General features: G+C 45.2%; 184 protein-coding genes and 1 other annotated feature (1 of these 185 cut by a window edge). Of the genes, 95 read left to right on the top strand and 89 right to left on the bottom strand.

Annotation, left to right across the window (positions count from 1 at the left end):
- From L4C34_RS01610 to L4C34_RS01650, 9 genes are all read left to right on the top strand, one after another.
- On the top strand, positions 1 to 918 hold the 3' portion of the coding sequence (locus L4C34_RS01610) for an efflux RND transporter periplasmic adaptor subunit (RefSeq protein WP_428787590.1). Its footprint begins 219 nt before the window's first position; only the last 918 of its 1137 coding nucleotides appear in the window; the start codon falls outside the window, past its left edge; it ends in the stop codon at positions 916 to 918.
- Positions 915 to 4028: an efflux RND transporter permease subunit gene (locus L4C34_RS01615; RefSeq protein ID WP_428787591.1), complete on the top strand. Its 3114-nt coding sequence runs from the start codon at positions 915 to 917 to the stop codon at positions 4026 to 4028. The genes L4C34_RS01610 and L4C34_RS01615 overlap by 4 nt, the downstream gene beginning before the upstream one ends.
- 560 nt (positions 4029 to 4588) lie before the next feature.
- Entirely contained in the window at positions 4589 to 6217 is a 1629-nt protein-coding gene (locus L4C34_RS01620; protein ID WP_428787592.1) for an ABC transporter substrate-binding protein, read from the top strand.
- 119 nt (positions 6218 to 6336) lie between these two features.
- Positions 6337 to 7257, top strand: coding sequence for an oligopeptide ABC transporter permease OppB (gene oppB, locus L4C34_RS01625; RefSeq protein ID WP_428787593.1), 921 nt, complete (start codon positions 6337 to 6339; stop codon positions 7255 to 7257).
- Positions 7258 to 7271: 14 nt separating this feature from the next.
- Complete coding sequence (gene oppC / locus L4C34_RS01630) at positions 7272 to 8174, top strand: oligopeptide ABC transporter permease OppC (protein WP_428787594.1); 903 nt, start codon at positions 7272 to 7274, stop codon at positions 8172 to 8174.
- 17 nt (positions 8175 to 8191) lie between these two features.
- Complete coding sequence (locus tag L4C34_RS01635) at positions 8192 to 9163, top strand: ABC transporter ATP-binding protein (protein WP_428787770.1); 972 nt, start codon at positions 8192 to 8194, stop codon at positions 9161 to 9163.
- Positions 9160 to 10152, top strand: a complete 993-nt coding sequence (gene oppF, locus L4C34_RS01640; protein ID WP_428787595.1) for a murein tripeptide/oligopeptide ABC transporter ATP binding protein OppF — start codon at positions 9160 to 9162, stop codon at positions 10150 to 10152. Before L4C34_RS01635 ends, oppF begins: the two co-directional genes overlap by 4 nt.
- Positions 10153 to 10807: 655 nt before the next feature.
- Entirely contained in the window at positions 10808 to 12442 is a 1635-nt protein-coding gene (locus L4C34_RS01645; RefSeq protein ID WP_428787596.1) for a peptide ABC transporter substrate-binding protein, read from the top strand.
- 214 nt (positions 12443 to 12656) lie between these two features.
- Entirely contained in the window at positions 12657 to 13154 is a 498-nt protein-coding gene (locus L4C34_RS01650) for a hypothetical protein (protein ID WP_428787597.1), read from the top strand.
- Positions 13155 to 13309: 155 nt separating this feature from the next.
- Here L4C34_RS01650 and L4C34_RS01655 read toward each other — a convergent pair whose 3' ends face one another.
- The 3 genes from L4C34_RS01655 to L4C34_RS01665 form a co-directional block, all read right to left on the bottom strand.
- Complete coding sequence (locus tag L4C34_RS01655; RefSeq protein ID WP_428787598.1) at positions 13310 to 15298, bottom strand: LTA synthase family protein; 1989 nt, start codon at positions 15296 to 15298, stop codon at positions 13310 to 13312.
- Positions 15299 to 15521: 223 nt separating this feature from the next.
- On the bottom strand, positions 15522 to 17042 hold the full coding sequence (locus L4C34_RS01660) for a hypothetical protein (RefSeq protein WP_428787599.1): 1521 nt from the start codon (positions 17040 to 17042) through the stop codon (positions 15522 to 15524).
- A 90-nt stretch (positions 17043 to 17132) separates the two neighbouring features.
- Entirely contained in the window at positions 17133 to 18671 is a 1539-nt protein-coding gene (locus tag L4C34_RS01665) for a hypothetical protein (RefSeq protein ID WP_428787600.1), read from the bottom strand.
- A gap of 260 nt (positions 18672 to 18931) precedes the next feature.
- Between L4C34_RS01665 and L4C34_RS01670 the strand changes: the two genes are divergently transcribed.
- Positions 18932 to 19882, top strand: a complete 951-nt coding sequence (locus L4C34_RS01670) for a glutathione S-transferase family protein (protein WP_428787601.1) — start codon at positions 18932 to 18934, stop codon at positions 19880 to 19882.
- Positions 19883 to 20045: 163 nt separating this feature from the next.
- Here L4C34_RS01670 and pta read toward each other — a convergent pair whose 3' ends face one another.
- Positions 20046 to 22190: a phosphate acetyltransferase gene (gene pta, locus L4C34_RS01675; RefSeq protein WP_428787602.1), complete on the bottom strand. Its 2145-nt coding sequence runs from the start codon at positions 22188 to 22190 to the stop codon at positions 20046 to 20048.
- A gap of 113 nt (positions 22191 to 22303) precedes the next feature.
- The gene (locus L4C34_RS01680) at positions 22304 to 23500 is read right to left on the bottom strand and encodes an acetate kinase (RefSeq protein ID WP_428787603.1); all 1197 of its coding nucleotides are present in this window, start codon (positions 23498 to 23500) and stop codon (positions 22304 to 22306) included.
- Between the two features lie 343 nt (positions 23501 to 23843).
- Between L4C34_RS01680 and yfbV the strand changes: the two genes are divergently transcribed.
- Positions 23844 to 24296: a terminus macrodomain insulation protein YfbV gene (gene yfbV, locus L4C34_RS01685; RefSeq protein WP_428787604.1), complete on the top strand. Its 453-nt coding sequence runs from the start codon at positions 23844 to 23846 to the stop codon at positions 24294 to 24296.
- Positions 24297 to 24442: 146 nt separating this feature from the next.
- Here the strand turns inward: yfbV and ald are convergent, their stop codons facing one another.
- Positions 24443 to 25567 carry an alanine dehydrogenase gene (gene ald, locus L4C34_RS01690; RefSeq protein WP_428787605.1) on the bottom strand — a complete coding sequence of 375 codons (1125 nt, stop codon included), beginning with the start codon at positions 25565 to 25567 and terminating at the stop codon, positions 24443 to 24445.
- Positions 25568 to 25723: 156 nt separating this feature from the next.
- Between ald and lrp the strand changes: the two genes are divergently transcribed.
- Positions 25724 to 26218, top strand: coding sequence for a leucine-responsive transcriptional regulator Lrp (gene lrp / locus L4C34_RS01695; protein WP_237362546.1), 495 nt, complete (start codon positions 25724 to 25726; stop codon positions 26216 to 26218).
- Between the two features lie 158 nt (positions 26219 to 26376).
- Complete coding sequence (locus L4C34_RS01700) at positions 26377 to 29400, top strand: DNA translocase FtsK (protein ID WP_428787606.1); 3024 nt, start codon at positions 26377 to 26379, stop codon at positions 29398 to 29400.
- Between the two features lie 132 nt (positions 29401 to 29532).
- Here L4C34_RS01700 and L4C34_RS01705 read toward each other — a convergent pair whose 3' ends face one another.
- Positions 29533 to 29841, bottom strand: coding sequence for a putative quinol monooxygenase (locus tag L4C34_RS01705; RefSeq protein ID WP_428787607.1), 309 nt, complete (start codon positions 29839 to 29841; stop codon positions 29533 to 29535).
- Positions 29842 to 29935: 94 nt separating this feature from the next.
- On the bottom strand, positions 29936 to 30427 hold the full coding sequence (locus L4C34_RS01710) for a DUF4865 family protein (RefSeq protein ID WP_428787608.1): 492 nt from the start codon (positions 30425 to 30427) through the stop codon (positions 29936 to 29938).
- Positions 30428 to 30608: 181 nt separating this feature from the next.
- On the opposite strand from L4C34_RS01710, the gene L4C34_RS01715 reads away from it, so the two are divergent.
- Positions 30609 to 31715: a DSD1 family PLP-dependent enzyme gene (locus tag L4C34_RS01715; RefSeq protein ID WP_428787609.1), complete on the top strand. Its 1107-nt coding sequence runs from the start codon at positions 30609 to 30611 to the stop codon at positions 31713 to 31715.
- Positions 31716 to 31914: 199 nt separating this feature from the next.
- Here the strand turns inward: L4C34_RS01715 and dsbB are convergent, their stop codons facing one another.
- On the bottom strand, positions 31915 to 32451 hold the full coding sequence (gene dsbB, locus L4C34_RS01720) for a disulfide bond formation protein DsbB (RefSeq protein ID WP_428787610.1): 537 nt from the start codon (positions 32449 to 32451) through the stop codon (positions 31915 to 31917).
- A gap of 72 nt (positions 32452 to 32523) precedes the next feature.
- Positions 32524 to 34113, bottom strand: a complete 1590-nt coding sequence (gene nhaB, locus L4C34_RS01725) for a Na(+)/H(+) antiporter NhaB (RefSeq protein ID WP_428787611.1) — start codon at positions 34111 to 34113, stop codon at positions 32524 to 32526.
- A gap of 297 nt (positions 34114 to 34410) precedes the next feature.
- Here nhaB and fadR point away from each other — a divergent pair, with 297 nt between their 5' ends.
- The gene (fadR, locus tag L4C34_RS01730) at positions 34411 to 35250 is read left to right on the top strand and encodes a fatty acid metabolism transcriptional regulator FadR (RefSeq protein WP_428787612.1); all 840 of its coding nucleotides are present in this window, start codon (positions 34411 to 34413) and stop codon (positions 35248 to 35250) included.
- A 101-nt stretch (positions 35251 to 35351) separates the two neighbouring features.
- Here fadR and L4C34_RS01735 read toward each other — a convergent pair whose 3' ends face one another.
- The gene (locus tag L4C34_RS01735) at positions 35352 to 36530 is read right to left on the bottom strand and encodes a DUF1887 family protein (RefSeq protein WP_428787613.1); all 1179 of its coding nucleotides are present in this window, start codon (positions 36528 to 36530) and stop codon (positions 35352 to 35354) included.
- Between the two features lie 363 nt (positions 36531 to 36893).
- Between L4C34_RS01735 and hinT the strand changes: the two genes are divergently transcribed.
- The 6 genes from hinT to L4C34_RS01765 all read left to right on the top strand — a co-directional run bounded on the left by hinT (position 36894) and on the right by L4C34_RS01765 (position 42602).
- Positions 36894 to 37244, top strand: a complete 351-nt coding sequence (gene hinT / locus L4C34_RS01740) for a purine nucleoside phosphoramidase (protein ID WP_428787771.1) — start codon at positions 36894 to 36896, stop codon at positions 37242 to 37244.
- A 285-nt stretch (positions 37245 to 37529) separates the two neighbouring features.
- Positions 37530 to 38924 (top strand): COG3014 family protein, encoded by a 1395-nt coding sequence (locus L4C34_RS01745; RefSeq protein ID WP_428787614.1) that lies wholly within the window; start codon positions 37530 to 37532, stop codon positions 38922 to 38924.
- Positions 38921 to 39310, top strand: coding sequence for a YcfL family putative periplasmic lipoprotein (locus tag L4C34_RS01750; RefSeq protein ID WP_428787615.1), 390 nt, complete (start codon positions 38921 to 38923; stop codon positions 39308 to 39310). Before L4C34_RS01745 ends, L4C34_RS01750 begins: the two co-directional genes overlap by 4 nt.
- A gap of 195 nt (positions 39311 to 39505) precedes the next feature.
- Positions 39506 to 40096 (top strand): penicillin-binding protein activator LpoB, encoded by a 591-nt coding sequence (lpoB, locus tag L4C34_RS01755; RefSeq protein ID WP_428787616.1) that lies wholly within the window; start codon positions 39506 to 39508, stop codon positions 40094 to 40096.
- Positions 40097 to 40118: 22 nt separating this feature from the next.
- Positions 40119 to 40985, top strand: a complete 867-nt coding sequence (locus tag L4C34_RS01760; RefSeq protein ID WP_428787617.1) for a phosphotransferase — start codon at positions 40119 to 40121, stop codon at positions 40983 to 40985.
- A gap of 327 nt (positions 40986 to 41312) precedes the next feature.
- Positions 41313 to 42602: an NAD(P)/FAD-dependent oxidoreductase gene (locus tag L4C34_RS01765; RefSeq protein ID WP_428787618.1), complete on the top strand. Its 1290-nt coding sequence runs from the start codon at positions 41313 to 41315 to the stop codon at positions 42600 to 42602.
- Positions 42603 to 42668: 66 nt separating this feature from the next.
- Here the strand turns inward: L4C34_RS01765 and L4C34_RS01770 are convergent, their stop codons facing one another.
- From L4C34_RS01770 to L4C34_RS01785, 4 genes are all read right to left on the bottom strand, one after another.
- The gene (locus L4C34_RS01770) at positions 42669 to 43208 is read right to left on the bottom strand and encodes a GNAT family N-acetyltransferase (RefSeq protein WP_428787619.1); all 540 of its coding nucleotides are present in this window, start codon (positions 43206 to 43208) and stop codon (positions 42669 to 42671) included.
- A gap of 279 nt (positions 43209 to 43487) precedes the next feature.
- Positions 43488 to 44255, bottom strand: a complete 768-nt coding sequence (locus L4C34_RS01775) for a peptidoglycan binding protein CsiV (RefSeq protein ID WP_428787620.1) — start codon at positions 44253 to 44255, stop codon at positions 43488 to 43490.
- Positions 44256 to 44309: 54 nt separating this feature from the next.
- Positions 44310 to 47774 (bottom strand): transcription-repair coupling factor, encoded by a 3465-nt coding sequence (gene mfd, locus L4C34_RS01780; RefSeq protein WP_428787621.1) that lies wholly within the window; start codon positions 47772 to 47774, stop codon positions 44310 to 44312.
- 11 nt (positions 47775 to 47785) lie between these two features.
- Complete coding sequence (locus tag L4C34_RS01785) at positions 47786 to 48355, bottom strand: PilZ domain-containing protein (protein WP_428787622.1); 570 nt, start codon at positions 48353 to 48355, stop codon at positions 47786 to 47788.
- A 166-nt stretch (positions 48356 to 48521) separates the two neighbouring features.
- On the opposite strand from L4C34_RS01785, the gene lolC reads away from it, so the two are divergent.
- The 3 genes from lolC to lolE are packed head-to-tail and all read left to right on the top strand — an operon-like array spanning position 48522 to position 51654.
- A complete protein-coding gene (gene lolC / locus L4C34_RS01790) occupies positions 48522 to 49730 on the top strand; it encodes a lipoprotein-releasing ABC transporter permease subunit LolC (RefSeq protein ID WP_428787623.1) in 1209 nt (402 codons plus the stop codon).
- The gene (lolD, locus tag L4C34_RS01795) at positions 49723 to 50409 is read left to right on the top strand and encodes a lipoprotein-releasing ABC transporter ATP-binding protein LolD (RefSeq protein WP_428787624.1); all 687 of its coding nucleotides are present in this window, start codon (positions 49723 to 49725) and stop codon (positions 50407 to 50409) included. Before lolC ends, lolD begins: the two co-directional genes overlap by 8 nt.
- Positions 50410 to 51654, top strand: a complete 1245-nt coding sequence (lolE, locus tag L4C34_RS01800) for a lipoprotein-releasing ABC transporter permease subunit LolE (protein ID WP_428787625.1) — start codon at positions 50410 to 50412, stop codon at positions 51652 to 51654.
- 165 nt (positions 51655 to 51819) lie between these two features.
- Here lolE and L4C34_RS01805 read toward each other — a convergent pair whose 3' ends face one another.
- A complete protein-coding gene (locus tag L4C34_RS01805) occupies positions 51820 to 52329 on the bottom strand; it encodes a DUF2062 domain-containing protein (protein ID WP_428787626.1) in 510 nt (169 codons plus the stop codon).
- 8 nt (positions 52330 to 52337) lie between these two features.
- On the opposite strand from L4C34_RS01805, the gene L4C34_RS01810 reads away from it, so the two are divergent.
- Genes L4C34_RS01810 through kdsB form a run of 5 tightly spaced genes read left to right on the top strand, consistent with a single transcriptional unit; the run spans position 52338 to position 58293 of the window.
- Complete coding sequence (locus L4C34_RS01810; RefSeq protein WP_428787627.1) at positions 52338 to 54584, top strand: DNA internalization-related competence protein ComEC/Rec2; 2247 nt, start codon at positions 52338 to 52340, stop codon at positions 54582 to 54584.
- Between the two features lie 35 nt (positions 54585 to 54619).
- A complete protein-coding gene (msbA, locus tag L4C34_RS01815; protein ID WP_428787628.1) occupies positions 54620 to 56368 on the top strand; it encodes a lipid A ABC transporter ATP-binding protein/permease MsbA in 1749 nt (582 codons plus the stop codon).
- Positions 56369 to 56376: 8 nt separating this feature from the next.
- Positions 56377 to 57384, top strand: coding sequence for a tetraacyldisaccharide 4'-kinase (gene lpxK, locus L4C34_RS01820; protein ID WP_428787629.1), 1008 nt, complete (start codon positions 56377 to 56379; stop codon positions 57382 to 57384).
- Positions 57365 to 57544, top strand: coding sequence for a Trm112 family protein (locus tag L4C34_RS01825; RefSeq protein ID WP_428787630.1), 180 nt, complete (start codon positions 57365 to 57367; stop codon positions 57542 to 57544). The genes lpxK and L4C34_RS01825 overlap by 20 nt, the downstream gene beginning before the upstream one ends.
- Positions 57544 to 58293: a 3-deoxy-manno-octulosonate cytidylyltransferase gene (gene kdsB / locus L4C34_RS01830; RefSeq protein ID WP_428787631.1), complete on the top strand. Its 750-nt coding sequence runs from the start codon at positions 57544 to 57546 to the stop codon at positions 58291 to 58293. The genes L4C34_RS01825 and kdsB overlap by 1 nt, the downstream gene beginning before the upstream one ends.
- A 149-nt stretch (positions 58294 to 58442) precedes the next feature.
- On the opposite strand, the gene L4C34_RS01835 is transcribed toward kdsB, so the two are convergent.
- The 3 genes from L4C34_RS01835 to L4C34_RS01845 all read right to left on the bottom strand — a co-directional run bounded on the left by L4C34_RS01835 (position 58443) and on the right by L4C34_RS01845 (position 63286).
- On the bottom strand, positions 58443 to 59981 hold the full coding sequence (locus L4C34_RS01835) for a SpoVR family protein (RefSeq protein WP_428787632.1): 1539 nt from the start codon (positions 59979 to 59981) through the stop codon (positions 58443 to 58445).
- Between the two features lie 10 nt (positions 59982 to 59991).
- Entirely contained in the window at positions 59992 to 61263 is a 1272-nt protein-coding gene (locus tag L4C34_RS01840) for a YeaH/YhbH family protein (protein WP_428787633.1), read from the bottom strand.
- Between the two features lie 88 nt (positions 61264 to 61351).
- Positions 61352 to 63286 (bottom strand): PrkA family serine protein kinase, encoded by a 1935-nt coding sequence (locus L4C34_RS01845; RefSeq protein WP_428787634.1) that lies wholly within the window; start codon positions 63284 to 63286, stop codon positions 61352 to 61354.
- Between the two features lie 333 nt (positions 63287 to 63619).
- Between L4C34_RS01845 and L4C34_RS01850 the strand changes: the two genes are divergently transcribed.
- Entirely contained in the window at positions 63620 to 64366 is a 747-nt protein-coding gene (locus L4C34_RS01850) for a MipA/OmpV family protein (protein ID WP_428787635.1), read from the top strand.
- A 77-nt stretch (positions 64367 to 64443) separates the two neighbouring features.
- Here the strand turns inward: L4C34_RS01850 and pflA are convergent, their stop codons facing one another.
- On the bottom strand, positions 64444 to 65184 hold the full coding sequence (gene pflA, locus L4C34_RS01855; RefSeq protein WP_428787772.1) for a pyruvate formate lyase 1-activating protein: 741 nt from the start codon (positions 65182 to 65184) through the stop codon (positions 64444 to 64446).
- Positions 65185 to 65405: 221 nt separating this feature from the next.
- Here pflA and L4C34_RS01860 point away from each other — a divergent pair, with 221 nt between their 5' ends.
- Positions 65406 to 67286: a methyl-accepting chemotaxis protein gene (locus L4C34_RS01860; RefSeq protein ID WP_428787636.1), complete on the top strand. Its 1881-nt coding sequence runs from the start codon at positions 65406 to 65408 to the stop codon at positions 67284 to 67286.
- Between the two features lie 3 nt (positions 67287 to 67289).
- Here the strand turns inward: L4C34_RS01860 and L4C34_RS01865 are convergent, their stop codons facing one another.
- Together L4C34_RS01865 and pflB are read right to left on the bottom strand one after the other, a co-directional pair.
- Positions 67290 to 68270: a lipid A deacylase LpxR family protein gene (locus tag L4C34_RS01865; RefSeq protein WP_428787637.1), complete on the bottom strand. Its 981-nt coding sequence runs from the start codon at positions 68268 to 68270 to the stop codon at positions 67290 to 67292.
- Positions 68271 to 68576: 306 nt separating this feature from the next.
- Positions 68577 to 70853: a formate C-acetyltransferase gene (gene pflB, locus L4C34_RS01870; RefSeq protein ID WP_428787638.1), complete on the bottom strand. Its 2277-nt coding sequence runs from the start codon at positions 70851 to 70853 to the stop codon at positions 68577 to 68579.
- Positions 70854 to 71276: 423 nt separating this feature from the next.
- Here pflB and L4C34_RS01875 point away from each other — a divergent pair, with 423 nt between their 5' ends.
- The 4 genes from L4C34_RS01875 to L4C34_RS01890 all read left to right on the top strand — a co-directional run bounded on the left by L4C34_RS01875 (position 71277) and on the right by L4C34_RS01890 (position 74395).
- Positions 71277 to 72047: an ABC transporter ATP-binding protein gene (locus L4C34_RS01875; RefSeq protein ID WP_428787639.1), complete on the top strand. Its 771-nt coding sequence runs from the start codon at positions 71277 to 71279 to the stop codon at positions 72045 to 72047.
- A 70-nt stretch (positions 72048 to 72117) separates the two neighbouring features.
- The gene (locus tag L4C34_RS01880; protein WP_428787640.1) at positions 72118 to 72894 is read left to right on the top strand and encodes an ABC transporter substrate-binding protein; all 777 of its coding nucleotides are present in this window, start codon (positions 72118 to 72120) and stop codon (positions 72892 to 72894) included.
- A gap of 82 nt (positions 72895 to 72976) precedes the next feature.
- A complete protein-coding gene (locus L4C34_RS01885) occupies positions 72977 to 73714 on the top strand; it encodes an ABC transporter permease (protein WP_428787641.1) in 738 nt (245 codons plus the stop codon).
- Positions 73715 to 73717: 3 nt separating this feature from the next.
- Entirely contained in the window at positions 73718 to 74395 is a 678-nt protein-coding gene (locus L4C34_RS01890; protein WP_428787773.1) for an ABC transporter permease, read from the top strand.
- Between the two features lie 179 nt (positions 74396 to 74574).
- Here the strand turns inward: L4C34_RS01890 and xthA are convergent, their stop codons facing one another.
- Positions 74575 to 75384, bottom strand: coding sequence for an exodeoxyribonuclease III (xthA, locus tag L4C34_RS01895; protein ID WP_428787642.1), 810 nt, complete (start codon positions 75382 to 75384; stop codon positions 74575 to 74577).
- Positions 75385 to 75664: 280 nt separating this feature from the next.
- Here xthA and L4C34_RS01900 point away from each other — a divergent pair, with 280 nt between their 5' ends.
- Positions 75665 to 77779, top strand: coding sequence for a methyl-accepting chemotaxis protein (locus L4C34_RS01900; RefSeq protein ID WP_428787643.1), 2115 nt, complete (start codon positions 75665 to 75667; stop codon positions 77777 to 77779).
- Positions 77780 to 77997: 218 nt separating this feature from the next.
- Here the strand turns inward: L4C34_RS01900 and L4C34_RS01905 are convergent, their stop codons facing one another.
- From L4C34_RS01905 to dinG, 5 genes are read right to left on the bottom strand one after another with little or no spacing between them, the layout of a single operon-like run.
- A complete protein-coding gene (locus L4C34_RS01905; RefSeq protein ID WP_428787774.1) occupies positions 77998 to 79179 on the bottom strand; it encodes a ribosomal protein uL16 3-hydroxylase in 1182 nt (393 codons plus the stop codon).
- Positions 79179 to 79358, bottom strand: coding sequence for a pleiotropic regulatory protein RsmS (gene rsmS, locus L4C34_RS01910; RefSeq protein ID WP_428787644.1), 180 nt, complete (start codon positions 79356 to 79358; stop codon positions 79179 to 79181). The genes L4C34_RS01905 and rsmS overlap by 1 nt, the downstream gene beginning before the upstream one ends.
- Entirely contained in the window at positions 79355 to 79909 is a 555-nt protein-coding gene (locus L4C34_RS01915; protein ID WP_428787645.1) for a primosomal replication protein, read from the bottom strand. The genes rsmS and L4C34_RS01915 overlap by 4 nt, the downstream gene beginning before the upstream one ends.
- A gap of 4 nt (positions 79910 to 79913) precedes the next feature.
- The gene (locus tag L4C34_RS01920; protein WP_428787646.1) at positions 79914 to 80684 is read right to left on the bottom strand and encodes a sulfite exporter TauE/SafE family protein; all 771 of its coding nucleotides are present in this window, start codon (positions 80682 to 80684) and stop codon (positions 79914 to 79916) included.
- Positions 80685 to 80742: 58 nt separating this feature from the next.
- Positions 80743 to 82818 carry an ATP-dependent DNA helicase DinG gene (gene dinG, locus L4C34_RS01925; RefSeq protein WP_428787647.1) on the bottom strand — a complete coding sequence of 692 codons (2076 nt, stop codon included), beginning with the start codon at positions 82816 to 82818 and terminating at the stop codon, positions 80743 to 80745.
- A 501-nt stretch (positions 82819 to 83319) separates the two neighbouring features.
- Here dinG and L4C34_RS01930 point away from each other — a divergent pair.
- On the top strand, positions 83320 to 84432 hold the full coding sequence (locus L4C34_RS01930) for a porin (RefSeq protein WP_428787648.1): 1113 nt from the start codon (positions 83320 to 83322) through the stop codon (positions 84430 to 84432).
- A gap of 64 nt (positions 84433 to 84496) precedes the next feature.
- Here the strand turns inward: L4C34_RS01930 and bioA are convergent, their stop codons facing one another.
- Complete coding sequence (bioA, locus tag L4C34_RS01935) at positions 84497 to 85774, bottom strand: adenosylmethionine--8-amino-7-oxononanoate transaminase (RefSeq protein ID WP_428787775.1); 1278 nt, start codon at positions 85772 to 85774, stop codon at positions 84497 to 84499.
- A 121-nt stretch (positions 85775 to 85895) separates the two neighbouring features.
- On the opposite strand from bioA, the gene bioB reads away from it, so the two are divergent.
- From bioB to bioD, 4 genes are all read left to right on the top strand, one after another.
- Positions 85896 to 86948: a biotin synthase BioB gene (gene bioB, locus L4C34_RS01940; protein WP_428787649.1), complete on the top strand. Its 1053-nt coding sequence runs from the start codon at positions 85896 to 85898 to the stop codon at positions 86946 to 86948.
- A gap of 74 nt (positions 86949 to 87022) precedes the next feature.
- Complete coding sequence (locus tag L4C34_RS01945) at positions 87023 to 88177, top strand: 8-amino-7-oxononanoate synthase (protein WP_428787776.1); 1155 nt, start codon at positions 87023 to 87025, stop codon at positions 88175 to 88177.
- Entirely contained in the window at positions 88164 to 88967 is an 804-nt protein-coding gene (gene bioC, locus L4C34_RS01950) for a malonyl-ACP O-methyltransferase BioC (RefSeq protein ID WP_428787650.1), read from the top strand. The genes L4C34_RS01945 and bioC overlap by 14 nt, the downstream gene beginning before the upstream one ends.
- Positions 88943 to 89680, top strand: coding sequence for a dethiobiotin synthase (gene bioD / locus L4C34_RS01955; RefSeq protein WP_428787651.1), 738 nt, complete (start codon positions 88943 to 88945; stop codon positions 89678 to 89680). Before bioC ends, bioD begins: the two co-directional genes overlap by 25 nt.
- 60 nt (positions 89681 to 89740) lie before the next feature.
- Here the strand turns inward: bioD and L4C34_RS01960 are convergent, their stop codons facing one another.
- Positions 89741 to 89917 carry a hypothetical protein gene (locus tag L4C34_RS01960; RefSeq protein ID WP_428787652.1) on the bottom strand — a complete coding sequence of 59 codons (177 nt, stop codon included), beginning with the start codon at positions 89915 to 89917 and terminating at the stop codon, positions 89741 to 89743.
- 243 nt (positions 89918 to 90160) lie between these two features.
- On the opposite strand from L4C34_RS01960, the gene htpX reads away from it, so the two are divergent.
- A complete protein-coding gene (gene htpX, locus L4C34_RS01965; protein ID WP_428787653.1) occupies positions 90161 to 91024 on the top strand; it encodes a protease HtpX in 864 nt (287 codons plus the stop codon).
- A 147-nt stretch (positions 91025 to 91171) separates the two neighbouring features.
- Here the strand turns inward: htpX and purB are convergent, their stop codons facing one another.
- The 3 genes from purB to mnmA are packed head-to-tail and all read right to left on the bottom strand — an operon-like array spanning position 91172 to position 94345.
- Positions 91172 to 92542, bottom strand: coding sequence for an adenylosuccinate lyase (gene purB / locus L4C34_RS01970; protein ID WP_428787654.1), 1371 nt, complete (start codon positions 92540 to 92542; stop codon positions 91172 to 91174).
- A 45-nt stretch (positions 92543 to 92587) separates the two neighbouring features.
- The gene (gene hflD / locus L4C34_RS01975; protein WP_428787655.1) at positions 92588 to 93208 is read right to left on the bottom strand and encodes a high frequency lysogenization protein HflD; all 621 of its coding nucleotides are present in this window, start codon (positions 93206 to 93208) and stop codon (positions 92588 to 92590) included.
- Positions 93209 to 93235: 27 nt separating this feature from the next.
- Positions 93236 to 94345 carry a tRNA 2-thiouridine(34) synthase MnmA gene (gene mnmA, locus L4C34_RS01980; protein ID WP_428787656.1) on the bottom strand — a complete coding sequence of 370 codons (1110 nt, stop codon included), beginning with the start codon at positions 94343 to 94345 and terminating at the stop codon, positions 93236 to 93238.
- A 289-nt stretch (positions 94346 to 94634) separates the two neighbouring features.
- Here mnmA and L4C34_RS01985 point away from each other — a divergent pair, with 289 nt between their 5' ends.
- Positions 94635 to 95939: an inosine/guanosine kinase gene (locus L4C34_RS01985; RefSeq protein WP_428787657.1), complete on the top strand. Its 1305-nt coding sequence runs from the start codon at positions 94635 to 94637 to the stop codon at positions 95937 to 95939.
- A 93-nt stretch (positions 95940 to 96032) separates the two neighbouring features.
- On the opposite strand, the gene L4C34_RS01990 is transcribed toward L4C34_RS01985, so the two are convergent.
- Positions 96033 to 96446, bottom strand: coding sequence for an H-NS family histone-like protein (locus L4C34_RS01990; protein WP_428787658.1), 414 nt, complete (start codon positions 96444 to 96446; stop codon positions 96033 to 96035).
- A gap of 921 nt (positions 96447 to 97367) precedes the next feature.
- Positions 97368 to 97497, top strand: a sequence feature (His leader region).
- A gap of 52 nt (positions 97498 to 97549) precedes the next feature.
- Here L4C34_RS01990 and hisG point away from each other — a divergent pair.
- The 10 genes from hisG (at position 97550) to ruvC (ending at position 106175) form a co-directional block, all read left to right on the top strand.
- Entirely contained in the window at positions 97550 to 98446 is an 897-nt protein-coding gene (gene hisG, locus L4C34_RS01995) for an ATP phosphoribosyltransferase (RefSeq protein ID WP_428787659.1), read from the top strand.
- A 5-nt stretch (positions 98447 to 98451) separates the two neighbouring features.
- The gene (gene hisD, locus L4C34_RS02000; protein ID WP_428787660.1) at positions 98452 to 99744 is read left to right on the top strand and encodes a histidinol dehydrogenase; all 1293 of its coding nucleotides are present in this window, start codon (positions 98452 to 98454) and stop codon (positions 99742 to 99744) included.
- Positions 99745 to 99749: 5 nt separating this feature from the next.
- Positions 99750 to 100790 carry a histidinol-phosphate transaminase gene (gene hisC / locus L4C34_RS02005; protein ID WP_428787661.1) on the top strand — a complete coding sequence of 347 codons (1041 nt, stop codon included), beginning with the start codon at positions 99750 to 99752 and terminating at the stop codon, positions 100788 to 100790.
- A gap of 31 nt (positions 100791 to 100821) precedes the next feature.
- On the top strand, positions 100822 to 101895 hold the full coding sequence (gene hisB / locus L4C34_RS02010; protein WP_428787662.1) for a bifunctional histidinol-phosphatase/imidazoleglycerol-phosphate dehydratase HisB: 1074 nt from the start codon (positions 100822 to 100824) through the stop codon (positions 101893 to 101895).
- Positions 101895 to 102509 (top strand): imidazole glycerol phosphate synthase subunit HisH, encoded by a 615-nt coding sequence (hisH, locus tag L4C34_RS02015; RefSeq protein ID WP_428787663.1) that lies wholly within the window; start codon positions 101895 to 101897, stop codon positions 102507 to 102509. The genes hisB and hisH overlap by 1 nt, the downstream gene beginning before the upstream one ends.
- A 12-nt stretch (positions 102510 to 102521) precedes the next feature.
- Positions 102522 to 103259 (top strand): 1-(5-phosphoribosyl)-5-[(5-phosphoribosylamino)methylideneamino]imidazole-4-carboxamide isomerase, encoded by a 738-nt coding sequence (hisA, locus tag L4C34_RS02020; protein ID WP_428787777.1) that lies wholly within the window; start codon positions 102522 to 102524, stop codon positions 103257 to 103259.
- Positions 103241 to 104014 carry an imidazole glycerol phosphate synthase subunit HisF gene (gene hisF, locus L4C34_RS02025; protein ID WP_428787664.1) on the top strand — a complete coding sequence of 258 codons (774 nt, stop codon included), beginning with the start codon at positions 103241 to 103243 and terminating at the stop codon, positions 104012 to 104014. Before hisA ends, hisF begins: the two co-directional genes overlap by 19 nt.
- Positions 104011 to 104643 carry a bifunctional phosphoribosyl-AMP cyclohydrolase/phosphoribosyl-ATP diphosphatase HisIE gene (hisIE, locus tag L4C34_RS02030; RefSeq protein ID WP_428787665.1) on the top strand — a complete coding sequence of 211 codons (633 nt, stop codon included), beginning with the start codon at positions 104011 to 104013 and terminating at the stop codon, positions 104641 to 104643. Before hisF ends, hisIE begins: the two co-directional genes overlap by 4 nt.
- A gap of 219 nt (positions 104644 to 104862) precedes the next feature.
- Complete coding sequence (locus L4C34_RS02035; RefSeq protein ID WP_428787666.1) at positions 104863 to 105606, top strand: YebC/PmpR family DNA-binding transcriptional regulator; 744 nt, start codon at positions 104863 to 104865, stop codon at positions 105604 to 105606.
- Between the two features lie 47 nt (positions 105607 to 105653).
- On the top strand, positions 105654 to 106175 hold the full coding sequence (ruvC, locus tag L4C34_RS02040; RefSeq protein WP_428787667.1) for a crossover junction endodeoxyribonuclease RuvC: 522 nt from the start codon (positions 105654 to 105656) through the stop codon (positions 106173 to 106175).
- A gap of 16 nt (positions 106176 to 106191) precedes the next feature.
- Here ruvC and L4C34_RS02045 read toward each other — a convergent pair whose 3' ends face one another.
- Positions 106192 to 106440, bottom strand: coding sequence for a DUF2498 family protein (locus L4C34_RS02045; protein ID WP_428787668.1), 249 nt, complete (start codon positions 106438 to 106440; stop codon positions 106192 to 106194).
- Between the two features lie 371 nt (positions 106441 to 106811).
- On the opposite strand from L4C34_RS02045, the gene topA reads away from it, so the two are divergent.
- From topA to glgA, 3 genes are all read left to right on the top strand, one after another.
- Positions 106812 to 109445, top strand: coding sequence for a type I DNA topoisomerase (gene topA, locus L4C34_RS02050; protein WP_428787669.1), 2634 nt, complete (start codon positions 106812 to 106814; stop codon positions 109443 to 109445).
- A gap of 488 nt (positions 109446 to 109933) precedes the next feature.
- Complete coding sequence (gene glgC, locus L4C34_RS02055) at positions 109934 to 111151, top strand: glucose-1-phosphate adenylyltransferase (protein ID WP_428787670.1); 1218 nt, start codon at positions 109934 to 109936, stop codon at positions 111149 to 111151.
- Positions 111141 to 112592, top strand: coding sequence for a glycogen synthase GlgA (gene glgA, locus L4C34_RS02060; protein WP_428787671.1), 1452 nt, complete (start codon positions 111141 to 111143; stop codon positions 112590 to 112592). The genes glgC and glgA overlap by 11 nt, the downstream gene beginning before the upstream one ends.
- Before the next feature lie 87 nt (positions 112593 to 112679).
- Here the strand turns inward: glgA and L4C34_RS02065 are convergent, their stop codons facing one another.
- From L4C34_RS02065 to elyC, 9 genes are all read right to left on the bottom strand, one after another.
- The gene (locus L4C34_RS02065; protein ID WP_428787672.1) at positions 112680 to 113510 is read right to left on the bottom strand and encodes a substrate-binding periplasmic protein; all 831 of its coding nucleotides are present in this window, start codon (positions 113508 to 113510) and stop codon (positions 112680 to 112682) included.
- A 280-nt stretch (positions 113511 to 113790) separates the two neighbouring features.
- Positions 113791 to 114105, bottom strand: a complete 315-nt coding sequence (locus tag L4C34_RS02070) for a putative signal transducing protein (RefSeq protein WP_428787673.1) — start codon at positions 114103 to 114105, stop codon at positions 113791 to 113793.
- Positions 114105 to 114797 carry a TVP38/TMEM64 family protein gene (locus L4C34_RS02075; protein ID WP_428787778.1) on the bottom strand — a complete coding sequence of 231 codons (693 nt, stop codon included), beginning with the start codon at positions 114795 to 114797 and terminating at the stop codon, positions 114105 to 114107. The genes L4C34_RS02070 and L4C34_RS02075 overlap by 1 nt, the downstream gene beginning before the upstream one ends.
- 92 nt (positions 114798 to 114889) lie before the next feature.
- Positions 114890 to 115429, bottom strand: a complete 540-nt coding sequence (locus L4C34_RS02080; protein ID WP_428787674.1) for a GNAT family N-acetyltransferase — start codon at positions 115427 to 115429, stop codon at positions 114890 to 114892.
- A 311-nt stretch (positions 115430 to 115740) separates the two neighbouring features.
- Complete coding sequence (locus L4C34_RS02085; RefSeq protein WP_428787675.1) at positions 115741 to 116535, bottom strand: substrate-binding periplasmic protein; 795 nt, start codon at positions 116533 to 116535, stop codon at positions 115741 to 115743.
- Between the two features lie 76 nt (positions 116536 to 116611).
- Complete coding sequence (locus L4C34_RS02090; protein WP_428787676.1) at positions 116612 to 117829, bottom strand: MFS transporter; 1218 nt, start codon at positions 117827 to 117829, stop codon at positions 116612 to 116614.
- 202 nt (positions 117830 to 118031) lie between these two features.
- Complete coding sequence (gene purR, locus L4C34_RS02095; RefSeq protein WP_428787677.1) at positions 118032 to 119036, bottom strand: HTH-type transcriptional repressor PurR; 1005 nt, start codon at positions 119034 to 119036, stop codon at positions 118032 to 118034.
- A gap of 199 nt (positions 119037 to 119235) precedes the next feature.
- On the bottom strand, positions 119236 to 119892 hold the full coding sequence (torD, locus tag L4C34_RS02100) for a molecular chaperone TorD (protein WP_428787678.1): 657 nt from the start codon (positions 119890 to 119892) through the stop codon (positions 119236 to 119238).
- Between the two features lie 158 nt (positions 119893 to 120050).
- Entirely contained in the window at positions 120051 to 120914 is an 864-nt protein-coding gene (gene elyC / locus L4C34_RS02105; protein ID WP_428787779.1) for an envelope biogenesis factor ElyC, read from the bottom strand.
- 56 nt (positions 120915 to 120970) lie between these two features.
- On the opposite strand from elyC, the gene cmoM reads away from it, so the two are divergent.
- The 8 genes from cmoM (at position 120971) to L4C34_RS02145 (ending at position 133084) form a co-directional block, all read left to right on the top strand.
- The gene (cmoM, locus tag L4C34_RS02110; RefSeq protein WP_428787679.1) at positions 120971 to 121750 is read left to right on the top strand and encodes a tRNA uridine 5-oxyacetic acid(34) methyltransferase CmoM; all 780 of its coding nucleotides are present in this window, start codon (positions 120971 to 120973) and stop codon (positions 121748 to 121750) included.
- 14 nt (positions 121751 to 121764) lie between these two features.
- Complete coding sequence (mukF, locus tag L4C34_RS02115) at positions 121765 to 123102, top strand: chromosome partition protein MukF (protein ID WP_428787680.1); 1338 nt, start codon at positions 121765 to 121767, stop codon at positions 123100 to 123102.
- Positions 123083 to 123814 carry a chromosome partition protein MukE gene (gene mukE, locus L4C34_RS02120; RefSeq protein WP_428787681.1) on the top strand — a complete coding sequence of 244 codons (732 nt, stop codon included), beginning with the start codon at positions 123083 to 123085 and terminating at the stop codon, positions 123812 to 123814. The genes mukF and mukE overlap by 20 nt, the downstream gene beginning before the upstream one ends.
- Positions 123811 to 128268, top strand: a complete 4458-nt coding sequence (gene mukB / locus L4C34_RS02125; protein ID WP_428787682.1) for a chromosome partition protein MukB — start codon at positions 123811 to 123813, stop codon at positions 128266 to 128268. The genes mukE and mukB overlap by 4 nt, the downstream gene beginning before the upstream one ends.
- 486 nt (positions 128269 to 128754) lie before the next feature.
- On the top strand, positions 128755 to 129927 hold the full coding sequence (locus tag L4C34_RS02130; protein ID WP_428787683.1) for an SIR2 family protein: 1173 nt from the start codon (positions 128755 to 128757) through the stop codon (positions 129925 to 129927).
- Positions 129928 to 129929: 2 nt separating this feature from the next.
- Positions 129930 to 131765 carry an ATP-binding protein gene (locus L4C34_RS02135; protein WP_428787684.1) on the top strand — a complete coding sequence of 612 codons (1836 nt, stop codon included), beginning with the start codon at positions 129930 to 129932 and terminating at the stop codon, positions 131763 to 131765.
- Between the two features lie 46 nt (positions 131766 to 131811).
- Positions 131812 to 132186, top strand: a complete 375-nt coding sequence (locus tag L4C34_RS02140) for a hypothetical protein (RefSeq protein WP_428787685.1) — start codon at positions 131812 to 131814, stop codon at positions 132184 to 132186.
- Between the two features lie 142 nt (positions 132187 to 132328).
- Positions 132329 to 133084, top strand: a complete 756-nt coding sequence (locus L4C34_RS02145) for a hypothetical protein (RefSeq protein WP_428787686.1) — start codon at positions 132329 to 132331, stop codon at positions 133082 to 133084.
- A 276-nt stretch (positions 133085 to 133360) separates the two neighbouring features.
- On the opposite strand, the gene L4C34_RS02150 is transcribed toward L4C34_RS02145, so the two are convergent.
- Positions 133361 to 134617, bottom strand: coding sequence for a D-amino acid dehydrogenase (locus L4C34_RS02150; protein ID WP_428787687.1), 1257 nt, complete (start codon positions 134615 to 134617; stop codon positions 133361 to 133363).
- 101 nt (positions 134618 to 134718) lie between these two features.
- On the opposite strand from L4C34_RS02150, the gene L4C34_RS02155 reads away from it, so the two are divergent.
- A complete protein-coding gene (locus L4C34_RS02155; RefSeq protein WP_428787688.1) occupies positions 134719 to 135642 on the top strand; it encodes a LysR substrate-binding domain-containing protein in 924 nt (307 codons plus the stop codon).
- 1 nt (position 135643) lies between these two features.
- Here L4C34_RS02155 and L4C34_RS02160 read toward each other — a convergent pair whose 3' ends face one another.
- On the bottom strand, positions 135644 to 136519 hold the full coding sequence (locus L4C34_RS02160) for a TIGR02285 family protein (protein ID WP_428787689.1): 876 nt from the start codon (positions 136517 to 136519) through the stop codon (positions 135644 to 135646).
- A gap of 165 nt (positions 136520 to 136684) precedes the next feature.
- Here L4C34_RS02160 and L4C34_RS02165 point away from each other — a divergent pair, with 165 nt between their 5' ends.
- The gene (locus L4C34_RS02165; protein WP_428787690.1) at positions 136685 to 137521 is read left to right on the top strand and encodes a substrate-binding periplasmic protein; all 837 of its coding nucleotides are present in this window, start codon (positions 136685 to 136687) and stop codon (positions 137519 to 137521) included.
- A gap of 126 nt (positions 137522 to 137647) precedes the next feature.
- On the opposite strand, the gene L4C34_RS02170 is transcribed toward L4C34_RS02165, so the two are convergent.
- Together L4C34_RS02170 and L4C34_RS02175 are read right to left on the bottom strand one after the other, a co-directional pair.
- Complete coding sequence (locus L4C34_RS02170) at positions 137648 to 138505, bottom strand: lipase secretion chaperone (protein WP_428787691.1); 858 nt, start codon at positions 138503 to 138505, stop codon at positions 137648 to 137650.
- 3 nt (positions 138506 to 138508) lie between these two features.
- Positions 138509 to 139408, bottom strand: a complete 900-nt coding sequence (locus tag L4C34_RS02175; protein ID WP_428787780.1) for a lipase family alpha/beta hydrolase — start codon at positions 139406 to 139408, stop codon at positions 138509 to 138511.
- A 390-nt stretch (positions 139409 to 139798) separates the two neighbouring features.
- Here L4C34_RS02175 and L4C34_RS02180 point away from each other — a divergent pair, with 390 nt between their 5' ends.
- Positions 139799 to 141031, top strand: coding sequence for a DUF819 family protein (locus L4C34_RS02180; RefSeq protein WP_428787692.1), 1233 nt, complete (start codon positions 139799 to 139801; stop codon positions 141029 to 141031).
- Positions 141032 to 141188: 157 nt separating this feature from the next.
- Here L4C34_RS02180 and L4C34_RS02185 read toward each other — a convergent pair whose 3' ends face one another.
- Both L4C34_RS02185 and L4C34_RS02190 read right to left on the bottom strand, forming a co-directional pair.
- The gene (locus L4C34_RS02185) at positions 141189 to 142430 is read right to left on the bottom strand and encodes an SGNH/GDSL hydrolase family protein (RefSeq protein ID WP_428787693.1); all 1242 of its coding nucleotides are present in this window, start codon (positions 142428 to 142430) and stop codon (positions 141189 to 141191) included.
- 369 nt (positions 142431 to 142799) lie between these two features.
- Positions 142800 to 143321, bottom strand: coding sequence for an SRPBCC family protein (locus L4C34_RS02190; protein WP_428787694.1), 522 nt, complete (start codon positions 143319 to 143321; stop codon positions 142800 to 142802).
- A gap of 145 nt (positions 143322 to 143466) precedes the next feature.
- Here L4C34_RS02190 and L4C34_RS02195 point away from each other — a divergent pair, with 145 nt between their 5' ends.
- On the top strand, positions 143467 to 144075 hold the full coding sequence (locus L4C34_RS02195; RefSeq protein WP_428787695.1) for a TetR/AcrR family transcriptional regulator: 609 nt from the start codon (positions 143467 to 143469) through the stop codon (positions 144073 to 144075).
- Between the two features lie 80 nt (positions 144076 to 144155).
- On the opposite strand, the gene L4C34_RS02200 is transcribed toward L4C34_RS02195, so the two are convergent.
- Positions 144156 to 145202: an AraC family transcriptional regulator gene (locus L4C34_RS02200; RefSeq protein WP_428787696.1), complete on the bottom strand. Its 1047-nt coding sequence runs from the start codon at positions 145200 to 145202 to the stop codon at positions 144156 to 144158.
- Between the two features lie 167 nt (positions 145203 to 145369).
- Between L4C34_RS02200 and L4C34_RS02205 the strand changes: the two genes are divergently transcribed.
- The gene (locus L4C34_RS02205) at positions 145370 to 146845 is read left to right on the top strand and encodes a coniferyl aldehyde dehydrogenase (RefSeq protein ID WP_428787697.1); all 1476 of its coding nucleotides are present in this window, start codon (positions 145370 to 145372) and stop codon (positions 146843 to 146845) included.
- A gap of 285 nt (positions 146846 to 147130) precedes the next feature.
- Complete coding sequence (locus L4C34_RS02210) at positions 147131 to 148747, top strand: GMC family oxidoreductase (protein ID WP_428787698.1); 1617 nt, start codon at positions 147131 to 147133, stop codon at positions 148745 to 148747.
- 51 nt (positions 148748 to 148798) lie between these two features.
- Here L4C34_RS02210 and L4C34_RS02215 read toward each other — a convergent pair whose 3' ends face one another.
- The 7 genes from L4C34_RS02215 to L4C34_RS02245 all read right to left on the bottom strand — a co-directional run bounded on the left by L4C34_RS02215 (position 148799) and on the right by L4C34_RS02245 (position 155555).
- Positions 148799 to 149197 carry a hypothetical protein gene (locus L4C34_RS02215; RefSeq protein WP_428787699.1) on the bottom strand — a complete coding sequence of 133 codons (399 nt, stop codon included), beginning with the start codon at positions 149195 to 149197 and terminating at the stop codon, positions 148799 to 148801.
- A 204-nt stretch (positions 149198 to 149401) separates the two neighbouring features.
- The gene (locus L4C34_RS02220) at positions 149402 to 150373 is read right to left on the bottom strand and encodes an alpha-L-glutamate ligase-like protein (protein ID WP_428787700.1); all 972 of its coding nucleotides are present in this window, start codon (positions 150371 to 150373) and stop codon (positions 149402 to 149404) included.
- Positions 150374 to 150376: 3 nt separating this feature from the next.
- Complete coding sequence (locus tag L4C34_RS02225; RefSeq protein WP_428787701.1) at positions 150377 to 151882, bottom strand: inactive transglutaminase family protein; 1506 nt, start codon at positions 151880 to 151882, stop codon at positions 150377 to 150379.
- An 11-nt stretch (positions 151883 to 151893) separates the two neighbouring features.
- Complete coding sequence (locus L4C34_RS02230; protein ID WP_428787702.1) at positions 151894 to 152646, bottom strand: ATP-dependent zinc protease family protein; 753 nt, start codon at positions 152644 to 152646, stop codon at positions 151894 to 151896.
- Positions 152647 to 152815: 169 nt separating this feature from the next.
- Entirely contained in the window at positions 152816 to 153787 is a 972-nt protein-coding gene (gene cmoB / locus L4C34_RS02235) for a tRNA 5-methoxyuridine(34)/uridine 5-oxyacetic acid(34) synthase CmoB (protein WP_428787703.1), read from the bottom strand.
- A 56-nt stretch (positions 153788 to 153843) separates the two neighbouring features.
- A complete protein-coding gene (gene cmoA, locus L4C34_RS02240; protein ID WP_428787704.1) occupies positions 153844 to 154572 on the bottom strand; it encodes a carboxy-S-adenosyl-L-methionine synthase CmoA in 729 nt (242 codons plus the stop codon).
- A 116-nt stretch (positions 154573 to 154688) separates the two neighbouring features.
- Complete coding sequence (locus tag L4C34_RS02245; protein ID WP_428787705.1) at positions 154689 to 155555, bottom strand: DUF72 domain-containing protein; 867 nt, start codon at positions 155553 to 155555, stop codon at positions 154689 to 154691.
- A gap of 281 nt (positions 155556 to 155836) precedes the next feature.
- Here L4C34_RS02245 and aspS point away from each other — a divergent pair, with 281 nt between their 5' ends.
- Positions 155837 to 157615 carry an aspartate--tRNA ligase gene (gene aspS, locus L4C34_RS02250; RefSeq protein WP_428787706.1) on the top strand — a complete coding sequence of 593 codons (1779 nt, stop codon included), beginning with the start codon at positions 155837 to 155839 and terminating at the stop codon, positions 157613 to 157615.
- 288 nt (positions 157616 to 157903) lie between these two features.
- Positions 157904 to 158518 (top strand): substrate-binding periplasmic protein, encoded by a 615-nt coding sequence (locus L4C34_RS02255; RefSeq protein ID WP_428787707.1) that lies wholly within the window; start codon positions 157904 to 157906, stop codon positions 158516 to 158518.
- A gap of 201 nt (positions 158519 to 158719) precedes the next feature.
- On the opposite strand, the gene L4C34_RS02260 is transcribed toward L4C34_RS02255, so the two are convergent.
- The 11 genes from L4C34_RS02260 to L4C34_RS02310 form a co-directional block, all read right to left on the bottom strand.
- Positions 158720 to 159289: a hypothetical protein gene (locus L4C34_RS02260; RefSeq protein WP_428787708.1), complete on the bottom strand. Its 570-nt coding sequence runs from the start codon at positions 159287 to 159289 to the stop codon at positions 158720 to 158722.
- On the bottom strand, positions 159290 to 159541 hold the full coding sequence (locus L4C34_RS02265) for a hypothetical protein (RefSeq protein WP_428787709.1): 252 nt from the start codon (positions 159539 to 159541) through the stop codon (positions 159290 to 159292). It lies immediately after the preceding gene.
- A gap of 237 nt (positions 159542 to 159778) precedes the next feature.
- A complete protein-coding gene (locus tag L4C34_RS02270; protein ID WP_428787710.1) occupies positions 159779 to 160183 on the bottom strand; it encodes an H-NS family histone-like protein in 405 nt (134 codons plus the stop codon).
- A gap of 476 nt (positions 160184 to 160659) precedes the next feature.
- Entirely contained in the window at positions 160660 to 161655 is a 996-nt protein-coding gene (egtD, locus tag L4C34_RS02275; protein ID WP_428787711.1) for an L-histidine N(alpha)-methyltransferase, read from the bottom strand.
- Between the two features lie 26 nt (positions 161656 to 161681).
- Positions 161682 to 162941: an ergothioneine biosynthesis protein EgtB gene (egtB, locus tag L4C34_RS02280; RefSeq protein WP_428787712.1), complete on the bottom strand. Its 1260-nt coding sequence runs from the start codon at positions 162939 to 162941 to the stop codon at positions 161682 to 161684.
- 10 nt (positions 162942 to 162951) lie between these two features.
- Positions 162952 to 163722, bottom strand: coding sequence for a hypothetical protein (locus L4C34_RS02285; protein ID WP_428787713.1), 771 nt, complete (start codon positions 163720 to 163722; stop codon positions 162952 to 162954).
- A 258-nt stretch (positions 163723 to 163980) separates the two neighbouring features.
- Positions 163981 to 164727, bottom strand: a complete 747-nt coding sequence (locus L4C34_RS02290) for a hypothetical protein (protein ID WP_428787714.1) — start codon at positions 164725 to 164727, stop codon at positions 163981 to 163983.
- A 79-nt stretch (positions 164728 to 164806) separates the two neighbouring features.
- Positions 164807 to 165268, bottom strand: a complete 462-nt coding sequence (locus L4C34_RS02295; protein WP_428787715.1) for a DUF6882 domain-containing protein — start codon at positions 165266 to 165268, stop codon at positions 164807 to 164809.
- A 171-nt stretch (positions 165269 to 165439) separates the two neighbouring features.
- Positions 165440 to 166681, bottom strand: coding sequence for a threonine--tRNA ligase (thrS, locus tag L4C34_RS02300; RefSeq protein WP_428787716.1), 1242 nt, complete (start codon positions 166679 to 166681; stop codon positions 165440 to 165442).
- 246 nt (positions 166682 to 166927) lie between these two features.
- Positions 166928 to 168508 carry an APC family permease gene (locus tag L4C34_RS02305; RefSeq protein WP_428787717.1) on the bottom strand — a complete coding sequence of 527 codons (1581 nt, stop codon included), beginning with the start codon at positions 168506 to 168508 and terminating at the stop codon, positions 166928 to 166930.
- A 274-nt stretch (positions 168509 to 168782) separates the two neighbouring features.
- Positions 168783 to 169475, bottom strand: a complete 693-nt coding sequence (locus L4C34_RS02310) for a pseudouridine synthase (RefSeq protein WP_428787718.1) — start codon at positions 169473 to 169475, stop codon at positions 168783 to 168785.
- A gap of 298 nt (positions 169476 to 169773) precedes the next feature.
- On the opposite strand from L4C34_RS02310, the gene L4C34_RS02315 reads away from it, so the two are divergent.
- On the top strand, positions 169774 to 171996 hold the full coding sequence (locus tag L4C34_RS02315; protein ID WP_428787719.1) for an NADP-dependent isocitrate dehydrogenase: 2223 nt from the start codon (positions 169774 to 169776) through the stop codon (positions 171994 to 171996).
- A gap of 272 nt (positions 171997 to 172268) precedes the next feature.
- Here the strand turns inward: L4C34_RS02315 and cspD are convergent, their stop codons facing one another.
- A complete protein-coding gene (gene cspD / locus L4C34_RS02320; RefSeq protein ID WP_428787720.1) occupies positions 172269 to 172490 on the bottom strand; it encodes a cold shock domain-containing protein CspD in 222 nt (73 codons plus the stop codon).
- 475 nt (positions 172491 to 172965) lie between these two features.
- Here cspD and clpS point away from each other — a divergent pair, with 475 nt between their 5' ends.
- Together clpS and clpA are read left to right on the top strand one after the other, a co-directional pair.
- Entirely contained in the window at positions 172966 to 173286 is a 321-nt protein-coding gene (clpS, locus tag L4C34_RS02325; protein WP_428787721.1) for an ATP-dependent Clp protease adapter ClpS, read from the top strand.
- 38 nt (positions 173287 to 173324) lie between these two features.
- A complete protein-coding gene (gene clpA, locus L4C34_RS02330) occupies positions 173325 to 175592 on the top strand; it encodes an ATP-dependent Clp protease ATP-binding subunit ClpA (RefSeq protein ID WP_428787722.1) in 2268 nt (755 codons plus the stop codon).
- Positions 175593 to 175752: 160 nt separating this feature from the next.
- Here the strand turns inward: clpA and L4C34_RS02335 are convergent, their stop codons facing one another.
- Positions 175753 to 176547, bottom strand: coding sequence for an AraC family transcriptional regulator (locus L4C34_RS02335; protein ID WP_428787723.1), 795 nt, complete (start codon positions 176545 to 176547; stop codon positions 175753 to 175755).
- A 101-nt stretch (positions 176548 to 176648) separates the two neighbouring features.
- On the opposite strand from L4C34_RS02335, the gene L4C34_RS02340 reads away from it, so the two are divergent.
- Positions 176649 to 177557 (top strand): DMT family transporter, encoded by a 909-nt coding sequence (locus L4C34_RS02340; protein WP_428787724.1) that lies wholly within the window; start codon positions 176649 to 176651, stop codon positions 177555 to 177557.
- Positions 177558 to 177678: 121 nt separating this feature from the next.
- Here the strand turns inward: L4C34_RS02340 and L4C34_RS02345 are convergent, their stop codons facing one another.
- The 3 genes from L4C34_RS02345 to L4C34_RS02355 all read right to left on the bottom strand — a co-directional run bounded on the left by L4C34_RS02345 (position 177679) and on the right by L4C34_RS02355 (position 179343).
- The gene (locus tag L4C34_RS02345) at positions 177679 to 178035 is read right to left on the bottom strand and encodes a YibL family ribosome-associated protein (RefSeq protein ID WP_428787725.1); all 357 of its coding nucleotides are present in this window, start codon (positions 178033 to 178035) and stop codon (positions 177679 to 177681) included.
- A 102-nt stretch (positions 178036 to 178137) separates the two neighbouring features.
- Positions 178138 to 179070: an NAD-dependent epimerase/dehydratase family protein gene (locus L4C34_RS02350; protein WP_428787726.1), complete on the bottom strand. Its 933-nt coding sequence runs from the start codon at positions 179068 to 179070 to the stop codon at positions 178138 to 178140.
- A gap of 42 nt (positions 179071 to 179112) precedes the next feature.
- Complete coding sequence (locus tag L4C34_RS02355; RefSeq protein ID WP_428787727.1) at positions 179113 to 179343, bottom strand: TIGR02647 family protein; 231 nt, start codon at positions 179341 to 179343, stop codon at positions 179113 to 179115.
- A gap of 308 nt (positions 179344 to 179651) precedes the next feature.
- Here L4C34_RS02355 and traT point away from each other — a divergent pair, with 308 nt between their 5' ends.
- Both traT and L4C34_RS02365 read left to right on the top strand, forming a co-directional pair.
- Positions 179652 to 180383 carry a complement resistance protein TraT gene (traT, locus tag L4C34_RS02360; RefSeq protein WP_428787728.1) on the top strand — a complete coding sequence of 244 codons (732 nt, stop codon included), beginning with the start codon at positions 179652 to 179654 and terminating at the stop codon, positions 180381 to 180383.
- Between the two features lie 305 nt (positions 180384 to 180688).
- Complete coding sequence (locus L4C34_RS02365; RefSeq protein WP_428787729.1) at positions 180689 to 180892, top strand: hypothetical protein; 204 nt, start codon at positions 180689 to 180691, stop codon at positions 180890 to 180892.
- 530 nt (positions 180893 to 181422) lie between these two features.
- Here L4C34_RS02365 and L4C34_RS02370 read toward each other — a convergent pair.
- Positions 181423 to 182214, bottom strand: coding sequence for an ABC transporter permease (locus L4C34_RS02370; protein WP_428787730.1), 792 nt, complete (start codon positions 182212 to 182214; stop codon positions 181423 to 181425).
- An 853-nt stretch (positions 182215 to 183067) separates the two neighbouring features.
- On the opposite strand from L4C34_RS02370, the gene L4C34_RS02375 reads away from it, so the two are divergent.
- The 3 genes from L4C34_RS02375 to L4C34_RS02385 all read left to right on the top strand — a co-directional run bounded on the left by L4C34_RS02375 (position 183068) and on the right by L4C34_RS02385 (position 186744).
- A complete protein-coding gene (locus L4C34_RS02375; protein WP_428787731.1) occupies positions 183068 to 184495 on the top strand; it encodes a sugar porter family MFS transporter in 1428 nt (475 codons plus the stop codon).
- A 219-nt stretch (positions 184496 to 184714) separates the two neighbouring features.
- Positions 184715 to 186145 carry a PepSY-associated TM helix domain-containing protein gene (locus L4C34_RS02380; RefSeq protein WP_428787732.1) on the top strand — a complete coding sequence of 477 codons (1431 nt, stop codon included), beginning with the start codon at positions 184715 to 184717 and terminating at the stop codon, positions 186143 to 186145.
- 197 nt (positions 186146 to 186342) lie between these two features.
- The gene (locus L4C34_RS02385; protein ID WP_428787733.1) at positions 186343 to 186744 is read left to right on the top strand and encodes a hypothetical protein; all 402 of its coding nucleotides are present in this window, start codon (positions 186343 to 186345) and stop codon (positions 186742 to 186744) included.
- A gap of 6 nt (positions 186745 to 186750) precedes the next feature.
- Here the strand turns inward: L4C34_RS02385 and L4C34_RS02390 are convergent, their stop codons facing one another.
- Positions 186751 to 188148, bottom strand: coding sequence for an aminotransferase-like domain-containing protein (locus tag L4C34_RS02390; RefSeq protein WP_428787734.1), 1398 nt, complete (start codon positions 188146 to 188148; stop codon positions 186751 to 186753).
- Between the two features lie 93 nt (positions 188149 to 188241).
- Here L4C34_RS02390 and L4C34_RS02395 point away from each other — a divergent pair, with 93 nt between their 5' ends.
- Positions 188242 to 189162: an EamA family transporter gene (locus L4C34_RS02395; RefSeq protein WP_428787735.1), complete on the top strand. Its 921-nt coding sequence runs from the start codon at positions 188242 to 188244 to the stop codon at positions 189160 to 189162.
- Between the two features lie 245 nt (positions 189163 to 189407).
- On the opposite strand, the gene L4C34_RS02400 is transcribed toward L4C34_RS02395, so the two are convergent.
- Positions 189408 to 190151 (bottom strand): HugZ family pyridoxamine 5'-phosphate oxidase, encoded by a 744-nt coding sequence (locus tag L4C34_RS02400; protein ID WP_428787736.1) that lies wholly within the window; start codon positions 190149 to 190151, stop codon positions 189408 to 189410.
- 30 nt (positions 190152 to 190181) lie between these two features.
- A complete protein-coding gene (locus L4C34_RS02405; protein WP_428787737.1) occupies positions 190182 to 192203 on the bottom strand; it encodes a TonB-dependent hemoglobin/transferrin/lactoferrin family receptor in 2022 nt (673 codons plus the stop codon).
- Positions 192204 to 192302: 99 nt separating this feature from the next.
- Between L4C34_RS02405 and L4C34_RS02410 the strand changes: the two genes are divergently transcribed.
- From L4C34_RS02410 to L4C34_RS02435, 6 genes are read left to right on the top strand one after another with little or no spacing between them, the layout of a single operon-like run.
- Complete coding sequence (locus L4C34_RS02410; RefSeq protein WP_428787738.1) at positions 192303 to 193100, top strand: energy transducer TonB; 798 nt, start codon at positions 192303 to 192305, stop codon at positions 193098 to 193100.
- Positions 193101 to 193121: 21 nt separating this feature from the next.
- Positions 193122 to 193898: a MotA/TolQ/ExbB proton channel family protein gene (locus L4C34_RS02415; RefSeq protein WP_428787739.1), complete on the top strand. Its 777-nt coding sequence runs from the start codon at positions 193122 to 193124 to the stop codon at positions 193896 to 193898.
- The gene (locus tag L4C34_RS02420; protein WP_428787740.1) at positions 193891 to 194322 is read left to right on the top strand and encodes an ExbD/TolR family protein; all 432 of its coding nucleotides are present in this window, start codon (positions 193891 to 193893) and stop codon (positions 194320 to 194322) included. The genes L4C34_RS02415 and L4C34_RS02420 overlap by 8 nt, the downstream gene beginning before the upstream one ends.
- Positions 194315 to 195229, top strand: a complete 915-nt coding sequence (locus tag L4C34_RS02425) for a heme/hemin ABC transporter substrate-binding protein (protein ID WP_428787741.1) — start codon at positions 194315 to 194317, stop codon at positions 195227 to 195229. Before L4C34_RS02420 ends, L4C34_RS02425 begins: the two co-directional genes overlap by 8 nt.
- Complete coding sequence (locus tag L4C34_RS02430) at positions 195229 to 196365, top strand: FecCD family ABC transporter permease (protein ID WP_428787742.1); 1137 nt, start codon at positions 195229 to 195231, stop codon at positions 196363 to 196365. The genes L4C34_RS02425 and L4C34_RS02430 overlap by 1 nt, the downstream gene beginning before the upstream one ends.
- Positions 196365 to 197198, top strand: coding sequence for a heme ABC transporter ATP-binding protein (locus tag L4C34_RS02435; RefSeq protein ID WP_428787743.1), 834 nt, complete (start codon positions 196365 to 196367; stop codon positions 197196 to 197198). The genes L4C34_RS02430 and L4C34_RS02435 overlap by 1 nt, the downstream gene beginning before the upstream one ends.
- 104 nt (positions 197199 to 197302) lie before the next feature.
- Here the strand turns inward: L4C34_RS02435 and L4C34_RS02440 are convergent, their stop codons facing one another.
- From L4C34_RS02440 to L4C34_RS02450, 3 genes are read right to left on the bottom strand one after another with little or no spacing between them, the layout of a single operon-like run.
- The gene (locus tag L4C34_RS02440; RefSeq protein ID WP_428787744.1) at positions 197303 to 202126 is read right to left on the bottom strand and encodes an OmpA family protein; all 4824 of its coding nucleotides are present in this window, start codon (positions 202124 to 202126) and stop codon (positions 197303 to 197305) included.
- Positions 202126 to 203247 carry a TolB family protein gene (locus L4C34_RS02445; RefSeq protein ID WP_428787745.1) on the bottom strand — a complete coding sequence of 374 codons (1122 nt, stop codon included), beginning with the start codon at positions 203245 to 203247 and terminating at the stop codon, positions 202126 to 202128. Before L4C34_RS02445 ends, L4C34_RS02440 begins: the two co-directional genes overlap by 1 nt.
- Positions 203244 to 204641, bottom strand: coding sequence for a hypothetical protein (locus L4C34_RS02450; RefSeq protein WP_428787746.1), 1398 nt, complete (start codon positions 204639 to 204641; stop codon positions 203244 to 203246). Before L4C34_RS02450 ends, L4C34_RS02445 begins: the two co-directional genes overlap by 4 nt.
- Before the next feature lie 316 nt (positions 204642 to 204957).
- Between L4C34_RS02450 and L4C34_RS02455 the strand changes: the two genes are divergently transcribed.
- Positions 204958 to 205737: a class I SAM-dependent methyltransferase gene (locus L4C34_RS02455; protein ID WP_428787747.1), complete on the top strand. Its 780-nt coding sequence runs from the start codon at positions 204958 to 204960 to the stop codon at positions 205735 to 205737.
- Positions 205738 to 205897: 160 nt separating this feature from the next.
- Entirely contained in the window at positions 205898 to 206803 is a 906-nt protein-coding gene (locus tag L4C34_RS02460) for a manganese-dependent inorganic pyrophosphatase (protein WP_428787748.1), read from the top strand.
- 118 nt (positions 206804 to 206921) lie between these two features.
- Here L4C34_RS02460 and L4C34_RS02465 read toward each other — a convergent pair whose 3' ends face one another.
- The 7 genes from L4C34_RS02465 to pspF form a co-directional block, all read right to left on the bottom strand.
- Positions 206922 to 207236, bottom strand: a complete 315-nt coding sequence (locus tag L4C34_RS02465; protein ID WP_428787749.1) for a DUF4286 family protein — start codon at positions 207234 to 207236, stop codon at positions 206922 to 206924.
- 141 nt (positions 207237 to 207377) lie between these two features.
- Positions 207378 to 208181 (bottom strand): peptide ABC transporter ATP-binding protein, encoded by an 804-nt coding sequence (locus L4C34_RS02470; protein ID WP_428787750.1) that lies wholly within the window; start codon positions 208179 to 208181, stop codon positions 207378 to 207380.
- On the bottom strand, positions 208178 to 209173 hold the full coding sequence (locus L4C34_RS02475; protein WP_428787751.1) for a peptide ABC transporter ATP-binding protein: 996 nt from the start codon (positions 209171 to 209173) through the stop codon (positions 208178 to 208180). The genes L4C34_RS02470 and L4C34_RS02475 overlap by 4 nt, the downstream gene beginning before the upstream one ends.
- A complete protein-coding gene (locus tag L4C34_RS02480; RefSeq protein WP_428787752.1) occupies positions 209173 to 210060 on the bottom strand; it encodes an ABC transporter permease subunit in 888 nt (295 codons plus the stop codon). Before L4C34_RS02480 ends, L4C34_RS02475 begins: the two co-directional genes overlap by 1 nt.
- Positions 210047 to 211009: an ABC transporter permease gene (locus tag L4C34_RS02485; protein ID WP_428787753.1), complete on the bottom strand. Its 963-nt coding sequence runs from the start codon at positions 211007 to 211009 to the stop codon at positions 210047 to 210049. Before L4C34_RS02485 ends, L4C34_RS02480 begins: the two co-directional genes overlap by 14 nt.
- Positions 211010 to 212629, bottom strand: a complete 1620-nt coding sequence (gene sapA / locus L4C34_RS02490) for an ABC transporter substrate-binding protein SapA (RefSeq protein ID WP_428787781.1) — start codon at positions 212627 to 212629, stop codon at positions 211010 to 211012.
- 93 nt (positions 212630 to 212722) lie between these two features.
- Positions 212723 to 213739 (bottom strand): phage shock protein operon transcriptional activator, encoded by a 1017-nt coding sequence (gene pspF / locus L4C34_RS02495; RefSeq protein ID WP_428787754.1) that lies wholly within the window; start codon positions 213737 to 213739, stop codon positions 212723 to 212725.
- A 182-nt stretch (positions 213740 to 213921) separates the two neighbouring features.
- On the opposite strand from pspF, the gene pspA reads away from it, so the two are divergent.
- From pspA to L4C34_RS02515, 4 genes are all read left to right on the top strand, one after another.
- On the top strand, positions 213922 to 214590 hold the full coding sequence (gene pspA, locus L4C34_RS02500; protein ID WP_428787755.1) for a phage shock protein PspA: 669 nt from the start codon (positions 213922 to 213924) through the stop codon (positions 214588 to 214590).
- Positions 214591 to 214606: 16 nt separating this feature from the next.
- Complete coding sequence (pspB, locus tag L4C34_RS02505; RefSeq protein ID WP_428787756.1) at positions 214607 to 214840, top strand: envelope stress response membrane protein PspB; 234 nt, start codon at positions 214607 to 214609, stop codon at positions 214838 to 214840.
- On the top strand, positions 214833 to 215219 hold the full coding sequence (pspC, locus tag L4C34_RS02510) for an envelope stress response membrane protein PspC (protein ID WP_428787757.1): 387 nt from the start codon (positions 214833 to 214835) through the stop codon (positions 215217 to 215219). The genes pspB and pspC overlap by 8 nt, the downstream gene beginning before the upstream one ends.
- A gap of 358 nt (positions 215220 to 215577) precedes the next feature.
- Entirely contained in the window at positions 215578 to 216036 is a 459-nt protein-coding gene (locus L4C34_RS02515) for a globin family protein (RefSeq protein ID WP_428787758.1), read from the top strand.
- 115 nt (positions 216037 to 216151) lie between these two features.
- Here L4C34_RS02515 and L4C34_RS02520 read toward each other — a convergent pair whose 3' ends face one another.
- Entirely contained in the window at positions 216152 to 217342 is a 1191-nt protein-coding gene (locus L4C34_RS02520) for a cystathionine beta-lyase (RefSeq protein WP_428787759.1), read from the bottom strand.
- Between the two features lie 156 nt (positions 217343 to 217498).
- On the opposite strand from L4C34_RS02520, the gene L4C34_RS02525 reads away from it, so the two are divergent.
- Positions 217499 to 217717 (top strand): transposase (locus L4C34_RS02525; RefSeq protein WP_428787760.1); only part of this gene is annotated, 219 nt, incomplete at its 3' end.

Below are 217717 nucleotides of genomic sequence, written 5' to 3' on the forward strand. Positions count from 1 at the left end.
AAAATCACGGCGATTAAGTTCAGTGGCGGAGAAACGGTCACATCCGGACAAACTTTGCTTGTGCAAGATAGCCGTACGGCGAGCGCTCAAGTTGAGCAAGATCAAGCACAGCTCACCCAAGCAAAAAATGAATGGCAAAGACAAGCGAATCTAATGAAGAAAGGGCTGGTTTCTCAAAGCGATTATGATGACGCTTACAGCGCGTACAAACAAGCGGTTGCTCTGCTGGCGCAAGATACCGCGCTGCTATCAGAGCTCACTATTAAAGCACCATTTTCAGGCGTGATCAGCACTACTGACTTCCATGTTGGTGATGTACTGGACTCTGGCAGCAATATTGCCACTTTATATAATCCGAATCAGCTAACTGTGACCTATCAATTGCCTTCTTCACAACGTTCTCACTACAGCGTTGGTCAAACCGTCATGGTTCAATCTGAAATGGAGCTTGCCTCTCAAGCGAGCGGCAAGGTGACCTATATATCTCCGAATTTAAGCAGTGGATTAATCACGCTAAAAGCGGACTTAGCGACAGGCGCGATGTTTACTCCGGGGCAAAACGTGAAAGTGGTGCAACAAACTCAGCAAATGAACAATCAAGTTGTCATCCCAACTGCTAGCCTATTGACTAGCCTCGAAGGCGCGCAAGCGTATGTTGTGGAAGAAGGTAAGGCGGTGATGCGTGATGTAACGGTTGGCAATTATTATGATGGTTACGTACAAATCTTATCTGGCTTAAAAACCGGTGATCAGTTGGTCACCAATGGCCAAAACTTCCTGCATTCTGATGAGCCTGTTGAAGTGAACAACAGTGCTAACAGGGCTAACGGTGCAAAGGATAGTCAGCATGTTCAGGCTTCAGGCCATAAGGGTGCACCTTCGAAACAAGGCAAAAGGCCACAGGAGGCGCAGGGATGAAGCTGACCGAACTTTGTGTGCGTAGGCCTGTTCTTTGCACCGTATTGTGGTTGATACCTGTGCTGATTGGAGTCATTGTCAGCCAGAAGCTGCAGCTCAGATACACTCCTCAAATCGCCCAATCCAAAATCCAAATTTCCGCCAAAGATTCTTCGTTGGCGGCGCAGAATATGATGACCGAAGTGCTGATTCCGATCCAAGATGCCATTGCTGGCACGGAAGGCATCGCCCATATGACTGCTCAAGCTCGCAGCGGTAAAGGTTCGATTACGATTGATGTCGCCGATGGCGTTGATGACGCTGGTGTGGATACACTGGTTAGTGAAATTAACAACGATATTTCGACGATTCAAAGCAAGCTACCTGATGATTTAGATCCTACAGTCAGCAAGTCAGATGACGAAGGTATGCCCGCGATGCTGATAGGCTTAAAGCCTGGCCCGAATCAAGCGGAATATGAGTTCCGTCAATATGGCATTAATACTCTGCTACCGAGATTGGAGCAGTTGCCTTCCGCGGGTTCGGTGAGTGTGGCGCCTGATGCAAGCCAATCGGTTCTTATTTCTCTAAACCCTGACAAGATTCAGCATTACGGTCTTGATCTCAATAGCGTGATTAATAAAGTCAGCGATGAAGATGACATTACCGCGATCAGTGGCAGCACTGCGGGTTCACATAGTCAGTATGAGATGATCTCAAATGGAGCTATCGATAGCTTAAACAGCATCAAAGATACGGTGATTGCCAATTATCAGTCGCAGCCTGTCCGCTTATCTGATGTTGCAGATGTCACCATAGGCTCACCGGGGAATACGCCTGATGTGAAGCCCTTAATCGATTTCTCCGATAAAAACGCCATGCTGTTCGTGCTTAACCCTCAGTATACCGCGACGGCAAATGCCCTTGTGTTGTCTGAACAAGTGCATTCACTTTTGGATACTATTCAGTTACCAAGCGGTATGACAGCGTCTGTTTTACTGGATAAAGCGAACTTTATTTCTAGCTCTCTCTATGATGTGTATTTAGCGATTGGTTTGGCGGTCTTGCTGGTTGCGGGTGTGATTTGGTTGTTCCTTGGCAGCTTGCGCATTGCGTTAATTCCTGTGGTTACCATTCCTGTCTGCTTGGCGTGTTCTTTTATTATTATGCAGGTAGCGGGGTTTAGTATTAACTCGTTGACCTTGCTGGCGATGTTGCTCGCCGTCGGGCTGGTGGTGGATGATGCAATCGTCGTTACCGAAAACGTGCACCGTTTGTTGCAGCATCATTCGTCAGTGCGCAAAGCGACCGTAATTGCTTGTCGCCAGATTGGATTTGCCATCATTGCCACAACGCTCACACTGGCAGCCGTGTATATTCCGGTTGGTCTCGTTGATGGCATCACTGGGCAATTGTTCAAACAATTTGCCTTCACCTTGGCAGGAACCGTGATTGTCTCGGGTATCGTTGCGCTGACGCTATCACCGATGATGAGCAGCCGTATGATGAACCACAAACCTGCGGGTCGGTTCGAAAGTTGGATCAACGATCGCTTAGATGGTCTAGCGAATGTTTATCATCGCGTACTGTCGGCAACGATTGATTACCGTAAAACCACTTTGCTGGTACTCGTGGTGGTATTTGCTACAAGCTACTGGCCATTGACCCAAACGCCTTCAGAGTTAATTCCAGCGGAAGACTCGGGTTCAATCTTTATGTTTCAACCGTTAACTGGCAGCAGTGATGACGCGACCCAACAAAAAATGATCGACAACATGAACGATAAACTGGGCAAAATCCCTGGCATCGCACATGTGGCTATCATGGCGAGCTCCGATTTTATTCGTGGCTTTGTTACGCTGAAACCGTGGGACGACCGTTCGCAAAGTGCTGAGCAAATTAGCCGAGAGATAGATACGGCGTTGAGGCAAGGCGGAAACTTTGTCTTTACTGGTGTGATTCCGGCAGTGGATACAGGCAGCGGTAGCAAGGGTAACAGTGGTGGTATTGATATCAATGTGACCAGCTCATCGAGCTATCCAGTGTTATCTAAGCAAATGACTAAGGTTGCGCAAGAGCTTGAGAAAAATCCGATGTTTTCTCATGTCAGAAATGCACTGACCTTTGATAGCAACCAGTTCAACATTAATATCAATCGCGTTACCGCCTCGCAGTACGGCGTGTCCTTAGGCGATATACAAGATGTATTGAAAGTGGCGCTGAGTGGCAAAAGTTTTGATAACGATATGAGTTATCAAGGCGTGAACTACTCTCTCTACGTGCAAATGAAGAAGAGTTTCATTTTAACGCCTGACTCAATCAAAGAGCTTAAGATAAAAAGCAATACAGGGCAGCTCATTCCTTTAAGCGAGCTCGTTACGCTGAAAAGCGAAGTCGGGCCTAGAACGATTGAGCAATACGACCGCGCGACATCAGCATCACTGTCGGTTCGCTTGGCTAATGGGGTAAGCATGGGGCAGGGCATAGAAGCCGTTAACCAGATGTTGCCAAATATCATGCCGTCAGGTGTTAATTATCATTATATAAATGACGCAGAGCAATACCTACAGAGTAACAACCAGATGGTGTTCGTGTTCGCCGCTGCTCTCATCTTCATTTATATGGTATTAAGCGCTCAATTTGAAAGTGTGGTGGATGCGTTTGTCGTGATGCTGTCTCTGCCTATCACGCTCTCTGCCGCGCTTTGGGTGCTGTACTTTAGTGATTACACCTTGAATGTGTATTCACAAATAGGCTTGGTGACGTTAATCGGGTTGATTTGTAAACATGGTATCTTGATCACCGAGTTTGCGAACGAATTGAAACGGGAAGGAAGAACCCCACGAGAGGCCATTTTATTGGCCACTAAAACACGTTTACGGCCAATACTTATGACCTCCTTAACCATGATTCTAGGCGCTGTCCCTTTGATGATTGAATCTGGTCCGGGCGCGGTGTCTATGGGCTCTCTAGGAATTATCATTATCTCTGGTATGGCGATAGGGATTGTCGATCCGTTATTTGTTGTCCCAAGTGTTTACTTGATGGTGCAAAAGTTAAAACGTCCAAGTAAGCAATCGGAAGACGAGGAAGTCGAATTTGATGAGATTATCCCGCCGAAAAGCTCTTGATAGAGTGAATAGTTAGCATTTTTTGCTGAATAAAGCCGTAGCATGTTTGCTGCGGCTTTTTTGTTACGTGATATTTTATCCATGTATTCATTCGCCTATATCCGATAGATGCCAGAGCGGCTTTTCTCTCATTGTGTTTTTGCTACCTTCCTACATGACTTCGTAACCACCTCCTTTCCTGTAGTCTCCACAGAGAATGAGCGATAAGAATAATTTTTCCATCTTTTTCAACATGTTCCACTGTCAGTTTTGGGTAAACTCCTTGTCATTACCAGATCAAAACCTGATCCAAGTCTAATTTATAGACGATGTTACTGGAGTTTTTATAATTAGTGGTTCTTTTGTCTTAAATGTTGCGCTTGTGTGGTTTTTTTAAATTATCTGCAACATTTCTATGGCAAATGTGCCGGATGATTGGTAACGTTTGCTGTCATCTTATGGGGTGTTTAGAGTTTTCTGCTTAATATTAATGCGAATTACACCTAAATCACTGGCAGCCGTTGTTAGTGCCCAAAAAGAGGAATTCACGGATGCAATACAGAAAGTTTGGAGTTTAGTTAATGTATAAAAATAAAATTATGAAAGCATTTTGGTTCAGCGCGGGGTTAGCTGTGGCCGCTACATCAACCTTGTCTTACGCAGCAAACGTTCCAACGGGGACTAAGCTTGCCAAAGTGCAGGAGTTAACTCGGAATAATGGCTCAGAAGTCGCCACTATTGACCCACAAAAAGTGGAAGGGGTTCCGGGCTCTAACGTTGTTCGTGACCTTTTTGAAGGCTTAGTGATTCAAGACGGAGATGGCAATATCATCCCAGGTATTGCAAAGAGCTGGGAGACCAAAGATAACAAAACTTATATCTTTCACCTTCGTGATGCTAAATGGTCGAATGGCGATCCAGTGACCGCAGAAGACTTCGCATACAGCTTCCGCCGTGCCGTCGATCCAAGCACTGCTTCTCCGTACGCATGGTACGTTGAGATGACCACCATGAAAAACGCTGCGGCAATTATCAGCGGTAAAAAAGATAAAAGCACATTGGGCGTAAAAGCCATTGATCCACATACGCTAGAAATTCAACTCGATAAGCCAATTCCGTATTTCGTTAAGATGATGTCACACACCACTATGGCGCCGGTGCACAAAGCGACGGTTGAAAAGTGGGGCGACGAGTGGACTAAGCCTGAGCACTTTGTGAGTGATGGCGCCTATGTGCTTAAAAAGTGGGTCGTGAACGAGCGTATGGTGCTCGAGCGTAACCCAGAATACTGGGATAACAAAGATACCGTTATCAACCAAGTCACTTATTTACCAGTTGAAAACCGAGTGGCTGCGATGAACCGATTCTTGGCTGGTGACATGCAGATCACATACGAGATGCCGATTGAGCAATATCGTCGCCTGAAGAAAGAACATCCAGAAGATATTAAGACTACGGGCTATTTGTGCTCTTACTACTACGGATTCAATACATCGCGTAAGCCGCTCAACGATGTCCGTGTGCGCGAAGCGTTATCTTATGCCATCGATCGTAACATTATCGCTAATGCTATTATGGGACAGGGGCAAAAACCTGCTTATGATTTCACGCCAGATATCGTCGCGGGCTTCACGCCGAAGCGCCCAGCGTATGCAAAACTGACTCAGAAAGAGCTCAACGAAAAAGCGGTGGGGTTGCTAAAAGAGGCGGGCTACGACAAATCTCACCCATTAAAGATTACGCTGCTTTACAACACGGCGGATAACCATAAGAAGATTGCCACCGCAGTTCAATCGATGTGGAAGAAAACATTGGGTGTGGATGTCACACTTGAAAACGAAGAGTGGAAAACTTTCCTTGAAACCCGTCGTGAAGGTAACTTCGATGTCACCCGTGCTGGCTGGTGTGGGGACTACAATGAAGCCTCGACTTTTTTGAATGTCTTGATGTCCAATAATGGCAACAATGACTCCAGATACTACAACAAAGATTACGATGCGATCATGAATAAAGCTATGGTGGTGACAACTGAAAAAGAGCGTAACAAGTTGTACAACCAAGCTGAAATGATGCTTGCTCGTGATATGCCAGTCGCGCCAATTTATCAGTATGTAAACTCTCGCCTTGTTTCACCGACCGTGGGTGGTTATCCAATGCATAACGCGCAAGGTAATATCTACGCTAAAGATCTGTATATCAAAGCGAAATAATATCGCTCGATATTCTAATAATAAATGAAATCACGACCTACATACCCCAGCTCTAGATGCTGCGGTGTATGTAGTGTCGTACCTAAATTTGCAATGTCACAGACCGAAAGAGTGAGCTCATGCTTAAATTCATAGCCAAACGATTACTCGAAGCGATACCGACTATGCTGGTATTGATCACCATATCGTTCTTTTTAATGCGTTTTGCGCCCGGAAATCCATTCTCTAGTGAACGTCCGCTACCACCGCAAGTAATGGCCAACATCAACGCCAAATACGGCCTAGATAAACCAGTTTCTCAACAATATTTTACTTACTTATCCAATGTCCTCCGTGGCGATTTCGGCCCGTCTTTTAAATACAAAGATTATACAGTGAACGAGCTGATCTCAGGGGCATTGCCTGTCTCCGCCAAGATTGGTTTTACTGCTTTTATTTTCACTGTGATCATGGGGGTATTTATCGGCACCATAGCCGCTTTGAAGCAAAATACTTGGTTTGATTACACCATAATGTCCACCTCCATGCTCGGGGTGGTGATGCCTTCCTTTGTGTTGGCTCCGGTACTCATATACGTTTTCTCGATACGGCTCGGTTGGTTCCCCGCCGGGGGCTGGATGGACGGATCGTTTAAATACATGGCGCTGCCGGTGCTCGGGATGTCACTGCTCTATATCGCGACCTTTGCGCGTATTACCCGTGGCTCGATGATTGAAACCCTGAATAGTAACTTTATCCGCACCGCCCGTGCGAAGGGGTTGAGTTATCCTTATATCGTGGTGAAGCACGCTCTTAGACCGGCTCTACTGCCAATCATTTCTTATATGGGACCAGCGTTCGTCGGCATTATCACGGGTTCGGTGGTGATCGAAACCATTTTTGGCCTGCCGGGCATCGGTAAGCTGTTCGTTAACGCAGCCTTTAACCGAGATTACTCCTTGGTGATGGGGGTGACTATCTTGATCGGTCTCTTGTTTATTTTATTCAACGCCATCGTCGACGTGTTATTGGCCTACGTCGATCCGAAGATCCGCTATTAAGTTAAGGTGCCGTTATGTTAACCAAAAAAGAAAACTTACAAGCGATTGAAAATTTTTCGGAAAATCTCGAAATTGAAGGTCGCAGCTTGTGGCAAGATGCCCGCATTCGTTTTATGCGTAACAAAGCCGCTATGGTGAGCTTGTGCATTCTTGTATTGATAACCTTGGCCGTGATTTTTCTGCCAATGATTGCGCCGTATACTTACGACGATACTGACTGGTATTCGATGCATGCCGCGCCGTCTCTTCAGCACTATTTTGGTACTGATAGCTTAGGGCGTGACTTGTATGTTCGAACCTTAGTGGGTGGTCGAATCTCCATGATGGTCGGCGTATTAGGTGCGTTAGTGGCCGTGGTGATTGGTACCCTTTATGGAGCCGCTTCTGGCTTTATCGGTGGTCGTACTGACCGCGTGATGATGCGTATCCTAGAAATCTTATACGCTATCCCATTCATGTTCTTGGTGATTGTTTTAGTTACCTTCTTTGGCCGCGATATTATCCTGATTTTCGTCGCCATTGGTGCGATTGCTTGGCTAGATATGGCGCGAATTGTTCGCGGACAAACGCTGAGCCTAAGAAATAAAGAGTTCATTGAAGCGGCGCAGGTCTCCGGTGTGAGTAATTGGAGAATCATTACGCGTCACATCGTGCCAAACGTATTGGGCATTGTGGCGGTGTATTCAACGTTACTTGTGCCAAACATGATTTTGACTGAATCTTTCTTATCTTTCCTTGGCCTTGGTGTGCAAGAGCCGATGACCAGTTGGGGCGCATTGCTTCAAGAAGGCGCCAGCACCATGCAAGTGGCGATTTGGCAGTTGGCTTTCCCTGCCGCCTTTATGATGGTTACGCTATTTTGCTTCAACTATGTTGGCGATGGTCTGCGCGACGCGCTTGATCCAAAAGACAGATAAAGAATAAGGAAAGAATGATGAGCTTATTAGATGTCAAAGATCTGCGCGTAGAGTTTACTACTCATGATGGTATTGTCACCGCAGTAAATGATTTGAACTTCTCCTTAAAGCAAGGAGAGACATTGGGAATTGTCGGCGAGTCAGGCTCGGGCAAATCTCAAACGGTATTTGCCCTGATGGGACTGCTGGCTAAAAACGGTATTATCTCGGGAAGCGCCAAATTTGAAGGCAATGAGATCTTAAACTTGCCTGAGAAAGCACTGAACAAAGTGCGCGCTGAACAAATAGCAATGATTTTCCAAGATCCAATGACTTCGCTTAACCCTTATATGAAGGTAAGCGATCAGCTGACGGAAGTCCTGATCCTACACAAAGGGATGAGTAAGTCACAAGCGTTTGAAGAATCAGTACGTATGCTGGAAGCGGTAAAAATTCCAGAAGCTCGTAAGCGTATCAACATGTATCCCCATGAATTTTCAGGGGGGATGCGCCAGCGAGTGATGATTGCAATGGCGCTGTTATGTAAACCCAAGCTTCTGATTGCCGATGAGCCAACCACCGCGTTAGATGTGACCATACAAGCGCAGATCATGGATTTGCTAAATGAGCTGAAGCAAGAGTTTAATACCGCAATCATTATGATCACGCACGATCTCGGTGTTGTTGCTGGGTCGTGTGACAAAGTATTGGTGATGTACGCAGGGCGAACCATGGAATATGGCACGGTGGATGAGATTTTCTACCAACCGACTCACCCCTATGCAGAAGGCTTGCTGAAAGCTATTCCTCGCTTGGATACCGAAGGAGAGATCCTACCAACGATTCCAGGTAATCCACCTAACTTATTGCATTTACCACCGGGGTGTCCTTATCAAGACCGTTGTCACCGAGTTGGTGACCGTTGTAAAACTGAATCACCAATCCTGACCCCATTTGCAGATGGGCGTAAACGTGCATGTTTTTCTGATTGGGAGTCTTGGGGCAAATGATGGCAGATAAACAATTATTACTCGATGTAAAACAGCTTAAAGTCCACTTCAGTATTGCGTCTAAATCCGCTTGGCCGTGGGCTAAGCCTTCAAACCTGAAAGCCGTTGATGGTGTTAACGTGCAACTATATGAAGGTGAAACTCTTGGTGTGGTAGGTGAATCTGGTTGTGGGAAATCGACCTTTGCTCGCGCAATCATCGGTTTAGTGGAGGCAACGGAAGGCGAAGTTGTCTGGCTTGGGCAAGACTTGACCAAAATGAAGGACGTTCAGCGCCGTGAAACGCGTAAAGACATTCAGATGATTTTCCAAGATCCTTTGGCGTCTCTTAACCCACGTATGACCGTCGGCGACATCATTGCAGAGCCTTTGCAAACGTTTTATCCAAAGCTCAGCAAAGATGAAGTGAAAGCGCAAGTTAAGGAAATGATGACTAAGGTTGGCTTGCTGCCCAACGTAATCAACCGTTATCCTCATGAATTTTCGGGTGGACAGTGTCAACGTATCGGTATTGCTCGTGCCTTGATTCTCAAGCCGAAAATGATCATTTGTGATGAACCAGTGTCCGCTCTTGATGTATCGATTCAGGCTCAGGTAGTCAACCTGTTAAAAGAGCTGCAAAAAGAGCTGGGTTTAAGTTTGGTGTTCATTGCGCATGATTTATCGGTCGTGAAACATATATCTGATCGTGTGTTGGTTATGTATCTGGGTAATGCGGTTGAACTTGGTGAAGCTGACTCTTTGTTCGCTGATCCTAAACATCCTTATACTCGTGCTTTGATGTCTGCGGTGCCGATTCCGGATCCAAAACTTGAGCGCGCAAAACAGATAGAGATGTTAGAAGGGGACTTACCATCTCCTATCAGCCCGCCATCAGGTTGCGTGTTCCGTACCCGTTGCCCACAAGCAACGGCGGAGTGCTCGAAAACTAAACCTATGATGGAAGGATCTAGCGTGCATGCGGTGTCTTGTCTGCATTCACACATCTAACAGCAAGTTCAGCCTGTGACAGGCGTCAGCGCGGCCGCGATATCGGGCCGCGCTTTTTTATGCGCTAATATTTTTATGCGCGAATATAGTGCAGGGATATGTTTCTATTTTGGTGCATTCTATCGACTCCCCCCGATAGTTATATTTTCTCTGTCTGCTGAGAAATAAGACTCACCTTTAATCACGATCAAAATAAAATTAAAGGTTAGATTCTCTATCGACGCACTGTTGGTTGAATTTTGTTCGTTTTTGCATGTGGCATATAGTATATCGTATGAATTATTTGTATATTAATCACTATTTATAATATTTGGTGTTTTTTATATGTTAAATGCCCATAAATTATATTTCGCAATAATGGGTTAGCGTTCGGTAAATAATGTGGATGAGTTAAAGTATATCTGGCGTGTAAATTGCTATGTTACAAAATGTAAGTGATAAAGTTATTTTCAATACATAAAAATAAATGAAATTAATAACTCTTACTGAAAAACAATCAAATTACTTAAGCGCAGAGATGGGAAGCTTTCAAATGTCACATTATGCAGCCGCGTTACGCCATAGAGTTTACGTAATAGAGTTGCTCTAGATGCCGTTCTAGATAGGTGACGTTGAGCATGAGCATTGAGCGGAAAATAAATACTTGGAGTAAATAATGTACAAAAACAGAATAACCAAAACTATTCTAATTGGCGCAGGGCTGTCTCTAGCGACGCTGACGACTGCCTCTTTTGCCGCGGTAGTGCCAGCAGGGACACATCTAGCAAAAGAGCAACAGTTGGTGCGAGGCAATAGAGCAGAGCCTGCAACGCTGGATCCGGGGTTAGTTGAAGGGATTCCCGGTACCAACGTTGACAACGATCTGTTTGAAGGATTGGTTACTCAAGATGCTGACGGTAACACTATCCCGGGGGTAGCGAAGAGCTGGGATACTAAAGATAACAAGACCTACATATTCCATTTACGCAAGGACGCTAAATGGTCAAACGGCGAACCTGTCACCGCTGGTGATTTTGTGTTTGCACTAGAGCGAGCGGTCGATCCGGCAACGGGTTCTCCGTATTCTTGGTATATCGAAGAAAGTAATATCAAGAACGCATCGGCCATTATTGATGGCAAGAAAGGTAAGAACACACTTGGCGTAAAAGCAATTGATGCCCACACTTTGCAAATCACCCTTGAATCGCCACTGCCTTATTTTGTGAAAATGCTCGTGAACGGTGTGATGATGCCAGTTTATCCGCCTGCGATTAAGAAATGGGGCGATAAGTGGACACAGCCAAAACACATGGTCAGTAATGGCGCGTATGAATTGGAAACACGAGTAGTGGGTGGCCGTATCGTATTGAAACGCAACCCACACTACTGGGACAATGAACATACGGTGATCAATCAAGTTACGTTTTTGCCAGAAACCGATCAGGTCGCTTCAATGGACCGTTTTCTAGCGGGCGGTATGCAAATGACGTATGCGATGCCGTTAGAACAATATCACCTGATGAAAAAAGAACACCCACAAGAGGTGAAGACAACGGGTAATCTATCGATTTATTACTATGGTTTTAACACCACTAAGAAACCGTTTAACGATGTTCGCGTCCGAAAAGCGCTGTCTTATGCTATCGACCGTAATATCATCGCCAACGCTATTTTAGGACAGGGTCAGCTTCCGGCTTACAATTTAACGCCAGATATTATTTCAGGTTTCAAGCCGGGTGAACCAGCTTGGGAGAAAATGACGCAAAAAGAGCGCATCGCTAAAGCGCAGAAATTGCTAAAAGAAGCAGGCTACGACAAAGCTCATCCATTGTCTTTCTCTTTGTTGTACAACACGGACGCGCAAAACAAGAAAATTGGTGTTGCCATTCAAGCGATGCTGAATCAAGAGCTTGGCGTGAAAGTGACCTTGGAGAATCAAGAGTGGAAAACGTATCTGCAAACTCTACAAGAAGGCAACTTCCAAGTCGCTCGTCAATCGTGGACAGGGGATTACAATGAAGCGTCGACATTCTTAAACCTTATGACAACGGGTAATGCTGAGAATAATAGTAAGTACCACGACAAACAGTACGACTCGTTGATCAAGAAAGCGATGCAAGTAACAAGCACGAAAGAGCGTAATTCACTTTACCATCAAGCGGAAAATATACTTGCGAGGGATATGCCAGTCGCGCCTATTTATCAATATGTTACAGCGCGTTTGGTTTCTCCTACAGTGGGTGGTTATCCGATGAACAATGCTCAGGATAATATATACACTAAAAACCTTTATATGAAAGCGAAAAGTTAACCTTGCTCTCATAGTTGTTTGATTGAATGAAGATCAGCGCGGCCTCTTATTTTGAGGTCGCGTTTTTTATTGAGCGAAACATCTGAGGCAGCTCTCGGTTTAACATTTGTATACGGGATCAAGGTGTTGATTTGCGCTAACGTCGCTGGTTTTACAAGGGATTCCTATTTACGGTTGTTTATGTGTCTATAAATTGAACTGCATGGAGCTAGAGATGACGTTTTTAATGCCAGACGAAGCAACCACTCCCAATCAGAGCGGTATTCCTGAACTCATGTCGAATGGGATGAGTAATACGTGTTTGAAACAAGCGGTGGGTTTCCACCTGCACACTATCCGATATCCCGGAATTGATTCTTGTATCAGTATTACGATTGGTTTTGAGACCGGCATGGTTGGGTTGCATTTGTTTCGTATGACCATGGAAAATACTCTTGAAGAGGCGGTGGAGCAGCTAAAGAGTGAATCGAGTAAGTGCACAGGGCAGATCACTCAAATTTTAATCGCGGGTAATATTGAAAAGTGGATGAGTAAATGTCCGTTCCACAACTACAGTTTATCCGGTGATACCTCGAAAAATGTCCAAGCGTTACTAATGGAAAAGTTTGACGTTGCAGGCGGCTTGATCACCACCACGCAGATCAGAAGTGATGTTGAAGTCATGATGCAGAAAGGGCAACTCTCTGCGGCGAATTATGAGACGGATGACTAAGGCGTATCAGTCGCCGGTAAAATGATGATCAGATTATTTAAATGAAATAAGCGCTCAGTTTAAAATAAAACTGAGCGCTTTTGTTTTGAGCTAAGCCGCTAGCGTCTGATATTTCATATTGGAGACAAGTTGTCAGATGCTAACTGTGCACTGAGTTATGCACGTATTGCGGCTTCAATCTTGTCCCATTGATAGAAATCTTGCTTGTAACAAAGGCTGGCCCATAGCGCCATGGCATTGGCCGTCTCTACTTCAGCTGCTGGTACATTATACTCCGAGAGCGTGTGTCCTTTTGACTCATATTTGAACGTCATCGCTTCTCGTTCTGGCTGGAATACCACAGCGTGATGATCTTCATTTAGCCACAAAAAGCTTTGGTGGTATTGCATCACCGCGCGACGCTTATTTGAATCCACTTCCTTGGTGAAATCGTGCCCTGTCATTGGGTGATGGGCACTCACCCCAGCAAGAGAAAGCAAGGTTGGTGGCAAATCAATTTGGCTCGCCAGACGTGAATCTTCATAAGGCCCAACACCCCCACCAAATATCACCGCTGGAATATGGAAGTTGTCGATTGGCACTATTTGATCGCCCTCAACACGAGCGTCATGGTCGGCGACTACCACAAAAATGGTGTCTGCCCAGTAGGACGAATTCTTGGCTTTTTCTAAGAATTTTCCTAGCGCGTAATCCGAGTATTTCACGGCATTTTCACACGTTCCCGCGGGCTTATTATAGAGGTCGATCTTATCTTTCGGATATTCGAACGGAGAATGGTTGGTTGTCGTAAACACTAGACTAAAGAATGGCTTATCGGATTCTTCAGCAAACTGACTAAACTGTTCATGCGCTTTGTTATACAGATCTTCGTCACATACGCCCCAAGAGCCAACAAATTCAGGGTTGTCGAATTTGGTGATGTCTTGAATATTAACAAAGCCATTACCCAGCATAAAGCTCTTCATATTGTCGAAATGGCTTTCTCCGCCATAAACAAACTGAGTTTGGTAGCCTTCTGTCTTCAAGGTTTGCGCCAGTGAATAGAAGTTGTTTTGGCTTTTTGGCAGTTTAACGACGGCATTGGCCGGGGTTGGCAAAAAGCTGGTGGTGACCGCCTCGATACCACGAATAGAGCGAGTGCCCGTGGCGTACATACGGGTAAAGTTCCAGCTTTCTTTCATTAGCTTATCGAGGTTTGGTGTTAATGGCATACCGCCTAAACCGCCGACAAAACGTGCACCCAAACTTTCTTGCAACAGGATCACAATATTTTTAGGCTTACCTGTTTGGGTGGCCTCTCGGTAGGCGAGTGTCGGAAGTTCTGGATGTTTGAATTCATGGGCCGGCAGCTGGCTATTGTTTTGCATTGATTTAACGACAGCAGCGTCGGACATTTCTGGGTAGAAGTTGGCAGCATCAATCACTCTGCGCATTAACTTGATAGCGTAGAGCAGTGAATAGGTTGAGTTGAGTACTAAGTCATTCATCAGGTTATCGGTAGAAAACGCAACCGATGATGGGTTGACGCCTCGGTGACCGAGTGAAGAACGCGCGCCCAATACACAAAGCGCCACGGTGCCAAGTGCTAAAACAGGTCGCCAATACCAAGCTGGGGAGTGTAGCCCTTCTAGTAAGTAGCCAGTGTATTGCCAGCCAAAGTACAGCGTTGCGATTGAAATCGCGGCAGCCATCGCCAGCGCCAATTTGTAACCAGTCCAAAGCATAGAAAATACTTCTTTCGGGTAGATCAGATATTCTACAAAGAAGCGGTTTGGTCGCACATTATATTCTTCGATAAACATAGGAGTTGCAACTTCCATGTACACAATCAGCCACAAGCCAATCGTAAACCAAACGCGCAAAAACATTTCCATTGCTGGGCCAATATATGGCACGCCGATGAATAAGGGGGCAAGCAAACACGGTAAAATAATCACATAGCAGGCACTCACCACATCCATCCGCAACCCAGAAACGAAAATAGGTTTCCAGCCTTTAGCATTGGTAACGCGTTCTTTTTTCCATAGGCAGAGCGCAAGCCGAGATAAAGTAAAAATAAGTATACCAGTGACAAAAATCATCGCCATAGGGAACACAACCCCAAGCGATTGCTTAACTGGCAATAAAAAAGCGGAAACGGACATTCTTTGAGCATCTCTAGGTTTTAATTTTAACTATGCAATCTATATGCTCAAGCCTTGATATAAAAGGGCTGAGAGGACATCAAGAGTTAAAGTGAGAGGTTGATCGGGTTATGGTAGGAGAGGGGCTTGATGATTCTGAAAATGGGGTGTCTTGCAGAAAGGTGATTTTATTTATATTAGTAATAAGAGGGGGCTAATATCCCCCCTCTCGCATTCATATAATTTATAAATTGCTTACAAACTTTTCTACATACTGTGTGCCAAAGAGGTCATCGCTTACGATCCCTGAATAGAGTCCTGAGTCTGAAAGTGTAAGACCGCTTCCAGAAGAATGATGTGCATTGCCCATTATATCGAGATAGTTTATCGGAAGGTGCTGTCCATTATCTGTTGGATGAATAAGTGTTGAATAACCGATTACCTTTCCTGTTGAGCTTACTACCCCCACAAAATGATCGTCTGTGTCAATTGGGTAATAGTTGGTTTTACCTGGTATCCCGAAAGTCCACATAGTATTCTTGAAATAATTTACGGTATCTTGATCGATCGGAGTGATGTTGGACTCGATATTTGCGGCGGTTGCCACACAGTTTGTAGGATCGGAATAGCACTGAATTGCACCATCATTAGGGCTGTTGATCATTGCTAAGTTATTGTCAAGAGCATGGGCGATGGACTCTAGTTTATTTTGTGCATCTGGCAATAGATATGGGCTGACAACAGAGTGCAGGTAATGGGTGACAAAATCTAAATTCTCTTCCGTTTTATACAGTAGCTCCCCTAATTTATTGCGCGCGGCAACGATCTCTGGGCTCGTAACTGGTTTTCCCGCGTCAACGCCAAAAGTGGTGTAATTTTCATAATGAAAATCAACTGGGTAAGCGCTGCCTTCCACCTTGCCATCTTTAACGCTTAACTGATTAGGGAAGTCATTTTTCGCATAGTCAATAAAACCATCAATGGCACTGGTACAGGCATCTAAATTGTCTAGTGAACAGGTGGTAATGTAATAGTGGCCCTTAGTGTCTAGTTTAAAAATATTAGCCAGCCGAGTTGGATCGCCGCCTTCCTGATAGGCGAGGACGGATATCGTGCCTTGAATATGTTTTTCTTTCACTGTTTTTTGAATGCTGGATGATGCGCTATTTATACCTAAACCGCCGCTAACACTGCTAGAGAAAACCTGCTTATCTGTCGTGGTTTTAAAGTCGAGTTTAAGGGTTACTAGCAGGTTAGCTCCGGGAACGATACCTTGAATAAACTGGTTGCCACACATTTCAGAAAAAGCTTCTGGGCTTTTTTGCAAATTCGAGAGCGCTAGTGGGCTCAAAGCTAAGTTGCCGTAGCTTGATGGGGTAAAATACTCCATTGGAAAGGTGATGGCATCTTTATAGTAAAAAGATTGGGAATAGCGCGTATCACGAGTATCCCGCAGATAGTCAGCCGATGCGCTACCGGAAAACGCACCGATCATGCCATGGGCCGAGATATTGGTGTGGAGCATATGTTCAATATCATCAAACGAAGTGCTATTGGATAGACCTAATATGGCTTTGCCGCCTTTGGCATAGTGAGCTTCACTTGGTATATAGCAAGGTAGGCGGGTAGTTTGCTTGAGTGATGAGAACCCACTGCCAAGCATAACTGCGGCTGGAGCTTTAAGTGTTTCATTTTTGAGTGATTCGGCATTCACTCCCACGCTTATTATCGACATCAGTGACGCAATAAAAATTGTTTGTTTCATTAATATTTACCTACTGGAGATAGTTTATCTATACGAACTTTAGGATGATGTATACGGAATATGATTTTATAAAATGGCGTTATTTTTTGATCATAATTCGTTTATATGCATAGTTATATGCTGATACAGATCAGTACAACCAAAAAAGCATTGTTTGACTTTTCCGTAGTAATCTCCATTGGCAGTGAAACTCAGCCCCGGTTCATATGATGTATATGAAAGTACGCCAAGTGATTGGGTATTCATCGTTAGATGTGTCTTGCTTTCATCTAGGAGAATATGAGAGATTAATACAAATTCGCTATTATCAATAATTTGAGCGAAATGCCCTTTGAGATCGATAGGGAAATATTTCTCTTCGTCAGCGTTAACTTGCCACATGGTATTTTTAAAGTAATCAATAGTCTCCTGATCAACCGGAGATAGGCTAGCGTCGATATTGTTCTCAATATCAACACACTGTTCTGGATTGAGGTAGCATTGAATCGCTCCATCATACGGGCTATTTAATAACGCTAAGTTGTTATGCGATGCATGAGAAATAGACTCAAGTTTATCTTTGGCATCCACCGAGAAATAAGGTGCAACAATTGAGTTTAAATAACGATCCACAAAGTCGATATTATTTTCGGTTTGGTATAATAAATCGCCTAACTTGTTGCGCGCTGTAATAGTTTCTTCGTTTGCTGGCGTTTGAGCAATATCAACCTTATAGGTAGAGTAATTTTCGTGGTGAAAATCAATAGGATAAGCATTGCCCACCACTGTTCCGTCTTGATAGTTCAGCTGGTCAGGAAAGTTATTTTTCGCGTAATCGATAAAGCCATCAATGGTGCCTGTGCACGAGTTGAGATCATCGAGTGAGCAGGTAAGGGCGTAATAGTGTCCTTTAGCATCTTTGCGAGAGAATATTTTAGCTAATTGAGTTGGGTCACCTCCTTCCTGATAAGCCAACAGTGATAAACTGCCCTTTATATGCTTCTCGTTGACAATTTTTTGGATAGCGTCGGATGCGCCGTTTAGTCCCCAGCTACCGCTCACGCTGCTATTGAAGTTGCTTTTATCTGTCGTGGTTGCAAAGTCTAGTTTCAGGGTAAAGATTAGATTGGCTCCCGGCACTACCCCTTGAACAAACTGATCGCCGCATAGTGCAACAAACTTCTCTGGTCCGGCTGCTAGGGCAGCTTGTCCCATAGGTGTTAGGCCATCTTTACCTGTTTTTGTTGGCATAAAGGATTCCATCGGGAACGTGATGCCAGCCTTGTAGTAGAAAGATTGTGAATAACGGGTGTCGCGTGTGGTCCGCAAATAATCCGCAGAGCCTTTTCCAGAGAAGGGGCCAATACCGCCGTGGGCTTTTACGTTGATATGTAGCTGCTTTTGAATGTCATCATAAGTTGTGTTGTTCGATAACTCTAATACAGATTTAGCCCCCCCGGCAGTATAGACATTCGTGGGTTTGTAGCATGAGATACGGCTCATTTGCATTAAAGATGAATAACCGCTACCTAGCACGCTCGGTGCATCAGATTGTGTAAGGATAGTTGGCGTTGCACTTTCCGATGTGGAAGCGTGCGCGCCGAAACATGACATTGCCATTAGCGATGTCACTACAACTGCTTTCTTCATTAACCTTTTCCTTTTTGTTTAAGGCTTGTTATCAAATGGTTGTGGTTTTATTGGAGCAGGGACTCTAAGCAGTGGGGAGATATGCGTCAATGAAGTATGTAAGCATATGTTAATGGGATCATATAAAACAAGATTTATATCCACTTGTGGCGCAATGCTTGGCAATCAATAATTTCAAACATCTCCATCAAATCCATCCGCTTTTCATGAATATTCAATTCGCTAAGATTAAAGGAAATAATCTAGAGCGGGATTGAACAATGGGAAAGTTAGTTGAAGGTGTGTGGCATGATGTGTGGTACGACACTAAATCTAGTGATGGTAAGTTCGTGCGAGAAGAATCTGGGTTTCGAAATTGGATTGAAGACCAGCCGAATGCGCCGTTTTCTCCTGAATCTGGGCGTTATCACTTATATGTATCGTTGGCTTGCCCTTGGGCGCATCGCACTTTGGTTTTTAGAGAGTTAAAAGGCTTAACTGAGCATGTTGATGTGACGGTAGTCTGCCCTGATATGCTGTCAGAAGGTTGGCAAATGGGGCTGCCGGAGCCATTGTTTGGTCATACTCGGATGCATCAGATCTACACGCAAGCCAAGCCCGATTACACAGGGAGAGTGACGGTTCCTGTGCTGTGGGACAAAAAGACCAACACCATAGTGAGTAATGAATCGTCGGAAATTATCCGTATGTTTAACTCAGCGTTTAACTCGCTGACGGGCAACCATGATGACCATTACCCTGACGCATTGCGCGTAGAAGTGGATCGCTGGAATGATTATATTTATCCAAACATCAATAATGGTGTGTATCGCTGCGGCTTTGCGACGAATCAGCAGGCGTATCAAGAAGCCTATGATTCGTTATTTAACGCATTAGATAAGGTTGAAGCGCATTTATCGACCCATCGCTATTTGGCCGGGAATCAAGTTACTGAGGCCGATTGGCGTTTATTTACCACCTTGGTTCGCTTTGACGCCGTGTATGTCGGTCATTTCAAATGCAATAAAAAGCGCATTCAGGATTACCCTCACATGCAGGGTTATTTGAAAGAGCTTTACCAAGTGGAAGGCATCAAACAAACCACGGACTTTTATCACATTAAGCGCCATTATTACTTTAGCCACACGCAACTTAATCCAACTCAGATTGTGCCGGAAGGACCTGAGCTTGATTTAGATAGCGCGCATAATCGAGAAATGGTGGGCCGTTAAGCTAGTGTGTGAAGTTAAATCGTGAAGTTAAGTCGTTAAGATAGGTTGGTAGCAGGTCTGTAGTCGCGAATATTGGCAAAGTCCTCCCCAAAGAAAAGTCCTCGACCGGAGTCGAGGACTTTTTGCATTTTAGCTGAAGCTAACTAGCGAGGAGTGCTAAACACTATTCTGCTTGTGACGCCTGAATTGCGGTTAGCGCGATGGTGTAGACGATGTCGTCAACCAATGCGCCGCGCGATAGATCGTTCACTGGCTTACGCATGCCTTGCAGCATAGGACCGATAGAAACAAGATCCGCAGAACGTTGTACCGCTTTGTAGGTCGTGTTACCTGTATTCAAGTCTGGGAAGACGAACACGGTCGCTTTACCGGCAACTGGAGAGTTTGGCGCTTTTGAAGCAGCGACACTTTCCATGATTGCGGCATCGTATTGTAGAGGGCCGTCGATCACAAGATCAGGGCGTTTCTCTTTCGCGATGCGAGTCGCTTCACGTACTTTGTCTACATCTGCGCCAGAGCCTGACTCACCCGTAGAGTAAGAGATCATTGCAACGCGAGGGTCGATACCAAATGCGGCTGCTGAATCGGCAGAAGAAATTGCGATTTCGGCTAGCTGCTCAGCGTTTGGATCTGGGTTCACCGCACAGTCACCGTAGACCAATACTTGGTCAGGGAGCAGCATGAAGAACACAGAAGAGACGACTGATGCGCCCGGCGCTGTTTTAATGATCTGGAACGGAGGAACAATGGTGTTCGCCGTTGTGTGAACTGCGCCAGAAACTAGGCCGTCAACTTCGTCACGCTCTAGCATCATGGTGCCAAGGAATACTGAGTCTTGTAGTTTTTCACGTGCCACGACTTCGGTCATGCCTTTCTTCTCGCGAAGTTCTACTAGACGCGCAACATAGCTATCACGCACTTTGTCTGCGTCAATGATTTCGACTCCAGCACCCAGCTCGACACCTTGTTGCGCGGCAACGCGGCGGATTTCATCAGGGTTACCTAGAAGCACACATTGTGCAATTCCACGCTCAGCACAGATTGCAGCAGCCTTGATCGTGCGCGGCTCATCGCCTTCCGGCAAGATAACGCGCTTACCTGCTTTTCTCGCAAGCTCGGTCAATTGGTAACGGAATGCTGGTGGACTTAGGCGGCGGATGCCCTGTGTGCCTTCCGTTAGAGAATCAATCCAAGGGCCGTCGATGTGGCTAGCAACGTGATCGTTGATTAGCTCAATACGTTCTTTATCGTCAGCGGGTACTTCTAGGTTGAAGCTTTGCAGGTTCAGAGCAGTCTGCCAAGTGTTACCTCCAACTCGGAAAATTGGTAGACCAGTATCGATAGCAGGTTGGCACAAGTGCTGAATTTCTGCAGGGATATCGTAGCCGCCTGTAAGCAAAATTGCACCGATTTCCACACCGTTCATTGCAGCAAGTGCCGCGGCAACGATAACGTCAGGGCGGTCTGCAGAAGTAACGAGCAGAGAACCTGGTTTAAAGTGCTGGATCATGTGTGGTAGTGAGCGAGCACAGAAGGTAATGCTGCGGATACGACGAGACTGGATATCACCTTGGTTGATGATTTCAGCTTTAAGATGCCGTGAAATATCAATCGCGCGAGTTGCAATCAGATCGATGCTCCAAGGCACACAACCTAGCACGCGAATTGGGCTAGAGTTGAAGATTTGCATCACTTCAATATTCGTTTGCTTAGCGCCGTTTGCATCATCGAAGATTTCAGATAAGTCTGGGCGAGTGCGGCCTTCGCTATCAACTGGCGCGTTTAGCTTGTTGATGATAACGCCAGAGATGTTCTTGTTTTTAGTGCCACCGAAGTGAGAGCAGGCTACTTCAATGCGCTCTTTTAACTGAGTCGGGTTATCTGTGCCTGGGTTAGCAACAAACACAATTTCTGCGCCAAGAGTCGCGGCAATCTCAGCATTGATTTGGTTCGCAAATGGGTGCTTGCGAGTTGGTACAATCCCTTCGATTAGAGTCACTTCAGACCCTTTGTTGATGTGGTTGTAACGCTCAACGATGGTTTCTAGCAGCTCATCAATGTTATCGGTACCGATGAAGTGTTCTGCTTCAGACATTGAAGTCGGTTCACCAATCTTAATGTCACTGGTTGAAGCGAGGATCGATGAGCTTAAATCGGTGTAGTTTTCAGTGTCGACACGTGGCTGTGCGATAGGCTTGTAGAAAGAAACCTTAACGCCTTTGCGCTCCATGGCACGAAGTACCCCCATACAAACGCTAGTGAGGCCAACGCCTGCGCTGATAGGGATAAGCATGATAGTACGGGACATGATAGTACCTTAACTCGTTTTACTTTGAATGGTATGTACAACTTCTAGGGCGGGAAACGGTAGAAGTTGGCACCTAATACTGGCGAGCGTTTAGCTCGCCAGTTAGGACAAAATTATAGACTAGATAGACGCGCAGTATCTTCGGCGATCACTAGCTCTTCATTGGTTGAGATAACCATGGCTGGGATGCGGCTGCTGTCTGCAGTGATAGTGCCTTCTTTACCAAAGCGTGCTTTTAGGTTCGCTTCGCCATCGACTTCGATGCCAAATATGCCAAGACGTTTTAGAACTTCTTCACGGATTGGAGCTGAGTTTTCACCGATACCACCAGTAAACACGATAGCGTCTAGGCGGCCTTCAAGAGTTGCCGTGTAGCCAGCTATGTATTTCGCCAGGCGGTGACAGAATACGTCCATTGCGCGCTTAGCTTCTTCTTTTTCTGCGTAGTTGTCTTCAACGAAACGACAGTCAGAGCTGATTTCAGTTAGGCCTTGTAGGCCAGATTCTTTGGTTAGCATAGTGTTGATTTGATCAACTGAGTAACCTAGAGCGTCATGTAGGTGGAAGATGATAGCAGGATCAATATCGCCACAACGCGTGCCCATTACCAAACCTTCTAGTGGCGTTAGGCCCATAGAAGTGTCGACACTTTGGCCGTTTTTGATTGCACATACAGATGCGCCGTTACCAAGGTGGCAGTTAATGATGTTTACTTGGTTTTCTTCTTTGCCTAGAAGCTCGGCAGCGACGCGAGTGATGTATAGGTGAGAAGTACCGTGCATGCCGTAGCGGCGGATGCTGTTTTCTTTGTACAACTTGTATGGCAGAGCGTATAGGTACGCTTCTTGTGGCATAGTTTGGTGGAAAGCGGTGTCAAAAACAGCTGCCATTGGCAAGCTAGGGAAGGCTTTTTGAGCGGCTTTAATACCAGTGATTGCTGCTGGGTTATGCAATGGTGCTAGAGTTGCACAGTCTTCGATGCCTTTGACCACGTCATCGGTGATAACCGCAGACTTCGTGAACTGCTCGCCGCCGTGTACAACACGGTGACCAACTGCTTTTAGTTGTGCTGCAAGTTCAGGCTTAGATGCAAGGATAGTTTCAACAATAAAAGCTAACGCTTCATCATGCGCTGCACCTTCTCCAAGTTGCGCTTCGTGCTTACCGTCAAGCTTCCATTTAATACGCGCATCAGCAAGATGCAAACATTCAGCCAGACCTGTTAGGTATTCGTCGCCATTGACTGGATCAACGATCGCGAATTTGAGAGAAGAACTACCGCAGTTTAAAACTAAAACTAGCTTAGACATGAGTGACTACCTGTATTAATCGGTTGTAACAAAATATTAAACTTGAGAATAATGAGAGACTTTGTGACTCTAGGCCTATTCTCAGTCAAAAACCTTTAATCTCCGTATAACAACGAGTTACCTTAAAGGGGGTAGCACGTCGAGTCCTAAGTTACTAGCGCTGGAGTTGCTCATACTGACAAAATAAGCAACAATGAGATATAGAGCTAGCAAGGACGTGTCCGTAGAACACGTAATGATAGCAAAAAAACTTATAAATTATAAAAAAAAGTGTGATTTTTTACATTGTTTGTTGAGATGTTAAAATTTATTGTAGCCAGCTAAGTTGTTGGTAGGGGGATATATGCACGATAAAGTCGGTTTAGTAACCAGTTTGAAGAGCGGTCAGAAGTACATGGATGCATGGCCGATGCGTAAAGAACTCAACCTTCTTTTCCCTGAGCAGCGAATTATTAAAGCAACTCGATTTGGCATTAAAGTCATGCCAGCTATCGCGGCAATTAGTGTGTTAACACAAATGGTGTTTAGCAATGCTCAAGCCATGCCTCAAGCCGTTTTGATTAGTTTGTTTGCTATTAGCCTTCCTTTACAGGGAGTTTGGTGGCTCGGTAACCGTGCCAATACTCAACTGCCGCCCGCATTAGCCAATTGGTATCTAGAAATACATCAGAAAATTACCGATGCAGGGATCGCGCTTGAGCCCGCCAAAATGAAGCCGCGCTATAAAGAGCTAGCCAATATCCTCAATCGCGCTTTTCGTCAGCTAGATAAGTCGGCGCTGGAACGTTGGTTTTAATGGTGTAATTCTGCTATTTCGAATGAACAAGCTTTGAACGAAAAAACTCTCGCATCGTGCGAGAGTTTTTTTATTGGGTTTGACCAATCGATCAGCTTTATTTGTATGCAGAGTGATTGGTCAAGTGCAGCCAATGTTTGACTGGCTTAGTTGAACATTGAAATTGCTTTCTCAGCATCGACGTATTCTAGGTCGAAGCTTTCTGCTACTTCTTTGCAAGTTACTTTACCGTGGATAACGTTTAGGCCTTCTAGGAACCCTTTGTCTTCCAATAGCGCTTCACGGTAGCCTTTGCCTGCCAATTTAATGATGTATGGCAAAGTGGCGTTGTTAAGAGCGAATGTAGAAGTACGCGCAACAGCGCCAGGCATGTTAGCAACACAGTAGTGAACCACATCATCAACGATGTAAGTTGGTTCTGCGTGAGTGGTTGCGTGAGAAGTTTCGAAACAGCCGCCTTGGTCGATAGCCACGTCAACAACTGCAGCGCCAGGCTTCATGTTCTTGATGTGCTCTTTAGTGATCAACTTAGGAGCCGCAGCGCCTGGAATCAAGACTGCGCCGATGACGAGGTCTGCCGCTAGAACGTGCTTCTCAATTGCGTCTTCCGTAGAATAAACCACTTTTGCTTGGCCTTGGAATTCTTCGTCAAGCTTGCGCAGTGTATCTAGGTTGCGGTCGAGGATAGTAACGTCTGCGCGTAGGCCTACAGCCATGCGTGCAGCATTAGCGCCAACGACACCGCCGCCCACAATGACAACTTTTGCAGGTTCAACACCAGGTACGCCACCTAGCAGTAAACCGCGACCACCGTGAGACTTCTCTAAAGTTTGCGCGCCAGCTTGAATTGACATGCGGCCAGCCACTTCTGACATTGGTGCCAGCAGTGGTAATCTTCCCATATTATCTGTTACAGTCTCATAGGCTATACAGACAGCTTTGCTCTTGATCAGGTCTTCTGTTTGTGGGAAATCTGGTGCTAGGTGCAAATAAGTGAATAATATTTGCCCCTCTCTAAGCATCGCACGCTCTACAGCTTGAGGCTCTTTAACCTTCACAATCATATCTGCTTTGGCAAACACGTCAGCAGCTTTAGGAAGAATGGATGCACCTACGGAAATGTAATCGTCATCGGAAAAACCGATGCCTGTTCCCGCTTTGGTTTCTACAAATACTTGGTGGCCGAGTGATACAAGTTCTCTTACGCTCGCAGGGATCATTCCAACACGATATTCGTGGTTTTTAATTTCTTTTGGTACGCCAATGATCATCCTGACTCCTTATTGTTTTTTGGTTGGATTAACTATGCTTTCAGCACTTTCGTCGAGTTAATAACTAGTATAGTAGTAGAATAATAAAATTTGATACTGAATATTAAAAATATGTAGTATATTTTTTTGCAAGGAAGTTAAAAGGTGGAATAATAAATGGTAGATAACTACAAGAAACCGTCCAAGGACCTCGACCGTATCGATCGCAACATACTTAATGAGTTACAAAAAGACGGTCGAATTTCGAATGTTGAGCTATCTAAACGAGTAGGGTTGTCACCAACTCCTTGTTTGGAAAGGGTTCGACGTTTAGAACGGCAGGGGTACATTTTGGGGTATACTGCGCTTCTCAATCCGCAGTATTTGGACGCTTCGCTGTTAGTGTTTGTTGAAATTACGTTAAATCGCGGTGCGCCCGATGTGTTTGAGCAATTTAACACTGCGGTGCAAAAGCTTGATGACATTCAGGAGTGTCATTTGGTGTCAGGTGATTTCGATTACCTGCTTAAAACTCGAGTGTCTGACATGAGCGCATACCGTAAATTGCTAGGGGATACTCTACTGCGTTTACCGGGCGTCAATGACACAAGGACTTATGTGGTGATGGAAGAAGTGAAACAGACCAACCACTTAGTCATTAAAACTCGCTAGCCTCACCCAGTCATAACCTTTCCATATTCTTACGTTTGGCAATTGGGTTTTGCACTCCGATATGTTTAAATCTTTAAGAGCGGCGCTTTGCCGCTCTACTTGTATTTAATAGTGCCTATCTTTAATAGAGATAGTGTCAGCGGATGATTCAATAACTTATGTTCAAACAGAGCAAACAAAAGGTCGAAACGATTCTAAAAACGGGCGGAGATTCCCACTCCTTTCGCCTAGATGGTTCACAGCGCCTCAAAGAATGTGGGCTTATTTTAGCTGTGCTCATATCGATGCTTCTTTTCGTCGCCCTCCTCACATTTAGTCCTGCCGATCCATCTTGGTCTCAGACCGCGTGGGGAATGCATATCAATAATGCAGGCGGCTTCATTGGTGCATGCGTCGCCGATACCTTGTTTTTTACCTTTGGAGTGTTGGCGTACTTGGTACCGATTCTAATCGCCGCGACCGCTTGGGTGACGTTTCGTCGAGAAGGCAAACAACAAGAACTGGATTTCATGCTGTGGGGCACCCGCGTTCTGGGCTTTGTGATTCTTCTCCTCACTAGTTGCGGGTTGGCAGACATTAATGCTAACGATATTTGGTATTTTTCTTCTGGTGGTGTGATTGGTGACGTACTGACGAGTCTCGCACTGCCCACGCTCAACGTCTTGGGTTCGACGTTGGTGTTTCTATTTTTATGGGGTGCAGGGTTCACCTTACTGACCGGTATATCCTGGCTGAAAATTGTCGAATGGCTAGGAGATAAATCGACAACCGCCCTAACCGCGATGGTAAACCGTATGCGCGGTGAACAAGATGAGCTAATAGAGCCGCAATCGTATTCTGCTGATCGTTTACGTGCGAAAAACGACGTTGACACGAAAAATGGCTTCAATGCGAACGATAGCTTTAATGAAAACAATAGTTTTAACGCAAACAATCGCTCAGACACAACAATGATACAGCAACCCGACACTTCCGCTCCTTTATTAGACCCTCTTGACGTTGAGACCCAGAATGATAGTGCGGTGCGAGTGAATGAGGAAAGTGCTCAGCGCCGTTTCAATATCCATGTCCCTGAAAGGAACGAATCGGCGAGAGAGGAATCGGTACCTCAGTTTCTCAAAACGGGTACTAATGACGGTGTTAACACAAGCTTGGCTAGTTCGTCTGAGACGGTGGTGGAGACACATGTACATGATTTGCATGCGACGATTGAAGAATTGGAACAAAGCAGCGCAGAAAACCTTTCATCGCTTGTTGAGTTTAATGAACCAGAAATACTTCCTGAGCCTAAACCAGAATCCAAACCAGAGTTGATTGCGGTAGATTCAACGGGATCAGCACTGATGATGGGTGAGCCAGCTGTCGAATCTGTGATGACACCAAATTCAGTGGAGCCGGAAGAGTTTACGCTAGACGATAGTGAGCCGGTTTCGTTTGCAGCCATTCCAGAGTCAATAGAGATGGAAGAAGAGCGCCAGCAGCCGACGATTTCTTCTTTTGAGGTAGTAGAAGAAATTGAATCAGATTTGGTGGTAGAGCCTGAAGTTGAACCAACAGAAACAGTACTTGAGCCTGATCAAGATATTGAAGCGTTTCAGGAGTTGGTAACCAGCGCACAGACCAAAGCCAAAGAGAGTCGCAACCCATTTTTGGTTCAAAAAGATGTCGACTTACCTGTTCCGCAAGAGCCAATGCCGACGTTGGAAATTCTGTATCATCCTGAAAAGCGTGAGAACTTCATCGACAGAGACGCACTTGAAGATATTGCTCGTTTAGTCGAAGCTAAACTGGCCGATTATAAAATACAGGCGCAAGTGATTGATATCTTCCCTGGACCCGTGATTACACGCTTTGAACTAGACTTAGCGCCCGGCGTGAAAGTCAGCCGTATTTCTGGCTTATCGATGGACTTAGCGCGTTCGTTATCTGCTATAGCGGTTCGTGTGGTGGAGGTTATTCCGGGTAAGCCTTATGTAGGGCTTGAGTTGCCGAATATGAGTCGCCAAACGGTGTACTTTTCTGATGTAGTGGGCAGCCCTCAATTTGTCGATGCGTCCTCGCCAACAACCGTGGTACTCGGGCAAGATATTGCGGGCGATGCTGTCATCGCTGACTTGGCGAAAATGCCCCACGTGTTGGTTGCGGGTACTACGGGCTCTGGTAAGTCTGTTGGCGTCAATGTGATGATTTTGAGTATGTTGTATAAAGCGACGCCTGAAGAAGTCCGCTTTATTATGATTGACCCAAAAATGTTGGAGCTTTCGATTTATGAAGGTATTCCTCATCTACTCTCCGAAGTTGTGACTGATATGAAAGACGCCTCTAATGCGCTTCGTTGGTGTGTGGGAGAAATGGAGCGACGTTATAAACTGATGTCGGCGTTAGGCGTTCGTAACATCAAAGGCTTCAATGATAAATTGAAAATGGCGGCACAGGCTGGACATCCAATCCACGATCCACTGTGGCAAGCGGGTGACAGTATGGACCCAGAGGCGCCGCTGTTGGAGAACTTGCCGTATATCGTAGTGATCATCGACGAATTTGCTGATTTGATGATGGTGGTGGGTAAGAAAGTCGAGGAATTGATTGCTCGACTTGCTCAAAAAGCGCGCGCAGCAGGTATTCATTTGATCCTCGCGACTCAGCGCCCATCAGTGGACGTCATCACTGGTTTGATCAAAGCGAATATCCCAACTCGTGTTGCTTTTACCGTTTCAACCAAAACAGACTCTCGCACGATTCTCGATCAAGGCGGGGCGGAATCATTACTAGGAATGGGTGATATGTTGTACCTTCCGCCGGGCTCCAGCCATACCGTGCGAGTGCATGGCGCATTTGCATCAGATGATGATGTGCATGCGGTGGTGAATAACTGGAAAGCACGGGGTAAGCCGAACTATATCGATGACATTACCAGTGGCGATCAATCTCCAGAGACCTTACTTCCGGGTGAGAAAATGGATTCTGATGAAGAAGTTGACCCATTGTTTGACCAAGTCGTTGAGCATGTCGTGGAAACTCGTCGTGGTTCGGTATCGGGTGTGCAGCGCCGCTTTAAGATAGGTTATAACCGCGCAGCTCGAATTGTTGAGCAGCTTGAGATGCAAGGTGTCGTGAGTGCTCCTGGACATAACGGCAACCGTGAAGTGTTAGCGCCAGCGCCTGGTCGTGATATGAATTAGCTTGGTCTACTTAGACATGTCATCGTGTAAGAAAGCGTAAACGCTGTTGGCGGCTGTGTGGCTGACCAATGAGTAGAAACAACAACGCCGACACTTAGTGTGTCGGCGTTGTTGTTTCTACCTGAGCGCTTTTTATAGAGCGACTTGTGCGTCTATTTTGTTCATCAAAGAGACTTCCGTTGGTTCAGAAAGCCAACTCTCAAGTTTACTTGCCACTGATTTAGTATGTGTTTGTTCATGATGTGCGTCCAAGTATTTTCTATCTTGCCATTCTTCGTAAAGATACAAGTGTTTTTCAATTTCTGAGCTATGTAAATCAAACCAGATGCAGCCTTTTTCTTGCCTTGTTGCGTCCAGCATTCCTGCTAATGCGGATTTGGTGTCTGAATAGAATTCTGGTTTAGGGGTGATTTTCGCAAATACAAATACGTTATTGTCCATTATATAGATAGCTCCCTTGAATTGTGGGAAGGGAAGTTAACATAAAATCAACACGCTATCATCTTTTAGGCTCTTTCTTCTCTTCTTCTATATATTACCCGTAGGCAATATAGCCGATGTCATAGATGTTGCCTTCATCACCTTGGGAAAGATTATTTAGCCAACGAATGTCGAGTTGCTGCCACGTTTGATAATTGTAAGGAAGACCGCTTGTTGCTTGTGACGCAGCTTTCTCACCTTCTACAATGGATAGGCTGGCAAAGGCATGACTGGATTCTGGAATGGTTATCGGAGTGTCGATGAACCATGTTGTCACGTTTGGCCGGCCAAATTGCTCACACAGCGACTGAAAGCCGTCACTGCCGAGAAATCTCATCATCGCGTGATGGTTTTTCCAAACGTAAAACGGTGCGTAGCGGTTATTATCGGCTCGGCCATGGGGGGCATCTTTTCGGGAATATAGATAGGCCTTGAAGACGAGCCCAGGGAACTTATCGAGTAGGTGGCCTTTGTCTCGGATGCGCTGTTCGATTTTGTCCATTGGGTAGTCGTCCGCAAGTAAAATATTATAGTGCATTGCAATCATGGTGAATCTCCTGATATCTGTTTAAAACATAGTGACGTCGATGCACTTTGAAAAAAATCAATCGATTCAGGACGCTAGGTTTTGAATTTTGGCACGATTTACTTTAGATAACGCACTCAGAGGTTACTTGGGTATAATCCTTTTTCAGCCATATAGAACGAATAACGTAACAAGGATAATTATGGATATCAGTCAGTTGGACACGCCGGCGCTCATCGTTGACCTCGACGTGATGAAAAATAACATGAGAGTAATGCAAAGCCGCGTTGACGAGTTAGGTTTGGTACTTCGACCACACACAAAAGCGCACAAAATCCCGGCGATTGCGCAGATGCAGATCGATGCGGGTGCCATGGGAATTTGTACCGCTAAACTTGGTGAAGCGCAAGTGATGGCCGAGGGAGGAATTAAGGACATTCTGATTACGACGCCCATTGCGGGGCCAAAGAAAATTCAGCGTTTGATCGCCATGCATCAACAGCACCCAGAATGTCGCTTTATTCAGGTAATCGACCACAGCTATCACGTGATTGCGATTGGACAAGCTGCGAGAGCCGCTGGGTTAGTGGTTCAGTTAATGATTGAAGTGGAAAGTGGCCAACAGCGTTGTGGGGTTGAAGTCGGTGATGAGTTGGTTGAGCTAATTGAAGCCATTCAAGTAACAGACGGAGTCAACTACGCTGGTATTCAGGCATACAGCGGTCACTTACAGCATATCAGAGGGTATGAGCATCGAAATACTCAGGCGCGCAGCGCAGTGTTGAGCGTGTTTGACTTTATTGACAATGTACTTAAGCCTAAAGGGTTAGAGCCTTCCATCGTAAGTGGAGGCGGTACGGGCACTTACGCGGCCTATCAAGGGTTGGGCTTTACCGAGATTCAAGCTGGCTCCTACTTGTTTATGGATGCGGCTTATCAAGTTATCGGTGATGAGAACAGCGATACGAGTAATCATCAGTTTGGTGCTGCGTTGAAAGTGCTTAGTACGGTGATCAGCATGCCAAACGGGAAGAGGGCAGTGATTGATGCTGGAATGAAGTGTTTGTCGATTGATCTTGGTATGCCTAAGGTGGAGAAGAGCGATGCGATTCGTTATCAAACGGGAGGCGATGAACACGGTATTTTACATCTGGAAGAAGGTAACTCTTCACTTGAGCTGGGTCAGCAGATTATTCTTATCCCGAGCCATTGTGATACCACGTTAAATAATTTTGATACGTTATACGCAGTGCAAAACGGGCAGGTCGTGGAAACCTGGACTATTGAAGGACGCGGCCGCTCGGATTAATTTGATAAGCCGATGAGGCTATTCATCCTCCGATAATTGTGAGCACAAAGCCATGAACGGGAAGCTCCCGCTTATGGCTTGTAGTCTAATTTCTCGATTGAACACCAGAGAAAATTGAAGTTATTGGTGCGTCAAGGCGCACCTTTATCAGTATTGGGGAGTAGTAGCTTAACCTAGTAACTTAACCTAGTAACTTAACCTAGTAACTTTGCTGGCGTGCACGATTTGGGGCCAGCTGGCTAATGATTATTCCGGCTAATATGATGAGGTTTGCCGCAAAAACGATGACGAGCCACTGAGGCATGGTCAGAGACAGAAACGTCCACGATATATCGGAGCATTCACCTGAAGCTGCGAATACGGAAGGCAGCCAATCATTCAATGGTAGCCAAGCTGGAAATTCGGTAAATAAGCTACAAGTATCGAATGGGCTTGGATTGAGCTGAAAATTAACGTGTTGTATTGAGAGCATTAACCCTTGATAAGCGCTGCCCCCCCAAACAAGTAGTCCAAGCCAACGTATCACAGAGAGTGACGGCTTCAACAGGCCGATAAGAGCGGCAAACACAATGCCGAACATGGCGACGCGTTCATAGACGCACATCACGCAAGGGGCTAACCCTTTAACATGCTGAAAATACAGCGCACAGGCTTCAAAGCCGATCGAAATTAGCAATAACAGTGCCCAAGAGCGTCGTTGGGCTGAAAACAATTTAATAGAGTTCAACAATTTCACAAAGTGTCCCTTAGAGAGAAGTGCTCTGACCTATCAGAGCGTTTTATCGTTTATAGCGGTGAGAATCAAGCGCTAATGCCCATTCAACTCAATGATATTGGTGGCATGGTTGGTAACGTCCGTCAGCCAGCCTATATGGTAGAAATAGGCACTTAACGGTTCTAATGAAAACATAATACCCAGTAACCCAACCAGCGAAAGCACGATAGTGTAGGGCAATGCCATCCATACCATACGACCGTACGACAAGCGGATCATAGGCGCGAGTGTCGAAGTCAGCAGGAATAAGAAGGCTGCCTGGCCATTCGGTGTGGCGACGGAAGGTAAGTTAGTCCCCGTATTTATCGCTACAGCGAGTAAATCGAACTGTTCACGTGAAATAAGTCCACTTGCCAACGCGTCTTTAACTTCATGAATATAAACGGTGCCGACAAAGACATTGTCAGAAACCATGGAAAGCAAACCATTTGCCACATAGAAGAGCGCAAGTTGGGTGTTGCTATTTTGAATGTGCAGTACGGCATCAATGATTGGCGCGAATAAATGCTGATCTATGATGACGGCGACAATTGAGAAGAATACAGCTAAAAGTGCGGTGAAAGGCAGCGCCTCTTCAAAGGCCTTACCAATCTGATGTTCTTCTATGATGCCAGTTAAGGAAGTTGCGAGGATAATAACCGATAAGCCAATCAATCCAACGGTCGCAAGGTGTAGGGCAAGGCCAATGATTAACCATATTGCGACACCTCCTTGGATATACAGTTTGAGAGAATCTTGTCGTGTGCGAGATTGACTTTCAGCTTTGTCGTAGTCAACAAGAATACTGCGCACATTAGCGGGTAACTCAGAGCCGTAGCCAAAGACTTTAAATTTTTCGACCAATACACACGTTAGTATGCCGAGCAAGAAGACTGGCACCGTCACTGGTGACATGCGCAATATAAAATCGCCAAATTGCCAACCGGCTTGATGGGCGATAATAAGGTTTTGCGGCTCTCCAACCATGGTCATAACACCGCCGAGAGCAGTACCAACCCCAGCGTGCATTAGCAGAGAACGCAAAAAGGCACGGTAATGGTCTAAATCATCTCGAGTTAAATCACAAAGGTCTTCATCTTGAGTGAGGTCATGAGAAGACTGAGCCCCTTTACCTGATGCTACCTTGTGGTAAATCGCATAAAACCCGACCGCGACACTTATCACAACCGCAATGACTGTTAGAGCATCAAGGAAAGCCGACAAAAAAGCCGAGACAATACAAAAGGCCACGGAAATCCAAATTTTAGATCGGATGTTGAGCAGAATTTTGGTGAAGATAAACAGCAGCAGCTGTTTCATGAAATAGATACCAGCGACCATGAAGATCAATAACAGTAAAACTTCAATGTTGGAGACCAGTTCGTGTTTCACGTGCTCAGCCGTTGTCATTCCGATAGCAACCGCTTCAATGGCGAGTAAACCGCCGGGTTGTAGGGGATAACACTTTAATGCCATTGCTAGTGTGAAAATAAATTCCACGACTAGCAACCAGCCGGCCGCAAAGGCATTGATATGAAAAACAATGGGATTGATGATCAAAAAGCCAATAATGGCCCATTTATACCAGTTAGGTGAATTGCCAAGAAAGTTTTTACTTAACGCATGCGTGAACGACGTAGGCATAGTTGAATGCTCTTGATTATCGGGAAAAGCCGATTACAAACTCTACAGAGCGCGGTCAGTGAGTCAATATCTATTTATCTGAAATGGCTGTTTTTATTTATCTGGAATTGACATTGGCACGCCAAATCGAAAAAGAGAGATAGCGTATTGTCGGCGGTTAGGCGGCGAGATGAGTTCTAGCTGTCAGAAATTTAACAAAGCGGATTGACTAACTTTCTAAGCAATTTATTTTTCTAGTGTTAAACTAGTGGTATGATGAGTTGTATTAGACTCGAATAAACCTTGGAAAAGTAATTAATGGTTATCAAGGCAAAAAGTCCCGCTGGATTTGCAGAGAAATACATTATTGAGAGCATATGGAACGGCCGTTTTCCTCCTGGCTCCATTCTACCCGCTGAGCGTGAGTTGTCTGAACTGATTGGCGTCACACGTACGACTTTACGTGAGGTTCTGCAGAGGTTGGCGCGCGACGGGTGGCTCACAATCCGTCATGGCAAGCCCACCAAGGTTAACCAGTTCATGGAAACGTCGGGCTTGCACATTTTAGACACTTTAATGACGCTTGATGCTGATAACGCGACAAGCATAGTGGAAGATCTGTTGGCCGCGCGGACCAGTATTACCCCAATCTTCATGCGTTATGCCTTTAAGCTGAATAAAGAAAGCTCTGAGCGTACTCTCACGAATGTGATTGAGTCGTGTGAGACCTTACTCCAGACTGAATCTTGGGATGAGTTTATGGAGTCCTCTCCATACGCTGAGAAAATATCGCAAAGTATTAATGATGATGGTGAAAAAGACCCTGAAAAGCGTCAGGCCATTCTACTAGCTAAAACGTTCAATTTTTATGATTACATGCTGTTTCAACGTTTAGCCTTCCATTCTGGCAATCAGATCTATGGCCTAATTTTTAACGGTTTGAAAAAACTTTATGACCGTGTGGGTAGCTATTACTTTTCTGATCCAGCCGCTCGGGATTTGGCGATGAAATTTTATCGTGATTTACTTGAGCTTTGCCAGACAGGGCAGCGTGACAAGTTGTCAGGAGTGGTTAGGCAGTATGGCTTGGAAAGTGGTCAGATTTGGAACGAACTTAAGCTGACATTGCCAACTAGCTTTACGGAAGACGAAAGCTAATTCGTCTCATATATTACTAATAAACCCGCACTAGTGCGGGTTTATTTCGTTTATAGCTTTGGTGTTCCGTTGGTGATGTTTGTCACCAGATGACAGTATAGCTAGGCGTAGGTATGAGAGCCAGAGTGTTCGTGGCCACCTGCCGCCAAGAACCAATTGGTTAAATATTTCTCTAGATCTTTTAACTCTTCAGGCCCGATCAAGGCGAGGCCAAGATCTTCTGCGCGAGTAATATCGTTGTAACGCAGTGGGCGGAAACTAACTAGCATTGCTCTTGCTTGTAGCCCGCCGAGCAAATCGGTTAGCGATTCAAGTTTATACAAGGTGTCGTCACCGTCGTCTCGCATGCCTTTCGTTTTGCATTCGATGATATGGAGCTTGTTGTTGACGACGCAAGCCACGTCTAGTTCGTTCCGAACTTCTCGAGCACCGAGCTGGCGGTAAACTTGAACGTTAAGTGAGCGATCTTGAATCGTTGGCATATGTTTCTGGATGCGACGGACGGTACTATGGACTAAGTTTTCTAGCCACTCTCCGTTAGCGAATCGCCTTGCATCTTCGTCTGCAAAGCTCAATACACCGTTTTTATACGATGCAATCCCCATATCCACTAAATCACTAATCAACATGTTCAGCTCACGGTACCCCTGCTGCTTGGTCGATAGCTCGACATCAAGCTTTTGCTCTTTGCGACATGTAGTAGCAAGGTAGTTGAGCGTTGCTAGGCCAGGGCCTAGCTCCAATGCGTTACTTGCCCAGCGCTGGCCTAATTCACGTAAAGTTTGGTCCAGCTTTGGCGAAAGCTCGATTTCATTAAACTCTCCACGAGCACCAAAAACCGTTAAATAATCTGAGATAGTGATGTTGTCTTGAACTTGACCGTCGGCTTCGGTGTCGGGGTAGAGCCAGCAAAGCTGATCACTGTTTGGCTCAACCACAAAAATGGGCCATTCGTAGCTGCGAAAAACTTCGTAGACCGAAAGTAATCGATGCCTTAATCCGCAGCTGGCATTCATTACAATTTTCTTGCCGCGAGCTTTGAGTTCTGAGGCTAACGAATGAACGGATGCCTTGATCAGTGATGTGTTAGCATCGGGTGGAATCTCAAAGAATTCTGAATCTATACGATGGTGTTGCAAGACTTTGTTGAGCCTTAAAAACATGTCTTTCTGGCTATTATCCCCGATGAACACCATATGAGTATTGACCGCTCGACTGTCCAAAAGTGGTGTGATTAAACGGATGGGGTCTTGATCAATAATACCTACATGAATTGCCATAACTGTCCCTCTCGATTTGGCTTGCATCAGTCAGATAATGCGCGAGTGTTATTAACGATATAACGATGCTAACCGTCAAAAACAAGGCTACCGGGGGAATATTCTTCTGCAAGGACGTTTATTGACAGCAAATTTACACAGTTCAATAATTTGTAGGCTGATTACTGCATTTCGCTGACCTGTTTCAAGCCCTAGAAAACAGGAGATTTTAAGGTGGGCTCTAGCTTGATAGTTGAAATTATTGAGCTTTCTAGCGCCATCAAGCATACTGTGAGTGTATTTGACATTCACCTATACGTGCCGATTTGTATCGTGATTATGATTCACGCCAACGGCATGTTGTTAAGAGCATTGGAGCATGGCATGGCTGAAGAAACTATCTTTAGTAAAATCATTCGTAAAGAAATCCCAGCGGACGTTGTTTATCAAGACGACTTAGTCACAGCGTTTAGAGACATTAATCCACGCGCTCCAAGCCACGTATTGATCATTCCCAATAAATTGATAGCCACGGTAAATGATGTCACTGAAGACGATGAAGCGGCTATGGGGCGAATGTTTACCGTCGCGCGAAAAATTGCTCAGCAAGAGGGGATTGCCGAAGATGGTTACCGCCTGCTGGTGAATTGTAATGCGCATGGTGGTCAAGAGGTGTATCACATTCACATGCATCTCGTCGGTGGGAAACCTTTAGGCCCAATGTTACTGAGCTAACATTTTAATACTAAGGGCTTAAATTAAGTTTGCAAAGACGCGAATTAAAATCTTTTATTAGAAATGGATAGTAATGACGTTCTGACGGTCTAACCCTGCTCGGAACGTTCGTTCAAGAGCCACAAGTACTTGCTTACTACATTGATATCGATTCTTCACGTGGTGCAATTAAGGCTCAAATATCTACCTTGCGTTACCTGAAACTTGAACTCGTTCGCTGTAAAAAGCGCTCTTGAAGTTACATAGGCATGCATATCGATTTAATTACTTTTGTTGGAGTTTGAAGTGCGGAAACACGTTCGACTTATTACGTTGATTTCGGCAACCTTTTTTCTGTCGTCTTGTGCCAATATGTCCACAGGCAATTTATTTAGCCATTATAGCGCGCAAAATCGCCCTGTTTACCAAGCCGTGGACAAAGGGGATTACGCCGAAGCGGTTAAAGTGCTTCCGGATCATATTGCTGGCGATATTCTAGATAACATGGAACGCGGTCGAGTGTATTTCTTGGATGCAAAATATCCAAATAGTATGTCGAGCCTTGAGAAAAGTGATCAGGCCGTGAAAGCGTGGCAAAACCAACCCGTTGTGTCGCTTTCTGATACCGCCGTGGATATCGGTGCTTTGGCGGCGAATGACAACTTAGATCACTATGCACCCGCAGATTACGAATTAGGCTTTTTACATTTGTACTTGGGTTTAAACTACTTACGCAAGAACGATTTGTCTGGGGCGTTAGTGGAAATGCGCGTGGCTAACCAAGTGCAAATGAAGGCGAAGCAAGAGCGCGAAAGTGAACTTAAATCTGCGCAGAAAGACTTGGCAAGTAAAGGGGTTTCGCCCAATCTTGGTAGCGTGTTAGCCAATTACCCGTCAGCAGGCAAAGAGCTACAAGCGGTGCAAAATGGGTATTTGTTTTATTTATCGGCATTGTTGTATGAAACGTCAGGCGACCTTAATGATGCATATGTCGATTATCGACGCGCCTTAGCCGTAGCGCCAGATAACAAGCAAGTGATTGAAGGGACAATCCGCGTTGCTAGCATGCTAGGGATGAATCAAGATCTACAGCTACTTCTTAAAAAGTATGGTCAGCAGCCCTCGCTGAAAGATGGTCAAGCTCGCGTTATCGTGATTGATGAAGAGGGAGAAGTGGAAGCCCGCCAAGCTTGGAAACTGTCTCTTCCTCTTATGGACCATTATGGTAGCTCGATTTATTCGATGTCACTACCATACTACCCCAAGCAGGACGTACAGAAGTTTCTGCCAGTGAGGCTTAACGAGAAACAGCTTTCATCGACGAAATTAGCCAATGTGAACCTAATGGCAAAAACGGATTTATCGGAGCGTTTACCCACTATTATTTTGCGGCAAGCGATGCGTATTTACGCCAAAAACGAAATTCGCCGTCAAGCCGCGGAACATGGTGGGCAATTGAGTAATTTACTGCTCAACTTATGGAACACCTTCACGGAACAAGCGGACACACGAAGTTGGCAAACCTTGCCTGCCAATGTCTATACTTCAAGCCGCTATGTTAAAGCGGGTGAACAAACCGTTCGTGCGGGTGGGAAGGATTTCAGCTTTAATGTTAAGGCTGGACACACAGTATTAGTATGGATATCACGCCAAGGCAGTAAGGCGACATCTTGGCATACACAATTAGGAAGGCTGGAATGAAAAAATGGTTAGTTTTAACAGTGTTATCACTGTTTATGGCAGGTTGTGCCTATAATACTGCGGGTTTGCAGATTGATGGTTCATCGCAAAAGGTCTTGTTTGGCGATAAAGTGTTAGGCTCTCGATTGACAGTGAAAGATATCTCTACCGCCGAGGTTGATGGGCGAGCTCGTGGCGTTGTGCGTTTAGCGAGCCAATACAAAGGTAACTTGCATATTTTGTATCGATTCTCTTGGTACAATGCTGACGGCCTCGAAGTGAATTCAAGCGCAAGCTCGTGGCGTCAGGCGCTGATCTACGGTGACGAAACGATTTCGCTGTCGGAAGTGACGCTGAATCCGAATGGGACTCAGTTCCGTCTTCAGATTCGAGAAGCAAATAACTAAAGTCTGTTTGTGTTGGTGTGTTGTTAACTTGAAGTGATTGCTACTATCGGTTCGTGTGCTATCGATTAGTGTGCTTTGAGCTGCAGTAATACCAATGATTAAACTTTTATAATGAGATCGATGTATAGACTATAGGCATCTAATGATGCTTGGACTGTGACACATCATAATTTAGTAAATTAAGGAATCTCCAACATGAAAAAAAGTGCAATTGCATTGCTTGGTCTAGCTATTCTATTGGGCGGCTGTTCGAACCAAGTGACCTATGAAGATCCAAATGCGGTTGATACCACCTCGGTTGACTTCAATTCCACCGATTTACAAAAAATCGCCGGCAATATGGTCGATAGCATGATGATGTCACCATCCATTGCTGCGATCACTCGCAATAGCCGTCCTATCGTATTTGTTGATGGAATAAAGAATAAAACCAGTCAGCACATTGATACTGAATCCATTACCGATACTGTGAGCACTAAGATGCTCAACTCAGGTAAATTCCGTTTTGTCGACATGAGCCGAGTAAGCGACGTACGTAAACAGCTGAACTTCCAAAACCATGATGAATTGGTCGATCAAAATACTGCGATTAAGTTCGGTAATATGGTTGGCGCTCAATACATGCTGTACGGTAACTTGTCTAGCATTGTCCAGAGCTCAGGCCGTGACAAAGATGTATACTATAAAATGACGATGCGCTTGATGGACCTAAAAACAGGTTTGATCGAGTGGGCGGATGAAACTCAGATCCGTAAGCAAGAGAAAAAGGCGTTGATCGGTTTCTAACCATCAACCTTAGGAGTGATTTATGGCGAGAATGCTGTGGCAAGACGCCTGTCGTTTTGACCCTTCTTTAGCGTCACTGGATCACTTCTTTTCAAGTCCTCCAGATCACGCAGATATTTTGGCTGGAGGGCTAACGAACCGCTGTTGGAAAGTCACGTTAACTGACCAACAGCAGTTTGTCTGGCGGCCTCACAGTCATGTGATTCAAGCATTTGCTATTTCACGTTATCAGGAACACCGAGTTCTGACTGCGATTCAATCGCTAGGAGTCGGACCAAAGCCTTACGCGATTAATTCACACGGCTTATTGGTCGAATGGGTGGAGGGTGAGGCGTGCCAAGTAGGCGTTAGCTTTGACGCCGTACTAAAATTGCTGATCCAAACTCATCAGATCCTACCGAATACCATTCCAGTGTTGCCTTTTAATTATGCCGAACGCGTCCATCATTACTGGTCTCAGCTAGGAGAGGAAGTGTTGTCTGACAATGTGCGGCAGCTCTACCATCTCTGGCAATCGCCACCTTCTATTCCAGCAATCTCGTCTTGTCTATGCCATTTTGATTTGGCTGGCTACAACATGATTAAAACTTCAGCAGGATACCGAGCAATAGATTGGGAATATGCGTCCATCGCGGACCCTAGACTAGACTTAATGTTGAGCATTTCAGCATCAGGGGAAAAACTATTGGAGTCGGTTTACCGTTATTGTCAGCTTAGGGGAATAGAACAGGTGGGCGATTGGGTTGAAGGAGTGACAGCTTGGCAGCCTCGTACAGCGCTCTTGGCATTACTTTGGTATCTGCTCGCTTATCAATTGTGGGGCGATGAGATGTATTTAGACCAAGCTCACCATATCGAGAAAACCGCATTTGAACCTTGTGATAACTGATGCTCAGCACCTCAGAATCAGGCACGATTTTCGCGAACTTATTTTCCATAGATACATTACGCTATTCGGTATCTGGGGTGGAATATTGAGTTGCGTCACTAAATCAGCGCTATATAATGGCTGCTACTTATATAAGTATTGATAAACATCAACAAAATTAAGAGTAAGTTAGAACTTACCCGAATAAGAATAGACCTCTTTGGATCTGGCTTTAATCCAATATGCATTGTGTGAGTTCAGGCGGCTAAACGCGATTTCTGAGTAGTATTTTTTCGACACGAGAACTCGGGTCGATACAGGTTTTTACATTCTTAGAGGATTATTGTTGTGACACGAATTATCGTTGTAGGTGGAGGTGCGGGTGGTTTAGAACTCGCAACCAAGTTAGGCCGAACGCTGGGACGCAAGAACCGCGCTAGCATTACCTTGGTGGATCGCAAAGCGAGCCACCTTTGGAAGCCTCTATTACATGAAGTAGCGACTGGATCGTTAGATGAAGGTGTGGATGCTTTGAGCTATCGAGCACACGCGAGAAACCATTCATTTGATTTTCAAATGGGCAGCTTATCCGATATCGATCGTGAGCGAAAAGTGATTACTCTCGCCGAGATGCGTGATGAGCAAGACCAACTGCTAATGCCAAGCCGTGAGTTAGAATATGATGTATTAGTGTTAGCGATTGGATCGAAATCCAATGACTTCAACACACCGGGTGTTAGCGACCATTGCATTTTCCTTGATAGTCCAGAGCAGGCTCGTCGCTTCCGTAGTGAAATGAACAACGAGTTCTTGCGCCTACATGCCAAGCATGGCGAAGGCTTAGTGGATATTGCGATAGTAGGTGCAGGTGCCACAGGTGTCGAACTTTCTGCCGAGTTGCACAACGCGATTAATGAGCTGCAAAACTATGGCTTCAACGATCTTGACTCTAGTAAGCTAAATATAAACTTAGTTGAAGCGGGCGAGCGAATCCTTCCAGCTTTACCACCAAGAATTTCAGGCTCAGCACATAAAGAACTGGCTAAACTTGGCGTGACAGTTCGTACGTCGACTCGAGTAACATGTGCGGAAAAAGATGGGCTAGTGACGTCTGAGGGTGAGAAAATTCCAGCGCAAATCATGGTTTGGGCTGCGGGAATTAAAGCGCCAGATTACATGAAGGATATTGCAGGACTTGAGACTAACCGCATCAACCAGCTTGTTGTGACGGAAACTCTGCAAACGACACGTGATGACGATATCTTTGTTATCGGCGATCTTGCTCAATGCACCCAGCCAGATGGCTCATTTGTTCCGCCACGCGCGCAAGCGGCGCATCAAATGGCAAGCCGAGCTTACAGCAACATCGTTGCTAAGTTAAATGGCCGAGATCAGAAGCCGTATATCTACAAAGACAAAGGTTCCCTAATTTCGTTGAGCAAATTTACCACAGTCGGCAGCCTTATGGGCAACCTGACGAAGGGATCAATGATGATTGAAGGGCGCATTGCTCGAGTCGTCTATGTTTCTCTTTATCGCATGCACCAAATGGCATTGCACGGTATATTTAAAACGGCATTGATCATGTTGATGGGCCGTATCAACCGACTGTTGCGTCCACATCTCAAATTGCACTAATTTACATCTCGTTAATTTGTATTAAAAGGCTCGTGAAAACGGGCCTTTTTTGCATCTCAAATTCCTCTATCCGGGTAAGATAGAAAATACCATACCGGCTTTTGGAGCACCTTGGTGGACGTAGCGGTTTTCAGCTAAGACTTCGAATTTGGCGTTGCAAGCACAAGCAAGCTGTTGGCTGGCAACATTGTCCGGATCGCAGACGATTTCTAACCGAGTAACGGATAGGTTGTTAAAGCAGAAATCTACCAGCGCTTGCAGTGCTTCTTTGCCAAAGCCTTGGCGCTGGTATTGATCGCTAATCCAATAGCCGACACTGGCCATATTAAAGGTATGATAAAGCTCGTTGACCGATACCATGCCAAGTAAGGTATTACTACCGTTAAGGAAAACGCCAAAACCAAACGCTTTAGATTGGGTCCAATTTAAACGTGTCATCATGATAAAGTCTTCTGCGTCCCCAAGGCCAAAATCATCACAGCACCAGTCCATCCAAACCTGAAGAGACGGCGATTCTTGCACACACTGATACAAGAGTGATGCGTGCTGTATGGGGATAAGTTTTAGTGTCAGGCGCGTTGTTGTGATCTGAAAGTGCGGCGTCATCTCTCTATCCATGAACAAGTAACTACTCAAAGTATATACCGATTGAGGTAAAGACGTGGCGTTGCGGTAGATTGAGTGTGTATAAAATATGGGGTGCTTTAGGCTATATTGACTTACTCTTCTACGACTGAGAATGACCCGAACTCAAATACCATATTCTTATTTTGGAGGTCGCTCGACAAAAGTGCGTGTTTCATACGGGATTTCAAAAAAGAGATAGTCATGAGGCTAAATATTGACTATCGAGCACCCTAACTCAGGGTGCTCGATGTTACAGAGTTACTTCACTTTACGCACTTGGACAATCATACCCATCAGTGGATTATCAAAGTAGTAGGTGTGAGAGCTACGCATACGGCGTTTCTGCTTCATTCGGTACGATTTTAGGATGGTTTCCACTTTGGTCGGTGGAGTGATCTTCTCTAAATTGCCAATTTGGACTTCAGAGCTATCGTGATCGCTATCGCCATTTAAGCCGATTTCTGGATCGCTGATGATGGTGGTTTTCGTGCTTGGCTCTTTCAGATCTAGCGACGTATCGGCGTACAGGTAATGCTCGACATAGATTTGAAGCTTACCATCGAGCTCATACAGAGGCTTAGGTAGCGTAGTTTCAGTGACGCCATCCATTACTTGGGTGCCAACTACTTCTTTCTTTTCGCTACCATCTGGATTGAATTGTTCCGAGTAGTCTTTACCTGCTTGGATTTTAAATACCGGAGCAGAAAGGCGGCCTTTATCACCTTGTCGCCATGCAATGTGCTTTAATACTTGGAAACCAGCATGGTTTTGTAACGTTTGCACTTCTTTGTCGAGTTTGTATTGCGAAGGTGGCAGTATTTTCACCCCTTTTCGGGCGAGATAGGCTGCATTGCTAAAGCTACCTACGCCTTTCATATCGATAGGTGGCAAGTTTGTAGGCCAAGATTCGTTTACGCTTACAGGATTAACGTTGCGTTTGAAAATAATCACTTCTATGTCAAATTGTCTCTGAGCCAAAGCTGGAACCGAGATAAATAACAGCAGTAGTGGGAGCAGTTTTCTCATTGTAACTCCGTGGTATAGAGTAAAGTAAAAAGCCGTTTGGCATACTTGGGCATATTATGCCAGATTTGGTAGTAAGTTTTGGCCAAATTCTTCAAGCATATCAGCGACAAATCGGGTGCGTTTGCGTCTATCGACTAAAGGCACCGAGAATTTTAGCTTGGTCGGCCCTTCCATGGAAAATTGTTGCGGTTGAGATTGCAACAGTTTAACCAAGTAAGTCGGGTTTATGTCAGCATTTGGATAGAACTCTATATGACCACCTTTGTCGTGCGCTTCAATTTTTTTCACTTTTAGTGCGCCAGCCACCACTTTCAACTCCGAGACTAATAGTAAGTTTTTAGTCGCATCAGGAAGCAAGCCAAAGCGATCGATAAGCTCCACTTTCACCTCAGTAAGTTCATCAGTTGAACTTGCGCTGGCGATTTGTTTATACATAGATAGCCTTGAGTTGACGTCTGGAATGTAGTTATCGGGCAATAGTGCAGGCAAGCGCATCTCAATTTCGGTTTGCTCGCGCAGCAACTCATCCAGTGAGAGCTCTTTACCATTTTTCAGCGCTTCAACCGCTTGCTCTAGCATTTCCATGTAGAGAGTAAAGCCGACAGAGTGGATTTGGCCGCTTTGCTCATCGCCTAATAGCTCGCCCGCGCCGCGTATCTCTAGATCGTGCGTTGCCAGCGTGAATCCTGCCCCGAGGTCCTCTAACGAGGCTATCGCGTCTAATCGCTTGGCGGCATCCTTCGTCATCGATTTCGGATGTGGTGTGAGTAGGTATGCGTACGCTTGGTGGTGCGAACGACCAACTCGCCCTCTAAGTTGGTGTAGCTGAGCGAGGCCCAAGTTGTCGGCGCGGTTCATGATGATGGTGTTTGCGGTCGGGACATCAATACCCGTTTCAATGATGGTGGTACACACCAACAGGTTGAAACGTTGGTGATAGAAGTCGTTCATGATGCGTTCGAGCTCTCGTTCGCGCATTTGACCATGGGCCACGGTGACACGAGCTTCAGGAATTAACTTTTCTAGATCTTGTGCGACTTTTTCAATCGTTTCAACTTGGTTGTGTAAGAAATAGACTTGGCCCCCGCGCATGATTTCTCGCAGGGCTGCTTCACGAATAGCACTGTCGTCATATTGTCGAACAAAGGTTTTTATCGACAATCTGCGCGCTGGTGGGGTCGCGATAATAGACAAATCACGCATGCCGCTCATTGCCATATTTAGGGTTCTTGGGATAGGGGTCGCGGTGAGAGTTAAGATGTCGACATCGGCGCGCATTGCCTTAACTTTCTCTTTTTGTCGCACACCAAATCTATGTTCTTCATCAACGACGAGCAGGCCAAGATCGCTGAACTTAATATCGCTAGACAGCAGCTTATGAGTGCCGACAACAATATCAATTTTCCCTTCCGCTACTTCTTGTAAGATCTGCTTTTGCTCTTTGGCTGTTTTGAAGCGTGATAAAACTTCGACTCGAATCGGTAGGTTGGCAAATCGGTCGCGAAAGTTCTCAAAGTGCTGCTGGGCGAGTAAGGTGGTTGGTACTAAAACGGCGACTTGTTTACTATTGTCGGTACAAAGAAATGCCGCGCGCATGGCGACTTCAGTTTTACCAAAACCGACATCACCACAGACCAAACGATCCATCGCTTTTGCTTGGCACATGTCAGATAAGACCGCGTTGATCGCTGTTGATTGATCGTCGGTTTCTTCAAATGGGAATCCAGCTTTGAAGGTGGCGTATTGCTCGCGATCTAGGCTGAATTTGTAGCCGGGCTTAAGTTCTCGTTTTGCGTATACGTCTAACAGTTCAGCTGCTACGTCACGGACTTTTTCGGCGGCGCGTTTTTTGGCTTTTTCCCAGTTGTCGCTGCCGAGTTTGTTGATAGGCGCTGAATCTTCTGCGCCACCTGAATAACGGCTGATCAAATTCAGTGAAGCAACTGGGACGTACAATTTAGCCTGATTTTGGTATTCAAGCATCACGTATTCGGTGAGCATCCCACCGGCTTCTAGCGTCTCTAGGCCTAGGTAACGTCCGACACCATGATCAATATGCACAACAGGCTGACCTGATTTTAGCTCAGCGAGGTTGCGAATCACGGTTTCGCTATTGGTGGTTTTACGATTTTTACGCCGGTGTTGAATGACTCGATCACCCAGTAGGTCGCTCTCACAGATGACCGCAAGGCATTGACCGTCGTAGACAAAACCGTGCTCTGACGCGCCGATGATCAGGCTATATTTTGATTTGCGTTCAAGGGCGTCGCAAAAGCTATCGATAGCTTCTGGGCGCAGTTTAATACCCTCTAACAACTCCAGTAAGGCTTCACGCCGGCCTTCCGATTCAACCGAAAAGATCACTTGGCCTTGAAAAGATTCAGTGAATTGGCGCAGAGCGCTCAGCGGCTCTTTGTGTTGATGCTGCACTGCAAGCGTTGGTAAGGACTCGATTTTGAGGTTGGTTCGCCCGGCTTTGTTGCCTGTCGCTTCGCGTGTCAATACGGCTTGAGGGTAGGCTTTAAGATATGAATACAGTTCGTCCTTTTTTAGCCACAATTCTTCTGGCGCTAACAATGGACGGAGTGGATCAATCTTACGTTGCTCATACCTGTCGTGCACGTCAGCCAAGAAGGTGTCGATAGGAGTATCAATATCGCCCACGGTGATGATTTGACAACCATCAGGTAAGTAGTCAAATAATGTTTCGGTGGCTTCGAAAAATAGCGGCTGCCAGTATTCTATCCCAGCAGGCCAGACCCCTTTTGATACTTGGCTATAAATGGATTCAGGCTCTCGGCGAGCTTCAAACTTTTGTCGCCAACGTACTCGAAATGCTTCAATAGCTTCTTTATTGCTTGGAAACTCATGCGCGGGCAGCAGGTGAATTTGGGGGATTTCTTCGATTGAGCGCTGATTCTCGGGATCAAAGGTGCGAATGGTATCAATTTCGTCATCAAAAAAATCGATACGATAAGGCAGCAGGCTGCCCATTGGAAATAAATCTAATATTGAACCTCGGCTTGCATACTCTCCTGGCCCAAATACCTGATCGACGTGTCGGTAACCCGAATTTTCCAGCTTATCTCTAAGTTTATCGAGAGAGACCTGATCACCCGTCTCGACCATCAAAGTATGTTGTAGCATGAAGCTACGAGGAGATTGCCGCTGGACAAGTGTGCTCATCGGGACGATGGTAATGCCTGTCTTTAGAGTAGGCAGCTGGTATAAACGGGCAATTCGATCGGAAATTATCTCTTGATGCGGCGAGAAGCTGTCGTAAGGAAGGGTTTCCCAATCTGGGAAAACCGTGACGTCTTGTTTGATGAATTGCTCGATTTCATTCGCGAGCTTCAGAGCGGTCTGCGGATCGGGCACGGCAAGCAGAGTGTGGCTGGTGTGCTGCTCACTAAGCTCTGCAATGGCTAGAGCTAGACTCGCGCCGGGCAAATTGCCGACGTGTTTTTTGTCTCCGGTACCCGTTGGGTTAACCAGAGAGAGTAAAGACGGTGTAGTCATGGTTACAATTTTTATTCGCTTCGATTTAGGGTACGTTGACGCAACAGTTTTTGCTGTTGATACAATGCGGCTTTGATTAGCAGGTCTTGATCTGCATCTCTGAGGAGCTCATATTCGATGGTAATTAAGTATCCATCGTCTTCTTGCTCCACGCAATCAGACACTTGTGCATAGCAGTATATAGCAGCTGCTGGGTGTTCTAAAAATAATTTCACTCGAGTTTTGGTCTCTCGTTCAAGTGGGTTTGAAGATTGGTAGGAAAGTTGGCTGGCTCCAAAGCACACGGTACGGTGGCGGTAGGCCTCATTGTCTTGTTCGGATAGCATATAGGTAAGCACCAGGTTGAGCTTAGAGTTTTGGCTATCCAACAACTCGATAACGTATTTGAGATCGCTATGCTTGAGCTCAAGGCGAGCCCTATCGTTTAAATGGTCGAGCTGACTGAACTCACTTGCGACCAAAAAGGAATGTGGGATTTCTGCTTCGAACTGATCTGGAGTGGGAAAGTCAGTGTCTTTGTCAAGCGGCTCTATGTTTACGACCATGGAGTGAACTACGGTAAAATATTCTTGCCCTGCCATACTTGCTTTCCTTGTCTTTTGTTTATGATTATCACCAAACAAACCGAGTTACTCAAGAAATGTTGGCGATTATTCCACTAATTGACGATGACTTAGCAAATTAACACTACAACCGATGGGCGTTAATCGTTACAGTATCCCGACTTACATATTCTTGGTTTGATTTATGCTTTCATCCGTATCGGCTTTCATCGGATTACGTTACCTGAGGGGGCGTTCTGGTGATAGGTTTAGCCGCTTTGTTTCCTTTATTTCCACGGCGGGCATTGTTATTGGCGTCATGTCATTGGTCACTGTGTTGTCGGTGATGAATGGCTTCGAGTCTCAACTGAAAAGTCGAATCCTAGGGGTGTTGCCGCAAGCTGTGGTCTCACAGGCAAATGGTCATACCCCTATGACTGACATTCCTCCTGAGTTTTTGACTTCAATGTCGGATCAACAGCCTCCTCAACCCATTGTTCGCGGAGAAGCGATTGTGCAAAGTTCTAGCGAACTCACCGTCGGAATGATGGTTGGTGTTGAGCCCAATAAGCCGGATCCTATCGAAAACTATATGGTAATGGGCCGTCTTTCTGATCTGAAGTCAGGAGCGTATCGCGTTTTGATTGGCCAAACGCTCGCGAGAAATCTTGATGTGAGTGTCGGCGATAACCTTCGCTTAATGGTGACGAGTGCCAGCCAATTTACCCCGTTTGGGATCATTCCTCGCCAACGTATGTTCCGCATTGTTGGTATTTACAATACAGGCTCGGATGTAGACGGACAATTGGTTGTCACGGATATGCAAGACGCCGCCAGACTGATGCGTCTCAAACACGGAGAGATTACTGGCTGGCGACTGTTTTTCCATGATCCGTTTGTGGTGAGTGAATTGGCCAAACAGCCATTACCACAAGGCTGGCAATGGAGCGACTGGCGAGCTCAGCGCGGACAGCTGTTTCAGGCGGTGGGAATGGAAAAAAGTATGATGGGGCTAATGCTTGCCCTCATTGTTGCGGTTGCGGCTTTTAATATTGTCTCGGCGCTTATTATGGTGGTAATGGAGAAGCAACCTGAAATCGCTATTTTGAAAACTCAAGGGATGAGTAATCGACAAGTCTTAGCAATATTCATGATTCAAGGCGCTAGTAGTGGCACTATCGGTGCGATTGTAGGTGGTGGGCTAGGGGTATTGTTAGCGCTAAACCTAAACCACTTGCTTGAACTTCTTGGTGTCTCTTTATTCGCTATTGGCGGGCGGTTACCTATTGTTATTAACCCACTGCAAACCGTTGTCGTTATTTTTCTGGCGATTGGCTTGAGCTTATTAGCAACGCTTTATCCATCTTATCGAGCATCTTCAGTTAACCCAGCCGAGGCTTTGAGATATGAGTAATCTCTTAACGTGTGAACATATTTGTAAAACTTATCAAGAAGGTGCGCTGGATACCCAAGTACTAAAAGGGGTGAGCTTTGAACTTCAAAAGGGCGAGTTTGTCTCTCTAGTGGGCAGCTCAGGTTCAGGGAAAAGTACCTTACTGCATATTTTGGGCGCACTCGATGATCCTACACAGGGCAGTGTGAGCTTTTTAGGTAAAGATCTTGCGGATCTTAACCCAGACAAACAAGCGAAATTGCGTAACCAGCATTTAGGTTTTATTTATCAGTTTCATCATCTTCTGGCAGATTTTAACGCGGTGGAAAACGTTGCGATGCCATTATTAATTGGTGGCATGAGCAAGGCGAAAGCGAAAGCTCAGGCCGAACAGCTACTGGAAAAAGTAGGCTTAGGCCATCGGTTAAATCATCGTCCGTCAGAACTTTCAGGTGGTGAGCGTCAGCGTGTGGCGATTGCTCGGGCTCTAGTGAACAAGCCATCCTTAGTGCTCGCTGATGAGCCGACAGGCAACCTTGACCATAAAACGGCTTTGTCTATATACCAATTAATGCGCGAGCTAAACCAAGAATTTCAGACTGCGTTTTTAGTGGTTACGCATGACACTGAATTGGCAGGAAAAATGGACCGGCATTTATATATGAAAGATGGGCTTTTGGTCGGTGGGAAGGAAGAATAGATGCTGTCTTCATTGTCACTTTTTATAGGCCGGCGGTTTAGCCGTACTAAGCAACGCAACAAATTAGTGTCCTTTATTTCTCTCTCTTCGGTAATAGGCATCGCGGTTGGAGTGGCGGTGATTATTATTGGATTGTCCGCAATGAACGGTTTTCAACGCGAGTTGGATAACCGAGTATTGTCCGTTATCCCGCACGGTGAGTTTGCTGGCGTGAGAGGACCGATTCAAGATTGGCATTCACTGATACACCAAGTTCGTCAAAGCCCTCAAATCAAGGGAGCTGCGCCTTATGTTGGCTTTACAGCTTTAGCTGAGAGAGGGCTGAAGTTAAAAGCGATCGCGGTGCGAGGTATCGATCCAAAGCAAGAGCTGGCTGTTTCTAATATGGCTAAATATATAACTCCGAAAGCATGGCGGGAGTTTAAATCGGGCAAGCACCAGATTATTCTTGGTAAAGGCGTTGCAGACACGCTGCGCGTAAAAGTAGGCCAATATGTCACGTTATTGATACCAAAGAAAAACAGCACAGCTAGAGTGGAAGCTCCGAAGCGAGTGCGTTTGCAAGTTGTCGGGTTATTAAACTTGCAAGGGCAAATTGATCATTCACTCGCCTTGCTACCTCTAGAAGATGCCCAGCTTTATGCTGATATGGGCAGCGCTGTCACTGGCGTAGCAGTCAAAGTGTCTAACGTGCTTGACGCGACTCAAATCGTGCGAGAAGTCGGCAGTCATCTCAATACCTATGTGTATTTAAAAAGTTGGCAGCAGCAATATGGGTTCCTGTATAGAGATATTCAACTTGTACGCACTATTATGTATCTCGTGATGGTACTCGTGATTGGGGTTGCTTGTTTTAATATCGTATCGACACTGATGATGGCCGTAAAAGACCGGAGTGGTGACATCGCAATTTTACGGACAATGGGCGCTACAGACGCTTTAATTCGCCGAATATTTATTTGGCAAGGTGTGTTCTCGGGCATATTGGGCAGCATTGCAGGCAGCGTGTTTGGTGTGCTAATCGCGATGAATTTGACTGAGCTGATTGATGGGCTGCAAAGCATACTCGGTCACCGATTTTTATCCGGCAATATTTACTTTGTGAACTTTGTTCCGTCACAGGTGGAGTGGTCGAATGTGCTGTTGGTATCGGCGACTGCCGTTGTCTTGAGTTTGCTGGCTACATGGTACCCCGCTTCTAGAGCGAGTAAGCTAAAACCCGCTGCGGTGTTGAGTTCTAAATAAAACGCTTGAAATTAAAGTTATTGAAATAAAAAAGGGCGTATCGCCCTTTTTTTCATCCTTTCTCACAGCCCGTTTTCACCCTTTGTTAGAGAACGCTGCCAAATATTACTTGGCAGCGTTTCAAATTGTGTGACGCTAAATTACCTTGTTCTTAGGGGAAAATGTCTAGCGCAATTGTCGCTTTTGCCAACTTCTTACCACTGAATAGCGCCATAACCCTTTAATACCGAAATAGCCTATTAACGCAGAGGCCACTGCACAGATCATGCAGCCCAGCAAAAACGGTGGGCCAATGGTATGCATTTGCTCCATGATAAATTGCCACGAGAGTTCAAAATGAAACGCATGTGCGGGCGTGCCCAGAATTGCTGCGCCAATTTTGTAGGCGAAGTAGAACAGTACTGGCATGGTAATGGGGTTACTCACCCAGACCAAAGCAACGGAGAGAGGCAAATTAACACCGAACATAATCGCTAGCCCGGCTGACATAATCATTTGGCTTGGTAGGGGAACGAATGCCATGAAAAGGCCGACCGCAAATGCGCCAGACGCTGAACGGCGGTTCAGGCACCATAGGTTTGGGTTATATAGCAAGGTACCGAATACCTTCAACGCTTTCTGCCGTTTTATCGATTCGTGGTCGGGAGTAAAACGCTTAATAAACTTTTTTGGCATAGGGGAACATGACTCTCTTATCTACTTATTGGGCATTGATTTCATTCATTATTACGATTTTGAGTGCTCCGTATTGGCCGATGATGCCACACTGGCGTTGGATACTGCCTACTTTGGTTCTAGTTTCGCTCAGTGTTAAGTATAGGGGGTTAAACTGGCTTATCGGGTGCAGCGTGGCACTATTGGTGATCTTTTTCCATGCTAACACCTTGCTTGAGCAGTCACGATCCGTTTTTGAGTCTGGCCGAAATGTTACCATAACCGCAAGAGTCGACAGCTTTTTTAAGAAAATTAATTATGGTTATGAGGGGACGATTTCGATTCTAGCACTGAACGACACGCCTTTGCCGTACTTGAAGCAAGGTAAAGTTCGGCTAGTTTCTCCCGTTCCTTTGCTACCCAATCAAACTACGTCTGTTCAAGTGCGCTTGAATCACGTGAGTGGTTGGTTAAACGAGGCGGGTTTCGACAAGGAGCGTTATTATCTTAGCCAAGGTTGGGTAGCCAAAGCGGTCGCCCAAGCTGCTCCCCAAAAGATAGAAAGCGGATTTTCTGTTCGTAATTGGTTATACCAGCGCTCGAATGCGGCTATTTCTGCTTTAACTCATGCTGGTTTGATTAAAGCGCTGCTCTTTGGCCTACGTAATGACATTTCTGCATCTCTTTGGCAGCAATTGCGGGCAAGCGGCCTTAGCCATTTGGTGGCGATCTCTGGTTTACACGTTGGAATAGCGTTTGCAATTGGTTACGTGGTCGGTGCACTTGTACTCAGGGTTTCTTCGCGCCTTATATGGTTTCCTCTTGTTTTTGGTGTATTCAGTGCCGTGTTTTATGCTGGGCTCGCAGGCTTTACTATAAGTACGCAAAGAGCGTTAGTGATGTGCGTGTTTAATGTTTTTCTTCTTATTATGCGGGTTCGAGTTGGCCCTTTTGTGCGTTGGCTGATGACACTGGCCGTTGTATTAATGATCTATCCATTCTCTCCTTTATCGAGCGGCTTTTGGCTGTCTTTTATTGCGGTCGCAATATTATTTTATTTACTTGGACAGAGTCAGGAACGCTCTCTTTTTGGCAAGTTAGTGAAGTTCCAGCTAGCGTTTACCTTTTTGATGATGCCCATTAGTTTGTTGTTTTTCCAAGGGGTGAGTATTAGCTCCATCATATTCAACATAATATTCGTACCTTGGGTCAGTATCGTGGTTGTACCGAGTCTTTTTATCGCCCTTTTTCTGACGGTGATAGTAGGAGGTAGTTCAACATGGCTATGGCTCGGTGTTGATAAATTGCTGTCGCCGATAAGTTATGCGATATCTTTTTCCGAGAACACTTGGCTTGCTGTGCCCGACAAAGCATTCGGCTTTTTCCTTTGTTTGGCGTTGTGGCCAGTTCTTGCTCCCCTGTTAACTCGATCTGCAATGCTTTTAGTCATGGCGACGATTTTTAGCACAGTTGGGTTATCACCTTGGTTTAACAAGCAACCCGTATGGCGGCTTGATGTGTTAGATGTGGGTCATGGGCTCGCGGTTTTGTTGCAGCAGGCGGGAGAGGTGGTTATTTATGATACTGGGCCTGCATGGCTTGGAGGTAGCGTCGCGAAATCGCTTATAGAACCGATACTGCGTAAACGCGGAGTGGAAAAAGTTGAGGGGTTAATAGTCAGTCATCTTGATTCAGACCACGCCGGAGGTAAGGAATACATACACCAAGTATTCCATCCGAATTGGGTTCGCTCATCGTCACGAGAATCGAATGAACTTCCGTGTGTTCGAGGCCAACATTGGCGATGGAATTATCTTGAGTTCCGAGTATTGTGGCCACCGAATTCGGTTTCTCGTGCCTACAATCCGCACTCCTGTGTGATCCGAATACACGATACTCTCAGCAAGAGAAACGTATTGCTTACAGGTGATATAGAGGCGGCGCAAGAATGGATGATTACCCGCCAAAATAGCGATTTGAAAGCGGATATATTAATTGTTCCACATCATGGGAGCCGATCGTCCTCAAGTGCAAATTTTATCAATAAGGTTAGGCCTAATTTGGCACTTGCCTCTTTGAAATGGATGGGCCGCTGGAACTTACCGGACGCTGAAGTGACCCAAAGATATCAAGACGCAGGGGCAGCTTGGCTGGATACTGCAAATTCTGGGCAAATATCTATTGAGTTTTATGTAAAAAAGTATCAGCTGAGCCTACTGAGAGATGGTCTAAATCACACTTGGTATAGGCAGATGCTGCGGAAGCGAGTAGAATAGACAGAATTTTTGAAAACCCGATCAAGCATACACCTATGTCGATAAACACCGATGCGTCCACTTGGCAAACATTTAAACGCCTATGGGCCTACATCAGAAATTATAAAGCGGGCCTAACGGTAGCAGTAATTGCTCTCGTGATTAATGCCACCTCAGACACCTATATGGTTTCGCTCCTGAAACCACTACTTGACGAAGGGTTTGGTGACGCCAAATCAGACTTCTTACAAATTTTGCCATTTATCATCTTGGTGATGATTTTTATCCGCGGTGTCAGTGGTTTTGTGTCGACCTACTGTTTGAGCTGGGTTTCTAGCCATGTCGTGATGGGAATGCGCCGCAAATTGTTTGGCCAATTCATTCGTATGCCTGTGTCTTTTTTCGATCGAGAGTCTACGGGTGGCTTGTTGTCACGAATAACCTACGACTCAGAACAAGTCGCAGGTGCGACCAGCAGTGCGCTAGTGAGCATCGTCCGCGAAGGTGCCAGCATTATCGGTTTGCTGGTATTAATGTTCTGGAACAGCTGGCAGTTATCCCTTGTCTTGTTAGTCGTCGCCCCCGTTGTGGCTTGGGCGATTGGTATCGTTTCTAAACGTTTTAGAAAAATTTCTCGTAATATGCAAACGGCAATGGGTGATGTGACTGCATCGGCTGAGCAAATGCTTAAAGGACATAAAGTTGTATTAAGTTATGGCGGCCAAGCTGTCGAGCACTCGCGCTTTAAACAAGTGAGCAATCAAATGCGTCAGCAATCAATGAAGTTGGTTTCTGCTCAAGCGATTGCAAATCCCGTGGTGCAAATGATTGCGTCTGTAGCGCTAGTGACCATCCTCTTCCTCGCCAGTGTTGACTCGATTCGCGATCAACTGACTCCAGGTACGTTCACTGTTATTTTCTCGGCTATGTTTGGTTTGATGCGACCGCTGAAGTCTCTAACAGGCGTGACAGCTCAATTCCAACGTGGTATGGCTGCAAGCCAGACACTGTTTTCTTTGATGGATTTGGAGACGGAAGTCGATAATGGAAAATATGAAGTTGAGAAAGTGAAAGGGGACGTTTCCGTAAACAATGTTACTTTCACTTACCAAGGCAAAGACAAGCCAGCGTTAGATGACGTCAGCTTTAAAATTCCGAGCGGGAAAACAGTCGCTTTAGTTGGACGTTCTGGTTCAGGGAAAAGTACTATCGCTAACTTGTTCAATCGATTCTACGACGTAGACTCGGGGTCTATCTACCTTGATGCTCATGATGTTCGAGATTACACGTTAGCGAATTTGCGTTCCCATTTCGCGCTCGTATCGCAAAATGTCCATTTATTCAATGATACGATTGCGAATAACATCGCGTATGCGGCGCAGGACGATTATTCACGTGAGCAAATAGAACACGCTGCTAAGCTTGCTCATGCCATGGAATTTATCACCCCACTTGAAAATGGGTTGGATACCGTCATTGGTGAAAACGGAACGAGTTTATCTGGTGGTCAAAGACAGCGTATTGCGATTGCTCGTGCGTTGCTGAGAGATGCACCAGTACTCATTTTGGACGAAGCCACATCGGCACTGGATACTGAATCTGAAAAAGCAATTCAGTCTGCATTGGAAGAGCTACAAAAAGACAAGACTGTGCTGGTGATTGCGCACCGATTATCGACCATTGAGTCAGCAGACGAGATATTAGTGGTCGATGAAGGGAAAATCATTGAACGAGGTGCACACCGTGAATTGTTAGAGAAAGCTGGCGCATATGCTCAGCTTCATCGCACTCAATTTGGTGAGTGATACGCTTTGTGATTGAGAAAATTTGGTACCAAAACCATCCTCTTAGATTGATTTTGTGGCCTTTGTTATGGCCACTTAGTCGGTTATTCGCACTGCTATCGGGTAGGCGAAAGCAAGCTTATTTACGCGGGGAGAAGGCGAGCTATAAAGCGCCGATTCCAGTTATCGTCGTCGGCAATATAACGGTTGGCGGTAGCGGGAAAACGCCAACCGTTATTTGGTTAGTTGAGCTACTTAAGCGCCAGGGGTACAAACCTGGCGTTGTATCAAGAGGCTATGGAGCGAAGGCGCCTAGTTATCCCTTGGTATTAGAGCCAGAGACGCCTACAGAACATTGCGGGGACGAGCCGAAATTAATTTATCGCCGTACTCAAGTTCCGGTTTCGGTGTCACCTGTTCGCGCCGACGCAGTAAAAGTTTTGCTAGAGAAAAATGTTGATGTGATCGTGACCGATGATGGGCTGCAACACTATGCGCTTCAGCGCGATATAGAAATCGTCGTCGTTGATGGCCAACGTCGTTTTGGTAATGAAAGCTTGCTACCGCTTGGCCCGTTGCGAGAAGAAATAACGCGTCTTAAAAGCGTCGATTTTGTTATCAATAATGGCGGGCAGGCACAGGGAAATGAAATCGCGCTTAACTTAGCTCCTGATTTAGCGATAAATCTATACAGCGGGGAGCGAAAGTCAGTTGAACAGCTAGATAGCCTAGTCGCATTTGCCGGTATTGCCCATCCCCCAAGATTTTTTTCCACGTTAACGCAGCTTGGAGCAAACCTCCAAGTGACTAAAAGCTTTGCGGATCATAAAGATTTTGATCCCGCGGAATTACATGAGTTAGCTCGTCGTGGTGACAACGTTATAATGACCGAGAAAGATGCAGTTAAGTGCATGCAGTATGCCGAGAAAAATTGGTGGTACTTACCTGTGTCTGCGGTGATATCAGAATCACACGAGCAACAAATAGTGACCAGAATTAAAGAGGTAATGGAAGGCTATGGATCATCGTCTACTTGAAATCGTTGCATGCCCAGTGTGCAAAGGTAAATTATCATACGACAAAGAGCGTCAAGAATTGGTTTGCAAACTGGATCGCCTAGCTTACCCAATCAAAGAAGGTATTCCAGTATTACTCGAGCCAGAGGCACGAGAACTTCCGATGGATGAGGGGCGATAATGGCATTCACCATTGTAATTCCAGCTCGCTACCAATCGACGCGTTTACCGGGCAAGCCCCTTGCGGATATTAATGGTAAGCCAATGATTCAATGGGTATACGAGAGAGCTCTTCAATCCGGCGCGGAATCTGTGATTGTTGCCACGGATGATGAACGTGTTGCGAATGCAGTTAAAGGTTTTTCTGGACGTGTATGCATGACATCATCTTCTCATCAATCGGGTACTGAGCGATTGGCAGAAGTTGTGCGATTGGAGAATATCCCAGCCGATCATATTGTCGTCAATGTTCAGGGGGATGAACCTTTGATTCCGCCTGCTGTTATTGAGCAAGTAGCACAAAACTTAGCTGATAATGACGCCCCGATGGCGACGTTAGCGACGCACATATCAGACGAGCAAGAAGCGTTTGATCCGAGTGCCGTTAAAGTTGTGCTCGATAAAGATGGTTATGCGCTGTATTTCAGTCGAGCGTCGATTCCTTGGGATCGCGACAACTTCACTAAAGGCGATGTGAGTATTGAACAGCCGCTACTTCGTCACATTGGTATTTATGCTTATCGAGCTGGTTTCATTAATACTTATATTAATTGGGAACCGACGGCATTAGAAAAAATAGAATGTTTAGAGCAGCTAAGGGTGCTTTGGCATGGGGAAAGAATTCACGTTGCTCTTGCATGTGAAGCGCCTGCCCCTGGTGTCGATACACCAGAAGATTTGGCTGCAGTTCGTAAATTGCTGCTTGGCTAAAATTAGCATTTTCAGACAAAAAAAAGAGTGCATCTGCACTCTTTTTTTATTTGGTTATGTAATATTTATAAAAAGCATTGCTTTAATAGGTTGCGCTTTCGAGCCCAGTCTAAATGTCAGAGCTTAAAGTCTCTATTACATTTCTCTGATCAAGATTCTCCACCATTACGGGGTGGACAGGTTGCAAGAATTTCTCGGCGGCCACTTTCTTTGACTTCTTCGAGGATGACATCAAATCCCCATAAGCGATACATGTGCTTGAGTACTTCATCATGGCCCTCGTCTAGCGGAATCCGGTCGTGAGGAACATATTGTAAAGTCATCGATCTATCGCCACGTATATCGACATTAAACACCTGAATATTTGGCTCGAGGTTGCTTAAATTATACTGGGCGGCGATCTTCTCGCGGATTTTCCGGTAGCCTGACTGATCGTGAATCGCACTGACTTCGATGAAGTTTTTTCTATCGTCGTCAGTAACCGCAAATAGCTTGAAATCCCGGATCAACTTAGGAGACAGGTACTGGCTGATAAAGCTTTCATCTTTAAAATTACGCATTGCAAAGTGCAACGCATCCAACCAATCTGACCCAGCGAGATCTGGGAACCACTCTTTATCTTCATCAGTCGGCTCTTCACAGATTCTCTTGATGTCTCTAAACATTGCGAAGCCCAGCGCATAAGGGTTAATGCCACTGTAATATTGGCTGTTGTATGACGGCTGAGCGACGACGCTAGTGTGGCTGTGGAGGAACTCTAAGATGAATTTTTCTGAAACAATTCCCTCATCATACAAGTGGTTCAAGATAGTGTAGTGCCAGAACGTGGCCCAACCTTCGTTCATGACCTGAGTTTGCTTCTGAGGGTAGAAGTATTGGCTGACTTTTCGCACAATACGTACTATTTCACGTTGCCATGGTTCTAATAGGGGCGCGTGTTTTTCGATAAAATACAGGATATTTTCCTGTGGTTCAGACGGGAAACGAACCTTGATGTCTTCTTCTTTTGTCTTCGCTTTTGGCACGGTACGCCACAACTCGTTCACTTGAGATTGCAGGTACGTTTCACGTTCTTCTTGGCGTGCAGTTTCTTCTGCCATAGAAATTTTTTCTGGCCGCTTATAGCGGTCGACACCAAAGTTCATCAACGCATGGCAAGAGTCCAACAGCTCCTCAACCTCAGCGACACCATATTTTTGCTCACAATCGGAAATATATTTTTTTGCGAATAATAGGTAGTCGATAATTGAGCTGGCGTCTGTCCAAGTCTGGAAAAGGTAGTTGCCTTTAAAGAAAGAGTTGTGTCCATAACAGGCGTGTGCCATAACTAGCGCTTGCATAGTGACGGTATTTTCTTCCATTAAGTAGGAGATACAAGGATCTGAGTTGATCACTATCTCATACGCAAGGCCCATTTGCCCATGTTTGTAACCTTGCTCTGTTTGGATAAACTTTTTACCGAATGACCAGTGGTTGTAGTTGATGGGCATGCCAATACTGGAATAAGCGTCCATCATTTGCTCTGAAGTAATGACTTCAATCTGGTTCGGGTATGTGTCTAAGCGATAATGCTCTGCAACGCGTTTGATTTCTTGGTGGTAACGTTCCAGCAGATCAAAGGTCCAATCGGGCCCGTCTGGAAGCAACTTACTTTTCTTTTTTGAGCGTCGTTTAGTGTTCGCTGTCATAGGCGCCTTCCTAAGCTGTTTCCTTTTGGAACAACTCTCTAAATACTGGGAAAATATCATCGACGGTTCGAATGTTTTTCATCGCGAAGTTATCGAATGACTGTTCTAGCTTTTCGTACTCATGCCATAAGGTCTGGTGCGAGCGGCGCGTAATTTCGATATACGAATAATACTGGCAGTTAGGGAGTAGTTTGTTGACTAGGAGATCTTTACAACGAGGGGAATCGTCCGCCCAGTTGTCACCATCTGATGCTTGTGCCGCATAGATGTTCCATTCTCCAACAGGGTAACGGTCTTGTACAATCTCGTTCATTAGTTTCAAAGCGCTCGACACGATAGTGCCGCCGGTTTCTTGAGAGTAGAAAAACTCGTGCTCATCAACTTCTTTCGCTTGAGTGTGGTGACGGATGAAAACAACTTCAACATTTTCGTATGTTCGAGTAAGGAATAGATACAGCAGAACGTAGAAACGCTTAGCAATATCTTTGGTTGCCTGATCCATTGAGCCTGATACGTCCATCAAACAGAACATCACAGCCTGACTCGACGGCACAGGTCGGCGCTCGTAGTTTTTGAAGCGAAGATCGAAGGTATCGATAAAAGGGACACTTTCGATTTTTTTGCGCAGATCCTGAATCTGTTCTTTGATTTTTTGTTCTTCTAGCAGTTGGGCAGGTTCAGATTTTCTGATTTGTTCTAATTCGTTTTCCAACTCATTAAGTAGGCGTTTTTTCCCTGCGGTCATCGCTGTACGACGGGCTAAGGATTGTTGCAAAGAACGAACAACGGCGATATTGGATGGGATCCCAGCAGTTTGGTACCCCGAACGGTGTATTTTCCATTCTGTAATTTTGTTGATTTGGTTTTTTTCTAGGTTCGGGAGCTCAAGATCCTCAAATAAAATATCGAGATATTCATCTTTGGAAATTTGAAATACGAATTCATCTTGGCCTTCGCCATCTGGGCTAGCGTCACCCTCACCAGAACCACTACCTTGACCGCCACCTTTCGGACGCTCGATTTTATCACCGGTAATAAACTGATCATTGCCAGGGTGGACACGCTCTTTTACTCCGCCTTTTCCTTGATGGAATACTGGCTCTTTGATGTCACGGTGAGGAATGGAGATATCTTCACCGGATTCAGTGTTCGTAATGGAACGTCTATTCACTGCATCAGCGACAGACTCTTTGATTTGCTCTTTGTGACGACGTAGAAAACGTTGACGGTTAACCGCACTTTTATTTTTCCCATTTAGTCGTCGATCAATAAATTGCGCCATAAGTCACCCCTTATAAACGTCACATAAGCCGACTATCTGCCGCATGGGCGGCAGATAGTACTTTATTGCGGGCTTTTGTTAGTTGCAGTTAAGAAGATTTACGTACGCGTAAATACCACTCAGACAGCAATCTTACTTGCTTCTCTGTATAGCCCTTTTCCATCATACGAGCAACAAAGTCGTCGTGCTTCTTCTGATCTTCAGACGATGTCTTCGCATTAAAGGAAATAACAGGGAGCAACTCTTCTGTATTTGAGAACATTTTCTTCTCAATCACAGTGCGCAGTTTTTCATAACTGGTCCATACCGGGTTTAGACCGTTATTGTTGGCTTTCGCACGGAGTACGAAGTTGACAATTTCATTTCTGAAATCTTTCGGGTTACTAATACCAGCGGTTTTTTCAATTTTCTCAAGTTCACTGTTAAGAGAGCCGCGGTCAAATAACTGACCAGTTTCAGGATCGCGATATTCTTGATCTTGAATCCAGAAATCTGCGTAGGTGACGTAGCGGTCAAAAATATTCTGGCCGTATTCAGAGTAAGATTCCAAATATGCAGTTTGGATTTCTTTACCGATGAATTCGACGTAGCGCGGCACTAGGTAACCCTTCAAGAACTCTAGGTATTTTTCTGCTTGCTCTTGTGGGAACTGTTCACGTTCAACCTGCTGCTCAATGACGTAGAACAAGTGGACAGGGTTGGCTGCCACCTCGGTTTGATCAAAGTTGAAAACGCGCGACAGGATCTTAAAGGCAAAACGGGTGGATAGCCCAGACATACCTTCATCGACGCCGCCGTAGTCACGATACTCTTGATAGCTCTTCGCTTTTGGATCGGTATCTTTAAGCGTTTCGCCGTCATAGACACGCATCTTGGAAAATAATGACGAGTTTTCAGGCTCTTTTAAGCGAGAAAGAATGCTAAATTGAGCCAATAGATCTAGCGTGCTTGGAGAGCATGGCGCTTTGGATAACTCTGAGTGGTCTAATAGCTTCTGGTAAATCTTAACTTCTTCAGAAACGCGTAAGCAGTATGGCACTTTCACGATGTAAACACGGTCTAAGAAGGCTTCATTGTTTTTGTTGTTTCGGAATGTCTGCCACTCTGATTCGTTTGAGTGGGCTAAGATCATGCCGTCAAATGGAAGGGCAGAAAGGCCTTCAGTGCCATTAAAGTTACCTTCTTGCGTCGCGGTTAAAAGCGGGTGCAAGACTTTAATTGGTGCTTTGAACATCTCGACAAATTCCATCAAGCCTTGGTTGGCTTTACATAGAGCACCTGAGTAGCTGTAGGCATCAGGGTCGTCTTGTGAGAAATGTTCCAGTTTACGAATATCGACTTTACCAACCAGTGAGGAAATATCTTGGTTGTTTTCATCGCCCGGCTCAGTTTTCGCTATCGCAACTTGATCGAGAATAGAAGGACGAACTTTGACTACTTTAAATTTGGAGATGTCGCCACCAAAATCGTGCAGGCGCTTGGCTGCCCACGGGGACATGATGGAGCGGACGTAGCGTTTTTCAATGCCATATTCGTTTTTAAGCAGTTCACCATCTTCATTGATGTCAAACAAGCAGAATGGGTGGTCATTGACAGGGCTACGTTCACCGTTGGCTGACAAGACGTAGATTGGCACTAGTTGCATTAGAGCTTTAAGTTTTTCAGCGATTGAAGATTTACCGCCGCCGACAGGGCCCAGTAAATACAAAATCTGTTTGCGTTCTTCTAGTCCTTGAGCTGCGTGTTTAAGGTAGGAGACGATTTGTTCAATCGCGTCTTCCATTCCATAGAAGTCTTCAAATGTTTTATATCTAGAAATCACACGGTTAGAGAAAATGCGGCTTAGGGTAGGGTCTTGCGCTGTGTCTACAACCTCTGGTTCGCCGATAGCCATAAGCAAGCGTTCAGCTGCGTTTGCATATGCACTCTTATCGTCTTTACAAAGCTTCAAAAAATCTTGTAAAGAGATTTCTTCATCCTTGGCGGCTTCGTAGCGCGCTTGAAAATGGTCAAAAATACTCATAATGAAATCCCCTTTGAACCTGTCAAATTGACATACAACCCGTACTAAACGAAAAATCCTTTCTCACATAATCCTAGCCCTTCTTCGTACATTTTGCTTATCAATTATGTGTTTAATTACGAAAATGGTGATGGGAATCGCCTAATCGAAATTGTTCATTTTTTCTCTCAATATGTTTGAGTTACATTACGGAAAGCTAGGATTATGTCTGGTTGCACTAAGTTTTTGCCGTTAATTCATCAAAATGCATTAAATGCAGGGTTACATTTGTTACTAATATGGTTGCAGGATATACTGAGCGCCAAATAATCAAATGGACTAGATGGGACTAAGGTGAAAAGAAATTGTTTGTTGATGGCGGTAGCGAGTCTGTGCGCTATGCCAATGGTTGCAAACGCAGCAGAATTCTCGTTGGGCGCAGTCGCGTCTTACTCTCCCGAAGTATATAAAGATACGCCATCAAACAAAGCGGTCATCCCTATGATCGGTTATGAAGGTGAACATTTCTTTGCTCGTGGGTTAGGAATCGGTTACCGATTATTCCCGGCTAGGACTACCCAAAATATCGTTTTCAGATTGAAATATGATGCGCGTACCCTAAAACCTTCAGATTCTTCAGATCCACAAATGAAGCTATTGGATGAGCGTAAATCTAGCGTATTTGGCGGAGTTGGCTATCAGCTGATCACACCTGTCGGCCTTCTGGAAATCGCCGGAATGACCGACACTCTTGGTCGCAGTCATGGTTCATATGCGCAAGCTTCTTGGAAACTTCCTATCATGATGGACGGCTGGGGCATTATTCCAACGGCTGGTTACGTGGTTGATGATTCTAAGCTGAACAATTACCTGTATGGGGTTAGTGCGGAAGAATCGACGCGTTCAGGAATTTCGCAGTTTGATGCAGGTGCAGATGGTGCGTATTACCTTGGTGTAAGCAGCTATTTGAATGTGACCCAAAACCTTCGTTTGACTGCAAGCGTAACTTATCGAAACTTAGAAGGTGATATTGAGAAGAGTCCAATCATTGCAAGTGGTATCAATACCACCACCGCTGTTGGGGTTAACTATATCTTCTGATATACAAATTATCGAGTGTTAAAAAAGAGGCGATTACGCCTCTTTTTTATGTCTTACACTTTTTCAACTTAGATGGGCTAATAGATAACTTTGTGGTGATACTGAAGCAAAATAGACTGAATAGTATCCATTGTTTCTTTACTCGGTGCTTCCACACCCTCTAACGGGTAGTCAAAACCCAATGTTTGCCACTTATGAGCACCTAGCTTGTGATAAGGCAGTAGCTCTACCTTTTCGATATTCTCCATATCCCGAATGAACTCTCCAAGTTGGTGCGCAGAGCCTTCATCGTCGGTGTAGCCGGGAACAACCACATAGCGTAGCCAAGTTTTCTTGCCTATTTTCTTCAGGTAGCGAGCAAAATCTAAGGTACGTTTGTTGGAAACACCGATGAAATCATGGTGAACAAGATCGTCCATGTGCTTGATATCAAGTAAAACCAAGTCAGTAGCTTCTAAAACCTCATCGATGACATCACTGTACTTGCGGATAAACCCGTTGGTGTCTAAGCAAGTGTGGATGTTTTCCTGCTTCGCCGCTCTGAACAAATCACGCACAAACTCTGGTTGCAGCATAGCCTCCCCGCCTGAGCACGTGATGCCTCCGCCTGAAGCATTCATAAAGTGGCGATAAGATTTGGCCTCTTTGATGAGCTCGTCTACTGAGACTTCTTTGCCCCCATGTAGATCCCAAGTATCTCGGTTATGGCAATACATACAGCGCATTAGACAGCCTTGGACAAAGACGATAAAGCGAATGCCAGGCCCGTCAACAGTGCCACAGGACTCAAAAGAGTGGATACGACCAGTAGTAGACATCATAAAGCTCGAGTAAGTATTTATAAGTGCCTATTCTACTATAAATAGTAAGGTTAAACACTTCATTTACTAAGTAACGACAATGAAAGTAACAGGCGAATTGAGATATATCAGCAACCTGCCACTTTGGTCTTATAATTAATATTATCACCTACTCATCGTAGACACGGAAACAGTAACTAAAGGCAAAGGCAACTAAGTATCGTCGCTAAGGATTTGTAATGGACCGACTCTCTCTTTCGCAAAAACAAAAAATCACGTTGTTTTTGTGTTTTCTGTCACTGGGCTTTGCGTTGCTTGGAGCGTTTACGTCAGCTCGACTCTCGGATATGGAGCAGCAATATTCGAGTAGCAGTTGGGTAACCTCTGGTTCCATAGAGATGTATCAAACCGAGATCAAACTTTTGTCGTTGGCGAAAGAAATCGTCAGTTTGACGAGTCAACAAGTGGATCATGTGAAAACTGATATCGTAAAAATCACAGAAGAAGTGGCCAACAATGCTCAATTTCTTCAGCAAGTGGGTTTGCAAGCTGAAGCTTCGGCTCTTGTGGATAGCACGGCGCACTTTCAACAAGCTTTGCTACCTTGGCTAGAGTTGAGAGCAGAGCTTGGATTTACCGTTGATGATGGAAAGCTGGGGCAACTGAAGTTGCTTGCCAATACTATTGAAAAGAAAATTGCGGAAACAGGTATGGTGACGTTGAATTCTGACTTTCAAGCCATGATTAAAGCTCAGCAACAGTACTTACTGCAGCCTAGTGAGAAGAGTTTAAAGATGTTTAATCGAGCAATGTTCGGTTTCATTAACATGTCCAATACCTATGCAATGCTAGACCTATATGAAGATGAAATGGAGCAGTTCAAGCAAACGTTTACTCGTGTGAGTGAACTATCTCAGCAGTTAGAGGGACGCGAACAAGAGCTATTCGCCAGTGAAGAACAAGCAACTCGTGTGGTAAAAGAAGCCACGGTCAAGCTATCGGAAATAGATAGTCATTATTTAGAACAAGCTCAGTCGAGCGCAGCACAAGCAAAATGGTCTGTATTGATAGCGTGCCTCGTCTTAGCGCTGTTTGCGATTGCAATCTTAATCCGATTCGGTGTGTCGTTAAATCAAGCCTTGCAGCGCACTGGTGCGGTATTACTCAAGCTGTCTCAAGGTGATTTGTCGCAACGTATGTCACTCACTAATAATGACAAAGATGAATTCAATCAATTAGCGAAAACTATTAACCGAAGCTGTGAAAATTTAGGCGGGTTGGTGAGCACAGTGCAAAGTAATAGTGGGGAGTTGTCGAGTAATGCTGAAACATTAAACGTGGGGCTAGATTCCTTGGCAGGAAACATGTCTGATATGTTGGATCAAACTCAGTTATTGGCGTCTGCCACTGAGCAAGTGAGCGTTACGACACAAGAAGTATCCGGCTCACTTTCAGCTGTGGCTGAAATCAGCAATACCACAGTACAAGCTTCGGATGATGGCGGAAGAATTATCACCGCCGCAATTGGCTCTCTTGAGGAGATAGCAACTATTTTGACTTCTGCAACCGCCCACACTCAGCAGCTAGAAGAGGCCTCGCAAAAGATAGACTCGGTCATGGAAATCATCACAGGTATAGCTGAACAAACGAATTTACTGGCTTTGAATGCAGCGATTGAAGCGGCTAGGGCAGGAGATCAAGGCCGCGGGTTTGCTGTGGTGGCCGATGAGGTAAGAAACCTAGCAGTTAGAACGGTTGAAGCAGTGTCAGAAATATCCGATACGATAGAAACCATGAAGAAAGAAAGCTCAGAAGTCATCACCTATATCAGTCAGTCTGAAACGGCAGTACGAACCGGACAAGAGCAAGGTCGTAAGGCGATGGGTGCGTTGTCAAAAATAACAGAGAAAGCCGGACAGGCATCCGAGGAAACAGAACTGATCTCTAACTCGATTCGTGAACTAGCAGGAACCAGCCAATCGATGGCGAACAACATGACCAGTATTTCGACCGCGATGGCAGATTTAGAACAGAATAATGAGCAAATGAGAGTAACAAGCCAGCTGGTGGACGAAAAATCCAGTCAGCTAAACTCCGATTGCCAACGTTTTGTTATCTAGCATTTAGAAAAAAGCAAACAAGGTGATTCCACCAATTGCAGAGCGTGCATGCTCTGATTCTTTATAAGTTTTGGAATTACTGCTAAGAGACAAATTTACTCCGTAAAATGGAGTGTATGCGGCAAACCCAGCGACCGCGGTATTTTGGCCGTGCTCTAAGGTGACTTCATAAAGGGAGGTGGGCTCTGGAAGCTCGGAGCGATCGCCCTCAACGGTTAAGTCGTTAAACACATAGTTGGCTCGCACGCCAGTGTAGAGGAACCACCCGGAATTTGATGCGCCGAGCATTCCCGGATTAAATGGGTTTTCAGAGCTGATGTTAGCCGCTCCCAAACTATCTGCGAGATTCTCTCCCCACCTCAACATAAAGCCAGTTGCGGCATTACTGCGAAAATTTCCAGCGTTAACTTCAGAAGTATTAGACAGCTCCACATCGGAGTTTGCCACGGAAGGCGCACGGAAAATTTTGCTATTGGCAATATATCCCACACTGCCAGCCCATTGATTATCCACTTGATATTGCCAGCCCTGAGGTTCTATTGAACCGGTGATGCCATGAATAAATTTTTGGGAGTCTTCGGCTAAGGAGCGTTTTCCCGTGGTACCGACGGTGATGTTGAATTTTTGCGCGAAATTTGGATTGATACTGAGGTAGTTTGCTTCTGCGTACAAATAGCCAGCGTAAGGGTGCTGGTCGACTTGGGCTAACGACGATGAAATATTACTTGGGGTATATAATTTTTGCCCGAGAGTGAAGCCGACTTTATCAATAGAGTTCACCCCCCATAGCGACAAGCTCAGTGGTTTGGTCGATAGACTCGGTGTGATGGCCGCCGATGTATAGTTAATAAAGACGCCGCTGGTGTAATCTCGGTCGACGCCAAAAACGCCATCGTTATCCACCGCCAAGCTCAAAGTCGATTGCTCTGAAGCCCAAGCCGTAGCGGAAAGCAAGAATAGTGGGAAAACAAAAGTAAATCTCATAAATCAGCATCCGTACTGTAGGTGAAACTTTGTCATTGCGAGCGACTGGCTTGCAATGCCTCCTTACATGCGTGCGTAAAACGCTGGTGTCTAGATAGAGTATCTGCCTTTTCTTTTATCAATAGATCAATACTTTAACAGGGTTTTGAATCTGAATTGGATATTTAATCGGTGAAATGTGCACAGGCTCAGGGAGAGAGTCACTAAAGCGGATTTTTAGTAAACAATTGAGGAGGGACCTAAAAGTAAAAGCCCGCATCGTGAAGTGCGGGCCATGGTTAGAAATTAGAGGTTAGAGATTGAGGGTCACAATGATTCAGTAAATGTACGTGCGATAACGTCAGCTTGCTGCTCAGCAGTTAAAGAGTTAAATCTCACAGCGTAACCGGAAACACGAATCGTCAGCTGTGGGTAATCCTCAGGGTGCTTCACTGCATTTTCAAGCGTTTCACGGTTTAACACGTTGACATTTAAGTGTTGGCCACCTTCAGTTTCCCCATCATTGTGGAAATACCCATCCATCAGACCCGCTAAGTTGGATCTTTGGTTGCTGTCTTCTTTACCAAGCGCTTTGGGCACGATGGAGAAGGTATAAGAAATACCATCTTTTGCGTGTTCAAATGGCAATTTAGCGACGGAAGTAAGTGAAGCAACGGCACCTTTCTCATCACGGCCATGCATAGGGTTAGCACCTGGTGCGAATGGAGTGCCAGCGCGGCGTCCATCTGGAGTGTTACCGGTTTTCTTTCCGTAAACGACGTTAGAAGTGATAGTAAGCACTGATTGAGTTGGAACTGCATCGCGATACGTTTTCAATGAGCGGATCTTATTCATAAAACGCTCGACCAATTGGCAGGCGATATCATCGACGCGCTCGTCATTGTTACCAAATTTAGGGTAGTCGCCTTCAATGTCGAAGTCGATCGCCACGCCATCTTCATCTCGGATAGGCTTCACTTTGGCGTATTTGATGGCTGCAAGTGAGTCGGCGGCAACAGACAATCCGGCGATACCACAAGCCATTGTGCGCTCTACGTCACGATCATGCAGCGCCATCAATGCAGCTTCATAGCTGTATTTATCGTGAGAGTAGTGAATCGCATTTAGCGCTGTCACATAATGTTTAGCTAGCCAACCCATGAAATGGTCCATTTTGGCCCAAACATCATCATAATTCAGTATTTCGTCAGTGATCTTTGGCATTTCAGGGCCAACTTGGATTTTTAGTTTTTCATCCATGCCACCATTGATAACGTAGAGCAGCGTTTTGGCTAAGTTAGCGCGCGCGCCGAAGAATTGCATGTGCTTACCAATTACCATGGGTGATACACAGCAAGCAATCGCGTAGTCATCGGATTGGAAATCAGGGCGCATCAAATCATCATTTTCATATTGGATAGATGAAGTGTCGATGGAGACTTTCGCACAGAACTTTTTGAATCCTTCAGGCAACTGCTCAGACCAAAGTACCGTCATATTAGGCTCTGGAGAAGGCCCCATAGTATATAGGCTGTTTAAGAATCGGAAGTTTGAACGAGTCACTAACGTCCGTCCGTCGATACCCATGCCACCTAACGCTTCTGTTGCCCAAATTGGGTCGCCAGAAAACAGTTCATCGTACTCAGGTGTGCGTAGGAAACGAACCATACGGAGTTTCATCACGAAATGATCGATCAACTCTTGAGCTTGTGCTTCGGTCAGTTTTCCTTCCGCAATGTCGCGTTCGATGTAAATATCTAGGAAGGTTGAGGTGCGCCCCAACGACATGGCCGCGCCATTTTGTGACTTAACCGCAGCAAGGTAGCCGAAATATGTCCACTGAATGGCTTCTTGTGCGGACGTTGCTGGAGCGGAAATATCATAGCCATATTTGTTCGCCATGGTTTTCATGTCTTGCAATGCGCGGACTTGCTCAGCTAATTCTTCGCGCAGTTGCATGGTCATCTGCAAGTCTTCACCAGATTCAAGCTTCTCTTGCAGCGAAGCAACTTGTGCGCGCTTATCTTGAGTTAAGAAATCGATGCCGTATAAGGCGATGCGTCGATAGTCGCCAATAATACGCCCGCGACCATAGGCATCGGGAAGACCGGTTAACACTCCGGATTTGCGGCACTTTAAGATTTCTGGCGTATAAATATCAAATACGCCGCTGTTGTGGGTTCGACGATATTCATTGAATACTTTAGAAATTTGAGGATCGAGCTCTCTGCCATAGACTTTGCATGACCCTTCAACCATGCGAATGCCGCCATATGGCAAAATGGCGCGTTTGAGTGGCGCATCGGTTTGCAGGCCAACGATAGTTTCTAGTTCTTGCTCTATATAGCCCGCATCGTGGGATGTAATAGTGGAAACCACGGAAGTATCGAAATCAAGTGGCGCTTTAGTCCGGTTTTCTTCCTTGATCCCTTCCATTACTTTACCCCAAAGTGCCTGAGTCGCTTTGGTGCCTTCAGTTACGAGAAATGTTTCGTCGCCTTGGTAAGGGGTGTAATTTCGCTGGATAAAGTCGCGTACATTTACTTCATTTTGCCAAACACCAGATTCAAAATCTTGCCACGCGTTTTTATTCTGCTCGGTCATAACTTGCCTACCTTGATAAGGGTAAAAATAGAGTCTTCCCCATGGTTCCATCTTGGCTGAGTGAAGCCACTCCGGGGGTAGCCGAAAGGGGAAACCATGAATCAATAATGCTTTACCGACACGTTATGATAAATTTTTTCTGCAAACCTTAAACTAAATCAATAAAAGTTGAGAAAATAGCTTTTCCTAAGTTCTCTTAGAATCCATAGCTGAACCGGATGCTGTTTATCACAAAGATATTGAGTGCCACTGGAGAGGCGATACTTAGCAGAGTACGGGCTGTTGAATTTAAGGTTTATTACTGAAGCGTGGTGAATGTTCTATATTAACTCTAATAAGTTAATGATTTGTTGTTGATTTAACCTTGTGGTGATAGCTTTGTTTTTAAGTTATATGTTTTTGTAATGGTAGGGGCGTAAATCGATGGCGGAAATCCCAGCGCTAGATATTAAGGATCTGCACAAAACATTTGGGCAAAATGAGGTGCTAAAGGGGATCTCGTTGCAAGCGCATAAAGGAGATGTTGTCTCTATCATCGGCTCATCGGGATCAGGTAAAAGTACCTTTTTGCGTTGTATTAACTTGTTGGAAATTCCGACCTCAGGGGATATATGTGTCAATGGCGAATTGATCGCAATGAAGCGAACCAGAAATGATGCTATTCAGCCTGCTAATGAAAAGCAGGTTCAGCGAATTCGCTCGCGTTTAGCCATGGTATTTCAAAGCTTCAATTTATGGTCGCACATGACAGTTTTGGAAAACGTTATTGAAGCGCCCGTTCATGTGTTGGGTGTTGCAAAAAAAACAGCGATAGAGCAGGCAGAAAGCTTGCTCCACAAAGTGGGCTTGTACGAGCGCAAGGATTATTACCCAGGGCATTTGTCTGGTGGACAGCAGCAGAGAGCAGCGATTGCTCGTGCGTTGGCTGTTGATCCTGAAGTCTTGTTATTCGATGAGCCGACCTCTGCACTTGATCCCGAATTAGTGGGCGAAGTGCTGGGCGTGATGCAAGCGCTTGCTGAAGAAGGCCGAACGATGTTGGTGGTTACTCATGAAATGGCGTTTGCGCGTGACGTTTCCAGCCATGTCATGTTTTTGCACCAAGGCATAGTAGAAGAGCAAGGCCACCCAGACAAATTATTTACCCAGCCAGAATCAGAACGACTACAGCAGTTTATTTCATCGATCTATTAGGATGTTAGATGAAGGTGTTGTTGGATGACTAGGTTTCTGAAAATAGATCTTAAATCACAGGAGTATGGAAATGAAAAAGTGGTTATGTAGCTTGATACTCGCAACCTTGGTTTTTTCAGGGGTAGCACAAGCGAAACAATGGAAAGTTGTACGTTTTGGTATCGAAGGTGCTTATCCTCCGTTTAGTTGGACAGAAGCCGATGGATCGCTAAAAGGGTTTGATGTGGATATGGCAAATGCTTTGTGCCAACAAATGCAGGTCAAGTGTAAGTTGGTGGCTCAAGATTGGGATGGCATCATTCCTTCTTTGCTGGCGAGAAAATATGATGCCATCATCGCCGCAATGTCGATCACTGAAGATCGTAAGAAAAAAGTCGCCTTTACTCATAAATATGCCTTAATCCCAAATAAGTTCATCGCCAAAAAAGGCACCCAGCTCACCTTTACTAAAGAGGGCTTAAAAGGGGTGAAGATTGGTGTTCAGCGAGCCACAACTCACGATAAATATCTGACCGAAAACTTTGGCGACTCAGTAGAAATTGTACGCTACGGATCGTTTGATGAAGCCTACCTCGATTTAGCGAGTGGACGAATTATTGCTGTACTTGGTGACGCATCCGCTCTAGAAGAAGGCATGTTGAAAAAGCCAGGTGGAGATGCTTATGCGTTTATTGGTCCATCTTTGACTGATCCGAAATGGTTTGGTGATGGTTTTGGTATAGCCACTCGTAAGCAAGATAAAGATCTGGTTCAGAAACTTAATACGGCTATTGACGCCTTACGCCAGAACGGAAAATACAAAGAGATCCAAGATAAATATTTCACCTACGATGTATATGGCCAGTAAGCCATTTTGTGAACGGATTAGAGAGGGCTTGCCCTCTCTATTTACTTCTACAGGATATAGAAAGGCTTAAGTAGGGGGCAATATGTTTAACTTACATGGATATGAAGCGTCGATTTTAAAAGGTGCCGTGCTCACGATTGAAGTCGCTCTATTGTCTTTGGTATTAGCGATGCTGCTGGGTATGTTGGGTGCATTGGCCAAATTGTCGCCGTATCGTAGCGCGCGTTTTGTAGCGACGCTGTATACCACGGTCATTCGCGGCATTCCTGATTTGGTGCTCATGATGCTGATCTTTTTTGGAGGTCAGATTTTCCTCAACAACAGCTTGTACACGATCAATGAAACCTTGAATCAATGGTTTGCATCGGGACCAAATCAAGAATGGGTGGAATACGTGCCCGATTATGTAGACGTGAGCCCATTTATTGCAGGAACGATAACGATAGGCTTTATTTTTGGAGCCTATATGGCGGAGACATTTCGGGGTGCGATTATGGCAGTAGATAGAGGGGAGTTAGAAGCCGGGAAGGCTTATGGCATGAGCCCTTTTCTGGCTTTTCGACGGATCCTACTACCACAAATGATTCGTCATGCGCTGCCGGGGTTTGGCAACAACTGGTTAGTTCTACTAAAAACTACGGCGTTGGTTTCTATTATTGGCCTCGAAGATATGGTTCGCGTAAGCGCGTTGGCGGCAGGATCAACCAAAATGCCGTTTACTTTTTATATGACAGTGGCGGTGATTTTTTTGCTATTTACCAGTGTTTCGACTGGGCTTCTAAAGCTTGTTGAACGCAAATTTAGTATTCATACGAGGTAGATGATGGACTTTTCGGTAGTGGTTGAAAGCTTTCCTCTATACCTACAGGGGTTATGGACTACGGTATGGCTGGTGAGCTTGTCGTTGTTAATTGGGTTGGCGGTGGCCATCCCGGTTGCGATTGCGCGGAACAGTCATTACCACTTAGCGTATTTACCTAGCTGGGGATTCATTTATTTCTTCCGTGGAACGCCTCTTCTGGTACAAATGTATTTGATTTATTACGGAATGGATCAGTTTTTTCCAGTAAAAGACACGCCATGGGAGCACGCTTGGTTTTGCGCTCTGGTTGCCTTTGTATTGAATACTTCTGCTTACACCGCAGAGATCATACGTGGCGCTATCAACGGCCTCAATAAAGGAGAATTAGAAGCGGCAAAGGCCTTTGGTATGAGTCGTTCGAAGGCGTATCGGCGTATTATTTTGCCTAGCGCACTTCGTCGTGCTTTGCCTGCGTATAGTAATGAGGTGGTATTCATGCTCCATGGCAGCGCAGTGGCAGGGATTATTACGATTATGGATCTCACTGGCGCTGCGCGGTTGGTAAACGCTCGCTATTATGCCCCATTTGAGTCTTTCCTAACGGCGGGCTTATTTTATATGGCGTTAACCTTCATTATCTTATGGTGCTTCAAAAAAGCAGAAAAACGCTTTCTTGCGTATTTAAGGCCATTGAGTTGAATGGTGACTGTAGATTTGTGAGGTAGACCTATCCTTCAGATAACATCGCTTTTTGTTGGTTAGCTATATGAAATGTTGTGAGAGTTGAGAGTTGAGAGTTGAGAGTTGAGAGTTTAAGGCTGAATTCAGGAAGTAGTGATGATCCCCCACACCCTGTGGTGTGGGAGAAACTATTGATATTAGTTCGAGAATGTTGCCCAAATCGGAGCATGATCAGAAGGCTTTTCAATTCCACGTAATGGATAATCGACGTCTGATTCAGTACATTTTTCAGCTAACGATGGCGTGGCTAACACCACATCAATTCTTAGGCCACGGTTGTCGTTAAAGCCTTTCGAGCGGTAATCGAACCAAGAATACTTATCGCTAACGGTCGGGTGCAAGTCACGGAAGGTATCGACCAGTCCCCATTGAAGTAAATCGCTCAGCCATTGCCTTTCTTCTGGTTGGAAAGAGCATTTGCCGGTTTTTAACCAGCGTTTTTGATTTGGTTCACCAATGCCGATATCCAAGTCGATTGGGCTGATATTGATATCGCCCATTACGATCACTTGTTCGTCGCTCGTATGGTGTTCGGTCAGGTAGTTCATCAGATCTTTGTAGAACTGGCGTTTGTAAGGGAATTTCGTTTCATGGTCGATGTTTTCCCCTTGAGGGAAGTAGCCATTTAGTATCGTGACCTTTTCGCCATTTTTATCTAGGAACGACCCAATGATCATGCGCTTTTGATGTTCTTCGTTGTCAGTCGGAAAGCCTTTCTGCATTAAAATCGGTTCTTGTTTACACAGCATTGCCACGCCATAGTGGGCTTTTTGGCCGTGAAAATACACCTTGTAGCCCATGGCTTCAACGGCTTCAACGGGGAAGGCTTCATCGTGGACTTTGATTTCCTGCAAGCCAATCACATCAGGTTGATGTTTGTCGATCAGTGCTTGAAGCTGGTGTAGGCGGGCGCGTAGGCCATTAATATTAAAACTTACTACTTTCATTTGTATTTTTCTCCTAAAGACTCCACAAGATCACTTGGGGATAGAGCTGAGTCTAAAGATAACATTTTGCATGGCCGTCGCAAAATTTGGTACGGAGGTCTCTGAAGGTGTAATTGGCATTAAAGTTCTGCGTTTAAGGCCGATATTATTTCAGCAAACCCTCCACAAAGGTGCATAAAGTTGGCTATCTTTAACGATAAAACCGCCTTTTTGTTGTTGCCATTGGGGGATGCCACCACTGCCTACATCAATGAACAACCAGATTTTATAAGGAAATGTTATGCGGACCCTTTCTGTTCAGTGGAAAATTACGCTTTTGGCAGGATGCTGCTTATTGGTTACATCACTTTCACTGGTCGGCTTTTCTATTTACAACGCGGTGTCGAACCAGCAAATCATCAAAGAACAAAGCTCCGAATCAGTGACTCAAAAATCTCAGCAGCTGATTGAAACAAGGGCGCTTTTCAATTCAGCTTTGGTTGCGGATTTTCTCAATGAAGCTATTTATCGTTCTGAAATGTTGGCCTCGAATGCGTTGTTTTATAAGTCCAATAGCGAAGAAAACTTTGGCTCAAGTGAAGAATTGCGGACCGCGTTAACTGACATGGTGAAGAACGCCGTAGATTCCTACTCGTCGATTCAGGGGGCGTATTTAGTCTTCCAGCCCAACATGTTAGATGGAGAAGACGGCAATTATGTCAATGCTCACTATGTGGGTTCAAACGAGATTGGCCAGTTTGCTTCTTATTGGCAGCAAACTGATAGTGGCAGTGCTACACCCGGTGTCTTAAGCAAGAAGGACCTTACGGAATCGAGTAACAGCGAGCGTTTTTTCTGCCCAATATCGAGCGGGAGTGCATGTGTGTCGAGCCCTAGACTGGAAAAACGGGGTAATGCGGATGTGTTGGCGGCATCGATTTCGATGCCGATTAAAAAAGATGGCAAGGTGATTGGTTTCTTTGGCATTGATTTAAACTTGAATAAATTATCTCAAGTGGCTCAAGAGTCAGATAGCAGCTTGTTTGGCGGAGCGGGTGGAGTATTTATTATTAGCCTTGATGGTTCTCTCATTGCTTCAGATGATCCTAGTTTGGCTGTTGGTGCCCCCTTTAGCAGCAAACATGTTACAAGCGATACAATGACGGACTTTCTATTTGGTGGTGACGTGGCGACGAAATGGAGCCAAGACGGAGAGTGGTTAACCGTGTTTGCACCTATTATGGTCGCAAACCAAACATGGGGTGTTATCTTTGAAATGCCACGCAGTAGCGTATTGGCCGATGTCGATCAGTTGGATGCATTGATCAGCCACGAAGTTGAGTCAGGTGTGGTGGCTGAATTGGGCGCGGGCGTGATATTTGTTATCGCAGGTTTGGTGCTTATCGCTTTACTCGCTCGCAGCATAGTGAAACCTATCAAAGAAGTGGTGGTTCGCTTAGACGATATCGCTTCGGGGGAAGGGGACTTGACCCAACGTTTGGATGTGAAATCGAAAGATGAAATTGGCCAGCTCGCCAGTGGGTTTAATCAGTTTTTAGAAAAGTTGCAAACGATCATAAGCCAAGTGGTCGACACCACTCACAAAGTTGCCAACACCACTGAGCAAGCGAAAACGGCAGCAGCCCATACCCGCCATAGTAGCGAATCTCAGTTTAAAGAAGTGGATATGGTGGCAACCGCATGTGAAGAGATGACGCATACAGCCAGTTTGGTGGTGAGTAATGCCGAAGCTGCGGTGAAATCGGCCACTGAAGCCAATGCTGCCGCAGACACAGGCAAGCAAGTCATCGAGCAATCTGAAAGCGAGATGGTCAACTTGGTGGATAGGATGAATAGCGCAGTCCCTGTAGTGGAAGAGCTCGCCAAAAATAATGCTAACATTACCGAAATATTGGCTGTTATTGAGGGGATTTCAGAGCAAACGAACTTGCTTGCCTTGAATGCTGCCATTGAAGCTGCACGTGCAGGTGAACAAGGCAGAGGCTTTGCTGTGGTAGCAGATGAAGTGAGAAATCTAGCCAGCCGAACTCATGACTCCGTGGGTGAAATTCGTGATGTGATTACGCAGGTTCAACGGGGGACTCAAGATGTAGTGGATGTGATTCAGCAAGGGAATGACATGGCGAATCAATCGGCTTCACAAGTTAACAAAGCGGTGGCTGAGCTTAATCATATTGTTGAGGCCATCATGGCAATCAACGATATGAATACACAAATAGTGAAGGCTGCGGAAGAGCAGCAAACGGTATCAGGCGAAGTTAATCAGAGCGTGACCAACATCCGCGATTTAAGCGCACAAATCTTAGAACAAGCTGGAGAGTCGGAGTCGGTCGGTGAGCAAATTGGCAATTTATCATCGGAACAGCAAAAATTGGTCGATCAGTTTAAAGTTTAAGCGTTAGAACTTTTGTAGCTTGTAGCTTGTAGCTTGTAGCTTGTAGCTTGTAGCTTGTAGCTTGTAGCTTGTAGCTTGTAGCTTGTAGCTTGTAGCTTGTAGCTTGTAGCTTGTAGCTTGTAGCTTGTAGTTTTCAGATAGCAAAGAAAGGCTTCACAGGTATCGCTAGAAATAGGATAAGCCTGTGGAGCCTTCTTTAATTTCGGTTTTACAAAGACTTATTCTTCGACCATGCCCTCAAAGCTCACGTCGTTGAAGTACCAGTAGCCTTTTGCGACTAGCTTGCTCAACAGCTTCATTTGCGCAGAATCTGGTTTTAGTCCTTTGGCATCGAGATCGTCGGCACTAACCATTTCGTGATTGCACAATGCTGGAATCAAAGTGTCATCGGGCGTTTCAAGGAAAAACTCATCGCCATTGACGTATATCTTCTGTGTGTCACCAGAGTGATAGAAGGCGCGTAGACCTGCGAGTTTGTGCAGCACATCGCCAGATTCTAGGCACTCAGAGAGCTCTGCTGGGCTTTGAGGCTCATCTTCTTGGGAGACAATATCAAGTTGGTGGCGCGACTGGCTCAGCAAACTCGCCGTAAACTCTTTGAGCAGTTCGGTATCATTGAGGCTTTTTTCAATAATGTTGCGTAGCTGCTGAAAGGTGTCTTTGGATATTTCGCCTGAATGTTCTTGCAGAGTTAAATCGGCGCAGGAAACGTGGTTATCGCCTAGTTCACGGCCGAGATAAAAGTCCGCTAAGTGGCTCACCAATTCCTGCTCTTTTGGACTGCGAAAACCCAATGAATAGCTCATGCTCTCTTCCAGCGCGTAGCCTTCGTGAGGAAAGCCCGGTGGGATATACAGGATATCACCCGGCTCTAAAACGGTATCTATGATGGCATCAAAGCTTTCAATTTGGCGAAGTGCGCTCGCTTGAACCAGCTCGGTATATTGACCTTTATCTTCCGCGCCGACACGCCAGTGGCGTTTACCTTGTCCCTGTACGATGAAGACATCATATTGATCGATATGCGGGCCAACACCACCACCTTGAGTAGAGTAGCTGACCATAACATCATCAAACAGCCATTGCGGGATGGCTGAAAATGGTTGAACAAGCTCAGCGGTTTCAATATGCCAGTGGTTGGCAGCTTGAACAATTAATTGCCAGTGATCAGCTGGCAGATCAGCAAAAATGGATTCCTCAAAAGGCCCGTGCGACGCTGTCCATTTACCGTCGGTATTGGTGATCATTCTAGAGTCGATATCTTCTTCCAGCGCTAACCCTGCCAGTTCGTCGGGGCTAATTGGATCGATAAAGTTGGCAAAACCACCTTTAAGGACGGTTGGACGTTTTTGCCAAAAATCTTGCATAAACGTCGCTAAGTCGAACGTCAATTGATACATCATTTATTCTCTTGCTGCAGTTTATTTTCTAGGTCACTTCGAACGATATCGAGCGCTGCAAGTGCAGTACTCGGATCCACTTCGTTTGATTCAAATAAGTAGATAAGATCGACCGCGAGTTTCACTTCATCGGGTGCATTTTCCAATGAATGAGAAGGAGTTGGGTTGTCTGGCTTCATCTCTGTGGGTTCTTTTCTTTAAAGGCTATATATTTATCCAGCTTAGCTTGGGCATCTAGGCAGCGCTTTAGTCGCTGTTCGGCTTGCAGTAATGCTTGCTGGTGTTGTTTGTATTGGCTTGCGGGCGCTGAGTGCAGTTTCTGTTGATTTTCGGCGACTAGTTCGCGCAATCTTCTCGTCCATTCTTGGTGTTGAGAGCGCTCTTGATAGAGCTGTTTGATTGATTTGCCAGTATACATGGCGTGTTTCGGTTCTTGAGCGCGAATGGATTGGGTCGCTAACTCTCTTTGTATCGCTTCCAGTTGCGCGATTAGGGTGTCTGCGGCAGATTCGGCTTGTTCTGCGCTGAGCGCACAAGGGTCAGCATGTTGATATATATGTTCAAAACTGGCTTTTGCTTCGAGAACACACGGTAAAAGTTTTTTTGCTCGGCAATGAAACAATTGCTCATCAAAAAGCGGTTTATGATGCTCGCCTCGCTGAGTATCGAGTTGCTCTGCTTGTTTCGCGAGAGAATCTAGAGTAGTCGATATTTGTTTCAATGTGGTCATTGGGTTAGAACCAAGCCTGATAAGCGAGTTTGATGGCGAGTACACTCACCATAGTCACAAATACCGGGCGAATAAACTTTGCGCCAAACTTAATTGCAGAATGTGCGCCAACAAAAGCGCCCGCCATCAAGCAAACGCCCATCGTCAAGCCAAGCATCCAATTGACGTGACCAAGGTAGGCAAACGCAATCAGAGAGGTAAAATTGCTGGTGAAGTTCATGGCTTTGGCAAGCCCTGATGCGAGCAGAATGTTGAATCGGTACAGTGCCATTGAACTCACGGTCCAAAATGCGCCAGTGCCAGGCCCTGCGAGGCCATCGTAAAAACCAATGGCCAAGCCTTGAGTAGTTTGCTTTTTATGAAAATTAGGGTCTGAGACTGGCACCGCACTTTTTTGTGCATCGGGAGTTTTGTGCCAAATAGTGTAGACGGCAGCCACCAAAATAATCAGCGGTAGTGCTTTATCTAACCAAGCGGTGCTGATCTTATCGACTAAAAATGTCCCCATAATCGCACCGACAAAAGTCGCCGCAAAGCAACGTCCCCAGAATCTTGGTTTAAAGAGTCGCTTACGAAAATAAGTGAGGGCGGCAGTAGAAGAGGCGAACGATGCTGCAAGTTTATTGGTGCCTAAGGCAAGATGAGGTGGCAAACCTAACGAGAGTAATGTTGGGACAGTCAGCATTCCGCCTCCGCCAGCAACGGCGTCAATAAAGCCAGCGATAAAGGCGACAGACGCGATTAAAGCCAGAGTAGTGGGCTCGATATATTCCATTATTGTGTTCTTTCTTATTATTGTAGCTGTAGTGAGTATGGGTACATTCTAGCTGAGCTTAGCGCTCGATATTTATGCGAAACGGCGGCAAAGAGTCGATGAGTGCTTGGCCATAACGTTTGGTCACAATGCGCCGATCGAGGATGACGACTCTACCAGAATCTTGTTCTTTGCGCAGCAGGCGGCCAGCAGCCTGAATCAACTTTTTACTCGCCTCTGGCACAGCGATCTGCATAAACGGATTGCCCCCTTTATGCTCAACGTATTCGGCATGCGCTTGTTCGACGGGAGATGTTGGTACAGCAAATGGAATTTTAGTGATGACGAGGTTTTCAAGTAGCTCACCGGGCAAATCTAAGCCTTCTGAAAAACTGCCTGTACCAAATAAAATACTGGTTTTGCCGCACTGAACTAAGGTCTTGTGTTTGTTCAAAATTTTAGTTCGAGAAGCATCACCTTGCACTTGTAGCGCCCAGCCTTTTTTGATCCACGGCTTATTCAGTTTGTCCGCGACTCGGTTCATCTGCCAATAGGAAGCGAATAACACTAAATTGGCTTTACCATCGGCGATCATGTCTGGCAGCACTTCACATAAGTGATCTGTGTAGGGTTCAGCTTGCGGCTCAAATTTCATCTTAGGGATGTAAAGCTCGGCTTTATTTGGGTAGTCGAAAGGAGAGGCCAAAGACAAAAATCGGGTGCCATCTTGCGCATCTTCACTGATTCCCGCTTGGCGGCAGAAGAAGCTAAAGGAGTTGAGTGCACGCATTGTAGCAGACACCAACACGGCGCCAACGCAGCGGCTCCATAACTGTTGGTCTAGTTTCCAGCCTGCTTCAAGTGGCGACACATTGACGATAAAGTCGCCTTCGCTATCTGGATGTAGCTCTAGCCATCGTGCTAGCGGCGCGCCTTTTTCATGCTTTGGCTCAGCCATTAAACTCCACACTTGAGCGAGGTTTTCCATACGTTGGATATAGAAGCCGAGCTCGGTGAGGGCAGGCTCTGCCAGTTTGCTGGAGATTTCCCCTTCTTTGACTCGTTCGGCAATCAAGTCAGCAATTTTGCTGAGGGATTGCAGCCCTTTGGATGAAATCTTTTTGAGCTCTTTGGCTTCGTTTTCCAGCCACTCAGGTAAATCACCATGCTCGAAGCGGTACACTTTTTCTTGGAAGTGATCTGGGTTGAACTGGCGCGCTAACTGAGTCAGTGCGGGAATGAGTTCTTGAGCAGAATTTTGCAGTTCGTTACGAAAGCGGCTTACCCGTTTTTCGTCGGCCAAACTAGAGAATTTGGTCGCTGATTGATTGAGTTTTTCTAGCCAGCTGGCCGCACCTTTGAGGCTAGCGGCGGCAGATGAATGGTCGCGTGCCACTTTAGGCAGGTGATGCGCCTCATCGAACACATAAATTGTATCGTCTGGCTCAGGTAAAATGACACCGCCGCCAAGATCGGCATCGGCCATCACTAGGCTGTGATTGGCGATGATCACGTCTGCTTTATCTAGGTCTGAACGTGATTTTTGAAATGGGCAATCCCGATGTGCGGGCAGTCCGTTGTTGCAGCTGTGCTTGTCGCTAACGATGGTGCGCCACACGTCATCACGAATAGGGCTTGGCCAACTGTCTCTATCGCCGTCCCATTTACCTGTCGCAAGCTTTTGAGAGAGCTCTTTGAGCAGTTCAATGTCCGATGCTTTGGGCTTGGTTTCAAAGATAGCTAATTGTTCGCCGTCGGTATCACCGCTTGCGGCGAGCTTTTCCGCGCAGCAATAGCGCTGACGCCCTTTCACAAGCTGAAAGCTAAAATCTAGGTCGGTGATTCGTCTATATAAGGGTAAATCTTTATCTAGCAGCTGTTCTTGCAGAGCTACGGTAGCGGTGGAGATCACTACCTTTTTATTGTTTAACACGGCAAACGGAATCGCCGCCATCAGATAAGAAAGAGATTTACCAATCCCGGTGCCTGCTTCCGCCACAATGATTCGGTTGGCTTTGTGGTATTCCCCCGACAAAGTCTTAGCAATTTCTGCCACCAGATAATTTTGCGCTCGGCGTGGAACAAAATTGTCTAACTGCGCTTGTAGGTTGCGATAGCTGTCGCGGATCGCTGTTTGAATATTACTGGCTGGCATATAAAGACCTAGAAAAATCAGAGTGCAGATACTACCACAATTTTGCGCGATATTCGGTCTGCGGAAAGGGATTTCTTTCCTATATAAATTAGATCTTTGTCACACAATTTACGGCGCAACCGATTCCTTATGTGAATAAAATTAACGTAGTTGATAGTTCTTGTGAATCTATTTCTGATGGTTTTTTAATCTAAATTTATCCACATTTTGTATACAAAATAACCTTTTCATTTTAATTGTCTATTTTACTTACACTTTTCTCATCTGGCTGCTAATACTTAACTCAATAGTTAGAAATCAATAGCTTAATTGCAAGTTATTGTTTTATTTAGGATTTTGAATTAAAGGTGCGAAAGTGTAAGGCCTTCAGCTGATGGAAAGTGATTTAACAGGCTGATAGCGAATGAATTTAGTGATGACATCAAACCAGCAGAGTAAGAGTCGTGACTAATCACCAAAGGGAACCGGACAAGGATTTCCCAAACTAAGAAAAGGCAGTGGATGATGATGAGAAAAACGCTAATCGCAATGGCGGTGCTTGCGGCTGCAGGTACGGCAAACGCGGCTCAGATTTATGGGTCGGATACAGCGAAAGTTTCCTTGAAAGGGGAGATCGATACCTATATTTCTTCATGGGAGCGCGACGATACCGCGACAACCCAAACTAAAGGTGACCCTGATGTGAATATGTGGGCCAAAATTCAAATGGATGCCGAGCACCAAATCAATGGTACGTTCACCGCTTTTGGTTCCTTTGAAATGGAAAATGGCTCTTGGTGGAATGGGACTGTTAGTGCCATATCGACCGATGACTTATATGCTGGGGTAAAAACCTCTAGTTGGGGCGTAGTTGCTGGTGAACATGGCGACTGGGCAAACTCGATGAAGGCACTCGAAAAAGACGACATCGATAATGATGCTTATTATTTAGGCACAGCTGGTGGCCACCACAGAGAATCAACGGGGCACGGGATCGGCTTTAAGTTTTATGGGGTTGAGGGCTTAACGGTTGTCGCAGATGTCACAACCAACAGTGATGAAGATATCGACCCTACATGGGGCACGTCGGTCAATTATTCTCTAGAGAACTATAACCTTGCCGTAGCTTATCAAGTGGGTGAAACAGCATCAGGAGTAGCTAGCGCAACAGGGCAGTACAAAGCGACTGATTATCATAAAGGCGGGGTGTCGGCTTCGGCTACCTTTGGAGGACTTTATTTAGCCCTTACTTACGTCAACTATGAGGGTGTAGATACATTTGGTTTCTTTGGGCCCACTACCGCGAAGGGCAGTACTATTGCAGATGATACCTTCTATGAGGGTAATGCCTTTGGTGGTGCAGCATCCTTTACGGTGGATAAACTGCGTTTGTACACTACTTATAGTTTGATGTCGAACGATAAGGCTACCCTCGTTACAACTACAAGTAGTACAACATCAGACGTAAATGACGCTGACAATTCACTTTTGGTTGTCGGCGCGGATTACGGAGTGCTAGACAATCTAACTGTGTTTGTTGAATACCAAAACTCGACCGCAGAAGCAGGACTCAATACTTCAGCTGTCGATCTAGATGCCTATTCATTTGTGTTAGGTTCTTACTACTCCTTCTAAACGAAGAGATGATTTGTATACTTGAGATAAAGCCAGCGCAACGCGTTGGCTTTTTTCGTGAGCGCTATAAAAAGCATTCCTCGTTTTGCAAACCTTTTTCAATCGCCGAGATCAGCCTTTCAATATGTTCAGGCTGGCTAACAAACGGCGGCATCACATAAATTAATCGACCAAATGGCCTTATCCATACACCTTGCTCAACAAACAACGCTTGAATCACTTCCATATTCACTGGACGGTGAGTTTCCACCACGCCAATCGCGCCTAGCCAACGGGTGTCTTTCACCATGGAATACTGTTTCAACTTGGTTAACCCTTGCTCAAGCTGGTTTTCTATCGTTTGAACTTGTTGCTGCCATTGGTTTTTTGCCAATAGATCTAAACTGGCGCAGGCCACCGCGCACGCTAAAGGGTTACCCATAAAGGTTGGTCCGTGCATAAAACAACCCGCTTCGCCGCCGCAAACAGTTTCTGCCACACGCTTGCTGGCAAGGGTGGCTGAAAGTGTCATGTAGCCCCCAGTCAGTGCCTTACCGACACACAGAATATCTGGTTGGACATCGGCGTGCTCACAGGCGAACAGCTTTCCTGTGCGACCAAAGCCGGTGGCAATTTCATCTACAATCAGTAGCACCCCATATTGATCGCATAATTGGCGAACGCGGAGCAGAAACTCTGGATGGTAAATGCGCATTCCGCCCGCGCCTTGTACGATAGGTTCCAATATGACTGCGGCGATCTCATGGTGATTTTCAGCGATTTTGTGTTTAAAGTCTGCTATATCCTTCTCATTCCACTCTTGCCAGAACCCTACCTTGGGTGACTGGGCGAAAATGTGCTCAGGGAGAAAACCTTTGTATAGAGAATGCATCGAATTGTCTGGATCGGTCACCGACATAGCCGCAAACGTGTCGCCATGATAGCCATCTTTCAACGTGAGGAACTTGGCACGTGGATCGCCTTTGGCGTGCCAATATTGCAGCGCCATTTTTAGCGCGATTTCCACTGCCACTGAACCAGAATCGGCCAGAAAAACGTGCTCTAAGTTATTCGGCGCAATGGCGAGTAACCTTTTGCCAAGCTCGATTGCAGGCTGGTGAGTGATCCCGCCGAACATGATGTGAGACATCGTATCAATTTGCTTGTGTGCGGCTCGGTTTAATTCTGGATGATTGTAACCATGAGTGGCAGCCCACCACGAAGACATTCCATCGACAAGTTGTCGGCCATCTTCCAATTCAATATGCACCCCTCGCGCGCCCACAACGGGATAACAGGGCAGAGGGTTGGTGGTAGAGGTGTAAGGGTGCCAAAGGTGGTCGCGATCGAATTTTAAATCAATGCCAGATGTTCCTGTTTTATTATTAACCACATGTAAACCTGTTGATTTGTATAATGTTGACAGTTTATCTATTGTCAGTAGACTAGCCAACAAATAATTATTCTAATCAAAGGTGTTACCTGTGGAAATTCGTCACAACTGGACTGTGGAGCAAGTCAAAGAGTTACTAGACCGACCTTTTATGGATCTCATGTTTACTGCTCAGTCAGTGCATCGCCAGTATCAGGCGCATAACCAAGTTCAAGTGAGTACTTTACTATCGATTAAAACGGGTGCCTGCCCCGAAGATTGTAAATATTGCCCGCAAAGTGCTCACTATCGTACCGATATTGATAAAGAACGCTTAATGGAAGTCGATCGTGTGTTGGACGCAGCGCAAAAAGCGAAAGCGGCAGGCTCGACTCGTTTTTGTATGGGAGCTGCGTGGAAAAACCCGAAGCAGCGCGATATGCCACATCTCACTCAAATGATTAAAGGTGTGAAAGAGTTAGGCTTAGAAAGCTGCATGACTTTGGGAATGCTCAATGCCGATCAGGCCCAAGAGTTATCGAATGCGGGGCTTGATTATTACAACCACAACCTAGATACCTCTCCTGAGTATTACGGCAACATCATTACCACCCGAACCTATCAAGATAGGCTTGATACTCTGGCGCATGTGCGAGATGCAGGGATGAAGGTGTGTTCAGGCGGCATTATCGGCATGGGTGAAAGCGATCAAGACCGCGCAGGGCTCTTGGTGGAGCTGGCAAATTTACCGGTTCAACCGGAAAGTGTGCCAATCAATATGTTGGTGAAAGTAAAAGGCACACCACTTGAACAAGCGGAAGATGTGGAATCGTTCGACTTCATAAAATTGATTGCGGCTGCAAGGATAATGATGCCACACACGGCAGTACGTTTATCCGCTGGCCGAGAAGGAATGAATGAGCAAATGCAGGCGATGTGCTTTATGGCGGGCGCCAATTCAATTTTTTACGGCTGTAAACTATTAACGACGCCGAACCCTGATGAAGACAGCGATATGCAGTTGTTTAAAAAATTAGGTATTAATAGTCAGAGCGTGAGCCAAAAACCTGATCAGATTCAAGAAAGTGAACTACTCGATAAAGTGGTAGAGCGAGTGGCAGCGCGCCCAACTGCCGACGACCTTTTCTATAACGCTGATGTTTAATGCATGAGATGTTCAACGCAAACATACTTAACACAGACATCTTTAACGCCGATATGTTGACCACGCGAATCGATATGTTTACCAAACGAATAGAGGCGGCTCTTGATGAGCGAGCCTCGGCGAATTTATCTCGCCGCTTACGACCAGTGACGATAACGGGTGCGACACAGTTGCAGTATGCAGGGCGCGAGATGATTAACTTCTCCAGCAATGATTATTTAGGCTTAGCACAAGACCTAAATCTGGCGAAGGCGTGGCAACAAGGCATTGAACGCTATGGCTGCGGCAGCGGCGCTTCGCCCATGGTGACGGGCTTTAGTTCAGCGCACCAAAGGCTGGAAGAGGATTTGTGTGATTGGCAAGGTTACGACAGAGCCATTTTGTTTAGTTCAGGGTTTTCGGCCAATCAAGCTCTGCTGTTCACCTTATTAAAGAAAGGTGACTATTTGCTGCAAGATAAACTCAACCACGCTTCCTTGATGGAAGCGGGCAGTTTATCTCTGGCGACGATGAAGCGGTTTAAACATAACGATGTGGCGCACCTATTGGCTTTGCTTCCTAACGGAAAACCCAGTTTGGTCGTGACAGAAGGGGTGTTTAGCATGGATGGTGATCAAGCGGCTTTGGCTGACATCGAATCTGTGTTGCCAAGCCACTCTTGGCTAGTGGTGGACGATGCTCATGGTGTTGGAATTCTGGGGCAACAGGGGCGCGGCAGTTGTCACGCTCAGGGAGTGAAGCCCGATATTTTAGTCGTCACGTTCGGCAAAGCTTTTGGATTGTCCGGCGCTGCGATTTTGTGTAACGCTCAGACGGGCGACTTTTTCACTCAATTCGCACGCCATCATGTCTATTCCACTGCAATGCCACCCTCGCAGGCGCACGCATTAAGTCACGCACTCAAGATGATTCAACAGCAAGAGTGGCGCAGAGACAAATTACTCGAACTTCAGGCGGCTTATCACGATACCTTGATGGATGTCAGCGGTTATGTGCGCACAAATACACCAATCAAACCGTTCCTTTTAGGCTGCGCAGAAAAAGCAATTGAGTTGGAAGCGTCTTTACGCGAGCAAGGGTTCTGGGTGTCGGCGATTCGTCCGCCGACTGTACCTGTGGGGAAGGCACGCCTTCGAATAACACTCACAGCGAGCCATACAGTTGAGCAAGTCATTGCGATGGGCAGTGTTATACGTCGAGCTATGGAGGCGAATTATGACGTTCGCTGAAGCGGTCAACCTCCCCCCAATTACAGATAAGAAAGCGATCGCGGATGCGTTTGGCCGGGCGTCATCCACTTATGATTCTCATGCTGAATTTCAGCGCCAAGTCGGGCAGCAGCTGTTGGCGCGAATGCCTGCGGATTTGAGTAATAAAACTATCCTAGATTTAGGTTGTGGAACTGGGTATTTTTCTCAGAAGTTACGTGAGCGCGGCGCTAGGGTTATTTGCGTGGATATTGCACCCGAAATGCTGTGTGCTGCCCGCCAGCGATGTGGCAACAATGGGATGCAGTACCTGTGCGCCGACGCTGAAGACTTACCGATGGAAAACCATACTGTTGATTATGTTTTTTCTAGCTTAGCGTTACAGTGGTGCGCGGATCTGTCTATTCCTTTAAAGGAAATAAAACGAGTGACCAAACAATCGGGTAGAGCGTTCTTTAGTACCTTACTTGACGGTTCACTGAGTGAATTAAAACAAGCGTGGAGCGAGGTGGATAACTTTCAGCATGTGAATGATTTTGTGAACTCAAATCAGGTAAACATTGCGTTAGCTCAAGCCCGTTGCAACCAGCATGAGTTAAATTGTGTGCCAATGACCATTTGGTATGAATCAGCGTTTGCTCTCATGAGAGATTTAAAGGGCATTGGTGCTGGACATGTTGAAGGCCGTTCTCAAGCGCTGACGGGGCGAAAAGCGTTGGTAAAGGTTGAACATGCGTATCAGGTATTTCGAACCCGCCAAGGCTTTTTGCCTGCCAGCTATCAGGTATGTATAGGGGAAATTCATTTATGAAAGGTGCATTTTTTATTGCAGGGACAGACACGGATGTCGGGAAAACGGTCGCGTCAAAAGGTATTTTGAACGCATTGGCGGAGCAAGGGGTGTCGACTATCGGTTATAAACCGGTTGCGGCAGGTTGCGACGAAACTCCTGAAGGGAGGCGTAATTCAGACGCGCTTCACTTAATGGAGGCGGCGACGCAGAATACAGCCTATGAGGATGTAAACCCATACGCGCTTATGTTGCCCGCTTCACCACATATTGCCGCCAAACACGAAGCTGTGGTGATTGAAGAACAGGTATTGAGTGAAAAACTTGCCCAACACAAACAGGGATGCGATCTTGTGCTTGTTGAAGGTGCTGGTGGGTGGCGGGTACCGGTTTCTGATGATGATTACTTGTCGACTTGGGTAAAGAAAGAGCGATTACCTGTGGTGTTGGTGGTCGGGATCAAGCTGGGCTGCTTGAATCATGCCATTTTGACTGCAGAACAGATCCGAGCGGATGGGGTGGAATTAGTCGGTTGGGTTGCTAATCGCGTCAATCCGGGTACCGAGCATTATGCAGATATTATTAAGATGCTGGAAAGCAAAATGGCAGTGCCTAAGCTGGGTGAAATTCCATATTTGCCACAGGTGAAACGTGGCAACTTAGCAAAATATATCGATGTAAAACCGCTGATGGGTTTAATGGAAAAAACTGCGGAAGTGCAGTTAGCTGAATAGCAGGCAAAAAAAGGGGCTGTAAGAACAGCCCTTAAACTCATAAGAGAATTATCGTCAAAATCATTTATCTTCAGACATGCTTAATGCAAGTTGTCTTTGGCATTCAGAGATGGTCTTTTCTACATGTTGTTCTTTAGTAATGCCCAGTTCGCGCCTTGCTTCGTCTTCTGAAAGACCTAAGTGGCAGCAAAGTAAGTCAATCGCCATTTGGTAGCTGCTTGTATCCACTTTAGTCATAGTCTTGCCCTTGTGTATCTAGTCAATAAATCCTGTCCTTAAGCAGCAATCTACTGATTTATTTCTTTTCCTCAATACGACCAAAGTCTATAAAGTTATCTAGGTCATATTATTTCGACATGAAATGTTGCAATTTCACTGCTAGCCTTGATTTTTAACGGTTGGACAATATCTGTAAAAGGTATAACCTTGACGATGATCAGTGTCAGAAATCTTTAGGCACTTTCCATTAGGAGAAAATGAATGAAAAGAATAGCGCTCTTCCTCATAGTTAACATTGCCGTTATCTTTGTGTTGGGTATTGTACTGAATATTATTTTTGCAGCGACGGGAATCCAACCGAGCAGCATACCTGGTCTATTGATATTCGCGGCGTTGTTCGGTTTTGGTGGCTCGTTTATTTCTTTAATGATGTCCAAAGGCATGGCGCTGCGTTCTGTTGGCGGCACGGTGATTGAAAACCCTCGCAATGAAACAGAGCATTGGCTGATGGAGACTGTTTCTCGCCAAGCGCAACAAGTGGGTGTGGGCATGCCAACGGTTGCGGTTTACGACTCGCCGGACATCAACGCATTTGCTACGGGTGCTAAGCGTGATGCGTCTTTAGTTGCAGTTTCCACTGGTTTACTGCACAACATGACTCGCGATGAAGCAGAAGCCGTCCTTGCGCATGAGATGAGTCACATTGCTAACGGCGATATGGTCACGATGACCTTGCTACAAGGTGTGGTGAACACTTTCGTTATTTTCTTATCTCGCTTTATTGCCAATATGGTGGCATCGAATGATGACGAAGAAGGCCAAGGCAGCAGCATGATGGTGTACTTTGCGGTTTCGATAGTGTTAGAACTAGTGTTTGGTTTCTTGGCGAGCTTTATCACAATGTGGTACAGCCGTCGTCGTGAGTTCTACGCAGATGCAGGCTCAGCGAATTTGGTTGGTAAACACAAAATGATCGCAGCTCTTGAACGTTTGAAAATGAGCCACGAGCCAGAGCTGGAAGGTTCAATGATGGCTTTCGGTATTAATGGTAAGAAAAGTATCACTGAGCTTCTTATGAGCCACCCGCCACTCGATAAACGTATTGAAGCACTACGCAACTTGTAGTATTCAGCGAAATAGACAAAGGCTTGGTGTAATAACCAAGCTTTTTTATTGCCTACTGTAGCCTAACTCCAAAAGCGTAGATTTAAGCATTAAAAAAGCCCGCGAGTGCGGGCTTTAAACAATGTGCAAATATCGTTGAAGATACTATTACAGCTTGTCGGTTAGCTCGATTGCTTGGCCGATGTAGTTAGCTGGCGTCATTTCTTTCAGGCGAGCTTTTTCTGCTTCAGGAAGCTCTAGGCCATCGATGAAGTTGCGCATAGCTTCACCGTCAACTCGTTTACCACGAGTGAGCTCTTTTAGCTTCTCGTATGGCTTTTCAATGCCGTAGCGACGCATTACGGTTTGTACTGGCTCAGCCAATACTTCCCAGTTTTTGTCCAGTTCAGCTAGCAGGGCTTCACGGTTAACTTCAAGTTTGCTGATACCTTTCAGCGTTGAAGTGTAAGCAATCACTGCATAGCCAACACCCACACCTAGGTTACGTAGAACCGTAGAGTCAGTCAGGTCACGTTGCCATCTTGAAATAGGTAGCTTTTGAGCTAAGTGGCCAAATACTGCGTTAGCTAGACCCAAGTTGCCTTCTGAGTTTTCGAAGTCAATCGGGTTAACTTTATGCGGCATGGTTGAAGAACCGATTTCGCCAGCGATCGTTCTTTGCTTGAAGTGGCCTAGCGCGATATAGCCCCAAACGTCACGATCGAAATCGATTAGGATAGTGTTGAAACGGGCAATGGCATCGAACAATTCAGCAATGTAATCGTGCGGCTCAATCTGAGTTGTGTACGGGTTCCAAGTTACGCCGAGTGACTCAGTGACAAACTCTTCGCTGAATCTGTGCCAATCTAGCTCTGGGTAAGCAGAAAGGTGTGCGTTATAGTTGCCGACTGCACCGTTGATTTTCGCTAAAATCTCAACGTTCGCGATTTGCTTGTATTGACGTTCCATACGGTATGCAACGTTCGCCATCTCTTTACCCATAGTGGAAGGAGAGGCTGGTTGACCGTGGGTACGTGAAAGTAGCGGGATGTCACGGTACTCTACAGAAAGCTTAGTAATCGCGTCAATGATGTTGCGGATTTCAGGAAGAATCACAGTTTCACGCGCTTCTTTAAGCATTAGAGCGTGAGACGTGTTGTTGATATCTTCAGAAGTACACGCGAAGTGGATGAACTCGTTTACAGCATCAAGTTCAGGCATCGCAGCTACTTTTTCTTTTAAAAAGTATTCAACAGCTTTTACGTCGTGGTTGGTTGTACGTTCAATCTCTTTGATACGTGCCGCATCGCTTTCGCTGAAGTTGGCTGCGATATCATCTAGGTACTGGTTTGCTTCAGCGCTGAAAGCAGGGACTTCTTTCACGCCTTCAGTCGATGAGAGCTTCTGTAACCAACGGACTTCAACGATAGTGCGGTACTTTAGGAGGCCATACTCACTAAAGATATCTCTTAACGCAATCGTTTTACTACCGTATCGACCGTCTACCGGTGAAACAGCAGTCAAGGCTGACAGTTCCATGTTGTTCTCCTGAATATTAAATGAAATTGAGAATAAATCTTGGGGTTAGGAATATCGGCTCAGCAGGTTAGTGGCCTGCTCAAGCAATGCTTTTCGATTAAATACTAGGTGGCGACGTTTGCCACCAACTTGTCGCCACAAGACCGCGCTGCGGATACCAGATAGCAGTAATGCGCGTACCTTGTGTTGATTGCTGGTTTGTTGCAGAACGTCTGGTGTGCCAGTAATTTGGATGCGTGGGCCGATTGGGCTGATCACATCTAGGTATACGCTGGCGAGGTTGCTGACCATTTGATCTTCGAGTAGCTCGTAGTGAAGAGACTGGCGCTCAAGCATGCTAATTCGATCTCCCAGTTGCGACATCGCATCACGGCGGCTATTAAGCTTGCGTTCTAAAGCAAGGAGGCCAAGGATATATCGAGTGATGTCGCTGCTAGAGGGAGTGCTGTTGAGCAATTGGATCGATGTTTCGAGGCCAACCTTAAGATCGGCCTCAGTGCCATACACAGCGAGGGTGCTGCTTGGGTTAGTATTTAATATTGCTTTGAGTGAAGTTTCTAACGCATGCGAATCACAGTGACCATTCTTGGCGACTTCTTGCACCAGTGCGACTGCTTGGCATAGGCCAGCAAAGGCAACAGTACGGTCATAAGTTGTGTTAGCCACGTATTCATACTCCTCTATTCGATCATGTTAGATACGTTGTTCTATGATACCGCCGCCGAGGCAAACCTCGCCTTGGTAAAAGACCGCGGATTGTCCTGGTGTCACAGCGACTTGTGGTTCATTGAACATCACTTTTATTGTCTTATCATCAACTGGCGTGATGGTGCATTCGATATCTTGCTGGCGGTAGCGGGTCTTAACTGTGCATTTAACGGGCTCAGTTAACGTTTCACGTGATACCCAATGCAACTGAGAGGCTATTAGGCCGCTTGATTTGAGTAGTGGATGCTCACCACCTTGTACCGCGATTAACACGTTTCGTTCGAGATCTTTCTCAGCAACATACCAAGGTTCTTCAAGGCCACCGCCGCCTTTTTGTCCACCGATGTGTAAGCCCTTACGCTGACCAAGCGTATGGTACATCAATCCTTGGTGCTCACCAATGATATTACCTTCAGGCGTTTCAATTTTACCGGGTTGAGCGGGTAAATAGCGCGACAAAAATTCGGTAAACTTGCGTTCGCCAATAAAGCAAATACCGGTTGAATCTTTTTTCTTCGCTGTAATCAAGCCTTGCTCTTCTGCGATGGAGCGAACTTCTGATTTTTCCAGTTCGCCCACAGGGAAAAGGCTGCGAGCAACTTGATCGTGGCTTAAAGTATAGAGGAAATAACTTTGGTCTTTATTACTATCTTTACCGCGCAGCATTTGCGCAGGTTGGCCTTGCTCAGTAAATGTTCTGCGAACATAGTGGCCCATAGCAATATAGTCTGCGTCAAGGATTTCGTCAGCAAACTCAAGGAATGCTTTAAATTTGATTTCTTTGTTGCACAAGATATCTGGATTTGGTGTGCGGCCAGCTTTGTATTCCTCAAGGAAATATTCGAATACATTGTCCCAATACTCAGCGGCGAAGTTCACTGTGTGTAATTCGATGCCAAGTTTGTCGCAGACGGCTTGCGCATCGGCTAAGTCTTCTGCCGCAGTGCAATACTCTTCGCCATCATCTTCTTCCCAGTTTTTCATAAACAAGCCTTCCACTTGATAGCCTTGTTGCTGGAGAAGATAAGCTGATACAGAGGAGTCGACCCCCCCTGACATTCCGACGATGACTTTCTTTTGACTGTTATCCGACATCACACAAATACCACGAAAATAAACTGGACGCAGATTCTAACAGAAAGCCTTGCAAGGGGACAGATCCCAGATTTAAATCACGGTGATTATTTCTTATCGATAGGTGAGGCGGTGAGGTGAGCAATGCAGCTTAATAGGATCGGTTTTATATGAGTGTTCTGTTTTATATGATCTTTGTTGCGATTTACAAATAATTGCCCCTAGTAAGGTTTAATCGATTGCTGACTGAAGGATGTCGCGGTAGAATCGCCGTCCTTTTTCACCGCCACTTAGAATTGAATATTAGGTTATGAAGTTTCCTGGTCAACGTAAATCCAAGCATTATTTCCCCGTCGATGCACGCGATCCTTTAGTTACGCAAGCGCAAGACAATAAACATATGTCTCATACGCATATTATCGGTATTGATCAGACTTTGGTCGATATTGAAGCCCAAGTAACAACAGAATTAATTGATAAGTATCAATTAAGTAAAGGTCACTCGTTAGTTATCGATGATAAAACTGCGGAAGCGCTTTACAATGAATTGACAGAGCGAGACTTGATCACAAATGAGTTTGCTGGTGGGACTATCGGTAATACACTGCACAATTACTCTGTACTGGCTGATGATAAATCAACTTTGCTAGGAGTGATGAGCCAAGATATTAAAATTGGCAGCTATGGTTATCGCTATTTGTGTAACACTTCAAGCCGCATGGATTTGAATTACCTTCAAGGGGTAGACGGTCCAATTGGACGTTGTTTTACCCTAATCACAGAAGACGGTGAAAGAACCTTTGCTATTAGTGAAGGGAAAATGAATCAGCTTGCACCAGAGAGCATTCAAGAATCTATATTTGAAACTGCTTCTGCTTTGGTATTAAGTGCCTATCTTGTGCGTTGTAAAGATGGCGACCCGATGCCTGATGCCACGATGAAGGCAATCGAATTTGCGAAGAAATACGATGTTCCTGTGGTATTAACTTTGGGAACCAAATTCGTTATTCAAAATGACCCTCAGTACTGGCAAAAGTTTTTGCATGACCATGTCACTGTCGTGGCGATGAACGAAGAAGAAGCGCAAGCTCTAACGGGGGAATCGGATCCATTAGCGGGTGCAAATAAAACCTTAGATTGGGTTGATTTAGTATTGTGCACAGCGGGCCCGATAGGCCTGTTTATGGCTGGTTATACCGATGAGGCAGCGAAGCGTCAAACATCGTTGCCTTTATTGCCAGGTGCGGTGCCAGAATTTAATCGTTTTGAATTTAGTCGCCCAGCTTTGCGTGCGTTATGTGATGAGCCTATCCGAGTTTATTCACACATTGCTCCATACATGGGTGGGCCAGAGAAAATTAAGAATACGAATGGTGCGGGTGACGCGGCGTTATCGGCCGTTTTGCATGACATCTCAGCTAACCGTTATCATAAAGATAATGTGCCAAATTCGAGCAAGCATAATTACCCATTCTTGACCTACTCTTCATTTTCTCAAGTGTGTAAATATGCAAACCGAGCAAGTTATGAAGTATTAGCTCAGCACTCTCCACGTTTATCTCGTGGTTTGCCTGAGAGAGAAGATAGCTTGGAAGAAGCATACTGGGAACGTTAATGTTTATACTAGAGTTAATGATTTTCATTGACTCCAGTATAGCTTAAATAAAAAAAGCTCCTTTACGGAGCTTTTTTTATTGGAGAAGATTCATTAAATAGCGAAATCTTCTAATTTTTTACCAGCGTCAAGTTGCTCTTGAATCGCTGAAGGCGTGCGGCCTTGACCAGTCCATGTTTTTTCTTCACCAGAAGTGTCAACATATTTATATTTTGCTGGACGAGGAGCACGCTTGCTCTTAGTTTTGCTTTTTGTTTTGCTTTCACCAGATAGCGCATCGATTAACGCTTGAACGTCGATGCCATCTTGTGCAATTTGACTAGCGATAGCAGCTAACTTTTGATCTTGTTCTGCTTGGGCTGCGCGCTCTTCGGCTTCCGCTGCTTGACGCTCTTCAACTACGAGCATTAGCTTTTCTAGTGCTTCTTCAAGTTGCTCTAGAGTTAATTCGCGAGAGAATGCACGTAGGCTGCGAATATTTAATAGGGTTTTGGTTAATTCTGACATTATGGTTCCTATGAATTAAATCAAGACAATTTTAATAATACTAAACCCCAAATAGCCGGAAGACAATAATATAGTTAAAAATAATTACTATTTTTTAAAATTATCGCTATATATTCTTTAAAGTTAATCTTAGTGTCTGAATAGTAGGCAGCTATATGATAATCAATAGGAACACTGGTGCTTAGTCTACCGCTTGATTTGGCATGGTGTCGTAACAGTCGTAACAGTCGTAACAGTCGTAACAGTCGTAACAGTCGTAACAAAAGTGAGAGGGCCGTTTTTATTGTGATTCTGTCACACATAAATTTACAAATACAAGGAGAGTGGGTGATGGTTCCTTTCTAACTTCAATTCTCTATAGTCACGCATCTACCTTCAATTAGTTCGAATTGGTCGTTCTCTACTTATATCTTGAATTTTGTGCAAGCTTGACTATATTTGCATCGCTAAATGTCCGGTTAAGCAGATTCACGCTGTGGTTTATTCGGTTTTTGTCATTTTCATCACTTTTACTAATCTCTAAAATGCCGACTAAGCTCGCCAACTTGGTTTCTATTTCAAATATTTAACATTAATCATAATAAATATTAATAATAAACATGGATGCGGCTTGTTGGCATTTCCTTATCGTGCGGTTTACAAGGCGGAATGTGCGTATACGAGAGCGTACGTCATTCACGCCTGATTTCAGATAATAACTGTGACAGGCAATACTAAGGAGCGACAACACTTCAAATATTTCCGTGTTTCTAAGTCTTGGCTCGTATGCTAAAAGAATCACTTTAAGCACAATTGAGCAGAGTTTATATACTCTCTAATTTTTTTCAGGAAACGGTTGCAATCTCACACGGCCTTAGGTTAGTGTCTAAGTGTATCAGCGAACTAACACAGATAAATAACTATGCGCTCTATCAATATGAACATTCATCACCATCATCTTCTCTAGTCTTTCGGGAAGGCGAGCGCGTACCCGGGAGACCAAACTCCCGGCGGTGAATTCAGTAAATCGATTCGAACCCTCGGGAGCTAAAGCTTCCGAGGGTTTTTTGTTTATGTAGTCTGCTCAATCGTCATTATGGAAATTTATAATTAGGAATATAGTCATGACAGCACAACGTTTAAGAATTGCGGTACAAAAAAAAGGACGTCTGAGCCAAGACAGTATTGAGTTACTAAAAAAGTGTGGCGTGAAATTCAACATAATGGGCGAGCGCTTGGTCGTTCATTCTTTGAATATGCCGATTGATTTATTATTGGTTCGTGATGACGATATTCCCGGATTAATTATGGATGGTGTCGTCGATCTCGGGTTTATTGGCGAGAATGAGCTCGAAGAAGTTCGACTAGAACGCTGCGCGATGAGCGAGCCTAATGAGTTTGTCACCTTAAGGCGGATGGATTACGGTACTTGCAGACTATCGTTGGCGGTCAATAAAGACGAACAATACAGCGGCCCTGACGATCTTGCTGGGAAACGGATAGCAACGACGTACCCACGTTTAGTTAAGTCTTATATGGATAAACGTGGCATTGAATACAGCACCTGTATGTTAACAGGGTCTGTGGAAGTGGCTCCGCGAGCTGGGCTTTCTGATGCAATTGCTGATCTTGTCTCTACTGGCGCGACGCTGGAAGCCAATGGATTAAAGGAAGCCGAAGTCATTTTTGAATCGAAAGCGACGCTTATTCAACGTATTGGCGAGTTTGAGCCAGAGAAAAGTGCTCTCATTGATAAGCTTCTCACTCGAATGCAAGGTGTCCAGCAAGCAAAAGAATCGAAATACATAATGTTGCACGCGCCTGCCGAAGTACTCGACCAAGTAACGGCATTGCTTCCCGGAGCGGAAGATCCGACCGTGTTACCTTTGGCCTCCGATCAAGGCAAAGTTGCTGTACATCTTGTTAGCACAGAGAACTTGTTCTGGGAGACTATGGAGCAGCTAAAGGCACTTGGTGCTAGCTCTATTCTGGTTTTACCAATAGAAAAGATGATGGGATGACGATAATGCGAACGCAAAATTGGGCAGCATTATCTGCTGCGGAGCAACAACAAGTATTACAGCGTCCTGCCATATCATCGAGTGAAAGCATTGCCTCAGTAGTGGATGAGGTTGTACAAAGTGTTCGCGTGGACGGGGATAGCGCTCTTAAGGCATGGAGTGAAAAATTTGACTCGGTCACGTTAGACGCCTTTTTAGTCTCTACGCAAGATGTAGATGCTGCTGCCGAGAGATTGCCCGAGGATATACGAGCAGCATTGCAGCAAGCCTATGATAATATTTCTAAATTTCATCAAGCTCAGGAGGCTCCTACTATCCGCGTCGAAACCCAGCCGGGGGTGGTTTGCGAGCAAATCACTCGACCGATAAACAATGTCGGCTTTTATATCCCCGGAGGAAGCGCGCCTTTGCCTTCCACTGTGTTGATGCTGGGGGTTCCTGCTCAGGTAGCAGGATGCCGCCGAACTATTCTTTGCTCGCCGCCCCCTATCGCTGACGAGATTTTGTATGTCGCTAAGTTGTGTCAAATCGATGAGGTTTATCAAGTTGGCGGAGCGCAGGCGATTGCCGCAATGGCATTTGGCACGGAAAGTATCAGTAAAGTCGATAAAATCTATGGTCCGGGAAATGCCTATGTGACGGAGGCAAAGCGCCAAGCCAGCCAAGCAGTTAATGGCGCGGCTATTGATATGCCCGCTGGTCCGTCTGAAGTTTTAGTGATTGCTGATGACAAAGCCGATCCAGAATTTATTGCATCTGACTTGTTAAGCCAAGCAGAACATGGACCTGATTCACAAGTCATCTTAGTGACTCCCTCGGATAGTTTGGCCAGTCAGGTAGCCGCCGCGATTGATATTCAATTAAAAGACTTGCCACGTTCGGAAATTGCCGAACAAGCGTTGTCAGCCAGTACCACGATTTTAGTGGAATCTCTTGAGCAGGCCGTGCTCGTATCTAACCTCTATGCACCTGAGCACTTGATTGTTCAAACAGAGTGCCCTAGAGAATTATTGCCGCAATTAGAACATGCAGGCTCGATTTTTTTAGGGGCATGGTCACCAGAATCGGTTGGCGATTATGCGTCAGGTACCAATCATGTTTTGCCTACTTATGGGTATACTCGAACTTTCTCTAGTTTAGGCTTGGCGGATTTTTCGAAACGAATGACAGTACAAGAACTAACGCCTGAAGGGTTATTGAATCTCGCACCTACCGTGGAAAAAATTGCCCAAGCCGAAGGGCTAGAAGCGCATAAACGCGCGGTGACGATACGTGTTGAACAGTTGCAAAAGGATTAACTCAAGTGGAAAAACTAATCAGAAAGCAAATCCGAGATTTAGAACCTTACATGTCTGCTCGGCGCATTGGTGGTGATGGCGACGTGTGGCTAAATGCCAATGAGTCACCATTTGATAACGATTATAATATGACCTTTTCAGGGCTAAATCGGTACCCTGAATGCCAACCGGAAGAGCTCCTTGCGGCGTATGCCAATTATGCTGGGGTAACTAGCGATCAAGTGCTCACAATGAGAGGGGCTGATGAAGGTATTGAACTGCTTGTGCGAACGTTTTGCGAGCCAAATGTGGATGGCATTCTGTTCTGTCCGCCGACATATGGTATGTATCGCATCACTGCCGAAACGGCGGGCGTAAGCCGGACGGAAGTGCCGCTAACACCAGACTGGCAGCTTGATTTAAAGGCGATTGAAGCCAATTTAGCGGGAAATAAGCTTGTTTTTGTGTGCAGTCCAAACAACCCGACTGGGAACGTGATGGCTCGCCAAGATATTGAGAGTCTACTTAAGATGACCCAAGGCAGGGCGGTTGTGGTGATTGATGAAGCGTACATCGATTTCTGCCCAGAGGTTTCCTCCGTTGAGTTGCTTTCACGCTATGAAAACTTAGTTATTTTGCGCACATTGTCCAAAGCATTTGCTTTAGCAGGACTTCGCTGCGGTTTTGCGTTGGCCAATACCCCTTTAATTAAGGCGTTCAAGAAAGTGATCGCTCCGTATCCTGTTCCTCTACCAGTATGCAATATTGCGTTGCAGGCACTGTCTCCAGCTGGCTTGGCAAGGATGAAATACCAAATTTTGGATCTCAATGCGAATCGAGCGTACCTCCATGTTGGTTTAGCAATGATCCCGAATGTGAAAGTCCATGATGGCTGGGGCAATTATCTTCTGGCGCAGTTCCCTGACAGTGCAGCTTTGTTTCAAGCCTCGTGGGACAGCGGAGTGATTCTGCGTCAATCTCCCGTGGATGATGGAATACGAATCAGCGTCGGTAACCGACAAGAATGTGAAAGTGTATTGAGCTTTATTCGCGACTTTTATTGTTAACGCTTTTGTTTCAGCCGTAAGGAAACCGCCCGTGAACGAACAACAGAACATATTATTTATCGACCGAGATGGCACTTTGATTGTTGAGCCGCCGATTGATTTTCAAGTAGACCGACTGGACAAACTAGAGTTTGAACCGGATGTGATTCCTAGTTTGCTGACTCTGCAAGCTGCTGGATACAAATTAGTGATGGTCACAAACCAAGATGGATTGGGGACGGATAGCTACCCACAAGTCGATTTTGATGCACCTCACCAAATGATGATGGCAATTTTCGCCTCTCAAGGGGTTAAGTTTGATGAAGTGCTAATTTGCCCGCATTTCGAATCAGAACAGTGCAGTTGCCGTAAACCTAAATTGGGGCTTGTTCGTCAGTATTTGCACAATGGGTTAGTGAATTTTACAAACTCTGCTGTGATTGGCGATCGTACCACGGACTTACAACTTGCAGAGAACATGGCCATTCAAGGCATTCAGTATCACCCAGAGAAGATGAACTGGAAAACGATAGTGAAAGCTTTGACTACTGGCGGTCGTGTCGCTGAAGTGGTACGTCAGACCAAAGAAACGGACATTAAAGTGCGGGTTGATTTAGATACTACTGGGCAAAACAGCATAGCGACAGGTATCGGTTTTTTCGACCACATGTTGGACCAAATTGCGACTCATGGTGGCTTTGAACTATCACTGTCTGTCGATGGCGATCTGCATATCGATGACCACCATACAGTGGAAGATACCGCGCTCGCACTGGGTGAAGCGTTGAAGAAAGCACTCGGCAACAAACGCGGAATTGGCCGCTTCGGGTTTAGCTTACCGATGGATGAGTGCTTAGCACAATGTGCGCTGGATTTATCCGGCCGTCCTTATTTGAAGTTTTCGGCCGAGTTTCAGCGTCAAAGTGTGGGGGATTTTTCCACTGAAATGGTGGTGCACTTCTTCCGCTCGTTAAGTGATGCTTTAGCTTGCACCTTGCACTTATCCTCCTCAGGTAATAATGATCACCATATTATCGAGAGTTTATTCAAAGCATTTGGTCGGACTCTTCGCCAAGCGATAAAAGTGGAAGGTAATGAGTTACCAAGTAGTAAAGGGGTCTTGTAGTGCAACAGCAAAATGTGGTGATTATTGATACTGGGTGCGCAAATGTTTCTTCGGTTAAGTTCGCTATTGAACGACTAGGTTATCAGGTGACGATTTCTTGTGACCATGCGGTGGTACTTGCGGCGGATAAAGTCTTTTTACCGGGTGTTGGCACAGCGCAAGCGGCGATGGAAAATTTGGCGCAGCGCGGATTAGTTGACCTAATTAAACAAATTGAACAGCCTCTACTGGGGATTTGTTTGGGTATGCAACTACTCGGCACTTTATCACAAGAAACGGGCAGTCAAGGTGGGGAGCCAGTTCCATGTTTGGGGATCTGTGAATCACCGATTCAAGCGATGGAGGCGCAAGGGCTGCCTCTTCCTCATATGGGCTGGAATCAAGTGGTGGCGACTGAAGGGCACCCTCTTTTTCGTGGACTTGAGCAAGGCCAATATTTTTATTTTGTGCATAGTTTTGCCATGCCTGTTGGCACGAATACGATTGCTCAGTGCCAATATGGTTTGCCGTTCACTGCCGCTCTTCAGTGTGGCAACTACTATGGGGTTCAGTTTCACCCCGAGCGTTCTAGCAAGGCAGGCGCCAAATTGATTCAAAACTTCTTAGAGTTGTAGCGAGGTTAAGTGATGATAATTCCAGCATTGGACCTCATTGATGGTCAGGTAGTACGTTTGTTTCAAGGTGACTATGGGCAAGTAACCCCTTATCAGGTTAACCCAGTGGAACAATTTCAGCAGTATCAGCAAGCAGGGGCCGAGTGGCTGCATTTAGTGGATTTGACCGGCGCGAAAGATACCTCCGCGAGGCAGCTGGATGTGATTGCGAAGTTGTTATTGGCGACTTCCGCCCATGTGCAAATTGGCGGTGGTGTGCGAACAGAGCAAGATGTAGCAGATTTGCTCAATGCAGGCGCAAACCGCGTGGTGGTCGGCTCAACTGCGGTGCATGATCCAGAACTGGTTAAGCAGTGGATGACGAAGTACGGCGCAGAGTACATCGTGCTCGCCCTCGATATTAATATCGATGAAAAGGGTACACGTCATGTCGCCACCTCCGGTTGGCAAGAAACATCGACCTTGACCATAGAACAACTAATAGCAGATTTTCGCACCGTTGGCCTCAAGCATGTACTTTGCACCGATATTTCCCGTGATGGCACTTTGCAGGGATCCAATGTTGAATTGTATGCCGATTTATGTCGCCTCTACCCCGACGTTCACTTTCAGTCATCCGGCGGGATCGGCTGTCTGCAGGATATCCAAGATTTGCGCTCCACTGGAGTAAGCGGCGTCATTGTTGGTAAAGCTCTATTAGAAGGTAAGTTTAGTGCTGAGGAGGCGATGGCATGTTGGCAAAGCGAATAATTCCCTGTCTTGATGTGCGCGACGGTCAAGTGGTCAAAGGTGTCCAATTTCGCCAGCATGAAATTATTGGCGATATCGTACCGTTAGCACAGCGTTATGCACAAGAAGGCGCCGATGAACTGGTGTTTTATGATATTACGGCATCAAGTGATGGCCGAGTGGTGGATAAAAGCTGGGTCGAAAAAGTTGCTGAAGTAATTGATATTCCATTTTGCGTTGCAGGTGGGATTAAATCTTGCGCCGATGCTGGAGAAATACTGCAGTTTGGTGCTGATAAAGTATCGATTAACTCTCCCGCGTTAGCCAACCCAAGCTTGATTACCGAGTTAGCTGATAGGTTCGGTGTTCAATGTATTGTGGTGGGTGTTGATTCCTATTTTGACCAAGTGACTAGCCAATATCAGGTGTATCAGTTTACGGGTGATGAAAAGCGCACCAAAGCGACGCAATGGCAAACACGAGATTGGCTACAGAAGGTTCAGCAGTTAGGCGCGGGTGAGATCGTGCTCAACATGATGAACCAAGACGGCGTTCGTAAGGGTTATGATCTCACGCAACTTAAGACGATGCGAGAAGTGTGTAAGGTGCCACTAATCGCCTCTGGCGGTGCGGGAGAGATGTCTCACTTTAAGGCCGCTTTCAATGAAACCAACGTGGATGGGGCTCTTGCAGCCTCTGTGTTTCACAAGCAGATCATCAATATTGGTGAGCTTAAACAGTATTTATATAAAGACGGTGTTGAGGTACGGCTATGATGGATGCAGTAGACAGTAATACGCTCATTGAAAAGATTGATTGGGATAAAGTTGATGGGCTCGTTCCTGCCATTATTCAAGACTATCGTTCAAGCCAAGTACTGATGATGGGCTATTTAAACCAAGAGGCATTGGTGCAAACATGCCAAACTCAGCGCGTGACTTTTTTCTCTCGTAGCAAACAACGTCTATGGACTAAAGGAGAAACGTCGGGGAATTATCTTAACTTGAAGGGGATCTCCATCGATTGCGACAATGATACCTTACTGGTGCAAGTTGTGCCCAAAGGGCCGACTTGCCATATTGGCACTACGACTTGCTGGGGCGATTCGCTACAGCAGGAAAGCCAAATGGTGTGGTTAAGCCAGCTTGAAAGTTTGATTGCAGAGCGGAAAAACGCAGATCCGGAGTCCTCTTATACCGCGAGCTTGTACAGCAGTGGCACGAAAAGGATTGCTCAGAAAGTCGGCGAGGAGGGCGTTGAAGTGGCGCTTGCAGCCGCAACGGCAGACAAAGCGGAATTGGTTTGTGAATCAGCCGATCTGATTTATCACCTATTGGTTTTGTTGCAAGATCAGGGGCTATCTCTGAGCGAGGTGATTGATAAACTGAAGCAGCGACACCAATAGAGCGCTTTCAGTTTTAGGGGCCTTAACGTGGCCCTTTTTTGATCCTAACGTTTTGCTTTACTTGGGTCCTTTCTCATCCGGTCTAGTTTAACTTTCGGCAATGACTTCCTTTAGTTTTTCCTCAAAATGAGCAGGCGGATTGCACTCTGGATAATGCACCCTGAGGAGAGTTGGGTATATAATGTTGCATCGTTTATTCCAATAATAATAAGGACTCACATGGCTGGTCATAGTAAATGGGCGAACATTCGCCATCGAAAAGCAGCACAAGATGCCAAGCGCGGCAAAATCTTCACCAAACTTATCCGAGAGATTGTCGTATCTGCAAAAGAAGGGGGTGGTGAGCCTGAAAATAACCCTCGTTTGCGTGCCGCGATTGATAAGGCGCTATCAAACAACATGACCAGAGATACTGTGAACCGCGCCGTTAGCCGTGGCGCTGGAGGAGAAGGTGATGATGGTATGGAAACCGTCATTTATGAAGGTTACGGTCCAGCTGGAACCGCTGTGATGGTGGAATGTATGACAGATAATCGAAATCGTACGGTTTCGGGCGTTAGACATGCTTTTTCTAAATCTGGTGGCAATCTTGGCACAGATGGGAGCGTGAGCTATTTGTTCACTAAAAAAGGAGTGATTTCCTATGCTGCGGGTTTAGAAGAAGACGCAGTCATGGAAGTGGCGCTAGAATCGGGAGCGGATGATATTGAAACGGCGGAAGACGGTGCGATTGATGTATTTACGGAGCCACATGAGTTCGGCAGTGTTAAAGACGCGCTGGATGCAGCAGGTTTTGACGCCTCTCACGCTGAAGTTACCCTATTACCCTCAACGAAAGCCTTGCTAGATGTTGAAAGTGCGCCTAAGCTACTGCGCCTTATCGATGCGTTAGAAGATCTTGATGATGTACAAGAGGTCTATCATAACGGTGATATTTCTCAAGAAGTTGCTGACAGTTTATAACTGACAGTTTACAAAATAATGAAAAAAGATCGAATAGGAGTCAGTGAGTGTCGATAATCTTAGGGATAGACCCGGGCTCACGTATCACGGGGTATGGCGTTATACAGCAACAAGGTAGGCACTTACATTATTTGGGAAGTGGCTGTATCCGTATGTCCGAAAAGCAATTACCTGGTCGATTAAAGCAAATCTATGCCAGCGTAACCGAAATTATTACTCAATTTCAGCCGGATGTTTTTGCTATCGAACAGGTGTTTATGGCAAAAAATGCTGACTCTGCCTTAAAGCTTGGCCAAGCGAGAGGCAGCGCGATTGTGGCAGCGGTAAACGCTGATTTACCAGTTTACGAGTACGCAGCGCGATTGATAAAGCAAGCGGTTGTTGGCACCGGTGGTGCGGACAAAACGCAAGTTCAGCATATGGTGCAGCACATGCTTAAGTTACCGGGTAAACCGCAATCTGATGCCGCTGATGCGCTTGGAGTGGCCATATGTCATGCTAACACCAACAAAACGTTGGTGGCGCTGGCAGGAAAGGCCACAGGCTCTAAGCAAGGGCGATATCGATAACGGTTGGAATCGCGTGTTAAGCCAGTAGAGAAAACTGCCCTGATAACTGATGTGCTAGGTATTTGAACATGTTAAACGCTGCAGGGGTCTGTTTGGTTGGCATTCCCTGCGGGTCGAGAAAACATTCACCTTTGAATATCAGCACGTGATCGCGCTCTTCAACAGTGAATGCACGCATGCCTATTAGATAACTAGGGTGATCTTGGATCAACTGATTTGCAATCATAAGCAAGGAGCTAGGATCGATGGGCTGAGGATGGTTCATGTTAACTCCCATGTATTTATTTGATTCAGGCATGTGGTTTTTGACACAGACTAGTGTTTACTTACTGCACAACTGAGATTCAACCAAGGATAAAGATGTTTGGCTTTGTGATGAACAGCACGCTTTATTGCTCTATCTTAGTCAGGTAGAGTATAACAAGTCTACTCTTTTGCCGTTATTATCCTAACCCAGTTGTATAAGAACGGTGCCATTTTGACGTTTTATTGTTCGTTCAGTCCAGTCGGATTGAAATTAATTTTCTAAAAAGATATTGATCTTCTAGAATTCAGGCTCGATATTAAAAAAGAATTCATATTTTGGTACGTTGTGCGATAAATCATGCACAGTGATGAAAGGCGTTTAAATCTATTATGGGTAAATCACTCGTTATCGTGGAGTCTCCAGCGAAGGCAAAAACGATAAATAAATATCTTGGTAAAGACTACGTCGTAAAGTCCAGTGTTGGACATGTGCGCGATCTTCCAACTGCCGGCCAGTCTACTGGCAAAAAAGCTGCAGCGGTCTCGACAAAAGGCTTGAGCCCAGAAGAAAAAGCTCGCCTAAAGAAAGAAAAAGACCGTAAATCCCTAATTAAGAAAATGGGAATCGACCCATATAATGAGTGGGAAGCCAACTATCAAATTTTGCCCGGCAAAGAGAAAGTCGTAGCGGAGCTGCAAAAGCTCGCAGAGGACGCAGATTGCGTTTACCTCGCGACCGATTTGGACCGTGAGGGAGAAGCGATTGCATGGCACCTACGCGAAATCATTGGTACGGAAGGCACGGAATACAAACGCGTTGTGTTCAACGAAATCACCAAAAATGCGATTCAACAAGCTTTTGAATCACCCGGTGAGTTGAATATCGATGGAGTGAACGCGCAGCAAGCTCGTCGCTTCATGGATCGCGTTGTGGGCTTTATGGTCTCTCCGCTTCTGTGGAAAAAAGTCGCGCGTGGTTTGTCTGCTGGCCGAGTTCAATCCGTTGCTGTTAAGTTGCTGGTTGAGCGAGAGCGTGCCATTAATGCTTTTATTCCAGAAGAATTTTGGGATATTCATGCGGACACCACAACTCCAAATGACACGGCATTTCGTTTGCAGGTGTCGCAAAAAGATGGCGTTGCCTTCAAGCCAGTTAACGAAGCTCAGGCTACGCAATCTGTCGCGATACTAGAGAAAGCAAATTACGAAGTTTGCAAGCGAGAAGATCGTCCAACGTCCAGTAAGCCGTCAGCACCGTATATCACTTCTACCTTGCAACAAGCCGCCAGTACGCGTCTTGGTTATGGGGTGAAGAGAACGATGATGCTTGCACAGAGACTGTATGAAGCGGGCTACATCACTTATATGCGTACGGACTCAACCAACCTCAGCTCAGAGGCTGTAGACGCGGTACGTGAATTCATTAACAGTGAATTTGGCGGCGAGTATCTACCAGAAAAGCCAAAAGCCTATGGCAGCAAAGAGGGCGCTCAAGAGGCGCACGAGGCTATTCGCCCATCGAGCGTGGAAGTGAAAGCTGACGAGCTGCAAAACATGGAGGCAGACGCTCACAAGTTGTATGCCTTGATTTGGAACCAGTTCGTTGCTTGTCAAATGACAGCTGCGAAATACGATTCTACGACTGTAAGTGTGAAAGCGGCAGAGTATACCTTGAAAGCTAAGGGTCGCATCCTCAAGTTTGATGGTTGGACTCGTGTACAGCGCCCACTTGGTAAGAATGAAGATCAAATTTTGCCAGCAGTGCAAGTTGGCGACAAGCTAACCTTGTCTGAGCTCGATCCAAAGCAACACTTTACTAAACCGCCAGCGCGCTTCACTGAAGCGGCCTTGGTGAAAGAGTTAGAAAAGAAAGGCATTGGCCGCCCATCGACGTATGCATCGATCATTTCCACGATTCAAGATCGCGGTTATGTGCGTGTCGATCAGCGCCGTTTTTACGCTGAGAAGATGGGTGAAATTGTTACCGATCGTCTTGATGGCAGCTTCAACGATTTGATGAACTACGACTTTACTGCTCGTATGGAACAAAAGTTAGACCAAATTGCAGAAGGCGAAGCGAATTGGACAGGAGTGCTTGATAATTTCTTCGCCGATTTCACTGGTGACTTAACCAAAGCCGAAGAAGACGAAGATCAAGGCGGTATGAAGCCTAACCATATCGTGGAGACAGACATTGAATGTCCAACGTGTTCTCGACCAATGGGAATTCGTACCGCATCTACGGGGGTATTCTTAGGTTGTTCAGGCTATGCGTTGCCACCGAAAGAGCGCTGTAAAACTACGATTAACCTTGGTGATGAAGAAGGCATTATCAATGTTCTGGAAGAAGACGTTGAAACTGCCGCACTACGAGCGAAAAAGCGTTGTCCAATTTGTGAAACTGCAATGGATGCGTATTTGATAGACGAAAAACGCAAAATGCATGTCTGCGGTAATAACCCGAACTGCGAAGGCTATGTTGTCGAACATGGTGAATTCAAAGTGAAGGGCTATGATGGACCCGTAGTCGAATGCGACAAGTGTGGCTCTGACATGACGTTGAAAAATGGTCGTTTTGGTAAGTATATGGATTGCACCAATGATGACTGTAAGAACACTCGTAAGATCTTAAAAAATGGTGAAGTGGCACCGCCAAAAGAAGATCCTGTGCATTTCCCTGAATTGCCATGTGAGAAATCAGATGCGTACTTCGTTTTGCGAGATGGCGCATCGGGCCTGTTTATGGCTGCGAGCAACTTTCCAAAGTCGCGTGAAACTCGCGCACCGCTAGTGGGCGAACTGGCGCGCTTTAAGGAGCGTTTACCGGAGAAGTTCCAATACCTAGCAGATGCACCGACGGAAGACCCAGATGGTAAACCAACGGTCGTTAGGTTTAGCCGTAAATCGAAAGAGAACTACATTCGTTCAGAAGTCGATGGCAAACCGTCAGGTTGGACTGGGTTATACGTTGATGGTAAATGGGAAATTACCGATAAGCGTAAAAAGCCGAAAAAAGAATCTTAAAAAATTAGTTTTCGAAAGCCACCGTTATCGGTGGCTTTTTTTTTATATTTTTGTCACTTAGGGGAGCTAATATTGGTCTGCTGAGGTTTATTGATAATAAAATCGTCAAAGTGACTAGTTATTCATCATTCAGATGGCGTGATGAGTGGTGGATTAATATCTTTGATGTATCGGTAGTAAGCCTTTATTGATATATAACATTATGATTTCAAGAACTATATTTCCATTGTTGTTATCGAATTTTTTGCGAGACAAGTGCTTCATATAAAGGTATTGTATTCTTAGCATGTGACGGATCATGCATATTGTGCAGGATAATTATCTGCGATTTAGTCTGATCCGCACATCATCGCGACGTAATGCGCACAAAATGAACATTTAGTGGGCTGAAAGGATAAGAGTGCTTTTTGGTAATACTGGTAGCTGAAGGTGATCACGCCAGTGAAAAGAGCTCTTTAAACAATAAAAAGACATGGAGATAAGAAATAATGGCTGGTGTATTAGGTATGATTCTCGCTGGTGGAGAAGGTTCACGTTTAAGACCACTAACGCAGTCGCGAAGCAAGCCCTCAGTGCCATTCGGTGGTAGTTATAGGCTGATCGATTTTGCATTAAATAACTTTGTTAATGCCGGTTTAACTCGAATTTACGTTCTCACTCAATTTAAGTCCCAATCTTTGTTCCATCATTTAAAACAAGGTTGGAATATTAACGGCATCACAGATCAGTTTATCGACCCAATTCCAGCACAAATGCGCACTGGCAAGCGTTGGTATGAAGGGACGGCAGATGCGATATATCAAAACTTACGTTTTATGGAACTGGCTGAACCTGAGCATGTATGTATCTTTGGTTCGGATCATATCTATAAAATGGATATCGACCAATTTCTTGAGTTTCATAAGCAAAAGAAAGCCGCGCTAACCGTTTCAGCCCTGCGTGTGCCTTTGTCGGAAGCGACACAATTTGGTGTAATCGAAGTGGATCATGATGGACGCATGATTGGCTTTGAAGAAAAACCGGAGTCGCCAAAATCAATTCCGGGTGACCCAGAGCATGCGCTTGTTTCTATGGGCAATTATGTCTTTGAAGCCAACTCGCTATTTTCTGAGCTGATTGAAGACGCGGATAAAGAAGATTCTTCGCATGATTTTGGTAAAGACATTATCCCGAATATGTTACCGCGTGGCGACGTATTTGTTTATGATTTCAGCACAAACCGTATTACAGGTGAGAAAGAAGAAGTTTACTGGCGCGATGTTGGTAGCATCGATTCTTACTGGCAGGCTCACATGGATCTGTTAGAAAAAGATGCGCCTTTCTCTTTATACAACCGTAAATGGCCATTACACACATACTACCCGCCACTACCCCCTGCAACATTTAGCGATTCTGAAAATGGACGCGTTCAGCTTATCGATAGCCTTGTATGTAACGGCAGCTATGTACGTGCATCTCGTATTGAAAAGTCTGTATTAGGGTTCCGCAGTAATATCGCTTCTTGTTGTGATATTAGCGAAAGTATCTTGTTAGGCGATGTGAAAATCGGTGAAGACTGTGTATTACGCCGCGTTATCTTAGATAAAGACGTAGAAATCGCACCGGGAACCAAAATTGGCGTTCACTTAGAAGAAGACAAACAGCGCTACCATGTGTCTGATGAAGGCGTGGTTGTGATTCCAAAAGGAGCGAAAATTGGTTTCTAATAGTTTATCGGTACTTTTTGTTGCCTCAGAAGCTGAAGGCTTGATAAAAAGTGGCGGTTTGGCTGATGTTGCAAAAGCGCTTCCCGAAGCTCTACGACAATTAGACCAAGACGTGCGTTTAACCATCCCAGCTTATCGTAATGTAGCGCACGTCGAGAGTGCGGAGGTGGTACTCGATACACATTTGGATGTGTGGCCGCACACTAAATATAAGATTTTGTCGCTTGAGGTGGCAGGATTGCCGACATACCTTGTCGACTGCCCGCAATATTTTGATCGCCAAGAAATGTACGCGGAAAACAATCAAGCCTATAGCGATAATGGCGAGCGATTTGCCTTTTTCAGTGCGGCTTGCCTCGATATGTTGCCAAAACTTGCGTTCAGGCCAGATGTCATACATGCCAATGATTGGCATACGGGACTCGTCCCTTACTTGCTAAAAAATCGCTATCGTGACCATCACTTTTATACAGGTATTAAAAGCGTTCTTAGTATCCATAATGCGGTGTTTAAAGGTGTGTTCAGTTACGAAGAACTGCACTGTTTAGTTGAATTCCAGTCGCGATTTGTACCTGAGGCTGCGATCAGTTCAACCCATGTCACTATGTTGAAAGCTGGCGTAATGAGCGCTGACAAGATCAATGCAGTCAGTCCAAGTTATGCCGAAGAGCTAAAAACAGAACTCGGTGGGCATGGGATGCACCGCGAGTTTATTGATCGCCAGCGTGATTTGGTGGGGATCTTAAACGGCTGTGATTATTCATCTTGGAACCCGAAAACTGACGAATTCTTACCAATGGCATACTCTAGTGAAGAAGCGAGTATGGTCAAAGGCAAAGCAGCGTCGAAGCATGCGTTGCAGAAGGAGTTGGGCCTAGCGGAACGTGAGGTGGCAATGTATGGAATGGTTTGCCGTTTAACTTCGCAAAAAGGTTTGCATTACTTGCTGCCAATTTTGGATAAGTTTCTAAAGCATGATGTGCAGCTGGTTATTGTTGGCACGGGCGATCCAACGCTTGCTAGCCAATTACAAGAAATTTCTGCAACGCATCGTGATAAGTTTGTTTTTGTGGAAGCCTATAGCAACCGCTTAGCGCACTTAGTTGAAGCGGCTTCAGACTTTTTCTTAATGCCTTCTGAGTTTGAACCTTGCGGTTTGAACCAGATCTACAGCATGGCGTATGGCACATTACCTATTGTTCGTGGTGTCGGTGGGTTGAAGGACAGTGTGAAAGATTGTGATGAATATTCAAACGAAGCGACAGGTTTTGTTTTCTACCAGCCAGAACCCAATGACTTGCTGCTGACGTTGCAACGCTCTTTGCTTTTGTATGCACAATGCCCCCAAGATATACAAAAAATGCAGTCCTACGCGATGACACAAGATTTCTGTTGGAAAAAAGCCGCGGAGCAATATTTGTCTTTGTATTTGAGTGCTTAACTGCTATTTGAAATATTAAACTGAAAGGCGCCTCTGGCGCCTTTTTTTGGTTAGTGCTTCATCGTGTTGACGCTTCGTAGGAGAAAGCTACTGAGTGTTTTGGTATTGATGTATAAGCTTTTTGGTCGGGGGAGGGAGAGCGGTCGAACCATGATACTTCTTTATGATCTCTAAATAATGTCCGTTATTGATAATGACCTTCAAACCTTCCTTGAAAGTGTTTGCCAACTCTTTTTGATTCTTGTGTAGGATAATATCAGCGCTCGCCGTCTTTAGCGCTTGCTCCGAGATAGTGAATGCGCTTCGATCTTGGTCATTGAGTTCGCCGATGGCCTGCCAGCCAACAACCGCTGGAGCAACGAACATATCTATGCGCTCTCGTGTTAGCAGCTGTGCGGTTTGTTGAAAGCTTGAGACGAAGTAGGGGGTTATCTCAGCTTTAGTAAGCATGGGAGATAGTACGCCGCCAAGCACATATCCGATACGGTAACGTTTTAGTTCACCAAGACTGTCATAGTGGACGCCAGTAGGAAAATGCTTTTTGAGTGCGAATAGGTTCATCGTTGTGTAGTAAATTGGGATGAAAATGAGTTCTTGGTTTTGCTGTGAGTTCTGGAACCAATCAAATCCACCTTGAGCGATGCTCGATTTCTCTTTGTCCATTGCCCAGCTAATTCTGGCGATAGGGTAGGTGACATATTCTATTTGTATATTTTGACTATGAAATGCGGCTAGAACGATGTCGGATAAGATTGTATTGTGCGTTCCAACGAGAGGGGGGTGCTCAGTGGTGATGATTCTAACTAGTGGCTTGGCTGTTTGAGCGTATACATTCGGTGTGCATATAATCACGACCGACAATAAAATGCTATTGGCGCATTTTCTGGAAAAGTACTGTAGGGAACGTAAGCCTGACATAGTGTCCTCAATAACGATTAAGGTCTGCTGACCGTAAAGGCTTCAGACCCTAATAGTGTGGACCAAGTTTTATCAGACTGTCGTGAAAATTTAGGCGAATCCTAGCCAAACGTAGCTGGAAGTAGGTCTTCTCATCAAAGTCAGCTGGACTCGATTATCCGAGCTGTTTAACTAATAACTACTTGAACAATAACTAGTTAATCAAAAGCAACTAATCAAAAGCAATTAATCAAAAACTACTTAATCAAGAGCGACTCAATAAAGAGTCATTTCATCAGAATTAGGTAGCATGGCGCGGCTCAGAGCAATTCCAACATAACTCAAATTGTCCTTCGTTTTTTTCCTTGCAGCTATCGCATTGCCATTGTGTCTTTGATGACTGTTGATTGTGATATTCTGATACCAATGTTTGTGCTCTTTTTATCTGGTAAGGGTTGAGTAACCAAATATACGGGTCGGTATCATCGGAGCAGGGCAATTCCCCTTGTAAACCAAACAAGCTTTCTCCTCGCACTTCACACTCAATATTCTCAACTTGAAGATACGAGCAGAGAATATGAGCGTCCATCGGATTCGTGGCGATATACAGTTTCATCAAGCGTTTCCATTTTGGGCTTTCGGCTGGGTTCTGATCTTCGACATGATCCACTTGGCAATGATAGGGAAGAGACCTAGTAGTGCGAAAGAACCTAATACTGTTGGAGACACGATGCCGGATAAGCTATCAATCTGCGATAATTGAGTACCAGCGTTGAGGTAAACGGCGGTGCCGGGAAGCATGCCTAATTGGCTCACTAGGTAGAAACGTAGCGTGCTGATTGGGGTTAGCCCCATTAGCAAATTGATTAGGAAAAATGGGAACACTGGGATAAGTCGCAGCGAGAATAGGTAGAACGAACCATCGCGCTCCACGCCTTTGTTTATGGCAGAAAGTTTTGCGCCAAATTTGCTTTGTACCCAATCACGCAGCAAGTAACGGCTGCTTAAGAAAGCTAATGTCGCGCCAATGGTGCTGGCAAATGATGCAAGTAGCAAGCTGGTCCAAAAGCCAAATAAGGCGGCACCTAATAGGGTTACGACTGCTGCGCCAGGGATTGAAAAGGCCGTGATGGCAATATAAGCGAAGAAGTAGGTGAGCGCAGCAACCACAAAATGTTCGGCAATAAAGCCGTTGAGTAAAGCTTGCTGAGCTTTGGCATTTTCTATGGTGAGGTGTTGGCCAAAGTTAACACCGAGGAACACAATTAACGACACTAACACTATTCCGATCACTAGCTTCTTATTTATCATAACGACTCCATACAGCGATTGCTTGATGATTGTTGAACTTGTTTATTCAACTGCTCCCCAATGTAGACAGGTTGGTTGGTAAATAAATTTCACACGTTCGGATCAAATTGCGGAATCTGTACTGCGTTGAAGCGATAAATATGGTCGTCATAGAGTGAATTACCGATCTGATAAGCATTTGGCAGTATCTCCTTAAGCTCGAAACCACACTTTTTGAGGACACATTCCGAGGCGATATTGCCAGCCGTGACCACCGCTTGGTAGTGGGCGATGCGATGTTGTTGCGTTGCCCAATTAATAACGGCGCGAAGCGACTCTGTGCCAATGCCATTGCCATGGAATTCAGGTAACAACATGTAGCCCACTTCAGCCACGCCATTGTCGATAACGAAACCAGTGATGCCGCATTGTTCACCTGTCCTTTTATTCACGATAACGAGTGTGAGCCATTGAGAATCTTGCGCTTGCCAAGGCGATAGTCTTGAAATGAACTTTTCTCGTAGCTTGTCAGTATCAGGGGCGTCAAAGCAGAGCTCAATTATATCTTTTTCAGTCTGAAGGCGAAGGAATAGCGGCCAGTCCCCCTCGGTGATTTGAGTCATAATGAGATTCGGCGTGTCTATTTTCATCAATGGCGACCTTCAGCTATATAGTAAGTTAATCTCAATATAACAGAGCCTTATTGATAATAGATGACTTTTTCTTTGGTCCAATCATAGACACTATATCGTTGTAATATGCTTTAAAAATCGGCACTAAGTTTGAGTTTGGTCATCCAAGTACATAAATGGGCAAAACTTGGTGACAAATATGACGGGGTTTACAGGACTAGTTATCGCGGTAGGAGGATAAAGTAATATTGGAGCCAAGACGACGAGATGTCGACGTTTCATTATTCATCTCCGAGTAAGGGGGTGAAAAAGTTTTTCACCAGTATAGTCTACTGGCTAGATCCCCTAGGTAAATAGGTAGCAAGAATCTCATCATACTCACCACTGCTTTTAATTTTGTGCAGCCCTCGTTCGAATGTTTTAGCCAGAGCCGATTCACTTGGCGCGAACAGCAAATCAAGATTCGCGCGATACAAGACGTGGCTGTCGATGGCAAAACGTTCTATGTCTTTGGGGTAGTTCTTGCGAACCATTGCCCAGCCACTAAATTTGGTGACAACAACCATATCGATTCGATCGCGGAAAAGCTTTTTGATATTGAGCTCCGAATCTTTAGTCAGGTGGGGCTCGATTCCAGATCGCTTAAGTTTTGCCTCCAAAACGCCACCGTAAACATAGCCGACACGATACTTTTTGAGATCACTTAGCTGAGTGAAGTTGATTCCATTGGGAAAGCGATCTTTTAGATAAAACAGGTGTAACGTAGCTTGATATAGATTGACTGAGATGAAATTTGAAGACTGTTTTCTTTCTGTAAACCAGTTTTTTGATCCGATCACCGCATGACTTTTTTGCTCGTCTAATGCCCACTTTATTCGGGCCATTGGGTAAATATCAAAATGAACTTTGATATTTTCAGCGGCAAATGCCGCTATGGTCATTTTGTTTAATACAGACTCATCTGTTCCCATGAGTGGAGGATGGTATACAGTTCCAAGTTTGAGAAATTCTTGAGCTTGAGCCTTGAAGGGGAATAAAGCGAGAGACGCACATATCACCACAATAATCCCCCATGTTATAGCAGATGTAGAATCATGGAATCGTCGTTCTAGTACTTTCCTCATCGTTGCCTGTACCCGCTTCTAAGTTTGTTGCCATCTCTGAAGGATTATAGTTGATGATTGCGTCATTCAGGTCTTGTTATCCTGTGGGGAGGCGGGGAATATCGCTCTTTGGAGACGCTACTCGGCTGCGAGCGAAGGCGAAGCAAGAAAGCAACAGTAGGGAGACAACCACATAGCAAGTCGTCAGGCTGAGCATACTTTTCATCGCGACGTTGTTTAATATAATTAGAGCAAGTCCCGTAAACAGCATCTTAATCCCCCCTTGTACGGCACTAGCAACCCCTCTGTTCTCTTTTATTTCTTGCATACATAGCGATAGAGCCAGCGGCGCTGAAATTCCGCACGTTACAGAAAAAATCACGGTTGTGAGCCAAATAGTGATTATGTTAACGCCATATAAGTAGTTGACGGCTGATAATGTGACAGCGGCAATCAGAGCGAAAACGATGCACCCATGCAGTAGTTTTTCGCTATTGAGGCGATATAGGTGTTTGGCTAGCATCAGGGAGCCTAACACTAAGCTAGCCGCGTATAAGATGTAGAGTAAGGCATTATCTAACGGAGAGTAATGGTGATGGGCAAGTATAAACGGCATGTAGGAATAGAACGCAATGGTGATGGTGAACAGCAGTGCTGAGATAACGCTGAACCAAATAAAGCGGGTGATTTTAAGGATCAGCAGGTAGCTTGAAAGCTGCTGACGGATGTCCATCCTGGCTGCCGTTGGAGTATGTGTTTCTTTAAGTTTTCGGGCTAATACGAATATGGCGATCAGAGTGAATATCGATAAGCCCACAAAAACGGCGCGCCATGCAAACCCTTGGAGTATTACCGCGCCGATCAGCGGCGCCAGCGCAGGCGAGAGTTGGCTGGAAATGGAAAAGTAGGCAAACGCTTTCTTAATCGTATCTTGTCTATCACATACATCGGAAATAATCGCCCGAGCAATCACGGGAGCGCCCCCCGCCCCTAAGCCAGTGAGTAAACGACACGCATAAAGCTGCTCGATATTTTGTGCAAAGGCCGATAAGAGTGCCCCGGTATCGACAATCAAAAACGCGAGTAATATCGCTTTCTTCCTGCCATAGACATCAGAATAAGCACCATAAAAAAATTGTGATATTGCCGCACTCACCAAGTAGATGACAATGAGTTGTTTGGTTTGGTATTCACTTACCGACAGCGATTGCATGATATAGGGAAGGGCAGGATTGAGCATATCCATCCCCATGAGCCCAATCACCAATATGAAACAAGAGAATAGAATCGTGTGTTTTTGCGTTGTATTGAACATAATAATCGCGAGGAGTGAGTAGATAGCTGTGCGATATTATTAACGAGAAACAAGTTTTTTTCTGGTTGTGCTTCTCAGTATTGAATCGCACGTAGAATGGGGCGCATTTCTCAGGAAGATTTGGCGTGCCAGGTAGGATACAAAAATGCCCGACTAGATTAGCCGGGCATTCAGTTAAAGTATTTCAAACGTTTAACGGCACTTAGCGAATATCTTTTACCGTATTGCGCACGACTATCTCAGGCTGCATTTCGAAGACACGTTTTTCGTGTTTTTTATCCTTGATGCGTTCAAGTAGAATTTCGAATGCGTTTTTACCCACTCGGCGCTTAGGCTGGTGGATAGTGGTAAGCGGTGGTGAGAAATATTCCGCTAACTCAATATTGTCATAACCAATAACTGACATATCTTCAGGCACTTGTATGCCTTTTTGCTGCAAACGACTAATTAAGCCAAGTGCCATGGTATCGTTAAAGCAAAATACCGCTGTTGGCTTTTTATCCATGACTGCAATTTTATCTGCCGCGAGCACGGCCGTGTCGCATTCAAAATTGCCTTCTAAGATCCAGTCCTCGTTAACCTTAATGTCTTTCTCCGACAATGCGCGTTTGTAACCTCGAATGCGCTCTTGGCAGGCCGCTTTTTCTATTTGTCCGCTTAAACAAGCAATATCAGTGTGGCCGTTATCCATCAAGAATTTGGTCGCTAAATAGCCACCTTCTTCTGAGTTATCGATGATTTTGTCAGCTTGTGAGCTCTCAGGGCCCCAATCCATCACGACTTTTGGAATATCTTTGTGTTGGTCAAGCATCTCACGCAATTCTTCAGTTAGGTCAGAACACATCACCAACATACCGTCAACGCGTTTCTCAGCGAGCATGCGAATATAGTCGCGCTGCTTTTCGTAGATCCCACCAGTGTTACACAAAATCAAAGTGTAGCCTTGACGGTAACAGTAGCTTTCAACACCATCGATGACTTCAGAGAAAAACAGGTTCGTCGACTGAGTGACTAGCATCCCGATAGTGCGTGTCGTGTTGCATTTTAAACTGCGTGCGACCGCGCTTGGCGCGTAGTTGAGTTCTTTTACCGCCGCTTGAACTCTCTCTTGCGTGGTTTCAGCAACAAAACGAGTCTTATTGATTACGTGTGAAACTGTGGTGGTTGATACGCCAGCGAGGCGTGCAACGTCTTTAATGGTGGCCATTGTTCTGTCCTATTATTTCTGCCACATTTATTTGGACGGGCAGACAGTCCTACATACAGCAAAACCGCCAAACTACGGCGGTTTACATAATTTCATCATCTTTTTCTCGATTGCGTTGCCGATTTTAGTGTGCCTGTCTTATTACCGCAACAGAAAACCACGCTCTGACTTTGTTTATTGGCTTAATTTGCACGGTATTTTACAAACGCTGTTTAGTCGCGAGGTATTCACAATCCAGTTCAAGGAAGCAAACTAACAAGCGTGCGATCGATGCGTAGAAGCCAAAGCTGTCTTTGTGATTGAGTTGCTCTCTAAAGTCATATAACCAAGACAGCAAATAACGGCGGATAAACATCTCTTGTTCAGTGAGCGCTTCATTGAAGTGCGCCAGTTTTTCGAGCTCGTTGGAGCGAATAATTAAATTGCCAAGAAAGTCGAGCTCATTAGAGATGTGATCGGCAGGTTCTTTGTTGGATGGGTCGACAGTGACATAGTGGCTGGCCATCAAGGCCACAATCTCTTGGGTCGAAGTATGTAAAGAGGGGTTGGCCACGTTACGGTAATGAGATGCGCAGGTGGAAATGACGTTCTGATTCGAACTGAGGAATAGGTCGTTAAAGTCTGACGCTAGCACAATTTGCGCATCTTCCATTGTCCTCAACTGGTTGATGCAATGGAGTAAGTCGTCACTGGGTTCCGTAAGAATGGGAACCTCTCCAAGCCCTTCAACAAAAGTTTTAAGTTCGTCGCTTTGATACTGATCTAACTCAGTCTCAGACAGCTCCCGCACAAAAAGCCCCGAGATCCACCAATAGATCTCGGCTCGCTTTTCATTAAAGGCTTTTAACTCATCCATGGCGGCCACTTCTTGCTATCCATGCTTATATTTTAATCAATAAATGAAACTTTGCTGGAATGTCGGTGCATTCATGTCTGAGGTGGGAGATCAAACAGGGCAGCGATTAGACTGCCCATAAAGTATATTGCGAGATAATGGCTGGGCTTAAGTCGCCATTAAAGTGAGGTTTCCGGGTCTTTTGGGGTAGCTTCGGTATAGTCAGTTGCCACCCAATCCCTTAGAGATTGCCACATCAACCCCAGCTCTTCGTGCCAGTAAGTCTCTGTTTGTTCGAGGTATTTAGCTTGGGGTGTATATTTTATCCATGCCTGAGAAATATGCTTTTGCGCTAAATAGTTAGTGGGGGCAGGCAGAGGGTATAAACCAGCCGAGTGAAACTCATTCAGTGCACGAGTCATATGACTTGCAGAAGTTACTAGCACCATTTTTTTCTGCTTAACGAAAGCGGCGGCTTGCCTAGCTTCCTCCCAAGTATCCTGTGCAGTTTCAAGCAGAATGATATCCGTTTTTGGCACACCGAGTGATAGGGCGACTTTCGCCATCATTCGAGCATTGCTCACTTCTGAACCCGCCGCGTAGCCTGACAGAATCAATTTTGAGCCTGGGTACATACGCATAACGCGGATGCCCTCAGCTAAGCGCATCAAGCCTGTGCGACTTAACTCGGAGGTAGGTGGGATCTGGTCATCGACCACGTGACCGCTGCCCAAAACCATAATGTAATCGATGTGCTCGTCGACGGGAAAGAAAGCACTGTGTTGCCGTTCTAAGGGCATAAGCAAACGAGTCGAAACGGGTTGAAAGGAGATTAAAAAGATCCCTAATAAAGAAAATAGCACCACTAAACAGCCAGACTTTCGCCGAGTGGTAAACATGATTAGCATCAGCCCGAAAAAACCCAGTAATAGCATCGCGGGTAGGGGCATGAGTAAGGAAGAAATTATTTTTTTCAGCACAAACATACTTAAATAGTCCGAAAAATCACCAATTGAAAGGAAAAAGAAACAAACTTTCTTTATTCCTGCCGTTCATATGACAGAATAGCAGCACGATTCGCTATAATAACGTAACGCCTGTGACAGAAGACCGCAATTTCGACGATATTGCCCACAAATTTGCAAAAAACATCTATGGCTCTGACAAAGGAAAGATTCGCCAAGCTATTGTTTGGGAAGACTTTACTGACATACTTTCTGCTCTAAATTGCGAGAATGCAGCATTGCGAGTTCTGGATGCTGGCGGTGGGCTAGCCCAGATGTCGCAAAAACTGGCTAAACTCGGCCATAAGATTACACTGTGTGACTTATCAAGGGAAATGCTTCAGCTTGCTAAGCATGATATTGAAAAGCATGGTCTTATGGAACAATATCGTTTTATTCATGCGCCTGTTCAGTCGATTGCTGAACATTTAGACGATCCTGTCGATTTTGCCATGTTCCATGCTGTCATGGAGTGGCTTACCGATCCAAAACTTGCGCTTGATACCGTTTTACAACAAGTAAAGCGGGGCGGTGTTGCGTCTGTTATGTTCTACAACCATCATGGCTTAGTGTACAAAAACGTTATGTGCGGCAATATTCCTCATGTACTGCAAGGAATGCCACATCGTAAACGTTTTAAGCTTCAACCACAGCAAGGATTGTTGCCAGAAGATGTGTATCGATGGATTGAAGACGCAGGCTTTGAAATTTGTGGAAAATCGGGCATTCGTTCGTTTAGCGACTACATAGGGAATGTCGAGTACATGGGTGACTACACATTTGATGATGTGTTGGCTCTTGAAAAGCAACTATGTAGACAAGAACCTTATTTATCATTGGGCCGATACATTCATGTCTGGGCCCAAAAGAAGTAACTACAGGAAAAAGGATGAGCGAAGAGACTCAACGAGTCGCTGATCAGCCTATTGAAGAGTTGGTCGGCTGGATTAGACAGCACGATTTCTCCTTACACCTCTCAACAGAGCGCTTGGCATTTTTGATAGCCCTTGCGGTTCTGAGCAATGAAAGATTTGATGAAGAGTTGGGTGAAGGGGAGCTGCACGACGCATTTTTGTTTGTAACGCGCATGTTTGAAGATACGGGCGAAGCCTCGATCTTTAGAGCAAACAATGCCGTCAACGAAATGGTGTCGCAGCGTTTGCTAAGCCGTTTTACCAGCGAAGTGACGGAGGGGGCAAGTATTTATCGATTGTCTCCACTAGCCATTGGCATTACCGATTATTATGTTCGTCATCGCGAATTTTCTAAATTGAAACTCTCGATCCAGTTGTCGATCGTAGCGGATGAGATGTCGAAAGCGGTTCAAGCTGCACAGGAGGGCGGAACTGTCGAACATTGGCAGAAAAACGTCTATGGCGTGCTGAAATACTCAGTCAATGAAATTTTTGACCAAATCGATCTTAACCAGCGTGTGATGGATGAACAGCAACAATCTGTTAAAGAGCAAATTGCTGAGTTGCTGCACAAAGATTGGCGTGACGCGATCAACAATTGTGAATCGCTACTGACAGAAACTTCTCACACACTGAAAGAGTTGCAAGACACCCTGCAAGCCGCTGGGGATAACTTACAAACTCAATTGTTAGATGTGCAAGAAGTGATCTACGGCAACGCTGAATTAGAGTTCGTCTCTGAGTTGCTGTTTGGGTTGCAGATGAAGCTCGACCGTATTATCAACTGGGGTCAGCAGGCGATTGACTTGTGGATTGGCTACGATCGCCATGTGCACAAGTTTATCCGAACTGCGATTGATATGGATAAGAACCGTGCCTTTAGTGCGCGCTTGCGTCAATCCATTCAAGATTACTTTGATGAGCCTTGGTTCTTGACCTTTGCGGATGCAGATAAGCTGAGTGACTTGCGCGATGAAGCCCTGGTGCTACGCGACGATGAAGTGACTGGGCAAATGCCACCAGAAGTGGAATATCAGCAGCTCGAACAAGTAGATGATGAACTGTCTAAGCGCATTTCCGATATGTTGCAGGCTCATAAAGAGAAATCTGCCGCGATTGACTTGGGTTCAGTGCTTAAAGATTACTTGTCGACCCATCCTCATACTCATCACTTTGATCTAGCACGTATGGTGATAGATCACGCAGTTCGACTAGGTTATTCAGGCTCAGACTATCACGCTGTGCAACCTGACTGGCAATCGATAAACGAATTTGGTGCAAAGGTACAAGCCAATGTCATTGACCGATACTAATGAATACATGCCTGACAATCTTGTGAAGGCAATCTCCAACCCTCTTTTTCCTGCATTGGACAGCATGTTGCGCGCGGGGCGTCATGTGTCAACGGAAGATCTGGATAACCACGCACTACTGGCAGACTATGAAATAGAGCTTGCTCAGTTTTACAAACGCTACAACACGGAACTTGTTAAAGCGCCCGAAGGGTTCTTTTACTTGCGACCGCGTTCGACTTCTTTAATTGGTCGCAGTGTATTGTCTGAATTAGACATGCTGGTGGGCAAAGTGTTGTGTTTCCTCTATTTGAGCCCAGAGCGTCTGGCGCACGAAGGTATTTTTACCAATCAAGAGCTCTACGACGAATTGCTGCAATTGGCTGATGAAAACAAATTGATGCGCTTAGTGACTAACCGCGCGACAGGCTCTGATCTGGATAAAGAAAAGCTGTTTGACAAGGTAAGAACCTCACTGCGTCGCCTGCGCCGTTTGGGTATGACCATCAATATTGGTGAAACTGGCAAGTTCCGTATCAGTGAATCTGTGTTCCGATTCGGCGCTGATGTTCGCGTTGGTGATGATGTGCGTGAAGCTCAGTTGCGTTTGATTCGCGATGGTGAGGCCGTCGTGCATAGCAGCCAGCCCGATCAAGGTAGCTTGTTAGAAAATCAAGAAAGCATTCAAGAAAGTGATAGTGAAGATAACTCAGCGCGAGAAGGTGAATTATGATTGAACGAGGTAAGTATCAATCACTGACGATGGTCAACTGGAATGGCTTTTTCGCACGGACGTTTGATATCGACAATCTAGTGACCACCTTGTCCGGCGGTAATGGTGCGGGTAAATCGACCACAATGGCGGCCTTTATTACCGCCTTGATCCCCGATCAGAGCCTATTGCACTTTCGTAACACCACAGAAGCGGGCAGCTCTCAAGCTTCAAGAGATAAAGGCTTGTTTGGTAAGTTGCAGCCAGGTGCATGTTACGCTGCGTTAGAGGTAGTGAACTCTAAACAACAAAGAATTATTTTTGCCGTCAAGCTACAACAAGTAGCAGGGCGAGATAAAAAAGTTGATATCAAACCGTTTGTGATTCAAGGGCTTCCGAACAAGTATAAGCCGACGGATATACTGATTGAAAACGTGTCTGATACTCACGCACGAGTGCGACAGCTGACGGAGATTAAAGATTCAATAGCTGAACTTGACGGTGTGTATTTCAAAACCTTTACTTCGATTGTTGATTACCATAGCCAGATGTTTGAGCTAGGTGTGGTGCCAAAAAAACTGCGCAATAGCAGCGATCGCTCGAAGTTTTATCGCCTGATTGAAGCCTCATTATATGGCGGTATTTCAAGCGCTATTACCCGCTCTCTACGTGATTACTTGTTGCCACAAAATGGTGGCGTGAAGAAAGCCTTCCAAGATATGGAATCGGCACTTCGTGAAAATCGTATGACTTTAGCGGCGATCAAGACAACGCAGTCGGATCGCGATTTGTTTAAGCATTTGATCACTGAGTCGACCCATTACGTCTCAGCAGATTATATGCGCCATGCGAACGAGAGACGAAACAAGCTTGAGAAAACGTTATCGCTGAGAACAGAACTACAAGGGGCAAACACCACCTTAGTTGAGCAGACCACTTTGCTTAACCGTATTGGTCAAGACCTCAACTTGCTAGCGGAACAAGAACAATCGTTAGAGCAGGATTTACAAGCCTCCAGCGATCATTATCAGTTAGTGCAGACCGCGCTACGTCATCAAGAGAAAATTTCTCGCTATCAAGAAGATCTCTTCGAACTTAGTGAGCGTCTTGAAGAGCAAGCGATGGTGGTTGAAGAAGCGCAAGAGCGTGTATTGATGGCCGAAGAGCAATCGAGCTTCTCAGAAGAGGAAGTGGATAGCCTGAAAAGCCAATTGGCCGATTACCAACAAGCGCTCGATGTGCAACAAACTCGAGCCTTGCAGTATCAGCAAGCAGTTGAGGCGCTCAATAAAGCCCAGCAGAGCATCGATGACGATACGCTCAGCGTGGAGAATACGGCTGAACGCATTGCTGAAATGAAGCAGCAGGAAGAAAAGAAGACGGCGAACCTGCTGACGCTTAAACACAAGTTGGATATGTCTTCCGCGGCATCACAACAGTTTGAGCGAGCATTCTCTCTTGTTAAGCAAGTGGATAACAAAGTAGAGCGCCGAGAAGCGGCGCCTCACGCGAAAGCCATGATTGGTCAAGCAAGAGAAGCGAAGCTGCTAGCGCAAAACGAACAGCAATGGCGCGCTCAGTATCGAGAAGTCGATCGCTTAATTAAGCAAAAGCAACAAGCGGTACATTTCGTTAATGAGTATCAAAGTCAGCACAACAGCCGGTTAACCGATGAACTGAGCGTGGAAATGGAGCGTGAGCGCCATGCCGCTAGAATCGATGAGCTGGAAGTGTCGCAGGAAACACTACGTGACACGCGCAGTGAGCAACATCGCCTAGATACAGGGTATCAAGCTGAGATTACGCAACTAGAAATCAGAGCGCCAGCTTGGATCATCGCAAATGACGCGCTAACGCTGCTACGAGATCAAACAGGCAAAGAGCTTTGTGATAGCCAAGCCGTGTTAACTGAAATGCAGCACACTGCCGACAGAGAGCGCTCAGCATCGATTGAAAAAGACAAATTAGCGACTCGCCGTAGCGATATCGAACAGCAAATTGAAACCTTAGCTTCCCCAGGTGGTGCCAATGATCCGCGTTTGAAAGGGTTAGCAGATACCGTCGGCGGTGTTCTGCTGTCTGAGATCTACGATGATATCGCCTTAGAAGATGCTCCGTATTTCAGCGCTATGTATGGCCCAGCTCGTCGTGCCATCGTGGTTTCTGATTTGGCTGGCATTAAAGAGAAGCTGATCGATCTCGATGATTGCCCAGATGACTTGTATATCATCGAAGGTGACGTAGATGCATTCGATGACAGCAGTATGATGGCCGATGAATTGGACGGCGCGGTGTGTGTGCAAGTCAACGAGAGGCAGCTTCGTTACTCACGTTTCCCAAGCATTCCTTTGTTTGGCCGCGCGGCACGTGAGCAGAGATTAGAAAAACTCCGTGAAGAGCGCGAAGAACTCGTCGAGCAACATGCGAAAGCGGCGTTTGACAGCCAAAAACTTCAGCGTCTCTACCAAAGTTTTAGCCGTTTCGTTGCCAAATACATTCAAGTGGCGTTTCACCCTGATCCAGAGCAAGCATTGCAAAATGTGCGCGATAAACGCAACCAAGTGCTCCGCGTCTTGGCTGAGCTCGATGGCCAAGCCCAGCAGCAGCGCAGTCAGCTAACGGCGAGCAAACATGCGATCAGTTTGATTGATAAGCTTGCCCCTAGTATTGAACTTATCGCCGATGATACTTTGCCAGAGCGTCATGCCGATCTAGAAGATAAGTTGGCCAAGCTTGCTGAACAAAAAACATTTTTGGCCAATCATGCCAAAGCATTGCAAGAGCTTGAATCTTTGGTTAATGCGCTTGATGTGGACCCACAGCAGTTCGCCAGTATTGAGCAAGAATATCAGCAAGCAGACCGCGAGCTTAAACAGCTCAAGAGCCAGATGTTTTCGCTATCGGATTTAGCTGAAAGACGCCACCACTTTAGCTACTCAGACTCGGTTGCCATGCTCGATAAAAGCAGTGAACTGAGTGAGCAATTAAAACGTAAACTGGTGTCGGCTGAAAGTTCGCGAACCCGCAGTCGTGAAGAATTTAAACAAGCGCAGAGCCAGCTAAGTCAATATCATCAAGTGTTGGCCTCGCTAAAAAGTGCGCACCAAGCCAAGCAAGAAACGGTTCAAGAATTCCAATTGGAAGTGCGTGAACTGGGCGTGGTCGCGGCCGATGAAGCGACATTGCATCAGGCGGAGTTACGCCGCACTGAGCTGACTCAAAAATTATCTCAAGTGCGCACACGCCGCAGCGAATATGAGAAAACCACCACCTCTACCGAACTGGAAATGAAAGGTTTGCTCAAACGTGCCAAAGCGGCGAAAAAGGAATACATTGTTCTGCGCAAATTGGTCGTCGAATCTAAATCGGGCTGGTGCTCGGTGATGCGTTTGGCCCGTGACAGCGACGTAGAAAGCCGCTTGCACAAGCGAGAGCTGGCTTATATGTCGGCGGGTGAGCTGCGTTCGATGTCGGATAAATCTCTTGGTGCGCTGCGCCTTGCGGTTGCCGACAACGAGACGCTTCGCGATGCGCTACGTTTATCGGAAGACAACACTAAGCCAGAGCGAAAAGTCCTGTTTTATATTGCGGTGTATCAGCATTTAAAAGAGCGGATTCGTCACGACATCATTCAAACAGCAGATCCAGTTGAAGCGATTGAAGAGATGGAAGTGGAACTGGCTCGCTTAACAGAAGAGCTCACTCAGCGTGAAAACCGTTTGGCGATCAGCTCTGAGTCGGTGGCTACCATCATCACTAAGACCATTCAACGTGAGCAAAACCGCATTCGTATGCTCAACCAAGGCCTATCGAACATTTCGTTTGGTCAGGTGAAAGGCGTGCGTTTGAACGTGAAAACACGCGAGAGCCATGCAGTGCTCTTGAGTGGTCTTTCGGATCATCAAGCCCAGCATAAAGACCTATTTGAGAGTGCGCGCTTTACCTTCTCTGAAGCCATGGCGAAGCTGTTCCAACGCGTGAACCCGCATATCGATCTTGGCCAGCGTTCTCCGCAAATCTTGGGCGAAGAGTTGCTTGATTATCGTAACTATCTAGAGCTCAGCGTGGAAGTGAATCGCGGCACCGATGGTTGGTTACAAGCCGAGTCGGGCGCACTATCAACGGGTGAGGCGATCGGTACTGGTCAGTCTATCTTGCTCATGGTGGTGCAAAGCTGGGAAGAAGAATCCCGCAGGCTGCGCAGTAAAGATATCGTGCCATGTCGTCTTCTGTTCCTAGATGAAGCCGCACGCTTGGACGCTAAATCAATTTCAACCCTGTTTGAATTGTGTGAGCGTTTGGATATGCAGCTACTCATTGCAGCTCCTGAAAACATCAGCCCAGAAAAAGGTACTACCTACAAACTGGTGCGCAAAATCTTCAAAGATCACGAACACGTGCATGTCGTGGGGCTACGCGGCTTTGGCGAAAAACCCGCCGCCGAAAGCTCTCAAGAGTTACTTGAAGAGATATAAGCTCAATGAACAACGCCCTCATATAGTATGAGGGCGTTTTTTTAAGCGTTGGCGGGGTATAGAGGTTGGCGAAATTCGCATTCGCATTTGTCGTCGGATTTCGTCTAAAAACTTGCTGCCATCTCTACTTCCTTTTTTCTGTATATCTATACCGTTTATTAAGTTTGAATGTTATTTGAGTATGGAAAATGGCTTGTTTTGTCGGAATTGCTAGCTCGTTTTGTCTAAAGGTGAATTAGTAATCCTCTGTTAATCAATGGATTTATCTTGGAGATACTCAAGATAACGAGCCATGTTAAAAAAGATAACAGGCGGGCTCGTTTGCATGTAATGGTGAAATGAAAAACAAGGTAAATATGCTTTGTTTTTCATGGGGTTATGATAGGTTGGTTGAGATTTTGGCGGGCAACAAAACGAGCCAGCCTGTTATTAAGAATGTTATAACACTTGCATAATTCAGACTATCGCGCAATTTAAGGAGAATCAGTGAACGAAGTATTAGACGGAGAATTATTTTCTCAAGTAGAAGAGCATTTAAAGTGCTCTGAACAAAGCTGGCTGCTCGGTGCGGGCATAAGCTTTGATGTAAAACTTCCTTTAATGTATCCGCTGACCAATAAGGTTGTTAAAGACCTTGAAAAAGATAGTGCCGAATCGTACAAAAAAATCATATCTCCTCTAATTGATGAGTTACCAGATAATTGTCACATAGAGCATGTTTTAAGCCACCTTGGCGACTATGCGGCATTAGCTGGGCGTAACAAGGATAAAAAGATACAAATAAATGGCAGCAGCATAAACTTATCAGAGTTAGAAGATGCTCATGCAGATGTCCTGCTATCTATATCCAACACAATACGTTCAGGATATGTTGAAGATAAAGATGGAAAGATGGTCGAGCAGGGTACCCCGCACGAGCCAATAGTTTGTGTGAATTCACATATTAGTTTCGTGGATGTGTTATTTAACCATTCCCTGGCAGGGATATATGAACGAAGAAAACCCGTAAATATTTTTACAACTAACTACGACACCTTACTAGAAGACGCTCTCGCATTAAACAGAGTGCCATACTGGGATGGGTTTTCGGGTGGTGCCGTTGCCCATAGGACTCTGAGTTATGGTGATGAACTACCACAGAATGGCTACAGAGCAAATTTGATAAAGTTACATGGCTCTATTGACTGGTACCTCTGTGATAAAGGGAATGTTTGGCGAGTTAGAGATAATGACAATTATCCCGAGAAAAAAAAGCGCGTCTTAATTTATCCTCAAGCAACTAAATATGTTGCCACCCAACAAGATCCATTCTCAACTCAATTTGATCTTTTTCGGAAATCACTTAACTCAACTGACAGTAATCTTTTAGGAGTTTGTGGCTATAGTTTTGGTGATGACCATATTAATAATGAAATAGAATTTGCCTTATCCAAAGAAAGTAACAAAACAGTTTTAATCGCATTTCTAGAATGCCGTGATGAAATTCCTGAGTGTCTTGAACGGTGGCGTAATAGCAGCTTCGGAAAAAGAATAATGATTGCTTCTCTAAAGGGATTATTTGTTGGTAGCGAGGGGCCATTTTCTAGAAAAGAAGATGATGATTATTGGTGGACATTTGCCGGAATGACATCCATTCTGAAGAATGGATGTGAGGTATAAATATGTTTTTACCTGTCGATGAACTTAAAATAGGCCAAGTAGTAGAGGTTTCCGGTACAAATATCAAAGTTGAGGTATCTGATAGCATCTCAGAGTTGTCACGTACATATAACGGCCGTGTATATCCTATTGGGCAAATTGGAAGCATGGTGAAAATTCACTATGGAAGAAAATTGATATTTGGGCTGGTTACATTGCTTCGTATGCGCTCAGAAGAAATGATAGAGGCAGGGCAGCCGATTACTGCAGACTCAGATCAGCGTGTTATGGAGGTTCAATTATTGGCAGAGGGGAGCTGGGTAAACTCGGAAGAAAAGCTAACATTCAAGCGCGGTATTAAAACTTACCCATTACCTCAGCAAGGTGTATATCTATTAACTAACGACGAAGTCGCTAAATTATACCGATCAGCTGAAGGAGAGAGGAATGAAAAAGTTGATCCGTTGGTTCCATTTGCAGTTTATGGAGCCTCTGAATCTACAATTTGCCGAGCAAATATAAATAAAATGTTTGGCATGCACTGTGCGATATTAGGATCAACAGGGTCTGGAAAATCTGGGACTGTAGCTGCCATTATACATAGTGTTCTTTCTCACCAGCATGAAGGAAATAATCTATCACCTCAAATTATTGTGATTGATCCTCATGGAGAGTATGGCGCTGCGTTTAAAGAAAGAGCTATTTTGTATCGAGCTTACAACATTGCTGAGCAGGATAACGATCAGCTAGAAATAAAATTACCTTATTGGTTGATGTCGAGTGATGAATTTACGAGCTTAATAATAGGGAAGACTGAACGTAGTGCAACGAGCCAAAATAACGTTGTTCAGAAAGCATTAGCTCATGCTCGCATGGTAGCTGCTGGAATTGTTAAACCATGCCCTTCCGAGTTCGGCACTGTAGCATTGGGTCACCTAGATAACTTTGACGATCCTGATTTATGCGAAGGTCATGATAGCGCTGAGATCGTTGAGTTTGATAGAGATAGGCCACGTCCATTTTCATTGGAAGAGTTTGAAAATCATATAAGGTATATACAAGGCGGGAGGATTGACAAAGGAAAACATGCTACCGAAACACCTTCTAAGCTTTCTGGTTCCCCGATCCTTTCTGCTTTGGATAAATTAAAAGTCCTCAAACGTGATTCAAGATTGTCATTTTTAATGAAGAGCTGGACTAAAGAAGAACCTGGGCTGGATCTGTCTCAAATTCTAAATCAGTTAGTTGGTAGTCCTCAGCAAGCAGGTAAAGATATTAGAGTTATAGATATCTCTGGCTTACCTAATGAGGTTGCAGGCCCTTTGGCGGCGGTTATCGCCAGACTACTTTTTCAATATAAAGTATATCAAACACAAGCTGAAAAAGTTAAAGATCCAATTCTCCTAGTATGCGAAGAGGCGCATCGCTATGTTCCTGATCATGGGGAAGCACAATATGCTGCAGCCCAAAGTGCCATACGAAGAATTGCACGAGAAGGAAGGAAGTATGGAGTTGGATTAATGCTGGTTAGCCAAAGGCCAGCAGATGTTGATAGTACCGTAATTTCCCAATGTGGGACATGGGTGGTTTTACGCCTTACCAACTCTGCAGACCAGCAACATGTAGCAAGGTTTTTGCCAGATGGCTTGTCGGGAATGGTCGGTGCACTCCCTATACTTTCTCAACAGGAAGCAATATTTGTTGGTGAAGGAGCTGCTTTACCTTCAAGAGTAAAGGTAAGAGATCTGAAGCCAGAACAATTACCTAGGTCTAGTACAGTTCCATTTGCTGAGGGTTGGGCTGAAAATAGATTAACGATAGATGAACTTAAAGTAATCGCTGAAAGAATGTGCGATTAGAGAGGTTGCTACGCAGTTGATGGCGGCGTTATAGCTCAGGGATAACATGAAGTATAAGTTAATTAAATCAATGGCTCACAACTTTACTCACTCATTTGTTGGTGGGTGCAACTATGTTGATGACGCATTTGTATTCGAAGATTTATACACTTTAGCTCGCCTGAACAAAGGCAAGCCTGTTCAGGTTTCTTGGGTTCCAGTTCGTACTGAGGAGCTGTTTCGTCTTACACCGAGGATAAGGAAATCAATAGGTTATTACCGAGAGTGGCTTCCAAAACATGCAGCGAGTCACAATGTTTCCTTAGACTGCCTTAAAGAGTTTTATCTTCAAGTCTACATGGCTAAAAATCACCAGATATATGTGGAAGTAGTTACAGTTGATGACCGCGGTAAAAGAGTTGAGCAGCACGTTTATGCTTAAGCTATAAAAACTGTTTAAGAGTGATTCGCAACACGTGGCATTTTTACTGTGCGTTGCGTTTAGTGTTTAAGGTGGTGTGCGGGAGCTTCGGTATTGCGTTGCTCACACCTTAGCAGGGCGTAGAACTATTCAAGGAGATATCGTGTACGATGCACACTCATTAAGTGGAATAATAAAAAGGATTGGTTCTGATCTGCCTCGGCGCGTGGAATATTTGAAGAAGGAGCCTATTGTCACTATGGGCTATATGACTTCTTTAGATATGAATACTCCAACGCGATATCAAACTGTAAGAGTTCGAGAAGAGCGCAACTCTAAACTCGTTGGAATATTGCTAGCTCACCCAAAATCAGCAATATCTAAAAGTGAAATAGTTAGTCACCTGAACTACTTTCATCATCGCTCAGGCGAAGCCATTGATTTCTTTTGCGTGGGTTATGGTGCCTATTGGCCAGAGAACCATTATTCCGATCAAGACTCAACGGCAAGAATAGATGGGGTTGATTGGCTGTTTAGCGGAAAAGCATTTTCCGATGTAATTCATGAGATTGAATCCGAATCAAAATGGGAATATAGCGGAGAAACAGAGTTGTTGCTTATTTCTGCTAAGAGGGAGGAGGATGGAAAAACATCAATGGATTACTCCTCTGCAATCGTGTGCAATCTTGAAGCAATGCAGAAAGACCAAGCTTTCACTTCAGTACGTTCATTTTTTGAGGGTATATTCCGTTTCGCTAAAAAGAATAGCTGCTCGGATGAGACTTGGGGTCTTAGCGATCAGCAGGGTTTAAAGGTTGGCCAGTCCGCCATTAAAGACGCTGTACTTTCGTTGCTTCCCAAAAAACTTAAAGATTCATACAAAAAGGCAGAGCATTATGCAGTGCGAAATATCGCGTAGCTGTTCTAACAAGCGCATGTTGTCGGACTGGTTTTCCGCTGCGCTCCAAACCAGCCGAAAATGCGAGCGTTACGTTTCCATACTTAAGCGGAGTAGAGCCCTTAAGCTAATCCGTTGTTTTCTAAGTTAGCAAAGTCACTGACTCACTTTTGCCCAAAAATAGCTTAAAAACTAGATCAGTAGATCCCACATCATGGAAGTCGCCAAGATTAGTTTTGATGGGGGAGTCCCCCCGTCACTTGGTTTCTAGCTTACGTAAAAACCATTTTTACCTTCTCACATCAAATACCGCTGCATCCCCAAATCCGCATGCTGAATTTTAGGTACCCGTCCGCTCACGATATCTGCGAGCAATTGCCCTGAGCCGCAGGCCATGGTCCAGCCTAATGTTCCGTGGCCGGTGTTGGTGAACAGGTTTTTGATTGGCGTTTCGCCGACGACAGGGGTGCCGTCTGGGGTCATTGGTCTTAAACCTGTCCAATATTCGGCGCGTTCAAAATTACCAGCTTTTGGAAACAGCTCGTTTACCACGCGATTGATGGTGGCTTTTCTTTTCTGGGGAATCGATAAGTCAAAGTCGGTGAGCTCTGCGGTGCCTGCAATTCTTAGGCGGTCATCAAAGCGGGTGATCGCCACTTTATAGGCTTCATCCATCACGGTGGATTGCGGGGCATAGTCAGCGTTATCTATCGGTAGTGTCAGTGAGTAGCCTTTGACTGGGTAGGTGGGCAGTTGAACGCCTAGCGGAGCCAACAATTTGGCCGAATAGCTCCCACATGCGACGACATAACGATCGGCTTGTAGCGATCCTATGCTGGTTTCCACCGATGCGATGACGTTGTCTTTTAACGTTAATGAGTGAATATCCGTATTGAATTGGAAGGTGACGCCAGCTTGTTTGGCGAGCGCTGTAAGCTGCTGACAAAAAAGGAAGCAATCACCGGTTTCATCGTTGGGCAGGTGCAATCCGCCGACAATTTTATCTTGAACAGGTTTGAGCGCCGGTTCTTTCTCGATGCAGCCTGCCGTATCTAACAATGAGAACTGGGTGTCATTTTTCCGAAGAAGCGCCATGTCTCTTTCGATGGCGGCAAGCTGTTTAGCATTTCTAAACACCTGCAGTGTGCCCAACTGACGACCTTGATATTGGATGCCCGTGTTTAGCCTGAGTTCAGTCAGGCAAGTTCGGCTATAGTTCGCCAATCGCAGCATTCTCGATTTATTGACGTTGTAATGAGACGAGCGACAATTTGTGAGCATTTTACTTGCCCAAGCAATCATAGATGGCGAAAAGCTGGCCTTAATTTTTAACGGTGCGTGTTCTTGCATCAACCACAACATCGCTTTTCTCGGAATGCCGGGTGCGGCCCAAGGTGATGAGTAGCCATAAGATATTTGGCCCGCATTGGCAAAACTGGTTTCTTTGCCACATTCGGCTTGCCTATCGATAACGGTCACCTTGTGCCCCAAGCGAGAGAGATACCAAGCACTGGTTAGCCCTATAACGCCTCCTCCCATTACGATTACATTCATTTTGTTGCCCTCTTGCTAGTTAGCTCTATATTGTGTGTTTTACAAATCACCAACAATCGATAAGAATTGATAGCTGCGTATAGAATTTCTAAAGGCAAGGAATGCGGTATTTAAAAAGCAATATGGCCTCGGCGTTGATGACATTTGTCGAGGTCGGAAAGCAGGGCAGTTTGACTCGTGCAGCTAAAGCAAAGTGTTTAACAACGGGCGCGATAAGCCAGCAACTGCTTCAGCTTGAAAACAATCTTGGTGTGCAATTGCTAGAGCGACATTCACGCGGCGTGAGATTGACCCAAGCGGGGCAGCGGTTACACCAAACGGCGTCGGCTAGCTTTCAAGATATTGATAATGTGTTAGCCAGCCTACAGGAAACGTCTCTAACGCCTTCGGAGATCAAACTTAAACTTACCCCATCGTTTGCTTTGAAATGGTTAATCCCAAGGCTGGAAGACTTTCATCGTTTATACCCTGATATTCAAGTTCAATCCTATGCGGAAGGGGCGTTAGTGGATCATACGGCTCAAGACTTCGACCTTGCGATTGATTATGGGCCGATTCCTTATCGCGATCCCGAGGCGAAGTTGTTAATGGAAGAAAAGCTGATCCCAGTGATGAGTCCGCAGTACTGGGAAAAATACACACGGCTTAATACAAACGAAGCGCAGACTTGGCATGAGGTGACGTTATTGCATGATGCTAAACCTTGGTCGGGGGCCATAAGGTACTATGAATGGCAGTCATGGGCTCAAGAGAATGATGTCGATATATCACCTAATAGAGGGCATTTTTTTAATCGAACCGATATGGCAATGTCTGCGGCAGAAGCGGGAGTCGGTATTGCTTTAGCACGGCAAGCCTTGATTCAAGATGAGTTGGAGAGTGGCAGGTTGGTTGCACCGTTTGCGGAAATTGGTGCCGGCGCGGGCTATTTCCTTCTTGCCCATACTCACTCGCCAGCAGGACGATGCTTCACAAAATGGCTGCACTCTCAGGTTTTATCGACAACGTCGAGCAATGATTCCTAACCTAATTTTTGTTAAACACACCTTGGTCTAATATTTTCCGATAGCTGATGGCGCTTTCTTCATCTAACCAGATACTATAATTCTCTGAGTAAGTTTTACGAACTTCACCGGCCATTTGGTTAATTCGGTTGATGATTTCTTTCCCTTGTGCGCTTTTAGAACAGCCTACATAGCCAAGAGAGTAGGCTTGGATCTCTGCGATTGGGTAGAATAAGAACTCACGCTCATTAATGTTGCTTGAACCTCGTGATAGATATTTAGCTTCAACGGGGAAGCCAATCGTTAAATCGCCAACTCGGTTTCTTTTGATCATTTCTAGGATATTTTCAACTTGTCCGTCTCCTGAACGTTCAACAACGACGCCTTTTCCAAGATCACCGTGCAGCAAGGCATCGATTTTTTGCCCGAACCTTCTTCCTTTCGGGATATAAACAGTGAGCTCTCTGGAGGTCAGTAACGTCTTCAAGGAGACGCTGCCGTTGGGAGTTATATGGGGCTGAATTTTATGCTTCGACTTTTTTGGAATGATAATGCCGTTAGATAAAAAGACGTATAAGGGCTTAGAGAAAGCGGTAAATTCTGCTCTTTGTGGATTCTTTAATAGTGCAACGCTGCATGCATTTTCTTTCTTTTTGATCTCTTTAAGTATTCGCGAAAAGTTGGATGTTTTCGTGCTGTGCGTATACATGGGTAAGTGAGCAATGATAAATTTATTCACCGCGCCCATATGCCCTTGATCTTTAAACGGGCCTGATTTGATATACATGGGAGGAAAGTTGGTGTCGTACCATATGATTTGTTCTTTAGCGTACCCTTTGAACGTGACGACTAACGCCAATGGCAGAAAGAGTATGAACAGAAAGTGATTCGTCATCATCAAATACGTGCAGCCTATAACATGTATTCAGTATAGGAAGAAGCGACGATGTTGACGAGTTGGGCGAGGGGACGGTTACGATTGGCCACCCTTGGTTTTCTTGCTTATTTATAGAAAGACTACACTGTTTAATACAAACTCGTTGAATTAAGATTACGGACTAAAATGAAATCGGTTATCGTTGCAGTGTTGCTGGCTTTGCTTATACCACTTTCGGCTTATGCTGAAAAAAAGAAGCTGCGGATCTGTTATGAAAATGTGGAATATCCTCCTTTTACCTTTGGTTCTGACGATGTCCCTAATCGGCCCGGCTATATGGTGGATATGCTGAAGCTAGCAGCGAATGCATCTGGGGCCGAGGCGGTGTTGCATCGTCTTCCTTGGAAGCGTTGTATTCGCAGCATCAAGCGAGGTGAAATGGATGGCATGTTTGGTGCCATTTGGGCGAAAGAGAGAGAAGCTTGGTCGGTGTATCCTAAGAATGACGATCAATCGGCTAATACGAGCTTGCACCTGATAAAGATCATTTACCCTATCTATGTGAAAAAGGGTAGCAAGCTTCGCTGGGATGGCAAGGTGTTATCCGGTGTGAAAAATGGCGTTGCCGCCCCTCCTGGCTATGTCGCGCAAAAAACGCTGATGGGGATGGGGGTTTATCCTGATAAAAAAATCCACATTACAGATATGGAACGTGGTATACGGATGGTCTCGTTGAATCGGATTGATGGCTATGTCGTGAACCAAACAAGTGGCGATCAAGTGGTTGCGGATCTTGGCTTGCAGAGTGAAATAGAAACCTTACCTAAGCCCTTTACTCACGATTTTCTGTACTTGGCTTTTTCTCAGCACTTTTTCTACTCAAATAGAAAATGCGCAAAGGCGATATGGCATAAATTAGCGGAAGTACGCGATACTTATAGCGAAACCTTCCTTGAGAACTATAAGAAGGGCCAACATTCCGCTTTTAAAGCTCCCTCCAGTTTGTACGAAAACGACTGCTGATATCCGGGGAACCTAGCGACCAGCGCCTCAGTTAATCTCGTTTATGCTGTGTTAAACACTTTTTAAAAGAGCTACGCACAATATAGCGTCAAGAGATATGTATGGTGGCATCTAATCGCTTATAACTCAGACTTTGTCATGAATAGATTCCAGCGCCTTCACACGACGAAGTTGATTCGCGCTAAATGTCGTGCGTCTAAGTTCATTGATTGCTTGTACCTGTTCTTCAATCGTGGATGTTTTTTCTGAGCGAATAGACTGGCGCTGTTTAAAATAGTTATCTAGATCATGTTGAAACTCTGTTCGTTCGTCTTTAAGTGCGGCTAGCCTTATGGCAGCGCCTGCCCCAACGAGTTGTTCTTGCTTCAAATAACGTTGCTGGTCATCCAGTGAATCTGTGAGCTGTAGCTGGGATAGCAAGCTCGCGTTTCGATAACTTTCTTGCAGTTCTGGCGGTAGTTCATTCAGTTCTTGTTGCCAGAGTTGTTGGAAGTCGTCATTGCTATCGGCTTGCTGTTTTAGCTCTAAACGTTTGAGAGCCAGACTGCGTAATTGATTTTCTTCGGCGAAAAGCTGTTGTTGTTCCTGCGGTGAAAAGAACTTGAGCTGTAATTGAATCAGTTGTTCGTCAATTTGCTGCCAAGCGTGAACATCTAGCATGTCTAGGTGCTTGCTGTTGATACTCTGCAGAGCCGAGCGATAAGCGATGTATCGCTTGAATAGGTCGAGCTCATCTTGATTGTGCGCGTTGTGATTAAAAGTATCAAAGCGTTGCTTAATCGTATTGAGGTCGGCTTCCCCTAATTCGGTGAGAAAATATTCAAAGGTGTCTCGAACTGAGCTGGTATCTACGTGAGTGTCTTGTTGCGAATGGGCTTGGGTTAGCTTCGGCAAGCTTTGCTTTTCTGAGGTACTGTGCCGATAAAGAAGAGCCGCACCCGTAACTCCAATAATTAACAAGACAGATAATGCGGCTTTTCTCATTGCTTAAAGTCCTTGTAGTTGTAATCGATTAGCGTGCTGACGATATAGCGTGGTTGGCGCGGTTTCGAATAGATTGGTGATGCCGAGTAAGCCGTTGATCTCATCTAAGTGATTCATTTTGTAATCGTCTCGAATCACTTTTCCTAGATGCGCGCTGCAGTGGCCAACCAAACCATCATTGGGTTCATCAAACGCTAGGCCGAGAATCATGATGAAGGCATCACTTGGGTCTAGTGCGTTAGTGAAGTTGCTGCTGCCTGTCCACGAGTAGTAGTACACGCCATTATCGGCCACATAGTCGCCTTCACCACACGCGGTGGTCGGGACGCCCTCGGGATACTTTTTATTGAACTCTAACGATCCTTTGGTGGTGAGATCCGCTAATGCCGATAGCGGGTCTTGAGGGAGTCCACTGCCGCCAGACAACAAGTTAAGCAATGCTAAAAAGCCGTCGGTAATTTTTACCACGACTCCCTCAGGTAACGAGTCCTCAGGAATAGTGCCGCGTATCAAATCGGCGATTTTCGAGCCTTTATTCACCCCACCAATACTGGTTACCGATGCGACCAACTCTGGCGCAACTGAAGCGACATAACGGGCGGTTGGCCCTCCGTGACTGTGACCGATTAAGTTTACTTTTTTAGCCCCGGTGACAGCGAGCACTTCTTGAACTTGTTCCAATAGTTGCTCACCGCGTAGCTCCGTGCTGTTGGCCGCGGATATGTGTGCGACATAGACCGTAGCACCACTTTTCGTTAGCGCTTGTGGAATGCCATAAAAATAATCAACGCCCGCAAGCGTATCAAAACCAAACAGCCCATGGACGAGTACGATGGGGTATTTGGTCTCCGTGTAACCTTTTTGTTCAGATACGTCAGCCTTCGCATACGCTTGAGCGGTGATTAGAGCGAAACTGGCGACGATGAGTGAAATAAACGCTTTCAAAATTACTATCCTTGTCTGACCTCCGATGAGATAGCGATTCTACTACTGAATATGTATTTGTTTAAATGATATCTTGGTGACAGGTATCTATTTTTTGGTGGTAATTTAACAAGTTGCATACATCTTGCTTTTCTAGACAGAAGCCCTCTTCTATAGGGCTACAGTAGTACATCAGTAGTATTCATATTCACTGACACATATAGAAATATATAGAAACACACTGAAACATATAGACATGAACTTTAACATCTTCGGTTTGTTACAAATGTTACGCGTGTGTATAGTCGATTTTTTTTATGGGCGATAACATCGATTATCGGTGTTTCTTTAGGAAGAAGGTTGTACCTAATGATCTCAAATGATGCTGTTGTAATGGGCATATTAGCCGTCATTCTTGGCGGTGTTTTTATCACTGAAAATAGTCAAAATCCATTTTGGAAAAAGTTTTATACCTTCATTCCGGGGTTGTTACTTTGTTATTTCCTTCCTTCATTATTGAATAGTTTTGGCCTTATTAACCCAAATGAATCAAAACTTTACTTTGTTGCTAGCCGATACTTACTCCCCGCAGCACTCGTATTACTCATCATTTCTGCTGATCTGAAAAAGATCATTGGGCTTGGTCCGAAAGCACTTATTATGTTTTTCACTGGTACCATCGGCATTATTATCGGTGGACCAATCGCTATTTTGCTCATCGATCTATTTGACCCAAATTTGGTTGAAGGAGACGTGTGGCGAGGTTTGACAACGGTTGCTGGTTCTTGGATTGGTGGTGGTGCTAACCAAGCGGCGATGAAAGAAGTGTTTAACGTGAACAACGATCTATTCTCAGCGATGATCACGGTTGATGTTATCTGTGCCAACATCTGGATGGCAATTTTGCTTATTATGGCTGGTAGACACAAGAAAGTAGATAAGTGGCTAAAAGCAGATACTTCCGCAATCGAAGAGTTAAAGGTAACCGTCTCAAAATATGAGAAAGAGAATTCGCGCCCAATCTCTACCACAGATACGATCAAAATCATCGCAATTGGTTTTGGCTTAACTGGCTTAGCACACTTCTTTAGTGATTTGATTGCCCCTTGGATTGCGCACACAGCACCTGAACTTTCAAAATATAGTTTAACGTCTGGGTTCTTTTGGTTAATCGTATTGGTTACCACGTTTGCTTTGATAGCATCGTGCTTTAAACCTGCTAAAAAGTTAGAACATGCGGGAGCATCCAAAATAGGCTCGGCGTTTATTTATATCCTAGTTGCGACAATTGGTATGCAAATGGATATCACTGCCATCTTCGATAACCTCGGCTATTTCTTTATTGGTATTACATGGTTAACGATTCATGCTGTTCTCATGATCGTGGTTGCAAAACTTATTCGCGCGCCGTTATTTTTTCTGGCAGTGGGAAGCCAAGCTAACGTCGGCGGCGCAGCATCCGCTCCAGTCGTCGCGGCAGCCTTCCACCCCTCATTGGCTCCAGTTGGTATTTTGCTGGCGGTATTAGGGTATGCCCTGGGTACGTACGGCGCTTATATTAGTGGTCTATTGATGCAAGTCTCTGCAGGTTTTGTGAATTAACCGATATCCATCGATGATAAATAGCCTAGATAAAAGCAATAAAGCCCTATGTTTGTAGGGCTTTATTGCTTTTCTAGCCAGCGTCAATCGAAAGAAATCCTCTATCAATCCATCAGTCCATCAGTCCAACTGCGCACTGGCCAGTGCTGGCTTTATTCTAAAAGTCGAACTGCTTCAGCGTTGTATCGATCAGTTTATCGGCAATGTACTTGTGTGTTGCGGTCGTTGGGTGGGTAACGCCCCAAAATACATACTTGTCTGAGCCGTAGTACGCACATTCATCGGTCAAGCGGTGACTATACAGATAATCTAATGAAGAGCTGCGCTGTATATCGAGGCAGGCGTCTGAGGCGTTTTCAAAGCCGTTATCTTTAGGGTGAGTGGTGATTTCATTAAACAACGTGTTCGCATCGAAAAGTCCGATGTTCATGTCTTTTTTAGTATATAAGGCGGCTTGCGCTTTTATGAAAGCATTGAACGCCAAAATATTCGCTCTGACTTTGGCAATTTCTTCAGGTGTTGAATATTTAAACTGCGGCGCTTTGGTCGCATCGGGTAGGGTAAGCAGTATGAGGTTGTGTGCTCCTGCATCATGCAGTCTGCTCAAAGCGCTACTGAAATCTGCCTCGACTTGTTCTAGGCTACGGTCGTAGTTCATAAAGTCGTTTAGGCCAAACTCCAAGGTAAATAACGTTTGGGCTGGGTCATAGTGTTTAGCCATCTTCATGTAGGTTAGGTACGACGTGACTTGGTCATACACGCCCGTTAATGCCATGTATTGATTGGTTCCTGCCGCTCCGCCCACTGCCCAATTATATAATGGAATATTCTTATTCTTGGCCAAATACTCGGTCCACACTAACCCATTAGAAAAGTGGCCTAAGAACCAAGAGTTGGCATTAGGGAAGGTCCATTGAGATCCGTTAAACAGGTTGCCGGTATCAGACAAACTGTCGCCAAAGGCCACCATTTGGTTGATGTGCCCTTGCGGGTTGCTGTCATTGCTCCAAATGGTGTGATTATAGGAGAGACGATTGTCTGCCGCGTAAAACAAGATATCGGCGTTTTCGTGACTGATTCCTAAGGTCTCTTCGCAGCGATTTTGGATTGTGGCTTGTGATACATCAGTATAAAACATGTTTTTGAACGAGACGGAAGACCACCAATAGCCATTAATGCTGTAGTCGCTGCCATCTGGATTTTGTGCCCATTGCCATTGGGTTGCTGGGTCATTATGAGATTCGGAAGGGCGATACCAGCATCTTACGTAGGTATAGGTTTGTTTACTTTGTACAGCTTGCGCGTAGCTAGATGTTACCGCTTCAGGAGTTGCAGGTAGAGTGTTAGCAAGTAGTGGCTGGGCTATCAGACTTGATGCCAAGATAAATGCGTATTTCACAGTCGATCTCTCTTCAATATCGCCTTTCAGTAGATTATCTATATCTCACAAGAGTCTTTTTACAGTCAAACATCATTTCCTTTGATTGATTAAATGTCGGTGGGCGGTCACAAAATATCCACGAAAGCGGCATGATGTAGAGAAAAATCTTTCAAAGAAAGAGGGGAGAGGAGTAAGACTTTTCCAACCTTTAGTTCAGATTTACAGGCTTAGCTAAATATACGGAAGGTATAACAGCTAAGTTGCAGCTCGAAAGGTACTTTATGGATCATCACGAGTGTCATGACTTGGATTTTTCCTTGAACTATTAATACCTCGTCGTGATGGCCTCATGTTGGGATAAGAGGCCGTAACACCTTGGTCCATTTTTTAGATAGCGCTTATGTTAACGTTGGAAATTTTGAAATCTGACTCATTGGGCATGTGTTTTCCAATCGATTTTCCGGTTTTGGCGTAGTAGGCAATCCCTAGCAATTCACTCACTAATACTTTTTTGGTCAGAACAGGCTTGAGCAGGGTTGCGCCCAACAACCAGCCAAGTGGGCCTCCTTTGACCGTAAAGTCCATCGACATCGAAATATCTGAACGAGTTTCACTGACCCTTGTAACGCTAAACTCAGCTTCAATATGTTTCATCGGCATAGAGAATTCACTGAGTACGATTTTGAAACTTTGACCTTCTTGGTAATGAGTAATCTCTTCAACTACGCTTTTGCTATCATAAAAGTGGCATATGCGCTTGGTGCCGACACCAGACTTTACGCTGGAGAGAATAGGAGATCTTTCGACAGAATGGCTAGTTTTTTCAATGCTAGAGAAGTCGCTCAATACCTCCCAAATTTCGTCTGCTGAAACGTCGGCTCTAACTGTGTGTGTTATATGGTGCGTCATATTACTCTCCAAATCTATTTGATGGTTTTGTTAGGCATTGAGCGAACTACGGCGTAAGCCCTTTACTAATAATGTCCATATGTGTACATTAAGTGTAGCATAAACATAATGTTCACATGTGTACAGTAATTTTTTGGGGAGCAATATGGGTAGAGCCGCAAAGTTTGATCGCGATGAAGTACTCGACTGGGCTATGAATGAGGTTTGGTCAAAGGGGTTTTCGAGTTTATCGGTGAAAGCGATTTCTGAAAAAATGGGAATGACACGTTCCAGTTTTTACCATTCGTTCGAGAGTTTAGATGCGCTTTTTCTTGAAGTTATGGCGCGGTATTTTCAACTGAGCCCGTATATTAAGTTGCAAGGCGTTACGGCATGCCAAAGCCCTCTTGAGTTGTTGACTCAGGTATTTAAGGAGACCTGCCAAGCAAGAAGCGGCGATGAACGACATAGAGGTTGTATGATGGTTAACAGCGTAGCGGAGCTTTCTAGTAGCCACGATCATCTCGGTCCAATTTTGAAAGATCTGGTGCACGAGAGCATCCGCGGCTTTGAAAAGCTTCTGGAGCAAAGTGTAGAAAAAGACGAACTTGCCAATGACACAGATACCCAGCAGCTTGCTCTGGCGGTACAAAATACCTTAATCGGTTTGAACACCCTGTCTAAAGTGATCACAGACGAACAACAACTTTGGGGTGCGGTGAAAAGTATTTTAATCTCGCTCAAGGTTTACCGAGCAGAAGGTTCACTGCATTAAGATTGAGCTCTATGGAGCTAAACGGGATTAAATCAGAGATTATCTGAGAGGGCCATAGATTGAGGGGGAATTAGACGTTCTCAAATATCTTGTGACAACGCCCCCTGAGACCTTTTTCGATAATCACTTGGCGAACTACCATCCCATTGACGAAAGGCGTGTCTAAAATTGGCGCTATCAGAAAAACCGATTATGGCGGAGATCTCTTCTATGCTCATTTCGGTGGAGGAGAGGTAATGGTGAGCTAAGTGGAGCCTGACATGGTTAAGAATTGCTTGATAACTGGTATTTTCGGCTTTCAAATGGCGTCGGAGTGTTCGAGATGACATTCCTAGATCTTTGGCTAACGCGTCAATAGGGGGGTATTGTCCGGGACGTTCAATGAACATTTGAGTAATCTTTTCTTTTAATGTTGGCGCGCCGCTAACTTTAGCCAACATCTCATCACAAGAACTTAAACACATTTTCAGCGTCATAGCGTTTGCTGTCGGCAAAGGTTCAAACAGTTTTTTAGCGTCGAACTTCCATTCTAAGCGGTTACTATTGAATGTAATGGGACATTGAAATATGTCTTTATACAGTCCGCTGTATTTAGGTTCATTGTATGGGAAGTGGATTTCAACGGAAGGAAATGGCTGGCACATGACTTCTTCATACAAGCTTTTAATTGCGGTACACCAATATTCTGAGCAGAAGGGGAGTAGTCCTTTCAGGTCGGTGATCTGCTCGGCTTGGAAATAACCATAACCATCTTCAACCCACATCTTTTTTCTTAACAGCGGACCTACGAGCCTCAAGTATTTAAACCCCATGAACAAAGCATCGACCATAGTGTTACTACTCAGTATCGCGTAGCCGAGTACACCAAAATCACTGAATCTTGCGTGATTACCTACATGTAACCCCAATCCAACTTCTTTCGATTTTATCAGTGCGTTGTTAAATACAATGAGCTTTTGCGCCATTGTAATGTGTATCTTTGGTTCGAAAAGCTGCTGTAATCCTAAATTGCTACCATCAAGAAGCGATTCAATTGGTAAACGGTGCTCTAAGCATCGGTTAAGTAATTGTAAATCTAGAATACCGCATGATTGTGTATCGGGTTCATAAATTGCTTGGTATTCCATGTTCGCTCCTCGTCATCGTAACGGTAACTATATCTGGCTTCGATATCATTTACAGAGGCATTATTCGCATATTTGTCCGAATATCACCTCTATCTGTCTGTATTCAATCTTCCCTGAATAGTATTAACATGTTGAAATTAGCTGAGATAATCCATGGGAAGTGAATTATGACATATGCATTAAAGTCAACGTCTGACGTCTTATACGTAGCAAAATATGCTGATGAAGAGAAGCTGGAAGATCAATTTGATGCGTTAAACCTAGCCTATCAACAAGACCCTCAACCTAGCTTAATTGTACGGAAACAACGTCTAAAAGCATTGAAACGCCAGCTAACTCGTTACCAAGACTTACTGGCTGAGGCGATGGATGCAGACTTTGGGGGACGAAGTCATACCGAATCGATTATGGCAGACGTCTTAGCTCCCATCCTCGATATCAACCACGTACTTAATCATCTTGGCCGTTGGGTTCAGACGCGTCGCAGATCGACGGAATGGTTATTTAAAGGAAATCGACTGGAAGTAAGGTACCAGCCGAAAGGTGTTGTTGGGATTATATGCCCGTGGAATTTCCCAATTTACTTGTCTGTCGGCCCATTGATTACCGCGCTTGCGGCGGGTAATCGTTGCATGATAAAGATGCCACCGAATTGTCCTGAAACAACACAAGTGCTTAGCAAAATGCTGGGTGAAATTTATCCACCCAGTTTGGTTTGTGTGATTGATGGTCGTCATCCTCAAGCGATGGCGATATCACACCTTCCATTTGATCACCTCATTTTTACTGGTTCGCCAAGCAGTGGTAAAAAAATCATGGCAAACGCGGCACAAAACCTGACTTCTGTTACGTTAGAGCTTGGTGGGAAGTCTCCAGTTATTGTGTGTGACGACTATGACGTAACCAGTGCAGCAAAAAAAATCGCGCATGGTAAGGGGTTCAACTCCGGGCAAATTTGTATCGCACCTGATTATGCTTTTGTTCCGGAAGAAAAGCTTTGTGCGTTTGTTGATGCAATGAAAGAAAGTCACTCTTCAGTTTATCGCGACTTATCATCGAACCTCGATTACACATCCTTAGTCGATGAAGCTCAGTACCGCCGTTTTCATGAGTTATTAGATGATGCGAGAGAAAAAGGAGCTGAAATTATTCAGTGTCTAGATTATGGAGAAGGAAGAAAAACCCCGCTCTATATTGCAACAAAACTGCTCCCGAATATGCGTATTTGTCAGGAAGAGATTTTTGGTCCGCTACTTCCCGTTCATAGTTATCAATCTATCGATGAGGTGATTCGTTATATTGCAATAAGACCAAGGCCTTTGGCTTGCTACATATTTAGTCATAACAAGTCTCAACGGGAAAGGCTACTCAATGAAATACACAGCGGTGGGGTCACCATCAATGGTTGGGGCTGGCATGTACTTAATCATTCGGTTCCATTTGGTGGCATTGGAAACTCAGGAATGGGTAATTATCATGGTGAAGAAGGGTTCAGAGAGCTTAGTCATGCTAAGTCCGTACTGACAATGCGAGAGTGGTTCCCAATTCAATTATTTTCTCCACCATACGGCAGCATCGTTCAAAAACTGGCAATGAGGCTTTTTGTCGGTAAAGCGGACCCAACATTGAAAAACAATAAATAGAATAGGTAATAAAAGATAACTCAATCCATGTTTTTGGTGATTGCTAAGACCTAGGGATAATATTCTAAACGACTAACCCTGTAGCTAGAAATATAACGTTCGATTAATTTAATAATAGTGTCCATTTCTCCAAATAGTAATGGGCATGGAGCCCTATGCACATTTTTGAGAGTAATAAAAGAACCTTATTATTGATTTGTATTTTTATAATAACGTCAAGGCGAATAATTTAAGCCGAAAACTATTGAAGCGTGAAGTTTATATAGACAACGTTCTGGAGGAATAATGACAAGTTATGATTTTATTATTGTCGGCGGTGGCTCTGCTGGATGTGTATTAGCGGCAAGGCTTACAGAAGACCCAAATATTACTGTGTGCTTGCTAGAAGCCGGTGGCAAAGATACTAGCCCATTAATTCATACTCCGATCGGCTGCGCTGGCATGATTCCAACTAAAATTAATAACTGGGGTTTTGAAACTTCACCCCAATCAGGGCTGAACGGTCGGAAGGGGTATCAGCCACGAGGTAAAACTTTGGGTGGTTCTAGCTCTATTAACGCCATGATGTATTGTCGAGGCCACAGATACGACTATGACTTGTGGGCAGAGCTGGGTAATCAAGGTTGGAGTTACAAAGAGTGCCTACCTTATTTTAAAAAATCTGAACACAATGAAGTTCACGACAACCAATACCATGGACAAGGAGGACCATTGAATGTCGCTAACTTGCGCTCTCCAAGTGAATTGTTAGAACGCTATCTTACCGCTTGTGAGTCAATTGGAATCCCCCGTAATCCGGATATCAATGGCAAAAATCAGTTTGGTACTATGGTGACCCAAGTGACTCAACATAACGGCGAGCGTTGTAGTGCCGCAAAGGGATACCTCACTCCAAATTTAGCACGCGCTAACCTCACTGTAATCACGAAAGCGACCACACATAAGGTTTTGTTTGAAAACAAGAAAGCGATAGGTGTTGAATATGGAAAGAAGGATAAAAAACTCCATATTTATTGTACGAAAGAAGTCATTCTGTCCGCAGGCGCATTTGGCTCGCCACAAATATTATTATTGTCGGGCATCGGTGCAAGAAAAGATATTAGCCCTCACGGGATTGAGCATGTGCATGAGCTCAACGGTGTGGGAGAAAACCTCCAAGATCATATTGATCTTGTTCATAGTTTCAAAACCGACGCAAAAAAAGAAACGTTTGGCTTTTCGTTCAAAATGATGACAGAAATGGGAAAAGCTTGGCCTCAGTGGAGGCGTCACAGAAAAGGGAAGATGACCAGTAATTTTGCTGAAGGGATAGCTTTTTTAAGATCTTCTGATCGGGTACATGTCCCTGATCTTGAGCTTGTCTTTGTGGTCGCAGTGGTCGACAACCACGCTCGGAAAATACATGCTAACCATGGTTATAGTTCCCATGTCACTCTGTTGAGACCTAAAAGCACAGGTACCGTTAAGTTGATCAGTTCTAATCCTTATGACTCCCCACATATCGACCCTAAATTCTTTTCTCATTCTGAAGATATGAAGATCATGATTCGAGGGTGGAAGAAGCAACATCAGATGCTCAATAGCAAAGCCTTTGATGAAGTGCGTGGTGACGAACTCTATCCAGTTGACCCTAATGATGAATTAGCCATAGAACAAGACATACGCAATCGCGCCGATACTCAGTATCACCCGGTAGGGACATGTAAAATGGGGACACAGAATGACCCTTTTGCCGTCGTTGATAGTAGCGGTAGTGTACATGGAGTGACTCAACTGAGAGTGGTTGACGCTTCTATCATGCCAACGCTAGTAGGAGGTAATACCAATGCACCGACTATTATGATCGCAGAAAAAATCGCTGATGCGATCAAACAAACGTTACGTACTAAAAGTGAGGTTTAATAATGAAAGGGTATACCTGATTTCAGGTATCAGTGGCTGGCGACAGGCTGGTTACTTTCTGAGTAGTTTATGTTGGCATTCCTTTAATGCTTCATCGTAATTAAAAAATATTTGCATTGTACTCTCTGGGTCAATGCCTTGTTTGGCTGAAAACTCTTGAAGTTTATTTGCGTAGACGACGGCGAAAAAAATACAATTGTGCTCGCTACACCATTTTATTAGAACATTGTTTGCGTCCCACAGCTCTGCAGGTCCGATATTCCAACGGCGAGAGTCGACAAGAGCCACCCAAGGAACGGTGTCTTGGTCTGTTGAGTTGAGTAGCCGTTGTTTTAGTTCCTCAAACCAAGCCATACTCGTTTCCGTGTTCGTTGAGCCGATTACTTCTGAATGCAGAAACCGGTCATCGAAGCTCATTGTCCAGTTTCCATGTATGTTTTTATTGACCATACCACACTCTCCGTTTCTACCCGTTATGCGTGAGTATAGCGTGGAGGAAAAATTTCGGGTGTAGTCGTCGGGTTAAAATAGACAAATGAGAGGTGTTATGTTCGGTGTGGACAGAGTAAATCAGTAAAGATACGAGCAGCAGCTGAAGTGGTTTCAGCTGCTGCTCGTTGTGATAAGTGGATGGTTATTATGAATCGGTGGCTATTATTTATGGGGCGCTACTGTGCCAAATTGCTTAGCAGCATAAGCGACGCGTTCCGCGGGCTTAGGGTATTCTAAGCTGGCTCCGAGTGATTCGATATGATGTAAACGAGGGAGCAAGCCAGCGCCGTTGGCGATTTGGATAGCAAGGCCCGGGCGAGCATTTAGCTCTAATACCATTGGGCCTTCTTCTTTATCGAGCACCATATCGGTGCCCATGTAGCCAAGTCCTGTCATTTCCCATGCGCCGCAGGCGAGGGTAAGCAGTTTTTGCCAATGGGGAACTTCTAAGGTTAATAAGTCTTTATCAGTATCAGGGTGATGAGTAATCGGGCGGTCGTATTGCACCGCGCGAATGGCTTTGCCAGTAGCAATATCCAGCCCGACACCGACTGCACCTTGGTGCAAGTTCGCTTTGCCGTCTGAGGCGGCCGTTGAGCAGCGCATCATGGCCATCACAGGGTAGCCTTTAAAGACGATGATTCGGACATCGGGTACGCCTTCGTAGCTAAAGCCTTTGAAGCAGTCATCAAACTTAATCAAGTTTTCAACGATGGCCACATCGTTTCTTCCGCCAAGAGAAAATAGCCCAGCCAACGCGTTGGAGACGTGGCGCTCAACATCTTGTTTGTTGATCACCTCACCAGAGGGCTTGGTATATTGGCCGTCTTTGTGCGATAGGATGACTAGAATGCCTTTACCGCCACTGCCATGCGCGGGTTTAATCACAAAACCCGGCCAGCTTGAAACCATTTTGTGAACGGTTTTAACTTCGGCTTGGTGGCTAATTACCCCAATTAATGCCGGTACCGTACAGCCCGCCTGTTCGGCGAGCAGCTTGGTTTTGAGTTTGTCATCCACCATTGGAAACTTCGAGCGATCATTATATTGGCCAATATAATGATTGTTACGCTGGTTCATTCCTAAAATGCCTTTATGACGCAGCCTAGACGGAGAAGTAAATCGCGAAAACATGCGTTAATCCTCCGTTAGTGGTTTGAAGCGACGTAGCTCAGTTAGGCGGTAGCCAGTGTAGGTGCCAAGCATTAGGATGCCTGCCAGTACGATTAACTGGACTCCAATAAAGTTGAATGTTAGGTGCTGGATATATGGGTTAGTCATGGCAAGGTAAACCAATATCGCCGTGAGTAATGAGCCCCCACCTTGAACAAAGACTTCTTTAGTGCCTTCTTCTTCCCACAAGATAGACATGCGTTCGACCGTCCACGACAATATGATCATCGGGAAGAAGGTGATCGTCATACCTTCGGTGAGTCCAAGTTTAAACGCCAATACGGTGAACAAGGCGATAATCATTATGACGGCAATGATCACCGCTGATATTCGAGCCACGAGGAGCAAGTTAAGTTTGGATAAGTAACTTCGAATGATTAACCCAGTGCCAACAATCAAGAGGAAGCCGACAATACCGGTCAGTAATTGGGTTTGCACAAACGCAACCGCAATAAGTACTGGCATGAAAGTCCCCGAGGTTTTCAAACCAACAATCACTCGCAAAAAGACCACGATGAACGCGCCAATCGGAATGAGCATGATGGTTTTAAACATCGATTGCTCTTCAATCGGTAGTGTATGGATTGAAAGGTTTAATAGGCCATCGGCTTCCACTTTTTCTGTGGTCGCAGCTTGTGCTGTTACTTTTTGCTCGATCATCGAGAAGTGGACTTGGCTGTTTTGCCCGCCCACAACATCCAAGAGAGACACGTTAGACTCGTCCCAAACCAGAAGGTTAGGGTTAAGTTGCTGTTCCACCGAATTTGGGTTGAATAGTTGCCACTCACTGCCGTTCCACACTTCATTCATGTGCTGCAGTTTTTGGCGGCGGCGGCCATCTTCCAGTTGGATAACGCCCACGACTTTATTGGGGATTTGCGCGTAAGAAAGCAGTTTATGAACCGCTTGAACCTTGTTCATGTCATTAAGTAGTAGCGATGAATTTTGGCTTTCTGTGTCGTTGAGCGCTTTGATAAGTTCACGAGTAAAAGTCATGTCATCGGCGGACAACTTATTGGCTTGGCTGATTAGAGACATCGCCGCGGCTTCGGCAGGGCCGTCGAATGTTGGCTTTTGGATGTCACCTGAGGGTGGGGTTGTGTCTACTTTGGCGTGTGGGTCGACGAGAAACTGGGTTTTATAGTAAATAGTTTGCGGCCCTTTCGCGTGTCGTACGGTCCAGTCGGCTCGTTCACCAGAATCGGACTGTACATACGAAACACCGTAGCCCGGTGATGAGGAAGAACGGGCAACACGTGTATAGCCATGCTGAGTATCTGGGATCGCCAGGGAGATGGAAACAGGCTTATCTAAGGCTGAAAACTCAACACGTGCTTCCACATCCCACACCTGTCTGCTTTCTCCCGGTAGCCATGGCACACCATAATGTTGATGTCGGAATACGCTGAGTAAAATGCCCGCCCCCACCAATAGGAGTATTGACAGGTAAAATGGGATTCGTGATGTCATAAGCGTCCTTCTTATTTTTGCTTATTGTCTGTCTGGATAAATTGACGGCTGATATCAACGACGGCGATATCTCGCAGGAACTCACGACCCAACAAAATTGGATATTTCATCTGAGTTCTATCTGCTAAGTTGAATTGCACTTTTTCGTGGATTGAGCCCACTTTAATCCAAAGCTCAACCACTGGTCGTCGTTGTGGTTTTTCCATATTTGTCTGAATAATCTTAACATGCCTAAGAATTGGCGCTTCTATCCAATTCTTGTCTTCGGTGGCATTTTCATCATCAAAAAGGTGAAAGCGCACCCAGTGTTGGCTATTTCTTTCAAATTCTTGGATATCGGCGGCATTGAGTGAAGAGGTTGCAGCGCCAGTGTCGATTCGTGCAATGAATGACTGATTCACCGAATCGAAGGATACGCGCTCAAGCTCACCTAAGGTAATTTTCTTCGATGGTGTTTGCTCACCTGACATCGGCTTTTCCTTTGTCGTTTTGGCTGTCGCGGTTACAGGCGTAGCTGGGCGGTTCATCGCTTCGGTGTGGTAAGTGCTAAGCTGGGTTTTCAGCGCTTCAACGTTTAAGTTGAGCGATGCCAGCTGCTGATCTTGTTGGCTCAGCTGTAAACTCAGTTCATTCATCTTGTTATTAACGTTCTTTTCAGAAGTGTGAATTGCGTTGAGATTTTGCTGGTGGTATTGCGTGCCATTAACCAATGAGCATCCAGAAAGTAAACTGATCGCAGCAAGGGGAATCAATCTCTTAAACATTTATTTCCTTCGACATGGAGGGTAGCGACTTGTGCAGCAGAGTTTAGCCCAGAAAAAAGGATGCGTGAAGCATCCTATTTAGGGTATTCAGGGGTTAAATGATAATTCTTACTTAATATTTACACTAGAATAGCTTTACCCTTCTCAATGGCCAGTTAATCGCCACAGGTTAAGGTTTATTGGCAACCAAAATCGCTCTAAGCGGAGCAGGGTGGCCTTCTACGGTTTTGTTTGGATCGTTCGTATCTAGGTAGTTTGGTAGTGAGTTGTGCGTCATCCATTTTGTGGTGCGTTGTTCATCAGTTGAGGTGAGGTTTTCATCAACGATACGCACGTTAACAAAGCCGCACTTTTCTAGCCAAACTTTAAGCGCTTTTGCCGATGGGAAGAAGTAGACATTGCGCATTTGTGCGTAGCGGTCGACGGGCACCAGAACCGCATTCTCATCACCAGGGATCACTAGGGTCTCTAGGACCAGTTCCCCACCAGAGGCCAATTGGTCTTTGAGTTGCATGAGGTGATCGAGCGGTGAGCGGCGATGATAGAGGACGCCCATACTAAACACAGTATCAAATGCTTCGAGTTTTGGTAGTTGTTCGATACCGAGTGGCAGTAGATGAGCGCGTTGATCGTTACCCATCAGTTTGCGAACGGCTTCAAACTGCACCAAAAATAGGTGAGATGGGTCGATACCGACACATAAACGTGCTTGTTCGCCAAGCATACGCCACATATGGTAGCCGTTACCACAGCCAACATCCAAAACCGCACGATCTTTCAGTGGCGAGATATGAGGTAAAACGCGATCCCACTTCCAGTCACTGCGCCATTCCGTATCGATATGAATGCCATGCAAGTTGTATGGGCCTTTGCGCCAAGGGTGGAAGGTCATCAGTAGGTTCTCTAGCTTCTTCGCTTGACCTACGTGCATAGCTTCATTGTTGTGCAACGACACTTCATCTTTTAGTTCGATGTTATCAGGTGCTTCAACCGGGAATTTGTTGAGCGCGCGCAGCCACCTTGACATGTCGCCATGCTCAGAGTTGTTCCAGTCGGTGAGCTGCTGTGGAAGAGTATTGAGCCAAGGCTGAAGACGAGTATCTTGGGCAATCAGCTGATAAAAGTTAGCGAAATCGAACATTTTAGCAATTCTTAGTTAGTAAAAGTTTTCAGGACATATAAGCGGTTGACGTACAACTACTTGATGGCGAACATCGAGCCGAAGTTAAAGCATTGAAACCAAACTTCATTGCTTGAGAAACCGATGTTTTTTAGGCGCTCACGGTGCGTATCAATCGAATCGGGACGCATGACATTTTCAATCGCGCTGCGCTTTTGGCTCACTTCTAACTCGCTGTAGCCATTGGCGCGCTTAAAGTTGTGGTGTAAGTCAATTAATAGCTCATTAGCCATATCGTTTTCGAAAGTGTATTTCTCAGACAAGATCAGCACCCCGCCTGGGCGCAACCCTGCGTAAATCTTTTCTAACAAAGTTTGTCTATCGTCAGGGGCTAAGAACTGCAGAGTAAAGTTCAGCACAACCATAGAGGCATTTTCGATGGTGACGTTGCGAATATCCGCTTCGATGACGTCAACGGGCGTGTCTGAGCGGTATGCGTTGACATGCAAGGTGCAGCGCTCCACCATCGCTGGCGAGTTATCGACGGCAATGATTTTGCAGTTTTCTGCTTTAATATGGCGGCGCATAGATAGGGTTGCGGCTCCCAAAGAGCAGCCGAGATCATAGACGAGGCTGTTTGGGGCTACGTAGCGTTCCGCTAACATGCCAATCGCTGAGATGATGTTGCTGTAGCCCGGCACCGAACGCTGAATCATATCTGGAAATACCTCAGCCACTTTTTCATCAAAGGTAAAGTCACCAATCTTATTAATTGGCGCTGAGAAAATGGTGTCTTTTAGGCTCATCAGTTTGTCTCGTTGGCTATGGCTACATGTGTTTTGCTGTGTAATGTATCAGCAAACATAAAGGGCGGGTATTTTATGAGAACTTAGAGCTTTTGTCATCTTTCACGTGCAAACGGCTAAAACATATCTAACTGAGAAGAAGGCGGCTTGGCAGGGAAAGGCGCTAAATCTGGCAAAGTAATTTGCCGTTGAAGCTCGGTATACAGACGTTCGGCGAGAATCGGCGCTTCGATATTATCGGGCGTATGGATCATTACATACGGCTGTTTGCCTTGCTGTATCCATGCCGAGAGCTTATTTAACCAAGGTGCAAAGTAGCGTGAGTTTTTATCCAAATCGGGGTGACCGATAAATCGGATCATCGGGCGGCTAGCGGTGGCAATGGCGTGCACTGGCACTCGTGGTTTCTTTTTCTGCGCATCAATAATGGTCTCGTTGTCAGGTGTCGCCGCAAACACGGGCCGGCTGTCCATGATAATTCGGTCGTGGCCGGATTCGACTAACCATTGGTTGAGCTGTTTTTCATGCTCACCTTTAGCGAAAAAAGCCATGTGTCGGACTTCAATGCCCAGTGGGAAATCGGCTGGAAATTTGGCGCAGAAGGTTTTCAATCGATCTAAGTGTTCAGGGCCAAACGTGGCAGGCAGCTGAATGGTCCATTGGCCAATACGCTTGTGCAAGGGCTCCATGATGCTCAGAAACTGATTCAGCTCACCAGAAGGTGTAGCCAGTAATTGCTGGTGGGTAATGGCCTTAGGCAGTTTAAAGGTAAAGCGAAAATCATCGTGTGTTGCGGCGCGCCAATTGTTAACGGTGGCGGATGATGGCGTGGCATAAAATGTCGTATTACCTTCCACACAGTGGAACACCTGAGCATATTTTTCTAATCGTTCTGCCGTTTGAGTCCCTTTGCCGTAGAAAGATTGTTGCCACTGAGAATGTGACCACATAGTAAGGCCTAGCCTTAAAGGTAAATCAGACATAACAATTTATCACACAAGAAAAGATGGCAAACACTGTACTGGAATTTTGAATCCCTGAACATTTTAACGCTATAATCGCCCCCAGTTTTTATTCGCTTTAAAATAGTTGGGGTATAGGGTTGCTCTCTTATCCACCAGTTAGAGCGAAAAATCAATAAACTTTACCGCTGAAGGTCGATTTTCGACGGCTTTCCGCGTATAAACGAAGGTTTGGTTTGCCTATTCGTTTTCGGATGGCAAAAGCAGACAGATTTAATCAAATAGAAGTTGGGAAATTCATTATGCGTACCCATTACTGTGGTCACCTGAACAAGTCCCTTGTCGGACAAGAAGTAGAGCTTTGCGGCTGGGTAAACCGCCGTCGTGATTTAGGCGGTCTAATTTTCATCGATATGCGAGATCGTGAAGGCGTCGTTCAAGTTGTGGTCGACCCAGATATGGCTGATGCGTATGAAGTAGCAAACCAGCTGCGTAACGAATTTTGTATCAAGCTGACGGGTGAAGTGCGCGCTCGTCCTGATAGCCAAGTGAATTCAGGTATGGCAACGGGTGAAGTTGAGCTGCTGGCGAAGTCGCTAGAAATCATCAACCGCGCTGACGTATTGCCACTGGACTTCAACCAAAACAACAGTGAAGAACAGCGCTTAAAGTTCCGCTACCTTGACCTTCGCCGTCCTGAAATGAGCGATCGCATCAAGTTGCGTGCAAAAGCTTCTAGCTTTGTTCGTCGTTTCCTAGACGACAACGGTTTCTTGGATATTGAAACTCCAGTGCTGACCAAAGCTACTCCAGAAGGCGCGCGTGATTACTTGGTACCAAGCCGTGTTCACAAAGGCAGCTTTTACGCGTTGCCGCAATCACCTCAGCTGTTTAAGCAGTTGTTGATGATGTCTGGTTTTGATCGCTACTACCAAATCGTAAAATGTTTCCGTGACGAAGATTTGCGTGCTGATCGCCAACCTGAATTTACCCAAATCGATATCGAAACGTCTTTCATGAGCGCTGACCAAGTGCGTGCAACCACTGAGAAGATGGTTCGCGATATGTGGCATGAGTTGCTAGATGTAGACCTAGGTGAATTCCCAATCATGCCATTTAGCGAAGCTATTCGTCGCTTTGGTTCTGATAAGCCAGATCTACGTAACCCAATGGAATTGGTTGACGTGGCAGATCTTGTCAAAGACGTTGAGTTCAAAGTGTTCGCAGGTCCTGCGAACGATGAAAAAGGCCGCGTAGCGGTTCTACGAGTACCGGGCGGTGCTAAGCTGACTCGTAAGCAAATTGACGCTTACGGTGAGTACGTTGGTATTTACGGCGCGAAAGGTTTGGCATGGATGAAGGTTAACGACCGTGCTGCTGGCCTAGAAGGCGTGCAGTCTCCAGTGGCTAAATTCCTAAACGCTGATGTAGTAGAAGGCATTCTTGCGCGCACTAACGCTGAATCAGGCGACATCATCCTATTTGGCGCAGATAAAGCAAACACTGTAGCAGAAGCGATGGGCGCGCTACGCCTGAAAGTGGGCAAAGATCTTGAGCTAACCGACGAGTCAGTATGGGCGCCACTTTGGGTTGTTGACTTCCCAATGTTTGAAGAAGATGGTGAAGGCAACCTACACGCTATGCACCACCCATTCACTTCGCCACTAGGCGTGACAGCGGAAGAGCTGAAAGCGAATCCAGCAGCTGCGAACTCAAACGCCTACGATATGGTTATCAACGGCTACGAAGTGGGCGGCGGTTCTGTTCGTATCCACAATGCAGAAATGCAAGCTGCGGTATTTGATCTTCTAGGCATTGAGGCGGACGAGCAGAAACTGAAATTCGGTTTCCTACTAGACGCACTTAAGTTCGGTACACCACCACACGCAGGTTTGGCATTCGGTCTAGATCGTTTGGTGATGCTGTTATGTGGAACAGATAACATCCGTGATGTTATCGCGTTCCCGAAAACAACAACAGCATCGTGTCTACTGACCAATGCACCAAGCGAAGCGAATCCAGCCGCGCTTGAAGAGCTAGCAATCACAGTGACAAAAGCTCAAGAGAAATCTGCCGAGTAGTCATCAATTGCACGCTCTATGCTGTAAGTAATAAGTAAATAGAGCATATAAATCAACGCCAGCGACTACTCGCTGGCGTTGTTGTTTGTGCAGCAGACAAGGATGGAAATTAGGTAATCTCATTTGCGAGTCAAATGATGAGAAACTAAACTTTACCCTAAACCATAGGGGTACTGTGTCGTGAAAATAGCCCAACTAGTACTGCTGGTCAGTTTAATTTCCGCGCCCATATATTCAGAAGACACGCCTAAAAGAATTGTGCTTGCAAATCCAGGCGACTCATTGCCCATGACAATAAGCGAAAATGTACTAAAGGTAGCTTATCAAAGGCTTGGGATTGAATTAGAGTTTGTTGATTTACCTCCAAAACGTTCTCTCGTGCAATCAAATCGAGGAAAATACGATGGTGAGGTAAGCAGAGTTTGGACAATCACTAACTACTTCCCTAACTTAGTGAGAATACCGACACCGGTAAATTATATCGAACAAGTTCTCTACTCGACTCGCAAACTGGATGTTATCTCTTGCGAGGGGCTCGCAAATTTCAGTGTTGGGATCAGGCGGGGAGTTAAACACGCCGAAGAATGTAGCGTGTACGCTCGGAAAGTTCTCATGTTTAACGATACCAACCACATGATGAAAGTTCTTAATGCAGAGCGGATAGATTTGGTCATCAACGCTAGACTTCATGGATTGCCATATGAGGAAAATGCACACTTCCCAAAAGTGATGCTCATTGAGCCACCATTGAAGCGGATAAATTTGTACCATTATCTTCATAACTCTAACACTATGTTAGTGGATGAACTCGATAACGTAATCAGTTTAATGGATAAATCGGGTGAACTTGAAGCTATACGAAAACAGACGGTACTCGAACATAATTCTAGCGATCTTAAATGATGTATTAGGTGTATGACTTTCTCCCAAACAGGACTGAACAATAATCCACTGAAAAATGACACTGATGATGGGCCATACTAAACTTCATGTGCCATTCCCAACTGTTTTCACCTACAAATTCACTTCAATAAGCGTCTAACATCAGTGGCGCAGTTCATAACCTTCAAACAAGCTATTAGTGCTTCTCTTTAAATGGAGAGGTTACTTTTCAATAGTTAAGAAAATAGAAGAGATCATAAAGCAGATTCCCCCTAGCGCAGTCGTGGCTAACGAGCCGCCGAGTATTATAGGAAATGTGATAAAAGATGGTATCGCCATGAATGCAGACACCATAAAGAAAAGGCATCCCCACAAATTGAAGATAGAAATCAGTGAGGATAGTGTACGTTTAGGCCAATAATGAATTTTAGCATCGCTTTCTATGATGACTAAATAGCCAGAAATTAAGAATAATATCGATCCTATTAAATCTGGAACCCAGTACAAGAACCAAGTGATATGACTTGAGGGGGGAAGCAGAGTAGAAAACGTGGAAACATTAAATAATACAGTGCCTAAAAACTGAGTGAACGTGGACCAAAAACCAATACGGTGCGGCTGAATAGCAAACCATTTCCAATCTTTCCAATTCGGTGAGATGTCGACACTTTCTGTTCCATTGATCGCTTGTAAATATTGAGCGTACGCAGCAGAGGTAAAAAAGATAGAGCCATAAAAGAAAATGGTATTAATATCGATATGAATGGAAGTTGTAATCCATCTCAGTTGCAATCAACTGGCAAAAATAAAATGCCCAGCGCCGATGATGAAAAGTGCTGCAATAGGCAAGTTAAGAAGCACTAGCGGGTTCGCTGTTTCTAAGTGCTCATTGCCAATTAAGTTGAAGCCTTTTCTATGACGCCTTGCGTTCCACGTTTTTACTTTATTGCCTACCAATAGTTTCAACTCAACATAAAAGTGGCGAAAACGTTTATGTTCATGGTGCTGGTATTGTTTGTCAAAGTGGGGATAGTGGAATTTCATTCTTAAATACACGACTAGTTTTGAACTAGGGAAAACTGATGACTAAAATTATCGATAACCTAGTTAGAGTTGTAGTAAGAGTACAGGAAATCTCCAGTCATCAAAATGCTTAAATGGGTTCTATTACAAAGTTTATGCTTAATGTTCAGGCAACTACCTCGAGACACGCTTATCCTGCGAGAGCGTATGTAGATCGCCAGTGAGTATGGGGAAGGAGTGTTCTTCCCCATTTTATGTTTATTTGATAAGGAAATCGTCCAGACTTTTTTCTGAATCTAGCTGAGTTTGAATAGCGGTAGGAACGCGGCCTTGCCCAGTCCATGTCCTTTCGGTGCCAGAAGAATCAACATATTTATATTTTGCAGGCTTAGGCGCTCGTTTGACTTTTTTCTTCGTTTCTCCAGAGAGAGTATTTAAGAGCGCTTGTATATCGATCCCGTCTTTTGAAATTTGAGACGTAATTGCGGCGAGCTTGGCTTGTTGTTCCGCTTTTTCTGCTTGTGCTTCAGCTTCAGCGTTTTGGCGTTCATCGACAACAGTCATTAGCTTTTCAAATGCTTCTTCTAATTGCTCTAAAGATAGATCGCGTGAATAAGCTCTTAGCGAGCGGAGGTTTAGCAGAGTTTTTAATTGTTCGTTCATTTTAACTTTAATTATTCTTTATTTATGGAGTGAACGGAGCCTAAGAGCCCCGTTCTTTTTCTTCTGCATTTTCAGCTATGCAGTTGACGATTGTTTGCTTAAAGTATGTCGCTTTAGATGCGTGTACTAGCAAACGAAATCGGGGGAGGCGTATTCTCGCAAAATATCTTAGTTTCTTCCACATCAAATGCTTAATACCCGTTATAGAAACAAGTTGAAAAGCTCTCCCGACTTGAATTAGCTCGAAGAAGTGCCTTGTCTGATGATCTAAGTGGCCTTTTCGCATGTGTAATCGAACCAGTGATCTCTGTTCTTAATACGGTGATGTCAATGGATGGTATGGGGGAGGGCGGAAGACAAGCCGTGATTTAATTATTGATAGCTGGTTCGTGCGATAAACCTTCCGTAATCGAAAGGTTGGGTCGCAGAACCAGCTTTAAGTGTCTTTTAATCCGTAGAGTTTAGGTAGAACAGAATCAGCGAGGGATGAGGTAGTGGACGCTAAACAATGAGTCTTCATCTGTCCAAGTTCGTTGAACCTTAAGCTCTGCTTGCTCAGCTAAGCGGCCAATATCACTCAGGGTATATTTGTACGAATTCTCTGTATGAATGCGCTCGCCTTCTTTGAAGGAAACTAAGCTTTCTCCGACTCGTACGCTATGATTGCAATGGCTGATTAAATGCATCTCAATTCGGCTTTTTTCTTCATTGAATTGAGCTAAGTGAGAGAAATTATTGGTATTAAAAGTCGCATGAGCCAAGGTGTTGATATTGTTAAGGACGTTAAGGTTGAACTCTGCGGTTACGCCCTGAGAATCATTGTAAGCCGAGTTTAGTAGAGAAGCGGGTTTAACTAAGTCTATGCCGATGAGTATGCCACCTTCGCCGCCTCCTTGTTTGATGCTGTCGTTAAGTAATTTCAGGAAAGCCACGGCGTCTTGCGGATTCATGTTCCCGATCGTTGATCCTGGGTAGAAGAAAACCCTCCGCCCTACAGGGATGTTATCGGAGTAGATTAGCGATTGTGAAAAATCGGCGCAAATGGCATCAATGTTTATCCAAGGGTACTCTGAACCAAGTTTTTTCGCTGACATTTCAAGAAAATCACCTGAAACATCAATCGGCACATAAGATTGAGGCTGGAGGTGGTCTAACAGTATCCTCACTTTTTCACTGCTGCCACTGCCGGGCTCAATAAGTACGCAACCGTCTCCGCATACCTCCGCCATCTCATCGGCATGCTTTTTCATGATGAGCTTTTCTGTTCGAGTCAGGTAATACTCTGGCAGCTCCGTAATTTTTTCAAATAACACTGAACCACGGTGATCATAAAAATATTTAGCGTTGATTGTTTTTTGCTCTTCCATAAAGCCAGATAAAATATCGTTTTTATCATCGCTAATTGCTTGCTCAAGCGATACAAAAGAAACGTTCTTTACATCTTGTTTTGCGTTAAGGCTTTGGTTGTTCACGTTATCTCCTTTGACGTGGTTAATTTTTAAATTAAATCTTTTGCCAACCGTAATCCCGTAAATTGCCACCTGTCTTGCGGGTAAAAGAAGTTGCGATAACTTGTCCGCGCATGGCCGGTTGAAGTGACGCACGAGCTTCCTCTGAGCACCCATTGGTTGCACATAAATTTGCCGTTATATTCTCCAATGGCTCCTTTCTCGACGCGAAAACCGGGATACGGTCGGTAGGCGCTCGATGTCCATTGCCAACATGTACCAAATGGCTGACATAAGGTGGATGCTGTGTCCTGTTCGGTTGGGTACTGAGGGTGGAAACTTTGTGGCATTTCTGGGGTGATTGCGGTGTTTTTTACTGCAAACTCCCACTCAAATTCAGTGGGCAGCCTTGCCCCAGACCAGGTCGCGAATGCATCGGCTTCAAATAGGCTCAAATGGGTCACTGGGCTGTTGGGATTCCATGGTTGCGGGCCGTACAAAGTAAATTCTTGTTGGATACCTTGTTTTTCGTGCCAGTATAATGGGCTATCCCAGCCATTTTTTTGGACGACTTGCCAGCCATCAGATAGCCAAAATTCTGGCTTTTTGTAGCCCCCATCAAGGACAAACTCCATGAACTCGCCGTTAGTGACTAATCGGTTTGCCATCTGAAATGGTGGTAAAAACACGGTATGCGATGGAGATTCATTGTCGAAGAAAAAAGGTTCGTCACCATTATTGATGCCTACTTCGGCCAGTCCGCCAGAAAACTCCAGCCATTCTAATTCAGGTGATTTTCCAACCGTCTCGACATTTTTTTGTGAAAAAGCGGGTAGGGTCGGATTACGGGAAAACGAATACTTGATATCGGTTAACAGCAGTTCTTGATGTTGCTGTTCGTGATTGAGGCCGAGCTGCATACGTTTTAATATTTCAGGGTTGCTATTGTTTGATACAAGCTTCAGTATACAGGCGTCGACGTGTCGTCTGTATGACAAGACATCTTTGTTTAGCGGTCGAGTTAGTAGCCCTCTATGCGGGCGGGAAAATTGATCACCGACGGAGTTATAGTAGGAGTTAAACAAGACCTCATAGTGATTATCTCTAGCTTGGTAACCTTGCAGAAATTCTTTGAGGATGAAAGTTTCAAAAAACCAAGTCGTGTGAGCCAAATGCCACTTCGGCGGGCTCACAAACTCTGACGCTTGTAAGTTAACATCTTCCGCATCAAGGTATTCATACAGTTCCAATGAATACGCTCGAACGGTTTTAAAGGTAGAGATTAATTCACTAATTTTATTTTTAAGCACAATAATACTCTCAGTTAATCTTGTAGAGACCACCAACTTCGACATGCTTTTCGCTACGATTAACGTGCATCAGCCCGCCATCTTTTGAAACTTGGTGAAGTATAAATTTGCCATCAAAGTGACTGGCGACAACTCGTGCCGCAGAGCCCGTTGCCATGTCTTCAACTGGACCATATTGAGGTGCGAAGTATCTGAAATTGAGGAGAGTTGGATCGGATGTCCGAGCAACACAAATCAATGCTCGATTGGTTGCTTGCACGATTTGTGCGCTAGATATCGTCATGCTACGCAGATCGGTCATTTGGGGCCATTCCAGTAACAGGTATCCGGTATCACCACCATATAGCGTTGCACTTTCACACAAGCTAATTTTCTTCCCTTCAAAAGAAAATGCCTTATGTATCCATGTCGGTGGTGTGATTTTTTCCCCGAGAAGTCTAGAAAAACGCAACCAAATCTTCCCCATGGATTGCTTCGCTTGCACTATGCGCCCGCTGATCAAGAAGCCGACTTCGTTATACTGTTTTGTTAGGAATAGATGAGAGGCTGCGCAGAGCAAGCCATGGCCGCAACATTCGATGACATGCCCATCTTTAGAGCACATGATTTCATACAGGGGAATTGAGGAAGAAGAGCGCCATACAACGCAGTGAGTTTTATCTTCTTTACTGATTAACTCATGCAAGCATTCTGGCTTAGTATCAAAATATGAGACGACGCAAATATTCCCTTTTGCTGCGTAATGGCTTTCGCCCATAAACGCACTGTAGCTAAACTGCAATGGCTATCCTTCTTAGTGATGAAAGATAGGTAACGTCTTCATTTACTTGGTATATCACGCTAACCAAAGTCCATTTTAAATATTAACTAATAAACTTAGCGGATATTTTCTTTTACACAAATGGGAAGATCACAGTTTTTGGTGAAATGCTTTGTTTGGTCTTTTATGGTGATGGAGTGGCTAGCTCAAACGGGTCAGGTGATAGTTTAATGGTGACAAAGATCTAAGTAGCGAAATCTTAAGCGCTGAGATCAGCGCTTAGTTTAAGGTAGTCGATTTCAATATTTCGACATATGAGCTTGTTGAGCCATCCCACTTGCAAACCGAGCAATAGCCATCCGCCATTATGTGCTCACAATTGTCGTAATTATATAGGTAATGCGCGCACTCTGGGCAAAGGTGAACCATTTGAGACTTAGATACGATGAAGTGACTAGCGCATTCATCGCACTCACTTTCTTCTAGTTTCTGATTCACTTGAACAAGCATTGTCGCAAGTCGATAACTTTCATCAACGAGATCTTTTGTTGCTGAGCTGTAGGAAAAGTAATTGGTTAGATCAACAACGTCGCAAATTATTTGTTTACAAGGCGAGATTTCAAGACGGTTTGAAAGTTCAATAAAGTTTTCTAACCATTCCTGATAATCATCAATATAGCCCGTAATTTCCAGAAGTTTACCCAATTCATTAGTGAAGTGAGTCAACGAGCTCTCACGTTGACATGCTAACTTTAATTCAGAAAAGACAACTAGTAAGTTTCTTTTGAATATTTCATCAGTACTTTGGTTAGGTAACTCAATTTCTCCTAATTTTAGTTCTAGGGCGGTTCTGGCTAGCCAAAAATTAGAATTGTGTTCACTTGGTAGGGGAATACTTACTTCGGCGCAGGCTCTTTTAAATAACTCGACGACTTCCTCATTGGAATCGTGGGAGGCGCTAGCAAGTAACACCATGTGCTCTGAATCAATTCCCTTCATCAGTGCGTTAAGTCCGCATTGAATCATAGCTTGTCTAAAGTTTTGATCTGTAAGGTATAGGCAATAAGCCAATTTGAAGCCTTGGATATTCATGATTTAGTTATTTTTAATCAACACGATGGATGCCATTTATAGCATAAAAATACTGTGTATTGCTCGCAGGACTGCGATAGACCCCTTGAAGTTTTAGATGGTTCAAGGCCATAGAGGCTATTTCCCAAATCATATCTTCATCAATCTCAGTGATCTCGTTGCCGAAGATGTCAAACCCTGTGATTTTTACGAGCTCCTTTAGTTTGGCAGATTTTAATCTTAGACTTTCAGGATAAGCTTTATTTGCCCAACCCCACATCCAAGTTTTACTAAGGGAATTGAAACTGCCGATAGGTACTATCGTGGATCTGACGCAGACTTTATCGGCTTGAAGAAACTCAATTTCTTCTGCATCGAGATCAAGCTCGTACTTATCAAAAGAGCCAAAGCCGAAGGTATCTATAAGTTTTTGTTGTTTTATTTCTAGTTCATCGAAACATATGTCAATAAAGCTTTGAAATTGCTCATCGTTCATAATGTGTTTATTCTTATTAAGTTAGATGGAAAATGCATATTCTCGATATTCTTACCAGTGAAAGCGTACACACACAAGCTCACTTTCTCAAATTACGTAATGTAGGGGGAAACGGCGAGATGAAACCTGAAAAACGCTTCGTGTTTAATCAGCCGAATACCCCCTGTGCTATTACATTCTTTTGTCCTTCTTACTCAGCTTACCTAACAAATAATCAACTAACTCCGACATAGGCAACTGTGTCATCTCACCGTTTTGTCTGCATTTGATTGCAACCATGTTTTCTGCCACTTCATTGTCACCGACTGTCAGAAGGAAAGGCACTTTCTGTTTGTGAAATCGCTTCATTTTTCGCGAGACGGAACTTTGGCTCACATCCACCAATACTGGGATGTTATGGGCTAGGCATATTGCTTCTAACTTACGGACGAAGCTACTGTGTGATTCACTGACAGATGCGATGGCAACGGGAGTGGGGTGTAACCAAAGAGGGAAGCTGCCTTGTGAGACTTCCAATAAGATACCAATCCAGCGCTCGATGGAGCCATACATGGCTTGGTGTAGAATCACGGGTTGCTCAAATTCACCTTGTTCGTTTGTGTAATGAATATCAAAGCGTTCGGGTAAGTTGAAATCAAATTGAATGGTGCCGCATTGCCAGTTTCTACCAATGGAATCTGTGAGAGAGAGTTCTATTTTCGGGCCATAGAAAGCACCTTCACCTTGCTGGTATTGAGCATCAATACCCTCTGATTGACAGGCGGAATCCAGTAGAGCCTGAGCTTGAAGCCACTGCTCGTCGAGCCCCAACGCTTTGTCGGGCTTAGTGGATATTTTAACTTCAAGTGAATGATAACCATAATCGCCATACACTAATTTGGCACGTTGCAGGTAGGCACGGATCTCTGATTCAGCTTGCGACCATAAACAAAACACATGCGCATCATCTTGAGTAAATTGACGCGCTCGCAGGCAACCATTCAGTGAGCCTGAGGATTCGTTGCGATGCACTAAGCCAAATTCAAATAGTTTGAGTGGCAGATCGCGATGGCTGTGCACGCCGCGCTTATAGAGCAAAATATGCGCCGGACATGACATGGGTTTTAAAACATAACCTTCTCGACTTTCTTGTCCACCGCCAAAAAACATGTTTTCTGAAAACATGTCTAAATGGCCAGATGTTTGCCACAATTCCTGTTTCATGAATACGGGTGTGTTGACCTCCTGAAAGCTATTGACGAGGTAAACATGCCGCATATGATCCTGAATGTTTCTAGACAATCGCCAGCCATTGGGATGCCAAAAAATCATCCCCGGCGCTTGAGGCTCTGAGTGGAATAGGTCGAGTTGTTCTGCAATTTCGCGATGAGTTTTCATAACTTTCTCCGTTGTTAAACTCTGAGCGAAATACAAAAAAAGGCATAAAAAAACCTCCGGCGATTTCGCTCAGAGGTTTTTTTAAGATGTAAGAATCTACCCCCCGAACGTGCTCGTGGTGGTAGTGGTGGTGTTTAGGGCGCAGATATTAATTCGTTTCATGCTTTATGAGTATCAAATCCCGACATAAGCGGCAAGTACTAATTTTTGTTTTTCGTTTCCAACAAAAAAAGCAGTGACTTGGGCCGCTGCTTTTTTGTCTAGATTGTGATTTGTGTTTAACTAGCCGGCATTTTCTGTGAATGTGCTGACATAATGTTGCGTTGAGTCATCTGGAAGCCTAAAGCGCATAGCCAGCGTCATAATAATTGCGCAGAAGATGCCAATCACGACAAAGTCTACGCCGAATGGCATTATGCCTTTACCGCCTCCGAAATTTCCTAGGTAGGAGAGCAGCGATAGGCCAATGAAATAAGGCCACATCCATGTTGATTCTTTCCAGTCAATTTTGAACGTACGGCCACGTTCGGTAAGGCAGTGATAGCCAAAAAATAGCGCTAGGCCTGCGGCCAATGCAATGCTTATCTTGGATACGGTGTCCCAACCACTCCAGTAAGACATGAGTGTCGCAATGTAGAATGCAGCCCATGACCAAACTGTGGTGAATGGTAGCTTGAATGGACGCTTGATGTCCGGCATTTGTCTACGTAGCGCAAGCAATGCGATGGGTGCAATCGCGTAGGTTAAGGACATCAGAGAAGACAAAAATCCGACCATTTTTTCCCAGCCCGGTAGTGGGGCAAACATCAACATACCGACGACAAAGTTGACGAGGATGGCAGTGATTGGGTTGCCTTGTAGGGTAATGCGTTGCAGGGCAAGAGGTAAGTAACCATTTTTGCTCATGCCGAACAGTGAACGACTTGAACTACTACAATACATAAGGCCAGAAGCTAACGGGCCAGCTAGAGCACCGATGTAAAGCAGTGGTAGCAGGCTTGTGAGGTGATCTTGCTGCAAAGTTGCTGCAAGTGGGCTCATCGCGCCGCTAAGATCGAGGTTATGCCAACCATGAGCGAGATTCTGGCCTGTCATAGACGTTAAGAAAGCGGTTTGTAGCAATAAGAATACAACTAAGCAGATCACGATAGAACCAATGATCGCAATCGGTAGCGCTTTGGCTGGATTTTTGGCTTCGCCCGCCAATTCAGCTGCCTGTTTAAAGCCAGTGAACGCAAACACGATACCACCAGAGGTAATGGCTGCAAATACGCCATGCATGCCGAACGGCGCGAATCCGCCAGCTTCCTTATGAACCAATTGTGATGAGTGGTGGAAGTAGGTCAAGATAACCAACGCAATCACGATAGGAATAATGAGCTTTAAATAAGTGAGTGCGTTGTTAGCTTTGATTAGCCAGTGCAGCGAGTAGGTATTGATGGCACTGATTGCGAGCATCAATGCGGTCGCCGTCATATACCCTTCAGTGGTTAACGCCCCTTGTGTATGGGTTAAACCTGGGAAGTAGAAAGCGAGGTACTGCACTACTGCTTGAACTTCCGTTGGCGCAAGAGCCATATAAGATAGCCAAATCACCCATGAAAACACAAAGCTGACCAAGGTACCGTGGCTCAATAATGGAATACGGGTACTTGAACCAGTAACAGGGAAGGCGGTGCACAGCTCAGCGAAGACAAAAGCAATGATAATGGAGGTGATGCCGCCGATAACCCAAGCTAGCAATGCCGCAGGGCCTGCTAATTGGGAAGTAAAATAGGCGCTGAACAGCCAGCCAGAGCCTAAAATCGCGCTTACCGATGAAAACAGTAAGGCGGTAGGGGAGATACTACGTTTAATTGTCACACGAAAACCTATTAAGTTATTGAATTATTATATGGTATGGGTACAAGTTCTTGGGTTTAAAACAAAATAACTGTTGTAGTTTGGAGAGCAGAACAATAAGCCATTGGCTAGTGAAATGTTGGTAGACTTTAGTCTTATTAGGCTGTTAGTTAGAATTAAATCACAGTATTGGTATTCATTATTGAGATTTTATTCGACGCTGAAAAATTGACGAATTTCTCAGCGTTTTGTTTGAATTCAGTGCAAGTGTAGCGTAGGGGATTTATACGGCAGGTTACAGTTGGATCTCTTTCCACTCACCGAGAGGTAAATCACCCAGCTCGATAGAGCCCACTGAGTAACGCACTAATCTCAACGTAGGAAAACCAATGTTCGCAGTCATACGCCTGACTTGGCGATTACGTCCTTCAATAATGGTGATTGCTAGCCAGGTGGTCGGGATATTCGCGCGGAATCGAACGGGGGGATTACGCGGCCACAATTCTGGCTCGTGCATCACGCTGACTTTTGCTGGCAAGGTCATTCCGTCTTTGAGCTCTACACCGCTGCGTAGCTTATCCAGTTCTTCTTCATTTGGCGCACCTTCTACTTGTACCCAATAAGTTTTTGGCGACTTGGAAGACGGCTGAGTGAGCTTGGCTTGCAGTATACCGTCGTTGGTGAGCACGAGTAGCCCCTCACTGTCCCGATCGAGTCGGCCAGCGGCATAGACATCTTTCACTGCAATGTAGTCAGCAAGCGTTTTTCTACCATCACCATCGGTAAACTGGCTCAGTGTATCGAAGGGCTTATTGAATATAATTACTTTGCGTTCGCTAAGTGGCAAAGAAGGTTTGCTTTTTGCTGGCGCTTTTCTTCTATGTGGTTGGCCATGAACGTCGTTTGAGCGGCGATCGGTGCGTTTCATACTGTTTTTTTGTTTCTGGTGTGTAGAGCGAGAAAAATTGGAGTTCGAACGAGTCGACATGTTAACTAACCTGCAAAAAAGTAAACATTCTGTGTACAAAAGTATATTGAGCTATATTTATGAGCTAGACTGTGCGCGCCTATAAACACGAACATTGAGTAACGAAATAGACTCTTGCCTTTGTTTTGTTTAATTATAGATGACCCAGACTCATGGATTGGTTCAGGAGTCTGTTAAGGTATTTAAAGTCGCTTAGAAACACGAGTCGGCTACCGGAAAGCGCGTCGTTATGTTGGCGCATAGACCGAACATATTTACTCGCACCAGATAGGTGTTGCTAGAACAATAGGGAAACTTCATGTCTAAAGAAAAACCTACCATCATTTACACTATTACCGATGAAGCACCTGCGCTTGCGACGTATTCTCTACTTCCGATTATTCAGTCATTCACTGCGTCTTCAGGTATAGAGGTTGAAACTCGAGATATTTCTCTAGCTGGGCGTATTATTGCAAACTTCCCAGAGTATTTAAAAGAAAATCAAAAGATCGGTGATGCACTGGCTGAATTAGGTGAGCTGGCGAAAACGCCGCAAGCCAATATCATAAAACTGCCAAACATCTCTGCGTCTGTGCCTCAACTGAAGGCAGCAATCAACGAATTGCAGCAAAAAGGTTATGCATTACCTAACTATCCAGAAGAGCCTGCGAACGCGACTGAAACCGCTATTAAAGAAACCTACGATAAAATCAAAGGCAGCGCAGTAAACCCTGTGCTTCGTGAAGGTAACTCTGACCGTCGTGCTCCGTTATCTGTGAAGAATTACGCGAAGAAAAACCCGCATTCAATGGGTGCGTGGGACGCAGGTTCTCAGTCTCACGTCTCCAGCATGGCAGGCAATGACTTTTTCGGCAGTGAAAAATCGGTGACGGTTGCCGGCGCAACTCAAGTGAAAATTGAGTTTGTTAGCAAAGATGGTCAAGCAACCGAGCTAAAAGCGGCGTTTCCACTGCAAGATAAAGAAATCATAGATTGCTCGGTAATGAGTAAAGCCGCTTTGGTTGAGTTTTTCGAAAAGCAAATTGAAGAAGCGAAAGCGCAAGGTGTATTACTTTCTTTGCACATGAAAGCGACCATGATGAAAGTGTCGGACCCAGTGATTTTTGGTCACGCGGTTAAAGTTTACTACAAAGACGTGTTCGCCAAATACTCAGACGTGTTTGATAGCCTAGGCGTAGATGTAAACAACGGCATTGGCGATGTTTACGCGAAAATCACGACTTTGCCACAAGCGGAAAAAGAAGAGATTGAAGCCGCTCTTGAAGCTGTCTACTCAACACAGCCGCCACTCGCAATGGTCGATTCAGATCGCGGTATTACCAACTTACATGTACCAAGCGACATTATAGTGGATGCCTCTATGCCAGCTATGTTGCGCTCGTCTGGCCAAATGTGGGGCCCAGATGGCAAGCAGCAAGATACTAAGGCGATGATTCCTGACCGAAGCTACGCAGGTATCTACCAAACAGTGATTGATTTCTGTAAAGAGCATGGCGCATTCGACCCTACGACGATGGGCAGTGTGCCAAACGTTGGTTTGATGGCGCAAAAAGCAGAAGAGTACGGTTCGCATGACAAAACCTTCATTCTAGATGCTGCAGGCAGTGTCCGTGTAATTGATACAGCGGGTACTACCTTGCTCGAGCAAGAAGTGGCTGAAGGCGATATTTTCCGCATGTGCCAAGTGAAAGATGCACCAATCCAAGATTGGGTTAAGCTTGCTGTAAATCGTGCGCGTGCCACCGGTGTTCCTGCGATTTTCTGGCTCGACGATCAGCGAGCTCACGATGCTCAGTTAATCAAAAAAGTAAACACTTATTTGGCTGAACATGATACGAAGGGGTTGGAAATTAAAGTACTTGCGCCAGTAGAAGCATGCGAGTTCTCATTGCAGCGCATTAAGCTTGGCCTAGATACTATTTCAGTCACGGGTAACGTATTACGTGATTACTTAACGGACTTGTTCCCCATTTTGGAATTGGGTACATCTGCGAAGATGTTGTCAATCGTACCGTTGATGAACGGAGGCGGTTTATTTGAAACGGGAGCAGGCGGCTCTGCGCCAAAACACGTTCAACAGGTAGAGAAAGAGAATCATCTACGTTGGGATTCTCTGGGTGAATTCCTAGCACTGGCTGCGTCACTAGAGCACTTAAGCGTGACTACAGGCAATGGCAAAGCTCAGGTTCTAGCGGATGCGTTAGACAAAGCAACGGGCGAATTCTTAGACAAGAACAAGTCTCCATCTAGAAAAGTGGGTGAGCTGGACAACCGTGGTAGCCATTACTATTTGGCAGCGTATTGGGCAAAAGCGTTAGCAGAGCAAAAGGCAGATGCAGAACTTGCGCAAGAATTTGCCTCTGTAGCCAACGCACTAGCAGACAACGAAGAGACAATCGTAGCCGAACTGAACAGCGCCCAAGGTATTGCTGGTGAGCTTGGCGGTTACTACGCATTAGAGTTTAACCTTGCTTCACCTCTAATGCGTGCAAGTGCGACACTAAACGCCATAATCGACTAGCTGACTAGCTAGAATCGATTAACCTAAGCGATCGCTTATACTAAAAACCCGCATCACGCGGGTTTTTTCATAGAGAAGGTTTAATTGTTCGTGCGATGCAATACACAATTTATGCTTATCCGCTTATCCGCTTATCCGCTTATCCGCTTATCCGCTTATCCGCTTATCCGCTTATCCGCTTAAACGATTTAGGTCATGTCTCACCTAGGCAGTGACTAATTTGGTCGTGCACAGCTTAGTGGATTGCGTGACGAGGTGCCGTCAGCGCGACATCACTTTAAGGCTTGGCCTTCTATCGGGACAACATAGCTGGCATGGAAACCTTTAGGGCCCTGTTCAACTTCGTAGGAGACTTGTTGCCCTGCTTTTAGGGTTCTGTAGCCATCCATTTGAATAATCGAATAATGAGCGAAGATGTCGCCGTCTTCTCCTTCAGGGCAGATGAAGCCAAACCCTTTGGCATTGTTAAACCACTTTACTGTACCTGTCGCCATGCTATACATCCCTCATGTATACTATTACCGATGTTATTGCCAGATCCATCCAATGAGTTGGATTGAATCTAGTGATGAATACATAAATGATATTTATCTAATTTATATTCATCATGTTGACCAATTTAGTCAATGATTGGCGACAGTCAATAGAAAAACCGCATTAAATTCTTGATATTTGTCGTTTCGTCAAGTTTTTTTTACGCAAATATGTAATCGCCGACAATTTTACAGGCTTTACGACTTGATCTGTGAATTGCGTGATTGGGTTCTTCTTAATCAAGGAGATACCGAGGTACGATAGAATCCAGCCGCTTTAGAGTTTGCAGCACAACCATTGCTGGATTAGGCTCTAAGTAAGGGATGTGTTTACAGAGCTGGTGGTTTCTTATCCAAATAAGAATGGATAGTGAAACGTTCGTCACAATGACGTGATAAAATATGGCCGATCAACACGTTGAATAATATATTAACAATGAGCAAACAATTTGAATGGGTATCTCCAGACTCAGATTTACTGGAGAAAGAAAAGACTAAAGTTAAGCCACCGGCGATGTATAACGTTTTGTTAAATAACGATGATTACACTCCGATGGATTTTGTTATCGAAATCCTTGAGCGCTTTTTTTCTATGGACATAGACCAAGCAACGCAAGTGATGCTCAGGGTACATTACGAAGGAAAAGCAGTCTGTGGTACGTATACTGCAGAGGTTGCGGAGACCAAAGTAGCACAAGTTACGGCGCACTCAAGGGAAAATGAGCACCCGCTACTTTGTACAATGGAGCAAGTCTAAATCTTATCGGAAGGTGAGGTTTTTCTAAGGAGGTACCTATGCTGAACAAAGAGTTAGAGTCGAGTCTCAATGGCGCGTTCGCCCGTGCACGAGACAAAAGACATGAGTTTATGACCGTTGAACACCTCCTATTAGCGTTAATTGAAAACGATGCTGCTAGAGAAGCGTTATGTGCATGCCAAGCTGATCTTGATGCTCTGCGTCAAGAACTTGACGTATTCATTGACCAAACCACACCATTAATCCCAGATAATGATGAAAACCGTGAGACGCAACCTACGTTGAGCTTTCAACGTGTGCTGCAACGTGCTGTGTTCCATGTCCAATCTTCTGGACGTAGCGAAGTGACAGGTGCGAATGTACTGGTTGCCATCTTTAGTGAGCAAGAATCTCACGCTGCATATTTGCTGAAGAAGAACGATATCAGCCGCCTCGACATTGTGAATTACATTTCTCACGGTATTACTAAAGCATCAAGTTCAAACGAAGATTCTGCTTCGGATTCCTTTAGTAGCGAAAACGTTGAAGAGGGAAGTAGCGAAGAGCGCTTGGAAAGTTTTGCCACCAATTTGAATATGGTTGCTAAGCAAGGCAATATCGATCCCCTTATTGGTCGTGATAAAGAGTTGGAAAGAACTGTCCAAGTTCTGTGTCGTCGTCGTAAAAATAACCCTCTGCTCGTGGGTGAAGCTGGCGTAGGTAAAACTGCGATTGCTGAAGGGCTAGCGTGGCGCATTGTTGAAGGCCAAGTGCCAGATGTCATTCAAAATAGTGTGATTTACTCGCTAGATATCGGCTCATTGCTGGCTGGCACCAAATACCGTGGCGACTTCGAGAAGCGTTTTAAAGCTATTTTGAAGCAGCTTGAAAAAGAAGACGATGCAATATTATTTATCGATGAAATTCATACTATCATCGGTGCTGGCGCTGCATCAGGGGGGCAAGTTGATGCGGCTAACTTGATCAAGCCACTTCTTAGCGGCGGTAAATTACGCTGTATTGGTTCGACAACTTACCAAGAGTACAGCAATATATTTGATAAGGAGCGAGCACTTTCTCGTCGCTTCCAGAAGATTGATATTGTTGAGCCATCACTTGATGACACGACTAAGATCCTGATTGGCTTGAAGCCAAAATACGAAGCTCACCATGCCGTTCGATACACGAACAAAGCATTGAGAGCTGCGGTAGAGCTTTCTGCCAAATATATCAATGAAAGACACCTGCCAGATAAGGCCATTGACGTCATTGATGAAGCTGGAGCAAGAAGTCGTTTAGCTCCTGCGAGCCGCCGTAAAAAAACGGTTAGCGTTGGAGATATCGAGGCGATGGTCGCCAAGATGGCTCGGATCCCTGAAAAGTCTGTCTCTTCTTCAGATAAAGATATTTTGAAGAGCCTAGACGACAAGATGAAGATGCTGGTGTTTGGTCAAGACTTAGCCATTGATTCACTGAGTGAAGCCATTAAGTTGACTCGCGCGGGCCTTGGTGAAGATAACAAGCCAGTCGGTTCATTCTTATTCGCAGGCCCAACTGGGGTTGGTAAAACTGAAGTTACGGTGCAACTTTCTAAATTATTGGGCATCGAATTGCTTCGTTTTGATATGTCTGAGTATGGTGAACGTCATTCGGTGAGCCGTTTAATTGGTGCTCCTCCGGGCTACGTTGGCTATGATCAAGGTGGTTTGCTTACTGACTCCGTTATCAAGCATCCTCACTCTGTCGTGCTGCTGGATGAAATTGAGAAAGCTCACCCAGATATATTCAACTTGCTGCTACAAGTGATGGATAACGGTACGCTAACGGACAATAACGGCCGAAAAGCTGATTTCCGTAATGTGATTTTGGTGATGACCACTAACGCTGGTGTTCAAGAGACTGTGAAGCAATCTATTGGTTTGATTCAGCAAGATCATAGTCATGATGCGATGTCGGTGATCAAGAAAGTCTTTACCCCTGAGTTCCGTAACCGTTTAGACAATATCATTTGGTTTAATAGCCTAGATGAAAACGTCATCCATCAGGTGGTCGACAAGTTTATTGTCGAACTGCAAGCTCAATTGGATGTACGTGGAGTATCGCTTGAGTTGTCTGAAGATGCTCGCCATTGGTTAGCAACGAAAGGTTATGACAAAACGATGGGTGCACGACCTATGGCACGGGTTATTCAAGAGCAGGTGAAAAAGCCGCTTGCGAACGAGTTGTTATTTGGTGTGCTAGTGAACGGCGGTACGGTGAAAGTCTCCGTTGAAAAAGATGAGTTGAAATTTAAATACCTAGGTGAGAAAGAAGAAGCTTTTCACTAATTGGTTTTAGCGACTAGTTATCTATGACTTAACAAGACTATGGCTTAACAAAACTACGGCTTAACAAAGCTATTGCTAAATAAGCCCATAGACCGACAAGTCATCAGCCAACAACTCAATAAACTCATAAGCAAAAGCCAGCGTCGTCGACGCTGGCTTTTTAGTGCTCGCTCAGCGCTGCAGGAACATGGTGCCACTGACGGGTGTATTGTTCGGGAGAGGTACCAGCATGGCGTCTAAACATGGCGATAAAGGCTGACGACGAGCTATAACCGAGCTCAAATGCGATATCTTGTACCGAAGTCGACTGTTTTAGCATTCTTAAAGCAGTGATAAACAGTAAGCGCTGTTTCCAGTCGTTGAACGTCATATTAAGCTCTTTTTTACAGCGACGGGCAAGGGTTCTCTCTGTGGTATAAGCAACACTGGCCCATTCTTTGAGAGTACGCTTGTCCGCCGGATTTTGTTGCAGTTCAGTCAGTATGGGGGCGAGTAGCTTATCTTGGCTGTTGGGCAAAAAATCTGGCATGGTGGGTGCGTGACTGAATTGGTCAATCAGCACATGTGCTAGTCTCTGCTCACGATGGCCATCAATATGATTAGTGCCCCAGGCGGAAAATTGTCCTAGGATACTTTTGCTTACTGGATCAATCGCGACGATGCAGGGATCAGAAGGCATTCTCAGTGCGTGTTCTGGTTCTATATAAATCGAACAATAGCGTTGAGCTTGCTTATACTGACTTTGGTGTTCAATGTTTGGTGGAATCCAAATCGCATGATCGCAAGGAGAAATTAGAAGCCTCTCACTGACATTAATTTCCATAACTCCCTGATCAATAGTGTTAAATTGCCCCCATTGATGGCTGTGATTTATGGTTTCAGAAGTGTTTTTAAACTCTTCGTATTGAAAACAAAGCGGTGCTGTCATTGGGATTGTGGTCGGGCCTATCGTCATAATCTTGTCTGATACTAGCTATCATTTGTCTGATATTCATTATCTAGATAGTAGCAGACACGCTATCCTGTCGCCACGATTGATTAATATGAGTAATTGACATGCAAACACTATTTCCGTTCATTGCCGTGATGATATGGTCTGGAAATATGCTGGTAAACAGAATGGCAGTGGGCGTTATTGTCCCAGGCGACATTTCCTTTTATCGTTGGCTAGTCGCAGGATTAGTTTTGACCCCGATGTGCTGGCCCGCGCTTAGGCGCAATCGACAGCAAATCGTTGCTAACTTGGGCAAACTTTTTGTTTTGTCACTGTTCGGCATGGTTTTGTACCCAAGCATTGCTTATGTTGCGGCGCTTTCGATCAATGCAGGTCAATCTGGGGTAATCTTAGGGCTATTTCCAGTATTTACTTTAGTATTAGGGCGTTTGATCTTTAAGCAAAATATTTCGGCTATAGGGACAACAGGCGCGGTGATTTCGTTACTGGGCGTGTCTATCTTTGTTAGCAAAGGCTCTCCAGTGAATCTATTTCATGAGCATATTGCTGTTGGAGAAGGTTGGATGATTATCGCAGTGCTGTGCTATGCATTTTATAGCTTGCTACTTAAGCATTGGCAAAGTTCAATTGCATTGCCAGTGTGGGTGTCGCTAAATGTGCAGGTACTGTGCACGATATTGCTACTTTCGCCGATATTTTGGGCATTTGGTGAGCACAGCTTTAACTCTCACGCGTTAGGCTTGGTAGGTTACGCGGGCGTCATTGCCTCGCTTGGTGCCCCTTATTGTTGGATGAGAGGGGTGGCTTTGTTGGGAGCGCCGAAAGCATCAATTTTTATGAACTTCTTACCCATTCTTAGCGCGATTATGGCCTATGTGTTACTTGGCGAAACATTGAGTTCTATTCAGCTTGCTGCTGGCGCGATTATTTTGCTCGGCGTGAGTTTAACTCAGGCTCCGGGTGAGTGGCTGTTTAAAAGGTTGACGATGATGAGACGCAGAGCTGCTTAGCAGATTGGTGTAGTAGAGCGTGGCCTTCGTTCGTGGCTGATGTGTCGTTGAAAAGTCATTGAGTAATGGCGAAATAGGTGGAGTAGTGACTCCACCTATTCTAATAACGAACGATGATTGATTAGAATTTTTTCGGTGCATATCCTGTCATGACATCTATGCGTAGTTCTTTACCAATTTTGGTCATTGGGTGAACTATGACTAGGCCACGTACTGACTTTTTCAGTTTACCCATGTCGGCTTGTTCAGCTTTGGTGATTTCTCGAGAGAAAGGCAGATCAAGCAACGATTTACGCTCTTTATTCATATCAAAACTTTGCTTATGCTTTAGCTGTGCAACTTTTTTGTTGATTTTGTCAATTTCGTTAGTAAAGTGCGTCACCATGGCCTGATCTCTGCGAGCTCTTGCTGCAGAAAGCTTATGATTGCAAGTATCTAATCGATTATTAAGCTGCTGAATTTCTTGTTTCATGGTCATGGTGCTCTAGGTCGAAATATGGCCGCCTAGTATATCACCTTTATGTATCGAAGCTCAAAAAAATACATTTAATAAGTACGGTTTAGCGCTAGTTGCAGATAACTATGATTGGGAAGTGCCAGTAACCGGGATCGCTTCCAATGCAGCTAGGGTATGCGGATAGATAAATTGATAACCTATCTCAACGAGCTTATTCGCTAAAATTCGCTTGTCGGCGGTATCGGTTGTACTTGGCAGCTGTTGCTCTGCATGAATAAGTGGCTCGGAATAAATAGGTAGTTCAGATTGGATGGACTCGATCGCGGCTTGATAAAAATGGGCTTTATTGGTTGTCTCGGGGGAGGTTGCGTTGACTATGGTGCTTTCAGGTAAGTCAGAAATATGCTTAATAACACCGATGACATCGTCAAGATGGATCATATTGGCAGGCGCTTGGCGGCTGACGGTTTTTAAGTGCCGGACAAAACGAGCAGGGTGACGGCCTGGGCCAATTAAGCCGCTGCAGCGGATGATGCCGTACTCCAGTTTAGAATCAATTAAATGCTGCTCTGCCGTCAGGATGCGCTTTGCACTGACGGAAAATAGTTCTGAGCTTTCTGCTAAGTTGAGGTTAGCGTCTTCCTCACAATACTCTTGAGCCGGGCTTGGGTAGACGGAAGTGGTACTGATCATAATGACTTTACGGACGCTACTTTGCCCTAAACGTGCAATTGTTTTCAATTGAGCAGTCAAATTCTCCCATTTGGCTGCGTATGAGCGGCCTTTGTCCTTAGAACGGGTGCCAGGTGGGAAACATACCACAAGAACTTCGCAGCCCTGCAATGCTAGCGTATCTCCAAGTGAAGAGCTGGTATTCGGCACGTCGTTAGCATCGGCATTCACCGATGCAACAAAGCCGTTTAAACCAAGGTCGTCGAGTTCTTTCACGCTTTGGTTAGAGGTTCGGCTCGCATAAACGGTGTGACCAAGGTTATGTAAATGTAGCGCCAGTGGCTTTCCCAGCCAGCCAGCGCCAAGGACGGTAAAGGTCGTCATTTATTTGTAGCCTTATAAAATTGCGATCACTTGAGGTGATTGTTATGCAAGGCGGCGTGCAGTTCGTTCAAGGCGTTCTGCAATTTCAATCCCCTCATCAGTCAAATACCCGCCATCTGGTTGGGTGCATAGACCTTTATGAAACAATTGACTGGCTGCTTTCTGTGTATCGTCAGGTGCATCGCTGCGAACTTTGATTCCGGTTGCCGCACTGTTGAGGTCGAATTGGAGCAGTAAGTTTAATTCGTTGAGATGTTCTTGAGTAAGGGTCATAGGTTTGTCCTTGTTTGTCTTCTTATTCTGCGGTCAATAAACATCTTGGCAGGTTTTGTCACAATTTTCTGTCGTATGGTGCAAATTCGTTGATACGAACAATCCAATTTACACATATTTAGCGTAGATATATCGGATAGCAATCAATTGAAGGTACATGTTTAAACATGTATTATCGGCACTGCAAATGAGTACATAGGTTTCATTAGGCGATAGAACCTAACTCATTGAGGAATCGGCTAGGAAAAGGAAGGGTATCAGAACGAACCCTCTCTAAAAACAATAATTAATACCATGAGGTATATAAAGTGAATAAAACCAAAGCAGTGATTTTGGCACTAGTAGCGGCAGTATCGTTATCTGGTTGTTCAGCTATAACAACGGCAGTAAAAAAGCGTAACTTAGATGTAAAAACACAGATGTCTCAAACAGTTTGGTTAGACCCAGTACCGGATAGCGAGCATACAGTATACCTTCAAATACGTAATACTTCTGACAAAAAGCTTGATATCGTTCCAGAGCTTACACGCAAACTGAAAGCGAAAGGATACACTGTAATTAAGAGTTCAACCAAAGCTCACTACTGGATCCAAGCGAATATTTTGAAAGCAGATAAGATGGATCTACGTGACTCTCAAGGGTTCTTGTCTAGTGGTTATGGTGCGGCTTTAGGTGGCGGTGCTATAGGTGCGTTAGCCGTTGCATCAAGTTCTTCCCATTCCTCTTCTATTGTCGCTGGTGGGCTGATCGGCAGCGCTATCGGGCTTGTTGCAGATGCATTAGTGGAGGACACCAACTATACAATGATTACAGATGTAAGGATTGTTGAGAAATCTAAAGTGAAGTTCAAAACGGTTGAGTCTGCTAATTTACATAATGGTTCGGCGGGCTCTACGAGCACGAAACTGACGAAGATGGATAACAAAAAGCGTTATCAAACTCGAATTGTTTCGAATGCAAACAAAATGAATTTGAAGTTCCCTGAGGCTGAACCTGCGCTGGTTGATGGCCTTACCTCTTCAATTTCTGGTGTATTTTAGGTAGAAACCTTTACGAATATCCTCAACAAGCCCTCTTCAGTAGGGCTTGTTTGAATTCCCCGGCCTTATAGCTGCGCTTCTTTCCTTCTGTGATCCCTTTCTACATTTTTAGGGGAATGACTTTCTTATAACACTCTATGAACATTGAATTGCTAACGTAAGTTATCAATGAGTGTTTAGCGACGAACAGTTTTACCTAGTTTTACAATTTGTCGAAAATTTGTGTTGGCATAGTGAGTTATACTCGTCGCCTATCAAGCTCGCTGGCGATACAGCTTTCGTGAGCTTTTTTGAGAGGAAAATTGATGACAGAAACTCAAATAGATGTAATAGGGCGTTTGACAGGGCGTAGTACCAAATCAAACGTTTTTATTGCGGCGAAAAGACACCTGATGACTAATGAGCGGCAGTCAGATCTTGCACTTGAGTTCGGCGTGTCGAAAAGTTCCTTACATAATGCTGTTACTCGTATCAAAGTTGCTTATCAACTTATCGACGAGTCATTTTAGATAAGTAAATACCCTAATCCCTTCCAACAACGTGATTGTTTCCTCTTCCTGGTCCATATAATTTATATCAACGAATTTATTTTTAGAGTGGAATTTACCCATTTCCCCATAATAGGGAAATGTAATTTTAATCTGCACTTTAATGGTTCGCCAAACTGTCTTAGATCACTTTTAGTACGAAATGCTCTGATAGCTTCCAAACTTTATCCACATTTTCTGTGGACAAACTAGTGGGAAAGTCTCGGTTACTCGTATGTCAAGTTAATGTGTGAGCGTGCAGTATGATTTTTATACATAATAAATAAATATCATCACATCACGCTGATGGATAGATAAATATCTTTCATTACAACTAGATAGCATGTGGTTGAGCCTTTAATTCGATTGCCGGAAGTCAGATGCACAAAGGCTTTAAAGGGGAATTGGCCAAGGGTAATGCATTCTTTTTGCAACATTGAATAGTAACTATGCGAATGTTGCAATCTTGGTTGGTTTGTTGTGGTTTTGTTGTTATTAACTGGTGGGTAAAATTAATGATTTGAGCGCAGCTTAACCAACACTCGGCCTTCTTTGTTGATGGTATAAGGGATGGCGAGCCTTAAGGTGACAGCGGTTGAAATGCTCATGGTGACAAAAATAGCGATCATTACTAACAACTGATACTTGATTGCGACGAGTGGATTAGCTCCCCCTAAAATTTGACCAGTCATCATGCCGGGCAGTGTAACGAGTCCGGTTGTGGTCATAGAGGCAAGGATGGGTGCCAATGATTTTTGTAAGGCTGAGCGCACAAAAGGTAGCGTTGCGTACAGCGGTGACGCACCCAAAGATAGCGCCCCTTCGTATTCGGATTTCCTTTCTTGTAGTGCTGTGAATAGATTTTGTAGCGCGACTATGTTGCCGCTCAAGCTGTTGCCCAGCAGCATACCCGCTAACGGGATAATATATTGGGCACTATAAATCGGGTTTGGTCTGATGATTAGTACGCAGAGCGATAAAATAGGGAGCAGTCCGAGCGACAGTCCAGCGAGAACGGGAGCAAATACTTTGGATTGAGGGAGGTTACTTTTGCTAACAATAGAGCTGGCTCCAATGGCGAGCATAGCGGTCAGCCAAACCAAGTTAATGGTTAAGCTATTAATCTTGAAAAGATACTCTAAATAGATACCTACCAATATGAGCTGCAGGCTCATTCTCAGCACGCTGACTAAGATATCTTTGCCGAGATTCAGCTTTAACTGAACGTTGATTGCGTATGGGATCAGTAAGGTGCAGGAAAAAAGTAGCAGTTGCCACCAAGAAAGGTTGATTACATCGTTCACGTGAACCTCGTTATTTTGGTTTATATACCCAGTGACTTAAGATGCCTCCTTTAGAGCGTGAATCCAGGCTTCAATGCTCTAAAGCGGTGAGTATAGCTGTGCATCAATAGATCAATGTATGTTAATCATTGCGGGAAATAAAGTACTAAGCGGAGCGAAATAGGGCAGCTTGATCGGACTTTTTTATGATGCACCAATTTGGTGATATTTTGTAATCGTTTACAGTGCATGCTTTGTTTTTTACTCCTTGAATTTCAGTTGTTTATGGTTTTTATTGTTGTTGTTTGTACTCGATATTCCTTAGGTTAGAGTAAAAAGATGCAAATCTTTAATTTCTGCTTGCTGCTTTGTTACAGCCTTAATTAATTCAGTTAGTAAATTAATTAAGGCTATTATATGTACAAATTACATTGTTAAGCCTGTTACTAGCTTGTTCCATCTGGTTAACAAGCTCTACTTGTTGTCACAATGTTGGGCATAATTCTGATAGTTTTATCTATGTCTGTGATCTTCATCATTCACAATTGTGTATGTAATCGTTACCATGCTTTTCCTCTGATAGCACGGGTAGGCTGCCAGTGGAGTCATAGAGATGAGGCTTTGCAAATCGGTTTCGTAACGTGACAAGGAAAGGATGCTTTTACTGAGTCTCGGTGTATCTACAGAACGAAATGTACTTCTTCTACACACTTGATTTAGTTACTCACAAGCACAATAGTCCGATTTAAACATTACGCATGTATGCTTGCTATGCCCGACGAACCCGAAAACAGGGTCTAGGAAAACGTTAAACAGGTTCCTTTAACGACTAATAGCAAAGCTGATTAATTTTATACTAATAAGAGACACCATTATGGCAACAGTGATTACTGACAGAAGTACCAATGGCGAATCATCTTCAATACACGAAGACGGCGGGTTAAACCGGCACGTATTTATCGCTTGTGTGATTGCGGCTCTAGCGGGCTTATTATTTGGATTGGATATCGGCGTTATCTCAGGTGCGCTTCCATTTGTGGCTAAAGAGTTTGGTTTGAGCACCAGTGCGCAAGAATGGGTAGTGAGCTCAATGATGTTTGGTGCCGCGGTTGGCGCTATTGGTTCTGGCCCACTATCGAATAAATTTGGTCGTAAATATAGCCTAGTCGTGGCGTCAATTTTATTTTCGGTTGGTTCTTTAGGCTGTGCACTCGCGATGACTCAAGAAGTGCTCATCTTTTTCCGTGTTGCGCTTGGTGTTGCCGTTGGTGTTGCCTCTTTTACTGCCCCGCTTTATCTTTCTGAAATTGCACCACAGCGTCTTCGCGGTAGCTTGATTTCTATGTATCAGTTGATGATCACTATCGGTATCGTCGCGGCTTTCGTTACTGACACTGCATTTAGCTACACAGGCGAATGGCGTTGGATGTTGGGTGTTATTACTATTCCTGCACTTATCTTATTTATCGGTGTGATGATGTTGCCACGCAGCCCTCGTTGGTTGGCGTTGAAAAATCGTCATGTTGAAGCAAAAGAAGTATTAGAATTACTTCGTGGCTGTAGCGTTACTGCAAGCAAAGAGTTGGATTCAATTCGTGAAAGCTTGAAAGTGAAGCAAAGTGGCTGGTCTCTGTTTGTATCAAATAAAAACTGTCGCCGAGCTGTATATCTAGGTATTGTTCTGCAGGTCATGCAGCAGTTTACTGGTATGAACGTCATCATGTACTACGCGCCGCGCATATTTAAAATTGCTGGCTTTGCGACCACAGAGCAACAAATGTGGGGTACGGTTATTGTTGGCTTGGTGAACGTGTTTGCAACCTTTATTGCGATTGGTTTAGTGGATAAATGGGGTCGTAAACCAGTTCTCAAACTTGGTTTCCTTGTAATGGCCGCAGCCATGGCAATCCTAGGCATGCTGCTACACATGGGCGTTGCCACTCAAGTTGAGCAATACTTCGCTGCATTCGTATTACTTGTGTTCATCATTGGTTTCGCAATGAGTGCTGGCCCACTGATTTGGGTATTATGTTCTGAAATCCAACCGCTGAAAGCGCGTGATTTCGGTATCACAGTCAGTACGGCAACGAACTGGATTGCGAACATGATTGTCGGCGCGACATTCCTAACTTTCCTTAAAGTGCTCGGCAATGCTCCAACATTCTGGTTATACGCGGCGCTAAACCTAGCGTTCCTATTTGTCACTATGGCTCTAATCCCAGAGACAAAAGGTGTGAGCTTAGAGAAGATTGAGAAAAACCTGATGGATGGCGTAGCGTTATCAAAATTAGGTCAAAAATAATTGACTTAGAAATATAGTTAACATGAAGAGAAGAGCAGTTTATCTGCTCTTTTTTTTGCGTGTTATTTAGTGGCAAGACTTTCAATGTATGGTCCTATCAATTTGTTCTGACAACATATAATGACATCAAATCACTTTGTTCTTATTATTAGAGTTGTAAATAATCACGCATTCTGTAACCTACTGCCGCAGTTAGTTGTTACAACCTAAAGGAAGAATATGTTAGACCAAACGGTGGCAGGTACAGAGAAAGCGGCGGATAAAGAGGGGAGTAGAGACAACCAGCATGTAAGTCGGATGCGTTATTTAGCAGTGTGGCGTTGGCATTTTTTTGCTGGTGTGTATGTTCTGCCGTTTTTACTCGTTCTAAGCTTGAGCGGATTGGCCATGTTATATGGCAACAACGTTGCCGAGTGGTTGCATTCCGATACCTTGCATGTACCCGTTCAATCCCACGTCAGCTCACCTTTGAGTCAAATGGCATCGGTTGAAGCGGCTTATCCTAATGCTCATATTCTTCAGTTTGTTCCGGGTGCAACGGCTGGTGATGTGAATCAGTTTTTTATTGCCACTGTCGATGGGCGAAACCTTAGCGTCAATATCAACCCTTATACTGACCAAGTCACCAGCGCATTTGATATGACGCATACATGGTATGGCTGGGCCAACGCTATTCATGGCACTCTCCTTATTGGTGATACAGGTAATCATTTACTCGAGATCGCGGCGAGCTTAGGCGTGTTATTAGTATTCTCAGGTCTATATCTGTGGTGGCCACGCGATAAACAAAACGCCAAAACATTTGTTTGGCCATTTTCTAATGGCAATGGCCGTTCAGTTTGGAAAAACTTGCATGCCAGTGTCGGTTTCTACGGATTTGCCGTCCTACTGTTTTTCTTAGTATCAGGCCTTTCTTGGACCAATATTTGGGGACAAAAGTTGGTCCAAGCATGGAGCAGCTTACCTGCGCAAATGTTTAAGCAAGTTCCTTTGTCTGATACGACCCATGCTTCTTTAAATATTGCAGGGCAAAAAGAAGTCCCTTGGGGAGTGGCGCTGACACCAATGCCGAAGTCAGGTTCGAAAAAAGGGGACAGCGGAATCACTGGGCCCGTGAATCTAGATTCTGTCGTGGCGTATGCGAAACAAATCGGGCTGACTCACTACACTTTGAGCTTGCCACAAAGCCAAACAGGGGTATATACACTCTCTGCTAATACAGTGCATGGCGATATTGCGAACCCAGAGAATGATCGTACTGTTCATATCGACCAATATTCGGGCAAAGTTTTAGCGGATATTGGCTGGGGAATGTATGGACCAATGGCACGTTCTATGGCTGCGGGTATTGCTTTCCACAAAGGTAATATGGGCGGATGGAACAAGGCATTCAACACCGTATTTTGCCTCGGCGTTATCTTTATGTGTGTAAGCGCCATTGTGATGTGGTGGCTGCGCCGCCCTCGTTCGTCTACTCGACTAAATCCACCGCCAGTACCAAAAAATCAAAAAATTTGGTGGGGTACGATTGTGATCTTTATTGGGTTTGGCGCGCTATTTCCATTGGGTGGCTTTGCCATGATAGCCGTGGTACTGGCCGATATCCTAGTATTGTCTAGGATTCCAGCTCTTAAGCGTTGGTATAGCTAGACGCTATCTAACTAACAGATAGAGTAGACATACTCATGTCGAAAAGGGCGGTTGCATTTGGTTGTTTCCGCCCTTGCTACAATAGAGTACTTGTATAGTTCGGTCGCTTAACACGCCTAGTCGAACTGCTGTCTGTTAACTAAGATTAAATGGAGCGATGTGAACAGCAATAGAGACGGTAAAAGGAGAGTTAGGCTGTGAAAAGGCGTAATATTCATGGTGAATCAGTCATTCGTTGTGAAAATCATCTCATCCATTCGACCGTGATTGGTGCGACGAATAATGAATACAGTCTCACGTGGTTCGAAGAGGTGGTCGAGCATCTAGAGTCCGACCAGAACAATACCATTAAACCTTGGGTCTTGTTACACGACTGTCGGCAATGGCTAGGCTCATCAGAAGATTCTTGGGAAACCAATAATCGTCAAACCGAGTGGATGCTGAATAATGGCTGTGTGCTGCTGGCCGTAGTTTTATCGCGAAAATTGCAGGATTTTACCCTCGATAGCAAAATAGAAACGTCTAACTATTTGGTGTTTTTTGACTATGATGAAGCCTACCAAGCTTGCTTAGATAAAGTTGAAGAATTTTACTGCTAACCCCTTTTATTCCTGTTCACTAACCACACTTTTTTTGATTGCGCTGAGCAGCTTATCTAATTCAGATTTTGCATTCCCTTCCAATGGATGGCCAATGTTGATGCGTAAACAATCATCATAGAGATTGAGCGTAGTAAATAATGTTCCTAGTCTTACGTCTACTTGGTTCTCGGCCAATTCGTCTGCGAGGTTTTTCCCGTTTAGAGAAGGTATTTGTACCCAAACTACAAAGCCACCTTGTGGGTTACTGACTTTGGTGCCTTTGGGGAGGCGTCGAGCAAGATAGGTTAGGTATTGTTCACGCTGCTCAAGTAAGCGTGTTCGTTTGGCTTTGAGAAGTTTAGCGTATTGACCAGAATCGATAAAATCAGCGAGAGCGAGCTGAACCGGAGTCGATACGCCGTAGCAGCCTGCCGCGAAATGTTGATGGTATTGCTCTCTAAATCGGCCGGGTATGCACCAACCTACCCGATAACTCGGAGACAGACTTTTCGACACCGAACCACACCAAAAAATATATCCGCCATCATCATAATATTTAGCTGGTAGGGGACAATGTGCCGAATACGACAACTCCAAATACACATCATCTTCAATGATAGGCACTTGATATTGATTGGCTAATCGTGCCAGACGCTGCTTTTGCTTGGGCGACATGGTAATGCCTTGAGGGTTCATGTGTGAGGTACAAAACACGCCTGTTTTCACACGTCCACATTTGAAGTGGTCCTCCAGTTGATCAAGGTCGATACCATCTTCTAGAGATGGGATTTCGACTATCTTTCGTTTGAGTACATGCAGCAATTCCAACGTTCCGTTAAAACAGGGGGAGCTTATCGCGACCGCATCACCTTGTTCGCTACACACTTCAAGCGCAGTTTTCATTGCAGACATACAACCTGAGGTCACCACAAAATCATGCTCTTTACAGGCAATACCAAGCTCTGAGAAATGATTGGCAAGTGCTAGCCTAAGCCCTTGCTCCCCTTGGCTACTGGGATAACTAGACAGCCGGTGAGCGATGCGTTGCATGACACGACGGAAGCTGCGTTCGAGTTCAGTTTGTTCGCTATCGGTGAGCGCTGAACCAGAAACGCCTAGCGGGCCACTATGGTGGTGAGTCGTGATTGGGCTGGCACGAGGGACCGTGATGTGGCTTGCAAACTGGCTCCATGTCGGAGCAGGGAGTGAGCTGGATTTTTCTACGACATAATAGCCCGTTTGAGGCTTAGCTTTGATAAGACCCAATGACTCTAATTCTTGATAGCAATGCACCGCCGTTGTGATGCTAATGGAGTGTTGCTTAGCTAATTGGCGAAGTGATGGAAGGCGGCTGCCACGTTGTAACTTATTGTCTTCAATATACCCAGCTATCTGCGCGGCAAGTTGTTTGTAAAGACTCATGCTGTTTCATCTGTACTCTAATTTGTTGTTAAAAGTGTATCTGTACTCTTTTTGGGGCTCAAGTGATACTCAAAAAAACTAGAGGAAGGTGTGATGAGTAGAAAAGATTTTTTGTTAACCCTGTTGGTCATGACGATTTGGGGTGTTAATTTTTCAATGATTAAGCTCACGGCAAGTGAGGTAGATCCATTATTGGTGACGGCGATAAGGTTTATGTTGGCTTCACTACCGATGGTGTTCTTTATCCCTAAACCGAACGTGCAATGGCGTTATTTAATAGGTTACGGCGTGCTCTTTGGGATGGGAGTTTGGGGCATCGCGGCATGGTCAATAACGGCAGGGTTGTCATCCGGCATATCCTCTATTTTACTGCAATCTAATGTGATGCTAGGCATCGCTGTTGGGGTGATTTTTTTCCGCGAGCGGTTATCTAAGAACAAGCTGGTCGGTTCATTGATTTCACTGGTCGCTTTAGTGATTATGGTGGCTTCGAATACAGGAAACGTAACGGAATCTGGGCTTGCTTTAATCGGGATCTCTGCCATTAGCTGGACGTTGGTAGGAGTGATTGTCAAGCTGGCGAATACAAGGCAGATATTCGCTTTTAATGTGTGGGGAATGTTGTTCGCACCTGCGCCGTTAATCTTGCTCGCGGTGTTATTACATGGCAAACAGATAGTATTCCATGCGGTTCAAGTCTGGGATCTGTCGACCTCATCGGCACTGTTTTTTCAAGTCTATCCGACCACACTATTTGGTTATTGGGTATGGAATCGAATGTTGCTGAAATACCCGCTTAGTAGCGTGATGCCAATGACCTTACTGGTGCCTATTTTTGCGTTGATTAGTGGTTATTTTGTCTTTGGTGAGGTGTTATCCCAGATGCAAATTGCGGCCTCAGGTTTGTTTATCCTTGGTATAGGTTTGATAGTTAAGCCTATTCGATCGCAACAAGTCGAAACATCAATCACCTCCCAAGGAAAAGCTTTTGAATCCGGAAACTATAAATCTTGACCACTTACCACTTCAAAAGGTATTAGTAGAGTCTGTTTGTGGGAGCTTTTTGAATGCATCAAATGGTTGAGCCGAGGCGATAGCTAGTTGGCAAAGTCTTATCTGACAAAGTTAACGAATAAGTTCTTACTGCTCGCTGTAACAAATGTAAACCCGAGGAATGAAAAAAACCTTGCTATGTCGAGGGCCATAACAAGGCTTGGTGGTAAATGGAAAATTCACTATTTATATGGCGCTATGGAGATTTATGCTTCTACTGTGTTGGCACAGGCATGTCGGGCTTGCGCGATTTTTTGTATCAGCTGGTCTTTCACGTCCTTGGACGTCATAGCAAATTCTTTAAACTCATGATAGGTCGATTGGCTGCCATTACGAATGTAACAGCCGTCGGGTTGAATGCCTGTCATGGCAATCGACTTTTCAGGTGTGCGGTTTAGTGCGGTTAACAGCACTTTCATTGCATCGACATGATCAAGGTTCATGTGCTCAGCCATTTCAAGTTCGGCTTGTGAATTCCAGTCTGGGGTAGGCAGCAGCCAGTCTTTCTTTTCGATCCAATAAGCTTGCGCAAACCCACCGATATAGCGCACCAATTGCGGCTCTATGACCCAGAAATTAAAGCCATGATCGATAGGGTAGTCGACATATTGTGGAAATTGCTGCAAAAAACGTTGGCGTATCTGGGCGCTCGCTTCTTTGTCTAGTAGCTTGGCATCGCCCATGATGGTTACGCGCGCGTTCTGATTTTGGTCGTCATTAGATTTCGGATCGCCGAAAATGGTTAGACTTACCTTGTTATGGCTTTTCATGTTTTTGGTGTGCTGAGCAATGTCACTGATGTAAATGACGGGCTTGCCTTCATAGCTTGAGATGAAAGGTGCGACTGAGCCAAATGGATAATCTTTTAGCTTTCTAGAAACGGTTGAAATTACGCATTGGCGAGACTCACGCATATATCGGCGAGCGTCATTAACGATTGTCTTATTCATAATTATTTCCCTTTGATTATTTTTAATGAGTTATTTAAAGGTGTAGCGCGCGCTAAGTTTAAAGTTACGTCCCGGCTGAGCCAGTGTTTGAGGAGCAGGGATGTAGTATTGATCAGTCAAGTTATCGATACCAAAGGTGAGTGTTAGCGGTTTGGCTCCGAAGGCTTCTTTCCAGCTGGAGTAAAGATCGGCGATGGTGTAGTCACGGTAATACTGGCTATCTTGAGTCGTTGATTCGGTATAGGTTACTTTGGCACCGACTTTGACAAGGTTATTCATAAAACCTTGATCGAAGTGAGCAACCCACTTGTCCGCTGGAATAGAATCAATGGTGCTACCATCATTGCTTTCCGCTTTTACTTGGCCGTAGCTAAGCCCCATCCCCGTATCATGAATTTGGTAATCCGTGGCAATCGAGTAGCCAGTTAGACGTGCGTTACTAACGTTCTGATAACTGGTGGTTCCGCCGCTGATATCGACAATGGTGTTAATGAAGTCATCGACATCATTGCGGAACATCGACGCTTTCACTGTGAGTTGATCGTCGCCCAGTAAATCCCCGAAGGCCATATTGGCATCCAGCTCTTTGTTTTTTGCTTTCTCTGGTTGCAGATCGGGGTTCGCAATGAACTCGTTACCGGGGAAGTGATAGCCGCCAGTGTAGAGTTCTTCTGCGGTTGGCGCGCGGAAGGCTTCATCATAACGCGCGGTTAATTGTAACCAGTGGGTGGTTTGCCAGCTTAATGCAGCGCTCGGCGAGAGTGCTGAATCGCTACGGCGGGCGTGGGCGGCTTGCTGATTACTATCGGTGTAATCGGCGTGAGTACGCCAGTAGTCATAGCGAAGTGCAGGCTCTAGTGTCCAATTCTCAGCGAAATCCCAACGCACTCGCGAGAACAGGCCAACGGTGCGAGTCGTCGCATCGGGAATACTTGGTCGGAAAGAAGACGATGTGGTATCGCGCGTCCCGTTGGTCAATTCTTGATAGCCATCTGTGCCGACAGAAATATCCAGATTTTTCACTTTAGAATGGTTGATGGCATTGAGCCCTAAAGTGCGATTGCGAGTCGTGTCATGCTGGGTGGTCGTGGTACGCGAGCTGTCGACTTTGATGTCGTTGTAGTACAGGGTTCCTTGAGTATTGATTAAATCGTTGTCTTCAGGGTTTAAGCTATAGTTGACCGTGGTATTAAATGCATCCGTTTTCATCCCTACGATGTAGTTGCTGTTCGGATTTTCAGTGCTGCTTGGGTTTATGGGGCTATCTTCATTGTTGTGCGCAAGGCGGGCGGATATTTCAATGCGCTGCGCTGGCGTCAACTGAATGCCAGTTTTAGCCAAAAACCCTTTCGTTTCTGCGCCGGAGTTTTGTAACTCTGTACCGTGACCGTCTTTCACATCTCCTGCATCACTATAGTAGCCATTAAACAGCCAGTCGTAATCGTCTTGCTTTCCATAAGCTGCGCCATTGGTCAACCAGCGCTGATTGACTGATTGGTAGCTTTGTTCAACATAGCCACCCACCTTTTGACCCGCTTCTAGCAGTTTTTGTGGCGATTTTGTATTGACTGCCACCACGCCGCCGACGGCGCCGCTACCCCAAATCGCACTGCCTGGGCCTTTTAATACTTGAATCGAATCAATCAGTGCTGGATCGATGAAATAGGTGCCAGTGTGACCTGAATTGTAAGTTTGACGCGCACCATCGACGACTTGTAACACGCGATCGTCTGATAAACCACGAATCACGGGCTCTTGCGCTGCAGGCCTTGGCCCGCCATCAAAGCTGAGGTTAGGCTGATACTTTAATGCCGCAGCCACTGATTGGGGCTGAGTTTGTTCAATTTGTTCGTGACTAATGTGATCCACTGGATAAAGAGTACTGCTGTCGGTCGCGTTTTCGCGAGTGGCAGAAACTTCAATGGTATCGAATACCACGTTGCTGTCTAAATTGGGTTGGACAGTCGGGGAAGCAGCGTGGCTCACCTGCATTAACTCAGCAGAAGACAGGAGCATAAGAGCGGAAACCTGAGTTACTTTTTTGCGGTTCATGAAATTACCTTCAATTTTTTCCATTAAATAGAATTGAGTAAATCAATTGCATTACCAAAGACGGGCCGTATAATAGCCCCAACCTAAATGATAATGCAAATGATAAGTGTTCCTATTTACGTTATGAGTGAGATTATCAATAACCGAAGTTTTGGGGTGATACTGTTGGTATCACTGTCTATTCACCTGCTGCTTCTGATGGGAGTGGCGCAGAAACACACGCACGGAGGAAAGTTAGGTTCTTTGAATGTGGTTTCTTTATCCAACTTTTCATCGGTTCAGATCGCTACTTCTAGAGAGTCAGTGGCAGGGAAGAATCCAAAGCAGGTAGTGAATCAAACGATCACAAAAAAATCGCCACCTGCACCGTCCGTGGCGCGCCAGCCAGTGGTAAGGCATGGGCGGATTGCGAGTAAGCCGCAAGATCAATTAGAAAAGCGGACTAAGGATGAGATGGCGACTCGTCACCCAGTATCCCGTTCTAAGCCGGCTGAAAAAACCGATGCAAAATCTCATCCTCAATCGGCGGTGGAGCCTAAGGTAAATAGACCGAATTCATCATCGCCAGCATCATCAGCTGCGCAACAAGCTGGCCAGTTAGGTAGCCAGAGTGAGCCTGCCGTAAATACGGCTCCAGCCTTTAAATCTCAGCCAGTCCCACCTATATACCCAAATTCAGCACGCCGTTTTGGCCGTGAAGGGGAGGTGTTGGTACGTGTCGTGCTCGATAATAAAGGCAATAAAACCAATATTACGGTGCTTCATTCTTCTGGATATCGCAGCTTAGACCGTTCAGCGTTAGCCGCAGTTAAGAAATGGCAATTCATCGCTTATCAAAGTAACGGCCATCCAGTCCCTTCACAAGTGACGATTCCCATCCGCTTTTCTTTAGGGTAATAGATTTAGGATAATAGATTTATGTTTATGATATTTAATACAATTGAACACTCTCTCATCATTCAGGAAGCAACCTCTGCCATTGCCATGTTGGGGCCAGTAAAATGGCCGTTATTGTTGTGTTCCATGTTGGCTTTCGCATTGCTACTGGATCGCCTCATTGGTTTGCTTCGAGCGAAAACGTATTTGTCTAATCGGCAAATACACGCTGGGTTGAGAACATTTCAAGATTCAAAAGCGTCTCCAGACAGCTTGGTTTTATGGGGTAAATCAAACAGCATGACGCGTCAGTTGGCCGACCTGTTACACGCACACCGAGCGATCCCGCGTGAACATCGTGAAGATTTAGCTTCGGTCTGGATTGATAAGCATGAGCGCCGTTTGGGAACGGGGCTGAATATTCTAGCGTTGATTTCCGTAGTGAGCCCACTGCTTGGATTATTAGGCACCGTACTGGGTTTAATGGAAATGTTTAGCAAAATTGCTTCGGTGCATCAGGCCATCAACCCGTCTATGCTCGCGCATGGGCTAGGAATGGCGCTAATGACCACGATAGTCGGACTGTTTATTGCCATTCCTGCGCTGGTGGGGTTTCACACTTTAAAACTATGGCGCAACCACAAAATATCTTTCATCGTCATGTTGGCCAATCAAATCAACTTGTGTATTGATGGTATTGGCTTGTTTGCTAATACCATTTACACCAACAACACCCACACCAATACAAAGAAAAACTCTGAATCTCACCCACATGTAGAACTGGCTTACTCGTCAGCGGCAGGGGAGCGTTATGATTAAGCGCCAAGCCTCATCCGGTGGCGATGATATTTTGTCGCCAGATCTTATGCCTCTGCTCGATGTGATTTTTATTATTCTAGTGTTTTTATTGCTCACCGCTAATGCACCTTTGCAAACATTAAATATTGATATTCCAAAGGTTAAGCAAGAGCAACTATTGCAGCCCGTTGCGGCGCGCGATCCTCTTTCTTTGAGCCTAAGCCCAAATGCGCCTCACTGGCGTTTGAACGATAAAACGTTTGATTCTTGGCAAACACTGGAGCCTGCACTCCTTGCGCAGTTGCGGCAGAACCCAGATAGGCCGCTGATTATTTCCGGCGATCGCAAAGCGACATTACAGCGCTTTCTACGCCTGATCGCATTTTTGCAGTCTCACCATATTCAACACAGTAAAATAGTTTTGGAACCTGAATCCCATGAATAGTTTGAACTTTAAACGCTGGTTTGCTCTTTTGTTAACTAGCTTGTTTTTCAGCCCTGTTTGGGCCTCAACACTAACGCATCAAAATGAGAAATCGCCCGTTCGGATTGTCAGTATTGGCTCAGCTGTGACGGATTTAGTGGTTGCCTTGGGTGGCACTTCACAGCTGGTAGCGGTGGATAGTACCAGTGAGGTGCCAGATTCAGCGCAAGTGAAAACATTAGGCTATCAGCGCCAGCTTTCTGCCGAAGGGATTTTGTCGGTGAAACCCACCTTAGTTATTGGCAGCGATGAAATGGGCCCGCCAGAAGCCATTCGTTATATACGCCAAGCGCATGTACCAGTTATCACCTTGTCGTCGAAAGCGACGCTCGCTGCGCTTAAAGGCAACATTAAAAACGTTGCCCAAATGCTTGGTCACCCTAAACGAGGTCAGGCACTAATTGAAAACATTGATACTCAGATCGATGGGCTAGCCTCTATTGCTAAAACCAACCACACAACACATAACTCACACGAATCAACGTTATTTTTGTTGATTCTAGGCAGTGGAACACCTCAAGTGGCAGGCAGCGGCACCGTGGCCAATCGTTTAATTGATTTAGCGGGAGGGGACAACCCAGCGGCGTCGTTAGTGTCTGGTTATAAGCCAATGTCGCAAGAATCTTTGCTGAAAATGCAGCCCAATGTTTTGTTGGTCTCACAACGTATTCTCGATAGTTTTGGTGGCGTCAAAGGGCTGATTCAACATTACCCAATATTGGCCGCCACGCCAGCTGGCAAAGACCAGCATATCTATGGTGTCGATTATCATGCACTAATTGGCGGTTTGAGCCTAGCCACCATTAAAGAAGCTAAGCGCATAGCGCCGCTATTGGCTCCGAATAATATAAGCGGGAGCAAGGGTTAGTGAGTCTATCTATCCAGCAAGAAAGTACATTACGGCTTGCTCCTCCATTCAAGCGCTACGTGGCGGCTTGCAGTTTTGTTCTGCTTGGAGCAGCAATGGCTTCGGTGGCCATGGGACCAATTTCGGTCACCTTGGGTCAAGTGGCCGCATCACTGATGAATGTCGTTGGCTGGCACCCGCCTTCTTTTTCTGATGCTAATCGTTATCATGATCTCAATAGCTATTATCAACTCAATAGTTATTTGAATGTGGTCATTCAACAGATTCGTTTACCAAGAACCTTATTATGCATTTCCGTTGGGGGTATTTTGGCTATTTGCGGTGCGGCGATGCAAGGGCTGTTTCGTAACCCGTTAGCCGACCCAAGTATCTTGGGAGTGTCTAGCGGCGCATCAGTCGGGGCTGCTTTATCTATTGTGGCAGCGGGCGCGATCAGTCAGTATTGGAGCTTTTTGCCTGCGCAAGTGCTGTCGTTTTGGCTGACGCCTGCGATGGCGTTTGTTGGCGCTTTGGTCGCGACAATACTGGTATATCGATTAGGCACAGTGTTAGGGCGAACCTCGGTCAACTTAATGCTACTTGGGGGCATTGCGGTGGGCTCGATCGCGGGGGCAGTCATTGGTCTTTTGTCTTATATAGCCGACGATCAGCAACTTCGCGCGCTCAGCTTTTGGCAGATGGGCTCGCTGGAAGGGGCGTCTTGGCCACAAATCGCATTGTGCTGGGCAACCTTGGTGGGGCTGGTGGTGTATTTTCAGCGACAAGCGAATGCGTTGAACGCTTTGCTACTCGGAGAAGCTGAAGCGGGGCATTTAGGCGTGAATGTCCATAGATTAAAACTCGAACTTATTGCTTTTACGGCGTTCGGCGTGAGTGTGGCCGTGTCGGTATCGGGTATTATTGGCTTTGTTGGTTTGGTTGTTCCGCATCTTATTCGATTGGTACTTGGGCCAAGTCATCGTCATTTGCTCCTTCTTAGCGCGCTGTTAGGGGCAATATTGCTACTTTTCGCCGATATTATATCAAGAACTGCGGTTACACCTGCTCAGTTGCCTGTCGGGATCGTGACGGCTGCGATTGGTGCACCGTTCTTTATCTTCCTTCTTTTGCAGCAACGTCGTCGATTTGGAGGTTAATGGTGCTTAACTGTCATAAAGTAAGAGTTGACTATCAACAAAGTTCATCAAGAAAAAAGTGGACTATCCAACGTCGTGAGCAGGTTGGAGATGAGTCGTTATCTTTGAATATCGAGTCCTTTTCCGTACAAATTGGTACTCATACTGCGATTTTAGGCGCTAATGGCGCAGGGAAAAGTACATTACTCAAAGCAGTGTCTGGCGATGTCAGCTACGATGGTGAGCTCAATATTTTAGGAGAAGAAAGACGCTCGTGGCAATCCCACCACTTGGCACGTTATGTGGCCGTATTGCCGCAAAACACTCAATTATCATTTTCATTCACGGTGAGAGAGGTGGTGGGGTTAGGGCTATATAAGTCAGCGTTGAACCTTCGTCAGCAACATGAGGTGATGAAGGCGATCATGCAGCAAGTCGACGTGGAAAACCTTGCCGAACGCAGTTTTCCGACGTTATCAGGGGGGCAGCAGCAACGAGTTCTGTTCGCCAAGGCGCTGTGTCAAATTGCCTCGATTGATCAAGGAGCTCAGCAATATAGCCAAAAACTGTTATTGCTCGACGAGCCTATTGCGGCGCTAGATGTGTTCCATCAACATCAGTTATTACAATCGGTCGCTGAGATCACCCAGCGTTCTGGAACGGTGATCAGTGTGCTGCACGATTTAAACCTCGCCGCACGCTACTGTGACCGATTGGTCTTGATGCATCAAGGACAAATCATCGCTGACGGCACCCCAGAAATGGTATTAACCGAAGACAATATTAGCTGTGCCTATGGCTACAAAAGCTCAGTGATTCGCCACCCCGAGCAAGGCTACTTAATGGTGAGTTGAGCGAAAAAGGGAAGGCAGGTGCCTTCCATTCTTGTTTTTTAATAGCTCTAATTTGATGAAGCTATCCTTTAGATTCAATCATCCAGCTAAGCTTGTAGAGTGAGTCATCCAGCTAAGGTTGTGGGCTCTGGTGCCACTCGAATCTCTGGTTTTTTCTCAATCCATTCGATTAACCATTCTTTGCGTCGCTGAGCGTTTGCTTCTCCTAGCATCTTTTCACGCCAATAGTTGGCGGCGTTGGCATCAGCGCGAGAAGCGTCGCTTTCGATTTCAACCCAAGGTACCCCTTCGGTGAAACTGCTACACTCGGGTAAAATGACTTCAAAGCTATCAGGCTTGATTACGCTGCACTGGGCCGCGCTTGGCTCTAATCCTTCTTGATACAAGCCGTGAATCGCGATGGTGCTTTGGTCAATTTTACCTTCTTCCTTATCTAGAATTGGCCCGAATGGTCTTAAACCTTCGACCTTCTTACCCGTTGGCGACACATAGTTGAGCTCAAATTTCACAAAGTGTAATTGAGCTTTTCCTGAATAGCCTTGTAGATACTGTTCAGGTTTGTCATTAATCTGCGAGTTGACATCAGCTAAGAATGAATCCCAGCGAGTAGCGATATCTGTTGCACGTTTGATCTCCACATCGCTATAACGCATATGAGGAGATCCATCTTGGCTGGTGGTAACTAGCTCTCCGTACTCAACGTCGCCCGCATATACAAGCTCCCCAAAATAATTTGGACCTTGGTTGTGATCTTGGAATAACCAAGATAAGCCCTTTTCAACGTTTAGTGCTAGCTTCATTTTTATGGTGCTAGCGTCTAAGCCCATGCTGTTATAAGTTGCTTGGTTCGTTCCGTTTGAAACAATGGCGACGACGAGCGACATTGGTTCATCATAAGCCCAACTAAAATCGGACAAGTAGGTTTTAGAAGAGGCGTTAAGCCAATGACATTTCCCGTTTATCTCCAGAGCACAAAGGGCGCCAGTTTGATGATTCAAATATTGAGGGACTCCTGATGTTTTTTGCGCATTTTCACTTACCACAAAATCGTGTACAAGCAGGTCGGCTTCGTTGAGCACTACGCTTTGGTTGAATAAACCGTCATAGACCACGAATGGATCTCCGCTCGTCACCATCTTACCATCGCGGTCGAGTTTACATTGCTCACCCCATGTATTGCCCGAATCGACACCATAGGTCAGACTTGAAATATTTGTCCACGCTTCACGCGTGTACTCTAAATCAAGTTTGTGGTCATCTAGAGCAAAATAGTAAGGTGTAGAACGAGCTGCTCCACTGGATTTCCATCGGTCAAATAAAGCATCTGTAAACCAAGGGTATAATGGTTTTAGGCCTGAAATTTGGTAGTCTCCAAACCAATAAGTCGGCTCAAATTCAACGGCTTTTAAGCTATCTTGGCCGTAGAAATATTCCTCGAGTTCATCTCCCTTTTTGTAGGTAAGCTCTTTTAACTCACGTGATGCAAGGAACACTTCAAAGCTTGGTCCTCCCCACTTTAATAGCTGATCAAGGCCATAAGATAAGACGGCCTTAAAGACCTTTTTCGTATCTTCACTGGCCTCTTTCGTTAGCACCACCTGCATTTTTACCCGTGTAAACGGGCCAATACGTTGCTGGGTGTCTAAGTTATTGTTGTATGAAAACGGCTGCCACGATGTCTCGTCATTTCTATCTGTCATGATAAGTAAGCGACTAAAACCGATATCATCCGCATTTAACTCCTGCATTGAGTTGTCAAAAGTTAATGAAAAGTCGTTTAGCCCAGTAGAAGAATCTGAATACAAGCAGGTCTGCACAGGGAAGCCAATATTGAAAGTGCCATGAACGCTCCAATTATTATTCGTGATCCCGCCTGCTATCAAAGGAAGATCAGGGTTAATTCGGAGCCATTGAGTTTTGTCTAACCAATCCTGAGCAAAGGTATTACTACTATTTAACGGTGCTTCCCAATTGTCGTTGAGTACATACATTTTTATGTAGGTTGGAACGCAATACTCTTGTAATTTACGTTCTCTTTCGTCAGGTGTGCGAGCGTGGAATGTGATGTATGCCATCAATTCCACTAATCCATTGAGTGCTAGAGCTCTTAGCAAAAAACGCTTTTCGAGTTCTTTCGCGGTCACTGATTTTTTGAGGTGAGTCTCGATCTGTTTAGCGGTGGAAAAACGCGCTTCAATATGCACCTGTATGTCTTTATATGCTCTAAGTAACTCGAAATGTGCTTTAGAGAGGTTTTCAAATTTAGCGCCTTGCGCCCAGTGCCTCTTGAATTCACTGTAATCTGTGCTCTGTATTATATGGAAGATAAAAGATACGGCACTGTCAGCTAAAACTGATGATGATTTCGCCACTAACAGTAAAGAGGCAACTGGAGCAAATACGGTTGCGCTAGTAGCAACGATCCCTAAAACTAAATTGTAAACGCTGTCTCGTAATTCCGCTTCTTGCTGGTTTAAGCCAAGAAGCCACCCTTGAACAATTTGCCGGCCTTTCTCCATCTCTAGCATCCCAGTGCGGCTAGGCGGAAGAGTTATGTCATAGTTGGGGATGATGACTCGCACTTCTACGCGGCGGTCGATAGCTAATGGAGAGTCGTCTGGGGTTTGCTGCATATTAACCGTAACATCATCTGAGGTTATCGGCTGGCTATTACCATATGAAAACGTAAATATGCGTTTGTCTAAATCAGCCTGTACATCAGCAGGGTTAGAATCTGCGTGTACAATGGCGTTTTTAATATGTTCGGCGCGCTGTGACGCGACTTGGTTATTTGCTTTTTGGCTTCCAATACGACCTGCATGCCCGTCTATCCGTAGTTTGTAATCTGGGTGGCTTTTTAGTAGTGCACTTAGGTGTTCACAGGCAGCTTCTATATCACTGTGCAATTCATCGTCTTGGTTAGGGATTTCATCGTTGTTGAAACGAAAATACAAGCGAATAACGATACCCGACTTCTCTTGCACAATATGGGCCCCAGAGAATTGCTCGCTAGCATCGTTTAGGCCGAGGCTTTGATGTGCTTCGACAACAGAAGCCGCCCAATGGTGGTAGGCGCTAACGATAGTTTGCTTAGCAAGATAATCTTGTGCCAGCCGATGAAACTCTTGGCGGGCTTGATCACACTGTGCTTCCATTCCATGTATCTTTTCAAGCTTCTCATAAATGTCGTAGGCAGTGAAGCCATTGGTTACGCCGGGTAGCGCTTTAGCCAAGTCTTTTTTTAACTGACCTTTGACCCAAGTTTTGGACAGCTTAGCGAATGTTTTTGTCAGCCCTTGTTCTTGATACAGTGCTTTATAGTCTGTAATCATTCCTTTAAGTGCATCGGTATTGACCACGGAAGCCTGAATTAATTGCTTTCCAGTCGTTTTTAGAAAAGCGCCTTCTTCAGGAACGACGACAGCCGCTTGCGCTTTTTTTAATTTATCATAACTGGTTTGGAACGCGTCGAAAGCAAGCAAAGCGGTCGCGCCTGCGGTGATCTGTGGCGGCAAGTGGTCGTCTTTAATCATTGCCCAGATCCCTTTGGCAATACCACGGCCAACACTGGCTTGAAAAGGATTCACCCCCTTGGCGTAGCCTTGAGCCAATGACGTAGAGTAATTTCGCACAGCAGAAAATAAGCTATACGTTTTTATTCCAGTGCCATTGAGGGCAGCCTCCGAAGTATCGGAAGCACCGGCGCTCATAAATTGATCGTAGCTTGGCAAAGACTCAGGGAACTGATAGATCAGACATTCTTCTAAAGAAATTAAATCCCCACAAACACAAGCGAGTTGGCCAAAGCCGCTGAGCGATTTGAAAGTGACCTTTTCGTAGAGTTCGTAGGTGTAGACATCTTGAACGTGGTCTGAGCCCGGCCTGACTTGGGACTTTTCTAACTTTAGCCGCCCTGTTTTAATTGATTCAGGAAAGTGACCATTAAGCTCAGTATTTTCTTTCAAGTAGTCGGTTTTCCAAAATTTAATTCTCAATAAGTAGTAACCATCCTCAATTGCAATGTTTTTCCCATTGTGATCAATATACGAGGGAAGGACGAACATCGCACTTGGGTTGATACCCTTCTCGCTTTTTCTATCGGTATCACTCTCTAGGTAGGGTTTAGTCACTTCACTCACCGCGAGAACAATTTCTTTTTCATTGGCGCTAGCATCAAGAGAACTGACGGGCTTGACCAATGATACTTCGGCGCCGATATAGAGATCGCTACTAAAGACCACTCCTAATGCTTGTACCGCGGGAATCACAATGCCGTAGATGATTCCGGGCTCAGGCAGATGCTTGCTTTCCGCGTGCCTCGCAGCGAGCCAATCGTTATAGCTTTGCTGCTCGTCAGTGAGCTGTTCACCCGTGGTGGCGGCAAACGCGGGGGCTAATTGGCTCAGTTTTACCTTGCTCACCGTAAAAGTGTGTAAGCTATTTTTTGGCACGCCAATATAGAGCTGTTTGATGATGTCAGCCAATTTGTCTACGCCACTTTGGCGATCAGCAAGTTGGCCAATTAACTTGGTGGTTGGCATGATAAGCGGAAATTTCTGGCCCACTTCCAATGTGTGCACCGGACTATGATGGCGCAAGATAGTCCCTTCCGTGTCGTCGGCAGGTCTGGCACCTTCTTGATCCGGTTGAATGGGATCGGGCATATCGTGATACGACAGGTTACAGATCAGCGCATCTTCATTACTGCCCCATAGCCTAGGTGGGTTATCGGCACTGCCTGCGTCTCCCATCACCATAATTGGGGTAAAGGGGATAGGACGAACATTGCTGAGCTCAGACACTGAGGTTAAATCGGCTTGTTCGTTCCAGTTTGAATAGCTCCCATCGATTTCTCCAGGCTGTACTGTATTAATAAAATAAGCGCCGAGCAAATATACACGAGATTGAAATACCGTTAAGTTAGGCATCAGTTGTCTTCCTTAAACCACAAACCGTTATTGGCTAGCCCGTTATAAAGAGATCCACGGCCATCCAGTTCGCCAGTATATAGGGCGTACCATGACCAAACTTTATCTTTTCTTCGGTCAACAACAACGATATTAGCCATGCGATTGAGTGCACTGTATCGAGCATCTTTACCGAGAATTTGGGCAGGGGTGTAATTGTTTGTTAATCTATGGAATGTTTTGTTTTTAATATCAAATAGCCAGCCAAAATAATTATTTGAGCCCCAAGCGTATCTTCCCGAAGGGTCTATGGAACGAGTTGTCATTTCCGCTTTTTTCATCGGAAGCTTTAAGTTATTAGCCATAGAAAAGAAAAGCTTATCTGTATCTTGTTTGTATACACCGACTCCAAATGGAAATAACCCGATTAACTTTCCGTCACGTATCACGCTTGAGGTAGTGAAGTGCATCTTGGTTAGCGTGATTTCCCCCGTTTCTGAATCCCAACGACCTCGCTCGTTTTTAAATTGGTCGGTATAAAAATACAGATAGCGGCTATCTTGCGACCACACCATATCAGAGCGGCCGTAGTCAGAGACTTTATAAAGCTCCCCCGTTTTTAGGTCGACGACCGATTTCCAGCCAGCATTAACCGACCAAGCGACATAACGATTATTCGGTGAACGGGTGAGGGCTTTAACGTTACCGCCTTTAATTTTATCGGTGACTAAGCGAAGATCGGTTCCGTCCGTTTTCATACTCCAAACTTTCAAATGTCCTTCATAGTCGTTGTAGCCTTTATCCCCTTTGGCAAGGTTGGCCCACACAAACTCAAAGCGCGGTAAATCATATTCACTTGGGTCGTTGATGTCTTCTTTCGGCCACTCTTTTGCGCGGCTGATATGGTATTGAGGGAACTTCTGATAAATCGGAGTCAGTTTCTTATGGCCGAATTCAGCTTTATCACTCATCTCATAAGTAATGTAATTATGCTTACCCACATAGGTGCGATCAGGATGGAGCTGCGCCAAGGTGTAGTGGGGTTTTTCCGCGTTATCGCTTTCTTTGTTGTGCGCCGATTGGCTATCGTTGCAGCCAAATAAGCTTAGCCCGGCTAGGGCAATAATCAGTGCTTTGTTCATTGGTTTTCGCTTAGTAAATCTTGTAGGGAAACGTTCAGGCGTAGCGGCACCAGTTGTTGGTGGCCTTTGCCGAGTGAGGCGGTCGCGCCGCGCAGAATGTCTACTGTGGTGACTTCTTTAGGCCAGCTATGGAACTTAAATTCAAGTAAACCATCCTCATTAGGGGAGGCTTGGCGGAAATAACAAATCTGCGACCAGTTTTGCTCTTCATTGCGCAGCATAAAGAAATCGTTGGATTGGTCGGTGGCCTGACACACAAGGTAGCTTAGGGTGAGTGTTTGGCTCGCGGGCGGAGTGTGCACCGCAGCAATCCCGGTGTCGACTCGCGTATTAATATTGGCCGATGCGGGTAGGCCAGATTCCACCATTGGGATGTTAAAGACTGTGTCGCCGCTAAAACTTTGTTGCTGACTGTATGTCGACAAATCGCTCAGGGGCACGGCCACTTTTGTGTGGTTACCTTCCAGCCAAGAGAGCTTGTTTTCATCCAGCATTTCTTCTGAATAATATAAATAACAAGTGTCTTGTACTTCCCCCTTCACTTTATAGGGGATCAAAATATGCGGATTCGATAGCCCCTGCACAATGCGCTTTTCTGTCGTTTTCACCTTCGCAGGGCTCGCTTCGGTGGCAATCGTTAAAGGCTCGTGATCAATATCCGGAAAGCAAATGCCCACTTCTGGTTCTGTGAAACCAAATACGCGGTCGTGTGCGTTAAGATCGAGTTGGCCGCTAAACACCTGCTGACCATTTTGTAGCAACTGATAGCCTTCAAACGAGAGGTTAGTCTCGGGCAGCAGTGCCATGCCATTGATGTTCACATGACGAGTCTGAGCAGGTTTTTGTCTTTGATAGTGAATATCGATATCGGAGAAGAAGCTTCTGTGGTCAACGCTGAGTTCTCGCCAAATCTTGCCCTGCCACATCACATAGACATAACCTTCGGTATAAGCTTGGTGCGCATCGCCTCTCGGACGCAGCGGAATCACAGGCACCAATACCGTATCCCATTCATCTTTCACAACACTTTTCGCCACGGGTAGGATACCTTCGGCAATTTTCAGTGTGACGGGGCGAGGATTATCAGTACGCGGAATACGAATATACAAATTCTTTGGTTCAGTGGTGAGCTCACTAAAGGTGACGAGGCTGCGATGTTTATTTTCAGCATCGTGCTTTTCGCTTGCGATGCGTTCTTGCTGGCTATCTGTTTTTGCGAGCAAAAAGTTGGTGGCCGTTCTATTCGATTGCCCCGCAATTTCCACCACAATTTTGTGGTCGGGCATCGGCTCCACTGGCACTTTAGGCGCAGTGCGAACTAAGGGAACATCTTCTTGTATCGGTGTATAACCTGCAGGGATTACCTTAGGGATATCATCCCAATCAAAATCCATAGAAAAAACGTCCATCTCAAGAAAAATAGCGCCTATTTTAACGGACTAAAAAGCCCTAGCGAATAGGCAAAGTGAGCGTTTCACTAGGCAAAACGTCGGTATTCGTACTTAACGAAGGGTGTTGATACTAACTATTCAGAATGCCGATATGTTGCCTTGCATATCATTCTAATTTTGTACTACTGAGACGTTATCCTATTGAGTCGTCATGGTGGTGTTATTAAGGTTGCAACATATAAAGTGGAACCCTGTTAGCAAAAGTTTATTAGGCAATATGATATTGATTAAGCCCTATTTATCACAAGGAGTTCGAATCATGTCAGCAGATCAGATAGTCACCGAGAAATTTGATGGTTTAGCGACAGACTACGACAAGTATCGGCCGCGTTATCCGCGGGTGTTAGTTGAACAGTTGGCGAGTAGTTTCGCTTCTGGGGAGGGGCTAAATATTATAGATTTGGGGGCAGGGACGGGGATTGCGTTAGAGCAGTTAATGGAAGTGATGGGGCCAGAACACAGTTACTATGCGGTGGATGTGTCTAACGATATGCTGAGCAAAGGGCGTGAAAAGTTCCCGAATGTAGAATGGCGGCTCGGAAAAGCGGAGGAGGCGCTTTGTGATTTACCCGAAATGGATTTGGTGCTGGCTGCTCAATCGTTTCAGTGGATGGATAGGTCGAATTTATTAGCAGCATTGCGCGAGCGCCTTAACCCAAATGGTGTGTTCGGCGTGATGCAAAATAACCGAGACTTTGAACGAAGTGCCTTTCTTAATGATTATGAGACGCTACTTGAAGCAATGAGCCCAAGGTATTCTCGCCATTACCGTTCATTTGATTTTCAGCAGGAAATTGCGACAGGCTTTTCTGTTCCGCGTGACGAAGTGACTAAGCTGAACAAGGGGTGGGTTATGACGGTGCCGTCTAGTGCTTTTATTGGTATGAGCCGATCGTCAACTCAAGCGCAGCGTGCAATAGTGGCTCACGGACAAGCGTTTATCGACAAACTGACCGCGTTGCTCTCAGAATACGAATATGATGGACAGATAGATATCGCCTACCAAACCGAGCTCTTTTATCACCGACAAATCCTCTGACCGACTTTTCCCCAAGTATATCAAGCTAACTTGGGGTTAATTCTCTGGCAAAAGATGACAATTTATAAAATTCAGGTAAAGTAGCGGCCTTTGTTTCAATAACCAATGAGACGATGGTTACTGAATAGTCATTCGTCGTATGAGTAATAGGTAAGATAAAATGATTCTAGTGGTTGGTCATAAGAACCCTGACAGCGATAGTATTTGTAGTGCATTGGTAGCGACTGAGCTACTGAAAGCGCGTGGCTTAGAGGCTAAGCCTGTTCGTCAAGGTGAAATCAATCGTGAAACTCAACACATCCTTGAAACGGCTGGTGTTGACCAACCTGAGCTTCGCACGAGCGTAGCGGGCGAGAAAATCTGGTTGGTGGACTACACCGATCTAGCTCAAGCACCAGACGACGTTGCTGATGCTGAAATTCTAGGTATTGTTGATCACCACCGTCTTGGTGACGTGATGACAGTGAACCCGCTGGAAGCATGGATTTGGCCTGTTGGTTGTACTTGTACCATTCTATTCAACCTGTTCAAGATGGAACAAACAACTATCACTAAGCCGCTAGCGACTTTGATGATGTCGGCTATTTTGTCTGACACGGTTGGTTTTGCTTCTCCAACGTGCACTGAAAAAGATAAAGCCGCGGTTCTTGAGCTTGCTGAAATTGCAGGTGTTGAAGATCTAGACGCATTTATTAAAGCACTTTTGATTGCTAAAACAGACATCACAGGTCTAACTGCTGCTCAGTTGGTTGAAAAAGATCTGAAAGCATACCCATTCAACGGTCGTGATGTGGTTGTAGGCCAAGTGGAACTTGCTACTTTAGCTCAAGTTGATGGCATGATTGACGAGCTTAAAGCGGATTTGACGCGTCGCTGTGAAGAAGATGCGTTGGCATTTGCTGCAGTAATGCTGACAGATATCACAACAGCGCAAACACACCTAATCTATGAAGGTGAGTGGGCTGAGAAGCTAATTAAGCATGAAAAAGACGGCGTGTTGATGATGGAAAACACTCTAAGCCGTAAAAAGCAGGGTTGGCCTTGGTTGCAAGGCGAGTTGGTTTAAAACCGACTGCTAATTTATGCTGCGCTAGATACTTTATGCTGCGATAGATACCGCCAAGCAATCTTAGGTTGCTTGGCGGTATTATTTTTGTATCGGTAAAGTTTTTATCAGTAAGTCGTTACTTCGAATAACTGCTTATCTGTTTCAACACTCTTCTGGTCGCTTTGAATTGGCCACTGAATCTTTTTAGACCATCTTCTCTCATTTTCTGAGACATCTCATCTAGGTAGTGTTGCAGATTTTGTTCGCTATCAACATAGTAAGAAGCAGTAATGCAAGTCACTTCCTTGTTACTGGTTTCGCTGTTCTCATAAAGCTCTGCCTTCTCGAACCCTTTAAACATCAACATTTCTTTGATGTGGGGTGTCAGCCATTCCATATAGCTATCGAAAATATCTGTATGTATTTCTAGATTCACTTCGTAAAGGATCATGATTTGATTATTCCTTGCAGGCAGATTCAGTCTGGTGGATTTTTGATGCGCGTGCGCAGCATCCTATTGTGCAATAGGATGCGAGAAGTTGAGAGCTGGAAGGTGGATATTTTTGAAGCTAATCAAGCTATTGGCATAGCTTTACGCTCGGCTGCTTTTTTTGCCAAAGCAATTCTTTTGGTCGAAGTGGCTTTCTAACATGCGTTGGGTAATGGTGTGCTGAGGTGAGGCAAAGACTTGCTGAGTATTCCCTGCTTCTACCACTTCGCCTTCATGCATCACCATCACTTTGTCTGTAATATGTTTGATGATGCCGATATGCTGCGATACGTAGATAAACGCCACCCCCATTTCGTCTTGAAGTTCCAGAAATAAATTGATGATCTGAGATCGCATTGCCATATCCAAGCCATTGAGCGCTTCGTCGGCAATGATGATACAAGGTTGCAAGATCAATGCTCTTGCCAAACACACCCTTTGTTTTTGTCCAGCGGCAAGCATCTGCGGATAAAAGTAGGCGTGTTCAGGCAGCAAGCCTACTCTGAGTAAGGTCTCTTTTACTCGCTTCATGCGCGCTTCTGCGGTCATATTGGTATTTCTTTTCAATGGACCTTCAAGAATACGGCCAATTTGAATACGCGGGTTAAGTGAGGTGTTCGGGTCTTGAAAAATCATCCGAATAAGTTTGCAGCGCGTAGAGTAATCTTTGTGTGCAAGCTGCTCACCGTTGACCAGCATATTGCCTGAAGTCGGCTCGACCATTCCTGCGAGCATGCGCGCGAGTGTTGACTTACCCGAACCGTTCTTGCCAATAAAGCCTATGGTTTGTCCTGCTTCTAAGCTGAAGCTTACGGGTTTTACCGCGTGTTGGATACTCTTTCGAAATAAGCCTGAACGAGTATAAAAGGCTTTTGATAAGTCATTGACTTCTAACAGCGCGGTCATGACTTTTTCTCCATATTAAGCGGAAAGTGGCATGCAAACTTATGATTTTTAACTTGCTTTACTAGTGGTGTTTCAACGCATTGCTTTTGTGCGTGAGGGCAGCGAGGTCCCAGTCTGCAACCAATCGGCAGGTGCTTGAGAGGGGGGATTGTCCCCGGCAAAGAAGGTAGCTTCTGTTTGTGCAGTACGTTCTGATTGAAGTTTGGCATTGCCGTTAGCAAAGCTTCGGTGTAAGGGTGTTTGGGCGCTGCTAATATTTTTTTTGTATCGGCAGACTCTACAGCTTGGCCACAATACATCACGGTTATTCGTGTCGCCCACTGAGTAATCGTGGCCAGATCGTGGCCGATTAGTAGAATAGAGGTGTTATTGATCTGGTTCATGCGGCTCAGCAAGCGCAGAATTTGCGATTGTGTGATGGGGTCGAGATCATTGGTCGGCTCATCGGCGATCAGTAGCTTTGGTTTCGTAGAAATAGCCATCGCGATCATTACTTTCTGACATTCGCCGTCAGTGAGTTCATAAGGGTAACTTTTCATCACTCTATCGTGATCTTTAATCCCAATTTTGTGCAGTAGTACGATGGCGTGTTCTCGACGCCATTTCAACCGACGCCAAAAGTTTCCGGTTGCATAGCGTGATGGGATAGCTTCAATTAGCTGTTTACCGACTTCCTCGGAAGGGTCTAAACAGCTGGAAGGTTCTTGGAAAATCATTGCGATGTCACGAGAAATCACTCGGCGACGTTCACCTTTGGTGAGCTGAAGAAGATCCACATCGCCCAAGCGCATTCTATCTGCGGTGATATTCCAGTTGGGTTTGTCTACGCCAACCAACGCTTTGGCGACCAGACTTTTGCCTGAGCCTGATTCACCTACAAGTCCACGAATTTCGCCTTCACTCATGGCAAAGCTCATGCGATCAACGGCTCTAACCATACCCTGTGGGGTTTCAATTTCAATGGTTAAGTTTCTTACGTCTAACAGCGCCATTATTCGATACCTGCATTCAGTGAAGTACGTACGCCTTCACCCACTAAATTGACCACAACGACCACAAACATAATCGCCAAACCGGGTAGCACGACGGTCCAAGGTGCAGAATAAATGAGTTCCACAGAATCGCCAATAATCGCCCCCCATTCAGTGCTAGGTGGTTGGGCACCGAGCCCGAGAAAGCCGAGTGCTGAGATATCAAGAATTGCGACGGAAAGCGCCAAGGTGATCTCAGTGGCAATCACCGCGAGAATGTTGGGTAAAATGGATTGCCAAAGCAGGTAAAAATCTCTCGCGCCATCTAATCGAGCGGCCATGATGTAGTCTTTTTCGATTTCGGCATGCACTGCAATATAGACAGAGCGTATAAATCGAGGGATTAATGCAAGGCCAATCGCGACTAAGACATTGATTTCACCAAAGCCAAAAAAGGCAACAAAAATGATGGCAAGCAACATTGATGGAATAGACATCACGGTATCAAGCAGGTGGTTGAGCGTACTTGAAAGTAACCCTTTGGTCATACCTGCGAGGATTCCTATGGTGCAACCAATGATTGTCGCGATAAAAGTAATGATCAGCGCCGCGCCAAAGGTGAGCTGTGAGCCTATGATCAAGCGAGATAAAATATCTCGGCCTAGGTCATCAGTGCCTAAAAAGTAGTCGACACTGCCATTGATATCCCATGAAGGGGGGAGCAATAAAAAGCGTGACTGCTCTTGAGGAAGATGCGGAGCGAGTAAAGGCGCGGTTATTGTGACTACGATAATAAACAGCAGGCACCAAAAGCCAAACATTGCGACACTATTGTTGCGGTAACTGCGCCAAAATCGTTCGAATTGAGTTGGGATATGCTCTTCTTGATAGATCCTATTTGTTAGCATACCACTCTTTCCTTACTAACGGATTAACCAAAGCGCCGAACAAATCCGATAAGATGTTGGCCGCTAAAACGAAAGTGCCGACGACGATCACGCCTGCTTGAATTTCAACATAATCTTGGTTAGAAAGCGCTTCAAGTAGCCAGCGGCCAATCCCAGGCCAGTTAAAGATGGATTCAGCAATAATTGCTAACGTCAGCATGCTAGATAGCTGTACGCCAAGTTTTGGTACGATCGGTGGAATGGCGTTTCTTAGCACATGCTGGAACACAATTCTTGATACTGCGAGACCGCGAATGCGAGCGGCACGAATGTAATTGGTGGCCATAACTTCAGTGACGTTGTTTCTCATCAATTGAATGACTTGTGTGGTTGGGGTGAGGGCTAGCACTGAGCACGGCAAAAACAAATGCTCTAAAACACTTTTGAATGCTTCCCCTCGGTATTGGTCATTGACGAATAGGGAGTCAATCAGCGCAATTCCCGTAACGTGATGCACTTGATAGAGCAGATCGTAGCGGCCAGAGACTGGGAACATCTGGAAGTGGAGTGAAAATACCATGATCAATAGCAGGGCAACCCAAAAAATCGGGGCCGAGTAACCAGAAACTGAGATAAAGGAGATCACTGTGTCGATCCATTTTCCTTGTTTCATGCCCGCGATGGTTCCAACTGGGATACCAATGAGGATTGCCATAAGAAAAGCAATGGTACAAAGCTCCAAAGTGGCAGGGAAGACGACCGCAAGCTCTTTTATAATAGGCACACCAGCTTTACTGACCCCAAAATTTAGCTGCAGCAAGTCTTGCAAGTAAAGGTACCAACCATGCCAGAAACCCACATTTAGCCATGGTGAATCGGGGGCGAGTCGTAACAAGCTAAAGCCAACTAATGTGAGGATCAGTAGGGTGATGATAAAAAGATTAAGACGCCGAAGCGAATACCAAAGCATTTATCTAATTCTCTCAACTAAATCAAAAGGTTGTGTATTGAATGGGCTGATTCTAAAGCCAGACAAAGAGTCGTCATGGGCTTGGAAATGCATGCCATGAGCAAGGGGAATAACAGGAAACTCGGTGTTCAAGATATTCATGGCTTGTCGGTATAAATTCAGCCTGTATCGCGGGTTATTTGCTTCGAGCGCCAGATCAAGCAGGGAATCAAAATCTCGATCGCACCAACTTGATACATTTAAGCCAACACGCTTGGAATTACAAGATAGAAGCGGACGCAAAAAGCTGTCAGGGTCGCCAGTATGAGCGCTCCAGCCAGTTAAGGCTAAATCGACATTAACAGTGCGAGTGCTGTCCTGACTGTCAAATCGATCTTCGGTTACAATGTCCAAATCTACACCTATATCGGCCAAGTTTGCCTGAATGAGCTCAGCAGTTTTCGTTGGGCTAGGGTTATACGCTCTAGGCTCCCGAGGAACGGCCATCGTTAACTCTAATCCTTTGCTATAGCCAGCTTCGCGCAGCAGGGCAATCGCATAGTTCCGGTCGTAACGAACTTGGCTCTGATCTTTTCTGTAAGCCCAAGAACTTGGCGGTAATATAGAGTAGGCTAGGCTGCCCGTGCCGTAGTATACAGAATCAAGAATATTTTGTCTGTTTATTGCGAAGCTGAGCGCTTTTCGCACTCTCGCGTCGTCGAGGGCGGGGTGGGTGGTATTCACGGCCACAAAAGAAATATTCATAGCGGGTTTAACCATCAGCTCCAAAAAATCATGCTGCTTGATGATTGGGATTTGGTTGGACAGGGGAGAGTTCAGCACATCGCACTCTTTTCGCAGCAATTTTGCAAAAGTTCCGGTTCCACGGTGGGAAATGTCGAACACCACCTGCTGCATTTTCACTTCCCCTTTCCAATATCGCTTGTGTTGCATGAGGCGAATGAAATCATTGGCTTGATATTCACTTAACAAGAAAGGCCCTGTGCCAACGGGAAGGCTATCAATGTTTTGTTTTTCATCTTGGAGAGCCAATTGCGTGGCGTATTGTTTGGAGTGAATGACGGCGTAGCTAGTGGCGATGTTGGACAGAAATGAGTTATCTGCTCGGCGAAGCGTAAACTTAACCTTGTCGTTGGAGATAGCAGTCACATCGTCGACGAGATTGGCGAAGTCAATGCTGTCAAACCATGGGTAGATCCCACCGCCGACCTGATGAAAGCTATGGTTTTTGTCGATAATGCGCTGGAAACTGAACACGACGTCTTCCGCGTTGAGCGGTCGAGTGGGCGTGAACCATGATGTCTGATGAAAAGGAACACCTTGGTTGAGTGTGAATATGTATTCCGTACCCTCTTTGTTGACTTGCCAACTGCGCGCCAATTGGTTTTTAGGCTCGAAGGTGTTGGGGTCAAGGGTTAACAAGGTATCAAATAATTGTGGGCTAAGCGCTTGCGCCGTAATTCCGTTATCGACTAACTGAGGGTTAAACGTATGCGAGCCGTCTAAACCACAGTATACAAAACCCGATTGGCGCACTTCCTCATGATCGTTAGACTCACCGCAGCCTGATAATATACCTAGGCCAAATAAGCTGAACGTGAACTTTAATAATGCCTTTATCATCTGTATTAGTTGCGCTGGTTAGGTGATGTTTTATCACACTTGTCAGCACAATCGCCTCACTATCGTCTAATTGTTGGTTCCCCACGTTGCTCACTCAAGATCTTTACTCACCAGATCGTATTTTCTTATCATGCCTCGTAATTGATGATAACTGAGCCCTAGCAACTCCGCAGCCTTACGCTGGTTGAACTGGCTTTCATTTAATGCAGCGGTGAGGAGCTGTTTATCTACCTCTTGCTGCCAGTCTTTGTAATTAATGGGAAATTCCCAGCGTACTGGTTCAGTATGGTTGCTAGATTTAGGGCTGTCACTGCGCGCTCCGAGACTTTTTTGGTTATTCCAATCTGGGTCAAATGGGTTAAAAACCAGATGCTTGATTGATTGCGTGTTCTCTCCGTGTATGTAGACGGCGCGCTCGACGACATTTTTTAGCTCCCTCACATTGCCCGGCCAAGGGTAATCAAGTAGTTGCTGGCTAGCTGACTCGCTAAATCCACGGAAAAAGGGCAGTTCGAGTTCACGGCACATCTTGATTGCGTAGTGCTCAGCAAGTAGCAGAATATCTTTGGTTCGTTCGCGTAGCGGCGGTAAATGAATGACATCAAAGGCTAATCTATCTAAGAGATCGGCGCGAAAAGTGCCCGCACTGGCCATTTCGGGCAAATTGGCATTGGTTGCACAGATCAGTCGTACATCGGCTTGGCGAGCGGTATGCCCGCCGACCCGCTCATATTGGCCATATTCGATGACGCGTAAGAGCTTTTCTTGAACTCGTAAAGGTGAGGTTGCCAGTTCATCGAGAAATAGCGTTCCTTTTTCGGCTCGTTCAAAGCGGCCCGAGTGTTTTCCTTTCGCACCAGTGAACGAGCCAGACTCATGACCAAATAATTCTGAGTCGATCAGCCCTTCGCTTAAGGTCGCACAGTTCAAAGTGATAAGCGGTTGATCCCAGCGCTTGGATAGGAAGTGGAGTCGCTGAGCGATCAACTCTTTGCCCGTTCCTCGCTCGCCGATAATCAATACGGGGCGTTTAATAGGAGCAACGCGACTCACTTTATCAAGTACTGCGAGAAAGCGAGGGGATTCACCGATTAAGTCCTGTTGCATATACGCCTCCATTTGGTGGTGAAATAAGCTAAATTGTGGTTTTTTTCATCATACCATACTCGTTATTTAAATGCGTTCCAAGGTAACATGCTGAAAAATATTGTTTTTTAAAGTTGGCATGTATGTTGTAACACCAACCATGTTATTAGGTTGCAACTGAATCGGAAGATTGTGGAGGGGATATGGGTATTTTTTCTAGATTTGCGGACATCGTAAATTCAAACATTAGCGCTCTATTAGATAAGGCGGAGGATCCTGAAAAAATGATACGCCTTATCATTCAGGAAATGGAAGATACGTTAGTGGAAGTGCGTACTAACTCAGTTAGAGCGATGGCCGATAAAAAAGAGTTGGCCCGAAAATTGGCGTCTCTTGCTCAGCATCGAGATGAATGGCAAGACAAAGCGACCTTGGCGCTTAGCAAGCAGCGAGAAGATCTGGCGCGCTCTGCCATTATTGAAAAGCAAAAACTCGAACAGTTGATGCAAGAATTGGACAATGAGCACCAAGCTCTAGATGAAACCATTGACAAGCTTACGGGCGAAATCAGTAAATTGGAGAGCAAAATTACGGAAACTCGCGCTAAACAACAGTCGCTCTCTATCCGTAGCCAAACCGCCAGTAATCGACGAGATATTCAAAAGCACTTACATACCGGCAGAACGCACGAAGCGATGGCGAAGTTCGAGCAATACTCTCGAAAAATTGATGAACTAGAAGCTGAAGCTGACGTCTTAGCCAGTTCAGGGGATCGCAACTCGCTAGACAAAGAGTTTGCGGAACTGCAGGCACAAGATGAAGTGGAAAAAGAGTTGGAGAAGCTCAAACAGAAGATGGCTGGTAAAAAATAATAAATAGGGGTGGAGTATGTGGTCGATTTTTATGGCAGGTCCGTTAATTGTATTTTTGGTGTTTGTTGCACCATTATGGTTGTTTCTGCATTACCGCTCTAAACGAAAAACAGATGGTGGTTTGTCGGAGCAAGATAATTTAAAGCTCCAGCAGCTATCTCATAAAGCAGACGGTATGCAGACTCGAATAGATACGCTCGAACGTATTCTAGATACAGAGTCTCCGAATTGGAGGCGCCGCTATGAGTAGGCAGTTATATCGAGATCCAGTGAATGGCAAAATATCAGGCGTGTGCGCAGGTCTTGCTAACTACTTTTCCATTGAAGTATGGTTAGTGCGAATTTTAGTGATCTCCGCAGCGGTCTTGGGCGGCGCATTTTTGGTATTACTGGCGTACGTTGCAATGACCTTAATGCTGGATAAAGAACCGGTAGATTACGCTCAGAAGGTGAAATCTTCCCAAGACCATTCGTTAAAAAACAAGCCTTGGCAAGCAGGGCGATCTCCCAGTGAACTGATTAACACACTAGAGCGAGACTTAGACAATATGGAGAGGCAGCTGAGGAATATTGAAGCCCATGTCACTTCCGAAGCCTTCCAGTTTGAGAAAGAATTCAATAAGTTGTAGGTTTTCGTGAACGCTTGGTTTATCGCAAACCAAGCGTTCAGTTTCACCGAGAAGAAACACCAACATGTGCCTGCTTATCACCACAACCACATAATAATTACGTATTTGATGTTGGTGCCTTCACTGGGGGGAGAGTTTGATTAACGATCATGTCAATCTACGCCTGGGTAACAATCAGATAATGCCGCTAAAAAGTCGCGCGCGAGTGACTTGCGAATGAAAGGTGGTTGCATTCGCTCACATTTCTCTAAGCGGTTAATGTCGGTTGTATATTCCCCTCTATACTTGGAAGAAAAGACTGAAACCCACAATAAATACACCTCCCTGTTTAGGGGGGATTATTGCGCTAGGAGCCTGTATGTCGATCACCCCGATAGAGAAAAAACTGATTCAAGAGAGCTTTGCCAAAGTTGCACCGATTGCCGATAAAGCTGCTGAGATATTTTACGCCAAGTTATTCGAGTATGATCCTGAGTTAAGACCTTTATTTAAATCGGATCTGAAACAGCAAGGCCAGAAGTTGATGGCAACATTAGGGGTGGCCGTGCAAGGGTTGGATGACCTAGAGAAATTGGTGCCAGTACTTGAAGCACTGGCCAAACGGCATATTGAATATGGTGTGTCGGTTGACGATTATACGCCTGTTGGCAATGCTTTGATCTATACGCTGAAAGCTGGGCTAGGGGATGATTTTGACGAACGTACCCGTGACGCTTGGGTGAAAATCTACCGGACAATTGCGGAAGTAATGCGAAGCGCAGCTTACGATGACTTTGATAGTGCTAATTATACCAATACCAAAACGTACCCAAAGTAACCCGTAACGGAAGCAGAAATTATCAAAAAAGCCGAGGTTCAGTCTCGGCTTTTTTGGGGCGTAATGGACCAGGGCGTTATGGATCCGTGCGTTATAGTTACTATTCGTAAGAGAGTTAGGCCCCCAGCGCGTTGTGATAGCGTTGCAGCCCTATATCAAGATCGTTAATCAAGTCAGCCACATTCTCTAGCCCGATATGCAAACGAATTAGAGTGCCAGTGAAATTGGGGTTTGCACATGTCCGTATACGCGCAAAATCTTTTGGTTCGTTGGCCAAAATCAGGCTCTCATAGCCACCCCAAGAATATCCCATGCCAAAGTGCTGCATACCATCGAGCAGTGCTGTTGTAGCCGCAGAATTAGATGTCTTCAAAACAAACGAAAATAAACCATTGCTACCAGCGAAATCACGTTGAAACGATTCATGACCGGGGCAAGAAGGAAGTGCTGGGTGTCTAACATGATCGACTAACGGGTGACGCTCTAACCAGTTGACGACTTCGAGCGCATTGGCTTCATGCTGCTTTAGCCGAACGCTTAAAGTCCGGATGCCGCGCAGTGCGAGGTAGGCGTCATCGGCTGATACGCATTGGCCCATCAAATAGCATTGCTCACGTAGTTGATCCCAGTGCTTGTCGTTGGCAGTTGCGGTGCCGAGCATGATATCTGAGTGGCCACAAATATACTTGGTTGCGGCTTGAATCGATACATCTACGTCAAATTCAAACGGAGAGAAATTGACGCCCGCACCCCATGTGTTGTCTAACATCACGACTATGCCGTGCTGGTGAGCAATATCGCTGAGAGTTGGGAGATCTTGTACTTCCATGGTGACGGAACCGGGGGACTCAGTGAACAGGACCTTGGTGTTTGGTTGGATGAGCTCTCGGATCCCTTTTCCAATCAAAGGGTTATAATAGGTTGTTTCAACGCCCATTTTCTTCATCATCACATCGCAAAAATCACGCGTGGGCTCGTAGCAAGTATCGACCATTAGAATGTGATCGCCCGTTGAAACAAACGCCAAGATGGCGTTTGCAATCGCGGCCGCACCACTTGGAAATAGAGCACACCCAGCGCCCCCTTCGAGTTCGGTCATCGCGTCTTGTAGAGCAAAATGCGTGTTGGTGCCTCTTCGCCCATAAAATAGGGTTTTATCCGCGCGATTACGGGTGGCTTGGTTTTTTTCGGCAACAGACTCAAATAACACGGTTGATGCGCGTTGTATTGGTGGATTCACCGCGCCTTGTGTCCATTTTCGGTCTCTGCCCGCGTGAATGAGGCGGGTTTTCTTATCATGAGACATAAAGATATCCTTTCTGTGGGAGATCCGTTATTTAAAGCATATTGGGCCCTGAAAAGGCAAGCTTTATAGTGTGAAGGGGCGTTGTTGCCCAAATCGATTGAACCTTTTTCCATCCTTACGATCTGATCTTTTGAGAATGATTGTTGGGATACAAAAATGGGTAAGTCGAAAGCTAAAATCACGAACTGGAGAGCATACAACCAAGCACTCTGTCAGCGTGGCGGGGTTACTTTTTGGATTGACGATTCAGCGGTGAAAGCCTGGAAATGTATGACCCATCACGGCAAGCGAGGTCGAGGGTTTCAATACACCGACACGGCGATTGAAACCGCCCTAATGATAAAAGGTATCTTCTCTCTCCCGCTTCGTGCTCTT

It is taken from the genome of Vibrio profundum, from assembly GCF_050337555.1.
GTDB classification, from domain to species: Bacteria; Pseudomonadota; Gammaproteobacteria; order Enterobacterales; family Vibrionaceae; genus Vibrio; species Vibrio profundum.

What these genes read in the sequence shown, in the direction of transcription:
- pspB (WP_428787756.1), top strand. Translation starts at nt 214,607, where the DNA reads ATGTGGTCGATTTTTATGGCAGGTCCGTTAATTGTATTTTTGGTGTTT.
- L4C34_RS01900 (WP_428787643.1), top strand. Translation starts at nt 75,665, where the DNA reads ATGCGGACCCTTTCTGTTCAGTGGAAAATTACGCTTTTGGCAGGATGC.
- L4C34_RS01875 (WP_428787639.1), top strand. Translation starts at nt 71,277, where the DNA reads ATGGCGGAAATCCCAGCGCTAGATATTAAGGATCTGCACAAAACATTT.
- L4C34_RS01915 (WP_428787645.1), bottom strand. Translation starts at nt 79,909, where the DNA reads ATGACCACATTGAAACAAATATCGACTACTCTAGATTCTCTCGCGAAA.
- L4C34_RS02140 (WP_428787685.1), top strand. Translation starts at nt 131,812, where the DNA reads ATGAAGTATAAGTTAATTAAATCAATGGCTCACAACTTTACTCACTCA.
- L4C34_RS02230 (WP_428787702.1), bottom strand. Translation starts at nt 152,646, where the DNA reads ATGTTTAAGAGATTGATTCCCCTTGCTGCGATCAGTTTACTTTCTGGA.
- L4C34_RS02160 (WP_428787689.1), bottom strand. Translation starts at nt 136,519, where the DNA reads ATGATGACGAATCACTTTCTGTTCATACTCTTTCTGCCATTGGCGTTA.
- L4C34_RS01905 (WP_428787774.1), bottom strand. Translation starts at nt 79,179, where the DNA reads ATGTATCAATTGACGTTCGACTTAGCGACGTTTATGCAAGATTTTTGG.
- L4C34_RS02465 (WP_428787749.1), bottom strand. Translation starts at nt 207,236, where the DNA reads ATGATCCTTTACGAAGTGAATCTAGAAATACATACAGATATTTTCGAT.
- L4C34_RS02290 (WP_428787714.1), bottom strand. Translation starts at nt 164,727, where the DNA reads ATGATTCAATGCGGACTTAACGCACTGATGAAGGGAATTGATTCAGAG.
- L4C34_RS02080 (WP_428787674.1), bottom strand. Translation starts at nt 115,429, where the DNA reads ATGAAAATAGACACGCCGAATCTCATTATGACTCAAATCACCGAGGGG.
- bioC (WP_428787650.1), top strand. Translation starts at nt 88,164, where the DNA reads ATGACGTTCGCTGAAGCGGTCAACCTCCCCCCAATTACAGATAAGAAA.
- L4C34_RS02255 (WP_428787707.1), top strand. Translation starts at nt 157,904, where the DNA reads ATGACAATAAGCGAAAATGTACTAAAGGTAGCTTATCAAAGGCTTGGG.
- torD (WP_428787678.1), bottom strand. Translation starts at nt 119,892, where the DNA reads ATGGATGAGTTAAAAGCCTTTAATGAAAAGCGAGCCGAGATCTATTGG.
- L4C34_RS01715 (WP_428787609.1), top strand. Translation starts at nt 30,609, where the DNA reads ATGGATATCAGTCAGTTGGACACGCCGGCGCTCATCGTTGACCTCGAC.
- L4C34_RS02265 (WP_428787709.1), bottom strand. Translation starts at nt 159,541, where the DNA reads ATGAAATTCCACTATCCCCACTTTGACAAACAATACCAGCACCATGAA.
- L4C34_RS01710 (WP_428787608.1), bottom strand. Translation starts at nt 30,427, where the DNA reads ATGATTGCAATGCACTATAATATTTTACTTGCGGACGACTACCCAATG.
- L4C34_RS01645 (WP_428787596.1), top strand. Translation starts at nt 10,808, where the DNA reads ATGTACAAAAACAGAATAACCAAAACTATTCTAATTGGCGCAGGGCTG.
- hisD (WP_428787660.1), top strand. Translation starts at nt 98,452, where the DNA reads ATGCGAACGCAAAATTGGGCAGCATTATCTGCTGCGGAGCAACAACAA.
- L4C34_RS02405 (WP_428787737.1), bottom strand. Translation starts at nt 192,203, where the DNA reads ATGAACCGCAAAAAAGTAACTCAGGTTTCCGCTCTTATGCTCCTGTCT.
- L4C34_RS02315 (WP_428787719.1), top strand. Translation starts at nt 169,774, where the DNA reads ATGTCTAAAGAAAAACCTACCATCATTTACACTATTACCGATGAAGCA.
- L4C34_RS02065 (WP_428787672.1), bottom strand. Translation starts at nt 113,510, where the DNA reads ATGTCAGGCTTACGTTCCCTACAGTACTTTTCCAGAAAATGCGCCAAT.
- L4C34_RS02400 (WP_428787736.1), bottom strand. Translation starts at nt 190,151, where the DNA reads ATGAATAAGACAATCGTTAATGACGCTCGCCGATATATGCGTGAGTCT.
- lrp (WP_237362546.1), top strand. Translation starts at nt 25,724, where the DNA reads ATGGTAGATAACTACAAGAAACCGTCCAAGGACCTCGACCGTATCGAT.
- L4C34_RS01750 (WP_428787615.1), top strand. Translation starts at nt 38,921, where the DNA reads ATGAAAAAATGGTTAGTTTTAACAGTGTTATCACTGTTTATGGCAGGT.
- L4C34_RS02150 (WP_428787687.1), bottom strand. Translation starts at nt 134,617, where the DNA reads ATGAATGTAATCGTAATGGGAGGAGGCGTTATAGGGCTAACCAGTGCT.
- L4C34_RS02245 (WP_428787705.1), bottom strand. Translation starts at nt 155,555, where the DNA reads ATGTCTGATTTACCTTTAAGGCTAGGCCTTACTATGTGGTCACATTCT.
- L4C34_RS01865 (WP_428787637.1), bottom strand. Translation starts at nt 68,270, where the DNA reads ATGAGATTTACTTTTGTTTTCCCACTATTCTTGCTTTCCGCTACGGCT.
- L4C34_RS02215 (WP_428787699.1), bottom strand. Translation starts at nt 149,197, where the DNA reads ATGGTCAATAAAAACATACATGGAAACTGGACAATGAGCTTCGATGAC.
- pta (WP_428787602.1), bottom strand. Translation starts at nt 22,190, where the DNA reads ATGTCCCGTACTATCATGCTTATCCCTATCAGCGCAGGCGTTGGCCTC.
- L4C34_RS01660 (WP_428787599.1), bottom strand. Translation starts at nt 17,042, where the DNA reads ATGAAACAAACAATTTTTATTGCGTCACTGATGTCGATAATAAGCGTG.
- hisIE (WP_428787665.1), top strand. Translation starts at nt 104,011, where the DNA reads ATGATGGATGCAGTAGACAGTAATACGCTCATTGAAAAGATTGATTGG.
- L4C34_RS02520 (WP_428787759.1), bottom strand. Translation starts at nt 217,342, where the DNA reads ATGTCTCATGATAAGAAAACCCGCCTCATTCACGCGGGCAGAGACCGA.
- L4C34_RS02450 (WP_428787746.1), bottom strand. Translation starts at nt 204,641, where the DNA reads ATGGATTTTGATTGGGATGATATCCCTAAGGTAATCCCTGCAGGTTAT.
- L4C34_RS02480 (WP_428787752.1), bottom strand. Translation starts at nt 210,060, where the DNA reads ATGCTAACAAATAGGATCTATCAAGAAGAGCATATCCCAACTCAATTC.
- L4C34_RS01835 (WP_428787632.1), bottom strand. Translation starts at nt 59,981, where the DNA reads ATGACAGCGAACACTAAACGACGCTCAAAAAAGAAAAGTAAGTTGCTT.
- hisF (WP_428787664.1), top strand. Translation starts at nt 103,241, where the DNA reads ATGTTGGCAAAGCGAATAATTCCCTGTCTTGATGTGCGCGACGGTCAA.
- L4C34_RS02070 (WP_428787673.1), bottom strand. Translation starts at nt 114,105, where the DNA reads ATGAAACTGTATATCGCCACGAATCCGATGGACGCTCATATTCTCTGC.
- pspC (WP_428787757.1), top strand. Translation starts at nt 214,833, where the DNA reads ATGAGTAGGCAGTTATATCGAGATCCAGTGAATGGCAAAATATCAGGC.
- L4C34_RS02355 (WP_428787727.1), bottom strand. Translation starts at nt 179,343, where the DNA reads ATGACCCTTACTCAAGAACATCTCAACGAATTAAACTTACTGCTCCAA.
- pspA (WP_428787755.1), top strand. Translation starts at nt 213,922, where the DNA reads ATGGGTATTTTTTCTAGATTTGCGGACATCGTAAATTCAAACATTAGC.
- lolC (WP_428787623.1), top strand. Translation starts at nt 48,522, where the DNA reads ATGCTTTCATCCGTATCGGCTTTCATCGGATTACGTTACCTGAGGGGG.
- L4C34_RS01760 (WP_428787617.1), top strand. Translation starts at nt 40,119, where the DNA reads ATGGCGAGAATGCTGTGGCAAGACGCCTGTCGTTTTGACCCTTCTTTA.
- L4C34_RS01825 (WP_428787630.1), top strand. Translation starts at nt 57,365, where the DNA reads ATGGATCATCGTCTACTTGAAATCGTTGCATGCCCAGTGTGCAAAGGT.
- L4C34_RS02375 (WP_428787731.1), top strand. Translation starts at nt 183,068, where the DNA reads ATGGCAACAGTGATTACTGACAGAAGTACCAATGGCGAATCATCTTCA.
- L4C34_RS01860 (WP_428787636.1), top strand. Translation starts at nt 65,406, where the DNA reads ATGGACCGACTCTCTCTTTCGCAAAAACAAAAAATCACGTTGTTTTTG.
- glgC (WP_428787670.1), top strand. Translation starts at nt 109,934, where the DNA reads ATGGCTGGTGTATTAGGTATGATTCTCGCTGGTGGAGAAGGTTCACGT.
- L4C34_RS02195 (WP_428787695.1), top strand. Translation starts at nt 143,467, where the DNA reads ATGGGTAGAGCCGCAAAGTTTGATCGCGATGAAGTACTCGACTGGGCT.
- L4C34_RS02415 (WP_428787739.1), top strand. Translation starts at nt 193,122, where the DNA reads ATGTTTATGATATTTAATACAATTGAACACTCTCTCATCATTCAGGAA.
- pflA (WP_428787772.1), bottom strand. Translation starts at nt 65,184, where the DNA reads ATGTCTACTACTGGTCGTATCCACTCTTTTGAGTCCTGTGGCACTGTT.
- L4C34_RS02445 (WP_428787745.1), bottom strand. Translation starts at nt 203,247, where the DNA reads ATGAACAAAGCACTGATTATTGCCCTAGCCGGGCTAAGCTTATTTGGC.
- nhaB (WP_428787611.1), bottom strand. Translation starts at nt 34,113, where the DNA reads ATGCCTACGTCGTTCACGCATGCGTTAAGTAAAAACTTTCTTGGCAAT.
- clpS (WP_428787721.1), top strand. Translation starts at nt 172,966, where the DNA reads ATGAGCAAACAATTTGAATGGGTATCTCCAGACTCAGATTTACTGGAG.
- L4C34_RS01890 (WP_428787773.1), top strand. Translation starts at nt 73,718, where the DNA reads ATGGACTTTTCGGTAGTGGTTGAAAGCTTTCCTCTATACCTACAGGGG.
- L4C34_RS02155 (WP_428787688.1), top strand. Translation starts at nt 134,719, where the DNA reads ATGCGGTATTTAAAAAGCAATATGGCCTCGGCGTTGATGACATTTGTC.
- L4C34_RS01650 (WP_428787597.1), top strand. Translation starts at nt 12,657, where the DNA reads ATGACGTTTTTAATGCCAGACGAAGCAACCACTCCCAATCAGAGCGGT.
- L4C34_RS01620 (WP_428787592.1), top strand. Translation starts at nt 4,589, where the DNA reads ATGTATAAAAATAAAATTATGAAAGCATTTTGGTTCAGCGCGGGGTTA.
- oppB (WP_428787593.1), top strand. Translation starts at nt 6,337, where the DNA reads ATGCTTAAATTCATAGCCAAACGATTACTCGAAGCGATACCGACTATG.
- mnmA (WP_428787656.1), bottom strand. Translation starts at nt 94,345, where the DNA reads ATGTCGGATAACAGTCAAAAGAAAGTCATCGTCGGAATGTCAGGGGGG.
- L4C34_RS02470 (WP_428787750.1), bottom strand. Translation starts at nt 208,181, where the DNA reads ATGACCGCGCTGTTAGAAGTCAATGACTTATCAAAAGCCTTTTATACT.
- L4C34_RS02270 (WP_428787710.1), bottom strand. Translation starts at nt 160,183, where the DNA reads ATGAACGAACAATTAAAAACTCTGCTAAACCTCCGCTCGCTAAGAGCT.
- hisG (WP_428787659.1), top strand. Translation starts at nt 97,550, where the DNA reads ATGACAGCACAACGTTTAAGAATTGCGGTACAAAAAAAAGGACGTCTG.
- lolD (WP_428787624.1), top strand. Translation starts at nt 49,723, where the DNA reads ATGAGTAATCTCTTAACGTGTGAACATATTTGTAAAACTTATCAAGAA.
- cspD (WP_428787720.1), bottom strand. Translation starts at nt 172,490, where the DNA reads ATGGCGACAGGTACAGTAAAGTGGTTTAACAATGCCAAAGGGTTTGGC.
- L4C34_RS01985 (WP_428787657.1), top strand. Translation starts at nt 94,635, where the DNA reads ATGAAGTTTCCTGGTCAACGTAAATCCAAGCATTATTTCCCCGTCGAT.
- topA (WP_428787669.1), top strand. Translation starts at nt 106,812, where the DNA reads ATGGGTAAATCACTCGTTATCGTGGAGTCTCCAGCGAAGGCAAAAACG.
- L4C34_RS02200 (WP_428787696.1), bottom strand. Translation starts at nt 145,202, where the DNA reads ATGGAATACCAAGCAATTTATGAACCCGATACACAATCATGCGGTATT.
- msbA (WP_428787628.1), top strand. Translation starts at nt 54,620, where the DNA reads ATGTCGATAAACACCGATGCGTCCACTTGGCAAACATTTAAACGCCTA.
- L4C34_RS02210 (WP_428787698.1), top strand. Translation starts at nt 147,131, where the DNA reads ATGACAAGTTATGATTTTATTATTGTCGGCGGTGGCTCTGCTGGATGT.
- L4C34_RS02455 (WP_428787747.1), top strand. Translation starts at nt 204,958, where the DNA reads ATGTCAGCAGATCAGATAGTCACCGAGAAATTTGATGGTTTAGCGACA.
- hisA (WP_428787777.1), top strand. Translation starts at nt 102,522, where the DNA reads ATGATAATTCCAGCATTGGACCTCATTGATGGTCAGGTAGTACGTTTG.
- L4C34_RS02460 (WP_428787748.1), top strand. Translation starts at nt 205,898, where the DNA reads ATGATTCTAGTGGTTGGTCATAAGAACCCTGACAGCGATAGTATTTGT.
- L4C34_RS02045 (WP_428787668.1), bottom strand. Translation starts at nt 106,440, where the DNA reads ATGAACCATCCTCAGCCCATCGATCCTAGCTCCTTGCTTATGATTGCA.
- L4C34_RS02420 (WP_428787740.1), top strand. Translation starts at nt 193,891, where the DNA reads ATGATTAAGCGCCAAGCCTCATCCGGTGGCGATGATATTTTGTCGCCA.
- L4C34_RS02085 (WP_428787675.1), bottom strand. Translation starts at nt 116,535, where the DNA reads ATGAGGAAAGTACTAGAACGACGATTCCATGATTCTACATCTGCTATA.
- L4C34_RS01770 (WP_428787619.1), bottom strand. Translation starts at nt 43,208, where the DNA reads ATGACGCCGCACTTTCAGATCACAACAACGCGCCTGACACTAAAACTT.
- L4C34_RS01775 (WP_428787620.1), bottom strand. Translation starts at nt 44,255, where the DNA reads ATGAGAAAACTGCTCCCACTACTGCTGTTATTTATCTCGGTTCCAGCT.
- L4C34_RS01655 (WP_428787598.1), bottom strand. Translation starts at nt 15,298, where the DNA reads ATGTCCGTTTCCGCTTTTTTATTGCCAGTTAAGCAATCGCTTGGGGTT.
- L4C34_RS01920 (WP_428787646.1), bottom strand. Translation starts at nt 80,684, where the DNA reads ATGGAATATATCGAGCCCACTACTCTGGCTTTAATCGCGTCTGTCGCC.
- L4C34_RS01990 (WP_428787658.1), bottom strand. Translation starts at nt 96,446, where the DNA reads ATGTCAGAATTAACCAAAACCCTATTAAATATTCGCAGCCTACGTGCA.
- L4C34_RS02035 (WP_428787666.1), top strand. Translation starts at nt 104,863, where the DNA reads ATGGCTGGTCATAGTAAATGGGCGAACATTCGCCATCGAAAAGCAGCA.
- L4C34_RS01615 (WP_428787591.1), top strand. Translation starts at nt 915, where the DNA reads ATGAAGCTGACCGAACTTTGTGTGCGTAGGCCTGTTCTTTGCACCGTA.
- L4C34_RS02220 (WP_428787700.1), bottom strand. Translation starts at nt 150,373, where the DNA reads ATGTTTTCGCGATTTACTTCTCCGTCTAGGCTGCGTCATAAAGGCATT.
- L4C34_RS01785 (WP_428787622.1), bottom strand. Translation starts at nt 48,355, where the DNA reads ATGGCAGGGCAAGAATATTTTACCGTAGTTCACTCCATGGTCGTAAAC.
- purB (WP_428787654.1), bottom strand. Translation starts at nt 92,542, where the DNA reads ATGGAACTGTCAGCCTTGACTGCTGTTTCACCGGTAGACGGTCGATAC.
- L4C34_RS01670 (WP_428787601.1), top strand. Translation starts at nt 18,932, where the DNA reads ATGGGAAAGTTAGTTGAAGGTGTGTGGCATGATGTGTGGTACGACACT.
- L4C34_RS01840 (WP_428787633.1), bottom strand. Translation starts at nt 61,263, where the DNA reads ATGGCGCAATTTATTGATCGACGACTAAATGGGAAAAATAAAAGTGCG.
- lpoB (WP_428787616.1), top strand. Translation starts at nt 39,506, where the DNA reads ATGAAAAAAAGTGCAATTGCATTGCTTGGTCTAGCTATTCTATTGGGC.
- L4C34_RS01635 (WP_428787770.1), top strand. Translation starts at nt 8,192, where the DNA reads ATGAGCTTATTAGATGTCAAAGATCTGCGCGTAGAGTTTACTACTCAT.
- L4C34_RS02425 (WP_428787741.1), top strand. Translation starts at nt 194,315, where the DNA reads ATGAATAGTTTGAACTTTAAACGCTGGTTTGCTCTTTTGTTAACTAGC.
- aspS (WP_428787706.1), top strand. Translation starts at nt 155,837, where the DNA reads ATGCGTACCCATTACTGTGGTCACCTGAACAAGTCCCTTGTCGGACAA.
- kdsB (WP_428787631.1), top strand. Translation starts at nt 57,544, where the DNA reads ATGGCATTCACCATTGTAATTCCAGCTCGCTACCAATCGACGCGTTTA.
- L4C34_RS02410 (WP_428787738.1), top strand. Translation starts at nt 192,303, where the DNA reads ATGATAAGTGTTCCTATTTACGTTATGAGTGAGATTATCAATAACCGA.
- L4C34_RS02310 (WP_428787718.1), bottom strand. Translation starts at nt 169,475, where the DNA reads ATGTCGACTCGTTCGAACTCCAATTTTTCTCGCTCTACACACCAGAAA.
- mukE (WP_428787681.1), top strand. Translation starts at nt 123,083, where the DNA reads ATGTCATTGACCGATACTAATGAATACATGCCTGACAATCTTGTGAAG.
- L4C34_RS01885 (WP_428787641.1), top strand. Translation starts at nt 72,977, where the DNA reads ATGTTTAACTTACATGGATATGAAGCGTCGATTTTAAAAGGTGCCGTG.
- L4C34_RS02380 (WP_428787732.1), top strand. Translation starts at nt 184,715, where the DNA reads ATGTTAGACCAAACGGTGGCAGGTACAGAGAAAGCGGCGGATAAAGAG.
- cmoB (WP_428787703.1), bottom strand. Translation starts at nt 153,787, where the DNA reads ATGTTCGATTTCGCTAACTTTTATCAGCTGATTGCCCAAGATACTCGT.
- L4C34_RS02390 (WP_428787734.1), bottom strand. Translation starts at nt 188,148, where the DNA reads ATGAGTCTTTACAAACAACTTGCCGCGCAGATAGCTGGGTATATTGAA.
- L4C34_RS02485 (WP_428787753.1), bottom strand. Translation starts at nt 211,009, where the DNA reads ATGCTTTGGTATTCGCTTCGGCGTCTTAATCTTTTTATCATCACCCTA.
- L4C34_RS02345 (WP_428787725.1), bottom strand. Translation starts at nt 178,035, where the DNA reads ATGACCATGAAACAAGAAATTCAGCAGCTTAATAATCGATTAGATACT.
- yfbV (WP_428787604.1), top strand. Translation starts at nt 23,844, where the DNA reads ATGCACGATAAAGTCGGTTTAGTAACCAGTTTGAAGAGCGGTCAGAAG.
- pflB (WP_428787638.1), bottom strand. Translation starts at nt 70,853, where the DNA reads ATGACCGAGCAGAATAAAAACGCGTGGCAAGATTTTGAATCTGGTGTT.
- L4C34_RS02135 (WP_428787684.1), top strand. Translation starts at nt 129,930, where the DNA reads ATGTTTTTACCTGTCGATGAACTTAAAATAGGCCAAGTAGTAGAGGTT.
- L4C34_RS01845 (WP_428787634.1), bottom strand. Translation starts at nt 63,286, where the DNA reads ATGAGTATTTTTGACCATTTTCAAGCGCGCTACGAAGCCGCCAAGGAT.
- L4C34_RS01810 (WP_428787627.1), top strand. Translation starts at nt 52,338, where the DNA reads ATGACTCTCTTATCTACTTATTGGGCATTGATTTCATTCATTATTACG.
- L4C34_RS01930 (WP_428787648.1), top strand. Translation starts at nt 83,320, where the DNA reads ATGATGATGAGAAAAACGCTAATCGCAATGGCGGTGCTTGCGGCTGCA.
- mukB (WP_428787682.1), top strand. Translation starts at nt 123,811, where the DNA reads ATGATTGAACGAGGTAAGTATCAATCACTGACGATGGTCAACTGGAAT.
- L4C34_RS02205 (WP_428787697.1), top strand. Translation starts at nt 145,370, where the DNA reads ATGACATATGCATTAAAGTCAACGTCTGACGTCTTATACGTAGCAAAA.
- L4C34_RS02170 (WP_428787691.1), bottom strand. Translation starts at nt 138,505, where the DNA reads ATGAGAAAAGCCGCATTATCTGTCTTGTTAATTATTGGAGTTACGGGT.
- L4C34_RS02180 (WP_428787692.1), top strand. Translation starts at nt 139,799, where the DNA reads ATGATCTCAAATGATGCTGTTGTAATGGGCATATTAGCCGTCATTCTT.
- L4C34_RS01805 (WP_428787626.1), bottom strand. Translation starts at nt 52,329, where the DNA reads ATGCCAAAAAAGTTTATTAAGCGTTTTACTCCCGACCACGAATCGATA.
- clpA (WP_428787722.1), top strand. Translation starts at nt 173,325, where the DNA reads ATGCTGAACAAAGAGTTAGAGTCGAGTCTCAATGGCGCGTTCGCCCGT.
- L4C34_RS01700 (WP_428787606.1), top strand. Translation starts at nt 26,377, where the DNA reads ATGTTCAAACAGAGCAAACAAAAGGTCGAAACGATTCTAAAAACGGGC.
- oppC (WP_428787594.1), top strand. Translation starts at nt 7,272, where the DNA reads ATGTTAACCAAAAAAGAAAACTTACAAGCGATTGAAAATTTTTCGGAA.
- L4C34_RS02350 (WP_428787726.1), bottom strand. Translation starts at nt 179,070, where the DNA reads ATGACGACCTTTACCGTCCTTGGCGCTGGCTGGCTGGGAAAGCCACTG.
- L4C34_RS02515 (WP_428787758.1), top strand. Translation starts at nt 215,578, where the DNA reads ATGTCGATCACCCCGATAGAGAAAAAACTGATTCAAGAGAGCTTTGCC.
- hinT (WP_428787771.1), top strand. Translation starts at nt 36,894, where the DNA reads ATGGCTGAAGAAACTATCTTTAGTAAAATCATTCGTAAAGAAATCCCA.
- L4C34_RS02090 (WP_428787676.1), bottom strand. Translation starts at nt 117,829, where the DNA reads ATGTTCAATACAACGCAAAAACACACGATTCTATTCTCTTGTTTCATA.
- L4C34_RS02440 (WP_428787744.1), bottom strand. Translation starts at nt 202,126, where the DNA reads ATGCCTAACTTAACGGTATTTCAATCTCGTGTATATTTGCTCGGCGCT.
- L4C34_RS01665 (WP_428787600.1), bottom strand. Translation starts at nt 18,671, where the DNA reads ATGAAGAAAGCAGTTGTAGTGACATCGCTAATGGCAATGTCATGTTTC.
- ald (WP_428787605.1), bottom strand. Translation starts at nt 25,567, where the DNA reads ATGATCATTGGCGTACCAAAAGAAATTAAAAACCACGAATATCGTGTT.
- cmoA (WP_428787704.1), bottom strand. Translation starts at nt 154,572, where the DNA reads ATGAGCCTAAAAGACACCATTTTCTCAGCGCCAATTAATAAGATTGGT.
- L4C34_RS02335 (WP_428787723.1), bottom strand. Translation starts at nt 176,547, where the DNA reads ATGACGATAGGCCCGACCACAATCCCAATGACAGCACCGCTTTGTTTT.
- L4C34_RS02395 (WP_428787735.1), top strand. Translation starts at nt 188,242, where the DNA reads ATGAGTAGAAAAGATTTTTTGTTAACCCTGTTGGTCATGACGATTTGG.
- L4C34_RS01945 (WP_428787776.1), top strand. Translation starts at nt 87,023, where the DNA reads ATGTTTACCAAACGAATAGAGGCGGCTCTTGATGAGCGAGCCTCGGCG.
- L4C34_RS01880 (WP_428787640.1), top strand. Translation starts at nt 72,118, where the DNA reads ATGAAAAAGTGGTTATGTAGCTTGATACTCGCAACCTTGGTTTTTTCA.
- purR (WP_428787677.1), bottom strand. Translation starts at nt 119,036, where the DNA reads ATGGCCACCATTAAAGACGTTGCACGCCTCGCTGGCGTATCAACCACC.
- mfd (WP_428787621.1), bottom strand. Translation starts at nt 47,774, where the DNA reads ATGACTACACCGTCTTTACTCTCTCTGGTTAACCCAACGGGTACCGGA.
- xthA (WP_428787642.1), bottom strand. Translation starts at nt 75,384, where the DNA reads ATGAAAGTAGTAAGTTTTAATATTAATGGCCTACGCGCCCGCCTACAC.
- mukF (WP_428787680.1), top strand. Translation starts at nt 121,765, where the DNA reads ATGAGCGAAGAGACTCAACGAGTCGCTGATCAGCCTATTGAAGAGTTG.
- L4C34_RS02190 (WP_428787694.1), bottom strand. Translation starts at nt 143,321, where the DNA reads ATGACGCACCATATAACACACACAGTTAGAGCCGACGTTTCAGCAGAC.
- L4C34_RS02165 (WP_428787690.1), top strand. Translation starts at nt 136,685, where the DNA reads ATGAAATCGGTTATCGTTGCAGTGTTGCTGGCTTTGCTTATACCACTT.
- L4C34_RS02435 (WP_428787743.1), top strand. Translation starts at nt 196,365, where the DNA reads ATGGTGCTTAACTGTCATAAAGTAAGAGTTGACTATCAACAAAGTTCA.
- bioD (WP_428787651.1), top strand. Translation starts at nt 88,943, where the DNA reads ATGTATAGGGGAAATTCATTTATGAAAGGTGCATTTTTTATTGCAGGG.
- L4C34_RS01960 (WP_428787652.1), bottom strand. Translation starts at nt 89,917, where the DNA reads ATGACTAAAGTGGATACAAGCAGCTACCAAATGGCGATTGACTTACTT.
- L4C34_RS02340 (WP_428787724.1), top strand. Translation starts at nt 176,649, where the DNA reads ATGCAAACACTATTTCCGTTCATTGCCGTGATGATATGGTCTGGAAAT.
- L4C34_RS01735 (WP_428787613.1), bottom strand. Translation starts at nt 36,530, where the DNA reads ATGGCAATTCATGTAGGTATTATTGATCAAGACCCCATCCGTTTAATC.
- dinG (WP_428787647.1), bottom strand. Translation starts at nt 82,818, where the DNA reads ATGCCAGCCAGTAATATTCAAACAGCGATCCGCGACAGCTATCGCAAC.
- fadR (WP_428787612.1), top strand. Translation starts at nt 34,411, where the DNA reads ATGGTTATCAAGGCAAAAAGTCCCGCTGGATTTGCAGAGAAATACATT.
- L4C34_RS01680 (WP_428787603.1), bottom strand. Translation starts at nt 23,500, where the DNA reads ATGTCTAAGCTAGTTTTAGTTTTAAACTGCGGTAGTTCTTCTCTCAAA.
- L4C34_RS01705 (WP_428787607.1), bottom strand. Translation starts at nt 29,841, where the DNA reads ATGGACAATAACGTATTTGTATTTGCGAAAATCACCCCTAAACCAGAA.
- L4C34_RS02295 (WP_428787715.1), bottom strand. Translation starts at nt 165,268, where the DNA reads ATGAACGATGAGCAATTTCAAAGCTTTATTGACATATGTTTCGATGAA.
- pspF (WP_428787754.1), bottom strand. Translation starts at nt 213,739, where the DNA reads ATGCAACAGGACTTAATCGGTGAATCCCCTCGCTTTCTCGCAGTACTT.
- L4C34_RS02365 (WP_428787729.1), top strand. Translation starts at nt 180,689, where the DNA reads ATGACAGAAACTCAAATAGATGTAATAGGGCGTTTGACAGGGCGTAGT.
- L4C34_RS02475 (WP_428787751.1), bottom strand. Translation starts at nt 209,173, where the DNA reads ATGGCGCTGTTAGACGTAAGAAACTTAACCATTGAAATTGAAACCCCA.
- rsmS (WP_428787644.1), bottom strand. Translation starts at nt 79,358, where the DNA reads ATGAAGCCAGACAACCCAACTCCTTCTCATTCATTGGAAAATGCACCC.
- oppF (WP_428787595.1), top strand. Translation starts at nt 9,160, where the DNA reads ATGATGGCAGATAAACAATTATTACTCGATGTAAAACAGCTTAAAGTC.
- L4C34_RS02225 (WP_428787701.1), bottom strand. Translation starts at nt 151,882, where the DNA reads ATGACATCACGAATCCCATTTTACCTGTCAATACTCCTATTGGTGGGG.
- htpX (WP_428787653.1), top strand. Translation starts at nt 90,161, where the DNA reads ATGAAAAGAATAGCGCTCTTCCTCATAGTTAACATTGCCGTTATCTTT.
- lolE (WP_428787625.1), top strand. Translation starts at nt 50,410, where the DNA reads ATGCTGTCTTCATTGTCACTTTTTATAGGCCGGCGGTTTAGCCGTACT.